The organism is Chryseobacterium soli (genome assembly GCF_000737705.1).
Taxonomy (GTDB): domain Bacteria; phylum Bacteroidota; class Bacteroidia; order Flavobacteriales; family Weeksellaceae; genus Chryseobacterium; species Chryseobacterium soli.
In genome coordinates this window covers 519,041-749,726 of record NZ_JPRH01000001.1, presented here as the reverse complement: position 1 = coordinate 749,726, position 230,686 = coordinate 519,041, and the positions used below count along the sequence as shown (strand labels likewise).

Annotated in this window: 212 protein-coding genes and 8 tRNA genes (2 of these 220 cut by a window edge); 107 read left to right on the top strand and 113 right to left on the bottom strand. The window is 36.7% G+C overall.

All coding sequences use genetic code 11. The features are described from left to right. The 9 genes from IW15_RS03435 to IW15_RS03395 form a co-directional block, all read left to right on the top strand. A protein-coding gene (locus IW15_RS03435; RefSeq protein WP_034709306.1) for a hypothetical protein crosses the window boundary here: on the top strand, positions 1-271 show its 3' portion. It extends 338 nt beyond the left edge of the window; the window shows 271 of its 609 coding nt (coding positions 339-609); its start codon lies off the left edge, out of view; the stop codon is at positions 269-271. A 201-nt stretch (positions 272-472) separates the two neighbouring features. Further along, complete coding sequence (gene pgi, locus IW15_RS03430) at positions 473-2,113, top strand: glucose-6-phosphate isomerase (protein ID WP_034709305.1); 1,641 nt, start codon at positions 473-475, stop codon at positions 2,111-2,113. A gap of 3 nt (positions 2,114-2,116) precedes the next feature. Beyond that, the gene (locus IW15_RS03425; RefSeq protein ID WP_034709304.1) at positions 2,117-2,338 is read left to right on the top strand and encodes a hypothetical protein; all 222 of its coding nucleotides are present in this window, start codon (positions 2,117-2,119) and stop codon (positions 2,336-2,338) included. Between the two features lie 2 nt (positions 2,339-2,340). Then, entirely contained in the window at positions 2,341-3,225 is an 885-nt protein-coding gene (locus IW15_RS03420) for a bifunctional 5,10-methylenetetrahydrofolate dehydrogenase/5,10-methenyltetrahydrofolate cyclohydrolase (RefSeq protein WP_034709303.1), read from the top strand. A 7-nt stretch (positions 3,226-3,232) separates the two neighbouring features. Then, a complete protein-coding gene (locus IW15_RS03415) occupies positions 3,233-3,862 on the top strand; it encodes a 7-carboxy-7-deazaguanine synthase QueE (RefSeq protein WP_034709302.1) in 630 nt (209 codons plus the stop codon). A gap of 43 nt (positions 3,863-3,905) precedes the next feature. Continuing rightward, positions 3,906-5,276 carry an exopolysaccharide biosynthesis polyprenyl glycosylphosphotransferase gene (locus IW15_RS03410; protein WP_034709301.1) on the top strand — a complete coding sequence of 457 codons (1,371 nt, stop codon included), beginning with the start codon at positions 3,906-3,908 and terminating at the stop codon, positions 5,274-5,276. A gap of 35 nt (positions 5,277-5,311) precedes the next feature. Further along, positions 5,312-6,064: an MlaE family ABC transporter permease gene (locus IW15_RS03405; RefSeq protein ID WP_034709300.1), complete on the top strand. Its 753-nt coding sequence runs from the start codon at positions 5,312-5,314 to the stop codon at positions 6,062-6,064. Beyond that, positions 6,064-6,879, top strand: a complete 816-nt coding sequence (locus tag IW15_RS03400; RefSeq protein WP_034709299.1) for an ABC transporter ATP-binding protein — start codon at positions 6,064-6,066, stop codon at positions 6,877-6,879. The genes IW15_RS03405 and IW15_RS03400 overlap by 1 nt, the downstream gene beginning before the upstream one ends. Continuing rightward, positions 6,863-7,480, top strand: coding sequence for an outer membrane beta-barrel protein (locus IW15_RS03395; protein WP_034709298.1), 618 nt, complete (start codon positions 6,863-6,865; stop codon positions 7,478-7,480). Before IW15_RS03400 ends, IW15_RS03395 begins: the two co-directional genes overlap by 17 nt. A gap of 39 nt (positions 7,481-7,519) precedes the next feature. Here the strand turns inward: IW15_RS03395 and IW15_RS03390 are convergent, their stop codons facing one another. Continuing rightward, positions 7,520-7,831 (bottom strand): hypothetical protein, encoded by a 312-nt coding sequence (locus IW15_RS03390; protein ID WP_034709297.1) that lies wholly within the window; start codon positions 7,829-7,831, stop codon positions 7,520-7,522. Positions 7,832-7,924: 93 nt separating this feature from the next. Beyond that, positions 7,925-8,731: a M48 family metallopeptidase gene (locus IW15_RS03385; RefSeq protein WP_034709296.1), complete on the bottom strand. Its 807-nt coding sequence runs from the start codon at positions 8,729-8,731 to the stop codon at positions 7,925-7,927. A 107-nt stretch (positions 8,732-8,838) separates the two neighbouring features. Between IW15_RS03385 and IW15_RS03380 the strand changes: the two genes are divergently transcribed. After that, entirely contained in the window at positions 8,839-9,384 is a 546-nt protein-coding gene (locus IW15_RS03380) for a DUF4251 domain-containing protein (protein WP_034709295.1), read from the top strand. On the opposite strand, the gene meaB is transcribed toward IW15_RS03380, so the two are convergent. Continuing rightward, complete coding sequence (gene meaB, locus IW15_RS03375; RefSeq protein WP_034709294.1) at positions 9,381-10,370, bottom strand: methylmalonyl Co-A mutase-associated GTPase MeaB; 990 nt, start codon at positions 10,368-10,370, stop codon at positions 9,381-9,383. The genes IW15_RS03380 and meaB overlap by 4 nt on opposite strands. 139 nt (positions 10,371-10,509) lie before the next feature. On the opposite strand from meaB, the gene IW15_RS03370 reads away from it, so the two are divergent. Continuing rightward, a complete protein-coding gene (locus IW15_RS03370) occupies positions 10,510-10,803 on the top strand; it encodes a c-type cytochrome (protein ID WP_034709293.1) in 294 nt (97 codons plus the stop codon). Between the two features lie 122 nt (positions 10,804-10,925). Here the strand turns inward: IW15_RS03370 and IW15_RS03365 are convergent, their stop codons facing one another. The 5 genes from IW15_RS03365 to IW15_RS03345 all read right to left on the bottom strand — a co-directional run bounded on the left by IW15_RS03365 (position 10,926) and on the right by IW15_RS03345 (position 15,239). Further along, the gene (locus tag IW15_RS03365) at positions 10,926-11,918 is read right to left on the bottom strand and encodes an enolase C-terminal domain-like protein (protein WP_034709292.1); all 993 of its coding nucleotides are present in this window, start codon (positions 11,916-11,918) and stop codon (positions 10,926-10,928) included. 55 nt (positions 11,919-11,973) lie between these two features. Then, entirely contained in the window at positions 11,974-12,489 is a 516-nt protein-coding gene (locus tag IW15_RS03360; protein WP_034709291.1) for a tetratricopeptide repeat protein, read from the bottom strand. Beyond that, entirely contained in the window at positions 12,476-13,174 is a 699-nt protein-coding gene (gene prfH / locus IW15_RS03355) for a peptide chain release factor H (protein WP_034709290.1), read from the bottom strand. Before prfH ends, IW15_RS03360 begins: the two co-directional genes overlap by 14 nt. Before the next feature lie 2 nt (positions 13,175-13,176). Further along, complete coding sequence (locus IW15_RS03350) at positions 13,177-13,722, bottom strand: hypothetical protein (protein ID WP_034709841.1); 546 nt, start codon at positions 13,720-13,722, stop codon at positions 13,177-13,179. A gap of 125 nt (positions 13,723-13,847) precedes the next feature. Next, complete coding sequence (locus IW15_RS03345; protein WP_034709289.1) at positions 13,848-15,239, bottom strand: RtcB family protein; 1,392 nt, start codon at positions 15,237-15,239, stop codon at positions 13,848-13,850. A gap of 638 nt (positions 15,240-15,877) precedes the next feature. Between IW15_RS03345 and IW15_RS03340 the strand changes: the two genes are divergently transcribed. The 3 genes from IW15_RS03340 to IW15_RS03330 are packed head-to-tail and all read left to right on the top strand — an operon-like array spanning position 15,878 to position 19,117. Next, a complete protein-coding gene (locus IW15_RS03340) occupies positions 15,878-17,311 on the top strand; it encodes a DUF4836 family protein (protein ID WP_165585158.1) in 1,434 nt (477 codons plus the stop codon). Continuing rightward, a complete protein-coding gene (locus IW15_RS03335; RefSeq protein ID WP_034709287.1) occupies positions 17,304-17,951 on the top strand; it encodes an ATP-binding cassette domain-containing protein in 648 nt (215 codons plus the stop codon). The genes IW15_RS03340 and IW15_RS03335 overlap by 8 nt, the downstream gene beginning before the upstream one ends. 5 nt (positions 17,952-17,956) lie before the next feature. Beyond that, entirely contained in the window at positions 17,957-19,117 is a 1,161-nt protein-coding gene (locus IW15_RS03330; protein ID WP_034709286.1) for an FtsX-like permease family protein, read from the top strand. A 44-nt stretch (positions 19,118-19,161) separates the two neighbouring features. Here IW15_RS03330 and IW15_RS03325 read toward each other — a convergent pair whose 3' ends face one another. From IW15_RS03325 to prfA, 7 genes are all read right to left on the bottom strand, one after another. After that, complete coding sequence (locus tag IW15_RS03325; RefSeq protein WP_228384298.1) at positions 19,162-20,142, bottom strand: M28 family peptidase; 981 nt, start codon at positions 20,140-20,142, stop codon at positions 19,162-19,164. A gap of 49 nt (positions 20,143-20,191) precedes the next feature. Beyond that, on the bottom strand, positions 20,192-22,312 hold the full coding sequence (scpA, locus tag IW15_RS03320) for a methylmalonyl-CoA mutase (protein ID WP_034709285.1): 2,121 nt from the start codon (positions 22,310-22,312) through the stop codon (positions 20,192-20,194). 225 nt (positions 22,313-22,537) lie between these two features. Beyond that, the gene (locus tag IW15_RS03315; protein WP_034709284.1) at positions 22,538-25,546 is read right to left on the bottom strand and encodes a reprolysin-like metallopeptidase; all 3,009 of its coding nucleotides are present in this window, start codon (positions 25,544-25,546) and stop codon (positions 22,538-22,540) included. 134 nt (positions 25,547-25,680) lie between these two features. After that, positions 25,681-27,783, bottom strand: a complete 2,103-nt coding sequence (locus tag IW15_RS03310; protein ID WP_034709283.1) for a prolyl oligopeptidase family serine peptidase — start codon at positions 27,781-27,783, stop codon at positions 25,681-25,683. 97 nt (positions 27,784-27,880) lie between these two features. Beyond that, the gene (locus IW15_RS03305) at positions 27,881-28,555 is read right to left on the bottom strand and encodes a hypothetical protein (protein ID WP_034709282.1); all 675 of its coding nucleotides are present in this window, start codon (positions 28,553-28,555) and stop codon (positions 27,881-27,883) included. A gap of 71 nt (positions 28,556-28,626) precedes the next feature. Continuing rightward, complete coding sequence (locus IW15_RS03300; RefSeq protein ID WP_034709281.1) at positions 28,627-29,307, bottom strand: hypothetical protein; 681 nt, start codon at positions 29,305-29,307, stop codon at positions 28,627-28,629. Positions 29,308-29,399: 92 nt separating this feature from the next. Then, a complete protein-coding gene (gene prfA, locus IW15_RS03295; protein WP_034709280.1) occupies positions 29,400-30,485 on the bottom strand; it encodes a peptide chain release factor 1 in 1,086 nt (361 codons plus the stop codon). Positions 30,486-31,026: 541 nt separating this feature from the next. Between prfA and IW15_RS03290 the strand changes: the two genes are divergently transcribed. From IW15_RS03290 to IW15_RS03270, 6 genes are all read left to right on the top strand, one after another. Then, complete coding sequence (locus tag IW15_RS03290; protein WP_034709279.1) at positions 31,027-31,761, top strand: hypothetical protein; 735 nt, start codon at positions 31,027-31,029, stop codon at positions 31,759-31,761. A gap of 10 nt (positions 31,762-31,771) precedes the next feature. Continuing rightward, on the top strand, positions 31,772-32,548 hold the full coding sequence (locus IW15_RS03285; RefSeq protein WP_131368476.1) for a hypothetical protein: 777 nt from the start codon (positions 31,772-31,774) through the stop codon (positions 32,546-32,548). A gap of 26 nt (positions 32,549-32,574) precedes the next feature. Further along, positions 32,575-33,369 (top strand): hypothetical protein, encoded by a 795-nt coding sequence (locus tag IW15_RS03280; protein WP_131368474.1) that lies wholly within the window; start codon positions 32,575-32,577, stop codon positions 33,367-33,369. Between the two features lie 36 nt (positions 33,370-33,405). Continuing rightward, the gene (locus IW15_RS22695; RefSeq protein WP_165585157.1) at positions 33,406-33,567 is read left to right on the top strand and encodes a hypothetical protein; all 162 of its coding nucleotides are present in this window, start codon (positions 33,406-33,408) and stop codon (positions 33,565-33,567) included. Between the two features lie 74 nt (positions 33,568-33,641). After that, on the top strand, positions 33,642-34,460 hold the full coding sequence (locus IW15_RS03275; RefSeq protein ID WP_034709276.1) for a hypothetical protein: 819 nt from the start codon (positions 33,642-33,644) through the stop codon (positions 34,458-34,460). A gap of 1 nt (position 34,461) precedes the next feature. Then, positions 34,462-35,625 carry a hypothetical protein gene (locus IW15_RS03270; protein WP_034709275.1) on the top strand — a complete coding sequence of 388 codons (1,164 nt, stop codon included), beginning with the start codon at positions 34,462-34,464 and terminating at the stop codon, positions 35,623-35,625. A gap of 18 nt (positions 35,626-35,643) precedes the next feature. Here IW15_RS03270 and IW15_RS03265 read toward each other — a convergent pair whose 3' ends face one another. Further along, positions 35,644-38,481: an alpha-amylase family glycosyl hydrolase gene (locus IW15_RS03265; protein WP_034709274.1), complete on the bottom strand. Its 2,838-nt coding sequence runs from the start codon at positions 38,479-38,481 to the stop codon at positions 35,644-35,646. A 239-nt stretch (positions 38,482-38,720) separates the two neighbouring features. Next, the gene (locus IW15_RS03260; protein WP_084681355.1) at positions 38,721-40,787 is read right to left on the bottom strand and encodes a T9SS type A sorting domain-containing protein; all 2,067 of its coding nucleotides are present in this window, start codon (positions 40,785-40,787) and stop codon (positions 38,721-38,723) included. Positions 40,788-40,937: 150 nt separating this feature from the next. On the opposite strand from IW15_RS03260, the gene IW15_RS03255 reads away from it, so the two are divergent. Further along, the gene (locus IW15_RS03255; protein WP_034709272.1) at positions 40,938-41,807 is read left to right on the top strand and encodes a helix-turn-helix domain-containing protein; all 870 of its coding nucleotides are present in this window, start codon (positions 40,938-40,940) and stop codon (positions 41,805-41,807) included. Between the two features lie 99 nt (positions 41,808-41,906). Here IW15_RS03255 and IW15_RS03250 read toward each other — a convergent pair whose 3' ends face one another. Together IW15_RS03250 and IW15_RS03245 are read right to left on the bottom strand one after the other, a co-directional pair. Beyond that, positions 41,907-42,185: a hypothetical protein gene (locus tag IW15_RS03250; protein WP_034709271.1), complete on the bottom strand. Its 279-nt coding sequence runs from the start codon at positions 42,183-42,185 to the stop codon at positions 41,907-41,909. 159 nt (positions 42,186-42,344) lie between these two features. Further along, a complete protein-coding gene (locus IW15_RS03245) occupies positions 42,345-43,952 on the bottom strand; it encodes a fumarate hydratase (protein ID WP_034709270.1) in 1,608 nt (535 codons plus the stop codon). 137 nt (positions 43,953-44,089) lie between these two features. On the opposite strand from IW15_RS03245, the gene fumC reads away from it, so the two are divergent. Together fumC and IW15_RS22585 are read left to right on the top strand one after the other, a co-directional pair. Then, complete coding sequence (gene fumC, locus IW15_RS03240; RefSeq protein ID WP_034709269.1) at positions 44,090-45,484, top strand: class II fumarate hydratase; 1,395 nt, start codon at positions 44,090-44,092, stop codon at positions 45,482-45,484. A gap of 158 nt (positions 45,485-45,642) precedes the next feature. Further along, complete coding sequence (locus tag IW15_RS22585) at positions 45,643-45,834, top strand: hypothetical protein (RefSeq protein ID WP_131368472.1); 192 nt, start codon at positions 45,643-45,645, stop codon at positions 45,832-45,834. A 96-nt stretch (positions 45,835-45,930) separates the two neighbouring features. Here IW15_RS22585 and IW15_RS03235 read toward each other — a convergent pair whose 3' ends face one another. The 9 genes from IW15_RS03235 to IW15_RS03195 form a co-directional block, all read right to left on the bottom strand. Then, positions 45,931-46,869, bottom strand: coding sequence for a Dyp-type peroxidase (locus tag IW15_RS03235; RefSeq protein ID WP_034709267.1), 939 nt, complete (start codon positions 46,867-46,869; stop codon positions 45,931-45,933). Positions 46,870-46,889: 20 nt separating this feature from the next. Continuing rightward, positions 46,890-47,603, bottom strand: a complete 714-nt coding sequence (locus tag IW15_RS03230) for an ABC transporter ATP-binding protein (RefSeq protein WP_034709266.1) — start codon at positions 47,601-47,603, stop codon at positions 46,890-46,892. 1 nt (position 47,604) lies between these two features. Beyond that, entirely contained in the window at positions 47,605-49,071 is a 1,467-nt protein-coding gene (locus IW15_RS03225; RefSeq protein WP_034709265.1) for a DUF5687 family protein, read from the bottom strand. 209 nt (positions 49,072-49,280) lie between these two features. Continuing rightward, complete coding sequence (locus tag IW15_RS03220; RefSeq protein WP_034709264.1) at positions 49,281-50,933, bottom strand: DNA repair protein RecN; 1,653 nt, start codon at positions 50,931-50,933, stop codon at positions 49,281-49,283. Positions 50,934-51,011: 78 nt separating this feature from the next. Then, positions 51,012-51,914 (bottom strand): type IX secretion system protein PorD, encoded by a 903-nt coding sequence (porD, locus tag IW15_RS03215; RefSeq protein ID WP_034709263.1) that lies wholly within the window; start codon positions 51,912-51,914, stop codon positions 51,012-51,014. Between the two features lie 36 nt (positions 51,915-51,950). Then, complete coding sequence (gene coaBC, locus IW15_RS03210; protein ID WP_034709260.1) at positions 51,951-53,156, bottom strand: bifunctional phosphopantothenoylcysteine decarboxylase/phosphopantothenate--cysteine ligase CoaBC; 1,206 nt, start codon at positions 53,154-53,156, stop codon at positions 51,951-51,953. Between the two features lie 121 nt (positions 53,157-53,277). Next, complete coding sequence (locus IW15_RS03205; protein WP_034709258.1) at positions 53,278-53,601, bottom strand: DNA-directed RNA polymerase subunit omega; 324 nt, start codon at positions 53,599-53,601, stop codon at positions 53,278-53,280. 41 nt (positions 53,602-53,642) lie between these two features. After that, complete coding sequence (locus IW15_RS03200) at positions 53,643-54,638, bottom strand: outer membrane protein assembly factor BamD (RefSeq protein WP_034709256.1); 996 nt, start codon at positions 54,636-54,638, stop codon at positions 53,643-53,645. Between the two features lie 103 nt (positions 54,639-54,741). After that, entirely contained in the window at positions 54,742-55,371 is a 630-nt protein-coding gene (locus IW15_RS03195) for a TetR/AcrR family transcriptional regulator (RefSeq protein WP_034709253.1), read from the bottom strand. Between the two features lie 95 nt (positions 55,372-55,466). On the opposite strand from IW15_RS03195, the gene IW15_RS03190 reads away from it, so the two are divergent. The 4 genes from IW15_RS03190 to IW15_RS03175 all read left to right on the top strand — a co-directional run bounded on the left by IW15_RS03190 (position 55,467) and on the right by IW15_RS03175 (position 57,991). Then, positions 55,467-56,093, top strand: coding sequence for a TatD family hydrolase (locus IW15_RS03190; RefSeq protein ID WP_034709251.1), 627 nt, complete (start codon positions 55,467-55,469; stop codon positions 56,091-56,093). Next, a complete protein-coding gene (locus IW15_RS03185) occupies positions 56,086-56,808 on the top strand; it encodes a tRNA threonylcarbamoyladenosine dehydratase (protein WP_034709249.1) in 723 nt (240 codons plus the stop codon). The genes IW15_RS03190 and IW15_RS03185 overlap by 8 nt, the downstream gene beginning before the upstream one ends. A gap of 90 nt (positions 56,809-56,898) precedes the next feature. Beyond that, the gene (gene rnpA, locus IW15_RS03180) at positions 56,899-57,273 is read left to right on the top strand and encodes a ribonuclease P protein component (RefSeq protein ID WP_034709247.1); all 375 of its coding nucleotides are present in this window, start codon (positions 56,899-56,901) and stop codon (positions 57,271-57,273) included. A gap of 124 nt (positions 57,274-57,397) precedes the next feature. Next, entirely contained in the window at positions 57,398-57,991 is a 594-nt protein-coding gene (locus IW15_RS03175) for a DUF4126 domain-containing protein (RefSeq protein WP_034709245.1), read from the top strand. Between the two features lie 4 nt (positions 57,992-57,995). Here the strand turns inward: IW15_RS03175 and IW15_RS03170 are convergent, their stop codons facing one another. The 15 genes from IW15_RS03170 to IW15_RS03100 form a co-directional block, all read right to left on the bottom strand. Continuing rightward, on the bottom strand, positions 57,996-59,138 hold the full coding sequence (locus IW15_RS03170) for a tetratricopeptide repeat protein (protein ID WP_034709243.1): 1,143 nt from the start codon (positions 59,136-59,138) through the stop codon (positions 57,996-57,998). Next, the gene (locus IW15_RS03165; RefSeq protein ID WP_034709241.1) at positions 59,110-61,200 is read right to left on the bottom strand and encodes a Rad2 family DNA repair protein; all 2,091 of its coding nucleotides are present in this window, start codon (positions 61,198-61,200) and stop codon (positions 59,110-59,112) included. Before IW15_RS03165 ends, IW15_RS03170 begins: the two co-directional genes overlap by 29 nt. 1 nt (position 61,201) lies before the next feature. Beyond that, entirely contained in the window at positions 61,202-61,753 is a 552-nt protein-coding gene (locus IW15_RS03160) for an LptE family protein (protein WP_034709838.1), read from the bottom strand. Between the two features lie 83 nt (positions 61,754-61,836). Beyond that, positions 61,837-63,123, bottom strand: a complete 1,287-nt coding sequence (locus IW15_RS03155; protein ID WP_034709837.1) for a sigma-54 interaction domain-containing protein — start codon at positions 63,121-63,123, stop codon at positions 61,837-61,839. A gap of 109 nt (positions 63,124-63,232) precedes the next feature. Beyond that, entirely contained in the window at positions 63,233-63,679 is a 447-nt protein-coding gene (locus IW15_RS03150; protein WP_034709239.1) for a hypothetical protein, read from the bottom strand. Positions 63,680-63,746: 67 nt separating this feature from the next. After that, complete coding sequence (gene miaB, locus IW15_RS03145) at positions 63,747-65,183, bottom strand: tRNA (N6-isopentenyl adenosine(37)-C2)-methylthiotransferase MiaB (protein ID WP_034709237.1); 1,437 nt, start codon at positions 65,181-65,183, stop codon at positions 63,747-63,749. A gap of 105 nt (positions 65,184-65,288) precedes the next feature. After that, positions 65,289-66,044 carry a hypothetical protein gene (locus IW15_RS03140; RefSeq protein WP_131368470.1) on the bottom strand — a complete coding sequence of 252 codons (756 nt, stop codon included), beginning with the start codon at positions 66,042-66,044 and terminating at the stop codon, positions 65,289-65,291. A gap of 3 nt (positions 66,045-66,047) precedes the next feature. Beyond that, complete coding sequence (locus IW15_RS03135; RefSeq protein WP_034709233.1) at positions 66,048-66,530, bottom strand: energy transducer TonB; 483 nt, start codon at positions 66,528-66,530, stop codon at positions 66,048-66,050. A 136-nt stretch (positions 66,531-66,666) separates the two neighbouring features. Continuing rightward, positions 66,667-67,917, bottom strand: a complete 1,251-nt coding sequence (locus IW15_RS03130) for an MFS transporter (RefSeq protein ID WP_034709231.1) — start codon at positions 67,915-67,917, stop codon at positions 66,667-66,669. Further along, on the bottom strand, positions 67,917-69,650 hold the full coding sequence (locus IW15_RS03125; RefSeq protein ID WP_034709229.1) for a thiamine pyrophosphate-dependent enzyme: 1,734 nt from the start codon (positions 69,648-69,650) through the stop codon (positions 67,917-67,919). The genes IW15_RS03130 and IW15_RS03125 overlap by 1 nt, the downstream gene beginning before the upstream one ends. A gap of 216 nt (positions 69,651-69,866) precedes the next feature. Continuing rightward, entirely contained in the window at positions 69,867-70,289 is a 423-nt protein-coding gene (locus IW15_RS03120) for a hypothetical protein (RefSeq protein ID WP_034709227.1), read from the bottom strand. A 47-nt stretch (positions 70,290-70,336) separates the two neighbouring features. Further along, entirely contained in the window at positions 70,337-71,536 is a 1,200-nt protein-coding gene (lysA, locus tag IW15_RS03115) for a diaminopimelate decarboxylase (protein WP_185097412.1), read from the bottom strand. Positions 71,537-71,596: 60 nt separating this feature from the next. Then, the gene (locus IW15_RS03110) at positions 71,597-72,820 is read right to left on the bottom strand and encodes a 3'-5' exonuclease (protein WP_034709224.1); all 1,224 of its coding nucleotides are present in this window, start codon (positions 72,818-72,820) and stop codon (positions 71,597-71,599) included. Positions 72,821-73,102: 282 nt separating this feature from the next. Next, positions 73,103-77,017, bottom strand: coding sequence for a DUF7619 domain-containing protein (locus IW15_RS21870; protein ID WP_084681353.1), 3,915 nt, complete (start codon positions 77,015-77,017; stop codon positions 73,103-73,105). A 27-nt stretch (positions 77,018-77,044) separates the two neighbouring features. Further along, a complete protein-coding gene (locus tag IW15_RS03100) occupies positions 77,045-78,568 on the bottom strand; it encodes a helicase HerA-like domain-containing protein (protein ID WP_034709221.1) in 1,524 nt (507 codons plus the stop codon). 277 nt (positions 78,569-78,845) lie between these two features. Here IW15_RS03100 and IW15_RS03095 point away from each other — a divergent pair, with 277 nt between their 5' ends. From IW15_RS03095 to IW15_RS03085, 3 genes are read left to right on the top strand one after another with little or no spacing between them, the layout of a single operon-like run. After that, positions 78,846-80,255 carry an MBL fold metallo-hydrolase gene (locus IW15_RS03095; protein ID WP_034709218.1) on the top strand — a complete coding sequence of 470 codons (1,410 nt, stop codon included), beginning with the start codon at positions 78,846-78,848 and terminating at the stop codon, positions 80,253-80,255. Between the two features lie 4 nt (positions 80,256-80,259). After that, positions 80,260-80,634: a rhodanese-like domain-containing protein gene (locus IW15_RS03090; protein WP_051881722.1), complete on the top strand. Its 375-nt coding sequence runs from the start codon at positions 80,260-80,262 to the stop codon at positions 80,632-80,634. Between the two features lie 48 nt (positions 80,635-80,682). Next, positions 80,683-80,982: a thioredoxin family protein gene (locus tag IW15_RS03085; RefSeq protein ID WP_034709216.1), complete on the top strand. Its 300-nt coding sequence runs from the start codon at positions 80,683-80,685 to the stop codon at positions 80,980-80,982. A 91-nt stretch (positions 80,983-81,073) separates the two neighbouring features. Here IW15_RS03085 and IW15_RS03080 read toward each other — a convergent pair whose 3' ends face one another. Further along, positions 81,074-81,826 carry a nitrilase-related carbon-nitrogen hydrolase gene (locus IW15_RS03080; RefSeq protein WP_034709214.1) on the bottom strand — a complete coding sequence of 251 codons (753 nt, stop codon included), beginning with the start codon at positions 81,824-81,826 and terminating at the stop codon, positions 81,074-81,076. A gap of 104 nt (positions 81,827-81,930) precedes the next feature. On the opposite strand from IW15_RS03080, the gene IW15_RS03075 reads away from it, so the two are divergent. The 11 genes from IW15_RS03075 to IW15_RS03025 all read left to right on the top strand — a co-directional run bounded on the left by IW15_RS03075 (position 81,931) and on the right by IW15_RS03025 (position 93,460). Then, complete coding sequence (locus tag IW15_RS03075; RefSeq protein WP_034709211.1) at positions 81,931-82,371, top strand: DUF6646 family protein; 441 nt, start codon at positions 81,931-81,933, stop codon at positions 82,369-82,371. Positions 82,372-82,476: 105 nt separating this feature from the next. Next, positions 82,477-83,970, top strand: a complete 1,494-nt coding sequence (rseP, locus tag IW15_RS03070) for an RIP metalloprotease RseP (protein WP_034709209.1) — start codon at positions 82,477-82,479, stop codon at positions 83,968-83,970. A gap of 79 nt (positions 83,971-84,049) precedes the next feature. After that, positions 84,050-84,123, top strand: a tRNA-Asn gene (locus IW15_RS03065). A gap of 385 nt (positions 84,124-84,508) precedes the next feature. Then, complete coding sequence (locus IW15_RS03060) at positions 84,509-84,763, top strand: hypothetical protein (protein WP_034709208.1); 255 nt, start codon at positions 84,509-84,511, stop codon at positions 84,761-84,763. Positions 84,764-84,813: 50 nt separating this feature from the next. Beyond that, entirely contained in the window at positions 84,814-85,857 is a 1,044-nt protein-coding gene (locus tag IW15_RS03055) for a hypothetical protein (protein WP_034709206.1), read from the top strand. Then, on the top strand, positions 85,841-86,767 hold the full coding sequence (locus IW15_RS03050) for an ATP-grasp domain-containing protein (protein WP_131368467.1): 927 nt from the start codon (positions 85,841-85,843) through the stop codon (positions 86,765-86,767). Before IW15_RS03055 ends, IW15_RS03050 begins: the two co-directional genes overlap by 17 nt. Before the next feature lie 163 nt (positions 86,768-86,930). After that, entirely contained in the window at positions 86,931-88,004 is a 1,074-nt protein-coding gene (gene gwsS, locus IW15_RS21865) for a grasp-with-spasm system SPASM domain peptide maturase (protein ID WP_051881721.1), read from the top strand. 80 nt (positions 88,005-88,084) lie between these two features. Further along, entirely contained in the window at positions 88,085-88,636 is a 552-nt protein-coding gene (locus IW15_RS03040; RefSeq protein WP_228384297.1) for a GNAT family N-acetyltransferase, read from the top strand. Between the two features lie 268 nt (positions 88,637-88,904). Continuing rightward, positions 88,905-88,978: transfer RNA gene (locus IW15_RS03035), tRNA-Asn, on the top strand. A 542-nt stretch (positions 88,979-89,520) separates the two neighbouring features. After that, entirely contained in the window at positions 89,521-92,880 is a 3,360-nt protein-coding gene (locus IW15_RS03030; protein ID WP_034709202.1) for a DUF6443 domain-containing protein, read from the top strand. After that, on the top strand, positions 92,855-93,460 hold the full coding sequence (locus IW15_RS03025; RefSeq protein ID WP_034709200.1) for a hypothetical protein: 606 nt from the start codon (positions 92,855-92,857) through the stop codon (positions 93,458-93,460). The genes IW15_RS03030 and IW15_RS03025 overlap by 26 nt, the downstream gene beginning before the upstream one ends. A 300-nt stretch (positions 93,461-93,760) precedes the next feature. Here IW15_RS03025 and IW15_RS03020 read toward each other — a convergent pair whose 3' ends face one another. The 8 genes from IW15_RS03020 to IW15_RS02985 form a co-directional block, all read right to left on the bottom strand. Further along, a complete protein-coding gene (locus tag IW15_RS03020) occupies positions 93,761-94,585 on the bottom strand; it encodes a hypothetical protein (protein ID WP_131368465.1) in 825 nt (274 codons plus the stop codon). After that, positions 94,572-95,138 (bottom strand): hypothetical protein, encoded by a 567-nt coding sequence (locus tag IW15_RS03015; protein WP_034709197.1) that lies wholly within the window; start codon positions 95,136-95,138, stop codon positions 94,572-94,574. Before IW15_RS03015 ends, IW15_RS03020 begins: the two co-directional genes overlap by 14 nt. 21 nt (positions 95,139-95,159) lie before the next feature. Beyond that, on the bottom strand, positions 95,160-95,570 hold the full coding sequence (locus IW15_RS03010) for a hypothetical protein (protein ID WP_131368463.1): 411 nt from the start codon (positions 95,568-95,570) through the stop codon (positions 95,160-95,162). 12 nt (positions 95,571-95,582) lie between these two features. After that, entirely contained in the window at positions 95,583-95,867 is a 285-nt protein-coding gene (locus tag IW15_RS03005) for a hypothetical protein (protein ID WP_034709193.1), read from the bottom strand. A 478-nt stretch (positions 95,868-96,345) separates the two neighbouring features. Then, the gene (locus IW15_RS03000) at positions 96,346-97,272 is read right to left on the bottom strand and encodes a hypothetical protein (RefSeq protein WP_034709190.1); all 927 of its coding nucleotides are present in this window, start codon (positions 97,270-97,272) and stop codon (positions 96,346-96,348) included. 1 nt (position 97,273) lies between these two features. After that, positions 97,274-97,552, bottom strand: coding sequence for a helix-turn-helix domain-containing protein (locus IW15_RS02995; protein ID WP_051881719.1), 279 nt, complete (start codon positions 97,550-97,552; stop codon positions 97,274-97,276). Positions 97,553-97,658: 106 nt separating this feature from the next. After that, entirely contained in the window at positions 97,659-98,681 is a 1,023-nt protein-coding gene (locus IW15_RS02990) for a hypothetical protein (protein WP_034709189.1), read from the bottom strand. Further along, positions 98,681-99,880 carry a site-specific integrase gene (locus tag IW15_RS02985; RefSeq protein ID WP_034709187.1) on the bottom strand — a complete coding sequence of 400 codons (1,200 nt, stop codon included), beginning with the start codon at positions 99,878-99,880 and terminating at the stop codon, positions 98,681-98,683. Before IW15_RS02985 ends, IW15_RS02990 begins: the two co-directional genes overlap by 1 nt. Before the next feature lie 593 nt (positions 99,881-100,473). On the opposite strand from IW15_RS02985, the gene IW15_RS02980 reads away from it, so the two are divergent. After that, positions 100,474-102,999 (top strand): DUF5686 family protein, encoded by a 2,526-nt coding sequence (locus IW15_RS02980; protein ID WP_051881717.1) that lies wholly within the window; start codon positions 100,474-100,476, stop codon positions 102,997-102,999. A 75-nt stretch (positions 103,000-103,074) separates the two neighbouring features. Here IW15_RS02980 and IW15_RS22690 read toward each other — a convergent pair whose 3' ends face one another. The 3 genes from IW15_RS22690 to rplU form a co-directional block, all read right to left on the bottom strand. Further along, positions 103,075-103,242 carry a bacteriocin-like protein gene (locus IW15_RS22690; RefSeq protein WP_165585156.1) on the bottom strand — a complete coding sequence of 56 codons (168 nt, stop codon included), beginning with the start codon at positions 103,240-103,242 and terminating at the stop codon, positions 103,075-103,077. 199 nt (positions 103,243-103,441) lie between these two features. Continuing rightward, on the bottom strand, positions 103,442-103,699 hold the full coding sequence (rpmA, locus tag IW15_RS02975) for a 50S ribosomal protein L27 (protein ID WP_034709185.1): 258 nt from the start codon (positions 103,697-103,699) through the stop codon (positions 103,442-103,444). 15 nt (positions 103,700-103,714) lie between these two features. Further along, complete coding sequence (rplU, locus tag IW15_RS22295; protein ID WP_084681352.1) at positions 103,715-104,290, bottom strand: 50S ribosomal protein L21; 576 nt, start codon at positions 104,288-104,290, stop codon at positions 103,715-103,717. Between the two features lie 183 nt (positions 104,291-104,473). Here rplU and IW15_RS02965 point away from each other — a divergent pair, with 183 nt between their 5' ends. The 8 genes from IW15_RS02965 (at position 104,474) to IW15_RS02930 (ending at position 114,360) form a co-directional block, all read left to right on the top strand. Next, positions 104,474-105,361 (top strand): neutral zinc metallopeptidase, encoded by an 888-nt coding sequence (locus IW15_RS02965; protein WP_034709183.1) that lies wholly within the window; start codon positions 104,474-104,476, stop codon positions 105,359-105,361. A 112-nt stretch (positions 105,362-105,473) separates the two neighbouring features. Then, positions 105,474-106,562: an acyltransferase family protein gene (locus IW15_RS02960; protein WP_034709181.1), complete on the top strand. Its 1,089-nt coding sequence runs from the start codon at positions 105,474-105,476 to the stop codon at positions 106,560-106,562. Positions 106,563-106,615: 53 nt separating this feature from the next. After that, positions 106,616-107,194, top strand: a complete 579-nt coding sequence (gene miaE / locus IW15_RS02955) for a tRNA-(ms[2]io[6]A)-hydroxylase (protein ID WP_034709179.1) — start codon at positions 106,616-106,618, stop codon at positions 107,192-107,194. A 23-nt stretch (positions 107,195-107,217) separates the two neighbouring features. Continuing rightward, positions 107,218-107,835 carry a DUF502 domain-containing protein gene (locus tag IW15_RS02950; RefSeq protein ID WP_034709177.1) on the top strand — a complete coding sequence of 206 codons (618 nt, stop codon included), beginning with the start codon at positions 107,218-107,220 and terminating at the stop codon, positions 107,833-107,835. Positions 107,836-107,926: 91 nt separating this feature from the next. Then, positions 107,927-109,303 carry a tryptophanase gene (locus tag IW15_RS02945; RefSeq protein ID WP_034709175.1) on the top strand — a complete coding sequence of 459 codons (1,377 nt, stop codon included), beginning with the start codon at positions 107,927-107,929 and terminating at the stop codon, positions 109,301-109,303. Between the two features lie 221 nt (positions 109,304-109,524). Next, positions 109,525-110,598, top strand: a complete 1,074-nt coding sequence (locus IW15_RS02940) for an FAD-dependent monooxygenase (protein WP_034709173.1) — start codon at positions 109,525-109,527, stop codon at positions 110,596-110,598. Positions 110,599-110,602: 4 nt separating this feature from the next. After that, positions 110,603-111,760, top strand: coding sequence for a pyridoxal phosphate-dependent aminotransferase (locus tag IW15_RS02935; RefSeq protein WP_034709171.1), 1,158 nt, complete (start codon positions 110,603-110,605; stop codon positions 111,758-111,760). Between the two features lie 167 nt (positions 111,761-111,927). Continuing rightward, positions 111,928-114,360: a TonB-dependent receptor plug domain-containing protein gene (locus IW15_RS02930; RefSeq protein WP_034709169.1), complete on the top strand. Its 2,433-nt coding sequence runs from the start codon at positions 111,928-111,930 to the stop codon at positions 114,358-114,360. A gap of 43 nt (positions 114,361-114,403) precedes the next feature. On the opposite strand, the gene IW15_RS02925 is transcribed toward IW15_RS02930, so the two are convergent. Then, complete coding sequence (locus IW15_RS02925) at positions 114,404-115,621, bottom strand: PQQ-dependent sugar dehydrogenase (RefSeq protein ID WP_034709166.1); 1,218 nt, start codon at positions 115,619-115,621, stop codon at positions 114,404-114,406. Positions 115,622-115,903: 282 nt separating this feature from the next. Here IW15_RS02925 and uvrB point away from each other — a divergent pair, with 282 nt between their 5' ends. Next, positions 115,904-117,895 (top strand): excinuclease ABC subunit UvrB, encoded by a 1,992-nt coding sequence (uvrB, locus tag IW15_RS02920; RefSeq protein ID WP_034709164.1) that lies wholly within the window; start codon positions 115,904-115,906, stop codon positions 117,893-117,895. 57 nt (positions 117,896-117,952) lie between these two features. Here the strand turns inward: uvrB and IW15_RS02915 are convergent, their stop codons facing one another. The 4 genes from IW15_RS02915 to IW15_RS02900 form a co-directional block, all read right to left on the bottom strand. Beyond that, entirely contained in the window at positions 117,953-118,207 is a 255-nt protein-coding gene (locus IW15_RS02915) for a DUF3820 family protein (RefSeq protein ID WP_051881774.1), read from the bottom strand. Between the two features lie 12 nt (positions 118,208-118,219). Next, on the bottom strand, positions 118,220-119,302 hold the full coding sequence (locus IW15_RS02910) for an AI-2E family transporter (RefSeq protein ID WP_034709162.1): 1,083 nt from the start codon (positions 119,300-119,302) through the stop codon (positions 118,220-118,222). Then, the gene (locus IW15_RS02905) at positions 119,299-120,039 is read right to left on the bottom strand and encodes a beta-carotene 15,15'-monooxygenase (RefSeq protein WP_034709160.1); all 741 of its coding nucleotides are present in this window, start codon (positions 120,037-120,039) and stop codon (positions 119,299-119,301) included. The genes IW15_RS02910 and IW15_RS02905 overlap by 4 nt, the downstream gene beginning before the upstream one ends. A 71-nt stretch (positions 120,040-120,110) precedes the next feature. Beyond that, positions 120,111-120,833 carry a hypothetical protein gene (locus tag IW15_RS02900; RefSeq protein WP_034709158.1) on the bottom strand — a complete coding sequence of 241 codons (723 nt, stop codon included), beginning with the start codon at positions 120,831-120,833 and terminating at the stop codon, positions 120,111-120,113. Between the two features lie 47 nt (positions 120,834-120,880). Here IW15_RS02900 and IW15_RS02895 point away from each other — a divergent pair, with 47 nt between their 5' ends. Beyond that, positions 120,881-121,858, top strand: a complete 978-nt coding sequence (locus IW15_RS02895; RefSeq protein ID WP_034709156.1) for an aminodeoxychorismate synthase component I — start codon at positions 120,881-120,883, stop codon at positions 121,856-121,858. Beyond that, complete coding sequence (locus IW15_RS02890; RefSeq protein ID WP_034709153.1) at positions 121,842-122,468, top strand: aminotransferase class IV; 627 nt, start codon at positions 121,842-121,844, stop codon at positions 122,466-122,468. Before IW15_RS02895 ends, IW15_RS02890 begins: the two co-directional genes overlap by 17 nt. Here IW15_RS02890 and menD read toward each other — a convergent pair. Beyond that, complete coding sequence (gene menD, locus IW15_RS02885; RefSeq protein WP_034709151.1) at positions 122,465-124,141, bottom strand: 2-succinyl-5-enolpyruvyl-6-hydroxy-3-cyclohexene-1-carboxylic-acid synthase; 1,677 nt, start codon at positions 124,139-124,141, stop codon at positions 122,465-122,467. The two genes, IW15_RS02890 and menD, sit on opposite strands and share 4 nt — an antisense overlap. Positions 124,142-124,227: 86 nt before the next feature. Here menD and IW15_RS02880 point away from each other — a divergent pair, with 86 nt between their 5' ends. Beyond that, positions 124,228-125,178 carry an isopenicillin N synthase family dioxygenase gene (locus IW15_RS02880; RefSeq protein WP_034709145.1) on the top strand — a complete coding sequence of 317 codons (951 nt, stop codon included), beginning with the start codon at positions 124,228-124,230 and terminating at the stop codon, positions 125,176-125,178. Positions 125,179-125,250: 72 nt separating this feature from the next. Continuing rightward, the gene (locus IW15_RS22685; protein WP_165585155.1) at positions 125,251-125,412 is read left to right on the top strand and encodes a bacteriocin-like protein; all 162 of its coding nucleotides are present in this window, start codon (positions 125,251-125,253) and stop codon (positions 125,410-125,412) included. A 157-nt stretch (positions 125,413-125,569) separates the two neighbouring features. Here the strand turns inward: IW15_RS22685 and IW15_RS02875 are convergent, their stop codons facing one another. Further along, positions 125,570-126,616, bottom strand: a complete 1,047-nt coding sequence (locus tag IW15_RS02875) for a PA0069 family radical SAM protein (protein WP_034709143.1) — start codon at positions 126,614-126,616, stop codon at positions 125,570-125,572. 134 nt (positions 126,617-126,750) lie between these two features. Then, entirely contained in the window at positions 126,751-126,945 is a 195-nt protein-coding gene (locus IW15_RS02870; RefSeq protein ID WP_034709141.1) for a hypothetical protein, read from the bottom strand. A gap of 172 nt (positions 126,946-127,117) precedes the next feature. Between IW15_RS02870 and IW15_RS02865 the strand changes: the two genes are divergently transcribed. Beyond that, positions 127,118-127,468 (top strand): hypothetical protein, encoded by a 351-nt coding sequence (locus IW15_RS02865; protein ID WP_034709827.1) that lies wholly within the window; start codon positions 127,118-127,120, stop codon positions 127,466-127,468. Positions 127,469-127,526: 58 nt separating this feature from the next. Here the strand turns inward: IW15_RS02865 and IW15_RS02860 are convergent, their stop codons facing one another. Both IW15_RS02860 and IW15_RS02855 read right to left on the bottom strand, forming a co-directional pair. Continuing rightward, positions 127,527-130,190 carry an AsmA family protein gene (locus tag IW15_RS02860; protein ID WP_034709138.1) on the bottom strand — a complete coding sequence of 888 codons (2,664 nt, stop codon included), beginning with the start codon at positions 130,188-130,190 and terminating at the stop codon, positions 127,527-127,529. A gap of 37 nt (positions 130,191-130,227) precedes the next feature. Further along, a complete protein-coding gene (locus IW15_RS02855; RefSeq protein ID WP_034709137.1) occupies positions 130,228-131,025 on the bottom strand; it encodes a DUF2797 domain-containing protein in 798 nt (265 codons plus the stop codon). An 83-nt stretch (positions 131,026-131,108) separates the two neighbouring features. On the opposite strand from IW15_RS02855, the gene IW15_RS02850 reads away from it, so the two are divergent. The 9 genes from IW15_RS02850 to msrA all read left to right on the top strand — a co-directional run bounded on the left by IW15_RS02850 (position 131,109) and on the right by msrA (position 144,663). Then, complete coding sequence (locus IW15_RS02850; protein ID WP_034709135.1) at positions 131,109-132,131, top strand: GDP-mannose 4,6-dehydratase; 1,023 nt, start codon at positions 131,109-131,111, stop codon at positions 132,129-132,131. A gap of 141 nt (positions 132,132-132,272) precedes the next feature. Continuing rightward, a complete protein-coding gene (locus tag IW15_RS02845; protein WP_034709134.1) occupies positions 132,273-132,494 on the top strand; it encodes a DUF2795 domain-containing protein in 222 nt (73 codons plus the stop codon). A 128-nt stretch (positions 132,495-132,622) separates the two neighbouring features. Then, complete coding sequence (secA, locus tag IW15_RS02840) at positions 132,623-135,694, top strand: preprotein translocase subunit SecA (protein ID WP_034709133.1); 3,072 nt, start codon at positions 132,623-132,625, stop codon at positions 135,692-135,694. A gap of 150 nt (positions 135,695-135,844) precedes the next feature. Then, positions 135,845-138,007, top strand: coding sequence for a TonB-dependent siderophore receptor (locus tag IW15_RS02835; protein ID WP_051881715.1), 2,163 nt, complete (start codon positions 135,845-135,847; stop codon positions 138,005-138,007). A 39-nt stretch (positions 138,008-138,046) separates the two neighbouring features. Then, positions 138,047-139,246 carry a PepSY-associated TM helix domain-containing protein gene (locus tag IW15_RS02830; protein ID WP_034709132.1) on the top strand — a complete coding sequence of 400 codons (1,200 nt, stop codon included), beginning with the start codon at positions 138,047-138,049 and terminating at the stop codon, positions 139,244-139,246. Next, positions 139,243-141,360, top strand: a complete 2,118-nt coding sequence (locus IW15_RS02825) for a TonB-dependent receptor (protein ID WP_034709825.1) — start codon at positions 139,243-139,245, stop codon at positions 141,358-141,360. Before IW15_RS02830 ends, IW15_RS02825 begins: the two co-directional genes overlap by 4 nt. Positions 141,361-141,412: 52 nt before the next feature. Further along, positions 141,413-142,621 (top strand): PepSY-associated TM helix domain-containing protein, encoded by a 1,209-nt coding sequence (locus tag IW15_RS02820; protein WP_034709131.1) that lies wholly within the window; start codon positions 141,413-141,415, stop codon positions 142,619-142,621. Between the two features lie 83 nt (positions 142,622-142,704). After that, the gene (locus IW15_RS02815; protein ID WP_034709129.1) at positions 142,705-143,673 is read left to right on the top strand and encodes an ROK family protein; all 969 of its coding nucleotides are present in this window, start codon (positions 142,705-142,707) and stop codon (positions 143,671-143,673) included. A gap of 429 nt (positions 143,674-144,102) precedes the next feature. Then, positions 144,103-144,663 (top strand): peptide-methionine (S)-S-oxide reductase MsrA, encoded by a 561-nt coding sequence (msrA, locus tag IW15_RS02810; RefSeq protein ID WP_185097411.1) that lies wholly within the window; start codon positions 144,103-144,105, stop codon positions 144,661-144,663. 62 nt (positions 144,664-144,725) lie between these two features. Here the strand turns inward: msrA and IW15_RS02805 are convergent, their stop codons facing one another. Further along, positions 144,726-145,496, bottom strand: a complete 771-nt coding sequence (locus IW15_RS02805; protein WP_034709125.1) for a hypothetical protein — start codon at positions 145,494-145,496, stop codon at positions 144,726-144,728. A 385-nt stretch (positions 145,497-145,881) separates the two neighbouring features. Between IW15_RS02805 and IW15_RS22580 the strand changes: the two genes are divergently transcribed. The 12 genes from IW15_RS22580 (at position 145,882) to IW15_RS02745 (ending at position 155,185) form a co-directional block, all read left to right on the top strand. Beyond that, positions 145,882-146,070 (top strand): hypothetical protein, encoded by a 189-nt coding sequence (locus tag IW15_RS22580; protein WP_131368461.1) that lies wholly within the window; start codon positions 145,882-145,884, stop codon positions 146,068-146,070. 65 nt (positions 146,071-146,135) lie between these two features. Continuing rightward, positions 146,136-147,830 carry a tetratricopeptide repeat-containing sensor histidine kinase gene (locus IW15_RS02795; protein ID WP_051881712.1) on the top strand — a complete coding sequence of 565 codons (1,695 nt, stop codon included), beginning with the start codon at positions 146,136-146,138 and terminating at the stop codon, positions 147,828-147,830. A 12-nt stretch (positions 147,831-147,842) separates the two neighbouring features. Continuing rightward, positions 147,843-148,508 (top strand): response regulator, encoded by a 666-nt coding sequence (locus tag IW15_RS02790; protein ID WP_034709121.1) that lies wholly within the window; start codon positions 147,843-147,845, stop codon positions 148,506-148,508. 128 nt (positions 148,509-148,636) lie between these two features. Continuing rightward, on the top strand, positions 148,637-148,786 hold the full coding sequence (locus IW15_RS22680) for a hypothetical protein (RefSeq protein WP_165585154.1): 150 nt from the start codon (positions 148,637-148,639) through the stop codon (positions 148,784-148,786). 5 nt (positions 148,787-148,791) lie between these two features. Then, a complete protein-coding gene (locus IW15_RS02785; RefSeq protein WP_034709119.1) occupies positions 148,792-149,124 on the top strand; it encodes a YegP family protein in 333 nt (110 codons plus the stop codon). An 11-nt stretch (positions 149,125-149,135) separates the two neighbouring features. Continuing rightward, positions 149,136-150,206, top strand: coding sequence for a type I restriction endonuclease (locus IW15_RS02780; protein WP_034709117.1), 1,071 nt, complete (start codon positions 149,136-149,138; stop codon positions 150,204-150,206). Between the two features lie 15 nt (positions 150,207-150,221). After that, the gene (locus IW15_RS02770) at positions 150,222-151,502 is read left to right on the top strand and encodes a PH domain-containing protein (RefSeq protein WP_131368459.1); all 1,281 of its coding nucleotides are present in this window, start codon (positions 150,222-150,224) and stop codon (positions 151,500-151,502) included. A 60-nt stretch (positions 151,503-151,562) separates the two neighbouring features. After that, the gene (locus IW15_RS02765) at positions 151,563-152,069 is read left to right on the top strand and encodes an SH3 domain-containing protein (protein ID WP_051881711.1); all 507 of its coding nucleotides are present in this window, start codon (positions 151,563-151,565) and stop codon (positions 152,067-152,069) included. 55 nt (positions 152,070-152,124) lie between these two features. Next, positions 152,125-152,526 (top strand): DUF6804 family protein, encoded by a 402-nt coding sequence (locus IW15_RS02760; protein ID WP_034709112.1) that lies wholly within the window; start codon positions 152,125-152,127, stop codon positions 152,524-152,526. Between the two features lie 7 nt (positions 152,527-152,533). Continuing rightward, complete coding sequence (locus IW15_RS02755) at positions 152,534-152,941, top strand: hypothetical protein (RefSeq protein WP_034709110.1); 408 nt, start codon at positions 152,534-152,536, stop codon at positions 152,939-152,941. Between the two features lie 6 nt (positions 152,942-152,947). Beyond that, positions 152,948-154,285, top strand: coding sequence for a hypothetical protein (locus tag IW15_RS02750; RefSeq protein WP_034709108.1), 1,338 nt, complete (start codon positions 152,948-152,950; stop codon positions 154,283-154,285). Between the two features lie 15 nt (positions 154,286-154,300). Beyond that, on the top strand, positions 154,301-155,185 hold the full coding sequence (locus IW15_RS02745) for a hypothetical protein (protein ID WP_034709106.1): 885 nt from the start codon (positions 154,301-154,303) through the stop codon (positions 155,183-155,185). 53 nt (positions 155,186-155,238) lie between these two features. On the opposite strand, the gene IW15_RS02740 is transcribed toward IW15_RS02745, so the two are convergent. The 3 genes from IW15_RS02740 to IW15_RS02730 form a co-directional block, all read right to left on the bottom strand. After that, complete coding sequence (locus IW15_RS02740) at positions 155,239-155,682, bottom strand: GNAT family N-acetyltransferase (protein ID WP_034709104.1); 444 nt, start codon at positions 155,680-155,682, stop codon at positions 155,239-155,241. After that, positions 155,682-156,305, bottom strand: coding sequence for a ribosome biogenesis GTP-binding protein YihA/YsxC (yihA, locus tag IW15_RS02735; RefSeq protein ID WP_034709102.1), 624 nt, complete (start codon positions 156,303-156,305; stop codon positions 155,682-155,684). Before yihA ends, IW15_RS02740 begins: the two co-directional genes overlap by 1 nt. Positions 156,306-156,367: 62 nt before the next feature. Beyond that, positions 156,368-157,129 (bottom strand): alpha/beta fold hydrolase, encoded by a 762-nt coding sequence (locus IW15_RS02730; RefSeq protein ID WP_034709101.1) that lies wholly within the window; start codon positions 157,127-157,129, stop codon positions 156,368-156,370. A 271-nt stretch (positions 157,130-157,400) separates the two neighbouring features. On the opposite strand from IW15_RS02730, the gene mraZ reads away from it, so the two are divergent. From mraZ to IW15_RS02640, 18 genes are all read left to right on the top strand, one after another. Further along, a complete protein-coding gene (mraZ, locus tag IW15_RS02725) occupies positions 157,401-157,859 on the top strand; it encodes a division/cell wall cluster transcriptional repressor MraZ (RefSeq protein ID WP_034709098.1) in 459 nt (152 codons plus the stop codon). A 41-nt stretch (positions 157,860-157,900) separates the two neighbouring features. Beyond that, positions 157,901-158,794, top strand: coding sequence for a 16S rRNA (cytosine(1402)-N(4))-methyltransferase RsmH (gene rsmH, locus IW15_RS02720; protein WP_034709096.1), 894 nt, complete (start codon positions 157,901-157,903; stop codon positions 158,792-158,794). A gap of 33 nt (positions 158,795-158,827) precedes the next feature. Further along, the gene (locus IW15_RS02715; RefSeq protein ID WP_034709094.1) at positions 158,828-159,193 is read left to right on the top strand and encodes an FtsL-like putative cell division protein; all 366 of its coding nucleotides are present in this window, start codon (positions 158,828-158,830) and stop codon (positions 159,191-159,193) included. Beyond that, positions 159,177-161,168, top strand: a complete 1,992-nt coding sequence (locus IW15_RS02710) for a penicillin-binding transpeptidase domain-containing protein (RefSeq protein ID WP_034709092.1) — start codon at positions 159,177-159,179, stop codon at positions 161,166-161,168. Before IW15_RS02715 ends, IW15_RS02710 begins: the two co-directional genes overlap by 17 nt. Before the next feature lie 4 nt (positions 161,169-161,172). Further along, positions 161,173-161,520 (top strand): nuclear transport factor 2 family protein, encoded by a 348-nt coding sequence (locus IW15_RS02705; RefSeq protein WP_034709091.1) that lies wholly within the window; start codon positions 161,173-161,175, stop codon positions 161,518-161,520. Next, the gene (locus IW15_RS02700) at positions 161,517-162,977 is read left to right on the top strand and encodes a UDP-N-acetylmuramoyl-L-alanyl-D-glutamate--2,6-diaminopimelate ligase (RefSeq protein WP_034709088.1); all 1,461 of its coding nucleotides are present in this window, start codon (positions 161,517-161,519) and stop codon (positions 162,975-162,977) included. The genes IW15_RS02705 and IW15_RS02700 overlap by 4 nt, the downstream gene beginning before the upstream one ends. Positions 162,978-163,007: 30 nt before the next feature. Further along, positions 163,008-164,249 carry a phospho-N-acetylmuramoyl-pentapeptide-transferase gene (gene mraY, locus IW15_RS02695; RefSeq protein ID WP_034709086.1) on the top strand — a complete coding sequence of 414 codons (1,242 nt, stop codon included), beginning with the start codon at positions 163,008-163,010 and terminating at the stop codon, positions 164,247-164,249. A gap of 86 nt (positions 164,250-164,335) precedes the next feature. Beyond that, a complete protein-coding gene (gene murD / locus IW15_RS02690) occupies positions 164,336-165,661 on the top strand; it encodes a UDP-N-acetylmuramoyl-L-alanine--D-glutamate ligase (RefSeq protein WP_034709084.1) in 1,326 nt (441 codons plus the stop codon). A gap of 68 nt (positions 165,662-165,729) precedes the next feature. Next, positions 165,730-166,968 carry an FtsW/RodA/SpoVE family cell cycle protein gene (locus IW15_RS02685; RefSeq protein ID WP_034709082.1) on the top strand — a complete coding sequence of 413 codons (1,239 nt, stop codon included), beginning with the start codon at positions 165,730-165,732 and terminating at the stop codon, positions 166,966-166,968. A gap of 49 nt (positions 166,969-167,017) precedes the next feature. Next, complete coding sequence (gene murG, locus IW15_RS02680) at positions 167,018-168,148, top strand: undecaprenyldiphospho-muramoylpentapeptide beta-N-acetylglucosaminyltransferase (RefSeq protein WP_034709080.1); 1,131 nt, start codon at positions 167,018-167,020, stop codon at positions 168,146-168,148. A gap of 75 nt (positions 168,149-168,223) precedes the next feature. Next, positions 168,224-169,582, top strand: coding sequence for a UDP-N-acetylmuramate--L-alanine ligase (gene murC / locus IW15_RS02675; RefSeq protein WP_034709079.1), 1,359 nt, complete (start codon positions 168,224-168,226; stop codon positions 169,580-169,582). A gap of 100 nt (positions 169,583-169,682) precedes the next feature. Next, positions 169,683-170,645 carry a cell division protein FtsQ/DivIB gene (locus IW15_RS02670; protein ID WP_034709078.1) on the top strand — a complete coding sequence of 321 codons (963 nt, stop codon included), beginning with the start codon at positions 169,683-169,685 and terminating at the stop codon, positions 170,643-170,645. Positions 170,646-170,742: 97 nt separating this feature from the next. Then, complete coding sequence (gene ftsA, locus IW15_RS02665; RefSeq protein ID WP_034709077.1) at positions 170,743-172,128, top strand: cell division protein FtsA; 1,386 nt, start codon at positions 170,743-170,745, stop codon at positions 172,126-172,128. Positions 172,129-172,142: 14 nt separating this feature from the next. Next, positions 172,143-174,062, top strand: a complete 1,920-nt coding sequence (gene ftsZ / locus IW15_RS02660) for a cell division protein FtsZ (RefSeq protein WP_034709076.1) — start codon at positions 172,143-172,145, stop codon at positions 174,060-174,062. Positions 174,063-174,077: 15 nt separating this feature from the next. Continuing rightward, complete coding sequence (locus IW15_RS02655; RefSeq protein ID WP_034709074.1) at positions 174,078-174,650, top strand: cysteine hydrolase family protein; 573 nt, start codon at positions 174,078-174,080, stop codon at positions 174,648-174,650. Between the two features lie 7 nt (positions 174,651-174,657). Further along, a complete protein-coding gene (locus tag IW15_RS02650) occupies positions 174,658-175,104 on the top strand; it encodes a GatB/YqeY domain-containing protein (RefSeq protein WP_034709821.1) in 447 nt (148 codons plus the stop codon). A gap of 443 nt (positions 175,105-175,547) precedes the next feature. Beyond that, positions 175,548-175,958, top strand: a complete 411-nt coding sequence (locus tag IW15_RS02645; protein WP_034709072.1) for a BrxA/BrxB family bacilliredoxin — start codon at positions 175,548-175,550, stop codon at positions 175,956-175,958. 106 nt (positions 175,959-176,064) lie between these two features. Beyond that, on the top strand, positions 176,065-177,579 hold the full coding sequence (locus IW15_RS02640) for a GH3 auxin-responsive promoter family protein (protein ID WP_034709071.1): 1,515 nt from the start codon (positions 176,065-176,067) through the stop codon (positions 177,577-177,579). 41 nt (positions 177,580-177,620) lie between these two features. On the opposite strand, the gene IW15_RS02635 is transcribed toward IW15_RS02640, so the two are convergent. From IW15_RS02635 to IW15_RS02590, 10 genes are all read right to left on the bottom strand, one after another. Further along, positions 177,621-178,064, bottom strand: a complete 444-nt coding sequence (locus IW15_RS02635) for a hypothetical protein (RefSeq protein ID WP_034709069.1) — start codon at positions 178,062-178,064, stop codon at positions 177,621-177,623. Positions 178,065-178,103: 39 nt separating this feature from the next. Then, positions 178,104-178,463, bottom strand: coding sequence for a hypothetical protein (locus tag IW15_RS02630; RefSeq protein WP_034709068.1), 360 nt, complete (start codon positions 178,461-178,463; stop codon positions 178,104-178,106). A gap of 4 nt (positions 178,464-178,467) precedes the next feature. Beyond that, positions 178,468-179,442, bottom strand: coding sequence for an endonuclease/exonuclease/phosphatase family protein (locus IW15_RS02625; protein WP_034709067.1), 975 nt, complete (start codon positions 179,440-179,442; stop codon positions 178,468-178,470). A 78-nt stretch (positions 179,443-179,520) separates the two neighbouring features. Next, entirely contained in the window at positions 179,521-180,510 is a 990-nt protein-coding gene (locus IW15_RS02620; RefSeq protein WP_034709065.1) for an endonuclease/exonuclease/phosphatase family protein, read from the bottom strand. Between the two features lie 9 nt (positions 180,511-180,519). Further along, positions 180,520-181,254 carry a rhomboid family intramembrane serine protease gene (locus tag IW15_RS02615; RefSeq protein ID WP_034709064.1) on the bottom strand — a complete coding sequence of 245 codons (735 nt, stop codon included), beginning with the start codon at positions 181,252-181,254 and terminating at the stop codon, positions 180,520-180,522. A 3-nt stretch (positions 181,255-181,257) separates the two neighbouring features. After that, entirely contained in the window at positions 181,258-183,042 is a 1,785-nt protein-coding gene (gene mutL, locus IW15_RS02610; protein ID WP_034709063.1) for a DNA mismatch repair endonuclease MutL, read from the bottom strand. Between the two features lie 232 nt (positions 183,043-183,274). Next, positions 183,275-184,102, bottom strand: a complete 828-nt coding sequence (locus tag IW15_RS02605; RefSeq protein WP_034709062.1) for a YoaK family protein — start codon at positions 184,100-184,102, stop codon at positions 183,275-183,277. A 31-nt stretch (positions 184,103-184,133) separates the two neighbouring features. Next, complete coding sequence (locus IW15_RS02600; RefSeq protein ID WP_034709061.1) at positions 184,134-184,628, bottom strand: hypothetical protein; 495 nt, start codon at positions 184,626-184,628, stop codon at positions 184,134-184,136. A gap of 196 nt (positions 184,629-184,824) precedes the next feature. Beyond that, on the bottom strand, positions 184,825-186,237 hold the full coding sequence (locus IW15_RS02595; protein ID WP_034709059.1) for a sensor histidine kinase: 1,413 nt from the start codon (positions 186,235-186,237) through the stop codon (positions 184,825-184,827). 3 nt (positions 186,238-186,240) lie between these two features. After that, the gene (locus IW15_RS02590; RefSeq protein WP_034709057.1) at positions 186,241-186,948 is read right to left on the bottom strand and encodes a response regulator transcription factor; all 708 of its coding nucleotides are present in this window, start codon (positions 186,946-186,948) and stop codon (positions 186,241-186,243) included. 249 nt (positions 186,949-187,197) lie between these two features. On the opposite strand from IW15_RS02590, the gene IW15_RS02585 reads away from it, so the two are divergent. The 6 genes from IW15_RS02585 to IW15_RS02560 all read left to right on the top strand — a co-directional run bounded on the left by IW15_RS02585 (position 187,198) and on the right by IW15_RS02560 (position 196,147). Continuing rightward, positions 187,198-187,773: a helix-turn-helix domain-containing protein gene (locus IW15_RS02585; protein ID WP_034709056.1), complete on the top strand. Its 576-nt coding sequence runs from the start codon at positions 187,198-187,200 to the stop codon at positions 187,771-187,773. Between the two features lie 383 nt (positions 187,774-188,156). After that, a complete protein-coding gene (locus IW15_RS02580; protein WP_034709054.1) occupies positions 188,157-190,982 on the top strand; it encodes a TonB-dependent receptor in 2,826 nt (941 codons plus the stop codon). Continuing rightward, positions 190,982-192,280 carry a DUF5690 family protein gene (locus IW15_RS02575; protein WP_051881709.1) on the top strand — a complete coding sequence of 433 codons (1,299 nt, stop codon included), beginning with the start codon at positions 190,982-190,984 and terminating at the stop codon, positions 192,278-192,280. The genes IW15_RS02580 and IW15_RS02575 overlap by 1 nt, the downstream gene beginning before the upstream one ends. A gap of 14 nt (positions 192,281-192,294) precedes the next feature. Next, positions 192,295-193,449, top strand: a complete 1,155-nt coding sequence (locus IW15_RS02570; protein WP_034709053.1) for a TIGR03364 family FAD-dependent oxidoreductase — start codon at positions 192,295-192,297, stop codon at positions 193,447-193,449. Between the two features lie 7 nt (positions 193,450-193,456). Continuing rightward, positions 193,457-194,125 (top strand): HAD-IA family hydrolase, encoded by a 669-nt coding sequence (locus tag IW15_RS02565; RefSeq protein ID WP_034709819.1) that lies wholly within the window; start codon positions 193,457-193,459, stop codon positions 194,123-194,125. Between the two features lie 168 nt (positions 194,126-194,293). After that, the gene (locus IW15_RS02560; protein ID WP_034709818.1) at positions 194,294-196,147 is read left to right on the top strand and encodes an alkaline phosphatase family protein; all 1,854 of its coding nucleotides are present in this window, start codon (positions 194,294-194,296) and stop codon (positions 196,145-196,147) included. Between the two features lie 97 nt (positions 196,148-196,244). Here the strand turns inward: IW15_RS02560 and IW15_RS22455 are convergent, their stop codons facing one another. The 9 genes from IW15_RS22455 to IW15_RS02520 form a co-directional block, all read right to left on the bottom strand. Continuing rightward, the gene (locus IW15_RS22455; RefSeq protein WP_165585153.1) at positions 196,245-196,412 is read right to left on the bottom strand and encodes a bacteriocin-like protein; all 168 of its coding nucleotides are present in this window, start codon (positions 196,410-196,412) and stop codon (positions 196,245-196,247) included. Between the two features lie 79 nt (positions 196,413-196,491). Continuing rightward, a complete protein-coding gene (locus IW15_RS02555; RefSeq protein ID WP_034709052.1) occupies positions 196,492-197,907 on the bottom strand; it encodes an aminotransferase-like domain-containing protein in 1,416 nt (471 codons plus the stop codon). A 55-nt stretch (positions 197,908-197,962) separates the two neighbouring features. Continuing rightward, positions 197,963-198,316 (bottom strand): hypothetical protein, encoded by a 354-nt coding sequence (locus tag IW15_RS02550; protein WP_131368457.1) that lies wholly within the window; start codon positions 198,314-198,316, stop codon positions 197,963-197,965. 336 nt (positions 198,317-198,652) lie between these two features. After that, a tRNA-Leu gene (locus IW15_RS02545) sits at positions 198,653-198,737 on the bottom strand. Between the two features lie 162 nt (positions 198,738-198,899). Continuing rightward, positions 198,900-198,983: transfer RNA gene (locus IW15_RS02540), tRNA-Leu, on the bottom strand. A gap of 82 nt (positions 198,984-199,065) precedes the next feature. Further along, positions 199,066-199,147, bottom strand: a tRNA-Leu gene (locus IW15_RS02535). A 166-nt stretch (positions 199,148-199,313) separates the two neighbouring features. After that, a tRNA-Leu gene (locus IW15_RS02530) sits at positions 199,314-199,397 on the bottom strand. A 9-nt stretch (positions 199,398-199,406) separates the two neighbouring features. Then, positions 199,407-199,479: transfer RNA gene (locus IW15_RS02525), tRNA-Gly, on the bottom strand. A gap of 9 nt (positions 199,480-199,488) precedes the next feature. Then, positions 199,489-199,570, bottom strand: a tRNA-Leu gene (locus IW15_RS02520). A gap of 175 nt (positions 199,571-199,745) precedes the next feature. On the opposite strand from IW15_RS02520, the gene IW15_RS02515 reads away from it, so the two are divergent. The 3 genes from IW15_RS02515 to IW15_RS02505 all read left to right on the top strand — a co-directional run bounded on the left by IW15_RS02515 (position 199,746) and on the right by IW15_RS02505 (position 201,709). Further along, the gene (locus IW15_RS02515; protein ID WP_034709817.1) at positions 199,746-200,123 is read left to right on the top strand and encodes a DUF3127 domain-containing protein; all 378 of its coding nucleotides are present in this window, start codon (positions 199,746-199,748) and stop codon (positions 200,121-200,123) included. Positions 200,124-200,184: 61 nt separating this feature from the next. Further along, complete coding sequence (aat, locus tag IW15_RS02510) at positions 200,185-200,838, top strand: leucyl/phenylalanyl-tRNA--protein transferase (RefSeq protein ID WP_034709047.1); 654 nt, start codon at positions 200,185-200,187, stop codon at positions 200,836-200,838. Beyond that, complete coding sequence (locus IW15_RS02505) at positions 200,825-201,709, top strand: DMT family transporter (protein WP_034709044.1); 885 nt, start codon at positions 200,825-200,827, stop codon at positions 201,707-201,709. The genes aat and IW15_RS02505 overlap by 14 nt, the downstream gene beginning before the upstream one ends. Before the next feature lie 63 nt (positions 201,710-201,772). Here the strand turns inward: IW15_RS02505 and IW15_RS02500 are convergent, their stop codons facing one another. The 8 genes from IW15_RS02500 to IW15_RS02465 form a co-directional block, all read right to left on the bottom strand. Then, on the bottom strand, positions 201,773-203,152 hold the full coding sequence (locus IW15_RS02500; RefSeq protein ID WP_034709042.1) for a tetratricopeptide repeat protein: 1,380 nt from the start codon (positions 203,150-203,152) through the stop codon (positions 201,773-201,775). A 208-nt stretch (positions 203,153-203,360) separates the two neighbouring features. Then, complete coding sequence (locus tag IW15_RS02495) at positions 203,361-204,332, bottom strand: quinone oxidoreductase family protein (RefSeq protein WP_034709039.1); 972 nt, start codon at positions 204,330-204,332, stop codon at positions 203,361-203,363. 63 nt (positions 204,333-204,395) lie between these two features. Next, positions 204,396-204,980, bottom strand: coding sequence for a Crp/Fnr family transcriptional regulator (locus IW15_RS02490; protein ID WP_034709038.1), 585 nt, complete (start codon positions 204,978-204,980; stop codon positions 204,396-204,398). A 52-nt stretch (positions 204,981-205,032) separates the two neighbouring features. After that, a complete protein-coding gene (gene glmM / locus IW15_RS02485; protein ID WP_034709036.1) occupies positions 205,033-206,415 on the bottom strand; it encodes a phosphoglucosamine mutase in 1,383 nt (460 codons plus the stop codon). A gap of 74 nt (positions 206,416-206,489) precedes the next feature. Beyond that, the gene (locus tag IW15_RS02480; RefSeq protein ID WP_034709035.1) at positions 206,490-207,512 is read right to left on the bottom strand and encodes a DUF4421 family protein; all 1,023 of its coding nucleotides are present in this window, start codon (positions 207,510-207,512) and stop codon (positions 206,490-206,492) included. A gap of 221 nt (positions 207,513-207,733) precedes the next feature. Then, positions 207,734-209,767 carry a ferrous iron transport protein B gene (feoB, locus tag IW15_RS02475; RefSeq protein WP_034709032.1) on the bottom strand — a complete coding sequence of 678 codons (2,034 nt, stop codon included), beginning with the start codon at positions 209,765-209,767 and terminating at the stop codon, positions 207,734-207,736. Continuing rightward, the gene (locus tag IW15_RS02470) at positions 209,767-210,030 is read right to left on the bottom strand and encodes a FeoA family protein (protein ID WP_034709031.1); all 264 of its coding nucleotides are present in this window, start codon (positions 210,028-210,030) and stop codon (positions 209,767-209,769) included. The genes feoB and IW15_RS02470 overlap by 1 nt, the downstream gene beginning before the upstream one ends. A 124-nt stretch (positions 210,031-210,154) precedes the next feature. Continuing rightward, complete coding sequence (locus IW15_RS02465; protein ID WP_034709030.1) at positions 210,155-211,060, bottom strand: GLPGLI family protein; 906 nt, start codon at positions 211,058-211,060, stop codon at positions 210,155-210,157. Positions 211,061-211,254: 194 nt separating this feature from the next. On the opposite strand from IW15_RS02465, the gene IW15_RS02460 reads away from it, so the two are divergent. Beyond that, positions 211,255-211,752: a DinB family protein gene (locus IW15_RS02460; protein WP_034709816.1), complete on the top strand. Its 498-nt coding sequence runs from the start codon at positions 211,255-211,257 to the stop codon at positions 211,750-211,752. 43 nt (positions 211,753-211,795) lie between these two features. Here the strand turns inward: IW15_RS02460 and IW15_RS02455 are convergent, their stop codons facing one another. Then, a complete protein-coding gene (locus IW15_RS02455; RefSeq protein ID WP_034709027.1) occupies positions 211,796-214,501 on the bottom strand; it encodes a Plug and carboxypeptidase regulatory-like domain-containing protein in 2,706 nt (901 codons plus the stop codon). A 561-nt stretch (positions 214,502-215,062) separates the two neighbouring features. Here IW15_RS02455 and IW15_RS02450 point away from each other — a divergent pair. Next, on the top strand, positions 215,063-215,944 hold the full coding sequence (locus tag IW15_RS02450; protein WP_034709025.1) for a cupin-like domain-containing protein: 882 nt from the start codon (positions 215,063-215,065) through the stop codon (positions 215,942-215,944). Between the two features lie 37 nt (positions 215,945-215,981). Here IW15_RS02450 and IW15_RS02445 read toward each other — a convergent pair whose 3' ends face one another. The 14 genes from IW15_RS02445 to IW15_RS02380 all read right to left on the bottom strand — a co-directional run bounded on the left by IW15_RS02445 (position 215,982) and on the right by IW15_RS02380 (position 227,380). Further along, positions 215,982-217,706 (bottom strand): M14 family metallopeptidase, encoded by a 1,725-nt coding sequence (locus tag IW15_RS02445; protein WP_034709022.1) that lies wholly within the window; start codon positions 217,704-217,706, stop codon positions 215,982-215,984. 221 nt (positions 217,707-217,927) lie between these two features. Beyond that, entirely contained in the window at positions 217,928-218,656 is a 729-nt protein-coding gene (locus IW15_RS02440) for a metallophosphoesterase family protein (RefSeq protein WP_034709021.1), read from the bottom strand. Further along, positions 218,656-219,201, bottom strand: coding sequence for an RNA 2'-phosphotransferase (locus IW15_RS02435; RefSeq protein WP_034709019.1), 546 nt, complete (start codon positions 219,199-219,201; stop codon positions 218,656-218,658). The genes IW15_RS02440 and IW15_RS02435 overlap by 1 nt, the downstream gene beginning before the upstream one ends. Positions 219,202-219,209: 8 nt before the next feature. Then, positions 219,210-220,175, bottom strand: coding sequence for an ADP-ribosylglycohydrolase family protein (locus tag IW15_RS02430; protein ID WP_034709017.1), 966 nt, complete (start codon positions 220,173-220,175; stop codon positions 219,210-219,212). Beyond that, positions 220,175-220,861, bottom strand: a complete 687-nt coding sequence (locus IW15_RS02425) for a Sir2 family NAD-dependent protein deacetylase (RefSeq protein ID WP_034709015.1) — start codon at positions 220,859-220,861, stop codon at positions 220,175-220,177. Before IW15_RS02425 ends, IW15_RS02430 begins: the two co-directional genes overlap by 1 nt. Further along, on the bottom strand, positions 220,858-221,379 hold the full coding sequence (locus IW15_RS02420) for an O-acetyl-ADP-ribose deacetylase (protein WP_034709014.1): 522 nt from the start codon (positions 221,377-221,379) through the stop codon (positions 220,858-220,860). Before IW15_RS02420 ends, IW15_RS02425 begins: the two co-directional genes overlap by 4 nt. Then, positions 221,376-222,008 (bottom strand): DUF4291 domain-containing protein, encoded by a 633-nt coding sequence (locus IW15_RS02415; protein ID WP_034709013.1) that lies wholly within the window; start codon positions 222,006-222,008, stop codon positions 221,376-221,378. The genes IW15_RS02420 and IW15_RS02415 overlap by 4 nt, the downstream gene beginning before the upstream one ends. Beyond that, on the bottom strand, positions 222,005-222,820 hold the full coding sequence (locus IW15_RS02410) for a TIGR02452 family protein (protein ID WP_034709011.1): 816 nt from the start codon (positions 222,818-222,820) through the stop codon (positions 222,005-222,007). The genes IW15_RS02415 and IW15_RS02410 overlap by 4 nt, the downstream gene beginning before the upstream one ends. 2 nt (positions 222,821-222,822) lie before the next feature. Next, a complete protein-coding gene (locus IW15_RS02405) occupies positions 222,823-223,239 on the bottom strand; it encodes an ADP-ribosylation/crystallin J1 (protein ID WP_228384296.1) in 417 nt (138 codons plus the stop codon). A 21-nt stretch (positions 223,240-223,260) separates the two neighbouring features. Beyond that, on the bottom strand, positions 223,261-223,734 hold the full coding sequence (locus IW15_RS02400; RefSeq protein ID WP_034709010.1) for a macro domain-containing protein: 474 nt from the start codon (positions 223,732-223,734) through the stop codon (positions 223,261-223,263). Positions 223,735-223,740: 6 nt separating this feature from the next. Continuing rightward, the gene (locus IW15_RS02395) at positions 223,741-224,649 is read right to left on the bottom strand and encodes an NAD(+)/NADH kinase (protein ID WP_034709009.1); all 909 of its coding nucleotides are present in this window, start codon (positions 224,647-224,649) and stop codon (positions 223,741-223,743) included. 118 nt (positions 224,650-224,767) lie between these two features. Then, positions 224,768-225,739: an SPFH domain-containing protein gene (locus IW15_RS02390; RefSeq protein ID WP_228384295.1), complete on the bottom strand. Its 972-nt coding sequence runs from the start codon at positions 225,737-225,739 to the stop codon at positions 224,768-224,770. A gap of 205 nt (positions 225,740-225,944) precedes the next feature. Further along, positions 225,945-226,478, bottom strand: a complete 534-nt coding sequence (locus IW15_RS02385; RefSeq protein ID WP_034709814.1) for an NADAR family protein — start codon at positions 226,476-226,478, stop codon at positions 225,945-225,947. Positions 226,479-226,684: 206 nt separating this feature from the next. Continuing rightward, positions 226,685-227,380: an NUDIX hydrolase gene (locus IW15_RS02380; protein ID WP_034709006.1), complete on the bottom strand. Its 696-nt coding sequence runs from the start codon at positions 227,378-227,380 to the stop codon at positions 226,685-226,687. Between the two features lie 67 nt (positions 227,381-227,447). Between IW15_RS02380 and IW15_RS02375 the strand changes: the two genes are divergently transcribed. Further along, positions 227,448-228,215, top strand: a complete 768-nt coding sequence (locus IW15_RS02375; RefSeq protein WP_131368455.1) for a hypothetical protein — start codon at positions 227,448-227,450, stop codon at positions 228,213-228,215. 45 nt (positions 228,216-228,260) lie between these two features. Here the strand turns inward: IW15_RS02375 and lepA are convergent, their stop codons facing one another. After that, positions 228,261-230,057, bottom strand: a complete 1,797-nt coding sequence (gene lepA, locus IW15_RS02370) for a translation elongation factor 4 (RefSeq protein WP_034709002.1) — start codon at positions 230,055-230,057, stop codon at positions 228,261-228,263. A gap of 86 nt (positions 230,058-230,143) precedes the next feature. Beyond that, positions 230,144-230,686: the 3' portion of a hypothetical protein gene (locus tag IW15_RS02365; RefSeq protein WP_034709001.1), read on the bottom strand. Its footprint extends 444 nt past the window's final position; the window shows 543 of its 987 coding nt (coding positions 445-987); its start codon lies off the right edge, out of view — the gene reads right to left on this strand; it ends in the stop codon at positions 230,144-230,146.

The window sequence follows — 230,686 nt, the reverse complement described above, 5'->3', positions numbered from 1 at the left end:
ATTAAAACTCAATATGGAAAGGTATCAATCCTTTGGGTTTCTGTTACTTCCTCACCTTATGATTACGTTAGGACTGGAAACCTATACCGTGATGGAGGGAAAAGGAAAATCACTAAGCACCCTTACCGATTTTCATCTGCAATATCTCATCTTAGCAGTATTAATAGGAACTTTACTATATGTTGTAGGTATTGTTTTCTGGACCAGATATTTCTATGGGCGCCATGCCAAACAACTGGAAAATATACTGAACGAAATGGACGAAGATTAATAGGCTGAGATGGCTATATCCGCTTTTAGCTAATCATCCGATCGCCCCGTTCAAGAAAATTTAACGATAAAGTTCAACCTCCGGATTTCTCGGAGGTTTTATTTTTCCTTAAATTTGCAAATTAGAAACTCGACACGATAGATTTTAGACATTCTAAGTCTTACCGTTGTTTCTTTCAACCTATAATTTAATTCCGGAAATATGCTATCAAAAATAAATCCTATACAAACCAACAGCTGGAAAGCACTCGATGAACATTTTGCAGGAAACGACTTTGAACTAAGAAGTCTTTTTCAATACAATCCGAATCGTTTTGAAGAATTTTCTTTACAAAGAGATAATTTTCTTTTTGATTATTCTAAAAATCTTATCGATACCAGAACAAAAGAGCTTTTATTAAACCTGGCTGAAGAATGCCAGCTGAAGGATGCTATTGCTAAAATGTTTTCTGGTGATAAAATCAATGAAACAGAAGGCAGAGCTGTGCTTCATACAGCGTTGAGGGATTTTTCTGATAAAGAAATTCTGGTGGATGGCGAAAATATTAAGCCTCAGATTAAAAATGTCCTGAACCATATGAAATCTTTTTCCGAAAAGATTATTTCAGGAGCCCATAAAGGATTCAGCGGAAAAGAAATTACAGATGTCGTAAACATAGGAATCGGAGGTTCAGACCTTGGTCCTGTCATGGTATGTTCGGCTTTGAAGCATTTTAAAACAAGACTGGATGTACATTTTGTTTCCAATGTAGACGGAAACCACATCGCTGAAGTGGTAAAGAATTTAAATCCTGAAACAACATTATTCATCATTGCTTCCAAGACATTTACAACTCAGGAAACAATGACCAACGCCAATTCTGCAAAAGACTGGTTCCTGAAAGCAGGAAAACAGGAAGATGTAGCCAAACATTTCGTAGCTTTATCCACTAATATTCAAGAAGTTAAAAAGTTCGGAATCGCAGAAGAAAACATTTTTGAATTCTGGGACTGGGTAGGTGGAAGATACTCTCTTTGGAGTGCTATCGGACTAAGCATCGTTCTTTCGGTAGGGTATGACAATTTTGAACAGCTTCTAAAAGGAGCTTTTGATACCGATCAGCATTTCCAGACTTCAGATTTCGCAGAAAACATTCCTGTTTTAATGGGATTATTAGGAATCTGGTATCGAAATTTTTATGCAGCAACTACTTATGCCATTCTACCATATTCTCAATATCTTGACAGATTTGCTGCGTATTTACAGCAGGGAGACATGGAAAGTAACGGAAAATGTGTGGATAGAAATGGAGAATTCGTAGAATATGAAACAGGACCGATTATCTGGGGAGAACCTGGTACAAACGGACAGCATGCTTTCTACCAATTGATCCACCAGGGAACAGAATTGATTCCTGCAGATTTTATCGCTTATGCAAAAAGCTGCAATGTGGTATCTGATCATCAGGATAAATTATTGGCCAACTTTTTCGCTCAGACTGAAGCACTTGCCTTCGGAAAATCTGAAGTGGAAGTGGAAGAAGAATTAAGAAGTGCAGGAAAATCTGACGAAGAGATCAGCAGGCTGGTCAATTTCAAGGTCTTCCACGGAGATACTCCAACCAACTCTATATTATTCAAGGAATTAACTCCGTTTTCATTAGGACAATTAATTGCAATGTATGAACATAAAATCTTTGTACAGGGAGTGATCTGGAATATCTTCAGTTTTGATCAGTTTGGAGTGGAACTGGGGAAAGTTTTAGCAAATAAAATTTTACCGGAACTTGAGAACAATGAAGAAATAACGGCTCATGACAGCTCAACCAACGGACTGATCAAATACTACAAAGGAAATAAATAACGGATGTCTGCATTAAGGTCATACTATTATAAACTGCTTCCCGGCTTAAGATTATTAGGGAGGAAGATCTACTATTTTCCGATAGACTTTTACGAAGGCGTTACCGGAAAAAGATCTAAAAATGAACCCAAAAAAGGAGATATCTATGTAGGAAGCAGTGATTTTATTTCACATGGAATCCGCCAGATGAAGGTATTACAAAAATCTAATAAAAATAAAAAGTAAAAATGGCAGAAATTCTTGACGGACTTAAAGTATCCAAAGAAATAAAAGCAGAAATCAAGGTTGAAGTTGAAAAAATCCTTGAGAGCAAGAAAAGAGCGCCTCACCTGGTAGCCATTCTTGTAGGAAACAATGGAGCAAGCAAGGCCTATGTAAACAGCAAAGTGAAAGATTGTGAGGAAGTAGGATTCCGTTCTACCCTTGTGAAATTTCCAAGTACGGTTTCAGAATCTGAGCTGTTGGAAAAAATTGATGAATTAAATAAATCCAAATCAGTAGACGGGTTTATCGTTCAGCTTCCTTTACCGGACCAGATCGATCAGGAGAAAATCATTCTGGCAATTGATCCGAGAAAAGACGTGGATGGTTTCCACCCGGAAAATTTCGGAAAAATGGCACTGGAAATGGATACATTCCTGCCTGCTACTCCATTCGGAATTTTAACATTGCTGGAAAGATATAACATCGAAACGAAAGGAAAAGACTGTGTCATTATCGGAAGAAGTAAGATCGTAGGAAGACCAATGAGTATCCTGATGGGAAGAAAAGACTTCCCGGGAAATTCTACCGTTACCCTTACCCATTCTTATACGAAAGACATCGAAGAATACACTAAAAAAGCAGATATCGTCATTACAGCCTTGGGAGATCCTCACTTTTTAAAAGGAGAAATGATCAAAGAAGGTGCTGTAGTAGTGGACGTAGGAATCACCAGAGTGGATGATGATTCTCCAAAAGGATACTACCTGGCAGGTGATGTAGATTTTGACAGCTGTGCGGCAAAAGCAAGCTGGATCACCCCTGTACCGGGAGGTGTAGGACCAATGACAAGAGCGATGTTGATGAAAAACACCATCATCGCTTACAAAACTTCAGTCTATAACGACTAATTTTATAATGAACAAAGAAGAAGATATTTTATTAAAAGAAGGTAAAATGCTCCCTGTGATGGAGCATTTTTACACTTTACAAGGAGAAGGAGCACACACCGGAAAAGCAGCCTATTTTATCCGATTGGGAGGCTGTGACGTCGGCTGTCACTGGTGCGATGTAAAAGAAAGCTGGAATCCGGATCTACATCCGTTGATGCATGCCGAAGAAATTGCCGAAACTGCAGCAAAACACTGCAAAACGATTGTGTTAACAGGTGGAGAGCCATTGATGTGGAATCTGGACGTCCTTACATCCAAATTAAAAGAATTGGGATGCACCATACATATTGAAACATCAGGAGCTTATCCGATGAGTGGACAATTGGACTGGATTACCCTTTCTCCAAAGAAAACAGGTCTTCCCAAAGAAGAAATCTATCAGAAAGCCAATGAACTTAAAGTAATCGCTTTCAACAACAACGATTTTGCTTTTGCACAGGAGCAGGCTTCCAAAGTTTCAGAACACTGCAGGCTATACCTTCAAAGTGAATGGAGCAAACGTGATGAAATGTATCCTAAAATCACAGATTTTATCTTAGCTCACCCAGAATGGCAGGCATCGGTGCAAACGCATAAATATTTAAATATCCCATAAAAAAACGTACCTTAGCTCTTCGTATCCGCTATAACACTGATAGATGCAGAGAATTCGATACTCTAGATACCTGAAATCGATCATCATACTGCTTGACCTCTTGGTTATTGCATCTATTTTTATATTCTTTTTTTTAAGCAGAAACGAAAACTTAAAATACAATAAAGAGACCTGGTATCAGAATGTTTTTTCCCTGATATTGCTGTTTTTGTTTTGGATGCTGTTAAGCGGCAGAACAAAAATTTATAATATTGCAAGGAATTTAACCTATACCCTGTTTTTGGAGCGGCTGTTGATTCACTTTATCTTTTTTATACTCGGTGTGCTGCTTATAGGAAAGGTAAGTTACAATGTATTTTTTAATTCGGATATCTACTGGCTTTCCTTTTTCCTTTTATTCTGTATTTTCCTTGTGAAATCGATTATCTATTTTGCCATAAAATATTTTCGTTCACAGGGGATTAACTACAGAAATGTGATGTTTCTGGGAGAGACCAGCTCTACCGAAATTCTGAAAAATATATTTCAGGACAGAAAAGACTACGGGTACAGGATTTTCAACTATGAAACTTCCGATATAAGCGCGGAGCAACTTGTCGGTTTCTGGAAGGAAAATGAAATCCATACTCTGTTTTTATCTACGGAAAATTCATTTGATGAACATAGCGAAACTGAAATTTTCAGATTAGCGGAAGACAATAAAGTTCATATCTCCTTAATTCCAAGTATCACTCAAAGCGATTTTTTCCTTTATGATCTGGGCTATATCCAAACTCAGCCCATTCTCAACCAGGCAAAATATCCTTTGGATTATTATGCTAATTTTTTGGTGAAAAGAACGTTTGATTTTATATTTTCAATTGCCGTATTGGTTTGTATATGTTCCTGGTTATTTCCCATTATCGCCATTTTAATAAAGACCAGCTCTAAAGGTCCTGTTTTTTTTCTGCAGAAAAGATATGGTTTTCATGAAGAGGTATTCCACTGCATTAAATTCAGGACGATGATTGTGAATGATGAATCAAGTACCAAAACCACTCAGGAAAATGATTCCAGGATTACCAAAATCGGGAAGTTTTTGCGAAAAACCAGCCTGGATGAACTGCCACAGTTTCTCAATGTACTCAAAGGAGAAATGTCCATCGTAGGGCCGAGGCCTCACATGCTTTCTGTAGACAATTATTACAAACCCAAAATTGGCAGGTACAGCTTAAGGAGCATGGTAAACCCAGGAATTACCGGTCTTGCGCAGGTAAGCGGCCTTCGGGGAGACTCCGGAGATGTAGAAGTTGAAATGAAAAAACGTATCCTGGCCGACACTTTCTATGTTAGAAACTGGAGTTTTGTTCTGGATTTAATTATTATTTTAAAAACCATTTTATTGGTAATTGGTGGAGATAAAAATGCAAAATAAATAATGCTTTAATAAAAATAGTCTAATTTAGCACCATGTTAAAAAAGTTTTTTACAGCAGTAGGAGAATACATGATCCTTCTAGGTAAATCCCTTCAGAAACCTCAGAAAATGAGGGTATTCTGGAAGCTGTTCATGAGAGAAATAAACGATTTGGGAGTCAATTCATTTGGGCTCGTTATATTCACTTCTATATTTGTAGGAGCAGTAGTTGCCATTCAGATGTTCAATAATTTTGATGCATCTTCATTTCCGATCCCGCATTCATTCGTGGGATATGCAACAAAAGCTGTTTTGGTACTGGAATTCTCTCCAACCATTATCAGCTTGATTCTGGCAGGAAAAGTTGGCTCATATATTGCTTCAAGTATAGGAACAATGAGGGTTTCGGAGCAGATCGATGCACTTGATATTATGGGAGTAAACTCTCCCAACTTCCTGATATTACCTAAAATACTCGCGTGTATGATCTTTAATCCTATACTGATTGCCATCAGCATCGTATTTGGTATCGGCGGAGGTTATATGGCAGGGATTTTAACCGGAAACTGGACGGAATCGGATTATATTACAGGGATACAGATGTATATGCCTAATTTATTTATCTACTATGCATTTGCAAAAACCACCGTATTTGCCTTTATCATTGCTTCAGTACCTGCTTATTTCGGATATTTCGTGAAAGGAGGATCGCTGGAAGTGGGTAGAGCAAGTACTCAGGCAGTAGTTTGGACGATGGTTTTCATTATCCTTTCCGAGCTAGTTTTAACCCAACTAATATTAAGCTAATGATTGAGGTAAAAGATCTTAAAAAGAGTTTTGATGACGTTGAAGTACTTAAAGGAATTTCAACCACTTTTGAGAAAGGAAAAGTAAACTTGATTATTGGCCAGAGTGGCTCAGGAAAAACGGTTTTCCTGAAAAGTTTATTGAATGTATACCAACCTTCTTCAGGAGAAATCCTTTTTGATGGAAGAGATATTAATGTGATGAACAGAGAAGAGAAACAGCATTTACGCTCCGAGATCGGAACCCTGTTCCAGGGAAGTGCCCTGTTTGACTCTTTAACAGTGGAAGAAAATATCATGTTCCCTTTGGATATGTTCACTAATCTGACATTCAGAGAGAAGAAAAGAAGGGTTTTTGAGGTGATTGGAAGAGTACATTTAGATAAAGCCAACAGAAAATTTCCATCTGAGATTTCAGGAGGAATGCAAAAAAGGGTGGCCATTGCGAGAGCTATTGTAAATCACCCGAAATATTTGTTCTGTGATGAGCCGAACTCCGGTCTTGATCCTTATACTTCTAATGTAATTGATGATCTTCTTCTGGAAATTACGAAAGAATACAACACCACTACCATTATCAATACACATGATATGAACTCTGTAATGACTATCGGTGAAAAGATTGTCTATCTGAGATTAGGCATCAAAGAATGGGAAGGAAATAAAGATGTTTTGATTACAGCAGGCAATAAAAATCTTATTGACTTCGTTTATTCATCAGAACTGTTTAAAGAACTGAGAGAATATCTACTTGAGAATAATAAAACTATTGAGAATACAATTACAAAAATAGACGACAATGAAAAAGGTATTTAGTATCGCATTAATAGGTATTTCTATGTTCGCTTCTGCACAGATATCCCTTGCAGGTAAAGCGAATTTAATATTTCCAACAGGTTCTCCAACTTGGAAAAATATTTCAGGAACAGTAAATAATGCTATAGAAAATAAAGGAAGTAATAATGTAGGTTTTAACTTGGGACTTTCATTGAGAGTAAATCTTCCGACTTCATTTTTCTTAATGCCGGAACTGTATTACACGCATTTTAAGAATGAATTTACGGATCCTGTATCCAATACAAGTTTCGATGTTAAAAGCAACCGTGTTGATCTTCCTGTGCTTTTAGGACACAATGTGCTGGGGAATACGCTGGGCGTATTTGTAGGTCCTGTTGCCAGTTATAATTTGAGCAAGGATAATACATTCAACGATTTTAAGGAAAATGTTAAAAACAATTTCACAGTTGGATACCAGTTTGGAGCACAGCTTGAAATAAAGAAACTTATTGTGAATGCAAAATATGAAGGTGCATTTAGTAAAGATACCAGAAACTTCATCAATAAAGTATCCGGTGAAGAAATAAGATACGACAACAGACCTAACCTATTTATGGTGGGGCTTGGATATAAATTTTAATTCCTTCGAAAATAACATCTATAAAAAAATCCTCAAATTTTAAATTTGAGGATTTCTATTTTGTGCCTGTAATTCAGCTTCACGTTTTGCTATTTCAGCTGTTTGCTTCTCCAGTTCTTCTTTATCTTTCTGAAGTTGTTTAAACTCCTTTCTTTGCTGCTCCGCTTTTATCGCGCTCCCCTTACTTACATATCCTACCATTCCGCCGATAATTAAACCAATGCCTACTCCAGCCATAACTCCCATGACATGAGACATGGTAATTTTCTCAACTGTAAAATCTGTAGTCAGATAAAACAGTAATGCCGATACTGCTAAAAGGATAAGTCCTGTGATTGATAAACTCTTCATAATATTGTGTTAGGTGGTTAAGTCATTGAAAGCCTTATCAATTTATTGAAAATATAATAAGGCTTTATTAAGGATTGGAATGTAAATGATTCCTTATATTTTTCCTCCTGCAGCCTTATAATATTCAAGGGCTTTGGGAAGGTCTTTATTAATATCTGAAATCCTTGTTTCAGGATTCGGGTGGGTAGATAAAAACTCTGGCTGTCTTGATCCTGAAGAAGCACCTTCCATCCTGTTCCAGAAAGGAATGGCCGCTCTTGGATCATATCCCGCCATTGACATCAGATAAAGTCCCATTTCATCAGCTTCTGACTCTTGGTTTCTTCCGTATTTCAATAAAGCAACCTGAGATCCAACCGGATATACCTTCTGGAATACACTTGCCCATTGAGCATTTGAAATCGTTCCACCAAGAATAGCCCCTCCATATTGGGCAACCATAGCCTGGGAGATTCTTTCATTTCCATGACCGGCTAATGCATGAGACACTTCATGTCCTAATACTACGGCAAGTCCGTTATCATCTTTGGTAACAGGTAATATTCCAGTATATACTGCAACCTTACCTCCAGGCATACACCAGGCATTAAGCTCACTGCTTTGTAAAAGATTGAATTCCCAGTTATAGTTGGCAAGATCTGCGGATCTCCCAATGCTCTGGTAATATCTTTCTGCTGCACCTTTTATTCTGGTTCCTACATTGGCTACTCTTTTTGCGTCTGATGTCCCGGTAATTACTTTACCTTTAGATAAAGTTGTTTTATATTCCTGAGAAGACATTGTCAAAATTTCTGAGTTATTTGCCAACTGCAGCGAAGACCTTCCTGTAATTGGGTTTGTAGTACAAGCGGCAACTGATACAGCCAGTGCTCCCATTCCAAGTAGATGTGTTAATTTCATAGTTCGTGTGTTAATAGTTCAACATTAACAATTTTTATTCCAAAAAATTTTAGAAGGAATATATTTGCATGTATTTTGCTTGTTTAAATTTAACAATTATTACGATTATGAAAAAGTATATTTCACTTATATTTATTTTTGGATTTTTATTTTTCTTCCAGAGCTGTGCTTCGCAAGGCTCGTCAGATCCAAAAACAGTAGATGCGATGGTGAATTCCCAGGAATTTACCTTCTATGCCCAGAGAGCAAATCCAACAAATTACGATGTCATCAATGTGATGAACTCAATACCGAATGCTCCTGCTTCCCGAATCTTAGATTTGAACGGAAATTACACCGTTGAACTGAGGAATAATGTGGTAGAAGTCGTTCTCCCTTATTTTGGAAGGCTTTTTACAGCTTCAACATTTGGTGGCGGAAACGATAAAACCAGCTATCGGTTCACCTCAAAAGATTTTGGAATTACAAAAACACAAAATAAAAAAGGGAATTGGGTAGTAAAAATTAAACCTAATGACGTGAGTAACGTAGATGAAATGATCATTGAAGTGTATAAAAACGGAAAAGCTTTCGTGTCGATGAGAAGTAATGATCGTCAGCCCATAACATATGATGGCTTCGTTTCTAAAAACGAAGAAAAAAGTAAACCTTAACGTTTTTCTTTCGCTAAGAATTTTTCTACAAATAATTTTGCTTCGGTACTTGGACTTGAAACCATTTCCGAAGCATTTTTTTTATGGCTGATATACGCTTCTTCCACAGCATCACTTTTTTTCATCATCGCCAGAATATATTCCTGAACCCAGTATTCAAAGCGTTTTTCTGCCTGATGCGTCCTGATCTCGTTAAAGCGTCCTGCCCTTTTTTTCAAAGCAATGAATTCATCAATTTTGGTATAAACCTCAGCTAGTCCTTCATTATGCAATGCCGAGCCCAATAATACCGGAATTTTCCAGTCTTTTTCTTTGGGAGGAATAAAATCGAGAGCCCTTTTCAGCTCTAATCTGGTATTTTTTGCTTTCTGCAAATTATCCTTTTCCACTTTATTAATGAAAATGAGATCTACCATCTCCATAATTCCCCGCTTGATGCCCTGAAGTTCATCTCCGCCACCGATAATTTTAAGAAATAAAAATACGTCGGTAATATCAGCTACCAGAACTTCCGACTGCCCTACTCCTACGGTTTCAATGAGAATATAATCATAGCCGGCAGCCTCGCAGATCATCATGGTTTCAAAAGTGGTATTGGCAACGCCGCCCAGAAAACCTGAACTCGGGGAAGGACGGATGAATGCATTTTCTTCTTTTGCCAATTCTTCCATTCTGGTTTTATCTCCTAAAATACTTCCTTTATTAATTGAGGAACTTGGATCAATAGCCAGAACAGCAACTTTTTTTCCATTAGCAATAGCCAGCCGTCCGAAATTTTCTATAAAAGTAGACTTTCCGGCCCCAGGTACTCCTGTGATTCCTACCCGGATTGAATTTCCGGTGAAAGGCATTATTTCCTTTAATAATTCTTCTGCCTGCAGCCTGTGTTCAGCTTTTTTACTTTCCACTAAGGTAATAGCTTTTGCGGTCAGACGTTTGTTTCCTGACCGTATTCCTTCTATTAACTCTTCTGTAGAAAATTTCATGAGTTCAAAAATAGGAAATTAACCTTCATAATCCCATACAACATACCGTTAATTTTATTTCTTCTAAATTAAAACTAGAAGGGATTTTATCAACAAGAGGGGGATTTTGCTACATTTGTTATCAATCAAAGAAAGAAACATGAAAAAAATAATTGCTATAGCAACGTTCACCGGTATTCTGCTAGCTTCTTGTACTCCAAAAACATCGACAGCAACGGCACCTGTTGGCGCTGCACAATCTACAGCAGAACAGATTGCACAAGGGAAAACAATTTTCGAAAACTCTTGCGGAAGATGTCATAAATTACCAGATCCTACTTCGCATACTTCTGTAAAATGGGTAGGCATTATGAATGCGATGGCTCCAAAAGCTAAATTAACTGATGAACAGCACCAGTGGGTATATGATTATATTGTTTCTGTAAAAAAGTAACAGACTCACTCCTTCAGAAAATATAGATTTCTTCAAATCATTTACAATGCTGATTTTCAAAACTGAAGATAAGCACTAATGACTTTGTCGATCAAATATAAAATAAGCTCTCATCAGAAAGCTTATTTTATTTCTATCCCTAACCCGGGTTTGTCTGATAGTATTATTTTTCCCTTGTCTACGAAGTTTCCTCTGGCATAATCATTGGCAATAAGTTCAGCACCGTCAAGATCTGAATAGTCTGCCAATCCGGCTAAGATACATGCTGCTGAAATTCCCACCGTAGATTCCGTCATGCAGCCGATCATTATTTTATAGCCCAATTCTCTTCCTTTATTTATCATTTCCAAAGCGGGAGTTAAACCTCCGCACTTCATGAGTTTAATATTAATGCTTTTGTAATAAGGAATTAATTCTTCCAGAGAGGCTATATTCTGACAATCTTCATCTGCCATCCAGTTGGCAAAACTGTCTTTTTTCAGTATTTGATAGTGTCCAACCGGCATAGGTTGTTCAAGATAAGAGAATTGATCAACCTGAGTATATTCCTGAAGTATGAGACAATCATTAACGGTAAGACTCGCATTGGAATCTAAAGCTATATTTTTTTGCAATGACAAAAGCTTTTCGATATGATTCATATTCAGTCCGTTGCATTTCACTTTAAAACAGTGCCAGCTGCTTTTTTCAATTTTCCTGATCTGCTCATCAATAGAACCTATGGAAATGGTAATAGAACTTTCAGCCAGATGATCAAAAGGAAGATTATTTAATTCAATACAACTTTTATTCTCCAATTTACCAAAGAGATCCCAATAGGCACAATCCAGTGCCGACTGTAAAAAAGGATGAAGGTGTAGATTGGATAAAAATCTGAAAAATTCTTTAGGATGGATTATTTTCTGTGATTCAAATGTTGATTTTATTTTTTTCAGGGTTGAAACAAAAACCTGAAGATCAATTTGATAATAATCTATTGCCACACATTCTCCATATCCTTTGCATCCTTGATGGGATAATGCTACGAGCAAAGCTTCCCGCTTATCATAGTTTCCGTAAGCGATGGAGAAAGTTTCTTTTAATTGTAAATTTTTGAGTTCAAAACGTAATTCCATACTTAAAGCTACAAAAAAAGAGATCATTGTGATCTCTTTCGCTTAAACTAAGATTTTATTTAGTCTTCTTTTTGGGTTTTTTCTTTACTTTTTCAGGGGATTTTGCTTTTATAAATTTTATTTTTCCATTTAAAACATCAAGCATACTTTGCGCATAGCTGTATTTTTTTGCTTCTTTCAAGTGTTTCAGTACTTTTTTATATTCCAGCCTGATCTCGAAAAGTAAAGATTTAAGTATTAATATTCTGCATTTATCGATCCCTTTGATTTTTAATGCATATTCAATCAATTTTTCCGCTTCTTCCAGGTCTTCATTATCTAAAAGACATCTGATATAATAATGTGGGGTATTGAGATTGGTTACATCATGCTGCATCGCCTCTTCGAAATAAAGCTTTGCTTTTTCGTAATCAATCAGCATTTCACTGTATATTCTTCCCATCAGGCAAAGGCTGTCTGCATCTTCAGGGTCGTACGACAAGGCATAGTTTAGTGCTTCCAGGCAATCCGGAAGACTGTATGGATAATTGTCCAGTGCCTCAAAATAATATTTATTTTTAGTTAAGGTCATTCCTGTAGTTTTTAAGTTCGTTTTTTAACGTGTTTCTTTGTTTCTTGAAAGACTTTTCCTGATAATTCTTCTTAAAATCTGTTCCTGAAAATGTACGGACCGGATTTCCTCTTTGTACCTGCAGATGATTGTTCCAGGTTTCCTGCATTCTTTTTTCCAGCTGCCGGATGTACAGCCCCATCACTTTTTCATGAAGCCGTGCAACTGCCAATTTTTTATTGTCAAGCTGTGAACGGGAGTCCTGTGCAAAAACACTCTCTCCTGTTGGAATATGAGTGGCCCGAACGGCTGTATTCACTTTATTCACATTCTGCCCTCCGCTTCCCTGGCTTCTTGTAGTTTGAAACTGGATGTCTTTTTCATTGAAATGTATCTTTTCAATGTCTTCAATTTCAAAAATACCGATGAACCAATTGCTTCTTTTATGGAATTTTCTGAAGGTACTTTTACCCGTCCAGCAGATACTTCCCAACCAGCTGGTAAGGAATTCTGAAACATTTTTCCCCTTTAAAAGAAGAGTTGCAGATTTTAAAGTGAGGTTTTCGTCCCCATTTTCCCGATGAATGATTTCGTAGTCTATCGTATTTTGTTTCGCCTCATCAAGGAAAGCCTTCAATACCTTGGCAACTACCCACTGGCATTCTAAAGGTCCTCTTCCTGAGGTTATTTGTATGATTTTTTCCATTATTACTTAGGTATTTCGCTTAATCTGGAATGTCCCACCGGATCAATTCCTTTTTCTAATAAATCTTTTGCTGCCATTACTGCCCAGCATTTATCACTGGAATGAATATTTCTGTAAAATGAAAGTAAGAGTTCAGGCTTCACAACAGTAAAACCATTTGCTTCAATGGTTTCAAGATCATTTCTTTCGAAGAAATCGATAGTAATTCTGTGGAGTTTACCATTTTCCAGTTCAACAATTTTCTCATACCTGCGGAAGTTTTCTTCGCTTGGCAGATGATCATATCGTGTCCAGACTTTCTGAAAACCTTCCTGTTGAAGTGTTATAAGAACTTCGGCAACGTTTTCTTTTATTACAAAAATATCAATATCCTTATGGTCGTGAGCGTGTTTGTATTCCGCATGCTCAATTTCAGACATAAAATGCCACGCCCATCCTCCTGATAAAATAACTTTCTTTTTTAATTTTTCTAAAATTTCTAGTCCGTTTTGAATTCTAAATTCCTGCCAGACTTCACCGTATCTTTTTATGTTATGTGGTGCTCCCATTTTTGTTAATTTTTTTGATTGTTGACAGTTGTTGTTATTTTTCAAAATCTGTTTTTTGTTAAACCTAACAGGTGTTGGAAACCTGTTAGGTTTGAATTGCATCAGTCAGATTCTCATCAACCATTTTATTTATCCATTCTCACAATTCTTGGCTGAAAAGTTCCGAGGATATCTACCAGTTCACTCTGTGCACTCATGACTTCATTGATGTCTTTATACGCCATGGGTGCTTCTTCGGTATTTCCGCCCATCAAAATGACATTTTTGAGCTTTAATTCTTTTTTGATATCGTTTTGTGTGAACAGGTTTCTGCATTCTCCTCTTGAATGGGCTCTTCCCGCGCCATGTGAAGCTGAATTCAGTGAATCCGGATTTCCTTTTCCGCGAACGATAAACCCTTTTGCGGTCATTGATCCGGGAATCATTCCGAGCTCATTTTCATTAGCTGGCGTTGCGCCTTTTCGATGGACAATCACTTCTTTTCCGTTGTGGATTTCTTTCCATGCAAAATTGTGATGGTTTTCAATTCTTGCTTTTACTCTGCCACCAACCGCTTTCACCAGTCTACGGTGAATATCGTCATGGCAGGCAGAAGCATAATCTCCGGCTAGGTTCATTGCAGTCCAATATTCTAATCCAAGATGAGTGTTAAGATCCAGCCATGCGAAATTCTGTGCTTCTTTCGGCAGCGGACATTGGTCAACTGCTACCCTGGAGTAATACTGTGCGATTTCTGCTCCTAATCCACGGGAGCCGCTGTGAGAAAGAATTCCGAGATACTTTCCTTTTGGAAGTCCGATCTGAGCATCTTCTTCTGTAATTTCCACTTCCCCGAACTCTACAAAGTGGTTTCCGCCACCTGAGCTTCCCATCTGTTTAATGGCTTTTCCTTTTAACCGTCTCAAAATCGGAATCATATCGAAGGTATCTCTGTCAAAAATTTCGTGCTCGACATGAGATTTATGGGTTTCGTACATCCCGAATTTGGTATGTTCGGCCAGTGCTTTTTCATATTTATCTTTTGCACCGTCCAGATATGAAACCGGTGTATCCAAAATACTGAGGCTCATTCTGCATCCTATGTCCATTCCGACTCCGTAAGGAATCACCGCATTTTCTACAGCGAGAACTCCACCGATCGGAAGGCCATATCCGCTGTGTGCATCAGGCATCAATGCTCCCTGTGTGGAAATAGGAAGCTTCAACGCGGTGTACAACTGATTTTTCGCTTCATCTGAAATATTATTTCCGAAGATCTGAAAAGAGGTACGGTTGGTATTCAGCATTCTTTTTTCTGTTTTCTTTGATGAAAGCAGGGCTTCTGCGATCTGTCCGAAGGTTAAATCTTTTTCAAAATTCTCCGGATGAGTCAGAATTTCCTTTAAAAGGGCTTTCACATGATGAATGTTTTTGGTCGCAAAGTTTCTTTTCATGACTTCTAAAGCGATGTTGACACTTTGATTGTTTGGATATCCTAATTTTAATATATCTTTTCCTTTAATTTTTAAATTTCCCATTGTTTTATATTTAGAGATAAGATGGCTGATGATTATAGGTAGATTCAAGATACCAGATGTCAGATTGTAGACATCAGATATCGGATACTGAATGTTTAAACATCAGCCGTTTTTCCAACTACTATTTTAGTTGATACTTTTTCAAACCTAACAGGTTTTAGAAACCTGTTAGGTTTATTAAGGAGGGTATTATCCCTAGCCCCGATTGCAGTTATTACCCCGCAGCGAGCCTGAAAGGCGAGCGAGGAGTACTAACGGAAAGCGGGAAATAGCTCCTGAATTTGTTATAAAAATGATTTCGGGAAAACTGTAGTTTTAAGTATTGCGCAATAAAAAACCCGAAATCTTACGACTCGGGTTTTGATATATCATTATACTGTTGTTCTAAGAATGTACCAAGCCACGAAGCCCCACTGCCATAGGCAGCAATCCAACTGAAGAATTTTGAATAAATCTGAACATTGCTTCGTTATTTTTTTAAGGGTTAAACTTGATTTTGTGGTGCAAATATATTAAAATTTCTGAATATCAAAGTTTTAATTTGTTTTTTTTTACGTTTTACTGATAAATAAATCTCCATCGGGTGTACAAAACAGTATATTTGCTTTCTTATACTAACAATTATGAAAAACACTTTAATGAGAACGTTATTTTACGTATTCGCGGTCGCGATTCTCTTTTCATGCAAATCCAACAAGAATGATGATGTCTTGAATTACACTACCGACACTACGCTGGGACTGTCGAGAGTAAATCTCAAGACCATCTCTGATAAAATTCCTGTGGATAAAATTCTGAAAGAAAAAAAAGATTTAAAGGAGGATGAAAAATTTTTCCTTCAACTGGTTAGCAAACCAAAGGAATCGGGTATTAATGTAGATAAACCACTTTACTTCATCGTAGATCAGGGGAAATCAACTTCTGATCCGGATCCGAAAGCTTTTTTCTGGATCAGTGACAAAGCTAAGTTCCAGAAGTCTATGTCTGACCTTACCAAAACGAAGGTAACGATCGACAAGAAAGATTACATCTATGTAGACGGCAAGATGACAGGAAGCATAAAAGGAGATATGGCAATCGTTTCCAGCGATAAATCATACAATCCGTACAGCGGCTACAATTATATGAATACGCCGGGGATTGATACTTCTTCTAAACTTAATGAAAAGTACTTCACCGATTTCTGGTCGAGAAAGGGAACGTCAAGTTCTGTGATTAAAGAGCAGGTAAACCAGTCTTTGGTTAGCGATAAAGACATCAGCGGATGGGTTAATCTTGCAGCGGTTGCAAGCTATGTTTCTAAGGGATATATTGAAACGCTTGCCGTGAATAAATTAATTAAGGATTCCGGAATCGGTTTTGATTTTAATTTTGATAAAGGCAAATCTGAAATGGATACTAAAACGTTCTTCAACAGCGACATGAAGAAGATCGTAGGCAAGTATTATGACAAAAATAAAATCAATTATGATCTGGTAAAAAATGTAGAATTGGATAATGCAAAATCTTTCACTATCGGATTTTTCAGTTTAGATTTTATGAGATATCTTGTGAAAGAGGCTGGATTTGAAGCTACGATCAATCATTATTTATCTTCAACCAACAAGACTCTCGAGGACATTACCACAACATTTACAGGAGATTATGCTTTTGCAGAATTTAAATCCCCTACGGATTCTGTGAATTATTACCCATCAAATAAAGCGGTTGTTTTAGGTTTTAATCCTAAAAAGAAAGATGTTCTTACCAGTTTGCTTCAGGGTCCTCTTTCTGAGGGTAAAAAATATATGATTTCTGACAATCAGGTTCTTTTCTCTGATGACAATTCGGTGATTTACCAATTCCAAAATAAGAAAGCGGGAAAAAATGCAAGACTTGGAAAAAAATCCGGGATCACATCTTATTCATGGTCTGATGGAAAGGAATACAACTCAAAGAAAAATGTAGATGTTAATATTATAGATGCTGTCAACGAGTCTAAGGAAGACAACGGGAACCTGGTTTCCAAAACGGTATTTACTTTGGATAAGAAAGATGAGAATGCATTGTATTACTTAATAATGAATGGATAATATTGTATTAGAAAATATTTCGCCCCGATATTTCACTCCCAAGAATATAACGCAGTCCGAAATATGGAATAGGGATATTGTCTTCAGCAAAGGAGACAAACGCCTTATCATTGCGCCTTCCGGGAGTGGAAAATCTACGCTTGCCACCGCAATGCTGGGAATGCATTTTCAGTATGAAGGCAGCATCAAATATGGCCAGCAGCCGGTACAAAAACTACATCTCGAAGAAATTGTAGAAAACAGGAAACAAGGCGTAAGCCTGCTATTTCAGGATGTAAGGCTGATTAAAGATCTCAGCATCTCGGAAAATATTCTTCTTCGCGTTTTTAATAAAGACCGGAAATCATTTATTCCTGTTATGGAAGAATATGCTTCAAGGTTAGGGATTGAAGGTCTTTTGAACAAAAAAGCTGAAAACTGCTCTTATGGAGAGCGGCAGAGAAGTGCTATTGTAAGAAGCCTGATCAATCCTACCCATTTCCTGATCTATGATGAGTGTTTCAGCCATCTTGATCTGGAAAATAAGAAGATCGCTTTTTCCCTGATCAACGAAGTATCACATAACAGTGGAAGTTCCGTATTGTTTTTTGAGCTTAATGAGTTTCCTTTTGAACATGATTATCAAATTCTTCATCTTTAAAGCTTATGAAGAAAATATTTAATTCAATCATCCTGTACGCAGGGCTGTTTATTGCCTTCATCCTTGTGCTTTCGTGTTTGCAGCTGTATGAGAACGCCAACAGACTTTTCGGAAGTAAAAGCGGTGACAGCAATTACTGGCTGACGTTCAGCAAGAAATTAACTCCTGATAATATCGGGAGGAGGGAGCTTCTAGGATTTAACGACAATGACATTACCAAGCTGAAAACATGGCCGGAAGTCAAAAATGTGTATCCGTTTTCAGCTAATGAATTTAAAGCTTCTGCCAACGGTGGAGATTTTATTCCGTTTTATACTGATCTTTATTTTGAGGGAGTAGACATTAGTGGTATTGATGTTCCTTTAACGGAGAAAGAGTTTCAGGTAAAGGGTAATGAGATTCCGATCATCATTTCCAGGGAATATCTCAATCTGTATAATTACGGTTTTGCTTTAAATCAGGGATTACCACAGATATCAGAAGATTTTGCAAAGAAAATTGAAGTTAATATCAATATTACCGTCAATAAAGAAAACAAAACCTACGTAGGAAAGATGGTTGGACTTTCGGACCGGATTCATTCGGTGCTGATTCCTAAAAAGTTTCTGGATTCATTAAATCTGGCCACAAAACCCAATCTTGCTGGCCAGCCGAAAATCTACAACCGGGTTTTAGTTCAGGTAAAAGATTCCGGTGATGAGGGCTTGATTGCTAAAATGAAAGATAATGGCTATGAGTCCAACCAGGAAAGCCTTCGCTCTGCCAAGATAAAGTCTAAGCTTTTCCTTGTATTGCAGGCTATTGCCATTCTGGGTGTTTTCATATTTGCTTTATGCCTTTATATCATTGTAAGCTTTATTAAAATCCAGTTTTTAGAGAAGCAGGAAGAAGTTTCTATTAAAAACAGTTTGGGATATTCTCCCAAAAAGATGGTTAATGATATCAGCAGACGGTTCAGCATTCATCTGACTATCGTTTTGGTCTTAAGTCTGCTATTAATTGCCGGAGGACAGTATTTTGCAGCAAAGTCAAGCATTTCAAACGACTTGCTTTCGCCTTATATTAATCCTTATTTATGGATATTGGTAATCATTATCCCGATTCTGGTGTATTTCTTTGTGAAAGAACTGATTTACCACTGGCTGATCCGCTCGTGGAAAATATAAGTAAAGGCTGTCGATAATGACAGCCTTTTTTATTGCATTGGTATTTATTTCAAGTTGATCAGACTCATGAAAATCCCATCAATCACATGAGCCATTCTCTTCAGATCCAGGGTTTCAAGAGTATCTGTAGGTTCATGGTAATTTTTATTTCTAAAAAATGAGGTGTCCGTAATCATCATGGCAGAATATCCGAAATTCCAATAATTCAGGTGGTCTGAAAAATCTATTCCTTTTAAAAATTTTGGAGCTGTAAATGTTTCTGTCTTGATCTGATTGGACTCTTTAAAATTTGTACTGAAAGCTTTTACAAATTTTCCTGCCCCGAATTTTTTAACCAGCGTAATATAATCTCCTTTATTCCCGTAAACCCACGAAAGAATACCAAGAGGATAGTCCTGGGAATCTTTATCATCATTAAAATAACCGATCATTTCAATGCTGGCCATTCCATACACATCGATATTGTTATCTTTCAAATATTTTGCATGGATATAGCTGCCCATGTTTTCCGTCCTGAAATAAGGCGGTTCTTCTAATGTATAGGCTACTAAGTCTATCCGATAATTTAGTTTTTGCCCTTTCAACATTCTGGCTAGCTCCAACAGTGCGGTAACTCCAGTTGCGTTATCATCAGCGCCTTCCTGTTCTCCGCAGACATCGTAATGAGCCCCTATAATGATTCTTTTTTTATGTTCTGTCCCGAAAGACCCTATTATATTTTTATAGATCTTTCCATCAACAGAATAGGTTTGCTCACGGGTACTATCACTATAGACATTCATATTCTGATGGATATAAGCCGCTACGGCATTCAGCTGGTCGATATTTTTATAATTCCGGAATTGAGGTGTTTTGGTAAGCACCGTCAAATGCTTCTTAATTAAAATGGAATCTGCCGGGACCGGAGATTTTTGTACCGTTTTATTATTCTTTAAAGAAGTCAAAAAAAAGACAGCGATAAACAAAAAGCCTACACAGAGGATTATTTTCCCCATTGCAGGCTTTATTAAATTTTTACTATTCATTTGCTCTTGATTAAGCATAAAAATAGATATTTTGTATTGATCTGGAAAGTTATTCTTCCAAAAATCTTTTTAAGATATCAACAGCACATTTCGGAAGGTTTGTACCAGGTCCGAAGATGAAATCTGCTCCATTGGCGTAAAGAAATTCATAATCCTGCTGTGGGATAACGCCTCCTACTACTATGGTAATATCTTCAGCTCCCAATTTTTTCAATTCCTCCACTACCTGCGGAACGAGTGTTTTATGTCCAGCCGCCAAAGAGGATACTCCTAAAATATGGATGTCGTTTTCAACAGCCTGTTTAGCTACTTCTTCCGGAGTCTGAAACAAGGGGGCTACATCCACATCGAATCCCATATCGGCAAATGCAGTTGCTACTACTTTCGCGCCTCTGTCGTGTCCATCCTGGCCCATTTTAGCCACCATCAGCCTTGGTCTACGGCCTTCCTGTTCTTCAAATTGTTGAGTTAAATGAAGGGCTTTTTCAAAATATTCATTTTTTCCGGCATTCATAGCGTATACTCCTGAAATTGTTCTGATATTGGCTTTATATCTTCCAAAGGTTTCCTCCATTGCATCACTCATTTCTCCTAATGTGACTCTTCTGCGTGCAGCTTCAATACATAAAGCCAGAAGGTTTCCGTTTCCTGTTTTGGCACTTTCTCTTATTTCATTTAAGATCTGGGCAACTGCTTCATTATCTCTTCCTGCTTTTATGGTAGCTAGCCTTTCAAGCTGTTTTCTGCGCACTTCCGTATTATCAATATCTAAAATCTCAATGGCATCCTGCTTTAATGCGGATCTGAAAGAATTAACTCCAATGATAAACTCTTCACCACTATCAATCTTAGCCTGTTTTTTGGCCGCCGCTTCTTCAATTCTCATTTTCGGAATTCCTGCTTCAATCGCTTTTGTCATTCCTCCTTCCTGCTCTACCTCATCGATGTACTTCATTGCTTCCTCGATCATCTGCTGGGTAAGGCTTTCCACAAGATTGCTTCCCCCCATCGGGTCTACAACATCGCAGATTCCGCTTTCCTGCTGTAATATGATCTGTGTATTTCTTGCAATTTTCGCTGAATAATCGGTGGGCAAAGCAATTGCTTCATCCAGTGCATTGGTGTGTAAAGACTGTGTTCCGCCTAATGCAGAAGACAGCGCCTCAATAGCCGTTCTTGTAATATTGTTAAAAGGTTCCTGTTCAGTCAGTGACCAACCGGAAGTCTGGGAATGCGTTCTAAGGGCTAGCGATTTTGGATTTTGGGGATTGAACTGCTTTAAAAGATTGGTCCAGATATACCTTGCAGCTCTCATTTTAGCAATTTCCATGAAGTGATTCATTCCGATTGCCCAAAAGAATGATAGTCTGGGTGCAAAATCATCTACATTCATGCCTGCTTTAATTCCTGTTCTTACATATTCAAGACCATCTGCCAGTGTGTAAGCCATTTCCAGAACCGGAGTGGCCCCCGCTTCCTGCATATGATATCCTGAAATAGAAATCGAGTTGAACTTCGGAATATTCTGAGAGGTATACTCAAAAATATCGGCAATGATTTTCATGGAAGGTGCCGGCGGATAAATGTAAGTATTTCTTACCATAAATTCTTTCAAGATGTCATTCTGGATGGTTCCTGAAAGAAGTTCCTGCTTTACCCCCTGCTCTTCGGCAGCGACAATATAGAAAGAAAGAATTGGCAGTACAGCACCATTCATCGTCATGGAAACGGAGATCTGATCTAATGGAATTTCATTGAACAAGATCTTCATATCTTCAACGGAATCTATAGCTACTCCTGCTTTTCCTACATCTCCCACCACTCTTGCGTGATCGGAATCATATCCTCTGTGGGTTGCCAGGTCAAACGCTACGGAAAGACCTTTTTGTCCTGCAGCCAGGTTTCTTCTGTAAAAAGCATTAGATTCTTCTGCGGTAGAAAATCCCGCATACTGGCGCACAGTCCATGGTTTCTGAACGTACATCGTAGAATAAGGTCCTCTAAGGTAAGGAGCAATTCCTGGGGAAGTCTGTGTTAAAGATTCATTTGTAACGTCTTTATGGGTATAAGACGACTTTAATTCCAGTCCGTCTTTTTCAAAACTATAGATTTCTCCGTTTTTGGGTTCCACATTGAAGTCCAGCTTTTTCACAGAAATTGTCTTTCGCATTCCAATAATTTTATCTCCGTAAAGTTAATTTTTTTGAATGAAACATGAAACTTATGTTAAGCGGATACGAGAAAACACATTTCAGAGAACAGACCTGATATAAAAGTGTTCCTATTTAATAGTGTCCTATCAAACCCTATTTGTACTTAAAACACAGAATTTATGATATTTACAAACAGAAAAAGCCGGACAAATGCCCGGCCTTTAATTAAGATATATGATCTGTTATTTTTTGATAAGTTTATGGTTGTAAGTGTTTGTTTCATCTTTTATTGTGATTACATACACCCCTTTTATTAATGATGCTACATTAATTCTCTTACCATCTATTTTACCGCTCTGAACTAATCTTCCATCGGCGCTATAGATATTATAATCAGCTTTCCCTTTTAAATTGGTAACTTCTACGAAAGTATCAGCAGGGTTAGGATAGATAGAAACTTCTGATTTTGTAGTTTTTACATCATCCACAGCAAGTACCGTATCGGTAATTCTCACCGTAAAATCCATAACACTTCCTGCTCCACTAGGAAGATATCCACAAGCACTTGTCAAAGCTGCAGCATAATTAGTTGCCACTCTCATTCTCATTGTCTTAAGACCTGCATATGCTGTTGCAGGAACTGTAAAGTTACCTGTAACAGTTCTAAGTCCTACTCCATTACTTACTTGACTGTAGCTTACTGCAGCACTTGCATATACTCTCTCTGTGGTTTCAAAAGTCCCATTTCTGTTATAGTCGATCCAAACATTATAAGTCATCGCAGCAGCTCCCTGATAGAGACCAAGGATACTTATTGGATATGAAGATCCTCTTAACAATTTAATCACTGCATCCGGATTTTCGCTAACATCTTTATATGATCTAAAGCTTGTGTCCGTATACGTTATATTTGAAACCTGTACTCTTCCAATATTTCCAACTGTATTGTATCCAGTATTCAGGATACAATAATCAACTCCCGTTTTAAGACCTTTCGTTTTGAAAGTATAGCTTGATGAATATGTTCCCGGAACACTGTTCACAACACCCGCAACCTGTACTTCATAAAAAGATTCATCTTCAAGACCTGTTAATCCTACAGAATTAATTGTACTTGTTGTATTAGACCAGCTTGCAGCTCCTAATTTTCTATAATTAACTGAATAAGTTGCAGCTCCAGGAATACTATTCCATGAAATTCTAGCTGTAGTTTTTAAAACTTCTGTATCTATAGTAGAAACTCCTGTAGGTGCTGCTGTGGTAGATGTAGGTGCTGCACCAACTGTAACAGCAGGAGAAACAGCATAGAAAATATTTCCTATTGCAGATACTCTCAATTTAATAGCACCTGTTATTCCTGAAGGCATTTGTACATTATAAGATCCTGTGTTAGCTGTAGAAGCAACTAGATCCGTCCATGTAGCTCCGTTATCAGTTGTATAGTCAATTTTTACGTTAGCAACATTATAAGGCGCTGCAGTAGTTCCCGCTGCATCCCATTGGATGTTATTCATCACATTGTTATACAATACTGAAGATGCAGTAAGACCATTAAATTTAAAAGGTCCTGCATTCCCTACTGTAACAGTTGTTTCAGTAGAAGAAACCATAGGGTTTATTGCATGATTGTCTCTCACTGTAACTGCATAATGAAGCTGTCTAGGAATATAAGAAACGGTTTCCCATGTTGGTTTATTGGTTAGAGTACCGTTCATTACCAAAGGCAGACTAGGGAAATATCTTCTTCCGCTTGTTGTTCCAAAGAAAGATCTTGCGATAGCCCCCTGAGGGTTATAACCCCATCCACTGTCTCCAGAGATTGTTGCATCTTCATCTACACTGTCATACTGTTCCCAAGTATAGTTAAGAGTATCACCCTGAGCATCTGTTGCCGAAGCATCCAAATAATAAGCCGTTCCTTTAGGAATATTATAAGCTGGAACTGCCGTAATTACAGGTGGAGTATTTAGCGTAATAGTTGAGGCAACCCCACAGCTAGACTTATTTTCTACATTTGTTAATATCTGATCAATAGAAGAATAATGGAAATATGCATCTGAGCTCATCTGTACATTATCATAAGTAATACCAGCATATCCCATAATTGTTGTTCCTCCTCCAGGTTCTACATTAACCCCTGAACCTTCAGTGCTGTTTGAAAATGTATGATTTCCTCCTAGCTGATGTCCCATTTCGTGAGCAACATAATCAATATCAAATGAATCTCCTTGAGGAACTCCATTTGAAGGAGAGGTATAACCAGAACCTTTATAAGAAACTGGAGAACCGTACTGATCAAGAGTCATATCATCACTGCATATACAGCCAATACAACCTGCATTACCACCCCCTCCGGAAGCTCCAAATAAATGTCCGATATCAAAGGCTGCATCCCCTACAGTTGTATGAAGAGCATTCATGAGTTCGGCATTCCATGCACCACCTGCACCATCATCTGCATCAGAATATGGATCTAAATCCGCGTTAGAATATACAATACCCGGCATATCCTGAATAAGTAGTTTAATTCCGAAATCTTTTTCGAATACCCCATTTACTCTGGTCATTGTATTGTTCATTTGTGCAATTGCACCATTAACCCCACCAAAGTATGCTGTATACTCGCTCGTTACTGACAAAGCTAATTTATATGTTCTGTATTTTGTAATGGATGGTCTGCTTGTTATTCCTACGCTAGAAAGCTTTTTTTTACCATTTGCCTTTAATAGTTCAATATCTTTAGCGTTCTTTTCGTTTGTACCACATTCAAAGCCTTGCTCACTATTTGTTCTCTTGGTCTTATAAAATACACCATAAGTTTGCTTGTCTGTTGAAATAGGCTCTATAAATTGAAATACTCCGTCTTTGATAATCATAGACTGCATTTCTGTTGGAGATGTACTAAATCTTAGATACTTAGATGGATCATCAATACCGACCCCCAGATAAGATCCTAACTGGTACCTGTCTGCAAGAGATTTCTCCATTACAGGGTTGCTGTATACTGCAAATTTTTCAATCTTTCCATCTACCGTTGGCAGAGAAATAATAACAGGTTTTGCATCTTTTCCTGTTTCTACAGCATCCTTTAGAAGACTTCTAAGAGATGCCAAATCTACTTTGTAAGAGTACTTTACCTCAACTTCCTTTCTTATTTGAGAAGTTTGTTGTGAGACAGGTTCCCATCTCTGTGCATTAAAGCTCACCAAACCGGCTGCCAATGCGCAAACTAGTAAAATTCTTTTTTTCATAATGATCTATTGAATAGAATTAATAAATTTTGAATATCCGGGGCAAATGTAACAATTATACCTATTACAATGTTAAAAAAAATAGCTAATTTTGACATAATTAGCTATTCTGATTAATATTTGTTATTTAAAATTTAGATTTTCATTCCCATTTCGTATAACGCAAATGAGATAAGGTCTGCATTTTCACCGATAACCTGTTCTGTAGACCGACCGGCACCGTGTCCTGCATTTTTCTCAATTCTTAATAAAATCGGATTCTTACAATTCTGTTTTTCCTGTAATTCTGCCCCAAATTTGAATGAATGGGCAGGAACTACTCTGTCATCATGATCACTGGTGATAATCATGGTAGAGGGATAACAGTTTCCAGCTTTTACATTATGTACCGGAGAGTATGATTTTAAATATTCAAACATCTCTTTGCTGTCTTCCGCCGTTCCATAGTCATAGGCCCAGCCTGCACCTGCTGTGAATTTATTATATCTCAGCATGTCCAATACACCTACTCCCGGAAAAGCAACTTTAGCCAGATCAGGACGCATAGTCATGGTAGCACCTACCAGCAAACCTCCATTTGATCTTCCTGAAAGTGCCATATATTCTTTTGAAGTATAGCCTTTACTCTGAAGATATTCTCCAGCAGCAATAAAGTCTTCAAAAACATTTTTCTTCTGCATCTTTGTTCCGGCATCATGCCATTTTTTTCCGTACTCACCGCCTCCACGGATGTTAGGAACAGCATATACCCCTCCATTTTCCATCCAGACCGCATTGACTACTGAAAAAGCAGGTTGTAAACTTATATTGAAACCTCCATAAGAATATAAAATAGTAGGATTTTTTCCGTCTAACTTTATTCCTTTTTTATAGTTGATCATCATCGGAACTTTTGTTCCATCTTTTGAAGTATAGAATACCTGCTCAGAAACATAATTATCCGGATTAAATTTCACGTTAGGCTTTTGATACACGTCTGATTTTCCGGAATCTATATTAAATTTATAGATTGTTCCCGGTGTAATGTAGTTACTGAAAGAAAAGTAAAGATCTTTTTCCTTCTCTTTTCCGTCGAAACCTGAAATATTTCCTTTTCCGGGAAGAGAAATTTCTCTGATCAATTTTCCGGTTTTATCAAATTGCTTTACCTGATCGATAGCATCCACCATGTATGTTGCAAAGAAATATCCGCCTCCGGTAGAAATCCCCAATACATTGTCAGTTTGTGGTATCACATCTTTCCAGGTGGCTGGAGAAGGATTTTTAATGTTTGTTTTTACCAGACGCATATTCGGGGCATCTTTATCAGTAAAAATAAAAAGATCATCGCCTTGGGTATCAACGATGCTGGCATTGATGTCAAATCCTGTATTAATTTGCACAAAATCACCACCCTTTTTTAAGTCTTTGATATACAATTCATTCCCATTGGTTGCATTCGCTGCGGAAATAATGAGATATCTCTGGTCTTCTGATACTCCGGCACTCAGGTATCTTCTTGGTGTTTTATCACCTCCAAAAATCAACTTATCTTCCGATTGTTTTGTTCCCAGTTTATGAAAAAATACCTTATGTTTATCCGTCATTCCGGAGAGCACTGTTCCTTCTTTCGGTTTGTCGTAGCTTGAGTAATAAAATCCTTCATCACCCTGCCAGGAAATTCCGCTGAACTTTACATCAACAATGGTCTCATCGATCTGCTTTTTGGAAACAGCATCAAGAATAATAATCTTGTTCCAGTCGCTTCCCCCTTCAGAAATGGAATATGCGGCAAGATTTCCTTTTTTATTGAATGACAGCTGGGAAAGCGAAGTCGTTCCTTTGTCCGAAAATTTATTAGGATCTAAGAATACTTCGGTAGCTTTGTTGGCATTATTTGTCCTATAATAAACTGCCTGTGCCTGCAAACCATCATTCTTTGTATAGTACGTATAATCTCCTTCTTTGGAAGGTGCCGAAATTTTTTCATAGTTCCATATTTCTTTCAGCTGATTTTTAATCTTATCTCTGAAGGGGATTTTTGAGAGATAGTTCTGGCTGAAAGCCACTTCTTCATCCACCCATTTCTTTGTAGGTTCAGAGTCATTTTCTAAATCCCGGAAAGGGTCTGTCACAGCAGTTCCGAAATAGATATCTGTCTGGTTTCCTTTTGATGCTTTAGGATAATTCATTTTTTGAGAATAAAAAGACGCTGAAAATAGAACTCCAGCCGTTAACAAGATAGGTTTAAAATTCATACCGAACGATTTTCTCAAAAATACGTAAAGTATATGACATAAAAAAAGTCCCGGTAATCAGGACTTTTTATTTTGATGATGAAGTTTTTTCAAGAAATTATTTCGGACCGAAGCTTTCAAAATAGAAATCGGTTAATCCGGCAACAATCTCATCAGGACTGCCATTCCAATAGTAAATTTCATCTGTTTCTTTAAGCTGATATAGCGCGAATTTCTGTTCTGTTGTTACTATTTTATCAGCATTTTTGAATTTTTTAGTAGCTTCAACCAAATATTTTTTAAGCTGCGCAGGTTTTATCTTCTTTGTATCTGTTCCGGGCATATCTGGTAGTTTTGAAGGCACTTTAAAGCTTACTGAATATATTATTTCAGCAATTTTTTGCTCTTTAACATATTCGTTTTGAATTAAGGTTGCGCTTTTAATAGAAAGACTTCCATTTTTAAAGTTATCCATCAATGCTTTAAAATACTCTTCTGCTTCTATCTTGCAGTTATCTGCTGCATCTTTGGAAAAGGATGTTAAAAAATGACTGACACTTCCCGTCAGCATTTCTTCTGAGGTTGCTTTAAAATCAATCTCGTAAGCGTTCTTTCCTTCTACCGTGGGTCTCAGGTAATCATTAAGCCTGCCAAGTGCTGCATTATCGTTGGTTACAAAAGTATTGAAATACATTTCAAATACATCAGCAGGTTTTTTCACTTCCGTCTGGGCACTAAGATTCTGACCTACTAATGCCAGTATAATCCATAGGAAGAACTTGAAATTTTTCATTATTTATATTTTGAATTATTTTCTGTAAAAAAGCTTCTAAAGATAATAGCTTTCATTGATATTATATGTCTTTATTTATTATCCGGATTAAAATTTTTAAAATAGAATTCGTACAATTTCCAAACCAGTTCTTCAGGACCTCCATTCCAATAATAGATATTTTCACCGTCTTTTTTCTGGTACAGTTTAAAAATCTGCATTACCGTTATTTTTTTATCTGCATCTACCAATTCTTTCGTCGTAGTTTTCAGGTATTTTTTCAGCTCTTCTGCACTGATCTTTTTGGGATCATTAAATTTTGGTATTGCAATTTTTGAGGGAACTTTAAAAGCTACCTCAACAGAAACTTCAGATATATTCTGGTTATCGGCCTGCTGATTAGGTATTGTTTTTATATTTTTTATGGAATAGGTGGCATTTTTAAAGTTGCCCAGCATTTTAGTAAAGAATGCTTTTGCTTCATTTTGAGATTGAGCAGCTATTTCTTCCGGAAAATTGGACAGAAAATTTTTTGTAAACTGATCCACTTCTTTTGTGAACACTTCATTTTGATCCATCGTATAGGTGTTTTCTTTCCCTAAAAACGGACTTACATAGTTATTGAGTTCAGCCAGCGCAGTATTGTCATATTGTACAAAAGCATTAAAATAAAGGCCAAATACCTTTTCCGGCTTTACGGTTTGAGTTTGTGCACCGAAATTTTGGACACACAAAATAAACATTCCTAATAAAACAGTTGTAAAGATTCTCATAATCTGTATTAAATAATTTTTAAATATTTCCGAAGTTTGGAGCAAAAAAAAAGCTCTTGGTAATCAAGAGCCTGGTATAATGTGTTACGGTCTTAGTAATTATCTTCTTCTCCTTTCATCTTTTCAGCATTCTCTGCCATAATCACGGCATCAATCATTTCAGAGATATCACCATTCATGTAGGCATCCAGGTTATACATAGACTTATTGATTCTATGGTCTGTCACCCTTCCCTGCGGATAATTGTATGTTTTGATCTTTGCAGAACGGTCTCCTGTAGAAACCATTGATTTACGTTGTGCAGCAATATCACCCACAGCTTTCTGTACTTCAATATCATACAATTTGGTACGAAGCATTTCCATTGCCAATTCCCTGTTTGCCAGCTGAGAACGTGCCTGTTGACAGATTACAACCATTCCCGAAGGTTTATGCGTTAGCTGTACTTTTGTTTCAACCTTGTTTACGTTTTGTCCACCAGCTCCACCGGAACGTGAAGTTTGCATTTCAATATCTGCCGGGTTTAGTTCAAAATCTATTTCTTCAGCTTCGGGTAAAACAGCAACGGTAATTGCAGAAGTATGCACTCTACCCTGAGATTCTGTTTCCGGAACTCTTTGAACCCTGTGAACTCCAGATTCAAATTTCATGATTCCGTATACCCCGTCTCCTTCAATTCTGATAATTAATTCTTTATATCCTTTAGATGCTTCACTTGAATCCGTGATTTCGTGTTTCCATCCTTTGGTTTTAAAATACATAGCATATGCCCTGTACACATCTTCTACAAAGATTGCAGCTTCATCACCTCCGGTTCCTGCACGAAGTTCTACAATTACGTTTTTGTCATCCGTAGGATCTTTCGGAATTAAAAGAACTTTCAGCTCTTCTTCTAAACCAGGAAGTTTAGCCTGAGCTTCCATTTTCTCCTCCTTGGCCATATCTACAAGATCTTTGTCTGATCCGTCAGCAATAATCTCCTCAGATTCCTGAATGTTATCTAATGCTCCTTTATACTGGTCATAGACTTTAACAATTTTCCCCAAATCACTATATTCTTTATTTAAAGAAGAATATTTTTTTTGGTCCGAAATGATATCAGGCTGTATAATAAGGTCTGCTACCTCATTATATCTTTGTTTTATAGCTTCTAATTTTGGAATTAATGATTTAGACATTATGAAAATTTTGTGGGTGCAAAGATAAGAATTATTAATTCAAATTAAAATCCTTTATGACCTGACCTTGAAAGTCTTTTATGATTAAATACAAAAGAATACATCCGTAATTCTTATGGTGGCTGTTTTTTCAAAGCTAAGTTGTTGTAAATTCTATTTTTTTTATTTCAATGATCGAAAAAAACTACTTACATTGCTTTTAGATTGATTTAATTTTCTCACTGAGAGACAATAATTTAAATTATATATTCTAATATCATATTCACAATTTACAAACTTTCATCCTAACTATAAAAATTTATATCATTAATTATATGGTATATATTGTTTTATGGATAACTTTATCACAATTCGATAAAACCAAACACACTGATAATCAATCAATTCAAAATGTAAATTTATCACACTGAATAACAGAAAGATATATAGATTTTCTATTTTTTTTTACTAAAAGATAAATATTCCATAAAAAAAGAATTTATATTTGCAAAGTTTTCTCTCCATAACCAATTAGTGAAAACGCAAAAAAAACACACTACAAATGACAAGTAAAAAAATAAATATGGCTGCAGTAGCCATACAAATTAGCGTTTGCTGCTGTGCCCAAATTGGAATCAATACATCAGCTCCCCAACAAGCTTTACAAATATCAGGATCAGGAACCGGAATAGCTCAGCCCATCATCAGAATTGACGGATTAAACAGCACCAATAATCCTGCACATGAAAGCACCTCATCCACTAAAAGAGTTTTTGCTGATGCCAACGGGACTCTCGTTATCGCCGGCAATACACAGACCAATAAATTTTACACCAGCGTATCGCTTCCAAATACTGCTATTCCCGCAGGTACAGAGCGCGCAGTCATCAGCCAGACCTTCACACTGGATTATCCTTCCATCGTACACGTAGAAGCACGAGTAGGGATTGCCGCAACAGATAATATTTCGGATCCTACGTCTTCTACTTCCCTGTTATTAAGAAACGGGCAGGCCAGATTATTCGGCAGCTATTACAAACTTACCGCTGCCCCGACTGGAGTTGCAACCAATACAGCATTCGGACAGGTAATCATCTCTCACAGTACCAATACCGGTGGAGCCCAATTGGATGGCCAGTTCTATATTGAACCTAAAAAAGAGCTTTATCTTCCCAAAGGTAATTACACGCTGACGCTTTACGGATATGCCCAGGACAGCACTATGAATTTCGCAGTCAACAGTTTAAGCCAGCCCACCCAGCAAATGATGATAAGCATCACACCAGTCAATTACTAAAACACAAACGATGAAAAAGGTATTAATTTTCGGTATTTTCATTTTTAATATTAGCGTCTTTTCTCAAGTGGGAGTTTCCACCACCACTCCTCAAAAGGCACTTCATATTTCCGGCACCACGTCTTCAACGGCTATTACAGGAACTTCAGTAAATATTGTGCGTCCAACTATAAGAGTTGACGGATTAAACAACACCAACCAGTCTACGACAGATAAACTTCGCCCTGTTTCTGTAAGCGACAAAGGAGATCTTGTTTTATCTAATGCTCTTGTTAAGCCTTTGGTAATCATAGATCCCATTAATACATCAAATACTGAAAAAGATTATATTCTTCCGGCAGTTACAATTAACCAAACCTCAGGAAGCACAACAACAAACGCGGTCATACGCTCATTTAATTTTACGCTTACTTCACCAAGCCTTGTTAAATTCAGTACAGTCACCAGTTTTCAGTTTTTAAGAGCTTCAGACGGCGGTGTAGTAACTGACGGATCTAACAGAGCCTGGGGAACAAGATTCAGGTTTTCAGCAGCTCCTGCAGGAATTTCTACGGCAGCCAATGCTTATTTTGGGGAATCTATACGTGCTTATAACAATGCGGTAAACACGACTGATGCCACAGGAACTTTTTATACTGCATCTGATGATACCTTATCGCTTCCGGCAGGAACTTATACGCTGGACGTTAACTTATTTGCAGCAACGAACGCAACACAAACCCCACTAAGAATTATATGTGGAAGCGGTACAGATACAATTAGTATTGTAGCGTTTCCCGTACAGTAATAATCCAATCACAAATTTTTTCAACCGTGAAAAATACTATCAAAATGGTATTAGCAGCCGGGCTGCTAGTATATAGTCAACACATTTTCTCACAGCAGAATGTAGGGATTATGACAGACAAACCTATGGAAAAGCTTCATGTAAGCGGAAAATCCAGCGTTCTTGACGATAACATAGGAACGACAGGAGTTCCTTTAATATCTCCTACAATCAGAATAGACGGACTTAATATGACAAATAATCCAACAGTTTTAAGTACAGACACTATAGCACCTTTGTATGTAGACAGCAATGGTGATACCAGCGTAAAAAAGGGACTTGAAACATTTGGAACTTATACACAGCCGGGAGGAGATGCTATTACAACAGCCACAACATTAAACGTAACAGCCACTCAGACTTATCAGTTTACCCCAACGCTGCTGACGGCATCTTTTACGCTGCAACAAAGATCGGTAGTTTATATTTCTTCCACTCTTTCTGCTGATGTACTGAATGCATCAGGCGGAACCATTACTGATGGAAAAAACAGAGCTATTGCAGCACTTATCTCGTTTACAGCTGCTCCGGCTGCCAGTGGAATCAACACCACATCAAGTTATATGGGTGACGGACTTACGTTTGCCAACAGACCAACTGATTCTATGAACGGGTCTTTTAAGCTGAGCCCAAGTTCTGAATTGGTTCTTCCGGCAGGCAGCTACACGGTGATTCTGAGAGGAGCAGGAATTGCTTCCAGTAACGCTCCTGGCGATAATTACAGAATTATCTGGGGCGGAGGAACAGGAGACAAACTAAATATACTTGCAAAACCATTATAAATAATACTTTTTTAACCCTTATAAATTTTTTTTATTATGAGCAATTTAAATGAAAAGCTAGCTAAATTCTCTATTGAGAAACTTGAAGAGCGTAAAGAATTTACATTCTACTGTACGCCAAATCCATGTGATCCAAAACCTCCATGCGGAGGTGGAACTGGACCAACTGATCCTGGAACAGGAGGAGGTGGTGCATAGTATATTCACTCTTCAGAATTAATTAAAAGGTACCTGGGCTTGTCTCGGGTACTTTTACCATTAAATACCCAACTATGACAGATATTCACAAACCTTCTTTATATTTTTTTAGAAATCAGGTGCATTTTCTAAAAGATAATTTCCACATTCATGATGAAGAATTATTCCAAAAATTCAAGAGTTTTGTGGGACACTTTTGTTATTTTACGTTAGAGATGGATAAGATGATTGATGGGGAAAACAACTATAAACATTTGTTCGAAACCGGCCAAAACACACCTTTTTTTGCCATAAAAAGCCATCAGGAATCCATAAGAATATTAACTCAGATCTTTCCGAATCATTCTGAATTCTGGGATGAACTCGACAAACAAAACCAGCATTTTTATTTAACTTTATTAAAAGAGAAATATAATACTGCACAGCAGCCTGTTTTTACTTTACAGGATTTCGAGGAATATGCTGTTGGAAAACATACCCTTGCTTATGTTCCTATAACTGCTCTGGATATGATCTTTGAAGCTAAAAATAGTATTGAAAAGTTAAAGGATATTTTCACCTTAATTTTTAAGGGAATTCAGATGAATGATGATTTGGAAGATCTTCAAAAAGACATTCAGAACAATCAATGGACGTATGCGAGATCCCGTGTGGAAGAATTCATGCAAGAAAACAATCTTTCCAACGAAGCTGGTTTAGACCGGTTTGAGGAAAGAGTACTATACGTTTCCGGAATTGCGGAAGAACTTATAGGATATAGCAAAGACCATTTTATTGCAGCAAAAAATATAGCGGAGGAGTATCATTTCAGTGAGCTCAGCCAATGGCTTAGTGAAACAATAGTCGGAATTACCCAAAATGAAGCGTTGATTTTAAATCTTACACACAACTAGAATGTCTCTTATCAGAAATGATTATGTTATCACTCCTTATCAAGCCGGAAAATGGATATTAGAACTTTCCGGAGCCCATTTTATTGTAAATGCCTATACAAAGAGCTTGATTGATATTCTTTCAACACAGCAAAACTATACTGAGGCGCTGGAAAAATTCAACTTGGATTTCAGCAACACATTAACAGAAAATGAATTTACAGGTTTTATAGAAACTATTTTTACTGACATTCCTATTTTTAAGGATTCATCCGTGGAAGCCAAAGCTCCGAAAGGCTTCATTAAGTTTCAAAAAAAAATACTGAGTCCGTTTCTTGCCGGAAAAATAGCTTCCTTCATCAGCTTTCTCTTCAATAAAAAGTTATTCTGGATATTTTTTCCAGTTCTATCTTTGGCGGGAATATTTCTAGCCTTCAACACTCCTATCTCTTCTTTAAACAATATTTCTCCGGTATGGATTTTAATGCTGTATACGGTAACGATGTTTCTGCACGAGTTGGGGCACATTGCGGCCTGCAGAAAATTCACCGGGAAAAACGGTGAAATTGGTTTTGGAATTTACTTTATATTTCCTGTACTCTATTCTAATATTTCTTCTGTGTGGCATGCCAATAAACAAGAGCGCATCATTACCAATTTAGCCGGAGTCTATATGCAGCTATGGTGTATGCTGATCTTTTATGGCTTTTATTGGGTTACACAAAACACAACCTCGTTGTATCTGGCGTATTTTATTACTTTATACAGTTTTATACAGATCATTCCATTTATAAGGTCTGATGGCTACTGGCTGTTGTCGGACATTACTTCCACTCCCAACTTACTTGAAAAATCAGGGACAGAAGTCAAAAATTTCATAAAAAATCCTATTGACTGGGTAAAAGAAACAAGAGAGAAAAAGAGCTTCCTTTTGTTGTATGGACTGTTCAATAATGCCATTCTCTTATATTTTATCATTACCCAGCTTGTATATAACTGGAAAGGGATCCTGCATTTCCCGGTTGCCGTTCTTCAGATGGTAAAGCAGATGTTTACTTTCCATTTTTCAGAAATTATTCTGCCTGATAATTTTATGATCACCGTTGTATTTTATATCCTTTTATTCAATACGATTACGGTTAATTATAAAAAGATATTCAGCCCAGATAAAAAAAGAGACCGCTAAAAGCAGTCTCTTCAATTGTTATTTAATCATCATTTTCTGGATGGCTGTTCCATTTTCCGAATTTAAATGAACTAAATAGGTTCCTTTCGGATACCCTGCATTTAATTCATAGGTCCCATTTTCCTTGTTAAGCTTAAAAGAATCTATTTTCTTACCGCTCATGTCGTAAATGACAATCTCTCCATTTTTCACTTTATGGTAGATCAGTTTTGCGATTCCATTTTTTACCGGATTATCCGCAATCTGTAATGATAATTTATGATCTGCATTAGCATCAACAGTTGATAAACTTCCCGAATAATTTCCGAAGATCCTGAATTCTCCCGGTTGAAGAGTAATCGGAGCTGTGGTAGACGCAATGGTGGAAACGGTATTATCCATTAAATTCTGCCACTGGCCAGTGTAAGGGAAATAAGGAACGACCGCCTTAGCCGAAGTATCATAATTCGCCAGAACCACTACATTTTTCACACCGGTCGTAATGGAGCTATCATATACATAAATTCTTGTAATAAGTCCATCCGGATCATTGGTAAGATTGTTTGATTCTACACTATAAGTTTTAGATTTGAATACCGGATATGCATTTCTGATATTGATGATTTGTGCCCAGGTGTCATACAGCGCTTTTCTGTTGGTATTGGTATCATACCCCAGAGAGAAGGCAACAGGTTTTTCATCTGTTCTGCACCCGCTGTTAATGCTACCATCAGAACATCTGTTGATGCTGAAATCATATCCTAGTTCTCCAAACTGCCAGATCATTTTAGGCCCGGGAATGGTAAAGAATGTTGCCCCGAAGGTTTTCATTCTGTCAAGTGCTGTATTTAAATTCTTCACATCATAAGTGCCATTTAATGCACCGTAAGAAAGATTTTTAAACATTAAACGTTCTTCATCATGACTTTCTCCGTACCCTACTGCACTCATATTGGTAAAACCATGAAGAGTATGATTCATTCTGTCATAATTGCTGTTTTCTTTATAGCCCATTGTATTTTGGTTATAAGGATCGGTCTGTTTGTTCCAGAGCATTACTCCTTTTCCTTCAGCTATTCTGTAATTGGCCCACTGCTGTTCTTCTAAATCTGTTCCCAGATGTTCGAAAATCATATAAGAATTAGGATCTGCAGCCCATTGTCTGTCTGCATAATATTTCATAATATCTACTCTGTCCTGCTGGTAAGCATTGGTACAGGCTTCATCGTTTTCAGTACAGCTTTGGGTAAAACCTTTGGTAAGATCCCAGCGGAAACCGTCAACATGGTATTCCGAAAGCCATTGCTGCAACGTTCTTTCAACATAGTATTTTGTTGCTGTGCTTGTGTGGTTGAAATCATTGAAAACATTGTAAGAATGTTTTGGAACCTGGTTAAAGTACGGATTATTGGCCGCTACATCTCCATAACCGTCTCCGTCCGGATCAACATTCCATAATCTCACCAATGGAGAACGCCCTGTTGCATGGTTGAATGCAATATCCAAGATCACAGCAATTCCGTTTTGATGGCATAAATCTATAAACTCTTTGAATTTTTCAGGCGTTCCGTAGGCTTTATCTAAAGCATAATGGAATGATGTATTATATCCCCATGAAAGATTTCCTTCAAATTCCATTACCGGAAGAAGCTCAATCGCATTTATATTCAAATTCTTTAAATACGATATTTTATTGATCAGAGACTGCCAGTTTTTTTCCTGCGTAAAGTCTCTCAGCAACAGCTCATATACGACCAGATTTTCTTTAGCCGGCCTCTGGAAATTGGTAACCTGCCAGTTATAAGGTGTCTGACCTGTTTTAAACATAGAAACTTCAAAACCCTGTCCGGCAGGGAAAGCTGGCAAATTCGGATAAGTAACAGCAGAGATCTGAGGATCGTCATAAGAAGATAAAATCTGAGGAGAGAACGGATCTGCTACTTTTTTAAGATCATTCGTTCTGTACTGGAAAGTATACAGCTGTGACGGAGTAAGACCACTCAGTTCAATCCAGTATAAATCCGGATTTGTGGTATCTCTTTTCATTAAATAAGCATCATCCACAGCCCAGTTGTTAAAACTTCCAATCACATGAACGAAATTTTTAAACGGAGCATATAACGCTAAACCGACTTTGGTATTGTCTGTCGGATTATAATTAATTCCCTGTTTTATCCAGCCTGGTATGGCTTCGGAAACAACATTTCTTGGCACCTGAAGAATGAATGTTGCATTCTTGGAATTTGAACTTGCATCGGTTGCTATCAGCTCCATCGATGCATCTGCAGTTACGGTGTAATTATAAGAATATGTGGTAGAAGGAACCGATGTAGAGTTTACAACCGTGCCGTTAGCTTTCAACTGAAAGGTTGTATTTACATTGGTAGTCGCTGTAATAGCAACTGAATTTCCCGATGCAATCGTGGTAAGACTTCCCGGTAAAGGATTTGTGAGATTAAGGCTTAATATGCCTACATTTATAAAGGTATCTGAAGTCTGATGACTTCCTGATTTATCTTTTAATAAAAACCCAAATCTTCCGATTCCCGTTCTGTTATAAAATACCGTTGGAGTAAAAGTCAGTGAATAGGTATCTGCCGCGGCATTATAAGTTAATCGGTTAGCGTCATTGGAATCATTCCAGCTTCCGTTAGTGGGACAGTCCTGGCTGTTTGCAAAGTTTGTATCCAATGACCATGACCAGATATATACGGCATTATTAACGACTCCCCAGGCCGATTCATCGATCTGATCTCCGGGTATGGTAAGGGTAATCTGATTAGTCTCAGCAAAAGGATTTGGGGTAACACTATAGTTAATTTGTCCAAAAACAAGAACTGTAACAAACAGCATTACAGCTAAGTAAAGTTTTTTCATTGTGTATTTTTTTTTCTACTATCTAATATATTAATTTAATTTCATGCAGCAATTTTTATTGTTGTACTTTCTCATCTTTATATGCCTCAAAATCATGAAAAAGGCCCATAAAATCAATTATGAGCTTTTGCAATACATTCAAAATGTATTTAACTAAAAAATGAACTGTTTTTCATTGCTGAAAAAACAAAAGACTTTATAAAAAAGCCTTTTGTTTATCAATCAAATATCTATGGACACTAGTTTTTAATAATCTTTTTGGAGATTGACTGCCCGTTCTTTAACTTTAATTCTATGATGTACACGCCACCAGGCAAGCTTTGCATATCAATCTGGTTATTGGAAAATTCTGCTTTGATTCTCTCTCCTACAACATTAATTACACTTACACTTTCTATCGCTGCATCTGCTTTAATATAAAGGATTCCATTCGTTGGATTCGGATAAACACCCACTATCGGATTAAGCTTGACATCTGATGTTCCTAAGACGGCATTACCATCTTTAATACATCGTACAGACGCGCCCTGTCCTCTAGGCGCGCCTGAACTCGCATTGGCAAGTGTTGATCCTATATAAAGGTATTTTCCACCTGTGCTTGACGTTTCTGAACTCCAGAAATATCCTCTTTGGCCTGCAAAAGTAAATCCTCCATCTGAAGAACTGCGATATCCTCCTGCAGGAAGTTTCAGATGGCTGCTGTATGCTCCTCCTGGGTTTGCAATTCCTTCAGCACTTACCAATGCTGCCCATTCTGCCTGTGAAGGGAGTCTCCATCCCGAACCTGCTGCTTTACATGGATCTGCTCCAACAGTAGTGGTTACCGCTGCAGCGTTGGACGCTGTCCATTTGTCAGTAACTATATTAGTTCCCCACCATGATGGCGATCCAATAACATAAGAATGCGTTCCTGCTAATCCATCAGGAGAATTGGGTGAAGTCGCAGTTGTGGTTGCAGAAGTTCTTAGCTGATGTCCGTCATCCCATCTTCCCCACTGGAACAAATCTCCGAAAGAAGCCGTATCTCCCATTGAAATGGCTACCTGAGAGCTTCCGAGGTTCTGCTGCATCCATACCTTTCCGTCAGAACCTCTTACAGTAGAATAGGTTACAGGCTGTCCCTGATACGTAAAGGTTACACATCCTGTATCTCCCGCATTGTTACCCGGATCCGTATTGCTGCAGGTTTGTGAAATATTTGCCAATGAAATTCTTTTCACTTTTGTAGATCCGTCCGTATAGGCCAGTATAAGAAAATTATTGGTATTGTCAACTGCTAAGTCATTATATTTTGCTTCGCCATCAGAAATAAAATCACTACCGAATGTCACCCAGTCTTGACCGGCTGCATCAAGTTTATATACTGTATTCTTTAAGAAATTATCATCTTCCCAGCGGCTGGCTGCCACATAAGGCGTTCCTGAAGCCGTTACAGCAAGAGCAACATGCTGTACTTTACCGTTTGAAAAATTGGCATTTCCTACCTGTGTCCATGAAGTTCCGTCAAATTTTTTAACGTTAAGTTTCTTCCCGGCTGCTGTTGTTGAAACATAAGCTACATATACATTATTATTGGCATCTATTGCAATATCAGAAGAATAGGATTCTCCGGAAGATGCTGCATCTACAATACTCCCTCCTACGAGTGCCCAGTTGTCTATGGCAGAAGCAGTAACACTGTTTTGATATACTCTTAAACCATTCGATACATTGCTGGTATAGACTATGTTATTAGAACCGATCACCATTTCTGCAAATTCAGCACCTTCTGAAAAACCTGCATTTCCTACCTGTTCCCATGCACCGTTTACATATCTTTTTACCGTCCCGGAACCATACGATCCGTAAGTAAACAAAACATTGGATGGAGACACTGCGGAAGCCTGATAATTGGTTGTAGCCGTTGTAACGCTTGGAAGTGAAGTCCATGTAGTTCCGTTGAACTGGCGTACTTCCAATCCGCTCCCCATGTTGGTGTAATAGATCGTATTGCCCGCAGGATCCAGTGATAATGAACTGTAAGTCGCATAACTTGTGGTGATCCCCGCACTTCCTCCTATGTAAGACCAGAAATTTCCATTGAACTTCTGAACTGAACCTTTAGAAACTGTGACATCATAGTAAGACAGATAATAATTTCCCGCATTATCTACCACCAAATTGTTAAAGCTGCTTCCTCCTGCTGAAACCGTTTGCACACCTCCAACATTTTCCCATTGCTGGGCATATGTATAACTACCTGCGATGCTAAGCAGCCCTAAAGCAGCTCCAATTTTCCGCATTGTAAAATGTAAATTTCCAAACATAATGAATAGTATTTTTATTTATTCTAAATTTAATTTATTTTTGCGCAAAATTACTCCTCCTGCTTAACCTCAAGTTATCATTTCCAAACTTTGTGTTATCCTATGAGGGTATTTTATTTCAAATTGTACCATGGCTGTAAAATGTGTTGTATGAGGAATCCATCTCAAAAGGACGTCTTGTTCAGATCCGAAGACATCAAAATTATAATGCAGGAGAATTCTTATCCTGAAAAGTTTTCGAAATCGAATATGATTGAAAGCAAGGCAAGTTTTAACCTGCTTTTTTTATTAAGCCCTAACATTCATCTGGAAGCCTATGATTGCGGTACAAAATTCCTCTTTAAAAAAAACCAGTACATCCTTCATTACTCTGCTCAGGAAAGTACTGCTGAGCTTTGGACGGAAAATCAGGATATACTGAAATACCTTCAAATACAGATCAATTATCAGTATATTTTTAATTTAATAGAACCTGAATCCAATAAAGAAAGTGCAGAAATATTGGAGAACATGATCAGAAATAACTACATATTCCTTCATAAAGAAACTCCTCCTTATGTGACGGTTGAGATGCATATGATCTTAAGGGAGATATTAAGCTATTCAAGGAAAGGAGTGATGCAGAAACTTTTTGTTGAAGCTAAGATTATTAAACTTCTGATCCTTGTTTTTGAACAGTTCAATGAAAAAAATACGGTGGAAAGTATTCCAAAAACACCTGCAATCATCAAAAAATTTATTGATGAGAACTATCACAGAAATATAAAAGCAGAAGAATTGAGCAGTATGGTCGGGATTAATCAGAATACGATCAGGAAAGAATTCAAAGCGCAGTATCATTTAACCGTTACAGATTATATTTCGGAGCTGAGAATGCTGAAAGCAAAAAAACTGATCATCGATAAAGACATGATGATCAAAGAAATTGCCATTGAATGCGGTTACGAGTATGTTCAGAACTTTACCAGGGCATTTAAGAAAAAATTCGGGTTATCTCCGGAAAAACTCCGGAATGAATAAAACGAAAAAAAACCACTTAAAAAATTAAGTGGTTTATATATGTTGTTTTGCTTTGATATTACTTTTTCAGAATTAAGGTGAAAAAGCAATGACAATCAATTAATGATGTCCGTGACTATCGTGTAAGAAAGGTCCGTTACCTTTAGGCTCACTGTAGATTACCTCTACTCCTTCCTGCTCATATATTTTTTTTCTTCTGATATCTTCTGGATCGAAAGGCTTCACTTTTCCGAAATACTCTTTCAAACCTTCAGTCAACCACATTGGGATTACTAATCCAAAAAACATAAAGATACACCAGAACCCTACTAAAAACATCGTGATGAAGTAGATAGTCCAAAGGAACTGATAAAACGGCCAAAATGCTGATAACATCATTTTTCTTATAGATTTTAGGCAAAAATAGAACTTTTTTCCTTTTCACACAAAAGATAAGGGTTCTATTTTCATTATTTATTTTGATTTTAAACTAATTCAACAGAGATTGGATGGTAGATAACCTATTAAGGCTGAAATATCCAATCATTTTCCAGATGCTTAATGAGCAAGTGCAGCAAAGAAATCATTTCCTTTATCATCTGTAATGATGAATGCAGGAAAATCTTTCACTTCAATTTTACGTACGGCTTCCATCCCTAGCTCCGGAAAATCCACAACTTCTACAGACACGATATTGTCTTTTGCTAAAATCGCAGCAGGTCCTCCGATTGACCCTAAGTAGAATCCTCCGTATTTGCCGCAGGCATTGGTTACGTCTTTACTTCTGTTTCCTTTTGCCAGCATGATCATACTTCCGCCATGGCTTTGGAACTCATCCACATACACATCCATTCTTCCTGCTGTTGTAGGTCCAAAACTTCCTGAAGCCATTCCTTCCGGCGTTTTTGCCGGTCCTGCATAGTAGATTGGATGGTTTTTAAAGTATTCAGGCATCGGTTTTCCACTGTCTAATAATTCTTTGATCTTGGCATGAGCGATATCTCTCGCTACGATCAGAGTCCCGTTCAACTTTAATCTAGTCTTGATCGGATATTTTGAAAGCTCTGCTAAAATTTCAGGCATCGACTGGTTCAAATTAATTTCAACCGCTTCTTCCAGATGGGGAGGAGTTGCCGGCAAAAATCTTTTCGGATCCTGCTCAAGCTGCTCAAGAAAAATTCCTTCTTTGGTAATTTTCCCTTTAATATTTCGGTCTGCGGAACAAGAAACTCCCATTCCCACAGGGCAAGAAGCCGCATGACGGGGAAGTCGGATCACCCGCACATCATGAGTAAGGTATTTACCACCAAACTGAGCACCAATGGCACTTTCCTGGCATATTTTCTGAACTTTAGCCTCCCATTCCAGGTCTCTGAAAGCCTGTCCTGCTTCATTTCCTTCTGTCGGAAGGTTGTCATAATATTTTGCTGATGCCTTTTTTACCGCAGCCAGATTCGCTTCCGCAGAAGTTCCTCCAATAACCAACGCTAAATGGTACGGCGGGCAGGCAGCCGTTCCTAAGTCTGAAATTCTTTCTTTGATAAATTCTTCAAGAGATTTTTCGTTCAGCAATGATTTTGTCTTCTGATACAAGAAGGTTTTGTTCGCAGAACCACCCCCTTTTGTAAGAAACAAAAATTCATAAGAATTTCCTTTTTTAGCATACAAATCAATCTGAGCCGGAAGATTGGAACCTGAATTCTTTTCTTCAAACATCGTTAAAGGCACGATTTGAGAATATCTCAGGTTTCTTTTCTGATAAGTATTATAAATTCCTTTGCTTAAATATTCACCATCTTCAACGCCCGTATATACATTTTCTCCTTTTTTACCCATCACGATGGCCGTTCCGGTATCCTGACATGAAGGAAGTGCTCCTTCAACGGCTACAGCAGCATTTTGAAGAAGGTTATAGGCAACAAAACGGTCGTTGTCTGTAGCTTCAGGATCATCAATAATTCTTTTCAAACTTTCCAGGTGGGAAGAACGCAGCATAAAAGAGACATCTGCCATGGCTTCTTCGGCCAATAATTCCAGTCCTTTCGGGTCTATCGTTAGGATTTCTCTTTCCCCTAACTGATCAACTTTTACGTAGTCTGAAGTAAGTTTTCTGTATACCGTATCATCTTTCTGAATCGGGTACGGATCCTGATATCTAAATTCCATTCAATTTTTTCTTTGTACAAAAATAAAACATACTCAAAAAAACATGAGTAAAATCACGAACATCCGCTGATATTTATAACGATTATAAATTGTGATTCTCTCTGGTATTCCGTAATTTTATAAAAATTTCAATCACAATGAATTACAGAATAGAAAAAGATACCATGGGTGAGGTACAGGTACCTGCCGATAAGTTTTGGGGTGCTCAGACAGAGCGTTCGAGAAATAATTTCAAAATTGGTCCTGAAGGTTCCATGCCGCATGAAATCATTGAAGCATTCGCTTATCTGAAAAAGGCAGCGGCGTACACCAACACCGATCTGGGAGTTCTTTCTGCAGCAAAAAGAGAAATGATTGCCACCGTATGCGATGAAATCCTGGAAGGCAAACTGAATGACCAGTTTCCTTTAGTTATTTGGCAAACAGGCTCAGGAACCCAGTCGAATATGAATATCAATGAAGTGGTTTCCAACAGAGCACACTTCAACAACGGTGGGAATTTAGGAGATCCATCTGAAGTTCATCCCAATGATGACGTAAATAAATCTCAGTCATCCAATGACACCTACCCTACAGCAATGCACATTGCTGCTTATAAAAAAGTAGTGGAATCTACGATCCCTGCCGTTGAAAAACTGAAAAATACATTAGCTGAAAAATCGGCTGCATTTAAAGATATTGTCAAAATCGGTAGAACGCATTTAATGGATGCTACTCCATTAACGTTAGGCCAAGAGTTTTCAGGGTATGTCGCTCAGTTAAACTATGGCTTAAAAGCGTTAAAAAATACATTACCTCACCTTTCTGAGCTTGCTTTGGGGGGAACTGCAGTAGGAACAGGGCTGAATACTCCGAAAGGATATGATGTAAAAGTAGCCGAATACATTGCAAAATTCACCAATCTTCCTTTTGTAACAGCAGAAAATAAATTTGAAGCACTGGCAGCACATGATGCTATTGTAGAATCTCACGGTGCGTTAAAACAATTGGCCGTTTCTCTGTTTAAAATTGCCCAAGATATCCGATTGCTGGCTTCCGGGCCGCGTTCCGGAATCGGTGAAATTCATATTCCAGAAAACGAACCGGGATCTTCCATTATGCCGGGTAAAGTAAATCCTACGCAAAATGAAGCGTTAACTATGGTTTGTGCCCAGGTTTTAGGAAATGACACAACGATTTCATTTGCAGGAACACAAGGGAATTACGAGCTGAACGTTTTTAAACCTGTAATGGCTTATAATTTCTTACAGTCTGCACAACTGATTGCAGATGCATGTATTTCATTCAATGATCACTGTGCTGTCGGAATTGAACCTAATCTTGAGAGAATCAAAGAATTGGTCGACAAATCTTTAATGTTGGTTACGGCTTTAAATACTCACATAGGCTATGAAAATGCCGCCAAGATTGCAAAAACAGCCCACAAAAACGGAACAACTCTGAAAGAAGAGGCTGTAAATCTGGGCCTTCTTACTGCAGAACAATTTGATGAATGGGTAAAACCGGAAAACATGGTAGGCAGCTTACAATAATTTTTTAATTGTTATATACCCTATAAAACCCCGAAAATTTCGGGGTTTTATAATTTACAATAAGCTGTTTTATATATTTTATAATAAAATTTGTTTTTTGAATTATTATTTTTCATAATTTAGTGATATAAACACAACGCACTAAAAAACAAAATATTATGAAAAATTCAAAACGATTAAACAGACAAAATTTAAAAGAAGTATTGGGAGGACATACGTGTCCGGCAAAAACGTTTCATATTGTCTATAACGGATATCATGCATGCTGTCTTCAAATTCCATCAGGGAATCCCTGTTCTTCTACAAAATGCCTTGTACCGATAGAAATGTGTGATCCCGACCTTTCTTAACCGGATAAAATGTATGAATAGTTGATAAAATCCTTCAAAGGAAAGGCCGGAAAATTATTTTTCCGGCCTTTATATTATATATGTTACAGTCAATAGTTATCCTGCAAAATCGTCAAGCATATTTCTGGTCGGAACAAAAAATAGTGTTCCTGTTTTTGCTGTACTGAAATCTAAAATTCTGTCATAGTTTCCAGGAGGATTTCCAACGAACATATTGGTCAGCATTTTATTGATGGTGGTAAAAGTACTAGCATAGGCAATAAAATAGGTGCCAAACTCATTCGTAGAAGGGTTTCCAAAAGGCATATTGTCTCTTATGATCTTCAGCTCTTCTCCATTTTCGCCTTCAATATTTGCTAAAGCGATATGCGAATTGGCAGGCTTTACTTCATCAGACATTTCAATGTCATTTTCTTTAGATCTTCCTATCACTTTTTCCTGGTCTTCCGTAGAAAGACTTTTCCAGGCAGCCATATTATGGAGATATTTCTGGACAAAAAGATAACTTCCACCTTTGTATTGCAGATCTTCTTCGCCAATTTTCGCAAAGTATTCACGGTCTTCTCCATGAGGATTTTCGGTTCCGTCCACAAAACCTAAAATAGATCGAGCATCCCAATATTTGAAGCCATGGATTTCTAAAATACTTTCTGCCACAGGATTTAACAGCTTCGAAATTTCAATACTCATATCAAAAATAAGGCTCTGATTATCTGCCCTTAAATGAAAATGCAGATCACCCGGCGTTGAAACTGCCGTATGCTTATCCCCACGTATTTCTTCAAAGCAGGCTAGCTCTTTAGGCATGGGTGTTGGAAGTTCAAGTTTCTTCCATGCTTCATATCCTATTCCCATTACACCACTTGCACGGCTATCCGGGAATCTGTTGAAAGCAGAATTATTCAGATTAAGCATCAAAGCACATAGCCGCTGGAAAACATCTTTCAGCTGCGACGCGTTTTCATGCAGCTTCCAAACCATGAAAATGGTATTGCTGTTCGGATAATCCGTAACATTCTGTGATTCTATGCTCATAAATAATGTGGTGATTTACATTAAACAGAAACAGACACCTGATCTGCAAAATACTGTTCGAGATCTTGTAATGTTTCCGGATTGGTCTGGATGTCTTTTACCATTTTTCCTTTATTCACCACAACAATTCTATTACACACTTCTGTTGTGTGGGAAAGATCGTGGCTGGAAATAAGAAACGTTACACCTTCCTGTTTTGATAATTCTTTAATTAAATTTTTAAGTTTAATCTGGGTGGAAGGATCCAGATTGGCAAAAGGTTCATCTAAAATAATAATTTCCGGATGTCCGATGATGGCCCCTACAATTCCTACTTTCTTCTGGTTTCCTTTGGAGAGATCACGAACATATTTTCCTGAGTTTAAAATTTCACCATTGAATAAATCGTGGAACTGTTTCAAAAATTCATCTACAGAAGCTTTATTCTGTCCTCTGAGTTCTCCGATAAAATAGAAATATTCTTCCGGAGTAAGATATCCGATCAGGAAAGTATCATCCACAAAAGCTGAAACTTTACTTTTCCAGGCTTCAGATTCATTTACTTTAATTCCGTCAATGCTCACATATCCTGTCGTTGCCTGAATAAGGTCCAGCATCAGGCTGAAAAGCGTCGTTTTTCCTGCTCCGTTGTTTCCTACAAGCCCAAACGTTTCACCGTTAGGAATTTCAATATTTTCAATAGTAAGAACTGTCGCCGTTCCGTATGTTTTAGATAAATTATGTATTGTGATCATATTAACCTTTATTTTTAAATGCGTCTATTGTGCTGTATTTTTCACTTTTATAATGCTTGACAATGATGTCGAAAATTTTCTCTCTGAAGATAAAACCTATCAGCCCCAGGGCGGCCACACTTACCACACCCGCTGTCATTCCGAACAAATATTTAGCTCCGGCAAAAACAGCCATCGGTAGCAGCATTTTGGGGATCAGCAATAAAAGTGCTTTCAGATTAAAACTGTTTTTCTGGCCAAATCTTTTTTCTTTAGAATTTAAATCAATTTGGGTTTTGTTGAAAGCTCCCGACCAAAGGGTAAACTGTGAATTAACGCCGATATTGTAAAGTCCGGCAACCAGGAATGTAACGTAAATTTCCCAACCGAAATAAGCATAAAAAGCAGCTACAATCATGGAAACTCCTGTTACAATATTCATCAGCCACCATTTGGCCTTTAAATATTCTTTGTAAGGTACATTCAGGGTCATCATTAAGGGATAATAAGAACTGTCGAATGCAGGAACCCTCTGCCCAAAAAGAAACTGGAACCCTCCGGTCACAAACAGTCCCATAAACATCATCATCGCAGGTGTTTTATAGACTACAGAAGTGTACATCAGCATTCCGTAAAAAATAAACATGAAGCTTCCAAGCAGAATGCCTTTCGTTACTTTATTACGTCTCAGCATTTTTATATCATTATTGATAAAGGTTCCTATGACTCCATATTGATTCAGGAAGGCAATATTTTCTGTTTTCCCAACTGTTTTTTTCGCTTCTAGTCCCTGGTCCAGGTAAAATTCTTTACGAACATAGGTAAAGCAGATTCTCCACAGTCCAAAGAACAAGACAGCCGGAATCATTATATAATAAGGTTTGCTATAAAACAGGTAGAAAAATTTCTCTGAATAAGAAAGTACCGGGATGATATTATAGTAACCTAATGCACCAACCGCTGCAAATACACAGCCTATAACAATGGCAATAACTTCTTTATCATTGAACAGAATATTAATAAAATTATTAAGGTAAAACAATAAAGAAACTCCCATAAACCATGCTAATACTCCTATAATGCTGTATCCGTTGAACATGGCAATGATAGAAAACGTGATAAAAAATAAAGAATTCAGCCAGCTAAATGCCGAAAGAAAGGTTTTTATCAGCATGTAATTGACCAGTGTATTCTTGGGAATATTCAGGGTCAGAAACGGTTTAATGTTCTGTGTGGGCATCTCCTGCCAGATATATTTGAGAATAAGATCTATTGCCCAGGCAATGATCAGAAATTTTGAAACGATCAGTAGAGGATCAAGATTCATCTCCTTCCGGATATAGAAAAAAGCGGCAAAAGCACCTCCGGCCAGACAGCCCATAAAATAGAGAATTCCGATAAAACGGAAAATCTTCATCGCCATATTAATTCCTAAAGAACTCCCCCGAAAAAAACTTTTGATTTCTAATCTTAGAAATTTTAAAAACATATTTCTCTTTTTTACATTAGTAAATATAATGGTAAAAATGTTACAAAATATCCTGCAATATATAATGATATTGATAATTTTCAGGGAAATATGGGAATAGAAATTCAATTAAAAATTTAATCACGAGTGACGAAAGCAATATCTTCTTTTAAACCACCCCGTCAAATCTTCGATTTGCCACCCCTCCAAAAGAGGGGAATTGGATAAGTTTAGTTATCTATAAGCTCCTTCGCCTGTGCCAGTGCAGCCTCAGTAATTTTGCTTCCGGAAAGCAGCTGGGCAATCTCATTAAGCTTTTCTTCATCACTTAACGGAACAATCGTAGACTGGGTTTTTCCTGAAATGTCCTGCTTGATCACTTTATAATTGTCATTTCCTTTCGCAGCTACCTGTGCGAGGTGAGAAATAACGATCAGCTGCATGTCTTCCGACATTTCACGCATCAGGTTTCCGATTTCTTCAGCCACTTTTCCTGAAACTCCGGTATCGATTTCATCCAGAATCAGGGTAGGAAGTTCATCACTTTCGGCAATGATTTTTTTTACTGCCAGCATCACCCTGGATCTTTCTCCTCCGGAAATAGCGGTTTGAATGGGCTTCAATGGAAATCCAGAATTTGCCTGAAACAAAAGCTGGATATTTTCTTTCCCAAACGCGTTAAATTCAGCAGTATCCTGAAGCTCTATGTCTACTTTTGCTTTTTCAAGTCCCAGTTTTTTTAGGAGTCCTTCGGCTTTTTTGATGAAAACAGGAATGCTTTTTTTTCTATTTTTAGACAGTTTTTCAGCTAAAGACTGGAGTTTTATTTCTTTTTTGGAAATATTTTCTTCAATAGCCACAATGGAAGCCTCAAGTTCTGAAGCACTATTCTGTTCTCCTGAAAGCTGATCCCGGATCTCTCTTAATTCATTGATATCGGAAACATTATGCTTAACCAATAATGCATTGATCTTATTATTTAGTTCGGACAGCAATGCCAGATTTTCAGGATTGATTTCAATTCTGTCGGCTTCATCTTCAAGTCCGGAGATGATATCTTTTAATTCAACAAACGAGGTTTCCAGTCTTTCATCAAGTTCTGAAAAGCTGTGGGAAACTTCTGCTATTTTTGATAATTTGGTTTTCGCTTCATTAAAAAAAGACAAAATACCCATTTCTTCCTGATGGAATCTTGAGAGGATCTGGGCAAGATTTTCAGAAATCATTCCCGCGTTTTCCTGAACAGAAAGCCGGTTTTGTACTTCTTCATAATCTATCTGATCAAGACCAAGTTCTTCAAGTTCATTCAACAGAAACTGTTTGTAATCGCTTTCTTTATTGTTTTCCAGTAATTGGGTCTGCAATCTTTTAAGCTGTATTTTTAAGCTCTGGAAGTCAGAAAACTCATTTTTATAATCCTCTATCCCGTTTTTATTTTCAGAAAGCCCGTCTATAATTTTAAACTGGTATTCTGAAGTGAAAAGGTTTGAGGTTTCAAATTGGGAATGGATGTCAATCAGCTGTGAAGACAATTCTTTTAAAACATCCAGGGTTACCGGAACGTCATTGATGAATGCCCTTGATTTTCCGGAAGGTAATATCTCGCGTCTGATGATTGTCTGGTGTTCATAATCCAGATCATTTTCAATAAAGAATTTTTTGAACTGGTTATTTAAATCAAATTCGGTTTCCACAATGCTTTTATCCTGTGCATTGGAAATGGATTTCGCATCTGCTCTTTCCCCCAGAATAAGTCGTAATGCTCCTAAAATAATAGACTTCCCTGCTCCTGTTTCACCGGTGATTACCTGCAAACCGTTATTGAGTGATACTTCCAGCGTATCAATCAGGGCAAAGTTTTTAATATAAATTCTCGAAAGCATGGATGTTTAACTGATTACTTTAGTAGTGCAAATATAGAAATTTAGGATGCTGTATTCAATAATACTGCAACAGTTGTTTTACTTCCACTTGCTCCATTTATTTTCTGTATTTTTTGGAGATAAGGTGGTCATAAGCTGTTTCAGATCACCAATAATGATTCCCCCGTTATTACCGGAATTGAAAACATTGAAGATCTCGTCGCTTTTATTATCCATAAATAAGTTGAAATAATAGGCCTGCTGAAAAGAGTTTTCATACATCTTAAGCTGCATTAGGGCATCAAAAATCACTTTTTTAGCAGAAGTCTGGTCCTGGTTGAATAAATTATCCAGCCCAGCTCTGTGATAGGTATACATCGTTGCCCGAAGCTGGCTCCAGTTCGGATTAATAATTTCATTGATTAATAAGCTGCGGCTTCTCGGTTCTTTAACGACATCCCATCCTTCATAATTTCTGTTTTGAGAATTCTGAGCGATCTGCTGGGCTTTTGAAAACCACTGGGTACCACCCATCGATTGGAAGCTGTCTGCATCATACCCCAAAATTACATATACATAAAAGCTGATAACATCGATCAGGTTCTTTCCTGAAAACTGTCTTTCGTTAAAGATAAGGTTTTCATTTTCAACATATTCGAAGCCAAATCTTTGATCCTGAAGGTTAATCAGCGGAGATTCATAGGTGGTATTGTACACAGGGCGTACTGCCTGGATGACGATGGTCCCTTTGTACTTGTTATCAACCTTTTCTGAAATAACAATTGAAAATCCACATTTGATTTTTTCAAAATTCTGAAGTTTTTTACCCGTCCAGCTGGTATTATTGATGAAATCTCTAAGACTTTTTTCCAGGGCCTTGTAAGCCTGCTGGTTACTTCCTCCTAACTGTTGGGAATTTACCTGAACAGTAGCCAGTAATTCCTGGGAAAAACTTAGGTTATATAAGAAAAGCAGAAAAAATAAGCTTATAATTTTTTTCATTATCTATTAAATATTGAGAACGGAAATTTATTAAAATTATTTTAAAAGTTGAGCCTCTACAAAGTTGAGAATATCTTTTGCTACTTCATCTTTAGATTTAAGGTCAAACTCCTTCTTCTCCGTTCTTGTGAATATTTTTATTTTGTTGGTATCATTTTTAAAACCGGCGCCTTCATCCCGTAAAGAATTCAGTACGATCATGTCCAGATTTTTCTTCTCGAGCTTTCCTTTTGCATTTTCTTCTTCATTTTGAGTTTCCAAAGCAAATCCCACCAAAAACTGATGGGTTTTTTTCTCGCCCATTGTTTTCAGGATATCCGGGTTTTTAACCAGTTCCAAGGTCAGATTTTCATCATTTTTCTTGATCTTTTCTTTGGCGACTTCTTTGGGTGCATAATCTGCTACCGCAGCACTTGCAATGCCGATATCGATGTTATCATAAAACTCGAATACTTTGGCTAACATTTCTTTTGCAGAAGTAATCTTATGGAGTTCTACGTTTTTATCATTAATAGTCTGAGCAGTTGGTCCTGAAATAAGAATAACTTTAGCACCTCTTTTTGAAGCTTCTTCCGCTAAGGAAAATCCCATTTTTCCTGAGGAATGATTTCCTATAAAACGTACCGGATCAAGGGCTTCGTAAGTGGGACCCGCTGTAATTAAAACCACTTTTCCCTGAAGTGTTTGGGCTTCCTGATGTGAATTGAAAAAATGGTCGATGGTATTGGAAATTGTTTCCGGTTCTGCCATTCTTCCCTGTCCGATCAGTCCGCTTGCCAGCTCGCCGCTTTCAGCCGGAATTACCACATGGCCAAAGCTTTCTGCCATTTCAAGATTTTTTCTTGTGGAAGGATGCATATACATATCAAGATCCATGGCTGGCGCGATAAACACGGGGCATTTGGCTGACATATACGTCGCAATAACTAAATTATCACACATTCCATGCACCATCTTAGAGAGAGTGTTAGCAGTACAAGGTGCCACGATCATCACGTCTGCCCATAAGGCAAGTTCCACATGGCTATTCCAGGTTCCGTTATCACTGTAAAAATCAGTATAGACCGGTTTTTTAGACAGTGTCGATATGCTGAGCTTTGTAACGAATTGTTCGGCATCGGGAGTCATGATCACCTGAACTTCCGCACCTTTTTTAACAAAATCTCTTATCAGAAAGTGAATTTTATAGGCTGCAATTCCTCCAGAAATAGCGATAAGTATCTTTTTACCGGAAATACTCATTGAGTTTTAATTTTTGAAATACTAAATTACTTATTTTTTACCACAAACACGGGTATGAAACAACAAAGGTCATAAAAGAATTGAATTCTTTTATGACCTTCATATATAAAAAACACAAATTTTATTTTCTGTCTTCTGTTTTTCTGAAATACACATCACCGTTCAACCATTCTTCAATAGCGATAGATGTTGGTTTTGGAAGTTTTTCGTAGTGTTTAGAGATTTCAATCTGCTCTCTGTTCTCGAAAACTTCTTCTAATGTAGAATTGTGAACCGCAAATTCATCTAATTTATTGTGCAGTTCCGTACGGATTTCTGCATTGATTTGCTCTGCTCTCTTTCCCATGATAACAATAGCTTCATAGATTGAACCTACTTTATCTTCAATCTTATCTTTATCGTAAGTTATAGTATTTACTTCTGCTTTTGTATCTTTTACACTCATTTTGAGAATTTTAATTTATTTTAAGAGGACAAATTTACGAATTATCTTTGGATTTTGAAAGTCGCTGCCGGCGGAGGGGTATTAAGTGCCGCACTATCTCTCTGGATCTGCATTGCTTTCTTCTCATTGCTGATCTGATCTTTCGCCTGCTGCTCTGTCTTTTCCTTTTCAGACAGCTTATCATTTTCTTTTTTCTGTCTTGCCGTCATGGCTGCAATTCTTGCTTCCGTAATCTTCTTAACAGAGGCAAAATTTTGTTTTTCTTTTTCTAATTTGGATCTTAATTCAACAGCCGTTTTAGAATATTCTGTATTAGGAAGTTCTTTTTCTACCAATTTTGTATAAGCAATTGCGCTCTCAATACGTTCGTCTTTAAGACCATAAATAGATTTTGAAGCCAGAGAATAACGGGACTTCATGATATAGTCATAAATTTTCGGACGCAGCTTTGTACTTGGGAAATCGTTTAATACGTTATCTAAGGCAACATTCGCTGCTTTATAATCGCCCATTTTGAAGTACTGTCTTCCGTTTTCGTATGCTTTGAATTCTAATTTATAAGACAGCTCATCTACAAGCTGGCTAATATTTTTAGATCTTTCAGAGTTTGGATAGTTGTTAAGGAAATCCTGAAGTTCATTAATGGCCAGTTCCGTACTGGATTGGTCCAGGTTATAATCCATTGATCCTTCGTAGTAGCATAAAGCAGACATGTAAGCCGCTTCTTCTGCTCGCGGATCTTTTGGAAAACTTACCGCAAAGTTCTTAAACTGATGCCCTGCCAGCTTATAATTCTTGTCGTAGTAGTTAGCATACGCTGTATTGAAACCTACATTAGGGAAGTCATCCGTTCCTGCAACCAGATTCGCAAGCCTGTCATAAAGAGCCAGCGCGTTTTTCCACTTCTTCTTAGCAAAGTTGTCATTAGCTGCCTTTAAGATGAAATTCTTATCAGCACTCTTCATAGCTTTTTCCTGCTGACTAACGCATGATGAAAGCACTGCTACTGCAAAAAGACCTAAAATATATTTTTTCATATAAAAAATTCAACAGTTTTCGGATTACATAGCCGATTTACTAATTTGCAAAAATATAACTTTTTTATCAATAGATTTTTTTTTATGAATATTTAACGTTATTTTAGTCTGCAGCGTATCCCAAAATGGCAAAAATGGTCAGCAGAAGATTCATTCTTACTTTTTTTTCGGCTTCTTTACCATATGCTTCTTCATTTTTGCTAGGAACATAGAGCTCATAGAAATTTTTATTACGGATTACAAAAAGTGTAGAGCCTATAATGGTGGTCAAAATATCTTCAGGTTTAGGAGTAAAGGTAAACACTCCGGAAGCCACTCCTTTTTTAATGACTTCATCCAGTTTTTTCACAAACAGCTGATAGAAATCCAGCAGCTCATCCTTCAGATTTTCGGTATGGCGAAGTTCCTGAGTGACAAATCCGTGAAAATAATTATATTTAAATAGCTGGGAAACAATGTATTTAATAATTTCCTTCATCTGCATTTCAGGTTTCCCTTCTTTAATAGTATCTGCAAATTCAGAAAAATTTTCCCTGGTTTTCAACACCCGGTATTGGTAAAGATAAGACATCATTTTTTCTTTGGAACCAAAGTAATAAGAGATCATCGCTACATTAATATTTGCTTTGGTGCAGATATCCCTTACAGAAGTTCCTTCGTATCCTTTCTTAGCAATAAGCTCCTCCGCAATATCCAATATATGGATTTGTTTCTCTGTAAATTTTTTTCTCATGCGCGCAGTTTAAGTAAAGTTAAGAAATTTTTAACAAATTTATAAACGTTCGTTTAATAATTTCAAATTAATTCTAAATTATAGTATTTTTGCGGATGGATTTTTTTGATTTTCATCATCATAAGAAAAATATCCCGTATGGAATCTACAATGTAGACCTGGAAAATTCCCCGCCGGAGCAACTCTATTCTATAGGAATTCATCCAAAAGATATTAATATGGAGCACATTGGTGATCAATATGCCTGGCTGGAATCTAATATTTCTGCAGACTGCTTTGCGATAGGAGAATGCGGGCTAGATTCCATTGTTTCTGTTCCACAGAAAATTCAGGAGAAAGTTTTTTTACAGCAGATTCTCCTTTCCAATGAACTCAAAAAGCCATTAATCATCCATTGCGTAAGAAAATTCTATGAAGTTATTTCTTTAAAAAAAAAGGCTGAACAGGCCATGGTTATTCATGGTTTTAATAAAAAACACCGGATTGCAGAAGATCTTCTGAAAAATAATTTTTATTTGAGTTTTGGAAAAGCAGTTTTGTATAATTTATCTTTGCAGGATATTTTGAAAAGGACTCCTTTAGACAAGATTTTTTTGGAAACCGATAATGAAAACTTCAACATTGAAGAATTGTATCAAAAGGTGGCTGAACTCAAGGAGATTTCTTTAGAAACACTTAATGAACAAATTTTAGAAAATTTAGACACGATAAAAAATGGATAAAGACTGGCTGGAAAGAACGGAACTTCTGATTAAGGAAGATGGATTGGAAAAGCTGAATAAAGCAAATGTACTGATTGTAGGCTTGGGCGGTGTAGGTTCTTTTGCCGCTGAATTTTTAGCACGGACAGGAATTGGAAACATGACCATCGTAGACGGCGATACCGTAGACATCACCAATATCAACCGACAGCTTCCAGCGTTGCATTCTACCGTGGGAAAACATAAAGTGGACGTGGTTTCTGAAAGACTTTTAGACATCAATCCTAAACTGAATTTAAACAAGATCAATGAATTTTTGAATCCTGAAAGAATGGATGAAGTACTGGATGCAGAGACTTTTGATTATATTTTAGACTGCATTGACAGTGTGACGCCCAAGTTATCTCTGATGAAAGCAGCAAAAAAGAGAAAAATCAAAATCGTAAGTTCGATGGGAGCCGGCGGCAAAATAGATCCAAGTAAAGTAGTAGTAAGAGACATCAGTAAAACCCGTAACTGCTATCTAGCGAAAATATTGAGAAAAAGACTGAAAAAAGAAAACATCAATAAAGGAATCAGATGTGTATTTTCCAATGAACTTCAAAATGAAGACAGTCTGAAAATGACGGATGGCAGCAATTATAAAAGGTCTTTCTATGGAACGATCAGTTATATTCCCGCAATTTTCGGATTGTACGCAGCTTCTGAAGTTATTACCCATTTGATCAAAAACTAATTGCGTTGACTTTGTTTTCTCTGATATTTCCAATGACAGACAAAGCAAAGTCAATGTATCTTAAATAAAAACTTATATTTACTTCCGTAAATGAATAATTTCAAATATCCCAAAGAGGAAAAACTCAAAAAAAACACTGAGATCACATTGCTTTTCGAAAAAGGCAAATGGAAAACCTGCGGAAATTTGAGAATTATTATCCTTAAAGACAGACCGAATCTCCCTGTTGAAAGTACAAAAATAGGTGTTTCCGTTTCTAAAAGATATTTCAAAAAGGCGGTACACCGAAACCGTATAAAAAGACTTTTAAGAGAATGCTACCGTCTCCATAAAGATCTTTTCAAAGCTTCTTTTGGAGAAAAAACAATGGCTATGCTTTTTTGGGTTTCTCCGGAAATGCCTCCCAAATTTCAGGATGTTGAAGCACATTTCATCAACCTCTGCCAGTCTCAAAAAAAATCATAATTTTTCTGGTATTTTACTTTTTCTGTATTGTGAGAAGGAAATACATTGTACAGAAATCATATTTTAACGGAATCTCTGCACAGTTTTTGTAACTTAGAGGGAAACAATAAATCTGAAAATTAATATGTTAGATCATGTTCCCTTTCTTCCCTATGTTCTGAGTGCATTCATTGGTATCGGCCTTGCTGCAGCAACAGGCTTCAGGGTATTTCTACCGATGTTTGCCGTAAGTCTGGCTTCTTATCTTCATTGGATTCCTATGAATGAGAGTTTTGAATGGCTTGCAGGGCTTCCCACCCTTATCACGACAGGCGTTGCCACAGTAGCCGAAATACTGGCTTATTACATTCCTCTTATCGATCACTTGCTGGATACTGTTTCTGTTCCAATGGCTACGGTTGCCGGCTCTATTTTATTTGCGAGTCAGTTTGCTGATTTGGGAACATTTCCTCAGTGGGCATTAGCTTTAATTGCGGGTGGAGGAACTGCCGCTACCATCAGTTCAGGATTTGCCGGGCTCCGGGCGGCTTCGACAGCTACTACAGGAGGACTAGGCAATTCTGTTGTAGGAACTACTGAAACTGCCGGTGCAGGTATTATGACGGTATTGGCAATTGCAGCTCCTATTGTTGCCGCCATTTGCGCGATAAGTTTGGTAATTGTAGTCTGGGTATTAGGACGTAAAATGTTACGGAAATTCAGAAAGACGAATTCTTAATACATTAGTTTTTACATGAGACTTTTTCTTTAGGATACCCCTTGAGAATGGTTTGACGAATGCGTTCGGATTCCTGAGGGAAGTGCAGGATGCAGTAGAATCTGAATAATGATTTTAAAAGGTTTTTATCTTTATCAGGAATGAGTGATTCGTATTTTTTTAAGGCATCCAGAGATTCTTTATCTTTATGCAGTTCTTTGAAGTAATGGGCACTTTTAAGGAGCATTAATGCTTCATCAACAGGAATCAGGCGTAGTTTTCCCTGTGCATCTTCTCGGTTTTTAAACGCAGTCTCAGGATTCAGCTTCTCTGCATACTGTGTCAATATATGTCCCTCTGAAAATGCTTTTTCATGTTGTCCGGATGTCAGCAGTATCTGAATTTTAAGATCTTTGGAATTCAAAATGAGGGAGGCCGGCAAATCCGTATTTTTTTCCAGCTTTTCAATCGCATGTAAAGCTTCTGGATATTTTTTTAATGAAAAGAGAAGTTGAGAGGTATTGAAAAGGGCTAAACTGTTAGAGGGATCGGAAGATAAAATTGTCGTATAGGTTTTTAATGCTTTATCATAATTTTCTTCTTCGGTATATTCCTCGGCTTCTTCCAGTAAAGCATTATTATTTTCATCAGACGTTATATTCCCGGTAAGATAATGGGTTACCAACTCAAGCAATTCCTTGGAACAGGTTTGATAGAATTCAAGGTATTTTATATTTTCAGGAGCAGCCGGTTTTCCGTCTGGATCTAGCCATTTTTTAAAGTCATCATTGGTTATCTGGACATGAATATCACCATTATCATCATAATTCATCTGTAAATAGTATGAAAGGTTATAGCCTTTATCCTCGAGATTATGAATTTTTTTCACAGACATGGACGATTCTGCTTTCTCGAATGATGTAAAGTAAAAAGATTCGTCTTTCCAGTTTTTTTCTTTGAATTCTTTACTATTCCGGACCTCTCTCAGCCTTTCGATGACCATATTTCTGCTCAGAGATGGTACAGAAAGTGTGATGTCATGATTGATTGTATTGACGGGAAAAGATTCCTCCATCCTCACCTGGGCAGGGAAGAGTGAAGAGACTACCAGTACAAAGATGAAAAAAAGGCGCACCCGCTTATTTTCCACTTTTAATATCGTTAACATGAGCAATTTTAGCATTAAAATGCTCTGTTTTTTCAGGGTGTTTTTGCTTTAAGATTTCGAAAGCTTTGATGGCTTTGCTGTAGAGTTTCTGTTCTACATACAGATTAGCCAATGTTTCAGTCATCAAATGCGAAATGTCGCCTTTCTTTTCTTTGATCACATAGCTGCCTTCTTCTCTTAACTGGCTTATTTTAGGATTGTTTTCAATGAAAGCATCGATAACTTTTATTTTATCTTCCGTTTTGGGTTCCTGCTCTTCATGGTCTTCAGGTCTGTCAATTTTCAACCAGCTCTGCCAAGTATTGATAAATCCGGGCACATTGCTGTCAAGGATATTCTGAACGGTCTCTTTTTCTAACGCCATTTCTTCTTTTTCGTTAACCTCCTCTTTTTCGGCTCTGCTTACTGGCAGGCTCGAAATATCTGAACTGAAGAAAGAAACATTCATGACAGGAGCTTCATCCTGCTTTTCTTTTTCTACAGCAGCAGTGCTATTTTCAATTCCGGCATCAACAGGTTCTTCTTCGGTCTTTACCGGTTCATTGTCCTGTTGCTGCTGCGGTTCTGTCTCTATTTGACTATCTTCAGCTTTTTCTATCACTAACGGAATATTCTGTTCCTGTGCAGGTTCTTCAATTTTTTGTTCCGGTTTGCCCGCTGGTTTATTGAGTAGAGAGTCGGGAATATGAGCTTCCAGGCTCATCGGTTTCCAGGCAGATTTCACTTCTTCCTGTACCTTCTGCAGTTCTTCTTTCTGTACAGGAGGTTCCGGGGCTTCAACCGTTTCTATAGAATCAGCTTCGTCTTCGATGTGCCCTGTAACCACTTCATCAACAATGGGTTTGTCTTCTTTTTCTGTGGACCAGAAATGGAATTGCTGAGTTTCTGCAAAGCTGATCTCATGATCTGTAGTTTCAGGCTCTTCAATTTTTGGTTCAGAAACAGATTCTTTCGCCACTTTCATCTTTTTCTCAACCTCTTCTATCAAGCGCCGCATTTCATCTTCATGCTTGTTGGTACTTGACTGGATCACTTCAGCGGATGCGATCTCATCTGTATTTGCCTGAATCTTTACATCAGGCAAGAATGCCTCCATTCCATGGAAACTAAGCTCTGCATCATCTTCCTCTACTTTCTGTTCTTCCTGAACACTAGGTTTGGAAACGTTTATAATTTCTTTGGCAGTGAATTCCTCGGGAACTTCATCTGTTTGATGATCTGTTTCTTCGGCAGCCGTTACTTCTTTTTGATCTTCGACATGTTCTTCAACCGAATAATGTTCCTCTTCGTTATCAGCTATTTCAGATGGCAGCGTTTCTGTTTCATGGAAACTTAATTCTGAATCATCCTTGATTTCCTCCTTTTCGGATGGTAAGGCAATTTCATCTTCATTAATAATGGTTTCAGGTGTAAACTCCTCTTGAGGATTCTCTGAAACCGGTTCTTCCGCATCTATTATTTTTTCAACAGCACGTTCTCCAACAATCGGCTCGTCAAGAGACGGTTCTTCAATAACATCCTGTTTTTGAATGACTAAAGTTCCTGATTCCAAGGTAGATTCAAGATCTATTGTTCCTGTATTTTTTTCATCAAGGAAATTTTCTTCGCCTTCAAATAAGATCCTGTTTCTTTCGCCTTTTACGAAGACAGGTTTACTTTCTTTGGGAGGTTCAGGTATATGCGGAACTGTTTCCTGTTTTTCAACTCCATTTTCTGTAGGCTGGTCTCTTTTAATAGGAAACCCTTTATCTTTATATGCATACCTTCCTTCACTTTCAGCAGGTTTGAGAGATTTCTTCTCTTCGCTGATTTCAGGGGCCGGTTTATGTTGAATTTTACCGTTAATCAGCTGGTAAAGAATCTTTTTATCAGTGGTATATGCTGCGGTCACGGAAAGCTCCTTCTGGTAATTTTCTTTATCATACAGATGAACTCCATATAAATGTAATGCCCTGATATTTTGAATATAGGGAAATGCATGAATCTCTTCTTTCAAAAGATTGAGATCTTCTGACTGAATATTTTTCGGGTTCTTTAATAATTCTAAAACTCTGGGATCCATCTTACCAATTCGCTACAATATCGTTAAATATCTTGTTAATGATTCTATCTGTTACAATTTTCACCTGAGAGGCTTCTATTTCACTTTGTGATAAACTGCTGTTAAAAACGGCTTCATCAGAATAGGTTCTGTCGAAACTTGAATCCGGATGCAGTTTGTTTTCATAATGCACCTTTACCGTGATCGTCAATTTATTTTGTGCTTCCTGCACAACGCCACCTGACGGATTTGTCTGGGTATTGGAACTGATCGTAGTGGGTGAAAAGCTATATCCTGTAATTTCTCCTTCGATAAGAATATCAGGATTTTCTTTTGTCCCTTTTAAAGTAGTTCTCTGCAAAAATCTGTTTTGAATATCGGTAGAAAACTGTTGTGACAATGTAGGATTTACAAGAGATGCATTATTCGGAAACTCACTGATTTTTACCGTTTTTTCATCGGTAAGGGAGGATCCCGTAAAGCTATAGCAAGAGTTTAAAACTCCCAGAAAAATAAACAGTACCCAAATTAATTTAGGCTGTCTTAATGTAATATTTTTAATCTTAACGTTCATTTTAATCTGATTTCTTTTAATTTTCAATAGTTATAAATGTGAAAATCAATCTATTAACATGTTATATTGCATAATACAAGACATTAGTCTTCTAAATTATACTGCTTTATTTTTCTATATAAAGTTCTCTGGGAAATTCCCAATTCGTCTGCTGCTTTATTCCTTCTTCCTTTATGCTTCTCTAAAGCCTTAATAATCAAATCCTTCTCATTATTCTGAAGAGAAAGTGATTCGGGTCTGTTTTCTTCTACTTCAATATCTTCGACATCCTCGTAGCTGTCATCTGCATTTGAAATAATGGTAGGCGTCTGTACGACCGGATTATTATTGTCTTCAAAATACAACAATGAATTCTGGTTAACAGCCTGTTGTGGCTCCGGAGTATAGATTCTGTTGATCAGGTTCTTCTCATGATTACTCAAATCCCCGGCTCCTCTGTTTTTTATCAATTCCGAAGTTAAGGATTTTAAGTCATTAATATCATTCCTCATATCAAAGAGAACTTTATACATAATCTCTCTTTCACTTCCGAAGTCGGGCTGTTTTTGTGCATTTGGAGCATTCACTACCATTGGCAGGTGAGTTTCCATAGGAATGTATTCTGCCAGTTTTTCAACGGTAACGTTCCTGTTTCGCTCTACCACAGTCATCTGTTCAACAAGATTCCTTAACTGTCGAACGTTTCCGGGAAAGGCATAATTTTCAACATAATGCACAGCACTTGGCTCTAGTTCCAGCTCAGGCATTCTGTATTTTTCTGCAAAATCTATTGAAAATTTTCTGAACAGCAAATGGATATCACCTTTTCTTTCTCTTAAAGGCGGCATATCAATCTGCACTGTATTTAATCTGTAAAACAAATCCTCACGGAATCTTCCGTCATGAATTGCTTTCATCATATTCACATTAGTAGCGGCGACAATTCTTACGTTTGTCTTTTGAACCTGTGAGGAACCCACTTTCATGAATTCACCGCTTTCCAGTACTCTTAAAAGACGTACCTGGGTCTGTAAGGGTAGCTCACCGACCTCATCCAGAAATATGGTTCCGCCATCCGCTACTTCAAAATATCCTTTTCTGGTTGCCGTAGCTCCCGTGAAGGCTCCCTTTTCGTGTCCAAATAGTTCGGAATCAATGGTTCCTTCAGGAATTGCTCCGCAGTTGACCACGATATAAGGCTGATGTTTTCTTCTTGATTCTGAATGGATAATTTTAGGAATAAATTCTTTTCCCACTCCACTTTCTCCAATCACCAGCACAGAAATATCTGTGGGTGCTACCTGGATTGCTTTTTCTAAAGCACGGTTCAATGCAGGAAAATTCCCGATGATTCCGAAGCGGTTTTTTATGTTTTGTAAGTCGTTGCTCATAAGTAAATTTTTGATTATTGATTTAAAAATAACCTGCAGCTTCATCAAATCTTCTGCAGACTGGTTAAAATAATGGAAATGATTGTTTTCCTTTACCTGGCCTTATCCCTTATATGATAAGGCTGTATCTTAAATCTAAATAATCTTTGTTTCTGATTTTTGAAACTTTACTTTTTAACTCTATATGGTATGCAAATCTATATTCTTTGCTTTGTCTTTTAAAATTTTCAAGTACTTTATCATGCTTTCCATTGGGAAGACCTGATGTTTCCAGATAAAAATTGTGACCAGAATTCTGTCTTTTTTCGGAAATACTTCCTGCAAAAGCATCTGTTGCCTTTTGTTTTTGGCCTATTGATGTGTATTCAGTATTTATTTTTTGGATTGCAAAATCCATCGTCCCATCACACCCCTGGGTATGTAAGAATTTGTGATAGATCTCATACAGCTTTTTGCAGTCATCGATTTCGATGCTGCCATTATTTACCTGCGCAGAAATATTGTTGTAGATGATTACCAATAGAACACTAAGGCAATACTTCTGAAACTTTTCCATTTTCTATTTTATAGGTATACTATTGATAATTTCGCTGCTTTACACTTGTTATTTTCTTTGGAAAATCTTATTCCGCAATTCTCCCTAAAAGTGTGCCCTGGGTATTATCGTAAACAAAAACGTCCACAATGTCACCTATCTTTTGTCCTTCCAGCATATCGAATACACAAACGGCATTCTGGGAATTTCTTCCTTTCCACTGGTTTTCGTTTTTTCTGGAAACCCCTTCTATCAAAATCTGATGCACTCTTCCTACATAGGTTTCCATTCTTTTTCTTGAAAGTTCTCTCTGAAGATCAATCACTTCTGCCAGACGTCTTTGTTTTACATCGGCAGGAATATTGTCCTCCATTTTTTTGTGAGCAGGAGTTCCTGGTCTCTCGGAGTACGCAAACATATAACCGTAGTCATATTCTACTTCTCTCATCAAGCTTAATGTATCCTGGTGATCTTCTTCTGTTTCATTACAGAAACCAATGATCATATCCTGAGAAAAAGAGATATCAGGAACAATTTCTTTGGCTTGCTTAATTAATTCTAAATATTCTTCACGGGTATGCTGCCTGTTCATGGCTTCCAGCATTGCATTGCTTCCGCTCTGCACCGGCAGGTGAACGTATTTACATATATTTTCATGCTTAGCCATTGTTCTGAATACATCCAGACTCATATCCTGAGGATTGGAAGTAGAGAATCTGATTCTCATTTCAGGGACTGCTTTGGCTACCTGATCAAGCAATTGGGAAAAATCAACAGCCGTCGCTTTCTGCATTTCAGAAGCTTTGGCAAAATCTTTTTTAGGACCTCCTCCATACCAAAGATAAGAGTCTACATTTTGTCCTAACAGCGTAATTTCTTTGTACCCGCTTTCCCATAACCCTTTACATTCTTCAAGGATTGAATGCGGATCACGGCTTCTTTCTCTTCCTCTGGTAAAAGGAACCACACAGAATGTGCACATATTATCACATCCTCTGGTAATGGTAACGAATGCTGTAACGCCGTTACCGCCTAAACGAACGGGATTAATATCTGCATACGTCTCTTCTTTTGAAAGAATAACATTGATGGCATCGCGGCCGTCTTCCGTTTCTTTCAACAGGTTTGGCAGGTCTCTGTATGCATCCGGACCTACAACTAAATCAACCAATTGTTCTTCTTCTAAAAATTTGGTTTTCAATCGTTCAGCCATGCATCCAAGAACACCGACCGTCATATTGGGTCTCTCTTTTTTAAGATTCTTGAACTGGGCAAGACGCATCCTTACGGTCTGCTCAGCCTTTTCACGGATAGAGCATGTATTTAAAAGAATAAGATCAGCTTCTTCAACCTTCAGCGTTGTATTGTATCCCTGCTCATTAAGAATAGAGGCAACAATCTCGGAATCTGAAAAGTTCATCTGACAGCCGTAACTTTCTAAAAACAGTTTTTTAGAATTATCAGGTCGTTCAGCAATCGCAAAAGCTTCTCCTTGTTTTGTTTCGTCTATATATTTTTCCTGCACTTTTTATAAGAGATTAAAAATTAGAATTAGATGCTAGACTAATTTTAAAATTGATTAGTCTGCAAAGATACAAAATATTGTGACAGAATGGCAGGATTATCTGCTTCATAAATTTTGCTTATAAAAGTCTATATAATCTTTTTCAAGTTCGGGCGCGAATTTTTGTCGCAACACCTGTTTGATTGTGCTTCTTACAGGAATGCCATTGAAAATTCTAGGCTCCCAAGTGTCTTTTATCTTGTAAAGATCATTAATAATATTTTTCTTTTCTGATTCAGAGTAATCTCCTTCAACATTAAAATCTACCATTACACCTTCTTCATTTATACAGAATGTAATAAACGACACCTTATCTTCATTTTTATGCGCATGTTTTTCCGCTATCTTTCTCATTTCATAAGTGAAATTTTTTATACCTTTTTTAAACATGGGACCTGTAGACTTATTGTCCTTAGGATCTTCTTTAGAATAATAAAGAAAAAAAGGATCGATTTCAAATTCTGCTATTGCTCCAATATATTTATCTCCTTCTCTAGCTGGTATCCATCTTTTTAAAGCAGGTATAATTTTACGACTGTAATCAAATGCACATTTATTCTTATTAATGTTTACCGTATCAAAGTCTTTAACATATTTAATCGTTGCATCTGCATTGATTAAAATCTTTACATGGTATTTCTCATCTGTCCTTGCACATGGCAGCAGCTCCTTGTTTTTCACTATTTGAATCATATCCTTTTGCAACGCATTTATTCCTCCTACATAGAAACTCTGCCCACGAGGGTGGCCCGCCAATACTTCTAATTGCGCATAAGACATTTGAAATAAGATAAAAAATAAAAAAAATATCAATTTTTTCATACGTTACATATCCGCTGAGAATGATGAGAAGCTCATTTTAAGTTTCATTTCGGACCTCACGGGCTGTCCGTTACACATAGCCGGAGTCCATGTTTTTTTAATTCTTCTAACCACATACTGCATATCATCAAAGAATACTTTACTGTTTAAAACGTTGGGAGAACCTTCCACATCAATCACTTTTCCCATTGCATCAATCGTTAGGGTGAATGTAAAATCTCCTGTCAACGTATAAAAGTCAGAATTCAGATACATGTACATATATTTTCTGAGAATCTCTTTGTACGCTGCTGCTCCGCCATCAAAAGCGGCAGGCTTGAAATCATTACAATTCTTAACTGCAATCTGCAGGAAAGGTTCTTTAATATCTATTTTCAGCAGGTTTTTATTACTTTCCGAAATAAAAGAGTCATCTCTTTCTTCAAGATCTTGTGCAAATGAGAAATGAGCGGCAAAAAGAGCCAGAAATAGTGCTAAAGTTTTCATAGCCGTATGGTATTCGTTATATATTAAAATTACTTAAACAAAGGTAAATATTTACATCCTTTACAAAAAATAAAAACTTCACACAAAAGCATGAAGTTTTTATTTATCTATCAAAAAAATCTGAATTCTGATTATTTTATGCGTTTGAAGGCTGAGTCTGCACTTTACTTCCCGTTTCTTTTAACATCAGGGAAATAAGAATGGCTAAAATGATTCCTGCAACCCAAAAAAGCACAGAATGCTGAAAATGAATTTCACCTGCAGCCGTGCCGAGACTTTTTCCAAACCACCTGCTGAAAACAGGACTCAGTAATGTGGTTACACCAAAGGTGATAAAATTAATAGCTCCTGTAGCACTTCCTTTTACATAGTCAGGATTCGCTTCTTTAATTACGGAATAAGGGATCATTGCTGCTCCGGAACCGACTCCGAAGATAAACATACTGATTTTTGCCGGATACAGATCCGGAAGATAAATCAACTGTAATAAACTCAGAATCATCAATAGAGCTCCGGCAGCCAGAACTGGCTTTCTTCTTCCTATTTTGTCTGTAATGAAGCCTAAGAGAGGACATCCGAACACCCAGCCGAAGGCAACCATTGCACTGGTAATCGCCGCATCATGAAAAACAAAACCTTTATCTTTTTCAAAAAATGAAACGGCCCAGGTCATGGCAAATATCGTGGTAGGAGCAAACAATAGCCCTGAAATAATACCGCATAGCCAGGATTGAGGGTTTTTAAAAACAATTTTATAGGGATCTAAATAGCTTAAAGAGGCAGACTTATTATCTTTTGAATCCTTTTCTTTTTCTTTCTGTTCACTGGGAATAACAAAAAACAGACAACATGCTGTAATGATGGTGATAATTCCGGACCAAAGCCAGAACGTATGAATATTAACTCCCTGTTCTACCCATGGACCTACTACAAACTGTCCGGCGGTACCACCGAGCATTCCTATACACTGGGTAACTCCGATCGCTGTTGCCAGAGATTTTGAGGAGAATCCTTTACTTGCAAGATAAACACAGCCAGGAAAAGCAAACGCACAGCCGGCACCCTGCAACAACCTTCCTGCAATTCCGCCGGCTTGAGTGGAAATCAAAAACAACAGACATCCGATTCCCAGTATTAGTGTTCCGGCAAACAGGGATTTCTTGCCCCCGAATTTATCCAAAGCGATTCCGGCAATCAAACTGCATGTGGAATAGGTGTAATAATAGGTTCCCACCATACTGATCAGTTTCAGCTCTGTGGTATTGAAATTGGTAACGAGCTCCGGAATCATTACTGCTGGCGCGGAACGGATCACGTAATCCAAAAAGTAAAAAATAAGCCCGAATGCCCAGGCAATAACATAGAATTTCTTCAGCGAGCTATTCATTACAGTAGTCCTTTAATATGTTTATAGTTGCTTTTTACCGTATCCAATACTTCTTCCATTTTACCACCTAACATCAGCTGTGCCATGGATTTTGTCATCCCCAGCACCTGATCGAACTCAATTTTCGGAGGAAGTGCCAGCGCATTTGGATTGGTGAAAATATTTAAAAGGTAAGGACCGTCATATTCAAGACATTGCTTGATGGCATCTGCTACTTCTTCCGGTTTATGAACATTTTTACCTGGGTAGCCCATTGCCTGGGCAATCATAGCAAAGTCTGGGTTGACCATATCGGTTTCAATATCAGGCATGCCTCCAACTTCCATTTCAAGTTTTACCATTCCCAATGTTCTGTTATTAAAAACAATGAGTTTTACAGGAAGCTTATATTGAAAAATCGTCGCCATATCTCCAAGCAGCATGGATAATCCTCCGTCTCCGCACATGGCAATAACCTGTTTTCCCGGATGGGCTAATGAGGCACCGATAGCCATTGGCATTGCATTGGCCATAGATCCGTGGTTAAAGGATCCCAGCATTTTCCGTTCGCCTGTTCCTGTAATGAATCTTGCCCCCCAAACACAACACATTCCTGTATCTACGGTAAAAATTGCATCTTTTTTAGCCATCTGATCTAAGGTATGGGCAACATATTCAGGCTGGATGGCATTTTCTTTTCCAAAATCTTTTACATATTCCAACTGGTTTTCTTTTACTTTTTCATAAAATTCCAGCTGCTGGTTAAGGAAATGATTATCTGTTTTTTCTTTTAATAAAGGAAGTAATGCTTTAATGGTTTCTTTAACATCTCCTGTAAGACCTAATTCCAGTTTGGCTCTGCGCCCCAGTCTTTCCGGGCTTTCATCAATCTGGACAATTTTATTTTTTACAGGCATAAATTTCTGGTAAGGAAAATCGGTTCCCAAAAGAATCACCAGGTCGGCTTCATGCATTGCATGGTACGCGGACGGAAACCCAAGAAGCCCCGTTAAGCCTACTTCATTGGGATTGTTAGGCTGAATGGCCATTTTACCTCTGAAAGAATAGCCTACCGGAGCTTTTAAAAGCTTTGATAATTCTATGACCTCAGCGCTAGATTTTCCGGCTCCGATGCCACAGTAAAGGGTTACTTTTTCGCTTTCATTGATAAGGGCTGCCAATCGGGCCATTTCCTCGTCTGAAGGACGGATAATAGGATTGGTTTTAAATATCTGCGCGGATGTAGTCGCCTCTTCAGCATCCAGCTCGGAAACGTCTCCGGGAAGCCCTATTACAGCCACTCCTTTTTTAGAAATTGCATGCTGAATAGCAGTCTGCACCGTTCTTTGTACCTGCTCCGGTCTTGTAATCATTTGATTATAATAACTGCAGTCGTCGAATAATTTTATGGTATTGGTTTCCTGGAAATAATCCATTCCCATTTCGTCGCTGGGGATGGTAGAGGCAATAACCAGCATGGGGACATGAGACCGGTGAGCTTCGTAAACACCATTGATCAGGTGAACATGGCCGGGACCACAGCTTCCTGCGCAAACTGCAAAACCATCAAGCTCCGCTTCGGCAGCAGCAGCATAGGCTCCTACTTCCTCATGCCTCACATGAATCCATTCAATGCTGCTTTTCTTCACTGCAATATTCAGGTGATTAAGGCTGTCGCCGGTTACTGCATAAATTCTTTTCACATTTGCGTTCTCGAGCATCTCAACAATTTGCTCTGCTATGTTTTTAGCCATAATTACTATTTTTGTGATTATTTTTTAATGAAAATGAAGAAACAATACGGATTAATGATGATTAATTTTACATTTAAAAAAATCAATCGTCCTATCAAATTTAGCCAATAATTAAAGATTCTGACCTATTTTTTAGCTTATTTTTTCATAAATCTGTATTAATTAATCATAAAAAAAACTCTGCATACATGCAGAGTTTTATATTTTTATTCAAAATTATCTTGAACTGTTTCCCGTTTGATACGTCATTGCTGCTCGCGTAGACTGATCGGGTATGTTTCTTGAAAAACTGAGATCTACTGACACCTTTTGCTTTTCATTACTGGCAAAATGTTTTTTCATTCTTAAAACATCTCTTTTCACCTCTCTTTCAAAAGATGTATCAAAAAGTTCCGGGAGAAGTTGTATGTCAGAAATCTTCCCGCCTTCATCTACATTGAAATTCAATTTGAAATCTCCTGTTACCTGGAACATTCCTCCTGTAACCTGCAGATTATTTGCCAAATCGGAATCAAATTTTTCCTGACCGCCTTTATAAGTATCTTCTACCTGAGTTTTATCAGAAGTAACTTTTACATAGGTTTGTGAAAATGAAAATGCAGAAATAGTTATTGCCAATACCAAGCCTATTTTTTTCATAACTTTTATTTTTTTGGATGTAATAAAGTTACTGGTTTTGTCTGGTATTACAAAACTTCAATCTGATTTCTCAACAGATCTTCAAATTCGTCTCTCTTACGGATCAGATGTGCTTTTCCGTCCAGGAATAATACTTCTGCCGGCTTTAATCTGGAGTTGAAGTTGGAACTCATTTCAAATCCGTACGCTCCTGCATTACGGAAAACCAGAATATCTCCTTCTCTTACTTCGTTTAATTTTCTATCCCATGCAAAAGTATCTGTCTCACAGATATTTCCCACTACAGTATAGATTCTCTCAGCACCTTTAGGATTAGAAAGGTTTTCGATGACGTGGTAAGAATCGTAGAACATGGGACGGATTAAATGATTGAATCCGGAATTCACGCCCACGAAAACAGTTGCTGTCGTTTGTTTGATCACATTGGCTTTCACCAAAAGATATCCGCTTCCTCCTACAAGGAATTTTCCGGGTTCAAACCACAATTCAAACTTTTTACCTGTAGATTTAGAAAACTCGGCGATTACTTTCTCTACTTTTTTTCCTAATGTTTTCACATCGGTTTCTTCTTCACCATCCTGATAAGGAATTTTGAAACCGCTTCCCATATCCAGGTATTTCAGATTAGGAAAATGCTCAGAAAGTTCGAGCATAATATCCAATGCCTGAAGGAAAACGTCAGGATCTTTGATTTCGCTTCCTGTATGCATGTGAAGACCTTCAACATTCAGGTTGGTGCTCTTCATCACTCTTTCGATGTGTCGAACCTGGTGAATAGAAATCCCAAATTTACTATCGATATGGCCTGTTGAAATTTTATAGTTACCACCCGCAAAAATATGCGGATTGATTCTCACAAGAATGGGATACGTATTTCCGTATTTATTCCCGAACTGCTCAAGAATAGAGATATTATCAATATTAATATGAACTCCGTGCGTCATGGCCTCTTCAATCTCAGCAAGATCAACACAATTGGGAGTAAATAATATTTTTTCTTTAGGAAATCCTGCCTTTAGCCCAAGTTTCACTTCATTAATCGATACACAATCCAAAGAAGCACCCAAGTTCTTGACATATTTTAAAATATTAATGTTTGTCAATGCCTTAGCAGCATAAAAGAACCTTGTGTGTTTTAAAAAAGAAGATGTAAGTTTTTCGTATTGAGTTTTGATAGATTCAGCATCATACACATACACCGGCGTGCCATATTCATTGGCAACTTTTAGCAAATCTTTTGAATTCATAATTAATAAGTAAAACTTCTTTTTTGTTAGTAAGAAAGTACAAATGTAGTGAATCGTGAATTATTTCGGCAATGGTAAGGTCTCAAAATCACCACGAAGCAATGCGAGCTGCAGTTCATTATTCAAATCGGTGGAAGATAAAGGAAGGTCAATTTTAAGCTTAGAAAGCTTGCTTAGCGTCTGGATCTGGGTAAACAGCTCATAAAATCCATAGGAAACCACTCTGCCGTTTTCAATGATTAAAAACAGTTTCTCTCCTAATTTTCTTCCTGTTCCCAGCCAGAGTTCATTTCTTTTTTTGAACTCTATTTTCTTTTTGAAAGCAGCAATGTCGTTATATTCTTCCAGAGCAGTGATAAACTGAACCGCTTTAGCTCCTTGGGTAAAGGATCTGAATTTCAGCAACGGACGCTCAGTTTTGTTCAGCTTGTTCTTTTCAACAACATATTTGTTATTTCTATGGTAAAGACCAAAAGCAAATACTTCTCTTTTCTTTATGTTTTTAGAATTGAGGATGAGTTTGGAAATAATTTCCGTTCCGGTAAGTTCAAAATTAATCTGTTCAACATCCCTTTGAATGTCTTCCCATTTTTTAGATTTGGAATTGAACATTTTCTTCGCAAATCTGTTGATATCTGGAACACAGTCTGAGAAAATAATCTTCCCGTCATTATTCTGGAAATAAATAAATCCTTTTTCATTCGGGAGATCCTGTGTCAGGGTTTTTATTTTATTGATGTACGTTTTCGCATTTGTTTCATCGTGCTGTTTCTGGATGATTTCATTCTCAGTATCCTTTGAAACCAAAAGTCTGAAAAGTTCAAGCGTAGCCCTGGCATCTCCTTCGGCTCTGTGAGCATTGGTTAAAGGAATCCCCAAAGATCTTACCAATTTCCCTAAGGAATAGCTTACCTCATCGGGAATCAGTTTTTTAGCTAATGGAATGGTGTCTAAGGTATTGATTTTAAAGTCATACCCGAGTCTGCTGAAAGACTGACGCAGCATTCTGTAGTCGAAATCAATATTATGACCTACCAGCGTTGTATTCTCAGTAATTTCAATCACTCTTTTGGCCAGCTCATGAAATTTCGGAGCCGTTTTCACCATATTCGGAGTGATATTGGTCAATTTTTGCACAAAAGGGGTAATATCGCTCTCGGGATTCACGAGAGAGATGAACTGGTCAACGATTTTCTGGCCATCATATTTATAAATGGCAATATCTATAATGCATTCGTTTCTGTAACCTGCACCATTACTTTCTATATCTATAATTGAATACATCTACAACTTGCTGTTATACAACTATTTTTCTGTTAATATTACAATAATCCCGTTTACTTTAGTGAAGCATCAGGCAGTACAATCAGTACATAACCTATGCCATACGTCAGGGTGCCTGTTACTGATGTATGAGATCTGCATTTACAACAATGTATAAAATCGTTCAATACCAGTAGGGGCAATCCTGCTAAAATAACAAAAATTATATCAAAAAAGATACAATGGCTGTTCAAACTATCAGTTATGAAGTTCGAACAGCCATTATAAAGAAATAAAAATCAATTACTTTTTAATAAACTTACTTTGATAAGAAGAGGTATCAGTGGTGATTTTTATAATATAATTCCCTGAATTTAATTCTTTTACATCAATTTTACTTCCCGGATTGATTAGGGTTTTCACCTGTCTTCCGGATGCATCATAGATATTGATGCTCTTTATATTTTCTTTCGTTTTTATGTTTAACACATCTGCTGCAGGATTCGGATAGATTCCCAGACTTTCCCTGGTGATTTCCTGCGTTCCTAAAACCTGTGTAATAACCGTCTGGTATTCATTAGTAAGAATTGGGCTGTTGTAGTCAAAATAAATATCTGCTTTATTTTTAATCACTTCCCCTACCGCGACTGTTGATTTTGTTTTTATCTTGAAAAGGAAATATCCGCTTCTGTTCAGATACGGAGGATAAGAAAGTTGAATACCGTCAAAGTTAACCTCCAGTTTATTTCCATCGGTCACTGAAACACGATATGGATGTGATGCGCTAATAGGCTGCAATGATGAAACATCAAGCTTAGAAGCATCCAAAACATCTTTTAACACTACATTGATCGCATTGGCCGTACCTGTATTTTCAAATCGTATCAGATAATGTAAGTAGCCTCCTACCATAGAAGGGCTGATCGTACTGCCTTCCAAACAAGCTTTGTCATTAGGGTCAAATGAATTCACCACCGTATCATTGAATGAGAACGTATTATCTGCCGGAGTGCTATCTCCCGATACCGGATTTACCGTTGCTGTATAGGAAAGTACCTGACCTGCATTTACAGGATATGTAGGATGAGTAGGTGTATTAATAGTAAGTCCCACAATAATTTCTTTTTGCTGGAAAGGTGCCAAATTATTAAAGTTCCAGGTCATTACTCCATTTGTATTAGAATTTGGTGTTACCGTATAATTGGCATACATCACAAAATTCTGCGGGTATTTGAATGTTGCAGATCCGGAAAGTGTTGTCGTTCCCTTATTGAAATACACAATTTTATATTTTGTTTCAAATCCGGGTCTTGACTGGCTCATCGGAATAATCTTGATTTCAAGATCATTATGAGTCCCATTGGGCGTTACACAGAAATTCTGGGTAACCATATTATTCCCTGAAGTGAAGTTGATATTTGCAGAAGAAGGGCTTACATTAAAATAAGCGGGAATTTCCGGCATTGGCGTAATGGTTGCCGTGTTCAGCTGATTAAGTACTATACTATAATTCCCCAAATCATCTGTATAAGCAACAGCGGAATTACTTCCATTCTGAGCGGTCACTTTTAATGATTTGTATTTTGGATCTGTTGCGGAACAAGAGTTATTATCCGCATCGAGTGTGGCATTTCCTCCCACAAAATTGTAGCTTGGAATAGTATCTACATCCAATTTCCATAACCCATTGATCTTATTTCCATAAAAAGAACTTGCTGCAAAGAGATAGTGCTTATTATTATACATAAATGGATAAAATGTATTTTCTGTTCTGGCTTCTGAGCTGATAAACCTTGAATTATCATAATATCCGTTTGAAAATTCATTCATCACAATATTATTTTTACTTCCCGAAACCCAAAACCACTTGTTCTGATGGGTGTCATAAAACCAGAGATCATTCAAAAATCTACTGTAATAATCTGCGCTTGGAGTTTCAGAATATCCATGACCGCAATAAATCCAAAGTCTGTCATATTGATCCATCCAATAGGCAAGTGAAGCCCTTCCCCCCGGCCTGGTGGTATTGGTGGAAATATTCTGGGTTCCATAATTTCCTAATGCATTTTCAGGGCCTCCCTGAAGCTGCTGCCATACTTTTGTTGCATAATCAAATTTCCAGACATTGTTGTTTTTCTTTGAAACCTGTGATGAACCATCTGTTCCATAGGTTCCCCCAAAAATCCAGACGTTATTCCCGGAATCTTTAGCATAAGACATTGAATGAAGTCTTGTTGGAAGACCATTTTTTCTTGTCCAGATATTGGTCGTAAAATCATATTCCCAGAAATCACTGTAAGAATTATCTGAATCCCCACCGCCTAATGTATACAGTTTATTATCGTTTACCCAGTTAGCCGCTTCGTAGGTTGCCATTGGGAAATTATTAACGTTAGGCTGATTAATCGTTCCTGGACTGTAAGATGATTTTTTAAGGCACGTGTAATTTTTTGTGGCTATATCAAACTTCCAAAGTGAGCTTGGTGTATTCGATCCGGCTTCTGCTCCCAGCATATAGAGATTCCCGTCCTTCAGCCATATGTTTTTCGTACGATAAGGGGCATTGGTTGGCGCTTCTACTCCTATCGTTCCATAATTACTGGTTTGGCCGGGTTTAATACACTGCCATGTATTATCAACCATATCAAAGGCCCAGATTTCATTTAATTTTGACTGTCTGAAGGCATACACCGTTTTTACCCCATCAAAAAAGTAGTTCTTTACAATCGGAATATTATAAACTGACGGATTGACCGCATCTTCAATATATTCTAAGTTATTGCTGGAAGCTGTTCTTCCGCCAATCCACGTGAAATTATTACTGGCAATATCATATTTCCAGACGTCGGTGTATCTTAAAGGATTTCCACTCAGATATCCTTCTCCGTTGGCAAAAAACAATTCATTGTTTTGTTTCCAGAAAATAGATCTGTTTCGGCTCGAAGGCATGTTTTTGTCCGACGTTACGTCTTTAATTCCATAATATCCGGGATGAAAAGGGACACTGTTCGTACTGTTGACATTCAATGTATAGGAAAGGGGATTTTTTCCTCTCATCCAGGTCCAGTTGTTGGTGGTCGGATTATACTTCCAAAGCGTATTCACCCAGGCTCTGTAATCTACATTTCCGGACAGATAATATTCAGAATCTTTAACTTCTCCTCCGAACATCCAGAAATTTCCGGCATTATCTTTCCAGTAAGACGGATTTAAAACAGTGGGTGGAAAATTGGTGCTATTTTCTACTCCTAATGTTCCATAATTATAAAAAGTGGAGGCAGTTGCTGTTTTCTTCACATGGCTCCAATTGTTTGTAAGCATATTGTACCGCCACATGATTGGCTGTCCGTCTCCCGGAAGAAGATAAATATAATTATTATCCTGCCAGTAAGCACCTTTGTACATGTATTTTTCTCCCGGAGAATTGGCTGCACTTTCAACGTTCTCCGTTCCTAAAACATTCGCGGCATATTGGTAATCAGAATCATTAGAACCTTTCATCCACGTCCATTGGTTGGTAGTCGTATTATATTTCCAAACCTGATTGGAACTGTTATTCAATGTGATCACCGATGATCCTCCAAAAAACCAAAGGTTATTCTGGCTATCCACCCAGGAATAGGAATCGTTATAGGTTTTGGGAAGAGCCGTAGCACTGGCAACTCCCTGTTGTGCGGGAAGGCTGCTTGTGTCTGCCTCCGTTCCGCTTATCCAGATCCACATATTGGCAGAACGGTCATACTTCCACATATCGGTTTGCTTGGGAAAATAGGCATTTCCGTACATCCAAAGATCACCGTTGTTATCCACCCAGGTCACTGCACCCACTCTGTCCCCGGGAAAATTGGTTGCACTTGCCACTCCCTGCACGCCGTAATTAGCAGTACTCGTGTCGTTTAGCTTTTTCCACTGTTTGATAGACGTATCAAACATCCAGAAGTTTACATTTCCGGATCTGTTTTCGTAAAGGTAAATAAACTCATCGTTTACATTCCATCTCGCGCAATCGCTCTGATACGAATATGAGGTATCAAAAGGATAAAAATCCGGTAAATTTTTAGGTGAAAACTGATTCAGTACTTCACTGTATCCCAAGCCTCCGGCACCATAGGAATTGATGTATCCCTGGTAGCCTTCGCCTCCGGCAAGTTTTGACCATGTCTGTCCATTTGAAAATAGGAAAAACACAGTTAAAAACGTCAATAGACATTTTTTCATGGTTATTAGTTTTAGTTTTTTTAGTTTTTATCTTTTTCTGCCTCCCAGCCCAAACATTCCGAGAAGAGCTTTTGCTCCTTCACGCATGAGTGTACTGGTAAAGGTTCTTCCGGCTTTGCTCTGTAATACCTGTTCAAACATACCGGGTTCTTCTTTTACAGGTTTTGATTTCTGGGCAGGTGCATTTTGTACAGCCTGTTCCATTCTAGTGGTCAGCATTTCATACGCTGATTCACGATCTATAGCTTCCTCATATTTAGCGACTAACGCTGACTGGCTGGTGAGCAGAGAGATTTCGGCAGTACTCAGAACATCCATTCTTGATTCCGGGGAAATTAAATAAGTCTGAACCAGTGGTGTAGGAATTCCTTTTTCATCCAAAGCCGTGATAAACGCCTCTCCGATTCCCAGATTTTGAATTAAGTTGGAAGCATCGTAATACTCCGTTGTCGGATAATTCTCAACAGCTTTTGAAATTTCTTTTTTATCTTTTGCCGTAAATCCTCTCAGCGCATGCTGAACTTTTAATCCTAGTTGAGAAAGTATACTTTCAGGAACATCTCCCGGAATCTGTGTGATGAAATAAATACCAACTCCTTTAGAACGGATCAGTTTTACCATAGTTTCGATCTGCGAAAGCAAGGTTTTTGAAGATTCATCGAAGATTAAATGCGCTTCGTCAATAAATAAAACCAGTTTAGGTCGTCCACTATCACCTTCTTCAGGGAAAGTCATATAAATTTCTGCAAAAAGAGACAGCATAAAGGTTGAAAACAACTGTGGCTTGTTCTGAATATCAGCAACCCTTAAAATATTCACTACTCCTTTTCCGTCTTTTGTCCGAAGTAAATCCTGAACATCAAAACTTAATTCTCCAAAAAACCCAGCTGCCCCCTGCTGTTCTAAAGCGACAATCGATCTTAAAATAGCGCCTAAAGAAGCTCCTGTAATTGATCCATAATTGGCTGCAAGCTCAGCTTTTCCCTGCGGGTTATCCGTTACATACTGCAAAACTTTCTTTAAATCATTGAGATCGACCAAAGGAAGTCCTTTATCATCACAATATTTAAAAACAATAGACATAATGCTTTGCTGGGTATCATTAAGTTCTAAAATTTTACTTAACAGTACAGGACCGAATTCTGTAACAGTTGCTCTGAGTTTTACTCCTTCTCCGCCGGAAATACTCATCAGTTCTACTGGAAAAGCCTGCGGATTATAAGGAAGCTGCGTTTTTGCATATCTTTCTTCAATCACGGCATTCATTTGTCCCGCTTCTGCAATCCCTGAAAAATCTCCTTTAATATCCAATACTAATGATGGAATACCTGCATGGGAAAGCTGTTCTGCAAAAACCTGCAGTGTTTTTGTTTTACCGGTTCCGGTAGCACCGGCAATAAGACCATGGCGGTTAATCGTTTTTAAAGGAATTGTTACATTCACTTCTGAAACGACTTCGCCGTCCAGCATTCCTTTTCCAAGTATAATATAATCTCCTTTTGAGGTGTATTTCGAATTTAATTCTTCAATAAATTGTGTTTTATCTGCCATCTGAAATTTTTTATTTTAACTGATAAATATAAAATTTTTTATAAAATATTCAGCCATCTAAAAAATATTCATGATTAAGTTCAGTTTTAAATGTCTATTTATTTGCTTAATTTGGTATAGGAAATGCAATACCCTAAAAGATATTATATAAATTAGAATAAATAAAACCTTATAGATTTATTCTATTGATATCGATTTTTTATTTTATCGTGTTTTAAAAAATAAAATACGATTTTTGTAGACTAAATAATAACAACAAAATTGTTAAAAGAATAAAATGAAAGTTGAACAAATATATACAGGCTGCCTGGCACAAGGGGCATATTATATAGTATCAGAAAATGAAGCTGTAATTATAGATCCATTAAGAGAAGTTAAACCTTACTTGGATCGCCTGGAAAAAGGTAATGTAACTTTAAAATATATTTTTGAGACTCATTTCCATGCAGATTTTGTTTCAGGACATCTGGATTTAAGCAAAAAAACCGGAGCTCCGATTGTTTACGGACCCACTGCAAATCCTGATTTTGAAGCAATTATTGCAGAAGATAATCAGATTTTTGAAATCGGAAAAGTAAAAATAAAGGTGTTGCATACTCCCGGCCACACCATGGAAAGCACCACTTATCTTTTAATTAATGAAAATGGTGTTGAAACAGCAATATTTACAGGAGACACCCTGTTTTTAGGAGATGTAGGAAGACCCGATCTTGCCCAGAAAGCAACCAACCTTACCCAGGAAGACCTGGCAGGAATTTTATATGAAAGTCTTCACAGCAAAATCATGCCTCTGGATGACAGTATTACTGTTTACCCAGCTCATGGAGCGGGTTCTGCGTGCGGTAAAAATATGCAGAAGGAAACAGTTGACATTCTGGGAAATCAAAAAAGAACCAATTACGCATTAAATCAGCCGGATAAAGAGTCCTTCATCAGAGAAGTGTTAGATGGATTAACCGCTCCTCCGAAATATTTCGGAATGAATGTAGCCTTAAACAAAGGGGGATACGAAAGTCTTGACAGCGTAATGGACAAAGGATTAAATCCGGTTTCTGTGGATGATTTTGAAAGTTTTGCAGAAGAAACGGGAGCATTGATCTTAGATACGAGAGGACCTGCTGATTTCCAAAAAGGATTTATCCCCAACTCGATCAATATAGGACTGAAAGGTGATTTTGCCCCTTGGGTAGGTACTTTAATCGTAGATGTAAAGCATCCATTATTGCTGGTTTCCGACGAGGGAACGGAAGAAGAAGTGATTACAAGACTAAGCAGAGTTGGCTTCGATAATGTGTTAGGATATCTGAAAGGAGGTTTTGATGCATGGAAAAATACCGATAAGGAAATCGATGAAGTGAAAAGAATTTCACCTGCTGAATTTTCAGAGCAGTTTAATGAAAACTCTAAAGTTATTGATGTAAGAAAACTGGGTGAGTACTCTGCGGAACATATTGATAATGCCTACAATAAGCCTCTAGACACGATCAGTGAATGGGTACAGTCTATTGATGATTCTGAACATTTCTTTCTTCACTGTGCCGGCGGATACAGAAGCATGATTGCTGCAAGCATCCTTAACTCACATGGAATCAGAAACTTTACTGAAATAGAAGGCGGATACAACGGAATCAAAAAAACTGAAAAGTTTCCAATCTCAGATTTTGTCTGCCAATCCAAAACACTGTAACATAATGATGAAAAGTATAATTTTTGGATTCCTTTTAGTTTCAGCATTTATCATAAGTTCTTGCAAAACCGCAACTGCAGAATACCCAAAAGCCAATATCCATGAAGTGGTGAACAGTTCTGATGTCACTTTAGTAGATGTAAGAATTCCCGAACAGTATTCGGAAGGAACCGCAAAAAATGCAGTTAATATTCCTTTAGCAGACCTTCAAAATAATATGGAAGCTCTTAAAGGCAAAAAAGTAGTGGTATTTTGCAATAAAGGAATTCAGGCCGACCAGGCCATGGAAATTTTAAAGAAAAATGGTATAGAGGCTTATGATGGAACCACCTGGAAAAATGTGAAAGCAATTCAGGATGAGAAGCCGAAGGCTCAATAATACAACTTTAAATTAAGGCTTACTTTTTAAAACTAAATACCAAAACATATGTCACAAAAATTTCAAGAGGTCATTAATTCAGAAAGGCCTGTCTTAATCGACTTTTTTGCAACCTGGTGCCAGCCCTGTAAAGTACAGTCTTCTGTATTGAACACGGTAAAAGAAAATGTAGGCGAAGGAGCAAGAATCATAAAAATAGACGTGGATCAGTATCCCGTCATTGCTGCAGAATATGGAGTACGAGGCGTTCCTACGTTAGCTGTCTTCAAAAACGGAGAACTTCTTTGGAAGGAAAGCGGAGTCCATGATGTGAATACATTAACACAACTTTTAAAACAATACCAATAAACTGTGATATCCTCACAGTTTTTTTATTTATATTCCGCAGATATTCATTTTAGAGTGAAGTCTGCGGAAGTGTTAAATGATTTCAAACAGATTAATACTGAATAGAAAACTGATCGCGGTCATTCAAAAATTGAAAATGATTTCTGAAATCCTTTAGTTCATCCATATCCAATACTGCTGAAACGATATTCCCGTTTTTCGTTGCAATCTCTGTTCCGTCAGCAAAAAAGCAATGTGAACTTTCCTGATACAACAGGTTATTGCCATCCATTCCAATTCTGTTAAGCCCAAAAACATAAGACAGATTTTCAATCGCTCTGGCTTTTAAAAGATGCTCCCACGCTCCTACTCTCTTTTCCGGCCAATTCGCAACATACAATATCGCATCATAGTCATCATTATTTCTTGCAAAAACGGGGAACCGAAGATCGTAGCATACCTGCAGTAAAATACGAATTCCTTTATAATTTATAATCACCCTGTCACGGCCGGGAGTATAGACTTTGTCTTCCCCTGAAAATGAAAACAAATGCCGTTTATCATAGAAAGAAACAGTGGAATCCGGCTGAACAAAAAACATTCTGTTGTAATACTTTCCGTCATGTTCTATCGGAGCACTTCCGCAAAATGCTGCATTTTTCTCTTTTGAGATTTTTTTTAAAAATTCTAAAGACTCTTCATTTCTGTCTGAAACTTCAGAAGCATCCATGCAAAATCCTGTGGAGAACATTTCCGGCAGGAGGAAAACATCTGCTTCTTCATGAGCAAGCTGCTCTTCAATTAACTGAAAGTTTCCTTTTTTATTTTTCCAGATGATATCTAAATTTAAACCTGTAATCTTCATAAATCTTGTTCAATAACTTCTATAAAATTACAGTTTTTAATTGATTTCGGTTTCATTTTTGATGGTGATAATTTTTATGATGTACCATCAAAAATTTAAAATTTATGAAGAAATTGGTTTTTATGTTAATGGTTATTTTTTGGGGAGCCACTGCAAATGCCCAAGCCTGGACAGGAAAAGGAGATCAAAAGGTCCAGCTGGGACTTAATGCATGGGGATACGGAACGGGAGTTACCGGAACCTATGATTATGGCTTAAACAAGCTGTTATCAGTCGGTGCAGGGGTGAACGCTTATTTCAGCGGATATAAAAACAATGACAAAGACAACCGGGTTTTCGTTTTTGGAAGACTTAATTTTCACCTGAAGGAAGCTTTGGACCTTCCTGAAAAGTGGGACATCTACCCTGGGGTTGATCTTGGTGTTCTCGGAAGGGATTTCGGAATCGGTGCTCATATTGGAGCACGTTACTTCTTCACAGAGAAAGTGGGTGTTTTTGCAGAAGTAGGAAACAATGGCAGTATCGGAGTTTCATTCAATTTATAGAAAAACAGCCTAATATATGACAAAGCTTCTCATTTCGAGGGGCTTTTTTGTTTGGCATAGTTTTGATAATTGTTACCTTTGCAAATTAAAACCTAAAATATATTAATGGAATTAGCAATCAAGATTTTCCAGTTCATATTAAGTATTTCGATACTCGTTATTCTTCATGAGCTTGGACACTTTTTACCCGCCATATGGTTTAAAACCAGAGCCGAAAAATTCTTCCTGTTCTTCGATCCGTATTTCTCCATCTTTTCGATGAAAAAAATCAACGGTAAATGGAAGTACAAATTTTTGTCTCAAAACCTTCCGGATACTGAAGTTATCGAAGTCAACGGAAAAAAACAAGAGGTTGCTATCGACATATCAAAATTACCGGACAGTGACTGGAGAAAACATCCGGAACAAACTAAATACGGTATCGGATGGCTTCCGTTCGGTGGTTATGTGAAAATTGCCGGAATGGTGGATGAAAGCATGGACACTGAACAGCTTAAACAACCTGCACAGCCTTGGGAATTCAGATCAAAACCAGCGTGGCAGCGATTAATCATTATGCTTGGAGGGGTTACCGTAAACTTTTTCTTAGCCTGGCTGATCTACAGCAGCCTTTCTTTCTTCAATGGAGAAACGTATACAGACATTAAAAAATTCGAAAACGGTGTAGAAGTTACTGAAGCAGGAAAGAAAATGGGTTTCCAAAATGGAGATCATCTGATCAGCATTGATGGAAAACCGACAGAAAGACTTGAAAATGCATCAATAAACATTCTTTTAGGCGATCATGTAACCGTATTAAGAAACGGTAAAGAAGTTACCTTCCCAATCAATTCTGACGGGGTAGCAGATGTTCTTAAACAAAAAGAAGCTAAATTATACATTAGCCCGAGAGTTCCTATGGTTATCGATTCTTTAGCGACTCCAAGTGCTAAAACTTCCGGATTAGCTTCCGGCGACAAAATTGTAAGCATTAACGGACAAAAAGTAGTTTACTTTGATGAACTAAGCCCTGTTTTAAACCAAAACAAAGGAAAAACGGTAGCGGTAGATGTTGAAAGAAAAGGAGCTGGAATAGTAGCACTTCCTTCCGTTCCTGTTGATAAAAATGGAAAATTAGGGGTACAGATTGACACTAAAGGTATCGCTCAATCTATTGTTACCAATAAAAAATATTCTTTCGGAGAAGCTATTCCAAGAGGATTTACAAGAACGATTGAAGCTTTAACCATGCAGGTAAAGCAGTTTAAAATCATGTTTAACTCTAAAATACAGGGTTATAAAAGTGTAGGAGGCCCTATCGCCATCGTAAAAAATATGCCTGTAGATAGAAATGCCAACGGAGATGTAGCTATTAACTGGCCGGCATTCTGGAGTTTTACCGCAATGTTCTCTATTTGGTTAGCATTTCTGAACTTAATTCCTATTCCGGGACTTGATGGAGGTCATGTTTTATTCACTTTATATGAGATTATTGTTGGAAAACCGGTTCCTCAAAAGGTGCTGGAAAACGCTCAGATGATTGGAGTTATCTTCCTGTTAGGCCTTATGCTGCTGATCTTTGGAAGTGATATCTTTAAAGTATTCACTGGAAAACTATAAAATTTTAAGATTTTTTTCTAAAAAATTTGTCTGGTATAAATATTCGTCCTATATTTGCACCACTTAAAAATAAGGACATTCCTCCTTAGCTCAGTTGGTTAGAGCATCTGACTGTTAATCAGAGGGTCGCTGGTTCGAGCCCAGCAGGAGGAGCGAAAGCTTCAAGAGTTACAAAATATTTTGTAACTCTTTTTTTTTGTTTACTATTTAGCTTTTTCTTACAATATAGATTCTCTTCTTAAGATTTATATACCGCTCAAACCTTCACTATTTTAAAATAATCACCTTTTCAAATATTAATTATTTCAATGCAACCGACTAAAAAACAGTTGATGATTTTGCCATTTTTCATTTTTATGTAAAAGAGTAAACAATATTATGCATTAATATTAAAAACACACAAATACAATCAATAACAAAAGGCATAAAAAATTAATGAAAAATAATCAATTTTAATTTTTTGTTTTATATTTGATAAACAATAAAACAATTCACGGTGAATTGTTTAAAATTTATTAACATTTTAAAATACAATTTGATGAAAACAAAAACATTAGAAAAATTAGAAAATTTCCAGCTTCAAAATAAGAAGTTAGATGTTATTTTAGGAGGACAGGGTGCACCTGTAAAATCTTTCCTAGCTATTGATCCTGTTACTACAGGAGGTGGGGAATATGAATTCTTAGGCCCAAAAGGATACGAATGTCACGCATTTACTAGTGACCTTGATTTCGGCAATGGCGGAATGGGTTACAATGGCGTTACAGTAGTAGATAAGCCTGTAAACAATTAATTTTTACAAGAGAGAAATTTTTCAATTTCTCTCTTTATAAACTTTATCATATGAAACAAATTTTAATAGGCCTAGCTTTAATTTTTAGCTTCCACTCCAATGCTCAAACAATTGAATTAAAAAATGAAAAACTTATTGCTTATTATGAATTTGTTAATAATGCAGAAAAGGATATTCTAGAAAATAAATTACTAGATGCTAATGCCTTATATGCAAAAGCATTTAAAAAATTTAAAAAACCTCACGCTAAAGATTTATATAACAGTATGGTGGTTTCTTTAAAAGTAAAAGATTCGGACAATGCATATCAACAATATTCTTCTTTAAAATGCTTAGACTATAAATTCAAAGATAACTTTCAGTCAGAAAACTTTCCAAACAATAAGAAATATGGTGAAATAAAATGTAAAAATAAATTGGATTATAGCTATAAAAAAAGTTTAGATTCTTTATTTATTCTTGACCAGTATTATAGAAAATTATCTGGAGGGAATTACACAAAATACCAAAATGAACTTACTAAAAATGATAGTATTACTTCAACGAAGTTACTTAAACTTATACAAAAAAAAGGATTTCCTAATGAATATAATATCGGTTTAGAATCTAAGAGCAAAGTTTTTTTTCACGATTTTTATTTTATTATTTGGCATCAGCTAGCCACGAATAGGTATAGTCCTCAAAGGGTCAACTTTTCTAAGGAAATAGTAAAAGCTTTAAACGATGGGAAAATTAGACCCGATATCGCAGGCTTTTTATTGGATTTAAATAATGGTACAAAAGATTATTCATTTTTTACTATTTATCAATTTATAAAAAATAATGGAGAAAGTGATTGCTGCTATATCTCAAGTTTTTTTACACCTGAAAAAAGAACGGATAAAATAAAAAAGATGGTTGATTATGTAAATGAAAAAAGAAAAAAAATTGGACTCCCATCTTCAGAAGATGAATTAAATAAAAACATATTCTTATTAAAAAATAAAGATTATATTTTTTTAAGCAGAACGACAGAAGGCTTGAATTTTGTAGATGAAAATGAGATCGAAAGATATAAAGTCAACTTAATTAAGCTAGATGATACTCCTCATTAGTGTTGATAACGACACTATGACTGATGAGATCTGCACATGGTTATCCTATCAAAATAAAAGTTTTGTCAGACTTAATGAAAATCAACATATTACTAAGGTATTTTTTGACTTCAGTAAGAATATGTATAAAATTTCCATCAATAATATTGAATACAATCTGAATGATTTTAAATCAGTCTTTTATAGAAATGGCGGAATCTATTACAACATAGCGAACCAAGAAATTGATAGCAATCTTATTGAATTCTATAATTCAGAAATTAAATCAGTAACAGAATTTATTTGTTATTATCTAAAAATAAATGATGCGAATATATTTGGAAACCTTTTCACCAAAGAAGTCAATAAACTGGAAGTTTTATTTTTAGCAAAATCTTTAGGCTTAAAAATACCCGAAACTTATATTGTATCCCAATTAAAAGATCTTACAAAGATTGATTGTTCCCAGAACTATATCACCAAGTCCGTCTCCGAAATGAAGCCCATCTTTATTGAAAATGAGTTGTACTTAAATTACACCCGTGAAATAGATTTCAATCAGCTTCAGTCAAAAAAAGAAAACATTATCCCTTCACTTATTCAGAATAAAATCAATAAGGCATACGAAATAAGAGTGTTTTTCTTTGAAAAACGGATTTGGGCAATTGCCACATTTGATTTTTCAGATAATATTGATATTAGAAACTTAAAAGACAGGGATAAAAAATATCTTTCCTGTAAGCTTCCCATTGAGATACAAAGAAAAATCCACAAAATGGCAAAAACATTGAATTTAAGGTGTGGCACTATAGATTTAATACAATCTGATGATGATTATTATTTTTTAGAGATAAATCCCTTAGGACAATTTCACCAGGTTAGCTATTACGGAAACTACCAGATAGAAAAATATATTGCAGATTTATTATGAAAAACCAGGAAGCATTACATTTAAAAGGACTTGAATTTTCATTACAGGAATGGAAAAAAAGCAACAACCTCTCTCAGGTTAAATATTCTGAAAATAAAGACAAAAAAAGCAATAGAACTAAGATTTCACGTTCAACAAAACATTATTCACTTTTATATTAAAGATGTTTTTAAAATTATTTAATTCCGTAAAAATTACTAAAGGCGCCCAAAAATCTATTATTTTTGATACTAATACAGGGTTCCTACACATAATTCCAAATGCTTTTTACGACTTACTCTCCAATGAGCAAGAGAATTATTCAGTATTGAAAAAACAATTAGATCAGGATAGCTTGGAAACGTTAGAGGAATATCTTAATTTTATTTTGGACAACAATTTAGGATATATAGTAAAAACCAAAAAAGAATTATTAAACTTTAAGACCTCCTCTCACTTTAATGAAACACCCTCGAATGTTGAATACTTAATTTTAGATATTAATAATTCTGAAACTTTAAATGATACTTTGATACAACATATTTGTATTTTAAAGATTAAATATCTTCAAATCAGATTTTCAGAAACATTAAATTTTCACGAAATCATCAAAGTTATTACTAAATTAGATTCGTTTAATAACTCTAATATCCATGAAATTTCAATTATAGCCAAGTACACCCCTCAATTGGTTTCATTTATTAAAGAAACTCATGATACTATTTCAAATAAGTTCCTTAATGTAACGCTACACTCACAACCTACAGAAGATTTTCAGACATTGGGTTCCACCTACCTGACCATCATCAAAAACGAAATTAAAATTCCTTTAAGTTGCGGACTCATTGATTTAAAAAATGTTAATCTTAACCATAGTTTTTATTTAGAGGCACACCATCATAACTCTTGTCTTTATAAGAAAATAGCCATTGATTTTGAAGGTAATATTAAAAATTGCCCATCCATGCCTCAAAGTTTTGGAAATATAAACGAAATAAATTTAGAAGAAGCATTCAACAAAAAAGGTTTTAAACAATACTGGAATCTGACCAAAGATCATATTGAAATATGTAAAGATTGTGAGTTCAGATATATCTGTACAGATTGCCGGGCTTATACTGAATGCTCCCACACCAATAATGAAGGACTGGACATTTCCAAACCTTTAAAGTGTGGCTATAGCCCCTATACAGGAGAATGGGAAGATTGGAGTACGCACCCATTAAAAGAGAAGGCAATGCATCATTATGGAATGTAACATTTTATCAAGGAAAATTAGCGGCTCTTTCGTTAGCTTTAAAGCATAAAACTGTTATATTTAAAACACAGAAAAGCATTATGAGCCCAATCACTATCAGAAAAGCCGAAGCCAGAGACTATCCTGCGATTATAGAATTACAAAATGTTAACACTCCCGACCAATTGAGTGAAGAAGAAAAGAAACAGGGGTTTATTGTTTCAAGCATGACGGAACATACACTGGATGCTATTAATAAAAACTTAGGGGTGTTGGTAGCCTTGGAAGAAGGAAATTTAGCAGGTTTCGTATGCCTGACTACCACAGATCCTATTCCTGAACATCCGGTTGTAAAAGCGATGTATAATAGTTTCCAACAACAAACTTTTAATCATAAACCTTTAACAGAATATCGGGTATTTTTGTACGGCCCGATTCTGATTAACCAAAAATGGAGAGGACAGGGAATTGCAAAAAAATTATTTTATGCAGTCAAAAATTTTACTGAAAACCAGTATGACCTTGGTGCTGCTTTTATCAACGATAAAAACACACATTCTCTCGCAGTCCATATTCAGGGATTAGGAATGACGGCATTAAGGCCTTTTACCTGCAAGAATGAAACATTTCAGTTAGTTGTTTTTCCAGTTTAGAAGTGAAATCACAGCATATTTCAAATTTTTCCCTGTTTTTCTTAATCTAAATTCTTCAGATTTATACTTTTCAGCTTTTAGCTATGAAATTTTTATCATCCCCTCAAAATACTGAAAAATAGACAGATAAAAAAAGGAAGCTTTTTTCAACTTCAAACAAAATAAAAATTCCTTCAAAAAATTCAATTTTTTCGATAGAATTTGCTTCAAACACTTGCTTTGTACAAATATTCATATTATATTTGCACCACTCCAAACAGAGGAACATTCCTCCTTAGCTCAGTTGGTTAGAGCATCTGACTGTTAATCAGAGGGTCCTTGGTTCGAGCCCAAGAGGAGGAGCAGTTGAAAATCAAGCACTTACAGTAATGTAGGTGCTTTTTTATTTTATCAAGGTCAAGGTTTAAGTCAAGGCTTAAATCTAAAAATAGTAAAATGAAGTCAAGGTTTCGGTCAAGGTGGACAAAAATTCATTGTCATTTCTAACAAAAATTATCACTTTTTTAAAAATCTTAAAATAAAATCTTAGGATTGTTTTTTCATAAACCTTTCAAAAATCATGTTACAGGATTAAAATCTGGGGATTTAAGGGGAGTACATAAAAATGTCAAATCGAGGGAGGGGTTGTTTTCTATATGGGTACTTACACGATACATAAAAAGAGGTTTTCACATTCTGGATAAGCCAGAGTTCTCAACATATAATTTTCATAATAACTTTAAATCAAATTTTAATGTGACACGTTTTGTCGTTACCCTTATATATCTTTGACTCATAAAGCAAGATAGTAAAAATCCCCATTCAAATATGTGGTTTTCCCCATAGGTAGAATTAAAAAAAATTATTATACTTGCCCTTTGAATTGAATTTAACACAAAATTATTATGAAGAAATTTTTATTTCTCTTTATACTGGCTCTTTACAGCCAGTTATCGGGGCAATTGTCACCCACTGAGAATTACATTCAATCTATCACTTGCTTGAATGAAGATTGTACAAAAAAGTCAGAAGCAGTTACTTATTTTGATGGTTTAGGAAGACCGAAACAGATTGTAAATGTTAAAGCAACTCCAACAGGAAGGGATTTAGTTACTCCAATCACTTATGATGGATTTGGAAGAAGGACAAAAGAAATCTTACCAACTCCGATAAGCACATTAAATTCTGCCATACATTCAGGTGTGACAAATGAAAATCCAGCAAATTCTTACTATGGTGTATCAAATGCTTTTGCAGAAAAGGAACTTGAAAACTCACCCTTAGACCGAGTTTTGCAACTTGCACAGGCTGGTGATTCATGGAAAATGAGCTCAGGTCATACTGAAAAAATTAAGTACGAGGCTAACAATGCAAATGAGGTGTTAGGATTCGTAACAAATACAACCATAAACACAGTTAGCAATGTTACAAACACTGTTTCCACATTAACCGTTACAGCAGAAAACAATGGGTATTTTAAACCTGCAACTCTTTATAAAACAACTGTAACCGATGAGGATGGAAACCCAGTAATTCAGTTTAAAAATGGTAGAGGTCAAATATTACTGATTCGTAATACCGATGGTACACAGGATATTGACACCTATTATGTCTACAATGAATACAACCATAAAGCATTTGTAATCCCACCCAAAGCTGTAAAGCAGATTAAAAGCAACGGAAATGTTGTAACACAGGCTATTTTAGATGATTTATGCTATCAATACCGATATGATGGGAGAAATAGAGAAGTTGAAAAGAAAATACCTGGCAAAGGATGGCAATATATAGTTTATGACAAACAGGATAGACCAGTTTTAGCACAGGATGCAGTTTTAAGAACTGCAAATAATAATTTCAATACTAAGGGTTGGCTTTTCACCAAATACGATGAGTTTGGCAGAGTAGTTTATACAGGATTCTTTGCTAACACAGCTACAAGACAGGCAATGCAAAGTGCATTGAATAATATGTCTGCCAATGCTGGAAACAACGAAAGGAGAAGCAGAGTTCCTTTCAGTTTACAAGGTATAAACATTTACTATGACAAACAGGCTTTTCCAACTGGAAGTATGACCGTTTTAACATTAAATTATTATGATACTTACCCAGTAGAAGCCCCAGCAATCCCAGCAACGGTTTTAGGTCAGTACATTTTACCAGACACATTAGATGCAAATAATGATGCTTCAACAAACGGTGTTCAAGTAGCCAGTTATGTAAAGAACATTGATGATGACAACTGGACTAAAACTTACACTTACTACGAAAGTACGGGAAAACCAGTAGCTTTAAAAACAATCAATCATTTAGGAGGTTACACAAACAAAGAGTTTAAACTTGATTTTACAGGATTGGTTGAGGAAAGTTACACATATCACAAAAAGACAGCCAATGATGCTGAGGTTAAGGTAAAGGAAAGGTTTGTTTATGATAACCAAAACAGACTTTTAAAACAATTTCATCAAGTTGATAATTTACAAGAAGAGTTACTGGCAGAAAATACTTACAATGAGATTGGGCAACAAATAAATAAAAAGACTGGAAACACTACAGGAACACCATTACAGTCTATTGATTATACTTACAACATAAGAGGTTGGCTAACTTCGGTTAACAATCCTAACAACCAAACCAGCTTTAATAACAAGTTGTTTGGATTTGAATTAAAATATGATAATCCCGTTTCATCATCCGTTGCACCAGCAAAATACAATGGCAGTATATCAGAGTTTGACTGGAAAACAGCCAACGGAAATACTTTGAGAAGATACGGTTACAAGTATGACAAGTTAGACAGGCTTACAGATGCTTCATATCTTGAACCTTTGGCAACTGTTCCAGTAACCAATGGCTACGGAGAATTTTTGACTTATGATGAGAATGGGAATATCCAAACTCTGAAACGATACCAATCGTACAACAATACTGCAATGTTGATTGATGATTTGGTTTACAGCTCTTACAAAGGAAATCAGCTTCTTAATGTCACTGATAACAGCAGTAATAATTTAGGCTATCCAAACGGTGGCAATACAATTGCCTATGACCTTAACGGAAACATGATAAATCATGTTGACAAAGAGATAACAAACATTTCTTACAATCACCTGAACCTGCCAACAATTGTTAATTTCTCTCAGAATAACAATAACATTAAACTCTTTTACAGGGCAGATGGGACAAAACTAAAGAAAGCTTACACTTACTATGCTTCAAAAAGTGGTTTAATGCTCACTGAGGATACGGATTATCTCGATGGTTTCCAGTATTTTGGACAAGGAAGTTTTAACAATTTGCAGTTTTTCCCAACAAGTGAGGGCTATTATGATTATCAAAAGAAAAGATATGTTTACAATTATTCCGATATTTGGGGAAATGTAAGATTAGCTTACTATAACTCAAACAATACAGCCACGATTGATAGAGAAACAAACTATTATCCTTTTGGGCTGGAATATCAAGGTTATAATGGGACTTTTACCCAATTACAAAGTTATACTTACGGTTTTCAAGGTCAGGAAAGACAAAAGGAAACAGGATGGGGTTCTTTTAAATGGAGAAATAATATTCCAGAATTGGGAAGATTTTTCAATGTTGACCCTTTGGCTGAAAAGTACACGTACAACTCACCTTTTGCATTTCAGGAAAATAAGATTGGTCGGGGAAAAGAATTAGAAGGATTAGAGTTAGTACCATTTGAATTTTTAATGATGTCTAATTCAGCAGTAAGACCAACCACTCCGATTGCTGAAGCCATGATTAGAGAACAGTCAATTGAGCCTATCATGCTAACTGGCAGAGCTACTCCACCTCCAACACCTCCTGGATTTTGGGAAAAAATAGGAAACTGGTTTGAATCCATAGTCGAGGGAGGAAAACCTGAAACTACTGCTCCAAAATCAATGGACAAGACAATAGAGCAGGTGAAACCAGAATTAGCTGAAAGCTCTACGGAAAACACAGGGAAGATTTATAGGGTTCCAAGTGAAAAAACTGAAAGTGGCAAGCCCTATGTTGGAAGAACAAGACAATCAAGCCCAGAAAAAAGAGGAGCAGGAGCAAAAGATGGAAGAGATAGAAGTGGAGCAGAAATAATTGATACATACAACCCTAAAAAAGCTGGAGAAGGTGCTTACAAAGAACAAAAAGCAATAGATAAAGAAGGGGGTATTGAGAATCTGGACAATAAGAGAAACGAGGTAAGACCAGAGAGAATGAAAGATTTAGAACAAAAATATGGAAAAGATACACAACACCGATAATATAGATGATTTTTGGAATTGGTTTAACTCAAACAACGAACTATTAGTTTCAGATAAGATAAACAATGATTTAATTGAACAGTTAGACAGTAAAATTTTAGCTCTTGGAGATTTTAACTGGGAAATCAGAGAAGGTTTAATTAAAGAAAACATGCTAATTGTATCTGCTGGTGGAAACAGAGAATTATTTCAATTAGCAAAGCACATTGTTAGCTTAGCTCCAAACATTACAAGTTGGGAATTTAGCCATTACAAACCTGCAAAAATTTGGGACTTCACCCTATCAATCAAAGATACTTTAGGCTTTGGAGATAGTATTAGTGTTTCAAGTTGGGAGTATGTATTGTTAAAATTTCCAGATAATACTTTTGACATTATTGTTCGATGCCTCAATATAACCAATCTAAAAGATGATGATAAACACACTCTTATTGACATTGTTTTAGAAAATATTTTAGGAGATGAGATAAGTTATAATTTTATAAAAAATGTTGAGATAGTAAATGATTTTGAAGATAAATATAAGAACAGTAAAAATTCAATAGTCAATTTAAAAGAACACTTTTTCTCAATTCTATAATAATGAAAATGGGAAGTATGAAATCATTTATGAGATTGAAAAGGTTGAAAAAATGAAGCTTGACACAAAGAAAATTGAAGCAATTAAAAGCTCAATTTTCCAAATGATTTTTTAGAGTTTTTAACCCTCAAAATTCAACCTGCCATTTGTTTTCAGTAAATTACTGATAATCAATATTTTAATATATAAAATATGGCACGTAAGTGTTTACACTATGTATAGGCACGAAAATTCCCTCTGAAATTTAGAGGGAATTACTTGCTCTAAAACCTCGTATAAGGTCTATGCTTGTTGTTTGATTTATAAAGAATTTTTCTCTGTAACAACAGCTTTATAATGTGGGTATATCTTTGTAAATCTCAACAACTCCTCAAAGTATCTGTCATACCTCCTCTCCAAAGGAATCATTTTTACAAAGTCTTTCATTTCATTAGCCAACTCATCAAAATATTTTTCAACTGCATCACCCAAAGATTCCCCTACAAGTTCTTTGAGATGAGGGTTTATAAAATAATTGAAGCTAAACCTGCCTAACGTATCACAATTTAAAGCTATCTTTGCAAAAGGAGTTACGAATTCCTCAACTCTGGAAAAGTTATTCCAATTTTCACATTCAGTAAATTTACACTCAATTCGGGTTCTTAAATCAACAACCCCTAAAAAGCCTTGAATTTCAATTAAAAAACCTCTTGTGGTGTCGTAGTATTCCTTTGTGATTTTATTTGATTTTTGAGCCTCTAAAGTGACAAATCTGGCTAGTTTAATATTATGATACTGCCCTTCATAAAAATTAGCAAACATTACTGGATTCAAATCAGGAATATTTACTTTCATTTCCAGAAACTGAAAAACAATAAGTTTCTCGATATACTCACCGTTTGCAAAACCACATTCTCTAAGTGCTGTTCGGTTTTTCTGAATTTCAGCAAGGGTTGGATAAACCTTTTTATTGGTCACGTTTCCCTTTTTATCAACTCCGTTCCAAGCCAAATAATCTAACATCACCTTTTGAAAAGGTGAAGGACTATAATAATGGTATGAAGAAACGGGTACAATATCTCTTTCGTATTCATCTATTGGAAACAACCAACCGTGAAGTTTATCATAAAATCTACTCCCTGTCATGGCTGTTGCTTCTGTTTTTCTGGCTATTGGTAACTAATGCCCCGATTATTCCAGCCCCAACAATTAAGATAACCACAATCAAAACTGTATTATCATTGTCTTTCTTTGATGTGTCTAAATCTTTTCTGATGTATGACCCATCTTTTTGCTGGTTGTAATACTGGTCTACCTCAATTCTTTCACCCTTAAAAGAAGGTCTATTGTCATCTGGAGAACTAAACGGGTCAACTTCACTATTTTGATTGTTTGGCTGTATGTTACCAGATTGGTTGTATGTTCTATTTTCAGAAGGTGCTGCAGGTTGGTAAACATCTTCAAATTTTGCTACTTCAAGATTTTCAACCATTTCCTGAGACTTTTCTAACTTTTGCCCAATTTTACTCGGTTTATTATTTTTCAAAATCTCATCAACAGCCCTCACACTTTCACTTTGGGTTTCTTTCATTCCAATTACTGGGTCTATTCCAGAAGGAGAAGCATTATAATAATCTTGTTGTGTTTGGGCTTTGGTGAGGACTACAAATAAAACTAAGGGTAATAACAACTTTTTCATATTATTTAATCTTAAAATTGTTTATTCCTTATCCAAAAACACCTCAATAGGTGTGTTGTTTATCCATTGAATACGAGTAGGGCTGATTCGTTTGAATTTGTACATTCCCCCAGAATTCCCAGCAATGATTGTAAACTCATAATAAAGGTCTGAAATATCCTCATTTACCTTGGCTAATTGCCCCGTGGTGGCTGTTTGCTGTAATACACTTTTCCAGCTTGTATAAGGAGTTACTAAAATGAAATCATCCGAAGAAAATTTGAAATAAGGATTTGCACTTCCTGAAATTTTCCAACTGCCCTGAATCCATGTAGGAGGGTGAAAGTATTGAGTTGTTACAGGATTGTTTTGCTGATTTGTTGCATCATCATCACTATTGGAACAACCAATGAAAGACATTCCAATAAAAAGTGTAAATAAAATCTTTTTCATCTTGTTTTGATTTTAGTTACCTGAACTTTGCATTATCGTTTGCATTTTTGAAGACTCCATAAAGGTTGTCCCAGCCTGCTTGTAAACCATTCGTTTACCACAAACCTCTAAGGCATAAGAGCCACTTCCCATACCTTTAACTTTGTCAATAATTTTAATGTTTTCAACGGGACAGCCCTGTTCAACCGATACGATTTTAATTAGTTTACTCTCTGTTGTTCCTGTTGTTCCTCTGGAAATTGCACCACATGAAGTGATAACGAATGCAGTTGTAACTGCAAGAAATAAATGTTTCATAAGATGAATTTTGTTAATCCACCCGAACTCTAAGTAGAAATTATTTTATTTAAAATAAAGAGGGCATGAGTCCGTAGTTCTTACTTATCAGTTGAAGTTCTGGTAAACTTTGAAGTATAAGCAAGGGAATCTCATGCCCAATATAGGACATGAGCATTCAACTTACTTACTCTGTACTTCAAATGAATTTACCAGATTCCAACTGACAGAATAATAGCTAATGCTTTGTTTTCGATAAAATTTGAATTACAAAGATATTAATTCAAACGAACTTTTCAATACTATTTCTCGTAAAACTCTTACTTACTCAAAAACTTACCACTGTCTCACTTTCAAAAATGAGATTAACTAATACTGAAACAAAAAAAATATACTTGAGAAACGAAAGAAACTAAAATGCTATTTGGAAAGCATCAAAAAGAATAAAGAAAACTTCAAAATGATTGGTATTTTATCATATACAATCCCTGAAAACCAATCAAGCAACCTGCCTAACAACATCACAATCGTAAAACAACTCATTGAATTTATCTCTAATCAGCTCGGTGAAATAGATTTCCGTTGTGTTGAGGTTGCTTTGTTTTATCATTTCCTTTAGCTTCATCTTATCCCTGACAAGGTTGGATTTACCTCTTTTGTTCTTCCAGTATGATGGCTCCAATCTGTTACCTAAATCACTTACAAATTCTGGACTTAAATCTTTCCTGTTAAATCTATTATCCACAATAGTAAAACCTTTAAAGAACTCCATAAACCTTGAAAAGAGCAACAATATATTTTCCCTGTTTTTAAGGTCATTTAAGGTCTGAATTCCAAGCCTTTTCAACTCCCTTGACCCAAGAACAATCTCAACCCTCAAAAGGTTGTTTTCGAGCCCGTATTGAGTTTTCTTATCGTAAACTTTCCAAGCTATGTTGTTATGCTCAAACTTCCTATAATTCATTGCATTTGTTGCCTTATTGATTGCAGGTGCTTTGTGCTCAAACAAAAGGAAATTATGGTTTAAATAATACTTTGGCTCTTTGTCTACCAGTAAGTTAAACCCAAATTCCAGACTTTGCAAATAGCCCTCATTTAGATTTAACCCCTTGAAATCCTGCTTTAGTTGCTCCAATGCTTCCAGTATACCACAATAACTAAAATCATTATGGTTATGATTTCCTTTTTCCTCCCCGTACATATTGATGTTGAAATACTTATGAATGGAGTTACCTAATACTGAATTCTGTTCAGTTACCCTCAACTCTATGTTATTAACTTTCTTTCTTAGAGGGTATTTTGTTTCCTTTTCTTTATCATTTTCACCTTTCCAAACCCATGAAGATTGAGTGTAGTTGCCAGTTGATTTCAAATATTTTTCGGACAATTCCTGTGAGTAGAATTTAATTGTAAAGTTATCTATCATTTTAAGCTGCTTTTTTAGTTAAATAGTTAATAAACTGCTCCATACCTTGACCCGATTTTTGCCTTCCGTTTTTAATCCACTCTTCCAATTCTCTCTTTAAATAAAGGACTTTGCCACCTGTTGGGTTATAGTACGGGATTTCACCTTGACTATTCTTCTTGTATAGAGTTTTGATTTTATAACCTAAAAACTTTGAAGCCTGTTCGATTGTCAGGAATTCATTTTCTGTAGCAATAGTTACTAATTCTTCACTAAATTGCTGGTTTTGTTGTGTTTTCATAGTGCAATAATCGGAAAATTCTCAACCAAAATGAAAAAGTCTAACATTAATGTTAGACTCTTAAATCCTGTTAAACACCATAAAACAGGTATTTATTAAAATCATTTTATCTCAATTGTAATACTCTTGAAATCACCCTGTCAACCTTATCTTTTTTATCCTGACTTTCAGTAGCTCTACTATTCTTCAAACTTCCTATCTCTCTACTATTCACTGTAATACAATAGGAAACCTTCCTCCAAACATTATAATCTTTTTCGATAATTTCATTTTCTACCAACTGGTTAATAAAATAGAACAATGTTGCTTTGTTCTCAACCCAATCAATCTTAACGGAATTCTGCTTACTCTCAAAGATTTCATTAAAAAAATGCAACTGTGTGTTTGAATTAATCAAACCATTTCCTTTCAAGCTTTTAAAGAGAGATTCAATAACCTTAGTTGGTCTTTGCTGTTTAGAATGGATTTTAAAACTCAGGAACTTTTGTTTATACTCCAGCAAGTCAACTAAATTTGGGAATATCGTTTTTACTCTTTTCTGATTTACTGGAGTGATTAAATCAAAGTAGGCATTAGAAATTCTTTTTAAATCATTTTCAACATAAAGATTTATCAAGTTCAATGTTACTTTATCCGTTTGCACCTTGACTGGTTGATTATTTAATTTACCCAACACCTCACACAAATCAACTACCAATTGATTTACAAGCAACCTAACCTCTTCATTGTTTTGAAGAGACAAAAACAATAAAAAATCCGTTTCAATATCTCTAAAATTTGCTCCAAGAAACTTATTCACGAAGTAAAGAAAGTGTTTCGTATACCTAACAACTTCGTAACCAACATTTATACTATAAGAAACACTTTTGTTGACAACATCGGTTTTTACATCAAAAGCCTTATACTTCTCATACATATCGAACCCTTCCTTTTTTAAGGGCAGAGAATTACAAAACCTTTTCCAAAGCTCCTCAATAAGACTTTCGGACTTTAACACTTCAAGCAAATCATTGTACGGATTTACAAGCCCTACACTATCCTCAAAGCTCTTATGTGGCTTCAACCCTGTTCTAAGCCTGTTGAAATCCAAATCCTTGAAAGGATTGTCTATAAATATAAAATCACTCATTACAAATACTGTTCTGTTAACTGTTTCATTGCATCCGTACTAAACTCTTTCAAATAAGCCTCCGTAATTGCTACATTATCATGCCCCAATAACTCTTTTATCAGCTCAATAGGCACATTTCCACTGTGATAAAGAATTGTAGCAAATGAATGCCTTACCACATACGAAGTAAGATTTGCAGTAATTCCAACTTTTCCAGCTATAAACTTAATATCCTTATTGTACTGTGTTCTGGTCTTCTTTATCCTATTATTAATCTGTGAATCACTCTGGTGGAAGTCAGTAAGATAAGGGAAAACATAACCGTTACTTTCTTTTGGGACTGTTAAAAGCTCCTTTAAAATTTCTTTTGTTCTTTCGTAAAGTGGCACTTTGATTGGCTTTGATGTTTTACTTCTCTTGTAACTAAGCTCATCCCCTATCTGTCCTTTTTTCAATTTACAAACATCCGTAAAGTTCATCCCTGCTGAATAGTACGAAAATACAAATGTTAAATAAGATAGTTTATACCTTGGGTATTCATCGTAATTAAAAGCAAAGAACTTATCAATCTCCTCCTTTGTGATTGCTATCCTCCTTTTATTCTTATTTACTTTTATAGAATAGTGTTTGAAAGGCTGTAAATCATCAACAAGCCCCAGTTTGACAGCTTCATTGTACCTTGCTCTTAAATCCCTCATTCTAACTCCCAAACCTCCTACATCATGTGTCAATGCCAAAAAGCCATCATACCCCTTTACAAATTCAAAATTTATTGTTGAAACAGGTATATCATCACCTCTAAACTGCTTAAGCTTGTTAATAGTATCTCTAACTATGTTAGCACTATTAGCCTTCTTAGTCTTCTTCAACTCTCCCAAAATCTCAATGAAATTAGTAATTTTCTTACTCTTCCTGTCAATAAAACCTTTCTTCAACTCATCAACAATGTCCTTTGCTGTAAAGAAATTCCCTTCCGATTCAAGTCTGTTTATCACAACTGCTAACTTATCAGAGATTTGATTTAAAGTATCATTAATCCCCTTATAACCCTGATAATTACTTTTAACCAGTAAATTATTAACATCCCATTGAGATTTTTGAATCCTAAAGGGTGTAGAGAACTCTGAGTTCAAATCATCTTTGTAAACCCTAAAGATAATCGGTAAAGTTCCATTTGCATTAGGTTTATTCTTTAAAATTCGTTTGTAAGTTGCCATAATGAAATTATAAATGTCAAGGTATAGGTCAATGTTATAGTACAAAAATAGTAAAATAAAGTAATACCAGAAAACAAAATATTATTTTATATCTTTGTTTTTCAATCTTTTAGTAATATAAATAAAAACATAGAAATAGATAAGACCTCTTTCTGTTAATCAGAGGGTCGCTGGTTCGAGCCCAGCAGGAGGAGCAAAATCCATTAGAATTATCTAATGGATTTTTTGTATTTTGCCTTTATTTCATGTTTTGTTTAGTTTATACTCATATTAATTTATCCCTATTCTATCCATTAAATCAATATTTCTATACTTCTTTTAAGACTGAGTAATAAACACTCTATTTTACTTTTACATACAATAAAAATAACCCTAGATTTGAAGCTTTACTTCATTTTTGCTTAATACGAAGGATATATTATGTCACTCATTATCATTTTAACAAATTAATAACTATAATGCTATCATTTTGATGATCTAATTTTTGTTAACTTTGCAATTTTGTACCTAACCGCAAAAAACTTTAAAAAATCTAATCTTTTTACATAAACAGCATGCTTTTTGTTTATGCTAAATGCTTGAAAAAACAACAAATGTCAATTAATAATTCCAAATACTATCACCTCTTTTTCCTTCTCTTTCTCTCAGGGCTTGCCTGTGCCCAAAACACAGCCAGCGGTAAGATTCTTGATGCAAAAACAAATAAGGAAATTTCAGGAGTAGATATTTTTATCAACGATAATAAAACACCCAACTTAAATACCACCAGTGGAAGTTTCAGCGTGCAGTCTGACACCATTATTTACCGGCTAAAGTTCTCTAAAAAAAGCTATGCTTTAGAAACCGTAGATGTTACCACTGAAAATGCGGGCAACCTGCTAGTTAATCTTTCTCAGGAAAAAGTAAGCTCCATTGGAGAAATTGTTATTCATAACGAAAAGCCTAAATATAAAAACAAAAAAGAAAATCCGGCTTATGCCATCATGCAGGAAGTCTGGAAACGAAAAAGAAATAACGGTTTAGCCAAATTCGATACCTATACTTATAGGGAATACGAAAAGATTGAGTTTGATGCCAATAACCTGGACAGCACTTTCATGAACAAGAAAATGTTCAATAAGCTTAATTTCATCTTTGAATATGCAGATTCCACGGCAACGGGAAAGATGGCCCTTCCTATTTTCCTGAATGAATCGGTTTACGAAACTTACGGGGAAAATAAACCCAGTAACAAGGTGAAGAGAATGCTGGTTGCCCAGAAGACCTCAGGATTTCAGGACAATCAGGTTATTACAGTGACGGCGAAAAACTTATACCGCGATATAAATATTTACGACAACATATTAAATTACTTTGATATAGGATTCCAAAGTCCTGTTGGAGCAGATGGATTCAGCACGTATGATTACAATTTGACGGATACAATTGCCATCAATGGGGAAAATGCCTACAAAATAAGATATCAACCTAAAAGAAAGGATGTTTTGGCATTCCAAGGCTATCTTTATATCGATACAGACACCTACGCTGTACTAAGCGCAACGTTAAAGTCTACACAAAAAATTAATGTCAATTTCATCAACAGTATATCTACAGAATTGGAATATGACAATCCTGACGATCAGACATTCCTGCCAAAGAAAGTGGTTACGGAAATTGAATTAACTCCTTTTGCGAAAAAGAAAACCTCAAAAAGCATTATTGCTAAAAGGTCAGTCGACTATTCCAACTACGAATTCAATAAACCGCTTGATGCTAAATTATTTACCCGAAAAGAAGAGGAATATGATGATAAATTCGTGGATAAAGATGACGCTTATTGGCTAAAGGCACGTCCTGATTCATTATCCAAAAGAGAACAAGGGGTCTATGAAATGCTTGATAAGCTTCAGCAAACGCCAAAATTCAATCGAATTGTAAAGATTTACGAAACCCTTGCTTCAGGATATTATAATGCATTCAAAGGAATCGATATAGGCCCTATTTTCTCAATTTACGGGAAAAACGTAGTAGAAGGAGACCGAATCAGATTAGGTGCAAGAACCTATTTTGGACAGAATGATCCCTGGAGAGTTCAGTTTTATAATGCTTATGGTTTTAAAGATAAGCAGCTTAAATACGGTGTTGAAGCCCGATACATGTTTAACAGAGTCAATCGTTTCATGATTGGAGCGGGAACAAAACGAGATGTCATGCAGCTGGGAGTTCAGCTGACTAATGATGATGCGATCCTGTCACGTTCATTTGCTTCATCCACTATTTTCGCCAGAGGGGAGAATGCTTCTTTAAGTTCTGTCAACCAAACGAATATATTTACTTCTATTGAGCCATGGAAAAACTTCCAGATCAGAATAGACGGTACCATGCAGAGTATTAAATCTGCTAATCCGTCCGAATTCAGTTTGATGTATTACAGGAATGGGGATTTAAGAAAAACAGTTAATGACTCACACGTTACCATCAGCTTAATTGCAAGACCTGGTACAAAATTCTCACAGACAGGGGTAGACCGTTACGAACATGGAACTTTAGCACCTACTATTGTTTTGAAATATACAAGAGGTATTGAAGGGCTTTTCAATGCAGATTTCAATTATAATAAACTTCAGTTTATGTTCTATAAACCGGTTTTAATCGGGAGCTGGGGTAAAACATTAATTAATTTTGAGGCCGGGAAAAATTTCAACACGGTTCCTTTGGCTTTACAGAACATCATTCCGGGAAACCAGTCATACAGTTTGGTTCCTAATACGTTCTCTCAGCTTAATTACTATGAGTTTGTGGCGGACACTTACACAACGCTTCACTTAGAACACCATTTTAACGGGAAAATATTATCTTTCATCCCGTTGATCAAAAAATTAAAATTAAGGGAAATTGCATTTATCAGAGGGGCTTACGGAACTTTAAGCGACGCTTCTAAAGATATCAATGTGGAAGGCTTCAAATATTCTGCTCCCAACCAACAAGTCTATTTTGAATACGGTTTCGGAATTGAAAACATCGGTTTTGGAAATCTGAGAATTTTCAGAGTAGATTTTAACTGGAGAGGAAATTATCTTGAAAGACCTGATATTTCTAAATTTGGGATAAAAGCTGGATTCCAGGTAGGATTCTAATTCCAATCCATCATATAAAACAATTCCCCGGCTTCTTTGAAGCCGGGGAATTTTATTTTCAATACGATCATTACATTAACATCCGCAAGGATCCGGATCCATCACCATATTAGGACAACGCAGCCTCTGTTGAGCTGTCCATGAGCACCATTCCCCGCATGTCGTTGCAGGAGGAGGACAAGCCGCAGCTCCACCTTCGATCGATTTCAGTTGCTTTTTGGAAATTTTTCTAAGATTTTTCATAGTAATAATTTGGTTTAATGTACTGCCTACTCTATTTGCTTTTCGGCTTCCGCAAATGATTTGTTATTTGATTGTTTACAAATATAAAAATATTTCACAATAAATAGAATATTCGCAAAATAATTTATCATTTTTGAGATAAGAGCATAAAAAAAGCCTTGGCGAATGCCAAGGCTTTTAATTTTTTATAACGCTAAAATTATGCGTTTGGTTCTACAGATACGAAAGATCTGTTGTTTGCTTTCTTTCTGAAAACTACTTTACCGTCTACTAAAGCAAACAAAGTATGGTCTTTACCCATTCCCACGTTGTTACCCGGGTGGTGTTGCGTACCTCTTTGTCTGATAATAATATTTCCGGCAATAGCTTCTTGTCCTCCGAAAATCTTCACACCTAATCTTTTAGAATGAGATTCTCTACCGTTCTTGGAACTACCGACTCCTTTCTTGTGTGCCATTTTGTATGTAGATTATTATTTATTAAGAGCTTTAAATTGATCAATATTCTTAACGATAGCTGTATCAACATCTTCGTGAGTAAGAACATTTTTTCCTAATTCTGCTTTCACTTCTTTTCCTAAAGTGATCAAAACTTCTCTGTTTTCTTTAGACTGAGACAAGTTGTTTTTCTTTAAGTGATAGTTCAGTTCGTGATCTTCACCAAAGTTAACAGTTGCGTTGTCTGAAAGAACTTCAGCTTTCACAGTTTCTTTTTTATCAGCTTTCTTTGCTCCAGCTTCAAAACCAGTAATACCAGTAATTTGAATTTGAGTTAAAGATTGTCTGTGACCATTTTTCACTTTGTAACCTTTTCTTCTTTTCTTCTTGAAAACGATTACTTTATCAGCTTTTACATGATCTAAGATTTCAGCATCTACTACGATACCGCTTACAGCTGGGGCGCCAACAGTTATTGAACCGTTTACAGTAAGAAGAATTTTGTCGAAAGATACCTTATCTCCCTTCTCTCCTTTTAAACGGTGTACAAACAACTTCTGGTCTTGCTCAACTTTATATTGAAGCCCTGCTATTTCTACAATTGCAAACATTGTTTATAAATTTTTAGTTATTTCGAGGTGCAAATATAAGAATAATTTTCTAAATAGCTTACAATCAAATCAATGTTTTTTCACAAAGAATCAATTCACTATGCTTTGAATAATTTTAACATGTAAAGTGTTCGTACATAACGGATAATTTTATACCTTCGTTTTCACCAAAATAATATGTATATGAAAAAGAGTCTTAATTTCTGCTTTTTAGCAGGAGCTTTTGCTGTTTTATCACTAACAGCTTGTACTGATGAAAAAATGGAAGACAACGTCTTGCCACAGCCCCAAAACGAAAGCGCAAAAATCCAGCAGCCGGGCGAAAAGGAAAAAATCTGTTCTTATGTAGATCAAAACTGGAGCTCAACAGCTGTTTTGAAAACAGCCCTTAAAACCACCACAGACACGAACTTTATGAATGCCCAAATGGCTAAAATCATTAGTCTTTGGGGCGGTACCAGCCTTACATTTAGATTTGTAGACGATCCTTCAAACGCCAATTCAACGTACAATGCCATTTCCTATTCCAATGGAAAGATCTATTACGGATACGCTATCTATTATGATGCAAAAGCAAAAGGTGGAGATATTGTCAATGCCATGATTTTGGCTCACGAATATGGCCACCAGCTGCAGTACCGTTATAATTTACCTTCAGTAAATGAGTCAACCGCAAGACCGAACGAACTGGAAGCAGACGGTTTCGCAGGATATTATCTGAGAAAACCAAACGGTTATAACAAGACCAACTTTACAGAAATTGCAACAGCTTACGAATTCGCACAAAGCATCGGAGATTACCAGACCACCAGCGCAGGACACCACGGAACTCCTCCTCAGAGAAGATCAGCGGTACGTTTAGGATTCCTTCTGGGACAGTATGATCTTTCTGCAACCGATTTCGATTATAACTTCTTCTATTATTATCAGGGGGTACTTAACGGAACCTATAAAATGGGTAAAAACTCAAAAAATCCTGAAATTGACGCTTATATGAGCCAGTATATGGATGAGTTGAGAAAAATCCAATCCGGAGAAATTTCTGCAGAAGAATTTAAAAACCTTAAGTAAACATTCATTTTTAGCATATTTAAGAAAGGAGGCAGAGCGCATGTTCTGCCTCTTTTATTTATTTGAAACATATCCTAAAGTTTAGCTATTTTTGACCTCATATCTTCTTACAATGAATAGAGACCTTTACATTGATTTTGCAAAAGGACTGGCAACACTTTCCATTATTTTTATTCACACTGCTTTCTGGTCCGGGCAGTTTTATATTCCAACAGAAATTCGGGTCTTTTCCTTGGTTTTCGATGTAGCCCTATTTTATGCTTTAAGCGGAATCACTTCCGGATCCAATATCGAAAAGACTTTCTACAGACTGTTGAAACTTCAGATCACCTACATGATTTTTGTGACCTTCCTTTTTTTCCTGGATTATTTCTTTAAAGTTTTTGGGTTAAGCTTTTTTTCTATGGAATGGCTTCAGCAGTTCTATTCTACATTTGGGTCCAAATATGCAACCACCAATATCTCCGCTGATCCACAATGGCAGAATCTGGGGAACTGGTACCTTCATCAATATACCAATGCAGATACTTTTCCGGTAGTTATGGGAAGTTTCTGGTACCTGAAAGTTTATTTTATACTGACTGTTTTCGGTGTTTTGATTTTAAGATTCTTTCCGAAGCATATCAATTGGTTCATCGGCATTTGTATAGCCTTAACGCTGATATTTACGATCTGTCCGTGGTATTATCCGGACGGCCAGGTAGGATACGTTGCATTCTATCTCGCCATATTCCTGATTGCCAACAGGATGCGGAATAAAAAAATTCCCACCAAAATAATTCCCGTTTTATATGGTTTAGTGGCTGCCGCACTAATATGGATGTTTTGGTATTATGGAAGTGAAATTTTCTATAAAATCAATAAAAATAAATTCCCTCCAAAACTCCCTTATATTATATGGAGTTCCTTTTCACTGGTTACTCTGTTTGTTTTATATAACAGATTAAAGATCACAAAGGACAATTTTATTACCTTCATTGGAAAAAATGCGATTTTTTTCTATTTCGCACAGGGAATAAGCTCTTCATTGGTGTATTTCCTTGTAGTCCCACTCAAAGAAACAATGCCGTGGTGGATTCTAATGTTCATTATTTATATCATCAATATCATATTGGCACTCATTATCGCAAACGGACTGAAGAAAGTCGATCAATTAGGCTGGAATGTTCTGGAATTTTTACGAAGAAAGACAGCTTCTTAAATAAAAGAAGCTTTTTATGTCAATTTGTTTTAAATTTACAAAAAATTTATATCATGTTTAAGTTGAAACTTCCTACCGATCCAAGGTGGGCAAATATTGCAGAAGGAAACATAGGAGAAATTTTAACGGATCATGCATGGTGTGAGCAGAAAGCGGCTACCAATGCCATCTCTCTGATCATGATGCTTCCGGAACGTGCAGAAATTGTAACAGAACTTCTCGCGATTGCGCAGGAAGAATTAGATCATTTCAATCAGGTACATGAGCTTATCAAAAAAAGAGGCTATACTTTCGGGAAAGCACGCAAAGACAATTATGTGAATGAACTCGCTAAATTTGTGGTTCAGGGAAGCCGAGAAGATCTGATTGTAGATAAAATGCTTTTTGCAGCAATGATTGAGGCCAGAAGCTGTGAAAGATTTAAAGTTTTGACCGAAAATATCAAAGATGAAGAGCTTAAAGTATTTTATAAAGAGCTTATGATCTCAGAAGCAAACCATTATACTACATTTATCGGCTTTGCAAGACAGCTGGGCGATATTGAAAAAGTAAATAAACGTTGGGAAGAATGGCTTGAATATGAAGCCAGCATCATCAAATCCTACGGAAACAAAGAAACAATACACGGTTAATCCCAAAATACAGCTCCTACACGTTGAAAAAACTGACCTTTGAGAATATCACCAATTTTTTCCTGAAAAATTTCTTTCAGGGATTGGTCATTATTGGCCCGATCGGCCTGACCATTTTTGTGATATGGTATATCATCAGCGCAATTGACAATATTATTCCATCCATTGCAAAAGAGATTCCGGGGTTAGTATTTGTATCAACAATATTGGTCACGGCTTTGTTAGGGTATCTGGGAAATAAATTTGTTGTCGGCAGATTCTTTTTCGACACCATGGACAGCTTACTGGAGAAAACTCCTGGGGTAAAGCATATTTATACTCCTACAAAAGATGTCATGTCTTCATTTGTAGGTGATAAGAAAAAATTCAACGATCCTGTATGGGTAAAGACCAATGAAAATCCTGAAATCTGGAGAATCGGTTTTTTAACCCAAAAAGAAATGGCTGACGTAGATAAACATAATTACGTCGCGGTATATCTTCCCCACTCCTATGCAATATCAGGATGGGTAATTGTTACTGAAGAAAAAAACATCAAACCTGTAGTGGGAATGACTGCGGCTTCTGCCATGAAGTTCGCTGTAAGTGGCGGTGTAGCCGGCTTTCATTCTGATGAAAATATATTTAAAGCTCCTGAGTAATTCTGCAGCTCACTTTAAATATACTTGATGAATTTGAAAATTTATTTTTCAAAAAAAATTTCTTTAAAACAATAATAAAAAATATTTACCCATGAATTTACCGTACGCGGAGCCTTTCCGCATCAAAATGGTGGAGGAAATCCGTCAATCAACCAGAGAGGAAAGAGAACAGTGGCTTAAAGATGCCAATTATAACTTATTCAACTTAAAATCTTCACAGGTTTTTATTGATCTATTAACAGACTCAGGAACCGGAGCAATGTCCGACAGACAATGGGGTGCACTGATGACCGGAGACGAAAGCTATGCAGGGTCCCGTTCATTTGAACAATTACATCAGACTGTACAAAATATCACAGGTTTCAAATATCTTTTGCCAACTCACCAAGGAAGAGCTGCTGAAAATGTTTTATTTTCAGTTTTAGTGAAAGACGGCGATATTGTTCCCGGAAACTCTCACTTTGATACCACAAAAGGGCACATCGAGTTCAGAAAAGCTCACGCAATCGACTGTACCATTGATGAGGCCTTTGATATTAATGACCTGCATCCTTTTAAAGGAAACATCAATCTTGAAAAACTGGAAGAAGTTTATAAAAGTCATCCAAAAGAAAAAATCCCTTTCTGCCTGATTACCATTACCTGTAACTCTTCCGGAGGACAGCCTGTTTCTCTGGAAAACATGAAGGCGGTAAGAGAACTTTCCAATAAATATGGAGTTCCAGTTTTCTTTGATTCGGCACGATTCGCAGAAAACGCCTATTTCATCAAAAAAAGAGAAAAAGGTCAGGAAAACAGAACTATTAAAGAAATCTGTACAGAGATCTTCTCTTATGGAGATGGTATGACTATGAGTTCTAAAAAAGACGGACTTGTGAATATCGGAGGATTCATTGCGCTTAACAGTGAAGAAATTTTCAGAAAAGCATCAAGCTTCACGATTATTTATGAAGGTTTCATTACCTATGGAGGGATGGCCGGAAGAGATATGGCAGCGCTGGCAGTAGGTCTTAACGAAGCAACAGAATTTGCTTATCTGGAAAGCAGAATTTCTCAGGTTGAATATCTTGGTCACAAATTAATTGAATACGGAATTCCTGTACAAAAACCAATTGGTGGACATGCTGTATTCATTGATTCTTTAAACTTTTTACCCAACGTTTCCCGTGCAGAATATCCGGCTCAGACTTTAGGCCTGGAAATTTATAAAGAAGCAGGGATCAGAACGGTAGAAATAGGGACTTTACTGGCAGACAGAGATCCTGAAACCAGAGAAAACCGTTACCCTAAACTGGAATTGGTACGTTTAGCAATTCCTAGAAGAACATATACGAATAACCACATGGATTATATCGCGGCAGCCATCAAAAATGTATATGACCGACGTGATGACATCGCTAAAGGATATAAAATCACCTGGGAACCAGAATTACTGAGACATTTCACAGTACAGCTTGAAGAAGCATAATACCAAAACCGAGACTCGTTCTCGGTTTTTTTATTTCTTATTTTAACTCAAAAGCATCATGACAAAAGCATATGCTATATTTTCATAGTATTGAATAACAGCCTAAATAAAATTAATGTTGTTTTGAAATCAATGGATATATTTACTATACATTTGCATTCATCAAGGATAATAAAAAATAAATTGAAACACTAACCTGAAAAAAAATTGACTACTCCAAAATGAATACAATTGCTGTCGTGGGTGCTGGAATTTCCGGCTTAAGCATAGCTAATTACTTAGAAAAGCATGATATGGACTACCATATTTATGAAAGAAGAGCAAAAACCGATCTCACGGGCCACGGATTTCTGATTCCCCAAGAAGGAATTGAGTATCTCTCCCAAATTATCGACAAAGCCACACTTTTTAAACAGGGTAATTTTTTAAAAAAATACATTAAATATTCTCATAAAGGAAACATCATTGCAGAAAAAGAGCTGAACGACGTTTTTGTCATTGCGAGAAGTTCACTGATTGATATTTTAACACACAATATTCCCTCTGAAAAAATATCTTACGAAAAACCTGTCAGCCTCTGCCCTCAGGGAAAGCTTACCTATTCCGATGGTACTTTCATAGATTCTGATATCATCATAGTTTCTGATGGCTCCAAAAGCAGGATCAGAAGAGAAGTTTTCAAAGACGAAAACATGAGGTCTGTACGGGAAAATGAAGTCGTAAATATTATTGAAAATAAAGAAATAGCAGCCTGTATTGAAGATAATTTCATGAAATTTCATCATGAAGACGGCGGTCTGGCATTTGGTATCCTTAAACTTTCTGAAGATAAAATTTTATGGTATTCGCAGTTTGATAATGAAAAATATAACATCAATGAAGAATGTTCTGTAGAAAACTTAAAAGAATACCTTTCGGAAATTTTTGAAGACTGGCACCCTTTAGTTTCTTCCATCATAAAAGAATCGAGTTATGAAAATGTTCATCTGTGGCGTGTTTATGAGCTTGAACAACTTAATTCATTCTATAAAGACAACATTGTTTTTGTAGGAGATGCAGCCCATCCTTTAATCCCTTTTACAAGCCAGGGCGTAACCTCAGCACTTAAAGATGCTTTCACTTTAACCCAGTATCTGATCGAAGAAGAAAACACCACTGAGGCTTTCAGAAAATATGAAACAGAGAGGAAACCTGAAATTGAGGTTCACATCAGGAACGGAAGAACCCTGCTCCATCAATTTTTGTGTCCTCTTCATCAGCAAACAGAAAATATAGTACCAATCTCTTATAAATAAAAAAATGTTCACCAATAACGATATCAATTTTGAAGCTTTAAAAAGAAAGGCCTACAACGGAAGATGGGCTACCCTTGAAGACGGTATTATTCCTTTAACGGCAGCAGATCCGGATTTCAGGACCGCGCCAGCCATCCAGCAGGGAATCATTGAATATATTCAGGATGGTTATTTAAGCTACGGCCCTTTTTCAGGACTTCCGGAGTTTAAAAAAAGTGTGGCAGACCATTTCAATAAGGAAAAAAATGGAAATTTCGTTCCTGAAAATGTTCTTGCAGTTAACAGTGCCGCACAGGGCATGTTTCTGATTGCAAAATATGTTTTAAAGCCGGGAGATGAAGCCATTATTTTAGATCCGGTAGACTTTTTATTTAAAAAATCGGTAGAAGCCGTAGGCGGAGTTGTCAATCTGTGCCCCGTTGATCCACAAACAGCGGAAATTGACCTTGAAAAACTGGTTTCGCTCATCAACTCAAAAACGAAGCTGATCAGCATCTGCAATCCACATAATCCTTTAGGAAAAATATATTCTAAAGATGTTTTGAAAAAGATCTCAGAGATTGCATCCGCTCATGATCTATGGGTAATGAGTGATGAAATATGGAGCGATATTATTTATGACCACAGGGATTTTCATACATATTCATCAGTTTCCACAGAAGCTGCGAATAAAAGTTTTACAGTGTATGGTTTTTCCAAATCATTTGGAATGGCAGGATTAAGAATTGGTGCCGTGTTGTGTAATGATCAGGAGATTCTTGACGATTTTACCGAAAAATCAAATTTCAACTCTACCATAGAAGGAGTTTCAACATTATCTCAAATTGCAGGAAGTGTGGCACTGGAAAAAGCAAAACCCTGGTATGATGAATTCTTAAGTCATTTACAAAGCAATAGAGATCTGGCTTTCAATATCTTAACCCGTTCAGAAATATTAAGTCCCAATTTACCTGAAGCTACTTTTGTGCTATTCCCAAAAATTAAAAATGGGCTTACCAGTGAAGAATTTACCAGCCATGTTTTACAGTACGGAAAAGTAGCTGTTGTCCCAGGTTCGGAAAGGTGGTTTGGAAAAGGAGCGGAAGGACATATCAGAATATGTTTTTCTACTTCACAGGAAATTTTAGAGGAAGGTCTCAGCAGAATTATTAAAAGTTTTTAATAGTAGAAAAAACGCTTTTTATTTATTTTAAATAAAAATATTCCTAATATTCACTTAAAACAAATAAATCCTAAGTATTTATTAAATAATATGTCATTTAATTGTTGATTTACAAAGTAAATTTGATATTTTTGATACAACTTATCAATTTACAAAACAACACAGCAATGAAAATAAAATATATAAGTGCCTTGTTTCTTGGTACAACATCCCTCTTTTATGCTCAAAAAGCAAATGACACCATTTTTAAAGAAGGAAAAATAGAGGAAGTGGCCATTACCGGAAGCCGAAATAAAAAAAGAACGGTCACCAATACACCCGTTCCTATCGATGTGATCGATATCAAGCAGGTAAGCCAGTCAACAGGACAGGTAGAAGTCAATCAGCTTTTACAGTTTGCAGCACCTTCTTTTAATTCAAACAAACAATCAGGATCTGACGGAGCAGATGCGGTAGATCCCGCAACATTAAGAGGTCTGGGACCTGACCAGACCTTACTTTTACTGAATGGAAAAAGATACCACCAGTCTTCACTAATTAATCTGTTCGGAACTAAAGGAAGAGGAAACACGGGTTCTGATATGAACACCATTCCGATTGGTGCTATCAAAAGGATTGAAGTGCTTCGTGACGGTGCTTCTGCACAATATGGCTCAGACGCAATCGCCGGGGTGATTAATGTAATTCTGAATGACCGGAATAAAGGTTTCGAAGGCAATGCTTTTTATGGCATGAATCTTTTTAAGAGCCCCGGAAATAATGATGTAGTCTCAGATCATAAAATTGACGGAATTACTTTTGACTTCAGTGGAAATTTAGGAACTAAAATAGGATCCAAAGGTGGTTTCGGAAATTTCACCGTAGAATTTATCAATAAAGAACATTCGATCAGGAATGCGAATCCGGAATTTTATGATGCTCCGAGACAGCGTTTTGGTGATGCCAAATCTCAGAATATTTATTTTTTCGGAAACATAGAACTTCCTTTATCTGATGGGTTAAAATTCTATTCCCGCCAAGGTTTCTCTAACAGAAATACTAACGCTTATGCTTGGACCAGAACAGCAGATGCAGACGGAAATATTCCGGAAATTTACCCTAACGGATTTAACCCTATTGAAAACACAAGCATCTCTGATTTCACGTTCGATAATGGCTTAAAATTTAAAGTCGCTAATTGGGACGTAGATTTTTATAATGCATTCGGAAGCAATAGATTCACTTATACTATTGAAAACACGGTAAATGCTACTTTAGGAGCAAAATCACCGACAGACTTCCATGCCGGCGGACATTCATTGCTTCAAAATACGACAGGTTTTAACGCATCTAAGCCGTTCAATGTTCTGGAAGGACTTAATATTGCTTTTGGAGCCGAATTCAGGTATGAGAAATTCAATATCATCAAAGGAGAAGAAGCTTCTTATGCGATGTATGACATCAATGGAAATCTGGTGACCGCTAATACCCCAACCGGATTATTAGTTACAAATCCTTTAACCGGTGATGTAAGGCCAGGCGGATCACAGGGCTTTCCGGGATATTCTCAGGAAGTGGATAAAAACAGAAATAATTTTGCTGCTTACGTAGATACAGAACTTGATATTACAAAAAAATGGATGATAAGCGTTGCGGGAAGATTTGAAAACTACAGTGATTTCGGAAGCACCATCAACGGAAAATTTGCGACACGATATGCCATTACTCCAAAGCTTGCTTTTAGAGGATCAGTATCTACCGGTTTTAGAGCGCCTTCACTGGCTCAGAAATATTACAGTTTGCAGTTTACTAATTTCCAGGGTGGCAAATTAGTAACTATCCAACTTGCATCCAATGACAGTGATTTGGCAAAAGCATTAGTTCCACAACTAAAACAGGAAACTTCTCTTAACGGGAGCGCCGGATTTACTTATAATGCTGGAAAATTCACTGCTACAGTCGATGGATACTATATTAAAGTAAAAGACAGAATTGTATTAACCGGTAATTTTGCAAGAGAGGATCTTCCTCAAAATATTCAAGATGCAAATCCCTTTATCGATCAGGCACAATTCTTTTCCAATGCTATTGATACCCGAACAAAAGGAGTTGATGTCATTTTAAGTTATAATGAAAATCTAGGCAATGGAAAACTAACCGCCACGTTAGCAGGAAATTATAATGAAATGGAAATTACAAAAGTTCATACGTCTCAACAACTAGCCGGAAAAGAAGATATTTATATGAGCGCGAGGGAAAAAGCCTTTATTCTCGCCTCTGCACCAAAAACAAAAGTCAATTTAAACTTAAATTATAAAATCAATAAATTCAATGCCAATCTCCAGCTTGTACGATTTGACAAAGTAACCTTAGTGGGTTACGGCGGACCTGATGACTATCAGATTTATAATCCAAGAGTCACCACAGATCTTTCTTTCGGATGTGATTTTTCTAAAAGCTTAACGTTAACAATCGGAAGCAAAAATCTGTTCAACAGATATCCTACGTTACAAACGGCTCATGTATCAGATGGAAATACAGAATCCGGAGGGATTTTTGATCCTGTACAGATGGGATTTGCGGGAAGACAGGCTTTTGCAAGACTCAATTTTAAATTTTAAAACTATACTCTCACAAAAAACTCCTGAAATTCAGGAGTTTTTGTTACTTTTTTGAAACTTTATACAGCTTTCCGCTATCGGTTACGGCATACAGATTACCATCGGCCCCATTCAGAACATCCCGGAAGCGTTCTTTCTGATCTGCTAAAAGGCGCTCCTCACCTACTACTTTATGATCTTTCAGAATAATTCTGTTGATGTGTTCTCCGCTTAAGCAGCCTATAAATAAATTCCCTTTCCATTCTTCCATATTTCCGGTATAGAAAGTAATTCCGCTTGGAGAAATCACGGGATCCCAATAATAAACAGGCTGTTCCGTTCCTTCCTTTTGGGTAATTCCTTTCCCCACTTTTTCTCCTGAATATTCAATTCCATACGTGACATCTCCCCAGCCATAATTTTTCCCAGGCTGAATCAGATTAATCTCATCACCACCTCTGGGACCCATTTCTACATCCCAAAGATTTCCGTTCGGATCAATGGCCATTCCTTGAGGATTTCTAACGCCATAGGCATATATTTCGGGCTTATATCCACTTTTTCCAATAAAAGGATTTCCGGGAGCCGGCTTTCCTTCTTTTGTTATCCTTAATATTTTTCCTAAATAATTATCGGTTTTCTGAGCGTAAACACGGGTTACTTTATCAGATCTTTCCCCTGTACTTACAAATAAATTTCCATCTTTATCAAATGCCAGTCTGCTTCCATAATGCTTGTCACCGTCATAAGAAGGCTCTGCCCTAAAAATAACTTTCACCTCCTGTATTGTTTTCATATCCTGTGAAAGCTTTCCCTTTGCTACTGAAGTTAAATTTCCTGCTCCAAAAGGTTCTGAGAAACTAAAATAAATAAGATTATTTGTTTTGAAATCGGGATCAAGTGCTACATCCAGCATTCCTCCCTGCCCTTTGGAATCTACTTTTGGGAATCCTTCAATTTTATAAACCTGCTTACCGTCTGCTGAAACCACATTCATATAACCTCTTTTATCTGTGATAAGAAATCTACCGTCAGGCAGATTAATAATTCCCCAGGGTCTTCCCAGATCTTTATTTACTATTTCAACTTGATATGCTACTGCAGTTTTTACCGCTTTAATCCTGGTTTGTCCTTTGAAGGCCGGTTTATAATCTGAATTCGGTTTTTCCGTTTCTACACTTCCATCAGATCCTGCTTGCTGTGCATTGGCATTATTTTTCTGACATGAAGATAAAATAAAGAAAAGGCTCAATGCCGGAACGTAAAATTGATTGAATTTCATAAAGTTGCGATTAAGGTGTTACTCAATGAATGGAAAAATAATGCCATAAAAAATGCAGATTTCTATTATTTTAAATGAAAATTTCATTTAAAGTAGCTTCATCTGACACCTGTTCTGAATAACCATGTGATTATTTTAGTAGTCAACTGATTTCAAAAAATAAAATAATTTCCCAAATATCTCATAAATCTGTTAAAAATTTACAACCAATACCTTCACCTTCAAATACTTTATGATGCCTAATAATTTCTTTCGTATTTTTGTTGTATACATTATGTTTCTATGAATTTTAATCTTCAATCAGAATATAAACCCACCGGCGACCAGCCACAAGCTATAGAGAAACTTACCGAAGGAATAGAAATCGGGGAGAAATATCAGACACTGCTTGGGGTAACAGGTTCCGGTAAAACATTTACAGTGGCCAATGTTGTACAGAACGTGCAGAAGCCAACGATTGTTATGGCACACAACAAAACCCTGGCAGCGCAGCTTTTTATGGAATTTAAAGAATTCTTTCCAGACAATGCTGTTGAGTATTTTGTGAGTTACTATGACTACTATCAACCGGAAGCTTATATTGCAACTACCGGGACTTATATTGAAAAGGATCTGAGCATTAATGAAGAAGTTGAAAAACTCCGCCTTTCTGCCATTGCCAGTTTACTTTCCGGAAGGCGTGATGTTTTGATCGTTGCGTCCGTTTCCTGTATTTATGGTGTTGGAAATCCTGCAGAATTCCATAAATCATTAATATCCATTGCCATTGGAGAAAAAGTAACGAGAACCGCATTTCTTCATTCGTTAGTTAACGCACTATATTCAAGAACGTTAAGCGACTTCCAACGGGGTACGTTCCGGGTGAAAGGGGATGTAATAGATGTGTTTCCAGCCTATGCAGATAACGCAGTAAGAATCCAGTTTTTTGGAGATGAAATTGAAAAAATTCAGAGCTTCGATCCCGTTTCAGGAAATGTAACTGCTAATTTTGACCAGATTCAAATTTATCCTGCCAACCTTTTTGTAACCTCAAAAGAAACATTGAACGGAGCTATTAAGAATATTCAGGATGACATGGTGAAACAGGTGGATTTCTTTAGTGAAATAGGAAAACCTTTAGAAGCCAAAAGACTTCAGGAAAGAACTGAGCTCGATCTTGAGATGATCAAAGAATTGGGATACTGTTCGGGAATTGAAAACTATTCAAGATATCTGGACGGCAGACTTCCGGGATCAAGACCTTTCTGTTTATTGGATTATTTTCCGAAAGATTATTTAATGGTTATTGATGAGAGTCACGTTACCGTTCCTCAGGTTCATGCCATGTACGGCGGTGATAGAAGCCGAAAAGAAGCACTAGTAGAATACGGATTCAGACTTCCGGCTGCTATGGACAACAGACCATTGAAATTTGAAGAATATGAAGCTATTCAGAATCAGGTGATCTATGTTTCTGCCACACCGGCAGATTATGAATTAGAGAAAACCGGTGGAGCCTATATCGAACAGATTATTCGTCCGACGGGACTTTTAGATCCTATTATTGAAGTTAGACCTTCTCTGAATCAAATTGATGATTTAATGGAGGAGATCCGTAAAAGAGCCGATATAGATGAAAGGGTGTTGGTGACTACGCTGACTAAGAAAATGGCCGAAGAGCTTACAAAATACTTCACGAAATTCGGGATCAGAACAAGATACATTCACTCTGATGTTGAAACACTGGAGCGTATCCAAATTATGCAGGATCTGCGTTTGGGTCTTTTTGATGTTCTGATCGGAGTTAATTTACTAAGAGAAGGATTGGATTTACCGGAAGTTTCACTGGTAGCTATTCTTGATGCCGATAAGGAAGGAATGCTAAGAAGCAGAAGATCAATGATTCAGACGGTTGGACGTGCTGCAAGGAACATCAACGGAAGAGCTATTATGTACGCCGATAAGATCACCAAATCGATGCAGGCTGCCCTGGATGAAACAGAATACCGTCGTGGCAAACAGATACTTTATAACGAGGAACATGGACAGGTACCAACCTCTCTGAATAAAAAAATATCCGAAAACTTAGTCGGAAGAAGCAAAGATTTCCCAGATGAAAAATATACCCAAAAGGAAATTATGCAAAAAGTAGCTGAAGTAAAAGCCAGCTATGCCACTGAAGATATTGAAAAAATGGTAGAGCAAAAGCAAAAAGAAATGGAAGCTGCAGCCAAAAATCTTGATTTCATAAAAGCAGCCAAGCTGAGGGATGAAATCCTGGCATTGAAAGGATAATTTTAGTTGAAAGATAAAAAAGAGTTTCGGCGGCATCAAAGATGCCGCCGAAACTTATTAGAATTTGTAAGTCGTTTTCTTAATCTTACTATAATCAATCTTTCCGCCCCGAAGTGGAGCCAGAAGATCCATCAGTCCATTCAGTTTTATTTCATAAATGGTTGAAAGCTGCATTCCAAGTTTTCCTTTAGGCATCCCTGTTCGGGAGAACCATTCCAAATAGCTTATCGGCAGATCAGCAAGAATCGTCCCCTGGTGTTTACCGAAAGGCATCGTCACGACACATATTTCCTGTAATATTTCTGGATTTATTCCTTCCACGGCTTATACAATTAAGTCAATTTTATTATCATCATTATTCTTATCCGGAAACTCAAGTTCAGGAATATCGTTTTCTGAAAACTCATTTCTGTACACCTGAATCAAAAGAAGCGTCAGAGAGATCAGAATAGGACCAAAAATAAGTCCCATAAATCCAAACAGATTCATCCCCATGATAATCCCAAAAACAGTATTCAGCGGATGGATATCCTCTAACTTCTTTAAAAGGGTAAAACGGAGCAGATTATCCGTCAGACCTACGACGATCAGACAATATGCCGCAAGGCCGAGCCCGGGTCCTGTATTGCCTTCAGCGATCATAAAAATACAGACCGGAATATAAACAATAGCTGCTCCTACTACCGGAACCATTGAAGCTGCCGCAGTTAATGCAAAAAGCAACACTGGGCTGGGAGCTCCAAAAATGAAATATCCAATTAATGCTACAAGACCTTGTCCAAGCGCAACAACCGGAATTCCAATAGCGTTAGCCATAATCAATTTTCTCATCTTATCGCCGATTAAAGAAATATTCGATCTCTTTAAAGGAGCTGATGAAGTAAGAATTCTTTCGAAACGTCTCGGTTGATCCAGCATAAAATACAGGATGAAGTACATAGACATCACGACCGTAAGGGTATTGAAAGTTCCGCTGACAGCAGAAGTAGAAACTTTTCCGGCAGAGCTTTTCAATTTATCCATATTCTCTTTACTGAGAATGTCAAAATGAACCTGTTCATAAACATACGAATGTATTTTGTCTAAAAATACATTGAACTTGGCCATATACACCTGTGCATTTCCTAATTTTTCAATTAAAAGATCTGCAATAAAATAAATGGGAAGAATAAGAATAATCAGACTTGCCAGCATGAGTACCAGTGAGGAAAGCCAGGGCTTCCATTTTTTTTCCTCCTGCAGATAGAAATTATACTTACGGCAGACTACATAAATAGTAATAGCCCCTAAAACCGAAGGTATAAATAAGGCAAGATTAAAACAGATTAACCCCGTCAATACCAAAATGATGGCAAGTAAGGCAACCTGTTTTATGGCAACACCGCTTATCTGTTTTTCTTTATTCACAGTTTATCTTTAAACATGATTTGTCTTGGCTTTCCTAAAAAAGCACAATATGCAGAATACATCACTACCATCATAAAAGGAGCTGTTAAAATAACCCCAATACCACAAAGAATAACCCCCGCAAGTGATATGATCATTCCTAAAAAGCTCGTCAGTAAAATAGTCCCGTAATTTTCTTTCGCAATATTGAAAGATTTGGTTAGTGCGTCTATAGCAGATGAATTTTCAAACAGTAAAATTGGGTATCCTAATAAAAGAAGCGGATATACAAAGAAAAACGGCAATACGCATAGCGCAAGCGAAATACTGGTGATAATCCATGAAAGGAAAGCGTAAATTAAAATATTTACGAAATTCTGACGGTAGCCAATAAACAAATCGGAAAACTCTATCGGAGTTTTTGTATTAAATTTATTAACGATGTAGATCAACCCTACATACAAAGGTGCCAGCAAAAGCCCAAAAATCCCTGAAAATGTGACATACATAGGAAATCCGGGAGCATTCCAATAACTAAAATTCGAATAACCACCAGAACTTTTCATCTCTTCTACCATTGCAGTAGAATTAAAGCCGGTAATGGTTTGGATCAGAAATCCACCGATAATATAAATTATCATTGCAACAATTCCATAAAGGAAAACCCCTTTATACATTTCAAAAGCATGAGAAATAATGGATCCCGTATCCCTGTTGGGAACCGATCCCTGCTGATCAAATTCGTTAAATTCAGACATAGTTTAAATATTTAATGATTTTCCCAAAATTAACTTTTTTTGGTAAGAAAACCCATTAAACATCATTAAATTTAACTTTTTTCAGAAAAAATTGTTTTATAAAGCGAATAAATCATCGCATTCCAAAATGGAAAAGTGAAAAGACCACCTATAAAAAATAAAGCAAAACCAATATATTTAAAAATTACGGCAACAATAACACACACAAGTATTTCTACAAAATAGAGTTTTACGGCTTTAAAATTCAGGGAAATAGCTTCAAAAATTCTTTTATCAGTAAAAAACATCAGAGGAGCAACGAATAAGGTTACAATAACCCATAATACTGCAAGGAAAATAGTGGGAACGGTTAATCGGTAAATCATAAGCCAGAAAATAAAATATCCCAGATATTTAAAAAAATTAAGGCCATTGTATCCTACAAATAAATCCGCCAGTTCTATTTTCTCGTTAAGATCAATTTTTCTGAAGATCTGGAAGAATCCAATATTCAGCGGATATAAAAATGCCGTTGTCCCGAAAATGGCAATCATAAACATTTGATAGTTTTCTGTTGCACTTACTTCCGCAGCTTTTTCTAAATATGCTTTGGTGCCAAGTTTCAGAGCCTCTCCCATTTCCTGGCTCTGTTCCCAGATTCCATATTTGGTTCCAAATAGAAACATGGATGTAAAAAATACCACAAAGAAAACTATTGAAAAAATAAGCTGGAAAATAAGGGTCTTATTCCAATAGAAAAACGCCTGCTTCAGTATAAAATCTATTCCCGGTTTTTGAGGATATTTGTTCTGCATTAAAAAAATTTAGTGCAAAAGTAAACATCAATAATTACTTTTGCTGAATGTTTTCAGTGAATCATCAAAAATTTATGGAAATGGATGAGCTTTCCCTCCGGAAAGTCCCCTACTTTTTCATGATCGATTTTCTTTCGGACAATGTTGAAATCTACCGGGAAAATGAAATCGAAAAATCAGACTTATTAATTGATTTTCAAGAATATTCAAGCATAAAAAAGAAGTATGAATTAAATAAAAAAATTGAATGGAAATCATTCCCGGAAACCTTGGAAAGTTTTAAAACAGGATTTGATATCGTGCAGAAAAACATTCGTCTTGGAAATTCATATTTAGTAAATTACACCCGCAAGACAAAAATAGAGACGAATTTAACGCTTAAAGAAATTTTTTATCACTCAAATGCGAAGTACAAAGTTTTTTATAAAGATTTTTTTGTATTTTTTTCTCCTGAAACTTTTGTCAAGATTAATAAAGGTAAAATTTTCACCTATCCAATGAAGGGAACTATTGATGCATCCGTTGAAAATGCAGCAGAAGTTCTTAAAAATGATAAAAAAGAGAAAGCTGAACATTATACGGTGGTTGATTTGTTACGGAACGATCTCAGTATGGTGGCAAGCGATGTAAAAGTGGATCAGTTTCAGCATATCGATCTCATCAAGACACAGCAGAAAGATCTGTATGCCATGAGCTCTGAAATCTCAGGAAATATACAGCCTGAATTTGCAGGAAAAGTAGGAAGTATTATGAAAAAACTACTCCCTGCAGGATCTATTTTAGGAGCCCCAAAACCCAAAACGCTGGAAATAATCCTAAGTGCAGAAGGATATGACAGAGGCTATTACACAGGCGTTTGCGGCTGGTTTGACGGTGAAAACCTGGACAGCTGCGTTATGATACGCTTTATTGAAAAAGAACACGATCAGCTTTATTTTAAAAGCGGTGGTGGTATAACACACATGAGTAAATTAGAAGACGAATATCAGGAAATGAAAAATAAAATTTATGTCCCAATTCATTGAAAGTATTAAAGTAGAAGATCAGGAGATTTTCTTATTGGAACTGCACCAAAAACGTGTTGATCAAACTTTTGCCCATTTTGGTAAAGAAGGTTCGATCGATCTTGCTAAAATATTCAAGCATCTGCAGCACGATGAAAATGGTCTTTTTAAACTTAGGCTTGCCTATGATCTGGACAAAAGAATCCGGACTCAGATGATTCCTTACGCAATTCCGGAAATAACAGATTTTCAACTGGTTGAAAACAACAGTTTCGATTATTCTTTCAAATTTGAAGACCGGAAAGAATTGGAGAAAATGAAAATGAAATCTAAAGCGGAAGAAATCATTATTGTAAAAAACAACCACATCACAGATACCTCTTTTTCAAACCTTTTGTTTTTGAAGGGTAAAGAATGGTTTACTCCAAACTCTTACCTTCTTAACGGAGTTCAAAGGCAGCAGCTTTTAAAACAAAAGAAAATAAAAGAAGCAGAAATCACCATGCAGAACATTAAGCAGTTCTCACATTTTCAGTTAATTAATGCAATGAATGATTTCGATGATATGTTCATTTACCCAATAGACAGAATTATGAATCTACCGGGTAATGAAGAATATCTGGATCTTTAATTGTCTTTCATGAAATCAAAATAGGCCTTTAAAACATCGGCGCTGTTCTTTCCGTATGTATTCACTTCCAAAATTTTTGGTTGTGTATCCGGTTTGAAGAAATTTTCCAGTACCCTGTCCAGCGTCGGTTCATCCTCTACCTTGATATATGCGAAACCAAAATGCTTCGCCAGGTGTTCTGCATGCTTACGGTGCTTTGTTGCGATAAATTCATCCAGTGTATTCGGGTTGGCATTTCCCGGACCCGGAATAATTTTAAAGATATTTCCCTCCCCGTTATTAAAAATAATAATTCTTACAAACGGTGGAATATATTGGTTCCAAAGACCGTTAATATCATAAAAGAATCCTAAATCTCCTGTAATAAGCAATGTTGGATTGGCATTTTTAATCGCAAATCCCATAGCAGTAGAAGTCGATCCGTCAATTCCACTGGTTCCTCTGTTGCAGTAGATCTTCTTTTTACCAAAATCAAAAAGCTGTGCGTATCTAATCGCCGAACTGTTGCTGAAATGGATATTATAGTTTTCCGGGATCGTCTGTGAGGCTTTATTAAAGAAATAAAAATCAGAAAAGTCCACTTTGTTCAGGAACTGAACATGTTTAGCATCTTTTTTATCCCGTAAAACATCCCATAGGTTGAAATAAGGTCTGGGCTCCAGATTGACGAATTTCAACAGCTTTGAAAAGAATACTTCCGGCTTCACTTCTATTTTTTCCGTCAGGGAATAGTATGTATCAGGCTGCCATATTTCATCCAGGTGCCAGTGCTGTTTTGGCCGTGCTTTTCGTAAAAACTGCTTTACTTTTTTAGACACCACATTCTGCCCGATTGTGATTAATAAATCCGGAGCGTATTTTTTATAATCTTCTTCTGTGAAGTTATAGATATAGCGGTCAATATGTTTAAAGAACTTCTCATGATGTAAATTAGAATTTACTTCACTTAACACCACAACAGAATGATTCTTCACCAACTGAGAAAGCTGGTTTTCCAATTCCGGGCTGTAATCCTTGGTTCCTACCAAAAACATAATTCTTTGGGAAGTATTCCATTCCGCTACCAGATTGGAGGGAATTTCATATTCTTTATGCTTAATTGTTTTTTCTACGGCAGGAAAAGAAGGAAGCTCCGAAACCAAATCATACAAGGGTTCTTCCAAGGGAATATTAATATGAACCGGACCCCGTTTTTCAAAACATAGTTCGATCGCTTTTTTGATAATATCGAAATTAATATCTTCTGCATTTTCTTTACTGTCTTCCAACAGCTGAAAATCGCCATAAGAATGCTGATGAAAAATATCTTTCTGACGAATCGTCTGTCCATCAAAAATATCTACAAAATCCGTCGGCCTGTCGGCTGTAAGGATCAACAGAGGAACATTTTGATAAAAAGCTTCGGTAACGGCAGGGTAATAATTAGCTACCGCAGAACCGCTTGTACAAGTGATTGCAACGGGCTTTTTCTCGCTTATCGCCATTCCTATTCCCACAAAAGCTGCGCTCCTTTCATCTACAATACTGAAACAGTTAAAAGCATCCGTTTCCGAGAAATGGATGGCAAGAGGGGCGTTTCTGGATCCCGGTGAAATGATAATATCTGAAATCCCGTACTGCTGAAGTAGATGCGCTAGTATCTGAATACTTCTTTTGGAAGAATATTTTTTCATACAGCAAATTTAGCTTATAAATCCTTAATTGTAAAAACATTTAATCCAAAAAAGATGTAATTTTGCATCACGTAAAATTTCTAAAAATGGATAAAATACCTAGTGTAGACCTGCGTGATTTCCTTTCGGGTGAACCGGAACGCAAACAGAAATTTGTAAATGAAATCGGAAAAGCTTACGAAGAAATTGGTTTTGTTGCCTTAAAAGGTCACTTTCTTAACGATCAGTTAGTAGATGATCTTTATGGAGAAGTGAAAAACTTTTTTGAACTTCCAACGGAAACGAAACAGAAGTATGAGATTCCCGGAATTGGAGGACAAAGAGGGTATGTAGGATTCGGTAAAGAGACTGCAAAAGGCTTCAAAAAAGGAGACCTGAAAGAATTTTGGCATTTCGGACAGTACGTGTCTGATGATTCAAAATACAAAACAGAATATCCTGACAATGTAATCGTAGACGAACTTCCACAATTCAACACGGTAGGTAAAGAAGCCTATCAGATGCTTGAAAAAACAGGCCAGTATGTACTAAGAGCCTTGGCTCTGTATCTTGGACTTGATGAATTTTATTTTGATGATAAGATCTCAGAAGGAAATTCTATTTTAAGACCTATTCATTATCCGCCTATTACCCAGGAACCGGATGACGCTGTAAGAGCGGCCGCTCATGGAGACATCAACCTGATTACTCTTTTAATGGGATCTCAGGGGAAAGGACTTCAGGTTCAGAATCACAACGGAGAATGGATCGATGCGATTGCAGAACCGGACGAATTGATGATCAATGTTGGGGATATGCTTTCAAGACACACCAACAACAAATTGAAATCTACCATCCACAGAGTGGTGAATCCGCCAAGAGAATTGTGGGGAACTTCAAGATATTCAATTCCTTTCTTCATGCACCCGGTAAGCCAGATGTCATTAAATACTCTTGACAACTGTGTGGATGAAAACAACCCGAAATTGTATGAAGATACAACAGCAGGAGAATTTTTGCATGAAAGACTGATTGAATTAGGCTTAATAAAAAAATAATCAAAAAAGTTGTTTCGCAATATATATTTTTAATTATCTTTACTTTAGTATCAAATTTTTAATTAAACTAGTATGAAAAATTTAAAAAAACTAAACAAAAGCCAATTAAAAAGTATTGCTGGAGCAGGAGGAATTAAACTTCCGGAACCTGAATTTTGTAATTATTACTGCAATGGTGTAATCATCTGTGCTACATGCAGCGATAAATTTACATGTCCGGATGATTCTATGTAGAAATATCTGCACCTTATAATAAAACCGTTCCCCAGGGAGCGGTTTTTTGTTTTTGATAAATATTTTGGTTATCTAACCATAGATTTTCACAAATTTCCACAGATTTGAATTGGATCATGAAATCCATATGATGGGTGTTTACAATAAAGGAATAAGATCAATCAAACAATCTTAATTGCTGATCTTTCGCTCCTGTGAAGTTAGCTGTTGTCAGTTTTGGAAATTCCTTACCATCAAAAAACTTCTTCCTCCCGATTTTAAAAGTGGTATGAATCATTTCTGCAATATTTCCCTCTCCTTTATACCGTTCAAAATATCGCTTTTCACCCAGCTTTCCGCCCCGCATGGATCGGATAAGATTTAAAACTTTCTGAGCCCTGTCTGGAAAATGTGCTTCAATCCAGTTGACAAAGACAGGTTCTACCGTGTCATTTAACCGCACTAATGTATATCCGAAACCTAAGGCTCCGGCATCGGAAACTGCTTTTAAAATATTCAGAGATTCATCACTGGTAAGTCCGGGAATAACTGGCGCTACCATTACATGAACGGGAATTTTATTTTCGGAAAGAATCTCAATTGCTTTTAGCTTATTCCTGGCAGTACTGGTTCTGGGTTCCATGGTATGTCGTACCTCTTCATTCATCGTTGGAATGCTTAGAGAAACTGAAACAAGATTCTGTTCCGCCAGCGGTTTTAAAATATCAAGATCCCTTAATACCAAAGCATTTTTTGTCAGAACATTGACAGGATGTCTGTAATCAAGACAGACTTGCAGAAGTTTTCTGGTAATTTCAAACTTCCTTTCTGCAGGTTGATAGCAGTCTGTGTTTCCTGAAAGCAAAATAGGTGCAGGCTGATACCCTCGCTTCTGAAAAAACTTCTCCAATAATTCCGGAGCATTTTTCTTCACCATAATTTTTCTTTCGAAATCAACCCCGGCACTGTATCCCCAATATTCATGAGTGGGCCTGGCAAAACAATAGGTGCAGCCATGTTCACAGCCCTGATAAGGATTCATGGAATATTCCATCGGAAGATCTTCACTCTTTACCTGGTTCACAATCGTTTTCGGGAACACTTCCGTAAAAGAAGTCTTCTCCAATTCGAAATCATCATCCTCAGGCTCAAAAGTATACTTATCGAAACGGTTGATGACATTTCGCTGCGCTCCCTGACCTTTTATGATATTTTCGTTCTGCATTATGATGTAAAATTAAAAGGGAATGTTCATAAAAAAATGAATTTTAACATTAAGTTTTCCACAAAAAAAATCCAGCACTTAAAAATAAGTGTTGGATCTTAAACATGATTAAATATATTCTTTTACTACTTCTTTTATTTCAGGGCGTAAAATTCTACTCCATGATATTCGTCATCAAGGTTTTTATCATCAAAGTGTCTGTGATAGTCTGAGTAACTATCACTATATTTTTTATCTTTTTTAGTCAATATTTTTTTAATCCCTATAAAACTTAATACTGCCAAAAGACCAACACCTCCAGCCAGTAAAACGCCAACTTCTTTTTTCATATTCTGTCCGATTTAATAGTTTGTCTATTGCAAAAAGCATACCTATTTTATTCATGTCAATTATAAATTTTGTTAACATTAGCCTTTATTTTCACGAAAAACAGAATACTGCTTTTTAGCGAATTCGGCGAAAAATGGTTTGATTATTGTAAGAACTAATGAAAATATTATTATGGAAAGCCAAGAAAACGACGATAAAATGACAACTTTAAGCCAAGTCATGAATACACTGGCCCAAAGGGGAATACACAGAGAATTCAGGATGAATGAAAATGGAGATATGAAGCTGGATAATTCTGAACAAAATTACAACCCCTTCGATTTAACCATTTTAAAAACATACCGTTTTGAGGGAGACAGTAACCCTGATGATAATGCAGTTTTATACGTTTTAAAAGATGACGCAGGAAATCGGGGAATGATCATTGATTCTTATGGTGCAGACAGCAACTATCCCGGTGAAAAATTTGACGAATTTTTAAGAGATATTCCGATTTTGGAAAGCGATGAATTTAATTTCTAAACCAACTTTTTTGAATGACATAAAAATATCATTTAAAAACGAAATATTAAACCCGAAACTATGCTGTTTCGGGTTTATCTTTTTTCTTAAAAATATTCTTTAAAAAACCTTTTTTCTCTTTCTTCTCTTCCTGAGGTGTGGTATTATCCTTATTGTTTGTCGGTTTTTTTATTTCCTGCTTTATTTCTTTTACAGATTGCTTCATTTCTTTCACGGAAGAAACTGCCTTTTTTACCTTTTTCTCGGTTTTATCAACATTCCGGCCGATCAGGGTTTTCTTTAACCCTTGCTCTATTCCTTTCCAGAATAGATTAAAGAATGATTTGGTAGGATCTCTTTCCACGCCTTCTACGTCAACGGCTTCCGGCAAACTTCCTGAGTCTGATTTCAGCAGTAGATTCGCAACAGCTGTTAAAATCCCTTTTTTCTCCTGATTATTTTTATTTAAAACTGCAATTTTCAAATCTTTATGTTTTAAATTGAAAGTCCCATTAAGTCCCGCAGGATTTCCTTTAAAATTAAAAAGCATTTCCTGAATGGTTCCGGAAGTCGCTGTAACATGCAGGTATGGCCTGATAAAAGGATTGATTCCACTGGCAGGAAGATTTGCTGCCCTGCCCGCAATTGTAAAGACATCGTTTTGATTGGCAACGTCAAAATTCCAGTTCACAGACAGCGGAGCCAGGTTCATAAACGAACAGTTAATTTTAATATCTACACGGGTAGGTTTTCCTTTTGTTTTAGCAGAATTCAGATTTTTGACATTCATATTGAAGTTTCCAAACGTCAGCTTTCCGGGTCCTGCACTTTGAGGAGTATCTTCTTCATAAACCAAAATAGAATTCTTCAAATCAAGATTATTGATATACATCGGGATTTTTATCGACCGCAAGAGTTTGGAATATAACGGCTTTATTTTAGGATCATCTTCGGGAATCTTACTTCTGAAAATATTGGCATCGGCAGATTGGATCAGCACATTTGAAGCATTGATCGATTTATTATTGGAAAACAGATCCCAATTGCCCTCAGCCGTAATTTGGCCAGCCTTCAGGTCATACAAATCTCTTTCCACCGGAATCATTTTGATAAACTGGGCTCTCGAAACGAGAGGTTTCATAGCAAAATTATTAACCTGAATTTTATTTTTATTCAGTTTTAAAAGCCCCACACTCATCAGGTAGAACTTTGTTTTATAGGAAAAATTCTTTGTCGTCAGAAAATAATCTTTCACCTTAACATCAAGCCCCTGATTATTATTTTTAGGACCAATTTCAATCATATTGACCACTGCATTTAAATCATTAAAAGCAAGCGGCTGACTTCCCTTATCATAGATAACATTAGAGTTTCTAAGGCTTAATTTTCTTACAATAACTGATTGTATACCGCCTGATCCTGGCTTTTTATTAGGTTTATTTTCTCCTGTTTTAATATTTCCGTTTGCATTTTCAACAAGGACGTCTTTAATATCCAGGTTGAGCTTCCTGTCAATAAACCCAAATTTATTAATATTAAAGGCAATATGATTCGATTTTAGGGTAACAGCAGTAGTTGCCGTAATTGAAGATCCCGGACTGACTGACAGATTTCTGATCTCGCCGCTTTTAGAATTCAGTGCAATGCTTTCGGCTGTCACATTCTGCCCATCCGAAAAATAAACATCTTTTCCGGAAAAGGTAAAATCTTTATAATTAATAGGAATCACCTGCTCTGAAGATTCTTTACTCAGCTGCAGATGAGATAAACTGGCATGGATATTCCTGCCAGAAACCAACTTGCTTCCATCAGGCTTATTGATTTCAACCGTTCCATTGGTGAATTTTACATTCTCTAAATTAAGCTCGAAATTGAGTTCCTTTTTTTCTTTTTTGGATAACACTCCAGTATTGGAAATGGTAAGAACAGGATTTTGAAAATTTGCATCAGAAAGAGATATTATGTTGTTTTTCAATACAATATCTTTAAAATTCATTTTCTGAGCAGCAAACTCAAATAATTTCCTTTTTTTAGGGTAAAATCTTTTAAACTCATTGAATGTAAGCAGTGAAGTGACTTTAAAATTTTCGACGGATACCTGTCCATTGGAGGTATTAATCGTATTAATTGTCAGCGCATACATATTGTTTGGGCGAAAAAATAAATTTTTCCCTTTGATCTCATACCGGTCAAAGACAACCGGAAGCTTATTTTTCACAGATTCTTCCGCCATCTGTAGATTTTCAACAAATAAATCCAGTTTCTGTACTGAGAGAAATTTTTGCTTAGTATGTTTGAAAATAGTAATACTTCCGTTGTGGATCCTGATATTTTCAAATGAAACAGGATTTTTTTTCTTTTCAGTCTTTTTATCAATCGGCTTGGCTAATATTACATTCAGATTTGGGCTTCCCAACAATACATCTGAAGAGCTGATCTGTTTATTAAAAATGGCATCAAAAATACCAAACCGACTGATTTTTAGCGTATCTATTGTTCCCTGAAGCCCTATAACTTCATTATTTTGAGGATCTTTGCCGTTTACGGTAATTCCTGTTGCCAGAATATTTCCGGTTCCAAGATCTACGTCCAGCTTTTTGTAAGAAACCTTATAATTGGTATTGTCTTTAATATAATTCGGAAGCTGGGTTCTAAGCCAAAAATTTACGCCAAAATTTACTGCAAGAATGATTATCAGCAGTACTCCGAAACCAATCAGCATTTTTTTAACCCATTTTCTCATGTTTAAGATTTCTTTTTTAACAATCTTAAATATAGGGTTAATTTTTTACACTTAACTCAATTACATATCCCTCATGCCCTCTTACATTCATAAAGTTTCCGCCTTCAAAGCTTAAATACTGTCCTTTAATTCCTACAAGAACTCCTGTAAATTCCGGTTTCTTGTCTAATGTAAAAGAATTTATTTTTTCAGGTTTCTCAAAAGGATAATCAAATTTCCACAGGTTTTCTCCTTCGCTGTAGAACTTCTGGAAGTCTTCAGGAAAATATTCTTTTATTTTTTGCTGAAAATCTGCCAGGTCAATTTCACCTTCAAAATCATCCTGAAGCATTTTTCTCCAATTTGTTTTATCGGGTAAATGGTCTTTTAAAGCAACTTCTATCATTCCGGCTTCGTATCGGTTTTCAGTTCTTGCAATCGGAAGGGCGAAAGTAGCGCCCTGATCAATCCATCGGGTTGGAATCTGTGTATTTCTTGTAACGCCAACTTTTACATCTCCTGTATACGCCAGATATACCGTATGAGGCTGAAGCTGAATAGCTTTTTCGATCTCCAGATCACGCTCTGCTACTCCTAAATGAGCCGTGGAAAGCTCCGGACGGATGATGGTATCACTTGCATAGGGGCTTTCAAAAAAGCAATTTTTACAAAATCCCATTCTGTAAACGGGCTTATTTTCTCCACAATGTACACACTGAAAACCTACATGTTTTATCGTTAATTCCTTCCCAAACAATTCGTTCATATGAATCAGATCGCCCGAGAGAGTAAGATAATATTGGATGGGTTGTGCATCATAACTCGTCATCTTTAAAATTTGCCCTTGAAACTGCATAATACTTATTACTTTTTTAAGTAAATTTAATGATTATATTTTCAAAAAGTAAATTTATATTTTTGCCTAATAAAAAATCACAAATGATATATCTTGTAACCGGAGGAAGCGGATTTATTGGTTCTCATCTCATAGGACAATTATTAAGAAATGGACATTCTGTCATAAACGTTGACAATTTTGATGATTTCTACCCATATCAAATAAAAATTAAAAATACTTTAGCTTCTATTGATACAATTTCGGATTTTGAATTTTCTGACAAAGAGACCGATATCCGGCATCTAATTTCACTTTCACGGTCAGATCAATATATTTGTTATGATCAGGATATCCGTGATAAAAAAGGACTGGAAGATATTTTCAGGAACCATTCAATTGATTTGGTGATTCACCTGGCTGCCCTTGCTGGCGTACGCCCTTCTATTGAAAGACCGCTGGAATATCAGGAAGTTAATATACGGGGAACTATGAACCTTTGGGAACTGTGCAAGGACTTTGGTATTCGAAAATTCATTTGTGCGTCTTCTTCAAGCGTGTATGGAAACAATGAAAAAACTCCTTTTTTAGAGACTGATAATGTAGACAATCCGATCTCTCCTTACGCAGCCACGAAAAAATGCGGTGAGATTTTAGGACATGTTTATCATGAATTGTACCATATTGATATGATTCAGCTAAGGTTTTTCACAGTTTACGGACCGAGACAACGACCTGATCTGGCAATCCATAAGTTTACAAAGCTGATCTCAGAAGGTAATGAAATTCCTTTCTACGGAGATGGAAATACGGCAAGAGACTATACGTATATTGACGATATTATCGATGGAATCATTAAGTCTATCAGCTATTTGGAAAATAATTCCAAGGTATACGAAATCCTCAATCTGGGGGAAAACCAAGTAATCACTTTGTCTGAAATGGTTTCTACAATCGAAAAGCATCTTGGAAAATCTGCCATGAGAAAAATTCTGCCAATGCAACCCGGGGATGTCCTGAAAACCAATGCAGATATAACAAAAGCGAAGACTTTAATTGGCTACAAACCAGACACAGACTTCCAAAATGGCATAAAAAAATTTGTGGAATGGTTTTTGAGAAAATGACATCGAGCAAGTTGCTGACACTGCTGTAATACAGTCTACGACGGGCAATGAACAAAAATTAATAAAAAGAATTGAAAATCAGGTATAAAAAAGCTTATAATATAACCTATTTTTATACTTTTGCAAAAAAATTAGAAAATTATGTACTGGACATTAGAATTAGCCTCCTATTTAAGTGACGCCCCTTGGCCAATGACAAAAGCAGAGCTTATTGACTACGCAATCAGAACTGGTGCACCCATGGAAGTGGTAGAAAACCTTCAGGCAATCGAAGATGAAGGAGAAGTTTATGATGCAATTGATGAGATCTGGAGCGACTATCCAACGGATGAAGATTATCTTTGGAACGAAGACGAATATTAATTTTAAAGACAATTAAGCTTTAGGTGAACACTTAAAGCTTAATTGCCTTTTTAAATATCATTTTGCGCAATAAGCGTATTATTTACAACGCTTAAAGTATATCACTTTAGGCATAAAGCAAAAAATTTATGAGTTTTTTAAACAAAGTTCTTAAAGGGTTTTTGGGAGACAAAAAAGCGCAGGACCTAAAAGAAGTAAAAAAAGTTGTAACAAAAATCAAAGCTGTTGAACCAAACATCGAGAAATTATCTGATGATGGTTTAAGAGAAAAAACTGCTGAGTTTAAAGAGAATATAAAATCTGCAACCAGTAAAATAACAGCTCAGATAGAACAGATAAAAGAGCAGATCAAAACGTCAACAAATGTTGACGAAAAAGAAGCTCTTTTCTCAAAAATTGAATCTCTGAAAAAAGAATCATACGAAATTGAAGAAAAAGCACTTGGCCAGATTCTTCCTGAAGCTTTCGCTTTAATAAAGGAAACTGCAAGAAGATGGGCTCAGAACGGAGAAATCCGTGTGACTGCCACTGACTGGGACAGACAACTTGCTGCGACTAAAGATTTCGTTGAAATTCAGGGAGATCAAGCTGTTTGGAAAAGCTCTTGGGACGCTGCCGGAACTCCTGTGGTTTGGGATATGGTCCATTATGATGTTCAGTTTATCGGAGGGGTTATTCTTCACAGCGGTAAAATTGCCGAAATGGCAACCGGTGAAGGTAAAACTTTGGTAGGAACATTACCAATTTATTTAAATTCACTTCCTGAAAGAGGGGTTCACGTAGTAACCGTGAATGACTACCTTGCTAAAAGAGACTCCGCATGGATGGGACCATTGTACCAGTTCCACGGAATGTCTATTGACTGTATCGATAATCACCAGCCAAACTCAGACGGAAGAAGAAAAGCATACAATTCAGATATCACTTACGGAACGAATAACGAATTCGGGTTCGATTATCTGAGAGATAATATGGTGACATCCCCTTCAGAATTGGTACAAAGAGAATTAAACTTTGCCATTGTGGATGAAGTTGACTCTGTTTTAGTAGATGATGCAAGAACACCATTGATTATTTCCGGTCCGGTTCCACAGGGAGACAGACAGGACTTCGATGTTCTTAAACCTTCTATCGACAGAATTGTTGAAGTTCAGAAAAAAACTGTTTCTACGATCTTTAATGAAGCTAAGAAATTAATTGCTGCCGGAAATACCAAAGAAGGTGGATTCAAATTACTTCAGGCGTACAGAGGTCTTCCAAAAAACAGACAATTAATCAAGTTTTTATCCGAAAGCGGAAACAGAGCGTTACTTCAGAAGGTAGAAGCTCAGTACATGCAGGATAACAACCGTGATATGCCAATCGTTGACAAAGATCTTTACTTTGTGATCGAAGAGAAAAACAATCAGGTTGATCTAACGGATAAGGGAGTTGAATATATGTCTCAGGGTAATGAAGATAACAATTTCTTTGTTCTTCAGGACATCGGAAGCGAAATTGCTGAACTTGAAGCTAAAAACTTAACGAAAGAAGAAGAGTTTGAGCAGAAAGAGAAATTATTTTCTGATTTTGCTGAAAAATCTGAACGTATCCACACCTTAAGCCAATTGCTGAAAGCCTATACTCTATTTGAAAAAGATGATGAGTATGTGGTAATTGACGGTGAAGTAAAAATCGTTGATGAGCAAACGGGACGTATCATGGAAGGACGTCGTTATTCTGACGGTCTGCATCAAGCCATTGAAGCAAAAGAAAATGTGAAAATTGAAGCGGCAACACAGACTTTTGCAACGGTAACGCTTCAGAACTACTTCCGTATGTACAACAAGCTTGCGGGGATGACGGGTACTGCTGAAACTGAAGCCGGAGAGCTTTGGGAAATCTATAAATTAGATGTAGTGGTAATTCCTACCAACCGTAATATTTTAAGACACGACAAACAAGATTTAGTTTTCAAAACTAACAGAGAAAAATATAACGCTGTTATTGAAGAAATCGAGAAGTTAACCGCAGCCAGAAGACCGGTTCTTGTAGGAACAACTTCAGTTGAGATTTCTCAGTTATTGTCAAAAGCACTTCAGTTAAGAAAGATTCCACACCAGGTATTGAACGCGAAACTTCACAAGAAGGAAGCAGAAATTGTAGCTGGAGCAGGACAGCCGGGAGTAGTAACGATTGCTACCAACATGGCGGGTCGTGGTACGGATATCAAGCTTTCTAAAGAAGTAAAAGAAGCAGGCGGTTTAGCGATCATTGGTACTGAAAGACACGATTCAAGACGTGTTGACAGACAGCTTAGAGGTAGAGCGGGACGTCAGGGAGATCCTGGAAGTTCACAGTTCTATGTATCTCTGGAAGATAACCTGATGCGTTTATTCGGTTCTGAAAGAATTGCTAAAATGATGGACAGAATGGGTCACAAAGAGGGTGAAGTTATTCAGCACTCTATGATCAGCAAGTCTATTGAAAGAGCTCAGAAAAAAGTAGAGGAAAACAACTTCGGAATCAGAAAGAGACTTCTTGAGTATGATGATGTAATGAACAAGCAGCGTGATGTCATCTATAAAAGAAGAAAGAATGCTTTATTCGGAGATCATTTAAAGTATGATATCACGAATATGATCTTTGATGTTTCCAACTCTATTGTGGCTAAAGGTAAAGCCAATGGCAGCTTTAAGGATTTTGAATTCGAGGTAATCAAAAACTTCACGATGGCTTCTCCTATTTCTGAAAGTGATTTCAGCAATAAGCAGATTCCGGATCTTACAAATATCCTTTTCAAAGCAGCACAGGAAGATTATCAGATGAAACTGAACTTATTGAAGGAAAAATCATTCCCTATTATTGAGAATGTATTCCAAAATCAAGGTTCTATGTTTAAGATGATCCAGGTTCCTTTCACCGATGGACATAAAACATTGACTATTGTTACCGATCTGCAGCAAGCTTATGAAACACATTGCGAAAGCTTAATCAATGATTTTGAAAAGAATATTACCCTTTCTATCATTGATGAAAACTGGAAGCTTCACCTTCGTGAAATGGATGATTTGAGAAAATCTTCACAGGGAGCTGTTTATGAGCAGAAAGATCCGCTTGTCATTTACAAACAGGAATCTTTCCACTTATTCAGTGAAATGGTAGACAAAATGAACAAAGAAATAATATCATTCTTATATAAAGGAGAAATTCCTGCATAAAAAGAACTAGTTAATAATTCAACAAAACCGCTTCAATACGCTTGAAGCGGTTTTTTGTTATTCGGCATATAGTATTTTTATGATAAATATCAATCTTATAATTTATTTAGAATAATTAAAAACAATATATTTGCAGAAAATTTAGCTTTCATGAAAAACGTACTGATCTGTGCCTCCCTGTTGGGTTCTGTTCTGACCTTTGCTCAGCAAAAAGACACTATTAAATCTAATGATATTGAAGAAGTTATTGTCAATGGTAAATATTATAAGAAATATGTAGAAAAACAGGGTTCTTCTTCTCTGCGCCTGGATGAAGAACTTATCAAAATTCCTCAGAACATTTCCATCATTACAGGAAGAGCACTGGAAGATCAGCAAGTTACTACATTGAGTGACGGTGTTTTAAGAAACGTTGCCGGAGCACAAAGATTAGAGCATTGGGGCGATATGTATACGAGAGTAAACATGAGAGGATCCAGAGCTGCCGCTTTCATGAATGGAGTGAATGTAACATCCAACTGGGGACCTTTAAGTGAAGATATGAGTTTTGTAGACCATATTGAATTCATCAAAGGACCTTCAGGATTCTTAATGTCTAACGGTGAACCGAGTGGTATTTACAATATTGTAACAAAAAAACCTACCGGAAATGCATTAAACGGAAGCGCAAGAGTAACCCTTGGAAGTTTCAACATGTACAGAGGTGAAGCGGATATCGATACTAAAATTACTGATAAAGTAGCTTTCAGGCTGAATTTAATGGCTCAAAACAAAAACAGCTTCAGAGATTATGAATTCAATGACCGATACATTATCAATCCTTCCTTGAAAGTAAAACTTTCTGATAACACAACTTTAACGGCAGAATACATCTACCAAAGAGCAAAAATGTCTGAAGTAGGTTCTGCGTATGTGTACAGCTTTGCAGGATACGGTACCAAGCCGGTAGAATACACCGTTACCGACCCGGGTATTGACCCTACAAAAGTGACGAACAATACGGTGAATGTAAATTTACAGCATAAATTCAATGACAACTGGAAGTTAACAACACAGCTATCCTATGTGAATGAATACACAATGGGTAGTGATATCTGGCCGGGAACTTTCATTTCTGACACTCAATTCATCAGAAATCTTAATTTCTGGGAAGCGAGTAATGTTATGAAGTTTGGACAGGCATTTTTAAATGGTTATGTAAAAACCGGGTCTGTTTCCCACAAAATCTTAGCGGGTCTTGACCTGGGTTCTAAAAAGTATCTTGCTGACTGGAGCAAAAGCGGTCCTTTAGATACGGCAGCAAACCCTTTTAACCTGAATGCAACTTCTTTTCAACCTGCGGCTAATTATCCTCATTTTAATACAGACGGAAAATCTCTTTTAGAAAGAGCGACACCATACGGAACTATCGAGCAAAACTATACAGGTCTTTACCTTCAGGATGAGTTAGGATTCTTAGATGATGCGTTAAGATTAACTGTTGCTGCCCGTTATACCAACGTAAAAGAAAACAATTACGGAACAAAAATGGAGGCAAACAGAATTACTCCGCGTGTAGGATTAAGTTACTCTCTCAATGAGAATATGTCTGCTTATGCATTATACGATCAGGCATTTGTTCCTCAGTCTGCAATTTTTAGAAATGGAGATACCGCAAAACCGATTACCGGTAACAATATGGAAGTTGGGTTGAAAAAAGACTGGTTCGGTGGGAAATGGAATACAACATTATCAGCCTATAACATTATTAAAAACAATGCTACCGTTAATGATCCTACGAACAGCCCGGGTGAACCCTATTCTATCCTATTGGGTAAAACAAGAGTTCAGGGAATTGAATTTGATTTAAAAGGAGAGATTACCAGAGGGTTTAATGCCATCTTCAATTATGCATTTACTGAAAATAAAATAACGGAATCCAATGATCCTGCAAATAATCCTGTAGGAATGAAAGTTCCGGGATATGCAAAGCATACTGCAAACGGATGGTTAAATTACACATTCACACAAGGTGATCTGGAAGGTTTTGGATTGAGCTTTGGAGGAACCTATCTGGGAGGAAGAAGCAGCTGGAACTGGGGAAGTACCAACGCTCCTTTACAAATGAATGATTATGTAAAGTTCGACGCCGGTCTTTCCTGGGAAAACACGAAGTTTAGAGTAAGTCTTAATGTATTCAATCTTTTCGACAGATATTTATACAGCGGAAGCAGTATCAATTTCACGATGGCAGATGGTACGCAAAAAGGTGGTTACTATTACCAGGCAGAAGCTCCAAGAAACTTCAGAGTATCAATAGGATATAAATTTTAAATACATAAAGTTAACCCCACAGCGGGTTAACTTTTTACTATGAGGAAAAAGCATCACCCTAAAAAGAAAATTTCTTCAACGAAAAAATGGTCTGCCAAACTGCATTTGTGGTTTGGCTTGTCCGTTGGTTTGATTGTTTTCATTGTTTCGCTGACCGGTACGCTTTACGTTTTTAAGGATGAAATACAGAACAGCCTTCGAAAAGAAACTATCCATGTAAAAGAACCCACCAGTACACCACTATCTATTAACGTACTAAAGGAAAAGATAACCTTAGAGATTAATGAAAAATATCCGGTAAGCGCTGTTGAAATTCCTCTCGATAAAAACAAGTCTTATAAGTTTTCTTATTATGAAAAAAATAAAAAAGGCTGGAATTATTTTGACGAAGTAAAAATCAACAAGCTGGTATATGTCAACCAATACACTGGGGAAATTCTAGCTGTGTATGATGAAAAGTATGATTTCTTCAACATTGTAAAATACATCCACTGGAGTCTGCTCCTGAATTCTACGTGGGGCCCCTATGTAGTGGGAATTCCGGTAGTTCTTTTCATCATCATGCTCATCACGGGAATCATTTTATGGTGGCCACAAAATAAGAAAGCAAGAAAAGGGCGTTTCTGGTTCAACTGGAACAATGTAAAAACATGGAAGCGTAAAAATTATGATCTTCATAATGTATTAGGATTTTATGCTTCATGTATTGCCCTGTTAATGAGTATAACAGGAATTTATTTTACATATCCTTATGTGAAAAACGTCTTCAATTTCGCATTATCAGGTTCTTTAGAGCTTCCGAAAGAAAAAGAAATCAAGTCTCAGGATTCTCTTCTGGCAAAAAATACATCGGTTTTTGACCTTAGTGCTCAGGAAACAAGAAAACGTTATTCATCCTCTTCAAGTTTCAGAATTTCTTTAAACGGGAAAAATAAAAAAGGAAAAGAATTAAAAAATATTCCGGTCCTCGTGTATGGAAAAGAAGGAAGATTCAGTGAAAGAAATCAAATCGTATTTGATAAATACTCGGGAAAACTGCTTTCTGACAAACCTCATCAACAATTAAGCAACGCAGAAAAATATTCCAATGCCAACTATGATATCCACACCGGATCCTACTTCGGACTGTTTGGAAAAATTATTTGGTTTATCGCAGGACTGATCTGCACCTCACTTCCCGTCACCGGATTTCTGGTTTGGTGGGGAAAAAGGAAAAAACAAGGAAAGAAAATATCATGAGAAAAGTGCTTCTATCGGCAGCCTGTCTGGGAACGACGACTGTTTTTGCTCAAATTAAAGATACATTACAGTCTCAAAATGTTGACGAAGTCATCATGACCGCTTCCAGGAAAAAGGAAAATATAAAAGAAATCCCCGGTTCTGTAACCGTAGTGAACGAAAAACAGATCCAGTCTCAGCTGACTGTGAATTCTGATATCACCAGCATCCTGCAATATACCGTTCCCAGTTTAGGAACCAATTCAGGGCAAACTTCCAATACAGGGCAAACCTTGCGGGGCCGTCAGGTGTTGGTACTTATTGACGGCGTTCCCCAGTCGACACCGCTTAGAAACGGAGCCAGAGACTTAAGGACAATTGATCCTTCAGTGATTGAAAGAATAGAAGTCATCAAAGGAGCCTCCTCAATTTACGGAAACGGAGCGGATGGAGGAATTATCAACTACATCACCAAAAGAAGTAAAACCGACCAAAAAATATCCGGAATTTCTCAATTCGGACTGACGGCACAGCCCTACGGCGGAACGTTAGGTTTCAGAGCAAGCCAGCTTCTATCCGGAAAGGTCAATAGGTTTGATTATGTGGTGTCTATGGCCTATGAAAGAACAGGCTACATGAAAGATGCGAACGGAATTAATCTAAGTCCTACGTACAGCCCCGCAAAAATGGATAATTATAACGGAATGCTGAAGGTGGGCTATACAATCAACAATGATCAGAGAATTGAAGCATCTTATATCGGATATGCCTCCAGATCAGACTTAAATTTAGGCTTAAAAACAGGAAAATACGGCATTACCCCAACCATTGGAGAAGGAGTTGGAAAGAATCTTGAAACCACTCCGCAGGGAACCCCTAGAAATCATAATATCAAACTAAGTTATGACCATAAAAATCTATTCTGGGGAACTACAGCCTTAAATATCAACACCTATTATCAGGATTTTAAAACCGTTTACGGATACAGTGATACCTTCTTAAACGGGGGACAGTCCAACGTCATTTCAAAAAAATATGGGGCAAGAGCCAATTTTGACACTCAATTGTGGAATGGAAAAAATTCTCAGGGAGAAGTAATCTATGGTCTTGATGTTCTGAATGACCAGACCGTACAAAAGCTCGAAGACGGCCGCTACTGGACGCCGGATATGGATATGACCAACATTGCTCCTTTCCTGTTGGTGAAAATTGATCTATTAAAAAAATTAACGATCAGGGGAGGATTACGCTATGAAAACATGAGCGTGAATGTCGGAGATTTCAATACGCTTTCTTCCATCAAAAATGACGGTACTTTTACCCAAAGTATCTTTGTAACCGGCGGAAAACTGAAATATAATGCCTTAGTAGGAAACATCGGAGTCCGTTACAATATTGAAAACTATATCAATCTGTTCGGAAGCTTTTCACAGTCCTACTCGATCAATGAACTGGGAAGAATTTTAAGAACCTCAACGCAGGGAACGATCCAGAATTTAGAAACCAAGCCGATTATTGTCAACAACTACGAATTGGGAGCCACAGGGCAGATTTCAAAATGGATCAATTATGAAATCACGTCGTATGTAAGCACTTCAAAATTGGGGGCATCGTTCGTTCAGAGTCCAGACAGGGCTTTAACGATTCAAAGATCCCCAGAAGTAGTCTATGGAGTAGAAGGATTTTTACATTTCACGCCTGCAAAATGGTTCAATTTCGGAGGAAGCTATAGCTGGATCGAAGGGATTACTTCAGTGAAAAATGATGGTGATTATTCAACCAAAATCAACAACAGCAGAATCTCTGCACCGAAAGTACTGGCGTATGTCCAGGTAAGGCCTACCTCATCACTTTCATTCGGGCTGGATATGCTTCATGCCTTTAAACAGGACCGTTTTGATCCCAACCCAAAAACAGGATTGTATGCATACGGTGAGGGATTCGTTCCTGATTATACCATTTTCAACCTGAAATCAAGCTACGAGGTTACTCACAACTGGAAACTGTCCTTAGGTATTGAAAATCTCTTCAATACAACCTATCAGCCTGCCATTGCATGGTGGTCGGCAAGAGACAGTGACTTCACCAACTCTTTAGGGATGAGGGGAACTTTCATGATTGAATATAAATTTTAATTAAACTAAATAAAAAAAGTAAGCATATATTTGCCAGACTTTCTATTACGATATGAAGAAAAAACATCATAAAAAGAAGCCTAGTTTTTTTAAAAAATGGTCAGCAAAACTGCATTTGTGGTTTGGTTTGGGAATCGGATTTTTGATTTTCATTATTTCTATTACCGGAGCCTTATATGTTTTTAAGGATGAGATTGAAAATATTACCCGTAAGGATGTTATCTACCACAACGAACAGCATATTGCCCAAAAACAGGTTCTTCCTATCAGAGTATTGGAAAAATCCGTTGATGAGCAGGTAAAAGAAAAATATCCCATTCATTGGGTGAACATTCCTATCGACAAAAAAATGTCGTATCAGTTCTACTGGTATGAGCACAATAAAGACGGCTGGAATTATTTTGATGAATTCCCTATCTATAAAGTGGCTTATGTAAACCCTTACAACGGAAAGGTATTAAGAACATATGATGAGAAAAACGGTTTTTTCCAGATTGTAAAGATGATCCACTGGAGCTATCTTTTAAAGCAGGACTGGGGAACCTATGTAGTGGGAATTCCGGTAATTATCTTCATTATTATGCTGATCTCAGGAATCGTTCTGTGGTGGCCTAAGAATAAAGCCGCAAGAAAACAGCGTTTCTCTTTTAAATGGAAGAATATCAAAAACTGGAAAAGAAAGAACTATGACCTTCATAATGTATTAGGATTCTACGCTTCTATTTTTGCTTTAATCTTTTCTATCACGGGTCTTTTTTATGCATTTTTTATCGTTCAGTCTGCGATCTATGTTATTTTCTCCGGTGGTGAGACCAAATACCCTGATTTTTCCGCGATAAAAACAAAAGCCCCTATCGAACTGAGAACAGAAGGAACATTAGATAAGATCATCAATACAGTTCAGCAGAAATACCCGGATTCTTTCGGTTTTGCGATCGACCTGGGCCACGAACATATGGATGATCATGAGCATCCTAATTTCGAAGTTTACGTAAAGTATCTCTCCTACTCTTATCATAAAAGCAGCAGTCTTATTTTTGATGAAAACTCGGGAGAATTGCTTCACACTCACGATCCTAAGGACAAAAATTTCGGTGAAAAAGCAGTGGGAGCCAATTATGACATTCATGTAGGATCCATTCTGGGACTTCCTACAAAAATTATCGCATTCATTGTCAGCCTTATATGTGCTTCACTCCCCGTAACAGGCTTCCTGATCTGGTGGGGAAGAAGAAAAAAGAAACCGGTAAAAGCCGTTTAAAACTTTTTTTAAGAAATGTTGAGTTAATAATTTATTAATACAATCTTTTTTATAATTTTAACCCTTTAGAATTTAAAATAGAAATGTCATTAATAGATTTATCAAAACACGTTGCCCTAGGAATTGATATTGGCGGAACTAATACTAAGTTCGGAGTTGTAAATCACCGCGGGGAAGTCCTTGAAAAAGGAAATCTAAGGACCGATGAATTCGAGAAGGTTGAGGATTTTATCGATGCTTTATATAACAAAGTACACCCACTGATCGAAAAATACGGTACAGAGAAAAACTTTGACGGAATCGGTGTAGGCGCTCCGAATGCCAACTATTATAAAGGAACCATAGAGCAGGCCCCTAATTTACCCTGGAAAGGATTAGTGCCTTTCAGTGATATGATGAAGGCCAAATTCAATCTGCCGTGCACCATTACAAATGATGCTAATGCAGCAGCTCTTGGTGAAATGCTTTTCGGTGCCGCACGCGGGATGAAAGATTTTATCATGATCACCCTGGGAACAGGAGTAGGCAGCGGAATTATTTCTAACGGAAGTTTGATCTACGGACATGACGGTTTTGCCGGAGAATTAGGCCATACTATTGTAAAACCCGGCGGAAGAAAGCACTGGAGTACCGGTTCTGAAGGAAGCCTGGAAGCGTATGCTTCTGCCACAGGAATTGCCATCACCGCAAAGAAAATGAGGGCAGAATTTCCGGAATCGATGTTAAGCGAGTATACCGAAGAATCTATTAATTCTAAAACAGTACATGAATGCGCTCTGAAAGGCGATCCTATCGCTATTGAGGTATTCAGATATACAGGACAGAAATTAGGGGAGGCATTAGCCAATTTTGTGATGTTCTCTTCTCCTGAAGCCATTCTTTTATTTGGTGGCGTTATTAAGGCCGGAGAATTTATCTTAAAGCCAACAAAACTTCATATGGAAAGAAATCTTCTTCCTATTTTCAGAAATAAAGTAAAATTGGTTTTCAGTGAGCTGGACGAAGCGGATGCTGCCATTCTTGGAGCAAGTGCTTTGGTTTGGGAAAAATAATTGAAAGCTATTTTAAATATACGGAGCATCCTTTTTAAGGGTGCTTTTTTGTGGCTATTTATGAGATCGGTCATGGTCTTCGTGTTGAAAGCTAACCACAGATTACACTGATTTATACAGATGTTTATGCCTTATTTTATTGTGGCTATTCGTGCGTTTGTGTTTAAAACTACCACAGATTACACAGAGCTGCACAGATGATGGTGATGTATGTTTCGTGTGGATATTCTTGCCTTCATTTTAAAAAATCTCGCAGATTAAACAGATTACGCAGATGTTTAGACTCATCTTGCGTGTGGTTATTCGTGATATCTATTTGTGTTATTCGTGTATAAAATTGCAAAAGTTTTTCCTATTTTTGATTAGTTTTTTCACTCATTTCCATCGCGGATAAGAGTAAAACCGGACCAATATAATAATCAATCTACAATGGATAAAAATAATTTAGAACAGATCACTTTCGGAGGCGGATGTTTCTGGTGTGTGGAAAGCTGTTTCAATATGCTGAAAGGGGTAGAATCGGCCATTTCCGGGTATTCCGGAGGCCATAAAGACCAACCGACCTATGAAGAGGTGTGCACGGGAGAAACCGGACATGCCGAAGTAGTACAGATCACGTATGATCCTTCCATTATCTCTTATGAACAATTAATGGATGTGTTCTTCTTCCTTCACGATCCTACCCAGCTCAACAGACAGGGCAATGACATCGGAACACAATACCGCTCCGTAATTTACTATAAAGATGAAGCCGAAAAGCAAAAAGCCATAGAAGCCATCAAAACCTCTGAAGCCTCAGGAAGATGGCCGGGAACCTACGTAACAGAATTAACTCAATTTGAAAAATTCTGGCCGGCAGAACAATATCATCAGGGATATTATAACGTTAATCCAACACAACCTTACTGCAGCGCCGTAGTAGGCCCTAAGATCCAGAAGTTTAAAAAACATTTCGGAGAACTGGGAATGCTGACTGCAGATTCTGAATAATACAAAAAAGCGAAGAGTGATCTTCGCTTTTTTTTTGCTTAACGTTTTTGAATAAAGTATTTCTAGTCTACTCCTGCATAAAAATCTACCATATGCTCGCTTACTCTTTTTAATTCTTTTCCATTTTCAGGGTTTTTTCCATCCATTGTAAAGAACTCTACCTTATTGTTGCATTTTGAATACCATGTCTTTCCTACCGCATTCTCTACGGTTAAAGTATCCGGCCTCATAATTTTCTTAAAATTGGTAAGTATGTTTTTGTCCATTGCCACTACATCAGAGTTGGGGTTGACAAACGTGTTATTGGTGCTTACATATTCTTCTCCATTCCAATACATATATTTATCATCACCGAATTTTCCTCCTTGATAATTTATTCCAAAAACTAAAGTCAGTATCATAGCTCCAATTCCCATCCCGTTTTTTGCTAATTGTGGCACATTAAAAATAGGCTGATTGGTAATGTTGATAATTATTTTCGAAAGTCTCTCGGAAAGGGAATCTTCATCCTGATTTATTTTAAGTTCTATTTTCGTTTCTCCTGTATCTCTCTCAATCACAGCATTATCACAAAAAGCTTCAAAATTATCATACTCTACATACCAGCTTAATTGATCCAATGTAATTTCATCAATGTCATAATCCCTATTCTCTCTTATAAGTCTTTTATGATACCTCACAAAGGTTCTTATGTCCTTAACCGAATCAAACTTCTCTTCTAGTTTTAAGACTAAGTAATTTAAAATAGAATCATTACTAGCGTTAGCTCTATTGAGTTCTTTTTTTGCTTTTTCATATGCTTTTTTAAGCAACAATTTCTTCTTATCAAACATGGAATTAGTTTAAAGGGATTAGTGGTGTCTAAATTAGACAAAACTTAGACAATAACATTACGGATTTCCGTAAAAACCAGCTATTTATATCCCAACTACTGTCCTTCCTCTGTCTAGGAATGACACCCGTTTCTGTCTTTACTTTGTCCTCAGAGATCAGCAAGAAACAAACAATAAAAAAACAAATTCAAAAAAAGCTGATTTCAAAATCACCAGATAAAACGGAGGAAAACTCCGGGTTGGGAAGCAGATGTTTCTCCTCCGTTTTTGAAGGTTCACTTCCCAAAAAAATTAGAAGCGCTTCGAAATTTTAAACGTGTACAGCTCGTGATCGAAAATCATGAGAGGAAGAAAAACAGTCTAAAAACTTCAAAATTTTAAGGAAATGATCCAGTTTATATTAATGCTACTAGGTTTAGCATTTTCAAATAATAACGCAAATACAACAGCATGTGACAATAACCCTAATCCAGTAACCGTGCAAAGCGGAATTCCGGGAAGCGGTATAGATCCGGGAGGTTCAGAGGGAGATACCAGTGGAGAAACAGGACAAATTCCTCCTCCAAAGAAATAATTAAAACAGAAGGGTGATGTTTATCGCCCTTTTTTTTATATTTAGCTCCTAATTAACTATAACTCATGCCAAACCTCAAGTTTCTAATTTTAATTTTATTATTCCTCACGACCAATTGTAATGATTCTGATAAAAGTATAAAAAAAGAAAAAACACCTTCACTAGTTGAAGCTGACAAAATCTTTGAAGAAGCAAAAAATCAATATAACAAGTCTGAAAATAAAAAAGCATTTTTATCATTCTCTAAAGCAGAGAATATTTACAAACAGAACAAAGATACTCTTGACATAGTATCTACATTAATTTATAAAGCATTTATTTTAAATGGTATTGGCGACTACTATTCAAGCAATGAAAGATCTGCAGAAGCACTTAATCTATTATCTGAGCCTAGAGATAGCGCATATTTAATTTCAGTCTACAATTGCTTAGCAATTTCCGAAACCAATCTAAAGCGCTATTCTGAGTCACTTAAATGGTATAATAAAGCTTTAAACTTAAATTCAAATAAACAAAAACAATTTACACTCAAGAATAATATTGCAGATCTTTATACAAAGTTGAAACAGTACTCAAGGAGTATCAAAATTTATGATTCTCTCCTAAGCGATAAAAATTTACAGAAAAACACAATAGATTATGCCCGAATCTTTGATAACTATAATTATTGCAAGTGGCTCGAAAATAATACCTATAATCCTGAAAATAATTTGTTACACATTTTAGATGTTAAAAAGGAACTGAAAGATATTCCAGGCCAAATATCCACACATTCTCATTTAGCAGAATATTATACCTTATTAAATACTGATAAAGCTTTATATCATACCAATGAAAAATACAAACTATCTGACAGCATCAAGAATCCTATTGATAAATTGGAATCTTTACAAAGCTTAATTGAAATAGATAATCCACAAAACACAAAAAAATATTTTAACGAATATAAATTTTTAAATGACAGTATCCAGTCTTCTAAAGATGATGCGAAAAATAGCTTTGCCCTTATAGAGTATGATGTTGAAAAAAAAGAAAATGAAAATCAACAGTTAAAACTTAAAATGGCAGAAGATGATATTAAAACTATAATACGCAACGTAGGATTAGGAGCTTTATCATTACTTCTAATAGGAGGTTTTTTCTGGTACAGAAAAAGAAAAAAAAGACTTGAACAGGAAAAAGAACTCGAAGTCAAAAACACCCAGCTTAAAATGTCGAAAAAAGTCCATGACGTAGTCGCCAACGGGATTTACCAGGTCATGACAAAAATTGAAAATCAGGAAGATTTCAGTAAAGATGAAGCGCTGGATGAGCTGGAATTTGTATACGAGAAATCCAGGGATATTTCCTACGAAAAGGAAGATACTAGAGATGAACTGGATTTTAGCGAAAAAATTTCAACGAGCATTGGTTCCTTCAATAACGATAGTGTAAAAACCTATATCGCTGGTAACGAAAAAGCTATTTGGGAACATGTAAGCCAGGCTAAACAGGAAGAAATCTACCAAATCATTCGTGAACTGCTTGTCAACATGAAAAAACACAGCCAGGCAAGTATTGTTTCTTTCCGTTTTGAAAAAAATAATAATGAGATCACCATCCACTATAAAGACAATGGAATTGGAATGTCTGGAGCAGTAATGCATAAAAATGGATTAACAAATATGGTTTCCCGTATAGAAATTTTGAAAGGACAAATTATTTTTGACACCGAAACCGAAAAAGGATTGAAAATCGACATTTCATTTCCTGTTTACTAAAAAACTAAAAAAATGTTCAAAAAAATTTTAATCGCCGAAGACCATGAAATGGGCAGCTTATCTGTTCAGAAGACATTAGAAGAACTCAACATTCCGAATGTTGATTATGTATATTACTGTGATGATGCCCTGGCTAAAGTTAAAAAATCTATTCGGGAAAATGACCCTTATGACCTGTTGATTACGGATCTTTCTTATGAAGAAGACCATCATCAACAAAATATCAAAGATGGAAAGGAGTTGATTGAAGAAGTTAGAAAATTACAGCCTTTATTAAAAATCATTGTCTTTTCCGGAGAACGCAAATCCGGAATTATTGATTCACTTTTTACTGAATCCGGAATCAACGGATATGTCCGCAAAGCCAGAAACGATTCTAAAGAACTGAAAAAAGCAATCGCATCCGTATACGCCAACGAAAACTATCTGTCTCTTGATCTTAAACAAGAAGTTAAAAAACTCAACAGTTATGAGTTCACACCCTATGACATAACGCTTGTTTCCCTTCTTTCTCAGGGAGTACAGCAAAAAAACATTCCAACTTATCTGCAGAATAACAATATTACTCCCAATAGTCTGAGCAGTGTGGAAAAAAAATTAAACAGCTTAAAAGAAGCTCTGGAGGTTACAAGCAATGAACAATTAATCGCTTTCTGCAAAGACCTGGGAATTATTTAATCCTGTTTTTACATTATATAAAAACCTTTCAATTTTTTGGAAGGTTTTTTTTGTTTTACGGTTACCCGTAAGGATTCATTTTCTAATCGCTCTACTTTTGACCCAATTAATCATTTAAAAATTTTATTATGAATGTAAAACACACTCCAACAAACATTACTCACAAAGGACTAAAAGGAGGAACTACAGGTTGCGGTACCAACACGAATGTTCATTCTGATCATTGGGTAAATACGAATGACAAAATAACATGCGACAAAAACGGATGTAAAAATTAAGAACCATGGAAAAATTTGTCATCACAAAAAGAATCAACAACGAGTATCAGTTTAATTTAAAAGCCGGAAATGGTGAAATTATTTTAACCAGTGAAGGCTACGTTCAGAAAGCATCTTGTCTAAAAGGCATTGAATCTGTGAGGATCAATTCTCAGGAGGACTCAAGATACGACAGAAGAGTTGCTAAAAACGATAAAGATTATTTTGTATTAAAAGCAAGAAACGGGGAAATCATTGGTAAAAGCCAATACTACAGTTCCAAACCTTCTATGGAAGTCGGGATTTCATCTGTGAAAAAAAATGCACCTACTGCCGAAATCGTTGACGAAACCCTTTAAAAAACAATACTATGGATCTCAAAATTAAACTTGAACAGTTACACCAGAAAGTAGTCGGCCTTAAAGATCAGATCAGTACGGAAGAAGCTACAAAAAATGCTTTTGTAATGCCTTTTATACAGATTTTAGGGTATGATATCTTTAATCCGACGGAAGTTATTCCGGAACATATTTGCGACATCGGAACCAAAAAGGGCGAGAAAGTAGATTATGTAATCAAACACAATGACGAGCCTATTTTTATTATAGAATGCAAGCACTGGAAAGAAAATGCCGATGCCCATAATTCCCAGCTTCACCGGTACTATCATGTTTCAAAAACAAGGTTTGGTGTGTTGACCAATGGAATCGTCTATAATTTCTATACCGATCTGGAAAAGCCTAATATTATGGATGAAAAACCATTTTTCACCATCAATATTGAAGATTTAAAGGACAGTTCGATCAAAATTCTGGAAAGCTTCACCAAAAAGGATTACAATCTTGAAAGCATTTTAGATTCTGCCGAAGCTTTAAAATACATCAAGGCAATCAGGAAAGAGTTTGAAAAAGAAATTGAAACCCCTTCCGACGAACTTGTTAAATTATTGGTCAGCAGATTTTTTGAAAAACACCTGACAGCCAACAGAATGGTTTCTTTTAAGGAATATACCAAGAAGGCTTTGACGACTTCCATCAACGAATCCATCAGTTTCAGGCTGAAATCTGCTTTAAGCATTAATGAACAGATTGAAAAACAGGAGGAAGGGGTAAAACCAGCCCAGCCTATTGATGAAAATAATGATTCTAAAATTGTAACCACCGAAGAGGAACTGGAAGGATTTCAAATCGTAAAAGCGATTTTAAGAGAGAAAATACCTTCTGCAAGAATTGCCCACAGGGATACTCTTTCTTATTTCGGAATTTTACTGGATGATAATAACAGAAAACCCATCTGCAGATTGCATTTTAATACGGCCAACAAATATTTGGAAACATTCCACAACGGGAAAGAAGCCGGCGAAAAAGTACTCCTGAATAATCTGGATGAAATATATAATTTCAAAGAAGAGCTCCATAAAACCTTAGAAAACTATAACTAACCCAAACTAATATCCATGAAAACTCTTTTACTTTTTGTGAAAATTTCAAGATGGAGCTTCGGTATTACGTTTATTCTGATCTCGCTGGGTTTATTAATCGAACAAGCTTTTATAGCCTCATCAGTGATGTTTGTTCTGGTGCTCTTTTTAATTCCTTTAACCTGCGATTTGATTGTTAAAAAGGTAGCTGCAATAGACATTGACGGCACGAACAAGCTTCTGAAAACGATAGATTATTCAAACCTTCAAACCATTTTACCTGTTTACCAGCAAAACGCTATCAACAGTCCAAAACCGGTAAGTGATAAGCAAAAAATTAAAGCGGGAAAAAAAATTTACTATAAGACCTTATGCAAAGCAGTTTCAGATTTTCATCTCACACAAAGTGAAATCCTGGCTCTGAATGGGATTAAGCTTTATTTCAGCTTATCCGATGAGCAAATTTTCATGGAAAAAAAGAAAATTGCCGAAAAAACAGTCAGCGCTTTAATCCAAAAATGCTATGAAAATAATGTATTGACCGATGCTGAAAATCAGCAAATTATGAACATTACTGCTTTTCTTCAATTTCCATTGCAACAAACAGAAGCTATCAAGCAAAAAATTGCCGTTTCATTATTTAACAAAATACTGGACGAAAAAGTTTCAGACAGCCGTCTATCTCCTGCAAATGAAACCCAATTAGTGCAGACGACCCGTAATTTGAAAATTAATCATCAGAATATTAAAACATTGATTTCTGACAAAAAAATCAGACAGCTGATGCGCGCCAAATTATTATGGAATTTAGATCATGGAATATTTCCCACTCTTTACAATCCTCCTATCACATTAATGAGAGATGAAACGGGTTATCTGCAGTTCAATGCCACGCTGATTGAAAACAAATTGGTTCATGCAGGATATTCCCGCTCCAGTACCAGCGTTTCTTTCAGAATAACAAAAGGAGTAAGTGCCAGAGTGGGAGGCGGAAGATACCGTCCGGTGAAAGAGCAGGTAAGAAAAACCTATCCCGGTACTTTATTTTTAACCAGCTCAAGAATAGTCTTCAACGCAGGAGCAAAAAGCTTTCAAATTCCCTTTAATAAACTTATTTCCCACGAATTTCAGTGGGGCAGCTTTGAATTGATCGTTCAGAACAAAAGCTATGCATTAAGCCTGAACAGAAACGAAGCAGAAATTCTGGCAGTAGGATTATCGAGTTCCCTCCGGCAATACGGAAAGATGAATGATCATATAAAAGTTCAGGCCATGAGGGAGATTTCGATGAATGACACTTTTATCAGCATCTCATAAAACAGTCTTCTATTGAAGCATACCCATTGAAAACCAATATATAATTTAATGTAAAACACCATGAAAACGTTCATTTCTATACTCATTCTATGCATCGGTACATTTACAGCTGTTTCTTTCAGCCTTTCTGATTCCGAAAGCTCACATCATGGCGGAAGATGTACCGGTTCTGCATCCTGCAGTGCCTGTTCCAATTGTACAGGCTGCGCTCATTGCTCTTCCGGGGGAAGCTGTGGCGTATGCAGTGGTAGTTCTTATGGAAAGAAATCATCCTCAAAGAAAAAAAAGTCTAAAGCTTCTCCGGATTCCCATTACACCAAAAAAAGCAAGTCTTATCATTCTCCAAAAATCCGGATTGATGAAATTAATATTAATACCAACAACCGGTATTTTGCTGGGGTTGCCGTTACCAATATCTATGAACATAAGTCTAAACAATCTAAAATAATAGAAACCGTTCCAAAAAACGCTGAATTAAAACAGTTATCCAAGCAAGACTCCTGGTATAAAGTACAGGTGAAAAAAAGCAGAAAGATTGGGTATGTCTATTACAAAGATGTAAAATAATTTAAAAACAAAACATCATGAACTCCAGTATTTTTTTAAATAAAAAATTCTCACCATGAAACCTTTTCTTACCCTATGTGCGATCTGTTGTTTCGTAGCTGTTTTCAGACTTCCTATAGAATATTATACTATTTTGAGAATTTTGATCTCCATGGGTGCTTTACTCGTTTTGTATAATGCAGTCCGTTTTAAGCAATACTATTTTAGTCTGATTTTTCTTTTCATCCTTATCCTTTTCAACCCTTTTTTTCCTATTTATCTCTATCGAAAAAGTATATGGATTCCTATGGATATCATCACCGGAACTCTCTTTCTGCTGATTGCTTTTGTTGAAAAACCGGAAGAAAAAAAGGAAGAAATCACAGAAACCCCGGAAGAAACCATAGCACACCCTACCCATCAGAGATTCCATTCCCGTGATGTCATTATTAATCCTAAAAACCCAAGAGAAAACTAATCCAACTATGGAACCTATTCAAATTACCGAAAATCTTAAAGCACACTTTTTAAGACTGTACCAGATGGCCATCTGTGATGATGATTTCAGTGCCCTGGAACTGAAAATGCTTTATAAATGCGCGGAAGAAAGAGGCATATCCCCTAAAAACCTGGACGAAATCCTTTTAAACCCCATTAATTTTAAATCGCTCGTTCCCCAGACGATTGAAGAAAAAGTAGACTATCTCTATGACCTCACCGTAATGATCTGGGCAGACGGAGTAGTCTCTCCGAACGAATATTCTGCAATGGAAAAATATGTTCTGATGTTTGGATTCCTGGAAGAAAACGTAAAAGCGATTGTCGATTATATGATAACCTCTGTAAAAACCGGAAAAAATAAGACAGATATTTTATACGAATTAAAAAACTAACTGATCATGACGACCAATATTAAAAATTTATTCAAATTAAAGTCAATTCCCATTGAAACTACGAAAGAGGAATCTCCCCAACCGGAAATTGATCCCAATGCAGAATCCCCTGAGGAAAGCAGAAAACGAACCTACCATGAATCCGGCTACAGAGACAGCTCCAGAAATAACGGAAATCATACAACCCTTTTCATTTGCCTCGATGCCGTGTACTCCAAATTTCAGAATGAGGAAAAAGAAATGGTGGAAAAGCAGCAAAAGCTCAAAGAATCTTACGTCAACGAACAAAAAAACCGAGAAACAGAGATCAAAGCGTTGACCGTCTCACTGGAAACCAAAGAAGAACAGCTTACCAACAAAAACATAGAAATTGAGGATCATCAAAATACCATTGAAAGCTTAAAAGCAGAGATTAACGATTTACCCAGAAACCCGGAAAAGTACAACGTAAAAGCGACAAAAGGAGCTTCCACAAAATTCTGGATTGGTGCTATTCTGCTTGTTCCCATCAGTTTGTACCTGCTTACCTTTTACATCTCAACTTCTTATTCGGCATTTTTTAAAAGTTTTGACGCCAAAAGTACAGTGATTCAAAGTGTATTAGATGCTCAGGCGTTCAGCAAAGCCTGGAATGAAGGCGCAATAGAAGGAGCCTTTGTCACGTTGATTCCCTCTGTCTTTTTAGGACTGGGCTTTTTGATCCATATGTTTGGAGAAAACAAAACACGGCTCAACTATATCAAACTGGCGCTATTATTCATTGTCACATTCATCTTTGATGCTATTTTAGCCTACGAAATTGAGTCTAAATTATATGAACTCAACAAAACCTTTGAATCTCCCCCATTCGATCTTAAAATCGCGTTTACCAAAAATCAGTTTTGGGGAATTATTTTCGCGGGATTTATTGTGTATATTATCTGGGGACTCGTTTTCGATTTTGTGATGAAGGAACACAGAGAAAAAGATAAAATTAAAAACGAACAGGAAATCAGACAGAAAAATGTGCTTTTCCTGCTGGAAAAAATCAATGCTCTAAAAAAAGAAATTGAAGAAATCCTCGCCAATATCGGAACAACCAAGGAGCTCATTATAAAAACACGCGGAAGGATTGAAGAGCTTCAAAACATCATTGACGGAGTGATTATTCCCACTAAAGATTATAAACTCTATGCTTCAGAATATGTTCAGGGCTGGGTCACGTTTATTGCTGAGAGAATAGCAGTTTCAAAAGCCGAAAAACAAACCATGATCGACAGCTGTATTGATATATACAGTACCAATCTGGAAGAAGTAGGGGCCAACTCTGATAACCAAAATTTAGTGTATCTATCTGCATTATAACTTAACTCGTTTCTTATGAAAAAAATACTGTACTTATTATTCATGATATCTTTGGTATCCTGTTGTAAAGATCCTAAAGATACCAAAGGCGGTAAAATTCCGACTGAAGATAATTCTAACGACATCAATGTTAGTATTCTGATCGATTTATCTGATAGAATCGATCCCAAAACGAACCCCAATCCGACAATGGAGTATTTTCAAAGGGATATAGAATACATTAAAGCGATTGAAAAAGGATTTCTGAACCATATCAAAACAAAAAGGATCATCACCTATAATGATCAGATGCAGGTTTTTTTCAATCCCGAACCTTCAGATCCCAAAATCAATGACTTTACCAAAGAGCTTAAAGTTTCTTTTGACCAAAACACCAGCAAAGCCTATTTCAATACCGTTGAAAAAAAATATACTCAGTTACCGTCTAACATCTATCAGTCTGCTATGAAAGACGGAAAATATGTAGGTTCTGATATCTGGGAATTTTTTAAAAATAAAGTCAATGATTATTGTGTAAAAGAAGATCACAGAAATATCTTATTTATCCTGACCGACGGATACATGTATCATGAAAACTCCAAGTTTTCAGAAAAAACAAAGACCTCTTATTTAACCTCAAAGCTTATTAAATCAAACCATTTAACAACGTCTGATTTTAAAACGGCGATTGAGAAAAATAATTTTGGTTTCGTGAAAGCCAATGATAATTTAAGCAATCTGGAAGTCATTGTGCTTGGCATTAATCCCGAAAAAGGAAATCCATTTGAAGAAGCCGTGATCAAAGAATACTGGGAAAATTGGTTTAAAGAAATGAAAATCAAAAAATATCAGATAAAATCGGCTGATTTACCTTCCAATCTGGAACCCATTATTATAAAAGCTATTACAGGTAAGAACTAAAAAAAACACTCAACATATATCCACAAAAAAAGCGAAGATAATCTTCGCTTTTTTTATTTTCTGAACATTTCCGTATGCGGAATATTGTCTTCCAGATATTTTTTTCCGGTACTTTCAAACCCGAATCCGCCATAGAATTTTAATAAATAATCCTGCGCTGAAATTCGGATTTCCGAAGTATGAAAACGGTTTTCTATGGTTTCAACAGCATATTGTATCAGCTGTTTCCCCAAGCCCGTTCCCCTTGCTTTTTCTGTCGTTAACACCCTTCCAAAAGAAGTTTCGTCATATTTTATGCCTTTATCAAAAACCCGGCAATACGCCAGAACTTCTCCATTTTCCTCGGCCCAGATGTGAATTCCTTTCTGGTCATATCCATCCAGATCAGGATAAGGACAATCCTGCTCCACTACAAATACATCAACACGGGCCTTGAGCACTTGATACAGTTCCGGCACCGTGAATTCATCGAAAGTTTTAATCTTCCAAATCATCATTATTCTTCAAAATTAACGTGGTTGTTTTTTAAAAACTCATTCGTTGTTTGTATAAAATTCAGAATTTCATCGCATCCTTCTTTCTTTTCTGCTGAGGTCACATATAACTCCGGAAGATCTTCCCATGTCTTATGAAGCTCAACCTTATAATCTTCTACATTTTTTATCGCGATATTGGGCTTCAGTTTATCAGCTTTCGTAAAAACAATTGAAAAAGGAACACCACTTTCTCCACACCATTCAATAAATTCAAGATCTATTTTTTGAGGACTGTGTCTTGAATCTACCAACACAAAAAGATTCACAAGGTTCTTTCTGTTCAGAATATAATTATTAATCAGTTTCTCAAAATCCCTTCTCATAACTTTTGAAACTTTAGCATAACCATATCCCGGCAAATCGGTAAGATACCAGTTTTCATTTATTATAAAATGATTAATAAGCTGAGTTTTTCCCGGAGTTCCGGAAGTTTTTGCCAGGTCTTTCCTATTCATCATCGCATTGATTAATGACGATTTTCCTACATTTGATCTTCCTATAAAAGCGTATTCGGGCATGGTAGGTTCAGGGCATTCCTGCCATTTTCCGCTACTTTTTACAAATTCTGCCGTTTTTATAACCATTCTTGAATATTTTTTTAGAAAAATAAACCATTAAGAAAAGCTCTTAATGGTTCAATTTATTTTTATACTTTATCTTTTAACCAGCTGTAAAGAATTTCATTGAACTCATCTGGCTTTTCCATCATTGCAGCGTGGCCACACTTATCAATCCAGAACAGATCCGAATTGGGAATAAATTTATGCATATCCTCCGCAACTTCTGGCGGAGTAACATTATCCTGCTTTCCCCAGATTAAACACGTTGGGGTTACAATTTTAGGAAGATCGTTCAGCATATTGTGTTTAATAGCACTTCTGGCAAGCATAACGGTTTTTATTCCTTTCATTCTGTCATTAACCACTCCAAAAACCTCGTCTACCAAATCTTCAGTAGCGATGGACGGATCATAAAAAACCTCTTCTGTTTTCTTTCTGATATACGATCTGTCATTCTTTCTCGGAAAACTGTCCCCGAATGTTCTTTCATACAGACCGGAACTTCCTGTTAATACCAGATTTTTCACCAGATCCGGTCTTGCAAGAGACAGGATGAGCCCAACATGGCCTCCCATTGAATTTCCTACAATGGTTACCGGTTCAGAAATATGACTTTCTATGAACTTTATAATATATTTTGCAATCGTGGTAAGATTGGTATTGAGTACCGGCAAATCGTAAATCGGTAATTGAGGTACATACACCTTAAAACCTCTATCCGAAAAGAAATTCACCATCTTATCGAAATTACTCAAACCACCCATTAAACCGTGCAACAGCACCAATGGATGTCCTTCTCCCGCCTCTACAAAAGTATATTTCTTTTCTTTTTTTGTACTAAATATCATATAATGCCTTAATAAAGCCTTGCAAAAATACAAATTAAACCTCAAAAATATTTTGATATGCCTAATTTAAACTAAAAATAATACAATAAGGACTTTTTAACATATTTTTTGAAAACTCATTTATTATGGTATGAATAACACACCGAGCAAAGGGCAACATATCAACAAATTACCCATGGATGCTTAAATCTTTAATAAAACTTATTAACATTAAGTCAAAAAGTGGGAAAAAGTGGGAAATTTTGGAAATTATTATATAAATTTGTCCCAAATGAAAAGTTTCATTGGAACATATGAGTGTAAAATTGACGACAAAGGCCGTTTAAAAGTACCTTCATCTTTAATCAAACAGATGGAAGACTTCGACGATAAGGCATTTGTAGTCAAGAGATCTGTGTTCCAACCTTGCCTGGAAGTTTATCCTATGAATGCATGGGACAAATTGATGGGCAAAATTAATAAACTAAACAGGTTCATTAAAAAGAATGCTGATTTCATTAGAATGTTTACGGCAGGAGTAAAAACGGTAGAATTGGATAATGCTGGAAGATTACAGATTTCTAAAGACCTCACCCATTTTGCAAATCTTCAGAAAGATATTGTGATTACCAGTGCAGGAGAATTATTTGAAATCTGGGATAAAGAAGCCTATGAAAAGGTAATATCCACCAATGAAGCAGATTTTGCCAGCCTTGCTGAAGATGTAATGGGCTCTTTCGATGAAGAATAAACGCGCTAAATAAAAAAAGCGGAAAAACACAAAAATAAAACATGTATCATAACCCCGTTTTGTTAAAGCAAAGTGTTGATGATTTGGTGACGAATCCAGACGGAACATATGTGGACTGTACTTTTGGAGGCGGAGGTCATTCCAGAGAAATACTGAGCAGACTTTCTGATAAAGGAAGACTATTCGGTTTCGATCAGGATTTAGATGCGCTTAAAAATAATATTGATGATCCCAGATTTACACTGGTGAATCAGAATTTCAGATTTTTAGAAAACTCCCTGCTGATGTACGGAGTTTCTCAGGTTGACGGAATTCTTGCCGATCTTGGAGTGTCCTCCCATCAGTTTGATGAAGCGGAAAGAGGATTCTCTACAAGAAGCAATGCTCCATTGGATATGAGGATGAATGTTATGCAGAGTCTTGATGCCAAAAAAGTCATCAATGAATATGAAGAAGAGCAACTGGCTGATATTTTTTATTATTACGGAGAATTAAGAGAAGCCAGAAAACTGGCAAGAGACATTGTTCATCATAGAAAAATTAAAAGCATAAACACCACTGAAGACTTGAAAAAACTCTTCAGCTTTCTTCCCCCTCACAAGGTGAATAAGTTTTATGCACAGCTTTTTCAGGCGATCAGGATTGAAGTCAATCAGGAGCTGGAAGTGTTGAAAGAAATGCTGGTTCAGTCTTACAATGTATTAAGAACAGAAGGAAGATTGGTCGTGATCTCTTATCATTCACTGGAAGACCGTTTGGTGAAAAGATTTTTGAAAAACGGAATGTTCGAAGGAGAACCGACCAGAGACATCTACGGAAACTATAAAAAGACTTTTGAATTGGTAAAAACTAAAGCAATTGTTCCTGATGATAAGGAAATTGAAGAAAACTCCAGAGCCAGAAGCGCTAAAATGAGAATAGGAATAAAATTATAATAAGACCGGTAACGATAAACCAACACCAGTACATTGGCAAAAAGACCAACATATCGCCCTCAGAAGAAATTAACTTTTATAGACATTATAAAAGGGAATTTCCTTAACAGGGATGAGATAAAAATACATTATAAGTATTTCTTACTGTTGTTTATCCTGATGATGGCGATGATCTACAGCAATCACCTGGTGAATAAAAAAATTAAAATTGTAAACGGTTTAAAAGAAGAAACCGAAGAATATAAATCAAGAAATGCTTACGCACAAAGTAAGCTGATCAAAGTAAAAATGGAATCTGAATTGGGGAAAGAAGTAGCAAGGGACTCTTTAATGACCCTGGAAAACCATCCTCATAAACTGTTAATAAAACTGGATAGTACAGATGCAAAAACAAAGTGAATACGATAACAAACGTAAAAAAACGTTAAGGTGGGGCTACCTCTTCGCAGTGGTGGCTTTATGCGTATTTGTGCTGTTCATAGCAAGAATCATCATTCTTCAGAACACCAATGTTCAGGAGATTAAAGATGACTATATCAATAAAAATTACCGCGAAGCCACCCTGAAAGCAGCCCGTGGAAATTTATTCGCATCAGATGGTTCTATCCTGGCAACAACGGTAATGCGTTATGATATCTATCTGGATTTCAAAACGATGAAAGATACCGTATATAGCAATGGTATCGCCGCTTTGTCAGATTCTTTAAGCAAAATGTTTGGAAAACCAAAAACTGAATTCAGACAAAAATTTGACGAACAGAAAAAGCATAAAAACCAATATTATACATTGGTTAGAGGTCTTGACTTCGACGAATATGACAGAATAAGAAAATTCCCGATTTTCTCGAAAGGTAAAAATAAAGGCGGTTTTATTGTCGACAGAAACTATAAAAGGGAATTGGCCACTTCAGAAATTGGTGCCGGAACAATCGGGATCGACAACGGTGAACTTAAAGCCGGTCTGGAAGGAGCTTTCTCAAAATACCTGACAGGTACTGACGGAAAAAGATTAGAACAGAGAATCAATTCTTCCCAATGGAAACCGATCGATTTCTGGAAAGTACAGGAACCGACTGACGGAAAAGATGTATACACCACCTTAGATCTTAGAACTCAGGATATTGCTCACTCCGCCCTTGAAAAACAGCTTGTCAAATTCGAAGCAAAACACGGAACGGTGATTGTTATGGAAGTGGCAACAGGAAAAGTTCGTGCTTTGGTGAATCTAAGAAGAACCGAAGATGGTGAATATGAAGATTCATACAACTATGCTTTAAAAGATAATATCGAACCCGGATCTACTTTCAAGACCATCTCGCTTCTGGCGGCGATGGATGATGGATTTATCGATGAAAACACAACGGTAAATGTAGGAAATGGAGTCTGGACTTATGCCAAACAAAGAATTTCCGACGGCCACGGTGGTGGAACCTATGACATCAGTGATGTATTGGCAAAATCCAGTAACGTAGGAACCGCTAAGCTGATTACAAAATATTATGCAGATAAACCCCAGATTTTTCTTGATCACTTAAGACGCTGGAAATTATTTGACAAGATGGATATCGAACTTCCCGGGATTGCAAAACCGAAAATTGTAACCCCTCAAAGCAAAAGATGGAACGCTGCAACACTGGCTTCTATCTCTTATGGATATTCATCAAACATCAACCTGCTGCAGTTAACGACTTTCTATAATGGAGTTGCTAATGGAGGCAAGATGCTGAAACCTTTGTTTATTGATAAGATCATGAAAGACGGGAAGGTAATGTATGAGGCTAAACCCGAAGTAATGGTGAATAAAATGGCTTCAGAAAAAGCCGTTAAAATGATGACCGATGCATTAACCAAAGCAGTAGAAAAAGGAACCGGAAGAAGTATTTTCACCCCCAATTTAAAAATGGCTGGAAAAACTGGAACCGCAAGATTTGAATACTGGCTTCCGGGCCCAATGAAATACCGCGCATCATTCGCAGGATTCTATCCGGCAGATAACCCGAAGTATACCTGCTATGTAATGATCAGCGAACCGAATACTTCAATAGGGTTTTATGGAGCAGCTGTATCAGCTCCCGTATTTAAGGAAATTGCCGGGAAAACCTTCCTTAAAACACCTCAAAACATAGAAAAGGAAATGCTGGTTGACAGAAAGGTAAACCTTAATAAAATGGTTGAACCCAATGTTAAAATAACAGTCAATAATAAACAGATGCCAAGCCTTGTCGGACTGATTGGTAAAAATGTCATCCCTCAGCTGGAAAACCTGGGATATAGAATTGACTATAAAGGAGTTGGCCGAATTAGAGAACAATTTCCGTTAGAGGGAACAACAATAAGTAAGAACCAGAGGATTTATTTATCTCTGCAAAATTAAAAAGATGAACAGTAAAGCATTTTCTGAAGAATGGGCAGCTTCCTGGAATTCACATGATCTGGATAGAATTCTGGATCATTATGCAGATGATATTGAGATTACAACTCCTATGATAAGAATCGCAACCGGAGGGAACACCGATTCTTTAAAAGGTAAAACTGATGTAGCAGAATATTGGAGAAAAGCGTTAGAAAAAATTACAGATCTGCATTTTGAAATATATGAAATAACAGAAGGGGTAAACTCTTTGGCAGTGTATTATAAATCAGTATTAGGAAAGAAGGCGATTGAAGTGATGTTTTTTAATGAAGAAGGAAAAGTAAATAAAATGTATGCTTTTTATACACCATGAAATTACAAGAATTATTAAATAGAATCCCAACTTTAGAAATTCACGGTGAAACAGACCGTGAGGTTTCAGAATTGGTATTCGACAGCAGAAAGGCTGTAGAAAATACTCTTTATATTGCAGTAAGGGGAACAATTGCGGATGGGCATTCATTTATCACATCTTCCATTGAAAAAGGAGCAAGAACTATTGTCTGTGAAGAACTTCCTGAGAATCTGGATGAAAATGTAACCTATGTAAAAGTTAAAGATTCTTCAAAAACGTTAGGACATCTAGCTTCCAATTTTTATGGAAATCCTTCACGAAATTTAAAATTAATCGGAGTTACGGGAACTAATGGTAAAACATCGGTTTCTACTTTGTTATTTGACGTTTTCAAAAATCTAGGATATGATTCCGCACTTCTTTCTACCGTAGAAATAAGAATTGCAGACCAAGTTATTCCGGCTACCCACACTACTCCGGATATTATTACGATCAACAGAATTTTGGCTGAAGCAGTCGAAAAAGGCTGTGAATTTGCGTTCATGGAAGTAAGCTCTCATGGAATTTCTCAAAACAGAATCGAAGGACTGCACTTTAAAGTGGCAGGATTTACCAATCTTACACATGATCACTTAGATTACCACAAGACTTTTGATGAATATCTGAAAACGAAGAAAAGATTTTTTGATGAACTGGAAGATTCTGCTGTTGCCATCACCAATGTGGATGACAAGAATGGAAACGTAATGCTTCAGAATACAAAGGCAAAGAAAAAATCATATGCAATGAAAACCATGGCTGATTACCATGGAAAAAGTCTGGAAGTAGATTTCAACGGAATGCTGCTGAATTTCAATGGAAAAGAGTTTTGGACAACCCTTACTGGTAAATTTAATGTCTACAACTTGCTGCTTGTTTTCGGAATCGCTACAGAATTAGGTTTTCAGCAGGATGAAATTCTTCAGGCCATCAGCAAATTACAAAGAGTTTCCGGAAGATTTGAAACCTTTAAATCCGATGGCGGTATATTCTTCATTGTAGATTATGCCCACACCCCTGATGCACTGGAAAATATTCTGGACAGCATCAATGATATCAGAACCAAAAACGAAAGACTGATTACTGTTTTTGGATGCGGAGGAGACAGAGATCATTCCAAAAGACCGAAAATGGGAAATATTGCGGCCAAAAAATCTACGCTGGCAATCATCACCTCAGATAACCCGAGAACAGAAGATCCGGCACAGATTATAAAAGAAATTGAAGCAGGCGTTGAACCTCAGAACTTCAGCAAATACACTTCAATTCCCGATCGAAGAGAAGCCATAAAAATGGCGATAAAGTTTGCAGAACCAAGAGATATCGTTTTAGTGGCCGGTAAAGGCCATGAAACCTATCAGGAGATAAATGGCATAAAACACCATTTTGATGACAAAGAAGTAATTAATGAGCTTTGGAAGTTAATGAGTAAGTAAATTATTGATTAAAACAGTAAAAAAAGAAACATGTTATACTATCTATACGAATATCTTACCGCTCATGGAATTCATATCCCGGGACTTGGAATGTTAAAATACATTTCTTTCCGTGCCGGAATGGCTGTGCTGTTGTCATTAACCATAGCTCTTGTTTACGGTAAAAGAATCATTAATTACCTGAGAGCAAAGCAGATGGGTGAATTAGTACGTGACTTGGGATTAGACGGCCAAAAACAAAAAGAAGGAACTCCTACGATGGGAGGTCTTATCATTATTCTGGCCACTATGATTCCTGTACTTCTTTTTACCAGGATCACGAATGTGTATATCGTACTGCTGATCATCTCTGTGCTTTGGATGGGAGCAATTGGTTTTGTAGATGATTATTTAAAAAAGGTTAAAAAAAATAAAGACGGTCTTAGCGGGAAATTTAAAATCGTAGGACAGGTCGGATTAGGATTGATTGTAGGAATTACGATGTATTTTCATCCGGATATTACTGTTAAAAGAAAATATGCAGATGCTAAAGTAGTGAACAGAAACAATGTAGAGCAGAACTTCATGCCTACAGAAAAAATTACAGTATCTACCGTTCCGTTTGCTAAAAACAACGAATTTGATTACAGCGGAATACTTTTTTGGATGAATGACAAAGATGCCCACGAATGGGCATGGATTGTCTTTATACCTATTGTTATTTTCATTGTATCAGCCGTTTCCAACGGAGCCAACATTACAGATGGAATCGACGGGCTGGCAGCAGGAACAAGTACCGTTATCCTTCTTGCACTGGCATTTTTCACCTATGTTTCTGGGAATATCATTTTTGCGGATTACCTCAATATCATGTTCCTCCCCAATATGGGTGAAACCACCATTTTCGTCGTCGCAATGGTAGGTGCAGTTATCGGTTTCTTTTGGTACAATACCTATCCGGCACAAGTGTTTATGGGCGACACAGGAAGTTTAATGTTGGGGGGAGTTATTGCAGTACTCGCCATTATCTTAAGAAAAGAACTGATGATTCCTGTACTCTGCGGAATATTTTTGATAGAAAACATATCCGTAATGCTTCAGGTAGTTGTCTTCAAGTACAGAAAAAGAAAATATGGGCTGGAATATGCCCAAAATAATAGATTATTTAAAATGTCACCATTACACCACCATTATCAGAAGGAAGGTTTTCACGAAAGTAAAATCGTTAACCGAATGATTATCATCGGAGTAATGCTGGCTATTGTATGTCTGATCACATTAAAAATGAGATAAATTTTGTAAAAAGTAAAAAGTAGTAATGTAAAAGGACACCAAATACATTGTACGTTTTACACTTTACATATTACAAAAAAATTAATATGAAAATAGTTGTTTTAGGAGGTGGAGAAAGCGGATGCGGAGCTGCTTATTTGGCTAAAAAACAAGGTCTGGAGGTTTTTCTTTCAGACAAAGGAGCCATTAAGGATAACTATAAGCAGTTTCTGGTTGATAATGAAATTGAATTTGAAGAAGGAAAACACGACGAAGAAAGGATTTTACATGCAGACTGGATCGTAAAAAGCCCCGGAATTCCGAAAAAGGCCGACATTGTTTATAAAATTCATGAAAAAGGCATCAGACTTTCTTCAGAAATTGAATTTGCTTCAGAATTTACCAATGCCAAAATCATTGCCATCACCGGAAGCAACGGAAAAACAACCACAACCTCTCTGATCTACTACATCCTGAAAAATGACGGATTAAACGTAGGTCTGGGCGGAAACATCGGATACAGCTTCGCCAAGCAGGTTGCCGATGAAAACCATGAATATTATGTGCTGGAAGTAAGTTCTTTCCAATTGGATGATATTCAGAACTTCAGACCGTATATTTCTTTATTGCTGAATTTGTCACAAGATCATTTGGATCAGTACAATTACAACTACGAAGAATATGCGCTGGCAAAATTCAGAATAGCTGAAAATCAGGAAAATGATAATTTCTTCATCTACAATAAAGATGACGAAATGAGTAAAAATATTCTTGAAAAATTAGAAATAAAAGCGAAAATGATTCCCTTTTCAACAAAAGAAAAATTAAATGAAGGGGGTTTTATCGACAACGATACCATTGTAGTAAAAGCCGAAGACCCATTCTCTATGAAAATTGAAGAATTGTCTCTGCTTGGAAACCATAACGTTGCCAACAGCCTTGCCGCATCTATTGCAGGTAAGATCCTACAGATTAATAATGAAAGCATCCGAAATTCATTGATGACTTTTCAGGCTGTAGAACACAGACTGGAGACCGTTACTGAAATTAATGGGGTAAAATACATCAACGACAGTAAGGCAACCAATGTGAATGCAACCTATTATGCGTTAGAAAGCATGAAGACACCTACTGTATGGATTGTAGGCGGACTGGATAAAGGAAATGACTACTCGGAAATTGAAGATCTGGTTAAAAGAAAAGTAAAAGCAATTGTATGCTTAGGAATTGATAACCAAAAAATTATAGACTTCTTTAAAGACAAAAAAGAATTTATTTATGACACTTCCAGTATGGAGGAAGCCGTGAAAATTTCAAAATCTTTAGCTAAAAAAGGAGATACCGTTTTATTGTCTCCATGCTGTGCGAGTTTTGATTTATTTAAAAGCTATGAAGACAGAGGACGTCAGTTTAAAGAACAAGTTTTAAAATAATATAAAAAGTAAAATGTCTGGTGTAAAAAGTACTTTTTACTTTGTACATCATACATGAATACAAAAATATGGACGAACAGAACACAGAAAGCAGAGTTGAATTTCTAAAGGGCGATAAAGTACTTTGGATGGTCATTCTTGTGATCTCCATTTTCTCTATTTTCCCTGTATATTCTGCAAGTTCAAATCTGGAATATATCGTTAATAACGGGACCACCACAGGTCACGTTATCAAACATATGTTCTTTGTCGTTCTGGGTCTGGGTATTATGAGGCTCGTGGGAACCGTAAAATATGAATATATCGGCAAGCTAAGCAGCATTCTGCTCGGGTTGATGATTGTTCTTCTGGTGGTCACCATGTTTACCGGTCAAACCATCGACGGAGCCAGTGCATCCCGATGGCTGAAGATTCCGGGAACCCCAATTTCATTCCAGCCTTCGTCATTTGCGTTTTTAATGCTTATCATTTATCTGTGCAGGTATTTAACCAAGAAAATAACACGGGAAAGACTGCCTATAGAGAACATTCTGTACATATTCGGGCCTATCCTGCTTGTGTTTGTACTCGTTGCAAAAGATAATGGTTCTACAGCATTGATGATATTAATGGTTTCTGTCGTTGTTCTGGTGATCGGCCAGCTTCACTGGAAATATATTGCAGGATTCATCTCCGCATCATTTGTTGCGATCGTCTTATTTCTACTGGTTGCTTTAAATACCAACATGATCGGTGGAAACCGAGTTCACACATGGATGAGCCGTGTAGAAACCTTCACCTCCAGTAAAGCCAAATCTGCAGATGTAGACGACGAAAGTGTAAAAGCTAAAAACTACCAGGTAATGCAGGCTAAAGCAGCCATTGTGCATGGAGGTATTACAGGAATGGGTCCGGGAAAAAGTGCTTTAAAACAAATGCTACCACAGTCCGCATCCGATTTTATCTTCGCGGTTATTGTAGAAGAATATGGAGTAATCGGAGCCGTTTTTCTGATCAGTCTGTATTTAATTATGATGATAAGGATCGTGATGATTGCCAGCAAGATGCCCGCCTTTTTCGGGTCTCTGCTCGTGCTCAGTCTCGGGGTGATGATTTTTATACAGCTTTCGGTAAATATAGCCGTAGCCATCAACCTGATTCCTGTAACAGGACAGCCGCTGCCATTAATAAGTTATGGAGGAACATCCATGTTGGTAACCTATTTGCAGTTGGGAATTATTTTAAATATAAGCTCAAGAATACAGATATACGATGAAGAAGGAATGGGCAAAAAGCAAAGTGTTGCAGAAATAAATGATATCGCATAATGGTATTGCGGGGAGCGTAAGCGACGAAGCAATCTCAAAAATTATATAAATGAACAAAAAATTAAAAGTATTACTATCAGGCGGCGGAACAGGAGGACACATCTTCCCGGCCATTGCCATCGCAGATGAAATCAGAAAAAGATTTCCTGATGCAGAATTTTTGTTCATTGGTGCCAACGGAAAAATGGAAATGGAAAAAGTTCCTCAGGCCGGTTATAAAATTGAAGGAATAGATATCGCAGGAATAGACAGAGGAAACCTGTTATCCAATTTAGGACTGCCTTTTAAAATTTTAAAAAGCTTATCAAGATCTAAAAAAATTATTAAAGATTTCGCTCCGGATTTTGCAGTGGGAACCGGTGGTTTTGCAAGCGGACCCGCTTTATATGAAGCAGGAAAACTGGGAATTCCTATTTTCATTCAGGAACAGAATGCCCATGCCGGAGTAACCAATAAAATATTAAGTAAAAAAGCAAAAGCTGTTTTTACTGCTTATCCGAAAGTAGACGGATTTCCAACTGAAAAAATCAAATTCTTAGGAAACCCTATCCGTGAAAATATCATTTCCGGAATGCTGGAAACCAAGCTGGCAAAAGAAAAAATGGGTCTGGATACGGAAAAACTTACCATTCTTTCCGTAGGCGGGTCTTTAGGCTCCAGAACATTAAACAATGCCTGGAAGTCTCATTTAAAAGAGATTATCAGTAAAGACTATCAGTTGATCTGGCAGACAGGAAAACTTGATTATAAAGAAATTGTTGATACTTGTCAGATTCCGGTTAATGGAAATTCTGACAGCCAGCAAGCCGCAACTAACAAAGGAATTCAAATCAAGGAATTCATCAAAGATATGGAAACCGCTTATTCTGCGGCAGATGTTATCGTTTCCAGAGCAGGTGCCATTGCCATTTCAGAACTGGCAGTAGCCCGCAAACCCGTTTTGCTGATTCCCTTCCCTTTTGCGGCAGAGGACCATCAAACCAAAAACGCCATGAATCTGGTGGAAAAGAATGCTGCCAAAATGGTAAAAGATTCTGAAATGCAGGAAAAATTCTGGAATACCCTGACAGAAATCTGCGAGAATGAAAATATAAGAAAACAAATGTCGAACAATCTGGAATATTTTGCCAAGCCTAATGCAGCAAAAGAGATTGTAGATGAAATAATAAAAAAACTGTAAAAAGTATAATTGTAATATGTAGTAAAGAACATCATAAATGCTCTGTACATATTACATAAATACAAGAAAATAAGAATGAACAATTTAGAAACATATCAAACTTTTTACTTCGTTGGAATCGGAGGTATCGGAATGAGCGCTTTGGCACGTTATTTCAATGCATCAGGTAAAAACGTATTAGGCTATGATAAAACCAACACTAAGCTCACTCAATTATTAATGAATGAGGGTATTGATATTGTTTTCGAAGATGGTATTGATGAAAGGATCGCTTCCCTTCAAAAAGAAAATACCTTAATTATTTATACTCCTGCGATCAAAAAGCTGGATATCTTAGATTATTTCAACCAGAATAATTTTGAAGTCTTAAAACGCGCAAAAGTATTAGGACTGATCACCGAAAATACAGAATGTATTGCCGTGGCAGGAACGCATGGCAAAACAACAACCTCTACGCTGCTTTCGCACTTATGTAAAGAGGCAGACCTTCCGTTTTCATGCTTTTTAGGGGGTATTTCAGAGAATTTTAAATCAAACTTTCTATACAACGGTTCTGCCTATTCAGTGGTAGAAGCAGATGAATATGACAGAAGTTTCTTAAGCCTTTCTCCGGACTGGGCAGTGGTAACTTCTACTGATGCCGACCATCTTGATATCTACGGTGATGTAAGCCATATTGAAGAAGGATTCAAGCAGTTTGCGGCATTAGTACCGGAAGACAAAAAACTTTTTGTAAGAAAAGGAATTGAAATTGGCAGAAACCATCACACGTATGCGGTTAACGAAAAAGCAGATTATTATTCAGACAATCTCCGTATGGATTATGATAAGATCTATTTTGACTTCCATACCCCTACAGAAACGATAAAAGATTTCGTATGGGACATTCCGGGCATCCATAATGTAGAAAACGCAACGGTCGCCCTGGCAATCCTAAACAATTTAGGAGTTGATTTTGAAACATTAAAAAAAGCAATTGCCAATTTTAAAGGAATTAAAAGAAGATATACCAAACATATCTATAAAAACGGTAAAATTTATATTGATGATTATGCCCACCATCCGACTGAAATCAATGCTGTGGTAGACTCGATCAGAACTTTTTATCCGGATAAAAAATTATTGGTGGCCTTCCAGCCTCATCTTTTCAGCAGAACAAGAGATTTTGCAGATGGTTTTGCTCAAAGCTTAAGCAAAGCAGATGAACTAGTCCTTCTTGACATCTATCCCGCAAGAGAGCTTCAGGAAAACTTTGAAGGAATTACCTCAGGCTGGCTGCTGGAAAAAGTACAGTTAAAACAAAAAGAAGTATCCGCATTATTAGATGCGTTTGCAAAAATAAAAGGAAAAGATTTTGACATCCTTCTTACCGTTGGAGCAGGAAATATAGACACCCTGTATGATCCTATTGTAGAATGGTTGAGCGCTGAATAAAACAAATTATAGAAACAGCAACAAACAAGTCAAAAATTAAAAATAAAATAAATATAAAAACAAATAAGTGCATTATATTTTTTACATTGTATACTAGATTATGAAGAATAAATACAGAATATTAAAAATTGCTATCACAGTAGTCCTCCTTGGTTTTCTGCTTAGTTTCTCCTTGAAGAGATTCGGCAGCCAGAAGATTACGGATAACAAAATTTCTGTAAAAATGAATGAGAAAACTCCGGTCTATTTTATTGATGAAAATGACATCAAAAATATTGTACACAAAGAAAATCCATCAAGGAACGTCGGAGATCTTGACATTCCCGCACTGGAAATGAAAATCAATTCGCTGCCGGCTGTGGACAGTGCGAATGTATATCTGAATCTGAACGGAAAACTTAATCTGGATATTAAACAGAGAGTCCCTGTTTTCAGGCTGAATAAAGATGGAAAAGACTTTTATGTCGATGAAAAAGGAATAGAATTCCCCATTTCAAGATCTTATTCTCACCCTTGTATGCTCGTAACAGGAAATGTACAGCCTGATGAATATCAAAAGCTGGCTGAACTGGTAGAAAAAATTGATAAAGATGATTTTAGTAAAAAATACTTCATCGGCATCTCAAAATATAAAGACGATTATAACCTGTTGACCAGCGAAGGCAATTATAAAGTGGAAATAGGAGATCTGGACAATATTGAATTTAAAGTAAAAGGATTCAAAGCTTTCATAGAGAAGTATATGGTGTATCAGGATCCGCAAAAATACAATATGATTTCTGTGAAATATCAAAACCAGATTGTAACCACTTTAAATCCTAATTTCAAAGGAAATGACAGTATTTTAATGGCTGGAAATAAAGAATTGGCAAAAGTTCCTACTCCTGTCGCAAAAAAGCCGGAAGCAGCCAATAAACTGGCAGAGACTAAAAAAGCAGTCAAAACCTCATCAAAACCAAAGGAAAGTAAAAAAAATAAAATAGCAACAAAGCCAAAAGAAACTCAAAAAAAGACTGAAAAAAAACCGGAGCCCAAACCAAAGGCAAAAGTAAAAATAGAATAGAAAACCCGGAAACGGTAGTATAATAATAAATGCTTCTGTTTCTGTATTAAAATTAAAGACTGAAAAAAAACATAAAAAAATCAAATCGATATAAAAAATGGAAAATCAAGAGTATTCAGTAGGTCTGGACATCGGGACAACAAAGATAGTCGCGATTGTCGGAAGGAGGAATGCACACGGGAAGATTGAAGTTCTCGGTGTAGGAAAGGCCAAAAGTCTTGGCGTTCACAAAGGTATTGTGAACAATATCTCGCAGACCATTAATTCCATCAAGGCTGCTGTGTCTGAAGCACAGTCCAGTGCTGGTGTTCCCATCCGAAAAGTCACTGTAGGTATTGCAGGAAAGCACATCCGCTCTCTGCAGCACTCCGATTATATAATGCGTGAACATCCTGATAAATTTATCACGGATGACGATATAGAAGCCTTAAAAGACCAGGTAAAAAAGCTGGTTATGCTTCCTGGAGAAGAAATTATCCATGTACTTCCCCAAGAATATAAAGTGGATTCCGAAGGTGAAATTCAGGAGCCTGTAGGAATGCACGGAAAACGTTTAGAAGCCAATTTCCATGTTGTCGTAGGACAAATGGGCAGCATCAGAAACATTGCAAGATGTGTTAGAGAAGCCGGATTGGAAATGGAAGCGCTTACTTTAGAGCCCCTGGCGTCTTCAGAAGCCGTTCTTACCAAAGAAGAAAAAGAAGCAGGTGTTGCCATCGTAGATATAGGTGGTGGTACAACAGATATCGCTATATTTAAAGATAATATCATTCGCCATACTTGTGTCATCCCCTACGGAGGCGGAATTATTACGGAAGATATCAAAGAAGGCTGTTCCATTATAGAAAAACACGCAGAACAACTGAAAGTAAAATTTGGTTCTGCTGTTCCAGAACTAGAAAAAGATAGTACCTTTGTAACAATCCCGGGACTTCACGGAAGACCAGACAAAGAAATTTCTCTTAAAACCTTGGCACAGATTATCAATGCAAGGGTTGAAGAAATCCTGGAAATGGTAAATACAGAGTTGAAAGCCTATGGAGCTTTCGAACAAAAGAAAAAATTGATTGCAGGAATTGTTCTGACAGGAGGTGGTTCCAACCTGAAATACCTTCGTCAGCTTGCCAATTATACCACAGGTTTTGACAGCAGAATAGGTTTCGCTAACGAATATATCGCTAACGATAAAAACCAGTTCTTAAAAGGTCCTGAATTTGCTACGTCTATCGGGTTATTAATGGAAAGTTTAAAAATCCGTGACAAAAAGCAGATAATCATAGATGAAGAAGAAGCCGTCCTGGAAAAACAGCAACTAGAAGTGGCAGCAAAAACTGTTGAAACCAATGTTGCTCCCCAGCCAGCGGCGCCTGTTCAGGAACAGGAAACAGCAAGAGAACAACAGGAAAATAAAAGAGCGGCAAGACTTACTTTCGGACAGTCGCTTATGGAAAAAGTTAAAAAATTCTTTGAAGAAGTAGAATAGTAAATACAGACATAATGGAAAATATAGGCACACAAGGATTTTCATTTGATTTACCAAAAGGAAATTCATCAATCATAAAAGTAATTGGTGTAGGTGGCGGTGGAAACAACGCCCTAAAGCACATGTACGAAAAAGGTATTCACGGAGTTGATTTCGTGGTCTGTAACACGGATGCTCAAACGTTGGATAATAACCCCGTTGCTAATAAAGTTCAGTTGGGAACAACCATCACTGAAGGACTTGGTGCAGGTGCTGATCCTGAAGTAGGAGAAAAGTCAGCCATCGAAAGCATTGAAGAAATCAAAGCAGCCATGGGACAAAATACCAAAATGGTTTTTATCACTGCCGGAATGGGCGGTGGAACCGGAACTGGTGCGGCTCCCGTTATCGCTAAAGTAGCAAAAGACATGGGCATCTTAACGGTAGGAATTGTTACCGTTCCTTTCAGCTTCGAAGGTAAAAGAAGACTTGAACAGGCCGAAAATGGTCTTGACAAACTAAGAAATAATGTTGATTCATTAATTGTAATCAATAACGATAAACTAAGACAGCAGTTCGGAAACCTTGGATTCAAACAGGGATTCTCAAAAGCCGATGAAGTATTAACCAATGCAGCCAAAGGGATGGCAGAAGTTATTACAGGATATTTTGATGTAAACATTGACTTTAGAGATGCTAAATCTGTGCTTCAAAATTCAGGGACAGCATTGATGTCTACAGGATCTGCATCAGGTGAAAATAAAGCCGCAGAAGCAGTAAGAAAAGCATTGGATTCACCATTATTGAATGACAATAAGATCACAGGTGCCAAAAATGTATTATTGTTGATCAGAAGCGGTGCTGAAGAAGTAACGATGGATGAGATCGGTATCATCATGGACCACATCCAGAAAGAAGCTGGAAATACAGCAGATATTATTTTCGGAGTAGGAGCTGATGAAGAATTAGGAGACGCAGTAAGTGTTCTTGTGATTGCAACAGGGTTCTCAAACGACAATAAAAAGTTTGCCGGTACTACAGAAAAAATCAGAATTGGATTAAATGACAGATTAGATCCGTCTAAAGCCTCTCCTTTTAAATCAAGAGAAGAAAGAGAAGCTGCACCAGAGCCGGGATATGATTTTGGAGGTAAAAACCTTTTCAGACTAGACGATGAAGATCAGGATACTCAGAACTTCAAAATGTCTTCTTCTGAAAAAAAAATGATTATTGGCGATGAGGACGTTACCACAGAAATAAAATTCTCTGAAAGAGAGGAAGATACGGTAGGAGATGTTGCACAGCACTGGAGAAACGATGAAGAACAGGATCAGGAAGAAGCTTTCAGTCTATTCTCTATCGATGATGAAGAAGATGAGACCAACGATCTGGAAACTCAGTCATTCACCTTTGATTTTGACAACAAAAAAGAAGAGCCTACAAACAACTCATACTCTCAGGAAAAACCTGTTGAATTCAGTTTTTTCGTGAATGAGCCGGTTAATGAGCCTAAGACAGATTACGGACATCCAAAAGCGGAAGCAAGCATGCCAACGAATACTGTAAGCCAAGTAGTGGAAGAACCTATTCAGAGAGCAGAAAATATCTTTCAGCAGACCGTTAAAGAAAGTCCGAAAACTGAAGAAAGACCAACTTTTGAGAACAAAATAGAAATTGAAACTCCAAAAACTGATGAAACAGAATTCACTTTTGTGAATAAAACTGCAGAGCAGGAAAGAGTGATTGAGAGAAGAAATAAATTAAAAGAATTCAATTCACGTTATCAGAGTTTTGATGCGTCTAATGAATTTGAATCTGTTCCTGCTTTCAAGAGAAAAAATATTTCCCTTGACGGAACCAATGCTTCAGATCAAAATATCAATACCTATTTGTCTGACAACAACGGTTCTATGCAAATCAGAGAAAACAGATTTTTAAATAAAGATGTTGATTAGTTTTTGAATTAAAGAATGAAATCATTAAACAAAAATACAGCACTTCTTGTCGTAGATATCCAAAAAGGATTTGACGATACAGAATATTGGGGAGGAAACAGAAACAACCCTATGGCTGAAGAAAATGCAAAGAAAATTCTCGAAGTTTTCAGAAAGCAGCAGTTACCTGTTTTTATTATTCAGCATTGCTCGGAAGATCCTCAATCTTTGTTACACGAAAGCAACGCCGGAAATGCATTAAAAGATGATTTCATTCCTTTAGAAAACGAATATCTAATTAAAAAGAATGTTAACAGCAGTTTTATTGGAACCAATTTAAAAGAGACTTTAGATAAGTTATCCATAGAAAACATTGTTATAACAGGTCTTACAACGATACATTGTGTAAGTACAACGACAAGAATGTCCGGTAATTTCGGTTTTACTACCTATCTTATTGAAGATGAATGTGCGACATTTGACAGAGTTGGAATCAATGGAGAAAAATATTCGGCTCAAGACATTCATAACATGGAATTAGCATGTTTAAATAATGAGTTTGCAACAGTTACAAACACTACCGGGCTTATAAAACTGCTTGGTCAATAAAAAGAATATGTCACTAGAAATTATAATTAGCGAAGCTATAAAAACAGCAATGAGAGAGAAAGACAGAGTAGCTCTGGATTCTCTTCGTGCGGTGAAATCACAGATTCTTCTTCTAAAAACAGAAGCCAGAGGTGCAGAAGTTTCAGAAGAGCAGGAAATTGCTATTTTACAGAGAATGATCAAACAACGTAAGGATTCTTACGAACAGTTTGCAGCACAAGGCAGAAATGACTTGGCAGAAGTAGAAGATGCTCAGATGAAAGTTATTGAGAAATTCTTGCCTCAGCAGCTTTCTGCAGAAGAACTGGAAGCTGAAATGAAGAAAATTATTTCAGAAACCGGCGCTGAATCTATCAAAGATTTAGGAAAGGTAATGGGAGTTGCATCAAAAACGTTTGCCGGAAAATCAGATGGAAAAAGCATCTCCGAAATGGCAAAAAAACTCCTTTCTTAGTTCTGGGGAATGGATGAAAATTCTCCTCCATTACAACCATTAACTATTTTATTGTACGGATATACATCCTTTGCATATCGATTTAATTAAAGAAGCCCGAAACTTTTCCAGTTTCGGGCTTCATTTTGGGATATTCAAGATCATTATTCCGGTTTTACTCAAAACGGAAAGGGCACATTCTTATCAGCGCCTTCGGTCAGTACTAAAAAATTCATTTGCTTGAGGGAAAGCAATAAATGTATTTTTCATGGTTATTTGTTTTTAGAATCATTTCAAATTTAGTAATTATTTTCAATTATACATATACTTAATTCACTTTTTTTTGAATATTGTTAAATAATTAATATCTAGTTAATTTTGTTTTCCTAATCGGCTAATAGTTTTTATATATTGAACAAACGTAAAGAATTGTTTAACTTTGCATAGATTTAAAAAACAAAAATATGTATCCAACAGATTTAGTGATGCCTATGAAGGCTGAACTTACAGATAAAGGTTTCGAAGATTTAACAACGCCTGCAAAAGTAGAAGAAGCATTAAAGCAGTCCGGAACGACTCTATTAGTGATCAACTCTGTATGCGGATGTGCAGCGGGTGCTGCAAGACCTGGAGTGGTGTATTCTTTAACAGGAGATAAAAAACCTGATCATTTAACAACGGTTTTCGCTGGTTTTGATACAGAAGCTGTATCTGAAGCAAGAAAGCACTTGGCTCCTTTCCCTCCAAGTTCTCCATGTGTAGCGCTTTTCAAAGACGGAGAATTGGTTCATATGCTGGAAAGACATCACATTGAAGGAAATCCTGCAGGAGCAATTGCCGCCAATCTACAGGCTGCTTACGATGAGTATTGCTAAGAAACAATAAATCTAAATATAGACCGTTACAAATTTGTAGCGGTTTTTTTATGCAATCCTGTAAAAAAACACTTGCAAAAAATCAAATATCATTATATTTGTTGGAATGGCAACGAAAGCACTTTTCAATACGGTAGTCAATTGGTTTATCCGTCAGCGGATAGATCAGATACAAAATTTCATGGACCATCCCATTGAAACACAAAAGGGTATCTTATTTTCCCAACTGTTTCATGCCGAGGATACTGAATATGGGAGAAAATATGGCTTCAATTCCATTTCCAGCTATCAGGACTTCAAAAACAAGGTTCCTATCGTTTCTTATGAAGATTTTGAACCTTATATTGAAAAAGCACGCCAGGGGCAAAAAGACGTAAGCTGGCCCGGATACATCAAGCATTTTGCAAAATCTTCGGGAACCACCAATGCCAAAAGTAAATTTATTCCCATTTCTGCGGAAAGTCTTGAATACTGCCATATGAAAGCCGGAAAAGATATGGTTTCGATTTATGCTAATAACCATCCGGAAAATCAGCTTTTCACCAATAAAAACCTGCGTCTGGGAGGAAGTTCTGAACTCTATGCAGATTTCAACACTAAGTTTGGTGATCTCTCGGCCATTTTAATTGATAACCTTCCGTTTTGGGTAGAAATAACAACGACTCCCAGCAAAAAGGTGTCTTTAATGGGTGAATGGGAAAGCAAACTGAGAGCGATTACTTCTGAAGTGAAAAATGAAGATGTGGGAAGTATCCTGGGAGTTCCCAGCTGGATGCTCGTTCTTCTGCAAAGAGTGCTAAAGGAAACCGACGTTAACAATATTTCTGAGCTGTGGCCTAATTTAGAGGTGTTTTTTCACGGCGGAATCAGTTTTAAGCCCTACCGGGAGCAATACAAGCAGATCATCGGAAAAAACATCAATTACTACGAAATTTACAATGCTTCTGAAGGATTCTTTGGTATCCAGGACAGATCTGATAGTGATGAGATGCTGTTGATGCTGGATTACGGTATTTTCTATGAGTTTATTCCCATGGAACATTTCCATTCTTCAGATCCGAAGACCGTTAATTTAGAAGATGTTGAAGTAGGTAAAAATTATGCGATGGTCATTACTACCAACGGAGGTTTATGGAGATACCTTATTGGAGATACGGTTGTATTTACCTCTACAAACCCCTTCAGGATAAAAATTACAGGGAGAACCAAACATTATATCAATGCATTTGGAGAAGAGCTGATGATTACTAATGTAGAGTCTGCAATTTCCATGGCGTGCGAAAGTACAGGAGCTTGTATTACCGATTTCACCGGAGCTCCAATCTTCATGAAAGAAAATGAAAGCGGTGCCCATGAATGGATTTTTGAGTTCAGCCAAACTCCTGATGATTTAGAACGTTTCGTAGATGCTTTTGACCAGCATTTAAAAACGGTGAATTCTGACTATGAAGCAAAAAGATACAACAATATCACGCTTAAGAAACCTATTGTTCATATTGCCAAACCTAACCTATTCTATAACTGGCTGGAATCTAAAGGAAAGCTGGGCGGTCAGAATAAGGTACCAAGACTAAGCAACGACAGAGAATACATAGATCCTTTACTGGAACTTAATCAATAAAAAAAAGCGGCAGCCTGATCAGGCTGCCGCTTTTCATTTCGTTATTTATTTAAATCTTCTTTTAATTTTTTAGCGCCATCTTCCACTTTCTGAGCTCCTTTTGCGGCCGCTCCTTTTGCATCGCTTCCGATTTCTTTAGCTCCGGATTTAATGTCTTTTCCGGCTTTATGAAGGTCTTCCTTCGTTTTCTGTACAGCGTTGTCTATTTTATTACCAGCCTCATCAGCTTTTGCTTTGATATCTTCTTTTGCTTTCTGGGCAGCATTATCGATTTTATTTCCCGCTTCATCAACTTTCGACTTTACATCTTCTTTTGTCTTGTTAATTTTCGCAGTATCCAGAGCATCTGAACCTTGGGTAACAGTTGTACTGGTGGTGGTAACTGATCCATCAGGATTTTCTACCTGCTCCGTCTTTGTCGTTGTTTTCGTACATGATACAGCAAATGCAGCGACTGCCATTACTGTTAAGATTTGTTTTTTCATATTATATATTTTTTATGATGGTTTTAAATATAAAAACTTTTATTGGTTTTTGTTTTCATTTTGTGTGGAAGCAGAGGAAGCTTTTTGTTTTCCTTCGTCCATTTTCTTCTTTTCTTCTTCCAGCTTTTTCTTGTTGTCTTTTTCAAGCTCTTCTTTAAGCTTTTTTTCCTGGTCCTGAAGTATTTTTGCTTGTTTCAGGGAGTCCTGATACTTTTGTGAAGACATTTTGATACGGCGCACAACATCCATTGAAGCAGCACCATTCGAAAAAGAATCAATGGCGGCAGTATCATACTGCACCTTTACGTCTTCCTGTACAGCAAATCCGGCTGTTTCTTTTTTAGAGCAAGCCGTCAATACAACTGAAAAAACGAAAACCGTAAATACTAAATTTTTCATGGAACTAATTTAGCAGAAATTCCGCAATTACAGGATAGTGATCCGATAATTTCACAGACTGATCTACTTTATAAGTCAAAGGAATAAGTGATTTAGAACTGAAGATATAATCAATTCTCAAAGGCACTTTATAATCATGGAAACTGGTAGAAATACCGTTTCCGACCGTTAGAAAAGCATCCTGAAGATCTTTTCCTAAATTATAATATTCATAAGAGTTGGGAACAGAGTTAAAATCACCTGCCAAAATCACAGGATAAGGTGAAGAATCTACAGCCTTTCTGATTTTTTTAATTTGTTCTTCATGAGCCCTAAAAGTGGGCGTCATATGAGCAAGCAGTGTTGATATTTTACCTTGTTCTTTCCCAAATCCATCAAACTGAAGCATTGATTTATGAAGTCTGAAAGGTTCTAAATAGACATTCACTACCCTTATAATCCTTCCGTTGATATCAATATCCGCATAAAAAGAATTCCCTCTGGACTTATCTTCAATAAGCTCAGCCTGTCTTACAATACGGTGTTTTGTCTTTAAGATAACGGTAGGATATTTCACCATATCCTTTCTTAATGCCTTGTTGGTGTCTTTTTCCTGAACCAGGATGATATCAGCATCCTGCTCTCTGATATATTTTTTTACCTTTTCCCATCCGAAATCACCATACTTTACATTAAAAGTAAGCACTTTAATATCTCTGATGGATTTTTGATTTTCTGTTTTGGGAGAGAAATTAACCCATCGTCTTATGGGGTTATAGAAAATAAGAGTTCCCAGGGCAAAAGCAATAGCTATTTTTTTTCTTTGAAGAATCCAGATTACTGTAAATATAATATGAACAGCAATGAGATAAGGAAAGCCAAGAGAAAGTAGATTTAAATTTCCTAAAATATTAGGCGGAATCCATGCGTTTCCCAATGTACACAACAGAAGGACAACAACTGCAATATGTAAAAATAATAGTATATGATTCAGCTTCATGAAAATAACAGTCTAGGTACCCTGTTTTTTAAGCAAAAACCCTACCAAGACTAATAATTTTAACTAACTTTATGATTATTACTTATGTAACGAAAAAGTAGCCACCACCGGGTAATGGTCCGAAATATCTACAGAACGGTCTACTTTGTAACTGATTGGAGTTATTGATTTTGATGAAAAAACATAGTCAATCCTAATCGGAAATTTATAATCATGAAAGCTGGTTGCACTGCCTTTACCTACCGTAAAAAATGCATCTTCCAAACCTTCCGATAAGTGATAATATTCATAAGAATTCGGAACCGAATTAAAATCGCCAGCTAAAATAACGGGATACGGTGAATTTTCAACCGCATTTCTGATAGTACTGACCTGATCCTGATGTATTTTAAAGGTAGGAACAAGTTTCTTTACAATATTTTTTACCTTTTCTTCATCTGCATCAGTATTTCCGTTAAGCTTAACCATCTCTTTTTCAAACTTAAACGGATGCAGATATACATTAATGAATCTGTATATTTTTCCTCTTATCTCAATATCTGTCTGAGTTCCGTAGGACTGTATTTCTTCATTAGTAGTATCTATTAATTTCGTCTCGATTACTTTATGCTTTGTAAAAACAGTAAGGATAGCCTTTGGATTGGCTTTTTCATAACCTTTAAATTCATAACCCGTTCCTCTGTCTTCCTGTAGCAGCATAACATCTGCATTCTGAGATTCCAGATATTTGCCGATAGTTTCTCTTCCCATAATTCCTCCTCTGGTATTGAAAGAAACGATTTTAAGATCGGCTGTTCCTTTTGGATCAGAAGAATAATTGATCCATCTTTTTACAGGGTTAAGAAAAAACAGTCCCAGTAACATAAAAACAAATGCTCTTTTCTTCCAGCTGAAAATCCAGAAAAAAATCAGGACAACATAGGAAATCATAAGAAATGGAAATCCTAACGATAGCAGATTAAACCATGGAAATATTTTAGGCGGAACATAAGCATTCAGTAAAGTGCCCAGTAATAAAAACAGGATTCCAACATGCAGGATCAGCAATATAAGACGGAAAATTTTCATCAGATCTTATTAATGAGTTCTGTATAGTTTTTTCTTCCAGATCATCGCCAGAAGAAATCCTACCAATGCACCTCCTACATGGGCAAAATGGGCAATGCCACCTACATTTCCTGAGAAACCTAAAAATATAGAAACTACTATGATTATTGGCAATATATATTTTACTTTTACAGGAACCGGAATAAACATAATCATGATTTTGGCATTCGGATACAAGGCTGCAAAAGCTGCTATCACACCGAAAATTGCTCCAGAAGCACCTAACATAGGAGATCTTAGTATAGAATATAATGTTTTAAAAAGTTCAACTTGTTCAGGGGTTTTTATATTGGCACCAACATTTCCTGTATAACTAATACTTGCCTGCGTATATATATCGGCTACATTAACTCCCAAATTTTCCAAAGCTGCTGATACCTGCTGTACTTCTACAAAATTCCAGAGATTGTATAATGCAAAAGCACCCAAACCACTGACAAAATAAAGAATTAGATATTTTTTCTCACCTAAAACCTGCTCCAGAATCGGTCCAAAACTAAAAAGCGTAAACATATTGAATATAATATGCATATACCCTCCATGCATAAACATATGCGTAATGATCTGCCATGACCTGAAGTTGGGTGAAAAAGGGTAATAAGCTGCAAGTATATCATCTAAATGTGGAAGAAAAAATGTGGCAATAAACATTATCACATTTATAATAATAATATTTCTTGTAATCGGTGGTATATTGTTAAACATTTTTTAAAATTTGTTTTTAAAATCATTAAACGGAACTTCAAAGAAACATCTTTTCCCGTTTGGTAAAAATTCCGGAAAGCCCAGTGCTGTAAAGTCTTTAATAAGCTGTTCCGCATCTTTTTTATAAATAAAATCGAATCTGGATTTCGACTGCATTTTGTTCCACTGGTTGTGATAGAACTGTAAAAATTCTTCTTCCGTTTTATATTCCAGGATATCAAAAAGATTTTCCAGAAATTTCATTACCTGCGTTTCTTTCAGGCCTTCGGGAACGGCGTCAATGCTCAGTACGTTTTCGTGAGCAATTTTCATTTCAAATCCCAGGCTTGGAAGGTATTTTTTGATCGACTGATATTTATTCTTTTCAATCTCATTCATATGATACTCTAACGAAAAAAGCAGGGAATGACTGTTGGTTGTTCCTTTTTTCAGAGGTTTGTTATGTTCCGAAACCATCAGCCTGTGCATTCTTCCAAGATCCAGCATCAACACTTTGTCGCCTTTATTAAAGAGCCAGTATCCGTTCGGAAGTCTCATAAGGTCTTCATCAAAATCTTCGTCTTCGAATAAATTGATCTTAGACGGTTCGGCAGCAATATTCTGGTAATACATTTCCGAAAGATTCTGCATTTCGGTTTGCATAAACTGCTTTTCTTCTAAGAATGGATTATAGTCTTTATCGACAATAATTTCCGGCATTTTCAGGGTTCCTCCTCTGCTGTTCGCCTTACTTGGGAATGTATTCTGCATCATATCATCCAACTCCGGATCTCTTTCAAAATCAAGACTTGGCGCTACATTATAAATTCCTAACGATCTCTTTATCGTTGAGCGCAGCAATGCAAAAATAAGGTGCTCATCCTCGAATTTTACTTCTGTTTTCTGCGGATGGATATTCACATCAATCTTTTCCGGATCAAGCTCCAGGAAAAGGAAAAAAGTGGGTACATAACCCGGCATAAGAAGCCCTTCAAAAGCTTCCTGAACCGCTTTGTTAAAATATGGACTTTTAAAGAACCTTCCGTTAACGAAAAGAAACTGTTCACCTCTGGTTTTCTTGGCTCCTTCCGGTTTGGCGACAAATCCGTGAAGTTTACACCAGGTAATATCTTCTTTGATAGGAATCAGCTGCGGCTGCAGTTTTCTGCCGAAAATATCTACAATACGCTGCATCTGGCTTCCTTTTCTTAATCTGAATACGGGCTCATCATCATGAAATAAAGAAAATTCCAGATTTTCATGAGCCAGGGCAACACGTTGGAATTCATCGATAACATGTCTGAACTCTACATTGTTGTTTTTAAGAAATTTTCTTCTGGCGGGAACATTATAGAAAAGATTTTTGACTAAAAAATTACATCCGTCGGCAGTTTGAATCGGATCCTGAAACTGGAAAACTCCACCTTCGATATAGATATTGGTTCCGATCGCAGCATCTTTCTGTTTCGTTCTCAGCTCAACCTGGGAAACCGCTGCAATAGAGGCCAGAGCCTCTCCGCGGAAACCTTTTGTAGAGATTTTAAAGATATCTTCCGTTCCCCGGATTTTGGAAGTTGCATGTCTTTCAAATGCCATTCTTGCATCTGTTTCAGACATTCCTTTTCCATCATCCACCACCTGAATAAGGTTTTTCCCGGCATCTCTTATAATCAGCTCTATTTTAGCTGAGTCCGCATCTATTGCATTCTCCAAAAGTTCTTTCACAATGGACGCAGGTCTCTGCACCACTTCCCCTGCCGCAATTTGGTTGGCTACATGATCCGGTAAAAGCTGAATAATATCTGACATAAAAAACGTAAATCAACTTACAAAAATAGTCAATGAAAACGGGAATTAAAATATTAAAACCGTGAATTAAAATTTAATTATCAACAAATCAACAATCTTGCCGCAAATCACCCCAGAGGCCTGTTCTCTTTTTGTGTATTTTTTCAAAAAGAACAATCCCCTACTTGCAATATACAAATAGAGGATTGATTCACAGCTAGTTTACACAAAATTAATATTGAAATTTCTTATTTTATTCATCAAATACGAGTTTCCTCTTTTCTTTCCTTTCCGGCTCGCCATGAATCTTATCATATAAATAAGCCAAAAGCGTTGGTTTTTTATAAATTCTGGCATATCGGTATCTTGTATTGAAGTGTCTCAAATGAATTTTGTAAGCATCGTATCCAATGACCACCAAAAGACACAGACAGATTACATAAAATACCCTAAACTCCAGATAATAATACGTAAGCCCTGAAAATACAGCTCCAAGTACATACGCTAACATAATACTCAGCAACAGCTTGGCCCTACCGATCAGTTCGCCGTTTTTCCTGTATTTTTTATGGGTAAACATAGACAGTAAAATCCCTAAATCAGTAGTTGTCCCGGTAAGGTGGGTAGTTTTTACTGAAAAATTGGAAATACTGGCCGTTAATCCATTCTGCAATCCCGTTGCAAATAGCATTAAGGCAACCAGATATTCTGTTTCTTCCAACGTTTTCTGATAATAGAACTGTCCATACACTCCCACAAACAGTAAACATATTATTTCCAATACGATAGGCAGAGAGTGGGCTAAGTATTTACTCTTTTTGTTAAAATTAATAACCATAAAATTGGCCAGGAAACTTCCGAAGAAGAAGAGAAAAATCCATGCTCCCACTACTGCGACCTGCGTCCAGTTTCCTTTGCTTATTTCAGCGGCTAAAATGGCATAATGCCCTGTTACGTTTGAGGTAAAAGAGAGAAAAATCAATAGGGATGCTATATTTATAGTACCCGCCGTAAAGGCGGTCAGCGTCCCCAACCTGATGTTGTCTCCCAATGTCCTGCTGTTACTATAATTTCTTAACATTTTCGTTTCTTTTTAAGGTTGTCGGTTTGTATTAGACTTCAACAAAGACTTCTGCCAGTCTTCCTCTTTCCGGAAGTCTTTCCTGGATCTCCACTGCTATTTCCTGAGACTGGAGTTCTTTGCATTTTTTGATGTAAGGAATGATATCGAATTTTCCTTTGCCTTTACTTTGTATGGAAGGAGAATAATATGCTTCTTCGATATTTTCCGCTCTCACATAATTGTTGAAGGTTCTCTGGAAACTTCCGGTGAAAATATCGCAGACAATTCTTTCAATGAGGTGTGGATATTTGTTCTTAATAATTCCATAGGCATCACAGAATTCTTTGGGCCTGATTTTATTAAATAGGGTACTTTTTGTATTGAACAAAAGCTCTCTGATAGAATCTCCCATTTCATATCCTGAAACCAAAAGAATATTGTATTGATTCTGATCTTCTGCGGCATCTTTCTCTTTCAGTACTTTTTTCAATATATTCAGAGACTCAAGAGAATAATCGGTGGCAATTAAAATTGTTTTGGTCATATCTTTAAGATTTAGTTTTGGTATCGTTATTTGATAATACAAAACTAGAACGACCAGATTAGAAGTTCCTTGGAATGAAATTAAAATGTGATTAAAGAGATTAAAATGAGATTAGAAAATGAGTAGAAGCACTTCATACAGCAATATACAAGCAAAATTCATCTTTCCTTGTTCACTTTCCGGCTGAATGAGCAGATTACGACAGTTTTTCTTCTGCCTGAATGGTACTGTAGAAATTAGGAAAACGCATCTGTACCGTTGTTCCCTGATTTTCATGAGAGCTTACGATCAGTTCTCCGTTGTGCATCCTCACAATATTACGGGCTAATGGGAGACCAATTCCGTATCCTTCATAATTTTTGGTATTTGAAGCCCTGAAGAAAGGATCATAAATTTTATTCATTTCCTCTTGTGGTATTCCGATTCCGAAATCCTTGACGATGATATAGACATCTGTATCCGTGGCTCCCAGCGAAACCTTCACCTGCTGAAAATTAGAATATTTGCAACCGTTATTAATGATATTCGCCACAGCAAGATGCAGCAATTGTTCATTACCCTGAACTTTTAATTTTTTGGGATTATCCGGCAGCATGCTGATATCCAGATAGATATTATTCCGGGTATCGATTTTTCGCAAGGTTTCAATCACATCCCAAAGCAGCTGGTCGATTCTTACCTTATCCATTTTTTGGATTTTCCCGTCAAATCCGGTTTGGGCGATCATCAGCAGTGCCTTGATCTTTTTATCCAGCTTTTCAGCTTCATCCAGGATAATTTCAAGGGTATCTTTATATTCCTCTGCCGTTCTGTTGATCGATAAAGCGACATCTGCTTCCCCCATAATAGAAGTAAGAGGGGTACGAAGTTCATGGGATACATTTCCAATCAGATGATTCTGAGTCTCGAATGATGTTTCGATTCTGTTGAGCATATCATTGAAAGTGTCTACCAGTTCGTTCAGCTCTTTGTTATCCGGCTGGGGTTCAAGTCTTAAGTGTAAATTTTCAGAACTTATTTCCTTTACTTTTCCTGTAATTTTTAAGATGGGTTTGAATAATGTTTTCGATAAATAAAACGAAAAGATCATACTGAAAAACAGAGACAGCACAATACAGGTAATCAGTGTTCTTTTCAAAAACCCTAAATAATAGACCACATAATGGTTTTTTGCCGAAGCGATGGCAATATATTCTTTATCGTCAAATTTGAAAGACTGTCCGATATAATAAAACTCCTTATCATTATAATTTGCCTCCCCTTTCTTGATGATATTTTTAAAAAAATAATCGGGAATATGAACTTCCTGGGAGATCTTCTTGAAATTGGAATCGGTAGGAACGGCAAAAACATAATCCTTTTCCATTGGAAGCTCTTCATCATTCAGACTGTTCAAAATATAATTTTCCGGAAGATCCAGGTCATTTTTACCTTTTTCTATCTGAACAATAGTCGTGGTACGGATCTTAAGCAGCTCATAAAACCTCTGATGCGAAAAGTTGACAATCGAAAAATAAACCAATCCACTGAACAGCAATATAATGGCGGTAAAAACCAGCATTAAAAGTACCATCGTTTTGGTTTGATTTGTGATCACTTTATTAAACATCCATTACGGTTTTTTCAGCACATATCCCATTCCTATCACGGTATGTATCAGTTTATTATCATCCTGCTGGTCCATTTTTTTTCGTAAGTAATTGACGTACACATCTACCACATTAGTTCCCAGCTCGTAATTAACACCCCAGACGGCATCCAGAATTTCAGCCCGGGAAATTACCTTTTCAGGATTATTAAGGAAGTACAGCAGCAGTTTATATTCTGTAGAAGTCAGGGAAATTTCTTCCCCCGAACGGGTTACTTTTTTTGTATAATCGTTAACGACCAGGTCCGAAAACTGCAAAACATGTTCATTATCGATCTCCGGTTCTGCAACTTCCGGAGTTGTATTGGTATTGCTTCTTCTTAGTAAAGATTTTACACGGGCTACCAGTTCAATAAATTTAAAAGGTTTCACCAGGTAATCATCGCCACCACTTTCCAGGCCGAGAACAATATTCTCAGAAGTTCCCAGAGCAGTCAGAAACAGAATAGGAACGTTTTTATTCGTTTTTCTAATCTCTTTGCAGACGTCAATCCCATTCATTTCGGGAAGCATAATGTCTAAAATTACCAAATCGAAATCATTTGCTTGTACCAGCTGTACCCCGGTACGGCCGTCAAAGGCAACTGAAATTTCATAGCCTTTTTCCTGAAGTCCTTTTTTTATAAAAGATACTACGCTTGTTTCGTCTTCGATTAAAATAATTTTTTTCATAAATACCGAATTTCACAAAAATAGCAATTTTTATTTTGGCCGGAAACAGGATGCTGAATCCTATAAGCCTGATTTCTTAAAAACATGAATGTATTGATCGGATCACACGCCCATTTACCGGCTACGTCATCATAATGAATAACAATTTTCTGTAACGATGCTCTCACTTCGTAAAAACTATAAGAATTAATGCTAAATTTGTTGTCATAACAGACTGATGAAAACAATTCGGGTTAAATTTTACACACTATGAACGATTTTTTAATAGGTATCGGAAAAAGATTAAAAGATATTAGAAAAAAAAATAATTTAACCATCAATGAACTGGCTTTAAGAGCAAATGTAAGCAATGGCCTTATTTCCCGCATCGAAAATGGAAGGACCATCCCGTCTCTTCCTGTACTTTTGGACCTCATCCAGTCACTGGACATTGACGCAAGCTACTTTTTTGAAGGGGTAGAGAAAAAATCCCATGCGAAATTCATTTATCTTCCGAAAGAAAGCCAACAGCCTATCGAAAAGGAAGTGGAAGCTGAAGGATTCAAATACATGCACATTTTCAGTAAAAGTCTTCATTCATTAGGTTTTGAAGCTGCTTTACTGACGCTCGAGCCCCATTCTAAAAGGGAAAAAGTAATTACGGATGCCTGGGAATTCAAATATATTTTAAAAGGAGAGGTAAAATATCTGATCGATAATGAAGAAGTCATCTTACAGGAAGGGGATTCTTTATATTTCAACGGAAAATTCCCTCACGTTCCCGTAAGCATCAGCAATGAAAGCTGTGTTATGCTTGTCCTCTACTTTTATTCCGATAAAAATTAATCTTACTCACCCGGAATTTCTTTCCTTATTTTCCGTTCTTTTTTATTTTGAATGATAGTATTGCATTCTTTCTCACTTATGCTCCATTACAAAAGTTTACAAATACTCAACTTTTCGTTTTCCTCTTTTTTCAATATTAATACAGGTTTAACACGAATCTTTGTTTTATTTTCATTATTCAGATTCTTCCTACAGCAGTATTAAAAGCATATTATACAGGCTTTTATCAATTTATTGCTCCTTATTTTCGTTTTTAATGAACCCATACAAGTAAAATTAACGTAACATTTTCTATGAATTTGTTAATTATTACTTAACATGTAATTATTACATATATTAAAATTATTAGCTTGTTTTGCATAAAAAATTTAATATATGTAAAAATGGAAACAAAATTAGAAAAATTACTTACCCTTGTTTTTGTCTGTATGATTACTATTGTTTCAGCCCAAAAGCAATTAATTATAGGAACTGTCCTTGATGACAGCCAGCCTCTTCCCGGTGCCTCGGTAAAAATAAAAGGCTCTACAAAAAATACAGTGACGGATATAGACGGAAAATTTATTTTCAATGATCTGAAATCCGGACAGTACAGTGTACAAATCAGTTATATCGGCTACGAAACCTCCACTGTTGACGTCACCATACAAACTGATGAAACTAAAGATTTAGGTACTATAAAACTTTCCCAACAACAGAAAAGCATTGATGAAGTGGTTGTGACAGGAACATTAAAAAACACGGAAGCAAGGGCTTTAAATCTTCAAAAAAATGCAATCAATATCAGCAATGTCATTGCGTCGGACGGTATCGGAAAACTACCGGACAGAAATGCCGCAGAAACCGTACAGCGTGTACAGGGTGTTTCTATAGAGCGGGATCAGGGAGAAGGAAGATTCGTTTCTCTGCGGGGACTTCCTCCGTTTTGGGCTTCTACCACCATCAATGGAAACCGGCTTCCGACCGCAGAAGAGGAAACCACCTCAAGAGCTACCGCCTTTGACTTTTTCCCCACAGAACTGATCTCTTACGTCCACGTCAATAAATCATTTACACCAGACATGGAGGCAGACGGAATCGGTGGCGGTGTTAATTTTATCACCAAAACCCCACCCATGAAAACCGAATTCAAGGCGACCCTGGGAACCGGATATAATATGAAGGCTGATAAAGGAGTCTATAATCTGGGATTGCTGTACGGCGGAAGAACAAAGGATAAAAAATTCGGATATCTGTTTAATGTTGCTCATTTTATCAGGAACTGGTCTACCGATAATTTTGAAGCAAGAAGAAGCGGGGATGAAGGCGTTTTCAGAATGGAACTTCGTGATTATAACGGGGTAAGAAAAACTACAGGGGTCAATACAGCATTTGAATATGTTTTATCTCCCAAAAATACCTTTTACCTGAAAGGAATGTATGGAACTTTATCTGATGATGAAACGCATTATAAGCACAGAATCAGATTCGACAAATTCAGTGCGGCAAACAACACAGCGAGGGTGGAACTCCAGAACATTCACAATCTTTTGATCACAGAGCTTACTTCTGTTTCTCTGGGGGGAATTCACACGTTACATAAAGGGAAAATAGATTGGGACCTTTCTTATTATGACAACAGATTTAAGTATGGAAATATTCCGGACAAACTGAATAACTCCTATTATGTAATTAAATATACCCAGTCTGGCGTTGGAATCAATCCTAATTATATTGCAGACCACGGAAACGGACCAAGAGCGTATTGGAAAGCAGACGGCGGAAAATTAGATTATAAAGATCCGGATGCCTTATTTGGTTTTTACAGTGATCCTAATTTTAAGATGGACGCTTCCCAGATGAGATTTACCGATCTGGAATTTTATAAAGTTTTTGTTGAAGAAAAAGATAAAATCGTAGCTGCCTTCAATCATGAAATCAATGCATCTGATAAACTGACGCTAAAATATGGTTTCAAATACCGTGACAAAGAGCGAAATGCAAGATTTTCAGATATTTTTTACAACTGGAGCAATGGAACAGCCCCTCTTTTATCGGATTACGGCCAGTATATCACTTCACAGCCGAACGGCAGCCACTATTTAAGCGAGATGAATGCTCACATCGGAAACAGTTTCGGGCCGGTGTTGTCAACCTCAGGAATGAATCAGTTCTGGTTTCAGAATCAGGGAAATTTAAAGATCAATCCTGCCGATTCCGAATCGCTGGAATACAATAAAGCATTGGGAAGAAATTTTGATGTTTTTGAAAAACATGCAGACGCCTATGGAATGGCAACTTATAAAATTAATGATAAGATAACGGTGTTGGGAGGACTAAGACTGTCAAACACCCACACTACGGTAAAAGGCTACAGTGTCATCGATGATGTGCTGACTCCGGTGGAAAATACAAAAAATTATCTGGCTGTATTGCCGATGGTGCATCTGAAATATGCCCTGAATGATAAAACCAATCTCCGTTTTGCCGCAACAAGAACGTTCTCAAGACCCAACTTCGGTGATCTTACTCCCGGCGGCACGTACAGCGAAGCAGACAATGAGTTTAAAGGCGGAAACCCCAACCTGAATCCTACTTATTCTCTGAATTTTGATCTGATGGGAGAATATTATTTTTCAAATGTAGGCATCTTAAGTGGCGGTGTTTTTTATAAATCCATCACAGATCCTATTTTCCAGGATTCTTTTATCGGTTCTTACAATGGGATGAATGGAGTACAGTTCACGGCACCGAATAACGGGAAAACTGCCTGGCTGGGAGGAGTTGAGCTGGGAATTAACCGAAGGTTCGATTTCTTACCGGGCTTTCTTCAGTATTTTGGGACACAGCTTAATGCCACTTTCATGACTTCGGAAATGGAAAAACCAAGCGGAAGAAAAGTGACTCTGCCTTATCAGGCAAAAGAACTTTACAATATTCAGGTGTTTTTTGAGAAGAAAGGCTTCAATGCGAGACTCGCTTACAATCATAAAGGAAAATATGCTGTAGAATATGCCGAAACGGATATCAATGATTCTTATTACGGGAAGTACAGCAGTTTGGATTTCGGAACTTCTTATCAGTTCACCAAACATCTGATGCTGTATGCAGATGTCAATAATATCCTGAACAAACCTTTAATCTACCATTTCGGAAAGAATGAAGACCGTCCGGAGCAGGTTGAATACTATGGAGTACGATGTAATCTTGGAATAAAACTGAATTTCTAATGACAGAAAACAGCAACAAAAAAATAGGAATAACCCTGAAAGCAGCCCTTGCTGCTTTTGGAGTTTACTTTTGCATGTATGGTTTTAGAAAACCATTTACAGTGGCATCTTTCGAAGGCCTTTCTTATTTCGGAGTAGAATATAAAGTGCTGATTATTATCGCTCAGGTTGTAGGTTATTTTATCTCAAAATTCATCGGCATCCGATTTATTTCAGAGCTGAAACCGGAGAAGAGAATCTTTTATCTGTTCTTTTTTATTGCAATGGCAGAGCTTGCCCTCCTGGGATTTGCTGTCGTTCCGGCACCTTATAACATTATTTTTATGTTTATGAACGGTATTCCGCTGGGGATGATCTGGGGCATTGTTTTCTCTTATATTGAGGGAAGGAAAACAACCGAAATTATCGGCTTATTTCTCTGTTCAAGCTTCGTTGTATCTTCAGGATTTACAAAGTCAATCGGGAAATTCCTGATGGATACGTTTACTATTTCAGAATTCTGGATGCCTTTTGCAGCGGGTTTGATTTTCATTATTCCCCTACTGTTTTTCGGATGGATGCTTGAAAAACTCCCTCAGCCCGATGAAGAGGATATTGCTTTAAAAAACAAAAGGCAGCCGCTTCATAAAACAGAGAGAAAGGCATTAATCCGTCAGTTTTTCATTCCGCTGGTCTGTATTACAGTCTTGTATATCAGTCTTACTGTTTTAAGGGATTTCAGGGACAACTTCAACCGGGAGATCTGGGATGATATGCACAGTCAGTTTGACAGCTCCATTTTCACGCTGACTGAGATTCCAATCGCAGTTATGGTGCTCTTAATTCTTAGCTGTATGGTAAAGGTTAAAAACAACCAAAAAGCTTTTACCTACTATCATTACATTCTTTTTGCAGGGATAGGAACAGTGGGTATTTCTACCTACTTATTTCAAAGCGGTTCTTTGCCCCCTTTTCCATGGATGGTTCTTTCCGGATTCGGCATGTATGTATGTTACATCCCGTTCAACGGTATCTATTTCGACCGGATGATTGCTGCATTTGAGATTAAAGGAAATGTAGGCTTCCTGATCTATTTTGTAGATTCTTTCGGGTATCTGGGAAGTGTACTGATTCTTCTGTATAAAAATTTCGGCTCGGCTCAAACTTCTTGGCTTAGCTTTTATATACAGCTGAACTATATTATTGTTGCAGCAGCCCTTATTTCATCCGTGGTCGCTTTTTTAGCATTCAGAAAAAAATCAAAACCCAAATCAAATAATAATCAATACATCCATTTCGATGCTTCGAAAATGGTATAAAAAATAATATAAAAATGACAACAAAATTCGATTTAATCGTTGTGGGAGGCGGAATTTTAGGAACATTTCATGCGTATCATGCTTTGAAAAAAAATCTTACCGTTGCAATCCTTGAAAAGAATTCCAGACCTCAGGGTGCCACGGTAAGAAATTTCGGGCAGGTAGTTCCTTCGGGAATGGATCTTAAATGGCAGAATTTCGGAAGAGAAAGTTTAGCAATTTATAATGAATTGCAGGCACAGGCTGATCTTACGGTCCGCAAAAACGGCTCTGTGTATATTGCATCCAATAACGAGGAACACCAGCTGATAGAAGAATTATATGAAATTAATAAGAACAATGAATATGAATCTATTCTTCTTTCTAAAAGCGAATGCATCAACCGATTCGACGGCCTGCGCTCCGATTACTGTAAAGGAGGTTTATTTTTCCCTCAGGAATTATCGGTGGATTCCGCTGAAATGATTGTAAAGCTCCATACGCTGCTTCAGGAAAAATCAGGATTAAAAATATTCTACAATACCACCGCCATTGAAACCTATGAAAATGATACGGAATGCATTGCTGTAACGGCAGATGGAATAGAATTTACCGCTTCAAAGATTATTATTTGCGGAGGGCATGAATTCAAAACGTTATATCCGGCAGTTTTCAATGAAAGCGATCTTGAAGTAACCAAACTGCAGATGCTGCAGGCAAAACCCCAGGGAATTTATTCACTGCCGGGAAACATTCTTACCGGTTTATCCATCAGAAGGTATGAATCTTTTCAGGAATGCGCTTCTTATGAAAAAATAAAATCTCTTGAAGATCCGAATTCTTTTGAAAAAAAATTTGGGGTGCATATTTTATTCAAACAGGCTTTAGACGGCTCTGTTATTTTAGGAGATTCCCATGAATATGCCGACGCAAAGGATGTTGATGATCTAGGATATGACCTTAATATGGAAATCGATGAATTCATGATCAATGAAGCAAAAAAAATCATAGACCTTCCTACTTATGAGATCCAGAGAAGATGGTCCGGTATCTATTCTCAATGTAAAACAAAAGATATTTTCGAGCACAATCCCTCTCCCAATATTCATATTGTAACCGGTATCGGAGGGAAAGGAATGACGGGAAGCGGAGGATTCTCAAAATTCAATATCAATACAATTTATGCATAACAAAATAATGAAGAACATAGAATTATTGGTTCTGGATATGGCCGGAACAACAATTAATGAAGATAATGTAGTATACAAAACCCTGAAGGATGCAGTGAATGATTATGGCTATCAGGTTTCATTAGAAAAAGTGCTTTCCTGCTGTGCCGGAATGGAAAAACTGGAAGCCATCACCAGATTATTACATGAGATTGGTGGGAATGAGGAAGAGGCACTTCCTATTTTTGAAAATTTTTCAGACCAGTTAAAAGAAGCTTATCAGAATCTGGACGTACATCCCATTCATGGTGTTGAAGATTTTTTAGTAAACATGAAAGCTAAAAATAAGAAGATTGTGTTGAATACGGGATACACTTTTGAAATTGCCCAACAGCTTTTAACCAAACTCGACTGGAAAGAGCACATTCATTATGACGCTTTGATAACGGCAGATGATGTTTCCGAAAGCCGTCCCAGTCCGGAAATGATTTATCTTGCGATGAAAAAATTCAACATTCTGGAACCTGAAAAAGTCTTAAAAGCAGGAGATTCTGTCATCGACATTGAAGAAGGAAAAAATGCGGGCTGCGGGCTGACCATTGCCGTTCTTTCCGGAGCGCAAAACCGAACGGAACTTGAAAAATCACATCCGGATTATATTTTCAATACCATCTCTGAGGCTGAAGATATTCTTTAATATATTCTTTCAGCATTTACTGATTCATTCAGCCTCAATTTCTTATCGTTTTTTTATTCTTTAATTAACTTTAAGTTTACATATGTTTACAAATAGTAAATTAATTTTACAATTATTAAAATATTAATTACTATTTGTAAACTTTTCTCTTTTTAAACAATGAATTTTATGAAATCAAAACTATTTTCAATGGCTGTCTTACTGAGCTGTCTGGTAAGTGCCCAAACCAAGAAAGTTCTTTTTATCGGTATAGACGGATGCCGCGCTGATGTCATGATGTCATCCTCTATTCCCAATATCCAGAGCCTGATCACAAAATCTATTTATTCTATAGACGGACTTTGTGCTGCAACCACTTGGAGTGGAAATGGCTGGAGTACGATGTTAACGGGTGTATGGCATACGAAACATAATGTTCAGGATAATAATTTTACCAATCCGAACTATATTAATTACCCCGATTTTTTAACGAGAGCAGAAACATACAATCCCAATTTGCGAACCATTTCTCTGGCAAACTGGGCGCCTATTAATGATAAGATCATCCGTACCGCAGATGTAAAATCTAATTTAGGCAGTGACCTTGCGGTAAAAAATGCATCTGTAAATGCTCTCCAGAATGATAATCCTGATATCTTATTTGTTGATTTTGATGATGTAGACCACGCCGGGCATTCATATGGATTTTCTTCCGGAATTCCGCAGTACGTTTCAGCCATACAGACTACAGATGCTTACATTGGGGAAATCGTTAATGCTATGAAAAACAGGTCCACTTACAGTAATGAAGACTGGATGGTGGTATTGACAACAGACCATGGTGCTGTAGAAAGCTCTCATGGCGGCGGTAACCTTTCTGAAAGAAATATTTTCACCATCTATTCTAATCCGAATTTTATCCCTCAACAGATCAGCAAAACGGTGATCGATGTCAATAAAACGCATAACCAGCTTAATTTTCCGGCCGGAACTTATGCAAAACCTTCTAACCAGACTCCTTTTAATTTTGGAACAAGCCAGGATTTTACTCTTGAATTTTGGGTAAAGCCTAATGCCGCTTTTTCAAGTGATCCGGTGATGATTGGTAATAAAAACTGGGCGAACGGTAAAAACAAAGGCTTTATTATCTCCGGATATAGCGGTCAGACTTTTAAAATAAATATTGGTGACGGAACCAACAGAATCGATCTGGTAGGCGGAAAAATGGAGGTTAATACATGGAAACATATTGCTGTAAGCTTTGACAGGGATGGTCTTGTTACTTTATATGAAGATGGAGTTCCGGTAACTTTTGCTAAAATGAATACGATAGGAGATATAGATTCAGGGCTGCCTTTAACCATCAATCAGGACGGAACTAATGTTTACGGACAGAACCTTGCCGCTTCTTACAAAGATATCAGAATCTGGAAATCGGCTCTTCCCAATAATGTATTGGTTAATTGGGCCACTCAGGATATTACTCCTTCCCATCCTTACTATTCTCAATTGCTTGCAGACTGGAAATGTAATGAAACTTCAGGAAATACGCTGATAGACTCTAGTCCGAACAGTAATAACGGTACAATCACAGGAACTTCTACCCGCACACCCAATACCACTAATAACTTCAAAATTTACAATTATCTGTCAACCACCAGAGAAACAGACCATCTGCCAACGGTTTTAAACTGGATGTGTATTCCTGTTCAGGCTTCGTGGGGAATTGATGGTATGAACCGGGTTCCTGCCTGCTCAAACAGCAGTTTATCCACAAAGGATCAGATGATTCAGGAAAACGATTTTATGCTGTATCCTAATCCGGCATCCCAAAGCATAAATGTAAAATTTACTTCAGCAGAAAAAGAAGTTCAGGCCGCAGTTACCGATGCTAAAGGATCGCTCGTTTTATCTCAAAAGCTGAACTCTTCAAAAGGATTTTATGATGAAAAGATTAATATCAGCAATCTTTCAGCCGGGGTTTATTTCATCAGAATCAGCGGCGGAAAAAAGTCATTAACAAAAACATTTATTAAAAAATAGCCTATAGAACACACAGTAAAGTAATTAGATTTAAATTTTGATATTAGAACGAGGATAACATGATCCAAGTTCTAATATCTTTTTTTATCCAGTTGAGCTACATTTTCGAGCAATCCAAATCAGGACACAGCAGCATTTGAACCTGCGTTAAATTCAGTAATCCTGAATCTGCTAATGTACAGATAAGTTGACATACCGGATCAAGCAGTCCGCCACCTGAAATAGTTTTCAGTTCATTGTTGTCTAGTTTTTTTAAATTCTTCATGATCATAATTTTGTGTGGTTATTGTTATTCTAAAATAAGAATAATTCTGCCATAACTATAACGTTCATATGATTATGGTCTATATTCTGTTTTTGATCATTTTACCCAGTTTTTCCAGGTCGCTTTCTACCCTGTCTGTCCATTCCAGTGCATAATTCAACCGCATACAGTTTTGATACTGATTATATTGGGAAAACATCCTTCCCGGGGCAAAGTTTATTTTTTTACTGAGTGCTTCATCGTACAGATCTTCAGTACAGATTCTTTTATCCAGTTCCAGCCACAGCATAAAACCTCCTTTGGGTTCAGAAATTTTAGTGTTGTCCGGAAAATATTCTGTGACTGATTTTTGAATCTGAAGATAATTCGCGTATAATTTCTTTCTGAACATTCTCAAGTGATGATCATAACGGCCATGTTCAAGAAAATCTGCAATCACATCGGAATATAAAGACGGACTGCATACGGTCTGTACCAGTTTCTGGCGGATAATCCGTTCTTTGAATTGTCCTGGAGCTACCCACCCTACTCGATATCCAGGTGCCAGTGATTTAGATACTGAACCCACCCACATCACCAGCCCTGCTTCATCATAAAATTTACATGGTTTCGGTCTTTCCGCACCAAAATACAGGTTCCCGTACAGATCATCTTCAATCAGCGGCACATTATATTCTGTGATCAGCCTTACCAGCTCTTTTTTATTCTCGTCAGGCATCTGAAACCCTAACGGATTATTAAAATTGGTCACAAAACAGCAGGCTGAAAGTTTAGGTAATGCTTTTTTCAGTGCATCCAGATCAATCCCGGATATAGGATGGGTAGGTATTTCTACCGCTTTTAATCCCAACAGCTGAATAGCCTGAAGGATTCCAAAGTATACCGGACTTTCTACCGCGACAGAATCCCCGGGTTTGGTAACGGCCATCAGGCAATTATAAATTGCATTCATCGCACCGGAAGTGATGACCAGATCGTCTTCTGTAATTTTACCTTCCAGTACCAGCGCCCATTTCGCCATTTCCCGCCTTAACTGCTCACTCCCCTGAACAGGTTCGTAATTCGTTCCGCTGTCGTTTTTATTTTTGATCACATTAATGATGCTTTTCTTCAGTTTCGCAAGCGGCAGAAAGCTTTTCCCGGGAATTCCCAACGCAAACTGAGTGAGATCAGGATTGGAAATCGTACCAAATACTTTATCAATTAAATCTTGTGGATTTTTTTCTATTTCCGATTCTTTAATTTTTGCAATACTGGGAAGCGCCAGCTTTCGTTGGGAGGTCTGGCTGACAAAATATCCGTATTTCGGCCTGGACTCAACCAGGGAACGGCTTTCGAGCTCCATATAGGCAAGCTTTATGGTATTAAGACTTACATTATACAGTTTTTGAGCACTGCGCAGTGAGGGCAGCCGGTCTCCGAACTGCAGGGTTTCGCTATGAATCTGTTCGGTAATTGCTTTTGCGATTTTTAAGTAGAGAATATCTTTGGCCATTAATGAAGAAGAGTTTTAAATAAATGTACAACTTTATCCGTCAATACATGGACCATCAGTCGTTAAGCCATTCGATCATCCGTTGTATGCTGCTTTTTAACTGTTCCGGATTGCGGAAATTCGGGGTACTATTTTTCTTACTGTACACTTCAGCGCGAAGAGCAAAATTTTTCTTTTCAGAAGATGTCAGATTTCTGTTTTCATATATCGTAAAGCCTATTCCTCCCTTTTCATTAATAATAAGGCTGGCAAAAGCTAAAATTTCGTTTTTCTTTTTGATTAATAGAAAAGGAATTCCAAAACCAGCGGTTATTTTTTGAGTACCGGTGCGCTGAATAAATATCTTTTTCAAGGCCACCATGTCTGAAATATATACTTCACTATATTGGTACTGACTAATCGTTTCCATATGCTTTTCTTTATCTTCAAACAAAGTTATAGACTCTTATTGTTAAGACACAGATACAGAAGTTAGTATTATTCTGGGTACAGATGATTGTTTTTCAGTCAAAATCTATGAAGTGAATATAAATACAGCAGTATTTTAAATGACTTCTTTGATGCAAAGACTTTATTTTTATTATGAATATGCAGGGAGCAAAGGGGAGAATCAATCATGATTGATTCGATGAAGAGCAATGTCTATGCTACTTTACAGGCATTTTTAATTTACCTCTTTTCTTAAAACAACCCCTATAAAAAGCAAAACCCTCTCTGTGAAGTTTTCACAGAGAGGGTTTTTGTGTGGTGCGGATGAAGGGACTCGAACCCCCACGCCTCACAGCACCAGATCCTAAGTCTGGCGTGGCTACCAATTACACCACATCCGCTGATTGTTTATTTTTTTAAGCGTTTGTTTCGCTGTTTGAATTACAAATATAGGACATTTTACCGTAAGATAAATACGATAATGATTAAACCGTAAAAAGACTGTTTAATGACCCTCTTTAAATGAAAAATCTCTCTATAACAAAGTTACAGAGAGATTTTAGTACCCCGGGCGGGACTTGAACCCGCACGTCCTTACGAACACAGGATTTTAAGTCCTGCGTGTCTACCAGTTCCACCACCAGGGCATGGATTGGAGCAAAAAGAGATTGAACTCTAAATTCAGCTTTGATAAAGTTACCTCTATACTGAACCGTTTCGCAAACAATGTGCGGATGAAGGGACTCGAACCCCCACGCCTCACGGCACCAGATCCTAAGTCTGGCGTGGCTACCAATTACACCACATCCGCTGATTTTATATTCTTAAAGCGTTTATTCCGCTCTACGACTACAAATATAAGATATTTTACTTTAACATAAAACTAAAAATACAAACAGTTTATAAAAGATATCATCTTACTATAAACGGTCCTAAAATGAAAAAACTCTCTATAACAAAGTTACAGAGAGTTTTAGTACCCCGGGCGGGACTTGAACCCGCACGTCCTTACGAACACAGGATTTTAAGTCCTGCGTGTCTACCAGTTCCACCACCAGGGCATGATTTAGAGCGAAAAACGGGACTCGAACCCGCGACCCCAACCTTGGCAAGGTTGTGCTCTACCAGCTGAGCTATTTTCGCAAAACAATGTGCGGATGAAGGGACTCGAACCCCCACGCCTCACGGCACCAGATCCTAAGTCTGGCGTGGCTACCAATTACACCACATCCGCATTATTTTTGAGTTTATTTTAAAGAACTTCTTTCGTTTTTGTGAGTGCAAATATAGGACAATTTCCTTTACCTCCAAACTTTTCAGAAAAAAAAATTAAAATTTCTAGATTTCTTTTTTCAGGCACCTTTTATTACATTTCAATTTCTTACTTTTACATCGTTAATATTAATGATATGGAATTACAAGGAACGGTAAAGAAACTTTTTGACGCTCAGACATTTGCGAGTGGATTTCAAAAAAGAGAAATGGTTATTTTAACCCAGGAACAGTATCCACAGCCGATAAACATTGAATTTTTGTCTGATAAGATCAGTTTATTAGATAATCTTAGAGAAGGCGAAAATGTAAAAGTAGGCATCAACATCAGAGGAAGAGAATGGACTTCTCCCCAAGGTGAAACTAAATATTTCAACTCTATTACAGGTTGGAAAATAGAGAAAGTTATGGATAACGGTTCTGAGCCCACTCAGGCTTCTCCATCACAATCTGCATCTCCTGTATCAAATGAAAACCCATTTGCCGGAGACGATGATGATGATTTGCCATTTTAATTAAAATAGTAAACCCTAATATAAATCCTGCTTTCATAAGTGGGATTTTTTTTACTTAACAATGGTTCGATTAGACGAAAACGAAATTTCATTTCCTGATCCTGAGTTGTATGACGGACATGACGGAATTATTGCTTTTGGCGGCGATCTGTCGTTAGAGCGTATATGGTTTGCCTATCAGCTGGGAATTTTCCCATGGTATAATCCTGATGAAGAAATTCTCTGGTGGTGTCCGGATCCCAGGTTTGTTTTATTTCCCAATGAAATAAAAGTGTCTAAATCGATGCGGAAAATACTGAACAGAAATGTTTTCACCTTCACAGAAAACCAAAATTTCAGGGAAGTCATCAAAAACTGTCAGCAGAGCAACAGAAAAGGACAGACAGGAACCTGGCTTTCTGATGAGCTGATGGAATCTTTTATTAAACTTCACGAATATGGATTTGCCAAAAGCTTCGAAGTCTGGCAGGATAGGGAGTTGGTTGGTGGATTCTACGGCCTTCAAATTGGAAATGTATTTTGCGGGGAGAGTATGTTTACCAAAGTAAGCAACGCTTCAAAAGCAGGATTCATTCATTTTGTAGAAAACTACAAAAACAGCCTGGATCTTATTGACTGCCAATCTCATACGGAACACCTGGAAAGTCTTGGAGCCCGTATGATTTCTAAAAAAGACTTTTTAACAATTTTACATCAAAATAATGAACGCAAATAAGGAAAAATGGATTCTTCTGATTATATTAACTATCATCTGGGGATCATCCTTTATTTTGATCAAAAAGTCGCTCGAACATTTCAATCCTTTCCAAGTAGGAGCGCTGAGAGTCCTTATTGCGGGTATTGTTTTAATGCCCATTGCTATTTCCAAATATAAACTGTTTCCTAAAAAACACATCAAATGGCTTATTTTGGCCGCATTTACAGGGAATTTCATTCCGATGTTTCTGTTTCCTATTGCAGAAACAGAGGTCAGCAGCAGTATTGCAGGGATCATTAATTCGATGATGCCGATATTTGTGATCATTGTGGGAGCCTTAGTATGGAAATTTGAGACGACAAAGCAGCAGATTATCGGAGTCTGTATAAGTTTTACCGGGGTTTGTCTTTTGGCTTTCGGAGGTGGAGACGGTACAGAACTTAAACTGATCCCAATTGTATTATTACTTGTCGCAACTCTCTGTTACGCCATCAGCACAACCACCATAAAGTCTAAACTGATGGAGCTATCTTCCACGATTTTATCTTCGTTTGTATTTTCTTTTGTTCTGTTTTTCCCTTCTTTAATCTCCTTATGTCTTACAGGATTCTTTTCTGAATTCGAGTTTTCAAAAGATGTGATGACCGGCCTTATGTTTGTCGGGTTATTAGCTGTTTTCGGAACCGGGCTTGCCATGACATTAAATTACAGATTATTGAAGGTATCTACTCCACTTTTCGCTTCTACAGTTACTTTGCTGATGCCTATTGTTGCTATTATCTGGGGTATTTTAGACGGGGAAAAACTTACGGTTATGCAATTTGTTGGAGCCATTATTATCATTGCAGGACTGATCTTTTTAAGAACCAAATCTGCTATAAAAAAATAATCCCGCATTGCTGCAGGATTATTTATGTATTTTGGGATTGAAGAAATCCCCCAATCAAAATGATTAATTTTTCTTCTTTACTTTAGCCTTAGCTTTTTTCACTTCATCTTTGATATAAGGATATTTTTTCTGCATATCCGGAACAAGGGAAGGATCTAAATCCAATGCTTTTTGCAGGGATTCATGGCCTTTTTCCTGGTTTTTCAGGTTGAAATAGCAGTTACTCAGCTGATAATATAACTCTGCTCTTTCATGGGCTTTTACGGCTCTATCCAGAATGGCAACGCCTTCTTCATATTCACCTAAAAGCATCAATACTTCTGAATACGCGTACCAGTTGTAAAATCTTGTAGGCTCAGCATCTACCAGTTTCTTCAAGCATACAAGGCTTTCTTCAAACTTTCCTGAGTCGATGAATAAAAATGCCAGTCTTTTCTGATAGTCAAGGTTACTGTCATTCAGGCTGGTGGCTTCTTTTGCAAAATGAAGTGCTTCTGTCATTCCGCCCATTTCTTCATACAGATAAGACTGCTCCATCATAGCAAGATAGAATTGCGGGTCTTCTCTTAATGATTTCTGGAAGGCATTCAGTGCTATAATTGGTTGTTTTAACGCTTTGTAGCACAATCCAATCTTATAAAATGTGAACGCTTTTGTGTATTCCAGCTCAAGCATTTCTTCATAGATTTCAATGGATTTTTTGTACTGCCCCAAAGCTTCATAACAAGCCGCTTTATTAGCGTAAACGCCTACCGAACTTGAATTGATCGCCAACAGGTAGTCATACCCTTTTATGGCTTCCTCGTAATTTTTTCTGTTGAAATAGAACTGTCCATATTCAAACCAGGCGGTTTCAGAATAGGCAAAGTCGTCTAAGTATTCATTCAGAAAGGCAATAGCCTCCTCGTTCTTATTCAAATCGGTAAAGCATATCATGGCGTTCTCCAGCGAATATTCATCCGTTGGGTCTTCTTTCAATGCTTTTTTGTAATGTTTAAGAGCGTTAAATGGGTCTCCTAAATTCACATATTCATCTGCAATAAAATTGTGAAGGAAGTTTTCTTCTTCATTCAGTTCTAAAGCTTTTTTACAAATTTCAATGGATTTTCTAGGGTTTCCCAGGTTCGAATAATACTTTGCGTAGCACACCAGGAAGTCTGTGTTCTCCATAGATGAACCTTTCAACTCGTCGATGAGCTCTTTCGCAGCATTATAGTCTTCCCATTCCAGCAGGATTTCAAGTTTTTTAATTTTGATATCCAATGAATTTGGGTGAAGCTTCAGGCCATAAGTAACAGCATTATCTGCATAGTTAAAATCTCCCAGCTCCAGATAATAAACAATGATATCTTCCAGTTCTTCTGTATCGAAGTAGAATTCATCATTGTTTTCCATCATTTCCTCGAACTTTTTTACAAGTTCATTTCCAAAATATTCTTCCAATATAGTGTTTCCCGTCGGCCCAATGTCTGAATTTACTTGCAGACATCGACAAACTTTTTTAATTAATTATTACTTTTCGAATCAATATTCAAAATATATGCAAATTTGCGACTTTTTTTTGAATTATGTTTTCGTAAATTTCTATTCTAAAGATAGTAAAAAGAAGAATACTATAAAAGGATTGTGGATAAAAAAAGAAGAGTTATCATTAAATTAACACAACCAGTCTTTTACCGTTCTGAATTTCACTTTTCCAAATGGTTTCTATCTCTTTCAATGCAATAGTTTCCGTTTCTATATTTACTTTATTCTGTACGGCAGCCTGAAACATTTCAGGAATAATCTCCTTGAGCAGCATTTTGAATTCTTCCGGTGTCCAGCTTCCTAATCCGGAACCTGAAATATGAAGATCTGTTCCTCTTACAATCTGTGAAGACAACTGGATGGTATCTCCGCTCATTCCTCCTACAGAAACCACCCGTGTTCTATGAGAAAAATTGCCGTCTCCTTTCAATGAAGACAGAATCATTTCAATAGAATGTCCCCAAAGATAATCTAAAACAACATCAATAGGGGTTTTCTGATGAATGTCTTTTATTGTCTGTCTAAATTCTTCATCCTCTTTTTGTAAAGAAACGACCTCATCTGCACCTATTTCGTACAGAGACTGCAACGCAGCTTCGTTTCTGCCCGTAACAATTATTCTTTTGGCGCCATATAATTTTGCAATCTGAACTGCTACTTTTCCCGTAACTCCTGTTGCTCCATTAATAAGTACGGTTTCTCCCGGCTGTAGTTTCGCTTTGCATTTAAGGCCAATCGCTGACCCCATTACGGCATTGGGAAGTGCGGCGGCTGTTGCAAGATCGAGTTCATCAGGAACAGGTACGATCATCTGTTGGTCGGCAATGGCTTTTTCAGCTACCGTTCCTTTTTTACTGAAAAAATAAACTTTTGTTCCGTCTTCCAATACTCCTACTCCATCACTTCCTATGATGGTAGGTTCATGTTTTTGATTTTCGGTAGAATAATGGGTGCCTCCTGCTCTTGCTCTGTCCAAATGTTTGATGGACGCTGCTTTTACCCATATCATACTCTGATTTTCCTGATTCAGTTCAGGGTCAGGAAAATCTGCATATTGGGGAACTTGTCCTTTTTGAAATACTACGGCTGCTTTCATATTTTATTTTTATACAAAATTATCATGAAAGTCATTCGTTCTGCAATAACATTTGTTATCAGATTACGATGTGCCTTTGTCTTTTAAAATCTTACTTTTTATCCTGCTGAGATGTACGGTTGTAATTCCCAGATAGGAAGCAATATAATGTTGGGGAACTCTTTTAACAATTTCGGGTTTTTCTTTGGTAAGGGCAATATAACGCTGTTGGGGACTGTCTTTAATGAATGAGAAAAAATGCTTCATATAATCGAACGTTCTTTCAAAAACGGTATCCATGAAACTGTTTCTAAGTTCAGGATCAGCGTATACTTTTTCTAAAATCTTATCCACCGTAACTTTATCTATTTTCCATACGATGCAGGGCTCAATAGTTTCCAGGGCCACCATACTTGGCAATCCTTTTCTAAAGCTTTCTAATGATGAAAACATAGTATTTTCCATAAAAAACTGGAATGTCACATCTTTTCCGTCATTATTGTACCAGGCCCTTGCGATTCCTTTTTCAATATAATAGGCATTCTGCGAGACTTCATTTTCCTGTAAAAGAACCGTTTTTGCAGGCACTTCCATTCGTTTGAAGTCTTTTACAAATTCTTCATATTCTTCTTTGGGAAAAGGAAATCTGTTTTTTAGATGCTCAAACATTTTTATTGATGGATAAGAACGGAACTTTTGCTCCGTTCTTATTCTATTTTTTTTAAATCAGACTTTTAATCTTCGCGATTATTTCATCACCTAATGCATCTGCTTCCTTCTGGGATGATGCTTCTGTATAGATTCTGATAATCGGTTCTGTATTTGATTTTCTAAGGTGAACCCAATTGTTTGCAAAGTCTATTTTTACTCCATCCACGGTAGAAACTTCTTCATTTTGGTATTCTTTTTCCATTTGGGCTAAAATATCATCTACATTGATCTCGGGAGTCAGTTCGATCTTCTTTTTCCCCATGAAATAAGCCGGGTAACCTGCTCTTAATTCGGATACCGTTTTGTTTTCTTTTGCCAAATGGGTCAGGAATAAGGCTACTCCTACTAAGGAATCTCTTCCATAATGAAGCTCAGGATAAATAATTCCTCCGTTTCCTTCTCCTCCTATCACGGCGTTTTTCTCTTTCATTAAGGTGACTACATTCACTTCTCCTACGGCGCTTGCAAAATATTCTGAATCGTGATTACGGGCAACATCCCTTAAAGCACGGCTTGACGAAAGATTTGAGATTGCAGCTCCTTTTTTATGTTTCAATAAATAGTCTGCCACGGCAACCAACGTATATTCTTCCCCGAACATTTCTCCTTTTTCATCAATCAAGGCCAATCTGTCTACATCCGGATCTACGACTACTCCTACATCGGCTTTTTCTTTGATCACTAACTCGCAGATATCTCCCAAATGTTCTTTTAAGGGTTCCGGATTATGAGGAAACTGCCCGTTCGGCTCGCAGTATAGCTTTACCGTTTCACAGCCCAGTTTATCCAGTAACATTGGAATCGCGATTCCTCCTGTAGAGTTTACCGCATCCAACACCACTTTGAATTTTTTGGCTTTAATAGCTTCTGCATCCACCATCGGTAAGTCTAGAATCTGCTGAATATGAATATCAAAAGCATCATCTCTTGTTTCATATTTTCCCAAATCATCCACTTCGGCGTAGTTGAAGTCTTCACTTTCGGCCAAAGCAAGAACATCTGCTCCATTTTCACCGGTGATGAACTCTCCTTTATCGTTGAGTAATTTTAAGGCATTCCATTGTTTTGGGTTATGGGAAGCGGTAAGGATAATCCCTCCGTCTGCCTTCAGCTCGGGAACCATTATTTCTACGGTAGGGGTTGTAGAAAGACCTAAATCCACCACATTGATTCCTAATCCCTGCAAGGTCGCAGTAACCAGGGAAGAAACCATTTCACCAGAAATCCTGGCATCTCTTCCTATAACAAGGGTTAAATTCTTTTTATTTTTATTGTTCTGAAGCCAGGTTCCGAATGCTGATGCAAATTTTACGACATCCAGCGGTGTTAAGTTATCATTTACTTTTCCACCTATTGTACCTCTAATCCCTGAAATAGACTTGATTAACGACATTATGTTTTTGTATTTTTTTTATTAATTATTGTAATTCTGAATTTTCTCTGCAAAGATACTTAAAGACTTTCAATTTACAGAACAGGTATTTTTTTCTGAAGTTTATCATAGTTTCTTTTCACCACTTTCGGGGGTGCAAAGCGGTATCCGATGTACAGAAGACCATATAGGTTATTATTTTCTACCGTCTGATTATTTTTTTCATCATAGGTATATGCCTTAAAATTCATTTTCCCGCCAAATAAAAACCGGTCTGTATTATATCCTATATGAAGTCCGCCTGTAAATTTCATGGTTATGTATTGTGCATTTTCTTTTGGTGCTTTTGTTCCGTCATCCAGTGTATCCCGGAAGCTGGTCAGCTTTCCACCCAGGCCTAATGACAGATAGGGTGAAATATTCACCTTTTTTCCGATAACCCAATTGTAAAAGTACCCCATATTGGCTCCGAAATTATATTGAATTTCTTTGCTTGGCTCGTTGTCTATGATATTGCTGAAAATAGTAAGGTCGTAATCCAGAAACGGAACCCAGCTTCCACTGCTCTTTTTTTGCCATTCTCCTTGAGTATAAATACTTTTGAGTGAAAAATTTTTGTTAAGCACATAAGCGGTAGAGCCGCCAAAGCTTTGAGTCTTTAAATCCGGAAACTGAATATAAGGGTCTCTTCCTTCCTGCCAGTCGGGAACAAAGTCTTTCATATTCTCGATATAAAATCCTTTTACTTTTTTGTAGTAAAGCGTCTGTGTAAATCTTTTGGGAAAGAACCGAAACGTTAAGTCACTGTAAGAACTGTTTCCTCTCTGGTCATCATCATTATTTCCCGGCATAAACCTTGGAGTAAATGATAATGTTGCACTGATGATTCTATAATCAATCGACAGCGAAGTTTTAGTTTTATTATTAATGGAGAGTATAGTCTGCTGGGCATTTTTATGCTTGCCATCTGAAACAATATAGCTTTCTATATTGGTGTCAAGATTCGCGCGGATCATTACTTTATCGGTGTATGATTTGAACTGTACAGAATCAGCCTGCGCTTTTGCCTCAACAGCCCACAGGAAAAATAAAAAAATATATACTGCTTTCAGATTCAAATTGTAGTATTTAATTTTAAAAAATATGAAAATACTACAATTTTTTTCAATTATCTCTTTAAGTTTGGGTTAAGAACATCCGCAGTCTTTATCACACTGGGATCTTTTGGAACTGAACTTCTTAGGCGCAAAATTCTTTCTGAGCATCCTGAATAAGGAATAGCAGGCAAATCCCACGATAAGAATAATCAATATGTATTGAACAATTAATGAGGTGTTCATTATTTTAAAATTTGATATGCAAACATCGACACAAAGTATGCCAAACCAGTCATCATTACGACCTGAAAAGCAGTCCATCGCCAGCTTTTCGTCTCTCTGTATACTACTGCAAGTGTAGAAACACACTGCATTGCAAATGCATAAAATAAAAGCACGGAAACTCCTGTAGCAAAATTGAAGACCTTCTGTCCGTTTGGCTTTACGTCATTTCTCATTTTATCAATGACTTTCATTTCCGGAGCATCACTATCCAAGCTGTACAAAGTAGACATGGTTCCCACGAATACTTCTCTTGCCACAAAACTTGTGATAATCCCTACTCCCATTTTCCAGTCATATCCTAACGGCGCAATGGCAGGCTCAATGGCTTTTCCCATTTTTGCCAGATATGAATGGTCGAGTTCTACATTGGTAGCCACCATTTCATCCGGTTTCTGCTGTGGCCCGAAATAGCTCAGGAACCAGATAATGATGCTTACGATGAAGATGATTTTACCGGCTCCGGTAATAAAATCCCATACTTTCCCTAACACCAGCTTAAAATCGTATCCGAAAAGAGGTTTTTTATAGGCAGGAAGATCCATTACCAAATAGGTCTTTCCTTGATTTTTGATGAATCTTTTCAGAATTGCGGATGACAATAAGGCTACAGCGAAACCTAATAGGTACATCCCCATCAAAACCAGTGCTTTATATTTAATTCCCAAGAAGGTATCGTCTGAAATGATTAGCCCGATGATGATACTGTAAACGGGAAGTCTTGCCGAGCATGTCATAAAAGGAGTTACCAGAATCGTTAACAGCCTTTCTCTTACATTTTCAATATTTCGGGTAGAAATCACCGCAGGAATGGCACATGCTGTTCCGGAAACCAGCGGTACAATACTTTTTCCGTTGAGCCCAAACGGACGAAGAAACCTGTCCATCAGGAAGATAACCCTTGCCATATATCCAGAATCTTCGAGAAGATACAGGAAATACAGTAAAATTCCGATCTGTGGCGCAAAAACCATAATCCCTCCCAATCCCGGGATAATCCCATTGGAAATTAATGAATTGACGGGTCCTTCCGGAAGGTGCTCACCACTAAATGCGGACAGCCATGAAAAGAAATCATCGATCCAGTTCATCGGATATTCTGCCAGAAAGAATACACTTTGGAAGATAATTAATAAGATAAACATAAATACGACGTATCCCCAGAATTTATGAACCAGCACTTTGTCCAGCTTTTCGGTCAGCAGTTCTTTAAACTGCGGTTTTTTAGTGATAACATCAGCTAAAATTTTATCTACTTTCTGGTATCTTCTAACGGTTTCCTGTACCTGCAGCCTTTTGGGAACCATACTTTTGGTATCAGACCCAGACAGCAAGTCTTTTATGGATTCTATTTTCCCCAGTTCTCCTTCGGAAGACAGAGCAATCCAGGCTTTATATTCGTTATCGATTCCTTTATGAGCAGCAAATTTCTGAAGGAAATCTTTATGTTCATTAGGGGTTTCAAAAGAGAGTGTCTCAGTTTTCACAAATTGGTTACTGAAAACAGCTTCCCTGATTTCATCGATTCCGATCTGTTCTTTAGCATTGGTTTGAATGATCGTGATTCCTAATGTTTCAGAGAATTTTTTGATGTCGATATCTACTCCTCTTCTTTCCGCCTGGTCAATCTGATTGACCACCAGAATCATAGGAACTCCAAGATCCTGAATCTGCTGGAATAAAAGAAGTCCTCTTTTTAAGCTTAACGCTTCAAGGATGTATACTACCCCTGCATAGTTTTTTTGTTCATCGATAAGGAATTTAGAAAATATGGCCTCATCTTCCGAGCTTGGATAAATACTGTATGAACCTGGTAGATCTATTACCTCAACCTCTTCATCTTTATAAGTATACTGCCCGGAATGGCTTGCAACAGTAACCCCTGCATAATTTCCGGTTTTCTGCTTTTTGTTACAAAGCGTATTGAAAACTGTTGATTTTCCTACATTGGGGTTTCCTACTAAAAGTACCTGTTTTTTTTTAGTTTCCTGCATTAATTCAATTCTTCAACAATGATATAATTCCCTTCTTCTTCACGAAGGGCTATACGGCTTTTTTCGTCACCAAATTCCACATACATCGGTCCACTAAACGGAGCCTGATACAAGATCCTAAAAACGGTCTCCGGCAGAAGCCCCATTTCAATGATTTTATTGGGCATTTTCATGTGGTCGTTATCATACCCCAGTATCTTTCCCATTATGTTTTTAGGAAATCCGCTTAATTTATGTAAATCCTTATCTTTCAAAGTCTTCATTTTTGTGAATGCAAATATACGTTATTTAAATCTAATCTAAATAACGTTTTTACATGAAAGAAATCAACCCAAATACACGGGTGCATTTGGGTTGATTCAAAATATAATTTAGTTGATATGAATGCTATTTTTTCTTTTTTTCAGGAGCCTGATTTTTCTCAATTGGGTTATCATTTGAATTGAAGAAATCTTTTGCTATTTTTTCTTGCTTTTTCATCATTTCACCAATAGTAACATCAGATCCCGGCATTTTCATATTTCCCATTTCCGGTGTAACTTTCTGACGAAACTCAGCCATAGGATCTTGTTTATAAGCTGCATATGCTTTATCAAATTTCTCCTTTGTTGTAGGACTTACAGTTTGGGAAACTCCGTATTTTGCATTTATTTTTTCGGAATAAGACACTTCATCGTAATTTTCTATCTTTTTATTTCCGCTTAACTTCCAAGAATAATTCTTTTCAGTATCTTCTATTTTTACAATCAGGCCGGGCAGACCATAGAATTTATATGGACCATCTTGAAAAGGAATATCTGTACTGAACCAAGCTGTCCACTTTCTTCCTCCAAAATCCGTAGTTGCTTTTTGAGTATTATATTCTCCAATTTTTTCTTTTTCAGGTAAAATATTCCAATTAAATTTTACATCATCATCATATCCGAATAGATTCATGCTTACCCTGTCAATGTATTGTTCTTTCATATCAGGATAGGTTTTCACAATTTTATAAGAGAACTTCGGCATTTTAATAAGTTTAGACATATCCTTCCAAGCTTTTACTTTTTCCATCTCTTCGACAGCTAATTTGATAATTGAATCTTGGGCAGGAATTGTATAGTCCTGATAGATAGACTTTTTAGATGTAATATCTAAAATAGCGATTACATTATCCAGCTTTGCAGAATCTTTTTTCGGCTTAAAGGTAAGCTCATAAAAGAATCTGTTGGCTGTTTCTTTTATATCTTTAGAACCCTGTGCACTTACAGAAACAAAAAGGGCAATAAAGAATATAGAAAATAGTTTTTTCATTTTTTCTAATGTTTCCTAATTAGTGGATGTTTGTGGAGATATGTTACAGTTTTTTTTCAAATCCTTTCATGAAAAAAATATATTCACCTGATAAAAAGGCAATTACAATTATTATTTTTTCAATTTATGATGATATTGAAGTATTTCTTTTTATAAAATTCTTATCTTTAAATTGCTTAAAAAACAAAATTAATATGGACACTTTATCTCAATTACAATCCGAGCTGGAAAGCGAATACCAGACTACTAAAAAATTTATTAACCGCTTTCCGGAAGGAAAAAATGAGTATGCTCCCCACGAAAAAAGTATGAAACTTATGCCTCTTGCCACTCATGTGGTGGAAATTTTTGGCTGGCCGCATACCATTCTGACTACTTCTGAACTGGATTTTGCGAAAGGAGCCTATCAACCTACGGTTCTTTCCACAAGAGAAGAGCTGCTTAAAAAACTTGATGAGAATTATGAGTCCGGCTTACAGGCTTTACAGAATGCCCAGGAAGATGATCTGAATCCAAGCTGGACGATCAAAAATGACGGCCAGGAGCTTGCCAGCTGGAGTAAATATGGTGCCATTAGACACGGTTTGAACCAGATTACCCACCATCGTGCCCAGATGGGTGTTTACTACCGATTAAATGATATTCCTCTACCGGGAAGCTATGGACCTTCTGCAGACCAGCAAAGTTTTTAATCTAAAAAGAAAAACCAATCTCGGTGAGATTGGTTTTCTTTTTTTATTTAAAGTTGAATTTTACGGTAAACATTACCTGGCTTGGTCTGAGCTGTATTCTGGAGTAGGTGTCTGTAAATCCATCTACGGTATAGGTCTCAAATAACTTTCTGTTCGCTATATTCATCCATTTCACTTCAAAATCTATCTTCTTTTTAACCCAGGTAAACTGATAAGACACGTCAAAGAAAGGATTTTTATAAGTAGACGTAGCACTCGAAGTATTTACCTGATCCCAATAGAATCCGATCGTATGGCTTTCAAGAGGATATAAAAACAGATTTAAATTATGATTGTATCCGTTGGTCGTAATATTCGGTCCTGCTATATTATTTCTTTTATTCCAAGAGTAAGTGGCATTATAATCTATGCTCATCCAGCTGAAATAGGTATTATTGAACTTCACCCCAGCACTTTGGCTAACGGTATTGTTTTCGAATCCCACATTATTCCTCATTTGGAATGATTCACTTTCTGTGTTTTTATAATTCAGGGATGCGTTGGTTTTAAATTTAGGAAAATATTTTCCTACTTCCGCACTATAGGTATTGGATGTACTTGTATTATCATTCAATTCGTAGATAATGGTAGAAGCTCCCGTCCCTACGTTTAGGCTGTTTGCGGTAAGGTTTCTCTTTGCATAACTGTAGCTGTATCTTACGTTAAAAAAGATATTATTTAATGGGTTTCTGTATTCAATCCCTGTTCCTGCAGATTTAGAATTAATTTCATTGATTGGGTTAAGAGGAGACATAGAACTTAAGCTTCCTGGATTGGAAAGGATATTTCCCGCATACATATCGCTGATATCTCCAAAATTATTGCTGATACTTCCCCTCAGGCTTGCTTTCCAGAATGAAGCAAAGGAATATTGTGCAAAAGCGCTAGGCTCAAACGTCACTTTATTCAATGATTTTGAAACGTTTCTTTCATCATCTTTAGCTGAAATATTATTGAAATTCACGGGCAATTGTGCAAACAACATCCATGATTCCGTTTTTAAATTAACACCTACAGCAGCATACGGTTTTGTGTTTGTATATTTTATATTATTGGAATAGCTGTTTCCATATCCTAATGTCCCGTTATTGCCAAGACCCAGCAATTCTGAATTCATTTTGTTGGTAGAAAAATTAAGACCTACCTCAGGAGTAAATGTCCAGCCCTTATTCGTAAAGCTGATATTGGCAGAATGATTGGCCTGAAATGTTTTCATATTGAAATTCTGGCGTATGGTATTTACATCTCCAAAGTCAAAAAATTTGTATGTATTTGTATCCGGATCAAATGAAATAGGTATTTTCACGTACGATGAAGGACTTATATCAAGGCTCTGATGATCATCCTGATAGTTGATATAGGATTTGATATTGATCATCTTTTCTTTCCAGGGAAGAATCGTACTTAATGAGTTTTGGAAAGAAGTAGTGGGTGAAGTTACCGATTCATCCCCTTGTCTTTTTCCAAACTGGTCTGTAATATCTGTTAATCCTCTGTCTGAATTCCAGAACTGAGAGAAAGAGGTTGTATTTTTAAAGAATCCTTTTTTAGCATTTTTTGTAAAAATCAATTCCCCTTTTGCTTTATCTGTATAAAAATTATTGTGGATATTCGTCTGATAATGAGTCCCCCGTTGGTAATCATTGCTTTCCGTATATGACTCTCTTTCAACGGCATTATTGGTATAATTGGCATTGGCTTTCAGCTCCCATTCTTTCTTTTTATCAATATTGGTCAGATAATTAGCTGATAAGTAATGTACATTATTCATTAAATATCGTTTCACAGGCAAATTCGGTGTACTTGCATTTTCTACATTCAGCCAGTCGTTTTGGGATGCATTAATTCTTGTTCCTTCCCATCCGCTTCCGAAAGCCAATATATTTCCTTCATTTTCTACCTGCTCACCCATATTGTTGGTTTTGTAATTCACCACCCACTGGCTTTTCTGTCCGAAAAACATAGGGGTCAGTTTTACGTTCCAAAGCCATGGATCTCCAAAACCAGTTCCTACTTCCCCTCTTCCCGTCATGGTCACCGCATTTTTAAGCTTAATGTTGATGGCAGCCTGATCGGAAGGTATTTTATCCTGAAGGATTTTTACCGGCTGGTGATTTTCAAGCACTTCAATTTTCTGAACGGCATCTTTTGGAAGCGAGTTATTGATGGTTCCGTAACCGCCTTCCATTAAATCTTTTCCGTTGACATAGAATTTATTGATCGCATTGCCCTGATAAAGAATAGTACCATCTGTATTGACTTCAATCCCAGGAATTTTCTTCATTACATCGGCAAGACTTCTGTCATTTTTACTATCAAAAGCTTTCAGATCGTATGAAATGGTATCTCCTCTGGCGGTAATCATTCGGGTTTTTAATTGTACTTCCTTTATTTCTGTAGCTTCCGACTGCATTTTAAAACTTAATATCTGATCGCTGTTAGTGATCTGTTTTACTAAGTTTTTTTGGTTGAAAGCCTTCACTTTTAGATCTACATTAGATTCAGCAGAGGTAAAGGTTACTTTATATTCTCCTTTAGAGTTTGTGATTCCGTAAGCAAGAATGGCGTCTTTGCCGGGCTCTTCTACGGTAACACTGGCGCTGGGAATTGGCTCTCCGTCATCATCAGTGATTTTCCCTGAAACTGTTTTCTGTGCGAAAGTCAGCACAGTAAAAAAGAGCATCAGAAATAAGGAAATATATTTTTTCATAATTTTTATTTGCCTAATTAGTTAATGGTTACTGGTTTTTGTTACACTTGTATAAAGATGTATTTTATCATGAAAGGTTAAATCATCTTTATAACTACAAACATAGTTATATTTTTCTAAAATCTTTTCTTTATTGAATTATTTATATCATTGCTGACAAAATTTATGTATCTTCAAATATGATTAACCTGATCAATTTCTATCTATTAACGGATTAGCCCATTTTTTACTGTATCCAAAATGGATGATTAACGATCATTGAAATAAGGCACTACAGTATATTTTAATTCAGAATTTTAATAATTATCTGGGAATAAAAGACCATCCATTTAATTTCGATGGTATCATTTTTTCCAGTCAATTTGTTTTTTTAATTCTTAATTATTATCTGTATTATTTATTAATTGTGCAACTGATAATTTGAGAGTTACAACAAATAAAGATTTAAAAATTTTAATTAGTCTAAATAGGGAAAAGTGATTTGAATCATAGATTAAAAAAAACTTAATTTAAACATTATACATATTTATTTAATAATTTTGTAATATAAAATTTTTAAGAATGGGAGTTATTCTAAAACCTATAGATGTAGTAGATGACATCACCAAAGAAGAATTCTTTGAAAAATATTTGAGACCAAGAAAACCTGTTGTCATCAAAAATATGGCCAGGAAATGGCCGGCTTACCAAAAATGGACGATGGAATATGTGAAGGAAGTGGTAGGAGATGTTATCGTTCCTCTCTATGACAGCGCTAAAGCAGACCCTGCAGCTCCTATTAATACTCCTACAACCGAAATGAAATTCGGAGATTATATTGATCTGATTCAAAGAGAACCTACTGATTTAAGAATCTTTTTCTTTGACCCTATAAAACACGCCAATAAATTACTTGATGATTATATTGCTCCAAAAGAGCTTATGGGCGGGTTTTTAGATAAATATCCTTCTATGTTTTTCGGAGGAAAAGGATCTGTTACGTTCCTTCATTTTGATATAGATCTGGCGCACATTTTCCATACTCATTTTAACGGACGGAAGCATGTCTTGCTTTTTGAATACAAATGGAAAGACCGGTTATATAAACTGCCTTACGCAACATATGCTCTGGAAGATTATGATATTGAAAATCCGGATTTCAAAAACTATCCTGCTTTGGATGGTGTGGAAGGGATTGAATGTTTTCTTGAGCATGGAGACACGCTGTTTATGCCTACCGGCTGGTGGCACTGGATGAAGTATCTGGATGGCAGTTTCTCTATTTCGCTAAGAGCCTGGGACAAATCGTGGGCGGTAAAAGCCAACTCGATCTGGAATCTTACGGTTCAGAGAAACTTTGATAATTTCATGAAAGGACGCTTCAAAAAAAGATACATGGACTGGAAGGAAAAGAAATCAATTGAAAGAGCCAATTATGCTCTGAAAAGAGGTCTCCCTAAATAAATAAAAAAGACGTTTCGTTTGAAGCGTCTTTTTTTTGTTATAAAATCCGGTAAACAGGATACTGCCTGAATGTCTTTTCCTCAAAATAAAGGGAATGTTTATACACCCAATCCAGCTGAGCCCCTCCATCTTCTGCAAATTTCTTGTCAGTTGATTTTTTTGCTTCCAATGCATCTTTGAGCTTCTTATCCTTTTTTAATAATTCTGCAGCGGTATCTTCAAAAATATAGGCGGAATAATATTCTTTCTGAGCTAGAATTCCATCAAAAAAGTTCCAGTTGAAAAATGAGTCTACGGCTCCCGGTTCCAACGTTTCGATAAGGTATTTAATACCCTCCTGATTGGTGGGTATTAAGAAATCTCCTTTGGAAAATTCAATGGTATTATTTACCGCAGTAACCTTTGTATCGTAATGAAGATAGTGTCCTTCATAAGGATCTTTAACGGTTTTAAAGTCATCTATTATATAAGATTCTACCGAAGTAGCAATATCCCGGGTAATGGTTTCCATCTTTATTCCGTTTCTCCTTAATTCTTCAATCACTTTATATTGTGATTGAGGAATAACATAGTATTTCGGAATTTTAATAAAATCTGTTGCAACAGCTGTAGTGAAGAGCTTTATTTTTTTGGTAAAAGGTTGACTCCTGTCATAATACAGCCGCGGTTTTCCTGAAATATCACTTGGTTTATATTTTCCTTCATATCCTTTAAAATCCATCGTAGAATACTTTGTAGAATCTATTTTCCAACGGATTCCGTATTCTTTTCCGGCTTGGTATTGTTTTAAGTTTTCAGCTCTAAGCTCTTTTATTTTTTTATAGTCTTTGTTTAAATTCTCAAGATTAACCAGCATATATTTATACGTTGCATCCACCCTTTTATCATAGGGCTTCAGCATATGCGTTTCCGGTACAGTGCCCAAAGTGTTAAACAAAGAAGCATATCCTGTAGAATACCTCGGAGAGTCTTCAAATGCTGCAAACCCAACTTCCGGCACATCTCCGTGAATGTTGACATAGGGTGTACTTTCATACCCCATTTTTTTTAAATCTTCAAGATTTTTTGCCTGATAATCTTTGTAGAAGTAATCTCCTAAAACCTTCCCCAATCGTTCTTTAAACGTCGAAATGTAGGTAAATGTATATTGATAATCGGCTCCATTACTCACATGATTATCGATAAAAACATCAGGCTTCAGCCATTGGTAGATTTCCTGAAAGCTTCTGGCATTTTTAGTATCAGCCTTAATAAAGTCTCTGTTTAGGTCATAATTCCTTGCATTTCCTCTAAAACCATACTGTTCCGGCCCGTTTTGGTTCGCTCTGGAATAAGAACCTCTGTTCAGCATTCCGCTAACATTATAGGCTGAAATAGCAGCAATTATAAAGTTCTGAGGTGTTTTTATTTTTTTCGTTGCCAAATCTCTCATCAGCATCATGGTAGCATCAATTCCGTCGGGTTCACCAGGATGGATTCCGTTGTTGACCAATAAAATAGCTTTTTCTTTTCTCAGCTTTTCAATATTTTTCTCGGGAAACGGGTTGTACATCACCACATAAATGGGTTTCCCATTATCATCCTCTCCCTTTTTGAGGTATTGAATGTCCGTAAAATTCTTTGCTAGATTTTCATAATAGGCATTCATTTCTTCGTAGGTAACGGTTTGATTACCATTTCCCTTTTCAAACTCCGTTTGAAAATGGTTCTGAGCAAAAAATAAGGATGAACTTAGTAGGAAAAACAAATATTTCAGTTTCATTGACGTATAATTTTCAAGGGATAAAAGTACTGATATTGTAGTATAATTCTTTGATGACAAACAACTTTTAAATGCTAAAAGATCTGCCTAATCTACAAAATCTCCGAGAGAAACATATACTCATGCGAATCAAGCGGATTGAGCAGATAAAAATGCTACACAAAAATTTGCTTGATCTCCATAATCTGCGAGAGAAAATAAAATCATCGCACCTTAATTCTCTAATTTCTTCCTCTTTCGTGCGGATATAAAGAAGGTAACGGATCGCTTTGCCAGAATTCTTTGGTATCGACATCCATAATCGACAAAGAGCCTGTATACGCCGCCCCTGTATCCATATTCCAAATATTGGCTTTATTGAGAGGATACCCGACTCCTAAATCTATAGTCGGTGTATGCCCAATAAAAATTTCATTGTACAATAACAGCCTTTTAGGATATAATTCTGAATTCCGTGTCAGTTTTTTATCCATGGAAACAGCAGTTTCCCAAAGCGTTCTGTCCCATCGGTAGTTGCTGGAATAGACTTCTTTTTCGGGACCGTGCATGGAGGAATATCCGGCATGAATAAACAGCCGGTTTTGGGGATCTACATAATAGTTTTCCATCTGCTGAAAAAATGCCAAATGCCTGTCCAAATGTTCTAAGGAATACCCTTCATAGCTTTCAACAGTTTTTCGTCCCCCATGAAAAAGCCAAATTTCCGGACTCATTCCTAACGAGATCCAGTCTTCACACCAGGCATCATGATTTCCTTTAATAAAAATACAGTCCTGTTTTTCGGAGAGTTCTGTTAAAAATTCAATGATATGAGAGGATTCGCTCCAGCCGTCGACATAGTCTCCGAGAAAGATCAATTGATCTTCTGCAGTAACAGCAGCTCTTTCCAATACCTGTTTCAGCGCCTTAAATCCGCCGTGAATATCTCCTATTACAAGTGTTCTTTTCATTATTCCTTTGAAATATATTTTGCATCTACAAAATCTGTGAGCCAGACATCATTATCGGAAAGATAGAAATGAATTCCATTTTCAAACATCTCTCCTGTTTTAATAGTCAAAATTATCGGTTTTCCATGACGCATACCAACTTTAGTGGCTGTTTCTTTATCAGCACTTAAATGAACATGCTGCCGGTTTCTTTTTTCAATTCCTTTGTCAAAAATGGAATCAAGATTACTTTGAGCGGTTCCGTGATAGAGAAATTCCGGTGGCTGTTGTGGAATCAAAGCGAGATTAATATCGATAGAATGTCCCTGACTCGCTCTGATCATGGTTTTATCTTCATTAAAAGCAAAACGCTTTTTATTGTTGGTCTGTACAATTTCATCCAGTTCTTCGAAGGTAAATCCTACGGAATGCCCAGTTGATTTTGTAATCAGTTCATCAACATTTGCCCAGCCATTTTCATCCAGCTGTAAATGGATAAGGTCGGGATGATGCCTAAGCACATAGCTCAGGAACTTGCTTATTTTTTTATTTTCTATTTCATTCATAGTATTTTTTATTTCATTAATTTATCTTGTAGTATATTGCAAATGGTTTCAATATCGTCTTTTCTTACCAGTTCTGAAACCCATTCTTCGGGAATATTTTCAAAACCGTAATAGATCCCGGCAATCCCTCCTGTGATGGCTCCGGTGGTATCGGTGTCTTCGCCTAGGTTTACAGCTTTCAGTACTGCTTCAGAATAACTTTCTGAGTTGAGAAAGCACCATAATGAGGCTTCTAAGTTGTGAAGAACATAGCCGGAAGAACTTATTTCTTCCTCATGCAAAGTATGCAGCGGGGCGAGATCATATTCATCTACTTTTATTTCTAAAATCCTGTGGAATTTATTTATTTCATTTTGAGAACAAACAGGATTATGCTCTAAAAATTCCCGAACTGTTTTCTGCATTCCTCTATATGCGTCCCATTTATTTTTTCCTTTCAGAATTCCCAACGCTAATTCTAAATAAATAAAACAAGCCAAGGTAGAACGGATGTGTCCGTGTGTGATACAGGAAACATCTTTTGTAATCCGAAAACGTTTCTCAATGGGAAATTCTTTGATATAAAATAATAATGGTAATATCCGCATTAAGGAACCGTTGCCATTATCAAATTCTGAGTTTCCGCCACATAAGGCGGGAGAAGTCCCTTTGCTAATTCTATGGATGGCTTGCGAAGTGGCGATACCAATGTCAAAAACACGCCCATGTGGCGTCCAGATTTCTGCATTATACCACTGTAAAAATTTGAGTGCTATATCTTCCAAATGATAGCCATTACAAAGACTGTCTGCAAGACATAAAGTTAAGGAACCATCATCACTCCATGTTCCTACAGGTTGATGATGGGTTCCTAAAGCTCTCATATTTGTAACTGGTGAACGTTTTAACTGCTCTCTGCTTCTGAATTCCACCGGAACACCCAATGCATCACCAATACACACTCCAAAAATTCCTGCTTTCACTGAATTTTCCATCAGGCCAGATTAACAAGTTTTTCAAACAATAATTGCATGCCTTTTGTTGCGGTTTCTTTCATGACCACCGCTCTTTGGCCGTACCCGAAACCTGTTTCATTAGGATTAATAACGATCAAAAGACAGTCATCTTTTATATCATGAATCAATCCGGCAGCAGGATATACCTGTAGCGAAGTACCGATGACCAGTAAAATATCTGCCTCTTTTACTTTTTCGCTTGCTGTTTTAAACAGGGGTACATCTTCCCCGAACCACACAATAAATGGTCTCAACTGAGCGCCATCTTCTGCTTTGTCTCCGATATTGATATCATCTTTCTGATCGTAGATCAGGTTTTTATTATTGCACGAACATGATTTGAACAATTCTCCGTGGATGTGAAGAATATTGGTAGATCCGGCTCTCTCGTGGAGATCATCTATATTTTGGGTAATGATTTGCACATCAAAATATTGTTCTAAGTCTGCGATCAATCTGTGGGCATCATTAGGTTCTACTTCATGCAGCTGACGCCTTCTCTGGTTGTAAAATTCCAGTACGAGCTCTCTGTCTTTTCTCCATCCTTCCGGACTTGCGACGTCAGTCACATTATGGTTTTCCCAAAGCCCGTCTCCATCCCTGAAGGTTTGTATTCCGCTTTCGGCGCTGATTCCGGCACCGCTTAATATGGTTAGTTTTTTCATTTGTTTAATTTTAATTGTTTTTTATAGATCTCATTATTTTCTTCATCAAAGCAGACAAAGATTACCTCTTCAATATGTTCTGATTCGAAATTCTGTACTTCATGTACTGCAATTGCAGCTGCTAATTCTTTAGGAAATTTATATATTCCTGTACTGATATTAGGAAAAACAATCGTTTTGATCTGAAGGCTGTCAGCAAGTTGTAAAGAGTTTCTATAACAGTTTGCCAATAGCTTCTTTCCTTTTACCTCATCATCATTCCATACGGGACCAACGGTGTGAATGACATAAGTTGCGGGAAGATCTCCTGCCGTTGTAACGACTGCCTCACCCGTTTTACATTTTCCCTGCCTGTCTCTAATCTGGATGCATTCTTCCAAAATTTTCTTTCCTCCCGCACGATGAATCGCTCCATCAACTCCACCGCCGCCCAGCAAAGATGAATTAGCCGCGTTCACGATAGCATCTGCTTTTATTTGGGTGATATCTCCTTGGATTAATGTAATTCTTGGGTTCATAATTTCAGTTTTTTATTCAAATTTTCATCTTCAAACAAAAATGGTTTTTCTTCAGGAGTCATTAGCTCTTCCATTGAATTCTTCAATACAAACTGATATTGCTCTTTAACAAAATCTGATATATCTTCAATGAAAAGCACATCCTCTTTGGCAAAGGAACGGATGAACTCATTTCTCAAACCGATTTGCACTGCTCTTCTCTCCAATTTATTTCCAAAAGGATCATGGTCCGGATCCCACTGCAATCTTACAGAAGATTCTTTTACCTGATCCTGCCATTCTTCTTTTGATATTTCCAGGTCTTCGGAGTAAGAAGAATAGACTGCATTTTCCAGATATTTTTTAAAAGCATCTATTTTCAGATGAACAGCTAATACCGATTCCTGACCTTCTTTTGTTCCCCATCCGTTCCGGTACATCATCCACAGAAAATTAGGCTTTATCCAGGTCATTCTTTCCAGGCTGAATCCGCCTCCAAAATATTGATTTCTTACGGCAAATTCCCCTATTTCTTTTCGATAGGATTGATAGACGATTATTTTTTCATCATCATATTGTGCCATGATATGGTGCCCTTTTTCAGACCAGTCCTGTAATTGTTCTTTATATCTTTTTATGGTAAGTTTCATTGTATTTCCTGAAAAAGTTTCAGCATTTCCTCATTTTTAGTGAGAACAGCAAAAACTACTCTTTTAAATTTATTTTTATATTTTCCCAGAAGATGCTTTTTAAATAATCCGGCAATATTTTTAGGATCATTCCTGAACACCCCGCAGCCCCATGCTCCTAAAATCAAAACTTCATTTCCTTGATTGAGTGATAAAGCAAGCATTTTATCCATTCTTAAGTCCATCGCATCCACTATTTCATTTTCTCTTTCATGCTCCTGATTTTTTACAACTCCTGCATTCACTGCAGCTGAAGTAATAAAATTGCATAAAACGGGTTTTAAGAGCAATTCTCCTTTATCTTTTCTAAACACCGGAATCTTTGGGCTGTAAATCATCATATCTGTATAAAAACAGGATTTTATACCCCGATGTGTTGTATAAAAACTTTCTGCTTCCAATTGGGAAGCATATAAAGCTGATGTTCTTGCCAAACTCTCTTCCTGTGCTTCAGCTCCGTTCATAAATCCACCACCTGGGTTTTTAGCAGAGGCAAAATTCAGACACATCATTTTGTTTTCATCTTCTTCATGAGCCAATTGTAAAATGGCTTTTAAAGAACTGCAGTTCCAGACTTCAATTTCAGTTGTAAAATCTGATGTTTCAGGTATATTTTGCGTTAATATGAAAAGTTCTTCAGCACTGAATAAAACAGTATTCTTTTTACAGTTTTCGATTTCCTTCTGCAATTCTACCTTCTCTTTCTTACTATTTATATAATATTTTTCAGCTAAGATTTCTAATGTATCTTTCGCCATTCCTCTATTGGTCATGATTAATTTCTAATGTTTAGTATAAGGTTTTCAATTTCTTTGCTTGCCGACTTTTTAAAATCATTTCCAACAAATACTTTGATCGCCTCTATATTTCCTCTAATAGCCTGATTGAATGTTTCTAATTCTTCCACAGGAACCCACAACTCATTATGGTTTCCTGCTCCGACATTCTGAACCTCATATTTGTTAATTTCTGCTTCCTGCACTTCAAAACGGGTGACAAAACCCAGGTAATTCCCGGCCTCATCTCTTGTGTTCCATTTCTCTGCAATTTCTGAAGCATACTCTTCATTCATTACGGGATAAAAAATAGGCTGCCAATCTAATCGGAGTGGAAATTTCTGATATCCGCTTTCAATAATTAAGAGCATTTCCTTTTCTCCTACGGGTCTGTACAATATTTTTGTTTTCATCATTTATAAAGTGTTTTTAATATTTTATTCAAAATCATAGATGGATACCTTGATCCTATTTTTTGATAATGTCCGTAAAATAATCTTTTCAACTTCTTCCCATTTTCCACCTGCTAATCCACAGCCTATTCTCGGCATATGTATGGAAGCATTTAATTTTTGAGCTTCTTTTGCTAGTTTTTCAAGACATTTTTCTACTGCCTCATATCTGATTGGCGCTATTCCATTGGATTGTGTCTTGATTTTATGCTGTCCAATCATATTAGCAATCCAGAGATCAGATTCAACATCTACCAACTGGATTTCTCCTAACTTAAATATTTCCTGGTTTTTAAACCATGCTCTGTATTCTTTTTCCGGGCGCTTCCATTTTTTAGAGACTGCCATCACAAAACCTTTCCCCCAACCTCCAATATCATTACAAATATGAGCTATGATTTTATTTCCTGCTCCCTGAGGACTGGTTGCATCTCCTTTTATATATTGTATCGCTTCCATGTTATTTTATTTAATCACCAAAACCGCTTCCTCATTAGACAGCCTGATTTCCGCTGTAGCTCCACTGTTGAACTGCAAAAAATCCTGCTCAATTCCGTCACTAAATATAAAACCATTATTTGGCATCAGAGATTCTATGATCAGTTTATTTCCTTTCTTTATTACGCCACCGCAAATTTCAGTTTGTGTTCTTTTACTTTTAAAAGGTTCTCTTACGGCAAAATATAAATCTTCTTCTTTCAGCTTCGGATAGCTCAGTTTTTGAGAACCCAAAATACCATATGCCATATTAAAAATTGAGCTCAGCCAGCCTGTACTTCCTGTTTTTGTAGAGACGATAATCCCGCTTGAAGAGTGTATTTCTTCTTTTCCATTCAATATGATCTTATATCGAGCCGAACTGTGGGAAGAAATACCGATGAACAGGTCGTTTACTGCCAATAATTTTTGTCCGTCATTTAAAACTGCTTCCGCGAATCTCATTCTTTTTAAACTAAAATTTTCGTTAATAACAGAATTCACTCCATTTATAAAATTTTCAGGAGTAAAAGGGAGCAATACTCCGTCATATCTTTCTTCATCAGGATTAATCGCCACAATAGGAATGTTCTTAGAATATTTTGCTACATTGGCTACCAATCCGTCCTGTCCGATTACGATAATGATATTCTTTTCAGAGAAAATATAGGAGGGTACAAATTCTCTTTCTACCACTTTATTTTTAATGGTTTTGGAAAGTTTTGTCTGAACCTCCAGAAATGCCTGATAAAACTTTTCATGTTCAACCACATATTCCTGAAAATTCCCTCCTGAACTTTCAATATAAAACCTGGCCTGTCCCTTTGTATTGAATCTTTCAATCAATGCTTCCAGTCTTGTTTTATTTTTGATGATGATGGCGTATTTTGGTTTCATTCTGTTTTTTTTTGTAAAATGTACAATGTAAAAAGTATTTATGAGGGAGTAGATGTTAGATGTTAGATGTTAGATTTCAGACTTCAGATCCCAGACTAAGAATGTGTATTATTTTTTACTATTTTTTTAAAATGTTTTCGAGGAGATCGGGGCTTATGTTTAAGTTTCCGATTTTACCTGCATTTTCTGCCAGTTCTCTGAAGGCTAAGGCGATATTGGACCTTGCATCCTGATTTCCGTTCAGAGCAGTCAGTACCCGCCAGTCCATTTGTTTATAGGGCTGTAAGGAGGTTTCCAGTATATATCCTCTGGTTTCCGCTTCTTTTCTGTCATTTTCCGTTCTTTGTTCTATCAGCTGTTTCTTTTGATTTTCCACAGAGATATCTGCCGCAATTTTCATTTCCCTTAAAATCCTGTTGTTTTCCTCTTGCTGCACTTCCGTTTCCATTCTTTTTTCTTCAATCTGCTTTTGTTTTTCCTCAACGGCAATTTCTGTATTCAATTCAGATTCTTTGATCTTTCTTTCCTGTTCTACAGCAAAATTTCTTCTTTCATAGATTGCTTCATCTGCCTGCTGTTGCAACTTTTCGCGGGTTTCTGTTTCCAGGGCTCTTGCCATTTCCGGATTGGTTTGAACAGCCAGAATCGTAACGCCCATAATTTCAATTCCCATGATCTGCACGGTTTCAGAAGACTTCAGCCCGGCGAGAATATTTCCTTCAATTTTCTTTGCAGAACGGATCGCTTCTTTCAAACTGATCTCGTGAATAAATGAAGAAGTAGAAGTCTGCGCAAGATTGATGATCCTCTGGTTCAGTTTCTCAATCTCATTCTTCTTATACACTCCGGATTCATCTACTGTAAAGTCCAGCGTATTGGAAAGTGCTTTCGGGTCTGTGATCTTGTAGCTTATCTGCCCCTGTATTTTTACTGTCTGGTAATCCAGCGTATTCTCATTAAAAATAAACGGCAGGTCATTACTTCCCATAGGAATGGCCGCAATAGATGAGTTGGGAGCAAAATAGAAGAATGATAATCCTCTTCCTTCTTTTACGATTTTTCCATTTCTAAAATGAAGTACGTACGTCATTGAATCAAATTTGATGTGTCGGAAACCAAACATTGCTTTACTTTTTTATGTGAAACAATTAATTATTTTTCGTGTATTATTTACGCAAATTATAGGTAAATTTTTTTACACTTTTATTTTGTGTTAAGCAAAACATCTATCCATATTTGAGATGATCCGCTCTTTACTTTATCAACGTAAAATCCGTTATCAGATTTTTTCATGATTACTGCCTTTTTAACTCTTCTCTAACTTCCATTAAAGCAAATCCAAGGAGATTAGTTCCCTTCCATTCTTTAGGATCTTCAAGGTGCTTATCTGTTCCTATTCCCCATATTTTGTCAAATGGACTTGCTTCTACAATAACCTTATTTCCTGTTGATAGCAGGAATTTGGTAAGTTCAGCATTTTGATAAAATTTATGGAAGTTACCTTCAACTACTATCTGATATGCTTTTTCTTCCCAAGTTAGAGGATCAAAATCTTTTACCTTTCTGCCATATTTCTTTGCATTGGCAGGACTCAGATCTGATAAGATATTTTTCAGTTGTATCTCATCTCCAAACAATTCAGCTTTTTTTGCCATCATCCAATGCTCTGCAGATTCATAGGTAACTTTATTTACCACAAATGAAGATAACCACCATTGGCTGAAACAGGTTTTGGTAATCGTTCCATCTTTTGATGGCTGATGCCCCCAAAAGAAAATAAATTCGTTCTCCTGATTCTCTTCTATTAATTTATGTAAACTAAATTTCATCATTGTGTTATTTTTACACAAATTTAAAAGAATATCATTTATACATGCAAATTAATTTGTGTTAATTTTACACTAAAAAATATAATCAATTGATTTACAGATATAAAAATTTAATTGCAATAAAAAAACGGACCAAAGCCCGTTGCATATAAATTAAGTTGAGTACTATTTGTTAGAAAACCGATCCCTTCTATCCAGATCAAATCTTATTTAATTTCAAAATAAAAACCCTGTTCTTCGAGTTCCTTATATTTTTCTTGGTTAAAAGTGAATAATTTTCCAGGCCTCCCACTTCCTTCTTTTTTAACGTTATTGGTTTCGTTAAGGAGCTCATAGCTCATAATTTTCTTTCGAAAGTTTCTACGGTCAATTTCTTTTCCGATAATGGTTTTATAAAGATTTTCAAGGTCTGAAAAAGGAAATTCTTCATCGAGAAGATTGAACCCGATAGGCTGATACTGGAGTTTTGTACGAAGCCTTTTTAAGGCGATATCAATAATCGTCTGATGGTCAAAAGCAAGGGATGGGAGTTTATTAATACTGAACCATTGCGCGTCGGCAGCATCCGAATCGGCAAACAGTTCATGATAGGAAGGGTTAACAAGGCCCAAATAAGCCACAGAAACCACTCTATTCCGGGAATCCCGACCTACGTTACCAAATGTATAGAGTTGTTCTAAAAAATCAGGCTTTATGCCTGCTTCCTCATGAAGTTCCCTTTTTACAGCGTCGTCAAGGTTTTCGTCATCCAAAACCAGCCCTCCGGGAAGTGCCCATCCGCCTTTGAAGGGTTCAATGTTTCTTTTAATCAAAAGGATCTGAAGATCTTTCTTATCAAAGTATCCGAAAATAACTGCATCTACTGCAACTTTTATATCCTGTAATTTTTTTGGAGACTGCATTGTATTAATTTGCGTTATGAATACACAAAAATACAAAGAATATTGTTACTTTTATCAAACATTTATTATGAAAACATTTTTTTACAGTATCCCCTTGCTTTTACTATTAAGCTGCAAAAAAGAAAAATCTTTTGCGGACAAGATTATTCTTCATTATGATCATGGTGAAAAGCTAAGCTTTCAACAATTTAATGAAGGAATTGATGAAACTGGAAGTTCTATAATCTATGTAGGGAAAGATACTTCGTCTATTAATGTTAAATATTTTATGGGAATGATGGATCCCCCTCCGCCACCACCTGGATCTTATGCGGACAGTACTTACCGAGAAGATCAAGAAATGCTTTCCAGATTTTTATATAATCGTTTTGGACGGATTAAATTTTCTGAAAAACCCGTAGTATTTGACTCTTTATCTAAGCAGAGTGTAGAGATTGGCTATAACATTAATGACACTATTCCGAAATATGTTTACAACCTTGAAATGGGAACACTCAAAAAATATAAAGCATTTCCGGTTTTTGTAAAAAATATTTCCGGAAAAAAATTAATTCTGCATGAATTTAAATCGCTGCCTCTTGCTGTTTTAAATGACCAACAAAAATGGCAGATTCTATCCAATGACAATGCCCTGATATGTGGTGACAGCAGGAGTCAATATCGATATTGGGAGTTTAATCCTAATGAAATAATGGTTTTGTCTGTAAACTTTCTGGAAGGGAAAGATAAAGGAAAATTCAAAATATGTTTCCACGATTACTGTACTGAAGTATTTTTAATGAATTATGATAAAAGTATCATTGAAAGGCAGAGAAACAGGTTTGAACTGAAATAAAAAATCCGCAGAAAATTTCTGCGGATTTTACTATATGTTTCGATTTTAATCGTTCAGCTTCAATACAGCCATAAAAGCGGACTGTGGCACTTCTACTCTACCAATCTGCTTCATTTTCTTTTTACCTTCTTTCTGTTTCTCAAGAAGCTTTCTCTTTCTGGAAATATCCCCTCCATAACATTTTGCGGTAACATCTTTTCTTAATGCTTTGATCGTTTCTCTTGCAATAACTTTCGCACCTAATGCTGCCTGAACTGCAATATCAAACTGCTGTCTAGGAATCAGTTCACGAAGTTTTTCACACATTTTCTTCCCGATATAGTACGCATTACTGTCGTGAATTAATGAAGAAAGGGCATCTACCATATCTCCATTAATTAGAATATCCATTTTAACCAGCTTGGAAGAACGCATCCCGATTGGTGAATAGTCGAATGATGCATATCCTTTAGAAATTGATTTTAAACGATCGTAAAAGTCAAAAACAACCTCTGCCAAAGGCATATTAAACGTCAATTCAACTCTGTCTGCTGTTAAATAACTTTGGTTCACAATCTCCCCTCTTTTCTCGATACACAGTGTCATCACGGCACCTACGAAATCAGATTTAGTGATAATGGAAGCTTTTATATAAGGTTCCTCCACTCTATCTAAAAGATTGGGATCAATCATTTCAGATGGGTTGTTGATTAAAATGGTGGTTTCAGGATCTTTTTTAGAATATCCGTGGTATGAAACGTTGGGAACTGTGGTAATAACGTTCATATTAAACTCTCTTTCAAGACGTTCCTGAACGATTTCCATGTGAAGCATTCCTAAGAATCCGCAACGGAAACCAAAACCAAGTGCCGCAGAACTTTCAGGTTCGAAAACCAAAGAAGCATCATTTAATCTTAATTTTTCCAGTGAAAATCTTAATTCCTCAAAATCCTCAGATTCAATTGGATAAATTCCGGCGAATACCATTGGTTTTACTTCTTCAAAACCATCAATCGCAGCAGAAGCAGGATTCACAAAAGAGGTAATGGTATCACCCACTTTTACTTCTCTTGCATCTTTAATCCCAGAAATAATGTACCCTACATCACCACATTCAATTGTTTTTTTCGGAACCTGCTTTAGCTTTAACGTTCCAACCTCATCAGCACCATATTCTTTTCCGGTAGCGAAAAATTTGATCTTCTCATTTTTAGAAATACTTCCGTTCACAACTTTGAAATAAGCCTCAATTCCTCTGAAAGGATTATATACTGAGTCAAAAATCAACGCCTGAAGCGGAGCTTTAGGATCTCCAACCGGAGCCGGGATTCTGTTGACAATCTGCTCAAGCAAATCGTGAACACCTTCTCCTGTTTTCCCTGAAACTCTCAGAACATCTTCATATTTACATCCTAAAAGGCCCATGATCTCATCGGTAACTTCTTCAGGATTTGCTGACGGAAGATCGATTTTATTAAGAATAGGAATAATTTCTAGATCATTTTCCAATGCCAAATAAAGATTACTAATAGTTTGTGCCTGAATACTTTGCGCTGCATCTACAATAAGAAGCGCACCCTCACAAGCAGCGATAGAACGGGAAACTTCGTAAGAAAAATCTACGTGTCCCGGTGTATCAATCAGATTTAAAATATATTTTTCTCCTTTATATTCATAATCCATCTGGATCGCGTGAGATTTGATGGTGATCCCACGTTCTTTCTCCAAATCCATATCATCCAGCGTCTGAGACTGTAATTCTCTTTGGGTAACAGTATTGGTATATTCCAATAGTCGATCCGCCAAAGTACTTTTACCGTGGTCGATATGAGCGATTATGCAAAAATTTCGTATGTTTTTCATTTAAGAACTATGTAATTTGCAAAGATAAAAAAAAGAGAGACATTATCTCTCTTAATTTTTTGGTGTTAAATTATTTTATAAACGATCTATTCCGAGAATTGATAATGCCCGGTAAACGGATCTAAATAGACTTCTGTCTTGTCCTTTTTCTGCTCCCTGTTATTTTTGGATGTTGTTTCTATTGCGCCTAATGCCGCACCAACTAGACCAAACGATCCGTATGCTACATTCATCTTAACAGGAAATAGCGATCCTCTGTTGGAAATGATATAAAACCCATTTTCATTCTTAAAAATCTCTGAAACTCCTATGGGAGTGTTTTTATATGCTTTGCCTTCTGAAACATAAGCATATAAGTGATACAGTGTTATTTTTTTCTTTCCATTTACCGCTCTGTTTATTTCTCCTTTGGAATTTTTTTCGAGGGTAAATCCCGGTTGAGGATTCTGAGTGAAGAAATCATAAAAATCTTCGTAGATACCATCCTTAAGTTCTTTGTTGATGAATAATGCCATATTATTTTTCATTAAAGAATCATAATTTCCAAGCTCATTTTCAGGAATTGCCTGCTCCCAGGCTAAAAATTTCTGCGAATTTCTCACCAGATCCGTAAATCCTTCTGCAATGCT

What these genes read in the sequence shown, in the direction of transcription:
- IW15_RS02875 (WP_034709143.1), bottom strand. Translation starts at nt 126,616, where the DNA reads ATGCAGAACGAAAATATCATAAAAGGTCAGGGAGCGCAGCGAAATGTC.
- IW15_RS02700 (WP_034709088.1), top strand. Translation starts at nt 161,517, where the DNA reads ATGAAATTACAAGAATTATTAAATAGAATCCCAACTTTAGAAATTCAC.
- IW15_RS03380 (WP_034709295.1), top strand. Translation starts at nt 8,839, where the DNA reads ATGAAAAAGTATATTTCACTTATATTTATTTTTGGATTTTTATTTTTC.
- IW15_RS02595 (WP_034709059.1), bottom strand. Translation starts at nt 186,237, where the DNA reads ATGTTTAATAAAGTGATCACAAATCAAACCAAAACGATGGTACTTTTA.
- IW15_RS02940 (WP_034709173.1), top strand. Translation starts at nt 109,525, where the DNA reads ATGAATACAATTGCTGTCGTGGGTGCTGGAATTTCCGGCTTAAGCATA.
- IW15_RS22580 (WP_131368461.1), top strand. Translation starts at nt 145,882, where the DNA reads ATGATCCAGTTTATATTAATGCTACTAGGTTTAGCATTTTCAAATAAT.
- IW15_RS03005 (WP_034709193.1), bottom strand. Translation starts at nt 95,867, where the DNA reads ATGAAACATTTATTTCTTGCAGTTACAACTGCATTCGTTATCACTTCA.
- IW15_RS03075 (WP_034709211.1), top strand. Translation starts at nt 81,931, where the DNA reads ATGAAGAAATTGGTTTTTATGTTAATGGTTATTTTTTGGGGAGCCACT.
- ftsA (WP_034709077.1), top strand. Translation starts at nt 170,743, where the DNA reads ATGGAAAATCAAGAGTATTCAGTAGGTCTGGACATCGGGACAACAAAG.
- IW15_RS02855 (WP_034709137.1), bottom strand. Translation starts at nt 131,025, where the DNA reads ATGCAGTTTCAAGGGCAAATTTTAAAGATGACGAGTTATGATGCACAA.
- IW15_RS02645 (WP_034709072.1), top strand. Translation starts at nt 175,548, where the DNA reads ATGTATCCAACAGATTTAGTGATGCCTATGAAGGCTGAACTTACAGAT.
- IW15_RS02600 (WP_034709061.1), bottom strand. Translation starts at nt 184,628, where the DNA reads ATGACCAAAACAATTTTAATTGCCACCGATTATTCTCTTGAGTCTCTG.
- IW15_RS02425 (WP_034709015.1), bottom strand. Translation starts at nt 220,861, where the DNA reads ATGAAAAAACTAACCATATTAAGCGGTGCCGGAATCAGCGCCGAAAGC.
- IW15_RS03325 (WP_228384298.1), bottom strand. Translation starts at nt 20,142, where the DNA reads ATGAATAGTAAAAATTTAATAAAGCCTGCAATGGGGAAAATAATCCTC.
- IW15_RS02995 (WP_051881719.1), bottom strand. Translation starts at nt 97,552, where the DNA reads ATGAAAACACAACAAAACCAGCAATTTAGTGAAGAATTAGTAACTATT.
- IW15_RS02440 (WP_034709021.1), bottom strand. Translation starts at nt 218,656, where the DNA reads ATGAAAAGAACACTTGTAATAGGAGATATTCACGGCGGATTTAAGGCG.
- IW15_RS02585 (WP_034709056.1), top strand. Translation starts at nt 187,198, where the DNA reads ATGAACGATTTTTTAATAGGTATCGGAAAAAGATTAAAAGATATTAGA.
- IW15_RS02580 (WP_034709054.1), top strand. Translation starts at nt 188,157, where the DNA reads ATGGAAACAAAATTAGAAAAATTACTTACCCTTGTTTTTGTCTGTATG.
- IW15_RS03160 (WP_034709838.1), bottom strand. Translation starts at nt 61,753, where the DNA reads ATGAACGTTAAGATTAAAAATATTACATTAAGACAGCCTAAATTAATT.
- secA (WP_034709133.1), top strand. Translation starts at nt 132,623, where the DNA reads ATGAGTTTTTTAAACAAAGTTCTTAAAGGGTTTTTGGGAGACAAAAAA.
- IW15_RS03100 (WP_034709221.1), bottom strand. Translation starts at nt 78,568, where the DNA reads ATGGCAGATAAAACACAATTTATTGAAGAATTAAATTCGAAATACACC.
- IW15_RS03175 (WP_034709245.1), top strand. Translation starts at nt 57,398, where the DNA reads ATGTTAGATCATGTTCCCTTTCTTCCCTATGTTCTGAGTGCATTCATT.
- IW15_RS02850 (WP_034709135.1), top strand. Translation starts at nt 131,109, where the DNA reads ATGATATATCTTGTAACCGGAGGAAGCGGATTTATTGGTTCTCATCTC.
- IW15_RS02865 (WP_034709827.1), top strand. Translation starts at nt 127,118, where the DNA reads ATGGAAAGCCAAGAAAACGACGATAAAATGACAACTTTAAGCCAAGTC.
- IW15_RS02825 (WP_034709825.1), top strand. Translation starts at nt 139,243, where the DNA reads ATGAGAAAAGTGCTTCTATCGGCAGCCTGTCTGGGAACGACGACTGTT.
- IW15_RS02390 (WP_228384295.1), bottom strand. Translation starts at nt 225,739, where the DNA reads ATGACGTACGTACTTCATTTTAGAAATGGAAAAATCGTAAAAGAAGGA.
- IW15_RS03420 (WP_034709303.1), top strand. Translation starts at nt 2,341, where the DNA reads ATGGCAGAAATTCTTGACGGACTTAAAGTATCCAAAGAAATAAAAGCA.
- IW15_RS03425 (WP_034709304.1), top strand. Translation starts at nt 2,117, where the DNA reads ATGTCTGCATTAAGGTCATACTATTATAAACTGCTTCCCGGCTTAAGA.
- IW15_RS03365 (WP_034709292.1), bottom strand. Translation starts at nt 11,918, where the DNA reads ATGGAATTACGTTTTGAACTCAAAAATTTACAATTAAAAGAAACTTTC.
- IW15_RS02765 (WP_051881711.1), top strand. Translation starts at nt 151,563, where the DNA reads ATGAAAACGTTCATTTCTATACTCATTCTATGCATCGGTACATTTACA.
- IW15_RS03025 (WP_034709200.1), top strand. Translation starts at nt 92,855, where the DNA reads ATGGAAAAGATACACAACACCGATAATATAGATGATTTTTGGAATTGG.
- IW15_RS03220 (WP_034709264.1), bottom strand. Translation starts at nt 50,933, where the DNA reads ATGCTTTCGAGAATTTATATTAAAAACTTTGCCCTGATTGATACGCTG.
- IW15_RS22695 (WP_165585157.1), top strand. Translation starts at nt 33,406, where the DNA reads ATGAGCAATTTAAATGAAAAGCTAGCTAAATTCTCTATTGAGAAACTT.
- IW15_RS02455 (WP_034709027.1), bottom strand. Translation starts at nt 214,501, where the DNA reads ATGAAAAAATATATTTCCTTATTTCTGATGCTCTTTTTTACTGTGCTG.
- IW15_RS03095 (WP_034709218.1), top strand. Translation starts at nt 78,846, where the DNA reads ATGAAAGTTGAACAAATATATACAGGCTGCCTGGCACAAGGGGCATAT.
- miaE (WP_034709179.1), top strand. Translation starts at nt 106,616, where the DNA reads ATGTTTAAGTTGAAACTTCCTACCGATCCAAGGTGGGCAAATATTGCA.
- IW15_RS03410 (WP_034709301.1), top strand. Translation starts at nt 3,906, where the DNA reads ATGCAGAGAATTCGATACTCTAGATACCTGAAATCGATCATCATACTG.
- IW15_RS02590 (WP_034709057.1), bottom strand. Translation starts at nt 186,948, where the DNA reads ATGAAAAAAATTATTTTAATCGAAGACGAAACAAGCGTAGTATCTTTT.
- mraY (WP_034709086.1), top strand. Translation starts at nt 163,008, where the DNA reads ATGTTATACTATCTATACGAATATCTTACCGCTCATGGAATTCATATC.
- IW15_RS03285 (WP_131368476.1), top strand. Translation starts at nt 31,772, where the DNA reads ATGAAAAAGGTATTAATTTTCGGTATTTTCATTTTTAATATTAGCGTC.
- IW15_RS03360 (WP_034709291.1), bottom strand. Translation starts at nt 12,489, where the DNA reads ATGACCTTAACTAAAAATAAATATTATTTTGAGGCACTGGACAATTAT.
- IW15_RS02605 (WP_034709062.1), bottom strand. Translation starts at nt 184,102, where the DNA reads ATGTTAAGAAATTATAGTAACAGCAGGACATTGGGAGACAACATCAGG.
- prfH (WP_034709290.1), bottom strand. Translation starts at nt 13,174, where the DNA reads ATGGAAAAAATCATACAAATAACCTCAGGAAGAGGACCTTTAGAATGC.
- IW15_RS03165 (WP_034709241.1), bottom strand. Translation starts at nt 61,200, where the DNA reads ATGGATCCCAGAGTTTTAGAATTATTAAAGAACCCGAAAAATATTCAG.
- IW15_RS03195 (WP_034709253.1), bottom strand. Translation starts at nt 55,371, where the DNA reads ATGAGAAAAAAATTTACAGAGAAACAAATCCATATATTGGATATTGCG.
- IW15_RS03085 (WP_034709216.1), top strand. Translation starts at nt 80,683, where the DNA reads ATGTCACAAAAATTTCAAGAGGTCATTAATTCAGAAAGGCCTGTCTTA.
- pgi (WP_034709305.1), top strand. Translation starts at nt 473, where the DNA reads ATGCTATCAAAAATAAATCCTATACAAACCAACAGCTGGAAAGCACTC.
- IW15_RS03190 (WP_034709251.1), top strand. Translation starts at nt 55,467, where the DNA reads ATGGATTTTTTTGATTTTCATCATCATAAGAAAAATATCCCGTATGGA.
- murD (WP_034709084.1), top strand. Translation starts at nt 164,336, where the DNA reads ATGAAAATAGTTGTTTTAGGAGGTGGAGAAAGCGGATGCGGAGCTGCT.
- IW15_RS03385 (WP_034709296.1), bottom strand. Translation starts at nt 8,731, where the DNA reads ATGAAATTAACACATCTACTTGGAATGGGAGCACTGGCTGTATCAGTT.
- IW15_RS03260 (WP_084681355.1), bottom strand. Translation starts at nt 40,787, where the DNA reads ATGTTTGGAAATTTACATTTTACAATGCGGAAAATTGGAGCTGCTTTA.
- IW15_RS03395 (WP_034709298.1), top strand. Translation starts at nt 6,863, where the DNA reads ATGAAAAAGGTATTTAGTATCGCATTAATAGGTATTTCTATGTTCGCT.
- IW15_RS03350 (WP_034709841.1), bottom strand. Translation starts at nt 13,722, where the DNA reads ATGGGAGCACCACATAACATAAAAAGATACGGTGAAGTCTGGCAGGAA.
- IW15_RS03015 (WP_034709197.1), bottom strand. Translation starts at nt 95,138, where the DNA reads ATGAAAAAGTTGTTATTACCCTTAGTTTTATTTGTAGTCCTCACCAAA.
- IW15_RS02880 (WP_034709145.1), top strand. Translation starts at nt 124,228, where the DNA reads ATGGATAAAATACCTAGTGTAGACCTGCGTGATTTCCTTTCGGGTGAA.
- IW15_RS02400 (WP_034709010.1), bottom strand. Translation starts at nt 223,734, where the DNA reads ATGGAAGCGATACAATATATAAAAGGAGATGCAACCAGTCCTCAGGGA.
- IW15_RS02550 (WP_131368457.1), bottom strand. Translation starts at nt 198,316, where the DNA reads ATGGAAACGATTAGTCAGTACCAATATAGTGAAGTATATATTTCAGAC.
- IW15_RS02890 (WP_034709153.1), top strand. Translation starts at nt 121,842, where the DNA reads ATGTCCCAATTCATTGAAAGTATTAAAGTAGAAGATCAGGAGATTTTC.
- fumC (WP_034709269.1), top strand. Translation starts at nt 44,090, where the DNA reads ATGAATTACAGAATAGAAAAAGATACCATGGGTGAGGTACAGGTACCT.
- IW15_RS22690 (WP_165585156.1), bottom strand. Translation starts at nt 103,242, where the DNA reads ATGAAAAATCTTAGAAAAATTTCCAAAAAGCAACTGAAATCGATCGAA.
- IW15_RS22455 (WP_165585153.1), bottom strand. Translation starts at nt 196,412, where the DNA reads ATGAAGAATTTAAAAAAACTAGACAACAATGAACTGAAAACTATTTCA.
- IW15_RS03250 (WP_034709271.1), bottom strand. Translation starts at nt 42,185, where the DNA reads ATGATGTTATCAGCATTTTGGCCGTTTTATCAGTTCCTTTGGACTATC.
- gwsS (WP_051881721.1), top strand. Translation starts at nt 86,931, where the DNA reads ATGTTTTTAAAATTATTTAATTCCGTAAAAATTACTAAAGGCGCCCAA.
- IW15_RS03290 (WP_034709279.1), top strand. Translation starts at nt 31,027, where the DNA reads ATGACAAGTAAAAAAATAAATATGGCTGCAGTAGCCATACAAATTAGC.
- IW15_RS03345 (WP_034709289.1), bottom strand. Translation starts at nt 15,239, where the DNA reads ATGGGAAATTTAAAAATTAAAGGAAAAGATATATTAAAATTAGGATAT.
- IW15_RS02560 (WP_034709818.1), top strand. Translation starts at nt 194,294, where the DNA reads ATGAAATCAAAACTATTTTCAATGGCTGTCTTACTGAGCTGTCTGGTA.
- IW15_RS03130 (WP_034709231.1), bottom strand. Translation starts at nt 67,917, where the DNA reads ATGAATAGCTCGCTGAAGAAATTCTATGTTATTGCCTGGGCATTCGGG.
- IW15_RS02795 (WP_051881712.1), top strand. Translation starts at nt 146,136, where the DNA reads ATGCCAAACCTCAAGTTTCTAATTTTAATTTTATTATTCCTCACGACC.
- IW15_RS02990 (WP_034709189.1), bottom strand. Translation starts at nt 98,681, where the DNA reads ATGAGTGATTTTATATTTATAGACAATCCTTTCAAGGATTTGGATTTC.
- IW15_RS02570 (WP_034709053.1), top strand. Translation starts at nt 192,295, where the DNA reads ATGACAACAAAATTCGATTTAATCGTTGTGGGAGGCGGAATTTTAGGA.
- IW15_RS02730 (WP_034709101.1), bottom strand. Translation starts at nt 157,129, where the DNA reads ATGATATTTAGTACAAAAAAAGAAAAGAAATATACTTTTGTAGAGGCG.
- IW15_RS02575 (WP_051881709.1), top strand. Translation starts at nt 190,982, where the DNA reads ATGACAGAAAACAGCAACAAAAAAATAGGAATAACCCTGAAAGCAGCC.
- IW15_RS02615 (WP_034709064.1), bottom strand. Translation starts at nt 181,254, where the DNA reads ATGTTTAACAATATACCACCGATTACAAGAAATATTATTATTATAAAT.
- IW15_RS03000 (WP_034709190.1), bottom strand. Translation starts at nt 97,272, where the DNA reads ATGATAGATAACTTTACAATTAAATTCTACTCACAGGAATTGTCCGAA.
- rseP (WP_034709209.1), top strand. Translation starts at nt 82,477, where the DNA reads ATGGAATTAGCAATCAAGATTTTCCAGTTCATATTAAGTATTTCGATA.
- IW15_RS03080 (WP_034709214.1), bottom strand. Translation starts at nt 81,826, where the DNA reads ATGAAGATTACAGGTTTAAATTTAGATATCATCTGGAAAAATAAAAAA.
- IW15_RS02960 (WP_034709181.1), top strand. Translation starts at nt 105,474, where the DNA reads ATGAATAGAGACCTTTACATTGATTTTGCAAAAGGACTGGCAACACTT.
- IW15_RS02705 (WP_034709091.1), top strand. Translation starts at nt 161,173, where the DNA reads ATGAACAGTAAAGCATTTTCTGAAGAATGGGCAGCTTCCTGGAATTCA.
- IW15_RS03415 (WP_034709302.1), top strand. Translation starts at nt 3,233, where the DNA reads ATGAACAAAGAAGAAGATATTTTATTAAAAGAAGGTAAAATGCTCCCT.
- lysA (WP_185097412.1), bottom strand. Translation starts at nt 71,536, where the DNA reads ATGAATTCAAAAGATTTGCTAAAAGTTGCCAATGAATATGGCACGCCG.
- IW15_RS02450 (WP_034709025.1), top strand. Translation starts at nt 215,063, where the DNA reads ATGGGAGTTATTCTAAAACCTATAGATGTAGTAGATGACATCACCAAA.
- IW15_RS03020 (WP_131368465.1), bottom strand. Translation starts at nt 94,585, where the DNA reads ATGACAGGGAGTAGATTTTATGATAAACTTCACGGTTGGTTGTTTCCA.
- IW15_RS02515 (WP_034709817.1), top strand. Translation starts at nt 199,746, where the DNA reads ATGGAATTACAAGGAACGGTAAAGAAACTTTTTGACGCTCAGACATTT.
- IW15_RS02685 (WP_034709082.1), top strand. Translation starts at nt 165,730, where the DNA reads ATGGACGAACAGAACACAGAAAGCAGAGTTGAATTTCTAAAGGGCGAT.
- IW15_RS03230 (WP_034709266.1), bottom strand. Translation starts at nt 47,603, where the DNA reads ATGATCACAATACATAATTTATCTAAAACATACGGAACGGCGACAGTT.
- IW15_RS02895 (WP_034709156.1), top strand. Translation starts at nt 120,881, where the DNA reads ATGTTTTCAGTGAATCATCAAAAATTTATGGAAATGGATGAGCTTTCC.
- scpA (WP_034709285.1), bottom strand. Translation starts at nt 22,312, where the DNA reads ATGCGAAAGACAATTTCTGTGAAAAAGCTGGACTTCAATGTGGAACCC.
- IW15_RS02470 (WP_034709031.1), bottom strand. Translation starts at nt 210,030, where the DNA reads ATGAAGACTTTGAAAGATAAGGATTTACATAAATTAAGCGGATTTCCT.
- IW15_RS02710 (WP_034709092.1), top strand. Translation starts at nt 159,177, where the DNA reads ATGCAAAAACAAAGTGAATACGATAACAAACGTAAAAAAACGTTAAGG.
- IW15_RS03125 (WP_034709229.1), bottom strand. Translation starts at nt 69,650, where the DNA reads ATGGCTAAAAACATAGCAGAGCAAATTGTTGAGATGCTCGAGAACGCA.
- IW15_RS02650 (WP_034709821.1), top strand. Translation starts at nt 174,658, where the DNA reads ATGTCACTAGAAATTATAATTAGCGAAGCTATAAAAACAGCAATGAGA.
- IW15_RS03270 (WP_034709275.1), top strand. Translation starts at nt 34,462, where the DNA reads ATGTCTCTTATCAGAAATGATTATGTTATCACTCCTTATCAAGCCGGA.
- IW15_RS02630 (WP_034709068.1), bottom strand. Translation starts at nt 178,463, where the DNA reads ATGAAAAATTTAGTATTTACGGTTTTCGTTTTTTCAGTTGTATTGACG.
- IW15_RS02835 (WP_051881715.1), top strand. Translation starts at nt 135,845, where the DNA reads ATGAAAAACGTACTGATCTGTGCCTCCCTGTTGGGTTCTGTTCTGACC.
- IW15_RS02845 (WP_034709134.1), top strand. Translation starts at nt 132,273, where the DNA reads ATGTACTGGACATTAGAATTAGCCTCCTATTTAAGTGACGCCCCTTGG.
- IW15_RS03265 (WP_034709274.1), bottom strand. Translation starts at nt 38,481, where the DNA reads ATGAAAAAACTTTACTTAGCTGTAATGCTGTTTGTTACAGTTCTTGTT.
- IW15_RS03275 (WP_034709276.1), top strand. Translation starts at nt 33,642, where the DNA reads ATGACAGATATTCACAAACCTTCTTTATATTTTTTTAGAAATCAGGTG.
- IW15_RS02905 (WP_034709160.1), bottom strand. Translation starts at nt 120,039, where the DNA reads ATGTCTGAATTTAACGAATTTGATCAGCAGGGATCGGTTCCCAACAGG.
- IW15_RS02755 (WP_034709110.1), top strand. Translation starts at nt 152,534, where the DNA reads ATGGAACCTATTCAAATTACCGAAAATCTTAAAGCACACTTTTTAAGA.
- porD (WP_034709263.1), bottom strand. Translation starts at nt 51,914, where the DNA reads ATGAAAAAAATTATAAGCTTATTTTTTCTGCTTTTCTTATATAACCTA.
- lepA (WP_034709002.1), bottom strand. Translation starts at nt 230,057, where the DNA reads ATGAAAAACATACGAAATTTTTGCATAATCGCTCATATCGACCACGGT.
- IW15_RS02635 (WP_034709069.1), bottom strand. Translation starts at nt 178,064, where the DNA reads ATGAAAAAACAAATCTTAACAGTAATGGCAGTCGCTGCATTTGCTGTA.
- IW15_RS02420 (WP_034709014.1), bottom strand. Translation starts at nt 221,379, where the DNA reads ATGAACCCAAGAATTACATTAATCCAAGGAGATATCACCCAAATAAAA.
- aat (WP_034709047.1), top strand. Translation starts at nt 200,185, where the DNA reads ATGGTTCGATTAGACGAAAACGAAATTTCATTTCCTGATCCTGAGTTG.
- mraZ (WP_034709098.1), top strand. Translation starts at nt 157,401, where the DNA reads ATGAAAAGTTTCATTGGAACATATGAGTGTAAAATTGACGACAAAGGC.
- IW15_RS03200 (WP_034709256.1), bottom strand. Translation starts at nt 54,638, where the DNA reads ATGAAAAAATATATTTTAGGTCTTTTTGCAGTAGCAGTGCTTTCATCA.
- IW15_RS03170 (WP_034709243.1), bottom strand. Translation starts at nt 59,138, where the DNA reads ATGTTAACGATATTAAAAGTGGAAAATAAGCGGGTGCGCCTTTTTTTC.
- IW15_RS02740 (WP_034709104.1), bottom strand. Translation starts at nt 155,682, where the DNA reads ATGATGATTTGGAAGATTAAAACTTTCGATGAATTCACGGTGCCGGAA.
- IW15_RS02465 (WP_034709030.1), bottom strand. Translation starts at nt 211,060, where the DNA reads ATGAAAAAACTATTTTCTATATTCTTTATTGCCCTTTTTGTTTCTGTA.
- IW15_RS02780 (WP_034709117.1), top strand. Translation starts at nt 149,136, where the DNA reads ATGGATCTCAAAATTAAACTTGAACAGTTACACCAGAAAGTAGTCGGC.
- IW15_RS02565 (WP_034709819.1), top strand. Translation starts at nt 193,457, where the DNA reads ATGAAGAACATAGAATTATTGGTTCTGGATATGGCCGGAACAACAATT.
- IW15_RS02805 (WP_034709125.1), bottom strand. Translation starts at nt 145,496, where the DNA reads ATGTTTGATAAGAAGAAATTGTTGCTTAAAAAAGCATATGAAAAAGCA.
- msrA (WP_185097411.1), top strand. Translation starts at nt 144,103, where the DNA reads ATGGATAAAAATAATTTAGAACAGATCACTTTCGGAGGCGGATGTTTC.
- murC (WP_034709079.1), top strand. Translation starts at nt 168,224, where the DNA reads ATGAACAATTTAGAAACATATCAAACTTTTTACTTCGTTGGAATCGGA.
- uvrB (WP_034709164.1), top strand. Translation starts at nt 115,904, where the DNA reads ATGAATTTTAATCTTCAATCAGAATATAAACCCACCGGCGACCAGCCA.
- IW15_RS02640 (WP_034709071.1), top strand. Translation starts at nt 176,065, where the DNA reads ATGGCAACGAAAGCACTTTTCAATACGGTAGTCAATTGGTTTATCCGT.
- IW15_RS02655 (WP_034709074.1), top strand. Translation starts at nt 174,078, where the DNA reads ATGAAATCATTAAACAAAAATACAGCACTTCTTGTCGTAGATATCCAA.
- IW15_RS03135 (WP_034709233.1), bottom strand. Translation starts at nt 66,530, where the DNA reads ATGAAAACTTTAGCACTATTTCTGGCTCTTTTTGCCGCTCATTTCTCA.
- IW15_RS02925 (WP_034709166.1), bottom strand. Translation starts at nt 115,621, where the DNA reads ATGAAATTCAATCAATTTTACGTTCCGGCATTGAGCCTTTTCTTTATT.
- IW15_RS22680 (WP_165585154.1), top strand. Translation starts at nt 148,637, where the DNA reads ATGAATGTAAAACACACTCCAACAAACATTACTCACAAAGGACTAAAA.
- IW15_RS02380 (WP_034709006.1), bottom strand. Translation starts at nt 227,380, where the DNA reads ATGCAGTCTCCAAAAAAATTACAGGATATAAAAGTTGCAGTAGATGCA.
- murG (WP_034709080.1), top strand. Translation starts at nt 167,018, where the DNA reads ATGAACAAAAAATTAAAAGTATTACTATCAGGCGGCGGAACAGGAGGA.
- IW15_RS02945 (WP_034709175.1), top strand. Translation starts at nt 107,927, where the DNA reads ATGAATTTACCGTACGCGGAGCCTTTCCGCATCAAAATGGTGGAGGAA.
- IW15_RS02505 (WP_034709044.1), top strand. Translation starts at nt 200,825, where the DNA reads ATGAACGCAAATAAGGAAAAATGGATTCTTCTGATTATATTAACTATC.
- IW15_RS03300 (WP_034709281.1), bottom strand. Translation starts at nt 29,307, where the DNA reads ATGAGAATCTTTACAACTGTTTTATTAGGAATGTTTATTTTGTGTGTC.
- rnpA (WP_034709247.1), top strand. Translation starts at nt 56,899, where the DNA reads ATGAATAATTTCAAATATCCCAAAGAGGAAAAACTCAAAAAAAACACT.
- IW15_RS03150 (WP_034709239.1), bottom strand. Translation starts at nt 63,679, where the DNA reads ATGGAAAAGTTTCAGAAGTATTGCCTTAGTGTTCTATTGGTAATCATC.
- IW15_RS02495 (WP_034709039.1), bottom strand. Translation starts at nt 204,332, where the DNA reads ATGAAAGCAGCCGTAGTATTTCAAAAAGGACAAGTTCCCCAATATGCA.
- IW15_RS03185 (WP_034709249.1), top strand. Translation starts at nt 56,086, where the DNA reads ATGGATAAAGACTGGCTGGAAAGAACGGAACTTCTGATTAAGGAAGAT.
- IW15_RS03330 (WP_034709286.1), top strand. Translation starts at nt 17,957, where the DNA reads ATGAAGAAAATATTTAATTCAATCATCCTGTACGCAGGGCTGTTTATT.
- IW15_RS02460 (WP_034709816.1), top strand. Translation starts at nt 211,255, where the DNA reads ATGGACACTTTATCTCAATTACAATCCGAGCTGGAAAGCGAATACCAG.
- IW15_RS02935 (WP_034709171.1), top strand. Translation starts at nt 110,603, where the DNA reads ATGTTCACCAATAACGATATCAATTTTGAAGCTTTAAAAAGAAAGGCC.
- IW15_RS03155 (WP_034709837.1), bottom strand. Translation starts at nt 63,123, where the DNA reads ATGAGCAACGACTTACAAAACATAAAAAACCGCTTCGGAATCATCGGG.
- IW15_RS02385 (WP_034709814.1), bottom strand. Translation starts at nt 226,478, where the DNA reads ATGAAATTTAGTTTACATAAATTAATAGAAGAGAATCAGGAGAACGAA.
- IW15_RS02870 (WP_034709141.1), bottom strand. Translation starts at nt 126,945, where the DNA reads ATGAAAAAAGAAGTTGGCGTTTTACTGGCTGGAGGTGTTGGTCTTTTG.
- IW15_RS02625 (WP_034709067.1), bottom strand. Translation starts at nt 179,442, where the DNA reads ATGAAGCTGAATCATATACTATTATTTTTACATATTGCAGTTGTTGTC.
- IW15_RS02445 (WP_034709022.1), bottom strand. Translation starts at nt 217,706, where the DNA reads ATGAAACTGAAATATTTGTTTTTCCTACTAAGTTCATCCTTATTTTTT.
- IW15_RS02555 (WP_034709052.1), bottom strand. Translation starts at nt 197,907, where the DNA reads ATGGCCAAAGATATTCTCTACTTAAAAATCGCAAAAGCAATTACCGAA.
- IW15_RS02760 (WP_034709112.1), top strand. Translation starts at nt 152,125, where the DNA reads ATGAAACCTTTTCTTACCCTATGTGCGATCTGTTGTTTCGTAGCTGTT.
- IW15_RS02820 (WP_034709131.1), top strand. Translation starts at nt 141,413, where the DNA reads ATGAAGAAAAAACATCATAAAAAGAAGCCTAGTTTTTTTAAAAAATGG.
- IW15_RS02985 (WP_034709187.1), bottom strand. Translation starts at nt 99,880, where the DNA reads ATGGCAACTTACAAACGAATTTTAAAGAATAAACCTAATGCAAATGGA.
- IW15_RS03030 (WP_034709202.1), top strand. Translation starts at nt 89,521, where the DNA reads ATGAAGAAATTTTTATTTCTCTTTATACTGGCTCTTTACAGCCAGTTA.
- IW15_RS03040 (WP_228384297.1), top strand. Translation starts at nt 88,085, where the DNA reads ATGAGCCCAATCACTATCAGAAAAGCCGAAGCCAGAGACTATCCTGCG.
- IW15_RS02745 (WP_034709106.1), top strand. Translation starts at nt 154,301, where the DNA reads ATGAAAAAAATACTGTACTTATTATTCATGATATCTTTGGTATCCTGT.
- IW15_RS02430 (WP_034709017.1), bottom strand. Translation starts at nt 220,175, where the DNA reads ATGGAAAATTCAGTGAAAGCAGGAATTTTTGGAGTGTGTATTGGTGAT.
- IW15_RS02415 (WP_034709013.1), bottom strand. Translation starts at nt 222,008, where the DNA reads ATGAAACTTACCATAAAAAGATATAAAGAACAATTACAGGACTGGTCT.
- menD (WP_034709151.1), bottom strand. Translation starts at nt 124,141, where the DNA reads ATGAAAAAATATTCTTCCAAAAGAAGTATTCAGATACTAGCGCATCTA.
- feoB (WP_034709032.1), bottom strand. Translation starts at nt 209,767, where the DNA reads ATGCAGGAAACTAAAAAAAAACAGGTACTTTTAGTAGGAAACCCCAAT.
- prfA (WP_034709280.1), bottom strand. Translation starts at nt 30,485, where the DNA reads ATGTCTAAATCATTAATTCCAAAATTAGAAGCTATAAAACAAAGATAT.
- IW15_RS03090 (WP_051881722.1), top strand. Translation starts at nt 80,260, where the DNA reads ATGATGAAAAGTATAATTTTTGGATTCCTTTTAGTTTCAGCATTTATC.
- ftsZ (WP_034709076.1), top strand. Translation starts at nt 172,143, where the DNA reads ATGGAAAATATAGGCACACAAGGATTTTCATTTGATTTACCAAAAGGA.
- IW15_RS03055 (WP_034709206.1), top strand. Translation starts at nt 84,814, where the DNA reads ATGAAACAAATTTTAATAGGCCTAGCTTTAATTTTTAGCTTCCACTCC.
- IW15_RS02395 (WP_034709009.1), bottom strand. Translation starts at nt 224,649, where the DNA reads ATGAAACCAAAATACGCCATCATCATCAAAAATAAAACAAGACTGGAA.
- IW15_RS02750 (WP_034709108.1), top strand. Translation starts at nt 152,948, where the DNA reads ATGACGACCAATATTAAAAATTTATTCAAATTAAAGTCAATTCCCATT.
- IW15_RS03340 (WP_165585158.1), top strand. Translation starts at nt 15,878, where the DNA reads ATGAGAACGTTATTTTACGTATTCGCGGTCGCGATTCTCTTTTCATGC.
- mutL (WP_034709063.1), bottom strand. Translation starts at nt 183,042, where the DNA reads ATGTCAGATATTATTCAGCTTTTACCGGATCATGTAGCCAACCAAATT.
- IW15_RS03110 (WP_034709224.1), bottom strand. Translation starts at nt 72,820, where the DNA reads ATGTATTCAATTATAGATATAGAAAGTAATGGTGCAGGTTACAGAAAC.
- IW15_RS03315 (WP_034709284.1), bottom strand. Translation starts at nt 25,546, where the DNA reads ATGAAAAAAAGAATTTTACTAGTTTGCGCATTGGCAGCCGGTTTGGTG.
- IW15_RS03050 (WP_131368467.1), top strand. Translation starts at nt 85,841, where the DNA reads ATGATACTCCTCATTAGTGTTGATAACGACACTATGACTGATGAGATC.
- IW15_RS03400 (WP_034709299.1), top strand. Translation starts at nt 6,064, where the DNA reads ATGATTGAGGTAAAAGATCTTAAAAAGAGTTTTGATGACGTTGAAGTA.
- IW15_RS03405 (WP_034709300.1), top strand. Translation starts at nt 5,312, where the DNA reads ATGTTAAAAAAGTTTTTTACAGCAGTAGGAGAATACATGATCCTTCTA.
- IW15_RS02965 (WP_034709183.1), top strand. Translation starts at nt 104,474, where the DNA reads ATGAAAAAGAGTCTTAATTTCTGCTTTTTAGCAGGAGCTTTTGCTGTT.
- IW15_RS02670 (WP_034709078.1), top strand. Translation starts at nt 169,683, where the DNA reads ATGAAGAATAAATACAGAATATTAAAAATTGCTATCACAGTAGTCCTC.
- IW15_RS03140 (WP_131368470.1), bottom strand. Translation starts at nt 66,044, where the DNA reads ATGAAAAAATTGATATTTTTTTTATTTTTTATCTTATTTCAAATGTCT.
- IW15_RS03310 (WP_034709283.1), bottom strand. Translation starts at nt 27,783, where the DNA reads ATGAATTTTAAACCTATCTTGTTAACGGCTGGAGTTCTATTTTCAGCG.
- meaB (WP_034709294.1), bottom strand. Translation starts at nt 10,370, where the DNA reads ATGAAATTTTCTACAGAAGAGTTAATAGAAGGAATACGGTCAGGAAAC.
- IW15_RS03255 (WP_034709272.1), top strand. Translation starts at nt 40,938, where the DNA reads ATGAGGAATCCATCTCAAAAGGACGTCTTGTTCAGATCCGAAGACATC.
- rpmA (WP_034709185.1), bottom strand. Translation starts at nt 103,699, where the DNA reads ATGGCACACAAGAAAGGAGTCGGTAGTTCCAAGAACGGTAGAGAATCT.
- IW15_RS02815 (WP_034709129.1), top strand. Translation starts at nt 142,705, where the DNA reads ATGTCATTAATAGATTTATCAAAACACGTTGCCCTAGGAATTGATATT.
- IW15_RS02620 (WP_034709065.1), bottom strand. Translation starts at nt 180,510, where the DNA reads ATGAAAATTTTCCGTCTTATATTGCTGATCCTGCATGTTGGAATCCTG.
- IW15_RS03335 (WP_034709287.1), top strand. Translation starts at nt 17,304, where the DNA reads ATGGATAATATTGTATTAGAAAATATTTCGCCCCGATATTTCACTCCC.
- IW15_RS03305 (WP_034709282.1), bottom strand. Translation starts at nt 28,555, where the DNA reads ATGAAAAATTTCAAGTTCTTCCTATGGATTATACTGGCATTAGTAGGT.
- IW15_RS03370 (WP_034709293.1), top strand. Translation starts at nt 10,510, where the DNA reads ATGAAAAAAATAATTGCTATAGCAACGTTCACCGGTATTCTGCTAGCT.
- IW15_RS21870 (WP_084681353.1), bottom strand. Translation starts at nt 77,017, where the DNA reads ATGAAAAAATGTCTATTGACGTTTTTAACTGTGTTTTTCCTATTTTCA.
- rplU (WP_084681352.1), bottom strand. Translation starts at nt 104,290, where the DNA reads ATGTTTGCAATTGTAGAAATAGCAGGGCTTCAATATAAAGTTGAGCAA.
- IW15_RS03060 (WP_034709208.1), top strand. Translation starts at nt 84,509, where the DNA reads ATGAAAACAAAAACATTAGAAAAATTAGAAAATTTCCAGCTTCAAAAT.
- IW15_RS02860 (WP_034709138.1), bottom strand. Translation starts at nt 130,190, where the DNA reads ATGAGAAAATGGGTTAAAAAAATGCTGATTGGTTTCGGAGTACTGCTG.
- IW15_RS02435 (WP_034709019.1), bottom strand. Translation starts at nt 219,201, where the DNA reads ATGAATGAAATAGAAAATAAAAAAATAAGCAAGTTCCTGAGCTATGTG.
- glmM (WP_034709036.1), bottom strand. Translation starts at nt 206,415, where the DNA reads ATGTCGTTAATCAAGTCTATTTCAGGGATTAGAGGTACAATAGGTGGA.
- IW15_RS02375 (WP_131368455.1), top strand. Translation starts at nt 227,448, where the DNA reads ATGAAAACATTTTTTTACAGTATCCCCTTGCTTTTACTATTAAGCTGC.
- IW15_RS02770 (WP_131368459.1), top strand. Translation starts at nt 150,222, where the DNA reads ATGAAAACTCTTTTACTTTTTGTGAAAATTTCAAGATGGAGCTTCGGT.
- IW15_RS03205 (WP_034709258.1), bottom strand. Translation starts at nt 53,601, where the DNA reads ATGAGTGTAAAAGATACAAAAGCAGAAGTAAATACTATAACTTACGAT.
- IW15_RS02410 (WP_034709011.1), bottom strand. Translation starts at nt 222,820, where the DNA reads ATGACCAATAGAGGAATGGCGAAAGATACATTAGAAATCTTAGCTGAA.
- IW15_RS02785 (WP_034709119.1), top strand. Translation starts at nt 148,792, where the DNA reads ATGGAAAAATTTGTCATCACAAAAAGAATCAACAACGAGTATCAGTTT.
- rsmH (WP_034709096.1), top strand. Translation starts at nt 157,901, where the DNA reads ATGTATCATAACCCCGTTTTGTTAAAGCAAAGTGTTGATGATTTGGTG.
- IW15_RS03010 (WP_131368463.1), bottom strand. Translation starts at nt 95,570, where the DNA reads ATGAAAAAGATTTTATTTACACTTTTTATTGGAATGTCTTTCATTGGT.
- coaBC (WP_034709260.1), bottom strand. Translation starts at nt 53,156, where the DNA reads ATGAGTATTTCCGGTAAAAAGATACTTATCGCTATTTCTGGAGGAATT.
- IW15_RS03225 (WP_034709265.1), bottom strand. Translation starts at nt 49,071, where the DNA reads ATGTTTTTAAAATTTCTAAGATTAGAAATCAAAAGTTTTTTTCGGGGG.
- IW15_RS22685 (WP_165585155.1), top strand. Translation starts at nt 125,251, where the DNA reads ATGAAAAATTTAAAAAAACTAAACAAAAGCCAATTAAAAAGTATTGCT.
- IW15_RS22585 (WP_131368472.1), top strand. Translation starts at nt 45,643, where the DNA reads ATGAAAAATTCAAAACGATTAAACAGACAAAATTTAAAAGAAGTATTG.
- IW15_RS02830 (WP_034709132.1), top strand. Translation starts at nt 138,047, where the DNA reads ATGAGGAAAAAGCATCACCCTAAAAAGAAAATTTCTTCAACGAAAAAA.
- IW15_RS03245 (WP_034709270.1), bottom strand. Translation starts at nt 43,952, where the DNA reads ATGGAATTTAGATATCAGGATCCGTACCCGATTCAGAAAGATGATACG.
- IW15_RS03235 (WP_034709267.1), bottom strand. Translation starts at nt 46,869, where the DNA reads ATGAGCATAGAATCACAGAATGTTACGGATTATCCGAACAGCAATACC.
- IW15_RS02980 (WP_051881717.1), top strand. Translation starts at nt 100,474, where the DNA reads ATGTCAATTAATAATTCCAAATACTATCACCTCTTTTTCCTTCTCTTT.
- yihA (WP_034709102.1), bottom strand. Translation starts at nt 156,305, where the DNA reads ATGGTTATAAAAACGGCAGAATTTGTAAAAAGTAGCGGAAAATGGCAG.
- IW15_RS02405 (WP_228384296.1), bottom strand. Translation starts at nt 223,239, where the DNA reads ATGATGAAAACAAAAATATTGTACAGACCCGTAGGAGAAAAGGAAATG.
- IW15_RS02790 (WP_034709121.1), top strand. Translation starts at nt 147,843, where the DNA reads ATGTTCAAAAAAATTTTAATCGCCGAAGACCATGAAATGGGCAGCTTA.
- IW15_RS03120 (WP_034709227.1), bottom strand. Translation starts at nt 70,289, where the DNA reads ATGAAAAAAATAGGCTTGGTATTGGCAATAACTATTTCTGCATTTTCA.
- IW15_RS02490 (WP_034709038.1), bottom strand. Translation starts at nt 204,980, where the DNA reads ATGTTTGAGCATCTAAAAAACAGATTTCCTTTTCCCAAAGAAGAATAT.
- IW15_RS02900 (WP_034709158.1), bottom strand. Translation starts at nt 120,833, where the DNA reads ATGCAGAACAAATATCCTCAAAAACCGGGAATAGATTTTATACTGAAG.
- IW15_RS03390 (WP_034709297.1), bottom strand. Translation starts at nt 7,831, where the DNA reads ATGAAGAGTTTATCAATCACAGGACTTATCCTTTTAGCAGTATCGGCA.
- IW15_RS02930 (WP_034709169.1), top strand. Translation starts at nt 111,928, where the DNA reads ATGAAAATAAAATATATAAGTGCCTTGTTTCTTGGTACAACATCCCTC.